204 protein-coding genes, 1 tRNA gene, 3 pseudogenes, 1 riboswitch and 1 other annotated feature are annotated in these 227,450 nt (G+C 35.8%); of the genes and pseudogenes, 162 read left to right on the top strand and 46 right to left on the bottom strand.

Annotated features, from left to right (window positions below):
- The first annotated feature begins 228 nt into the window (after positions 1-228).
- Together tnpA and ACO5V7_RS01310 are read left to right on the top strand one after the other, a co-directional pair.
- Positions 229-654 (top strand): annotated as a pseudogene (tnpA, locus tag ACO5V7_RS01315) (IS200/IS605 family transposase).
- A 171-nt stretch (positions 655-825) separates the two neighbouring features.
- Positions 826-1,758 (top strand): sugar-binding transcriptional regulator, encoded by a 933-nt coding sequence (locus ACO5V7_RS01310; protein WP_485484743.1) that lies wholly within the window; start codon positions 826-828, stop codon positions 1,756-1,758.
- A 41-nt stretch (positions 1,759-1,799) separates the two neighbouring features.
- On the opposite strand, the gene ACO5V7_RS01305 is transcribed toward ACO5V7_RS01310, so the two are convergent.
- Entirely contained in the window at positions 1,800-2,312 is a 513-nt protein-coding gene (locus tag ACO5V7_RS01305) for a YjbQ family protein (RefSeq protein WP_485484742.1), read from the bottom strand.
- A 194-nt stretch (positions 2,313-2,506) separates the two neighbouring features.
- On the opposite strand from ACO5V7_RS01305, the gene ACO5V7_RS01300 reads away from it, so the two are divergent.
- The 33 genes from ACO5V7_RS01300 (at position 2,507) to ACO5V7_RS01140 (ending at position 36,310) form a co-directional block, all read left to right on the top strand.
- Positions 2,507-3,337, top strand: coding sequence for a class II fructose-bisphosphate aldolase (locus tag ACO5V7_RS01300; RefSeq protein ID WP_485484745.1), 831 nt, complete (start codon positions 2,507-2,509; stop codon positions 3,335-3,337).
- Between the two features lie 11 nt (positions 3,338-3,348).
- Positions 3,349-4,038, top strand: a complete 690-nt coding sequence (locus ACO5V7_RS01295) for a triose-phosphate isomerase (protein ID WP_485484741.1) — start codon at positions 3,349-3,351, stop codon at positions 4,036-4,038.
- Positions 4,039-4,047: 9 nt separating this feature from the next.
- A complete protein-coding gene (locus ACO5V7_RS01290) occupies positions 4,048-4,521 on the top strand; it encodes a PTS sugar transporter subunit IIA (protein ID WP_298647905.1) in 474 nt (157 codons plus the stop codon).
- Positions 4,522-4,532: 11 nt separating this feature from the next.
- Positions 4,533-4,817 (top strand): PTS sugar transporter subunit IIB, encoded by a 285-nt coding sequence (locus ACO5V7_RS01285; RefSeq protein ID WP_298647908.1) that lies wholly within the window; start codon positions 4,533-4,535, stop codon positions 4,815-4,817.
- A gap of 15 nt (positions 4,818-4,832) precedes the next feature.
- On the top strand, positions 4,833-6,197 hold the full coding sequence (locus ACO5V7_RS01280; RefSeq protein WP_298647911.1) for a PTS galactitol transporter subunit IIC: 1,365 nt from the start codon (positions 4,833-4,835) through the stop codon (positions 6,195-6,197).
- Positions 6,198-6,215: 18 nt separating this feature from the next.
- Positions 6,216-6,704 carry a hypothetical protein gene (locus tag ACO5V7_RS01275; protein ID WP_298647913.1) on the top strand — a complete coding sequence of 163 codons (489 nt, stop codon included), beginning with the start codon at positions 6,216-6,218 and terminating at the stop codon, positions 6,702-6,704.
- Positions 6,705-6,709: 5 nt separating this feature from the next.
- The gene (locus ACO5V7_RS01270; RefSeq protein WP_298647915.1) at positions 6,710-7,363 is read left to right on the top strand and encodes a class II aldolase/adducin family protein; all 654 of its coding nucleotides are present in this window, start codon (positions 6,710-6,712) and stop codon (positions 7,361-7,363) included.
- 105 nt (positions 7,364-7,468) lie between these two features.
- Entirely contained in the window at positions 7,469-7,825 is a 357-nt protein-coding gene (locus ACO5V7_RS01265) for a cupin domain-containing protein (RefSeq protein ID WP_485484740.1), read from the top strand.
- A gap of 293 nt (positions 7,826-8,118) precedes the next feature.
- Positions 8,119-8,949 carry a 5-dehydro-4-deoxy-D-glucuronate isomerase gene (kduI, locus tag ACO5V7_RS01260; protein WP_485484739.1) on the top strand — a complete coding sequence of 277 codons (831 nt, stop codon included), beginning with the start codon at positions 8,119-8,121 and terminating at the stop codon, positions 8,947-8,949.
- A gap of 15 nt (positions 8,950-8,964) precedes the next feature.
- A complete protein-coding gene (locus ACO5V7_RS01255) occupies positions 8,965-9,762 on the top strand; it encodes a gluconate 5-dehydrogenase (RefSeq protein ID WP_288294562.1) in 798 nt (265 codons plus the stop codon).
- A gap of 101 nt (positions 9,763-9,863) precedes the next feature.
- Entirely contained in the window at positions 9,864-10,553 is a 690-nt protein-coding gene (locus tag ACO5V7_RS01250; RefSeq protein WP_485484738.1) for a GntR family transcriptional regulator, read from the top strand.
- Between the two features lie 137 nt (positions 10,554-10,690).
- Positions 10,691-13,984: a polysaccharide lyase family 8 super-sandwich domain-containing protein gene (locus tag ACO5V7_RS01245; protein ID WP_485484737.1), complete on the top strand. Its 3,294-nt coding sequence runs from the start codon at positions 10,691-10,693 to the stop codon at positions 13,982-13,984.
- A 51-nt stretch (positions 13,985-14,035) separates the two neighbouring features.
- On the top strand, positions 14,036-15,217 hold the full coding sequence (locus ACO5V7_RS01240) for a glycoside hydrolase family 88 protein (RefSeq protein WP_485484736.1): 1,182 nt from the start codon (positions 14,036-14,038) through the stop codon (positions 15,215-15,217).
- Between the two features lie 24 nt (positions 15,218-15,241).
- Positions 15,242-15,742, top strand: a complete 501-nt coding sequence (locus ACO5V7_RS01235) for a PTS sugar transporter subunit IIB (RefSeq protein WP_485484735.1) — start codon at positions 15,242-15,244, stop codon at positions 15,740-15,742.
- 14 nt (positions 15,743-15,756) lie between these two features.
- Positions 15,757-16,557, top strand: coding sequence for a PTS mannose/fructose/sorbose/N-acetylgalactosamine transporter subunit IIC (locus ACO5V7_RS01230; protein WP_298647936.1), 801 nt, complete (start codon positions 15,757-15,759; stop codon positions 16,555-16,557).
- The gene (locus tag ACO5V7_RS01225) at positions 16,547-17,362 is read left to right on the top strand and encodes a PTS system mannose/fructose/sorbose family transporter subunit IID (RefSeq protein ID WP_485484734.1); all 816 of its coding nucleotides are present in this window, start codon (positions 16,547-16,549) and stop codon (positions 17,360-17,362) included. Before ACO5V7_RS01230 ends, ACO5V7_RS01225 begins: the two co-directional genes overlap by 11 nt.
- Positions 17,363-17,371: 9 nt before the next feature.
- Positions 17,372-19,231 carry a heparinase II/III family protein gene (locus tag ACO5V7_RS01220; protein ID WP_485484733.1) on the top strand — a complete coding sequence of 620 codons (1,860 nt, stop codon included), beginning with the start codon at positions 17,372-17,374 and terminating at the stop codon, positions 19,229-19,231.
- A 53-nt stretch (positions 19,232-19,284) separates the two neighbouring features.
- Positions 19,285-19,914 carry a bifunctional 4-hydroxy-2-oxoglutarate aldolase/2-dehydro-3-deoxy-phosphogluconate aldolase gene (locus ACO5V7_RS01215; protein ID WP_485484732.1) on the top strand — a complete coding sequence of 210 codons (630 nt, stop codon included), beginning with the start codon at positions 19,285-19,287 and terminating at the stop codon, positions 19,912-19,914.
- Positions 19,915-19,968: 54 nt separating this feature from the next.
- Positions 19,969-20,973 (top strand): PfkB family carbohydrate kinase, encoded by a 1,005-nt coding sequence (locus ACO5V7_RS01210; RefSeq protein ID WP_485484731.1) that lies wholly within the window; start codon positions 19,969-19,971, stop codon positions 20,971-20,973.
- 302 nt (positions 20,974-21,275) lie between these two features.
- Positions 21,276-21,497, top strand: coding sequence for a hypothetical protein (locus ACO5V7_RS01205; protein ID WP_485484730.1), 222 nt, complete (start codon positions 21,276-21,278; stop codon positions 21,495-21,497).
- Positions 21,498-21,963: 466 nt separating this feature from the next.
- On the top strand, positions 21,964-22,791 hold the full coding sequence (locus ACO5V7_RS01200; protein WP_485484729.1) for an HAD family hydrolase: 828 nt from the start codon (positions 21,964-21,966) through the stop codon (positions 22,789-22,791).
- 19 nt (positions 22,792-22,810) lie between these two features.
- Positions 22,811-24,280, top strand: coding sequence for an MFS transporter (locus ACO5V7_RS01195; protein WP_485484728.1), 1,470 nt, complete (start codon positions 22,811-22,813; stop codon positions 24,278-24,280).
- Positions 24,281-24,338: 58 nt separating this feature from the next.
- Entirely contained in the window at positions 24,339-26,063 is a 1,725-nt protein-coding gene (locus ACO5V7_RS01190; RefSeq protein ID WP_485484727.1) for a glycoside hydrolase family 3 protein, read from the top strand.
- A 15-nt stretch (positions 26,064-26,078) separates the two neighbouring features.
- Complete coding sequence (gene uidA, locus ACO5V7_RS01185; protein ID WP_485484726.1) at positions 26,079-27,881, top strand: beta-glucuronidase; 1,803 nt, start codon at positions 26,079-26,081, stop codon at positions 27,879-27,881.
- A gap of 91 nt (positions 27,882-27,972) precedes the next feature.
- On the top strand, positions 27,973-28,653 hold the full coding sequence (locus ACO5V7_RS01180; RefSeq protein ID WP_005605756.1) for a FadR/GntR family transcriptional regulator: 681 nt from the start codon (positions 27,973-27,975) through the stop codon (positions 28,651-28,653).
- A 117-nt stretch (positions 28,654-28,770) separates the two neighbouring features.
- A complete protein-coding gene (locus tag ACO5V7_RS01175; protein ID WP_485484725.1) occupies positions 28,771-29,400 on the top strand; it encodes a bifunctional 4-hydroxy-2-oxoglutarate aldolase/2-dehydro-3-deoxy-phosphogluconate aldolase in 630 nt (209 codons plus the stop codon).
- Positions 29,401-29,402: 2 nt separating this feature from the next.
- On the top strand, positions 29,403-30,806 hold the full coding sequence (uxaC, locus tag ACO5V7_RS01170; RefSeq protein WP_485484724.1) for a glucuronate isomerase: 1,404 nt from the start codon (positions 29,403-29,405) through the stop codon (positions 30,804-30,806).
- A gap of 15 nt (positions 30,807-30,821) precedes the next feature.
- Positions 30,822-31,874, top strand: coding sequence for a mannonate dehydratase (gene uxuA, locus ACO5V7_RS01165; RefSeq protein ID WP_485484723.1), 1,053 nt, complete (start codon positions 30,822-30,824; stop codon positions 31,872-31,874).
- A gap of 10 nt (positions 31,875-31,884) precedes the next feature.
- Complete coding sequence (locus tag ACO5V7_RS01160; protein WP_485484722.1) at positions 31,885-32,724, top strand: SDR family oxidoreductase; 840 nt, start codon at positions 31,885-31,887, stop codon at positions 32,722-32,724.
- A 76-nt stretch (positions 32,725-32,800) separates the two neighbouring features.
- Positions 32,801-33,805 (top strand): PfkB family carbohydrate kinase, encoded by a 1,005-nt coding sequence (locus ACO5V7_RS01155; protein ID WP_485484721.1) that lies wholly within the window; start codon positions 32,801-32,803, stop codon positions 33,803-33,805.
- Positions 33,806-33,827: 22 nt separating this feature from the next.
- Positions 33,828-34,859, top strand: a complete 1,032-nt coding sequence (locus ACO5V7_RS01150) for an aldose epimerase family protein (RefSeq protein ID WP_485484720.1) — start codon at positions 33,828-33,830, stop codon at positions 34,857-34,859.
- A gap of 266 nt (positions 34,860-35,125) precedes the next feature.
- On the top strand, positions 35,126-35,344 hold the full coding sequence (locus ACO5V7_RS01145) for an alpha-L-rhamnosidase N-terminal domain-containing protein (protein WP_485484719.1): 219 nt from the start codon (positions 35,126-35,128) through the stop codon (positions 35,342-35,344).
- 258 nt (positions 35,345-35,602) lie between these two features.
- Positions 35,603-36,310: an alpha/beta hydrolase gene (locus tag ACO5V7_RS01140; protein WP_485484718.1), complete on the top strand. Its 708-nt coding sequence runs from the start codon at positions 35,603-35,605 to the stop codon at positions 36,308-36,310.
- Positions 36,311-36,353: 43 nt separating this feature from the next.
- On the opposite strand, the gene ACO5V7_RS01135 is transcribed toward ACO5V7_RS01140, so the two are convergent.
- From ACO5V7_RS01135 to ACO5V7_RS01125, 3 genes are all read right to left on the bottom strand, one after another.
- A tRNA-Arg gene (locus ACO5V7_RS01135) sits at positions 36,354-36,427 on the bottom strand.
- A 403-nt stretch (positions 36,428-36,830) separates the two neighbouring features.
- The gene (locus ACO5V7_RS01130; protein ID WP_298647982.1) at positions 36,831-37,274 is read right to left on the bottom strand and encodes a threonine/serine exporter family protein; all 444 of its coding nucleotides are present in this window, start codon (positions 37,272-37,274) and stop codon (positions 36,831-36,833) included.
- A complete protein-coding gene (locus ACO5V7_RS01125) occupies positions 37,271-38,041 on the bottom strand; it encodes a threonine/serine exporter family protein (RefSeq protein WP_485484717.1) in 771 nt (256 codons plus the stop codon). The genes ACO5V7_RS01130 and ACO5V7_RS01125 overlap by 4 nt, the downstream gene beginning before the upstream one ends.
- Positions 38,042-38,249: 208 nt before the next feature.
- Here ACO5V7_RS01125 and pta point away from each other — a divergent pair, with 208 nt between their 5' ends.
- The 5 genes from pta (at position 38,250) to queA (ending at position 43,296) form a co-directional block, all read left to right on the top strand.
- Positions 38,250-39,239, top strand: coding sequence for a phosphate acetyltransferase (gene pta / locus ACO5V7_RS01120; RefSeq protein WP_298647986.1), 990 nt, complete (start codon positions 38,250-38,252; stop codon positions 39,237-39,239).
- Between the two features lie 714 nt (positions 39,240-39,953).
- Positions 39,954-40,493: an NADPH-dependent FMN reductase gene (locus tag ACO5V7_RS01115; protein ID WP_485484716.1), complete on the top strand. Its 540-nt coding sequence runs from the start codon at positions 39,954-39,956 to the stop codon at positions 40,491-40,493.
- A gap of 143 nt (positions 40,494-40,636) precedes the next feature.
- Positions 40,637-41,224, top strand: a complete 588-nt coding sequence (gene ruvA, locus ACO5V7_RS01110; protein ID WP_485484715.1) for a Holliday junction branch migration protein RuvA — start codon at positions 40,637-40,639, stop codon at positions 41,222-41,224.
- 12 nt (positions 41,225-41,236) lie between these two features.
- A complete protein-coding gene (gene ruvB / locus ACO5V7_RS01105; protein ID WP_485484714.1) occupies positions 41,237-42,244 on the top strand; it encodes a Holliday junction branch migration DNA helicase RuvB in 1,008 nt (335 codons plus the stop codon).
- Positions 42,245-42,258: 14 nt separating this feature from the next.
- A complete protein-coding gene (gene queA, locus ACO5V7_RS01100; RefSeq protein WP_455040499.1) occupies positions 42,259-43,296 on the top strand; it encodes a tRNA preQ1(34) S-adenosylmethionine ribosyltransferase-isomerase QueA in 1,038 nt (345 codons plus the stop codon).
- Positions 43,297-44,341: 1,045 nt separating this feature from the next.
- On the opposite strand, the gene ACO5V7_RS01095 is transcribed toward queA, so the two are convergent.
- Complete coding sequence (locus ACO5V7_RS01095; RefSeq protein ID WP_298647998.1) at positions 44,342-44,524, bottom strand: YjzD family protein; 183 nt, start codon at positions 44,522-44,524, stop codon at positions 44,342-44,344.
- Positions 44,525-44,663: 139 nt separating this feature from the next.
- Here ACO5V7_RS01095 and ACO5V7_RS01090 point away from each other — a divergent pair, with 139 nt between their 5' ends.
- From ACO5V7_RS01090 to ACO5V7_RS01035, 12 genes and pseudogenes are all read left to right on the top strand, one after another.
- On the top strand, positions 44,664-48,017 hold the full coding sequence (locus tag ACO5V7_RS01090) for a DNA polymerase III subunit alpha (RefSeq protein ID WP_485484713.1): 3,354 nt from the start codon (positions 44,664-44,666) through the stop codon (positions 48,015-48,017).
- A gap of 99 nt (positions 48,018-48,116) precedes the next feature.
- A complete protein-coding gene (gene pfkA / locus ACO5V7_RS01085) occupies positions 48,117-49,082 on the top strand; it encodes a 6-phosphofructokinase (protein WP_298648004.1) in 966 nt (321 codons plus the stop codon).
- 25 nt (positions 49,083-49,107) lie between these two features.
- A pseudogene (gene pyk / locus ACO5V7_RS01080) lies at positions 49,108-50,514 on the top strand (pyruvate kinase); the annotation flags it as partial.
- 210 nt (positions 50,515-50,724) lie between these two features.
- Entirely contained in the window at positions 50,725-51,588 is an 864-nt protein-coding gene (locus ACO5V7_RS01075) for a CvfB family protein (protein WP_298648006.1), read from the top strand.
- An 18-nt stretch (positions 51,589-51,606) separates the two neighbouring features.
- Complete coding sequence (locus tag ACO5V7_RS01070; RefSeq protein WP_298648009.1) at positions 51,607-52,056, top strand: Fur family transcriptional regulator; 450 nt, start codon at positions 51,607-51,609, stop codon at positions 52,054-52,056.
- Between the two features lie 3 nt (positions 52,057-52,059).
- The gene (gene xerD / locus ACO5V7_RS01065) at positions 52,060-52,944 is read left to right on the top strand and encodes a site-specific tyrosine recombinase XerD (RefSeq protein ID WP_485484712.1); all 885 of its coding nucleotides are present in this window, start codon (positions 52,060-52,062) and stop codon (positions 52,942-52,944) included.
- Between the two features lie 23 nt (positions 52,945-52,967).
- Positions 52,968-54,137: a phosphopentomutase gene (deoB, locus tag ACO5V7_RS01060; RefSeq protein ID WP_485484711.1), complete on the top strand. Its 1,170-nt coding sequence runs from the start codon at positions 52,968-52,970 to the stop codon at positions 54,135-54,137.
- A 19-nt stretch (positions 54,138-54,156) separates the two neighbouring features.
- Entirely contained in the window at positions 54,157-54,972 is an 816-nt protein-coding gene (locus tag ACO5V7_RS01055) for a purine-nucleoside phosphorylase (protein WP_298646282.1), read from the top strand.
- Positions 54,973-54,998: 26 nt separating this feature from the next.
- A complete protein-coding gene (locus ACO5V7_RS01050) occupies positions 54,999-55,376 on the top strand; it encodes a GNAT family N-acetyltransferase (RefSeq protein ID WP_485484710.1) in 378 nt (125 codons plus the stop codon).
- A complete protein-coding gene (locus ACO5V7_RS01045) occupies positions 55,364-56,125 on the top strand; it encodes a segregation and condensation protein A (RefSeq protein ID WP_048710096.1) in 762 nt (253 codons plus the stop codon). Before ACO5V7_RS01050 ends, ACO5V7_RS01045 begins: the two co-directional genes overlap by 13 nt.
- Positions 56,118-56,738: an SMC-Scp complex subunit ScpB gene (gene scpB / locus ACO5V7_RS01040; RefSeq protein WP_298646289.1), complete on the top strand. Its 621-nt coding sequence runs from the start codon at positions 56,118-56,120 to the stop codon at positions 56,736-56,738. The genes ACO5V7_RS01045 and scpB overlap by 8 nt, the downstream gene beginning before the upstream one ends.
- An 8-nt stretch (positions 56,739-56,746) precedes the next feature.
- Positions 56,747-57,472, top strand: coding sequence for a pseudouridine synthase (locus ACO5V7_RS01035; protein WP_485484709.1), 726 nt, complete (start codon positions 56,747-56,749; stop codon positions 57,470-57,472).
- A gap of 59 nt (positions 57,473-57,531) precedes the next feature.
- On the opposite strand, the gene ACO5V7_RS01030 is transcribed toward ACO5V7_RS01035, so the two are convergent.
- The gene (locus ACO5V7_RS01030; RefSeq protein WP_298647059.1) at positions 57,532-57,786 is read right to left on the bottom strand and encodes a ferredoxin; all 255 of its coding nucleotides are present in this window, start codon (positions 57,784-57,786) and stop codon (positions 57,532-57,534) included.
- A 103-nt stretch (positions 57,787-57,889) separates the two neighbouring features.
- Here ACO5V7_RS01030 and ACO5V7_RS01025 point away from each other — a divergent pair, with 103 nt between their 5' ends.
- The 13 genes from ACO5V7_RS01025 to ACO5V7_RS00965 all read left to right on the top strand — a co-directional run bounded on the left by ACO5V7_RS01025 (position 57,890) and on the right by ACO5V7_RS00965 (position 72,511).
- The gene (locus ACO5V7_RS01025) at positions 57,890-58,852 is read left to right on the top strand and encodes a helix-turn-helix domain-containing protein (protein ID WP_485484708.1); all 963 of its coding nucleotides are present in this window, start codon (positions 57,890-57,892) and stop codon (positions 58,850-58,852) included.
- Between the two features lies 1 nt (position 58,853).
- Complete coding sequence (locus ACO5V7_RS01020; protein ID WP_485484707.1) at positions 58,854-60,227, top strand: RecQ family ATP-dependent DNA helicase; 1,374 nt, start codon at positions 58,854-58,856, stop codon at positions 60,225-60,227.
- A gap of 134 nt (positions 60,228-60,361) precedes the next feature.
- A complete protein-coding gene (locus ACO5V7_RS01015; protein WP_298647067.1) occupies positions 60,362-60,913 on the top strand; it encodes an SAG1386/EF1546 family surface-associated protein in 552 nt (183 codons plus the stop codon).
- A 69-nt stretch (positions 60,914-60,982) separates the two neighbouring features.
- A complete protein-coding gene (gene cmk, locus ACO5V7_RS01010) occupies positions 60,983-61,648 on the top strand; it encodes a (d)CMP kinase (RefSeq protein ID WP_298647070.1) in 666 nt (221 codons plus the stop codon).
- Positions 61,649-61,773: 125 nt separating this feature from the next.
- Positions 61,774-62,967: a 30S ribosomal protein S1 gene (gene rpsA / locus ACO5V7_RS01005; RefSeq protein WP_485484706.1), complete on the top strand. Its 1,194-nt coding sequence runs from the start codon at positions 61,774-61,776 to the stop codon at positions 62,965-62,967.
- A gap of 85 nt (positions 62,968-63,052) precedes the next feature.
- Positions 63,053-64,366: a ribosome biogenesis GTPase Der gene (der, locus tag ACO5V7_RS01000; RefSeq protein WP_485484705.1), complete on the top strand. Its 1,314-nt coding sequence runs from the start codon at positions 63,053-63,055 to the stop codon at positions 64,364-64,366.
- 161 nt (positions 64,367-64,527) lie between these two features.
- Positions 64,528-64,806, top strand: coding sequence for an HU family DNA-binding protein (locus ACO5V7_RS00995; RefSeq protein ID WP_005605703.1), 279 nt, complete (start codon positions 64,528-64,530; stop codon positions 64,804-64,806).
- 124 nt (positions 64,807-64,930) lie between these two features.
- Positions 64,931-66,202 (top strand): tetratricopeptide repeat protein, encoded by a 1,272-nt coding sequence (locus ACO5V7_RS00990; RefSeq protein WP_070444960.1) that lies wholly within the window; start codon positions 64,931-64,933, stop codon positions 66,200-66,202.
- A gap of 10 nt (positions 66,203-66,212) precedes the next feature.
- Positions 66,213-66,743, top strand: coding sequence for a YpiB family protein (locus tag ACO5V7_RS00985; protein WP_070437086.1), 531 nt, complete (start codon positions 66,213-66,215; stop codon positions 66,741-66,743).
- Entirely contained in the window at positions 66,736-67,965 is a 1,230-nt protein-coding gene (locus ACO5V7_RS00980) for a CCA tRNA nucleotidyltransferase (RefSeq protein WP_083278702.1), read from the top strand. The genes ACO5V7_RS00985 and ACO5V7_RS00980 overlap by 8 nt, the downstream gene beginning before the upstream one ends.
- Positions 67,966-68,077: 112 nt before the next feature.
- A complete protein-coding gene (locus tag ACO5V7_RS00975; protein ID WP_005605696.1) occupies positions 68,078-68,551 on the top strand; it encodes a hypothetical protein in 474 nt (157 codons plus the stop codon).
- Between the two features lie 126 nt (positions 68,552-68,677).
- Positions 68,678-70,096 carry a glycogen synthase GlgA gene (gene glgA, locus ACO5V7_RS00970; protein ID WP_485484704.1) on the top strand — a complete coding sequence of 473 codons (1,419 nt, stop codon included), beginning with the start codon at positions 68,678-68,680 and terminating at the stop codon, positions 70,094-70,096.
- An 18-nt stretch (positions 70,097-70,114) separates the two neighbouring features.
- Positions 70,115-72,511 (top strand): glycogen/starch/alpha-glucan phosphorylase, encoded by a 2,397-nt coding sequence (locus ACO5V7_RS00965; RefSeq protein ID WP_485484703.1) that lies wholly within the window; start codon positions 70,115-70,117, stop codon positions 72,509-72,511.
- 39 nt (positions 72,512-72,550) lie between these two features.
- Here the strand turns inward: ACO5V7_RS00965 and ACO5V7_RS00960 are convergent, their stop codons facing one another.
- Complete coding sequence (locus ACO5V7_RS00960) at positions 72,551-74,401, bottom strand: glycoside hydrolase family 13 protein (protein ID WP_485484702.1); 1,851 nt, start codon at positions 74,399-74,401, stop codon at positions 72,551-72,553.
- 273 nt (positions 74,402-74,674) lie between these two features.
- Between ACO5V7_RS00960 and glgB the strand changes: the two genes are divergently transcribed.
- The 9 genes from glgB to nth all read left to right on the top strand — a co-directional run bounded on the left by glgB (position 74,675) and on the right by nth (position 86,112).
- Positions 74,675-76,519, top strand: a complete 1,845-nt coding sequence (gene glgB, locus ACO5V7_RS00955) for a 1,4-alpha-glucan branching protein GlgB (RefSeq protein WP_485484744.1) — start codon at positions 74,675-74,677, stop codon at positions 76,517-76,519.
- Between the two features lie 15 nt (positions 76,520-76,534).
- Positions 76,535-77,707: a glucose-1-phosphate adenylyltransferase gene (locus tag ACO5V7_RS00950; RefSeq protein ID WP_070437090.1), complete on the top strand. Its 1,173-nt coding sequence runs from the start codon at positions 76,535-76,537 to the stop codon at positions 77,705-77,707.
- Positions 77,694-78,821, top strand: coding sequence for a glucose-1-phosphate adenylyltransferase subunit GlgD (gene glgD, locus ACO5V7_RS00945; protein WP_485484701.1), 1,128 nt, complete (start codon positions 77,694-77,696; stop codon positions 78,819-78,821). The genes ACO5V7_RS00950 and glgD overlap by 14 nt, the downstream gene beginning before the upstream one ends.
- 155 nt (positions 78,822-78,976) lie before the next feature.
- Positions 78,977-81,604 carry an exonuclease domain-containing protein gene (locus tag ACO5V7_RS00940; protein WP_005605682.1) on the top strand — a complete coding sequence of 876 codons (2,628 nt, stop codon included), beginning with the start codon at positions 78,977-78,979 and terminating at the stop codon, positions 81,602-81,604.
- 99 nt (positions 81,605-81,703) lie between these two features.
- A complete protein-coding gene (locus tag ACO5V7_RS00935) occupies positions 81,704-82,180 on the top strand; it encodes a cell wall elongation regulator TseB-like domain-containing protein (protein WP_005605680.1) in 477 nt (158 codons plus the stop codon).
- A 13-nt stretch (positions 82,181-82,193) separates the two neighbouring features.
- Positions 82,194-83,381, top strand: coding sequence for an aminotransferase class I/II-fold pyridoxal phosphate-dependent enzyme (locus ACO5V7_RS00930; RefSeq protein ID WP_314376077.1), 1,188 nt, complete (start codon positions 82,194-82,196; stop codon positions 83,379-83,381).
- Between the two features lie 30 nt (positions 83,382-83,411).
- Complete coding sequence (asnS, locus tag ACO5V7_RS00925) at positions 83,412-84,713, top strand: asparagine--tRNA ligase (protein WP_399535001.1); 1,302 nt, start codon at positions 83,412-83,414, stop codon at positions 84,711-84,713.
- 67 nt (positions 84,714-84,780) lie between these two features.
- On the top strand, positions 84,781-85,470 hold the full coding sequence (locus ACO5V7_RS00920) for a DnaD domain-containing protein (RefSeq protein WP_485484700.1): 690 nt from the start codon (positions 84,781-84,783) through the stop codon (positions 85,468-85,470).
- A 3-nt stretch (positions 85,471-85,473) separates the two neighbouring features.
- Complete coding sequence (gene nth, locus ACO5V7_RS00915) at positions 85,474-86,112, top strand: endonuclease III (protein WP_485484699.1); 639 nt, start codon at positions 85,474-85,476, stop codon at positions 86,110-86,112.
- Between the two features lie 29 nt (positions 86,113-86,141).
- Here the strand turns inward: nth and ACO5V7_RS00910 are convergent, their stop codons facing one another.
- The gene (locus ACO5V7_RS00910; RefSeq protein ID WP_485484698.1) at positions 86,142-86,963 is read right to left on the bottom strand and encodes a hypothetical protein; all 822 of its coding nucleotides are present in this window, start codon (positions 86,961-86,963) and stop codon (positions 86,142-86,144) included.
- 298 nt (positions 86,964-87,261) lie between these two features.
- Here ACO5V7_RS00910 and ACO5V7_RS00905 point away from each other — a divergent pair.
- Both ACO5V7_RS00905 and metK read left to right on the top strand, forming a co-directional pair.
- A pseudogene (locus tag ACO5V7_RS00905) lies at positions 87,262-87,357 on the top strand (LPXTG cell wall anchor domain-containing protein); the annotation flags it as partial.
- A 146-nt stretch (positions 87,358-87,503) separates the two neighbouring features.
- A riboswitch (SMK box riboswitch) is annotated at positions 87,504-87,585 on the top strand.
- Positions 87,583-88,755: a methionine adenosyltransferase gene (gene metK, locus ACO5V7_RS00900; RefSeq protein WP_485484697.1), complete on the top strand. Its 1,173-nt coding sequence runs from the start codon at positions 87,583-87,585 to the stop codon at positions 88,753-88,755. (Overlaps the previous riboswitch by 3 nt.)
- A 44-nt stretch (positions 88,756-88,799) precedes the next feature.
- On the opposite strand, the gene mnmM is transcribed toward metK, so the two are convergent.
- On the bottom strand, positions 88,800-89,372 hold the full coding sequence (mnmM, locus tag ACO5V7_RS00895; RefSeq protein ID WP_485484696.1) for a tRNA 5-(aminomethyl)-2-thiouridylate-methyltransferase MnmM: 573 nt from the start codon (positions 89,370-89,372) through the stop codon (positions 88,800-88,802).
- A gap of 151 nt (positions 89,373-89,523) precedes the next feature.
- On the opposite strand from mnmM, the gene ACO5V7_RS00890 reads away from it, so the two are divergent.
- The 4 genes from ACO5V7_RS00890 (at position 89,524) to thiI (ending at position 96,448) form a co-directional block, all read left to right on the top strand.
- Positions 89,524-91,395 carry a LysM peptidoglycan-binding domain-containing protein gene (locus ACO5V7_RS00890; RefSeq protein WP_485484695.1) on the top strand — a complete coding sequence of 624 codons (1,872 nt, stop codon included), beginning with the start codon at positions 89,524-89,526 and terminating at the stop codon, positions 91,393-91,395.
- An 18-nt stretch (positions 91,396-91,413) separates the two neighbouring features.
- Positions 91,414-91,609: a binding site (T-box leader), on the top strand.
- A 45-nt stretch (positions 91,610-91,654) separates the two neighbouring features.
- Positions 91,655-94,069, top strand: a complete 2,415-nt coding sequence (gene leuS / locus ACO5V7_RS00885) for a leucine--tRNA ligase (protein WP_485484694.1) — start codon at positions 91,655-91,657, stop codon at positions 94,067-94,069.
- Between the two features lie 22 nt (positions 94,070-94,091).
- Positions 94,092-95,216, top strand: a complete 1,125-nt coding sequence (locus ACO5V7_RS00880; RefSeq protein WP_485484693.1) for a cysteine desulfurase family protein — start codon at positions 94,092-94,094, stop codon at positions 95,214-95,216.
- Between the two features lie 14 nt (positions 95,217-95,230).
- Complete coding sequence (gene thiI, locus ACO5V7_RS00875; RefSeq protein ID WP_485484692.1) at positions 95,231-96,448, top strand: tRNA uracil 4-sulfurtransferase ThiI; 1,218 nt, start codon at positions 95,231-95,233, stop codon at positions 96,446-96,448.
- Between the two features lie 51 nt (positions 96,449-96,499).
- Here the strand turns inward: thiI and ACO5V7_RS00870 are convergent, their stop codons facing one another.
- Entirely contained in the window at positions 96,500-97,918 is a 1,419-nt protein-coding gene (locus tag ACO5V7_RS00870; RefSeq protein ID WP_485484691.1) for an N-acetylmuramoyl-L-alanine amidase, read from the bottom strand.
- A 143-nt stretch (positions 97,919-98,061) separates the two neighbouring features.
- Here ACO5V7_RS00870 and ACO5V7_RS00865 point away from each other — a divergent pair, with 143 nt between their 5' ends.
- From ACO5V7_RS00865 to ACO5V7_RS00775, 19 genes are all read left to right on the top strand, one after another.
- The gene (locus tag ACO5V7_RS00865) at positions 98,062-98,964 is read left to right on the top strand and encodes a deoxyribonuclease IV (protein WP_485484690.1); all 903 of its coding nucleotides are present in this window, start codon (positions 98,062-98,064) and stop codon (positions 98,962-98,964) included.
- Position 98,965: 1 nt separating this feature from the next.
- Positions 98,966-99,448 (top strand): Fur family transcriptional regulator, encoded by a 483-nt coding sequence (locus ACO5V7_RS00860; protein ID WP_485484689.1) that lies wholly within the window; start codon positions 98,966-98,968, stop codon positions 99,446-99,448.
- A 156-nt stretch (positions 99,449-99,604) separates the two neighbouring features.
- Entirely contained in the window at positions 99,605-99,778 is a 174-nt protein-coding gene (rpsU, locus tag ACO5V7_RS00855; protein WP_005605651.1) for a 30S ribosomal protein S21, read from the top strand.
- A gap of 95 nt (positions 99,779-99,873) precedes the next feature.
- Positions 99,874-100,320, top strand: a complete 447-nt coding sequence (locus ACO5V7_RS00850) for a GatB/YqeY domain-containing protein (RefSeq protein ID WP_485484688.1) — start codon at positions 99,874-99,876, stop codon at positions 100,318-100,320.
- 22 nt (positions 100,321-100,342) lie between these two features.
- A complete protein-coding gene (locus ACO5V7_RS00845) occupies positions 100,343-101,350 on the top strand; it encodes a PhoH family protein (protein WP_485484687.1) in 1,008 nt (335 codons plus the stop codon).
- Positions 101,331-103,523: an HD family phosphohydrolase gene (locus tag ACO5V7_RS00840; protein ID WP_485484686.1), complete on the top strand. Its 2,193-nt coding sequence runs from the start codon at positions 101,331-101,333 to the stop codon at positions 103,521-103,523. Before ACO5V7_RS00845 ends, ACO5V7_RS00840 begins: the two co-directional genes overlap by 20 nt.
- A 151-nt stretch (positions 103,524-103,674) precedes the next feature.
- Positions 103,675-104,163 (top strand): rRNA maturation RNase YbeY, encoded by a 489-nt coding sequence (ybeY, locus tag ACO5V7_RS00835; protein WP_278577620.1) that lies wholly within the window; start codon positions 103,675-103,677, stop codon positions 104,161-104,163.
- Positions 104,153-104,533: a diacylglycerol kinase family protein gene (locus ACO5V7_RS00830; protein WP_049555456.1), complete on the top strand. Its 381-nt coding sequence runs from the start codon at positions 104,153-104,155 to the stop codon at positions 104,531-104,533. The genes ybeY and ACO5V7_RS00830 overlap by 11 nt, the downstream gene beginning before the upstream one ends.
- 9 nt (positions 104,534-104,542) lie before the next feature.
- Positions 104,543-105,451: a GTPase Era gene (era, locus tag ACO5V7_RS00825; RefSeq protein WP_005605640.1), complete on the top strand. Its 909-nt coding sequence runs from the start codon at positions 104,543-104,545 to the stop codon at positions 105,449-105,451.
- 11 nt (positions 105,452-105,462) lie between these two features.
- Positions 105,463-106,245 carry a DNA repair protein RecO gene (gene recO / locus ACO5V7_RS00820; protein WP_485484685.1) on the top strand — a complete coding sequence of 261 codons (783 nt, stop codon included), beginning with the start codon at positions 105,463-105,465 and terminating at the stop codon, positions 106,243-106,245.
- A 285-nt stretch (positions 106,246-106,530) separates the two neighbouring features.
- Positions 106,531-106,773: a hypothetical protein gene (locus tag ACO5V7_RS00815; protein ID WP_485484684.1), complete on the top strand. Its 243-nt coding sequence runs from the start codon at positions 106,531-106,533 to the stop codon at positions 106,771-106,773.
- A 14-nt stretch (positions 106,774-106,787) separates the two neighbouring features.
- Positions 106,788-107,672, top strand: a complete 885-nt coding sequence (gene glyQ / locus ACO5V7_RS00810) for a glycine--tRNA ligase subunit alpha (RefSeq protein ID WP_005605637.1) — start codon at positions 106,788-106,790, stop codon at positions 107,670-107,672.
- Positions 107,673-107,692: 20 nt separating this feature from the next.
- The gene (glyS, locus tag ACO5V7_RS00805; RefSeq protein WP_485484683.1) at positions 107,693-109,762 is read left to right on the top strand and encodes a glycine--tRNA ligase subunit beta; all 2,070 of its coding nucleotides are present in this window, start codon (positions 107,693-107,695) and stop codon (positions 109,760-109,762) included.
- 31 nt (positions 109,763-109,793) lie between these two features.
- Entirely contained in the window at positions 109,794-111,101 is a 1,308-nt protein-coding gene (gene obgE, locus ACO5V7_RS00800; RefSeq protein ID WP_485484682.1) for a GTPase ObgE, read from the top strand.
- 12 nt (positions 111,102-111,113) lie between these two features.
- Positions 111,114-112,937, top strand: a complete 1,824-nt coding sequence (locus tag ACO5V7_RS00795; protein ID WP_485484681.1) for an acyltransferase family protein — start codon at positions 111,114-111,116, stop codon at positions 112,935-112,937.
- Between the two features lies 1 nt (position 112,938).
- Positions 112,939-113,883 carry a ribonuclease Z gene (rnz, locus tag ACO5V7_RS00790; protein WP_485484680.1) on the top strand — a complete coding sequence of 315 codons (945 nt, stop codon included), beginning with the start codon at positions 112,939-112,941 and terminating at the stop codon, positions 113,881-113,883.
- On the top strand, positions 113,870-114,667 hold the full coding sequence (locus tag ACO5V7_RS00785) for an SDR family NAD(P)-dependent oxidoreductase (RefSeq protein ID WP_298649275.1): 798 nt from the start codon (positions 113,870-113,872) through the stop codon (positions 114,665-114,667). The genes rnz and ACO5V7_RS00785 overlap by 14 nt, the downstream gene beginning before the upstream one ends.
- 12 nt (positions 114,668-114,679) lie before the next feature.
- A complete protein-coding gene (gene recJ / locus ACO5V7_RS00780; RefSeq protein ID WP_485484679.1) occupies positions 114,680-116,995 on the top strand; it encodes a single-stranded-DNA-specific exonuclease RecJ in 2,316 nt (771 codons plus the stop codon).
- A gap of 24 nt (positions 116,996-117,019) precedes the next feature.
- A complete protein-coding gene (locus ACO5V7_RS00775; protein ID WP_048711246.1) occupies positions 117,020-117,547 on the top strand; it encodes an adenine phosphoribosyltransferase in 528 nt (175 codons plus the stop codon).
- 45 nt (positions 117,548-117,592) lie between these two features.
- On the opposite strand, the gene ACO5V7_RS00770 is transcribed toward ACO5V7_RS00775, so the two are convergent.
- Positions 117,593-118,873 carry a hydroxymethylglutaryl-CoA reductase, degradative gene (locus ACO5V7_RS00770; protein WP_485484678.1) on the bottom strand — a complete coding sequence of 427 codons (1,281 nt, stop codon included), beginning with the start codon at positions 118,871-118,873 and terminating at the stop codon, positions 117,593-117,595.
- Positions 118,874-118,989: 116 nt separating this feature from the next.
- Between ACO5V7_RS00770 and ACO5V7_RS00765 the strand changes: the two genes are divergently transcribed.
- The 14 genes from ACO5V7_RS00765 (at position 118,990) to rny (ending at position 132,595) form a co-directional block, all read left to right on the top strand.
- The gene (locus ACO5V7_RS00765) at positions 118,990-119,580 is read left to right on the top strand and encodes an immunity protein Imm33 domain-containing protein (protein WP_298649266.1); all 591 of its coding nucleotides are present in this window, start codon (positions 118,990-118,992) and stop codon (positions 119,578-119,580) included.
- A 21-nt stretch (positions 119,581-119,601) separates the two neighbouring features.
- Positions 119,602-120,345, top strand: a complete 744-nt coding sequence (locus tag ACO5V7_RS00760; RefSeq protein ID WP_485484677.1) for an acyl-[acyl-carrier-protein] thioesterase — start codon at positions 119,602-119,604, stop codon at positions 120,343-120,345.
- Positions 120,346-120,550: 205 nt separating this feature from the next.
- Complete coding sequence (gene rpsD / locus ACO5V7_RS00755; RefSeq protein WP_485484676.1) at positions 120,551-121,162, top strand: 30S ribosomal protein S4; 612 nt, start codon at positions 120,551-120,553, stop codon at positions 121,160-121,162.
- Between the two features lie 111 nt (positions 121,163-121,273).
- Positions 121,274-121,690 (top strand): GNAT family N-acetyltransferase, encoded by a 417-nt coding sequence (locus tag ACO5V7_RS00750; RefSeq protein ID WP_485484675.1) that lies wholly within the window; start codon positions 121,274-121,276, stop codon positions 121,688-121,690.
- A gap of 70 nt (positions 121,691-121,760) precedes the next feature.
- Positions 121,761-122,060 carry a HesB/YadR/YfhF family protein gene (locus tag ACO5V7_RS00745; protein WP_263089607.1) on the top strand — a complete coding sequence of 100 codons (300 nt, stop codon included), beginning with the start codon at positions 121,761-121,763 and terminating at the stop codon, positions 122,058-122,060.
- 111 nt (positions 122,061-122,171) lie between these two features.
- Positions 122,172-123,317, top strand: a complete 1,146-nt coding sequence (gene tgt, locus ACO5V7_RS00740) for a tRNA guanosine(34) transglycosylase Tgt (RefSeq protein WP_048710024.1) — start codon at positions 122,172-122,174, stop codon at positions 123,315-123,317.
- A gap of 68 nt (positions 123,318-123,385) precedes the next feature.
- On the top strand, positions 123,386-123,703 hold the full coding sequence (gene yajC / locus ACO5V7_RS00735) for a preprotein translocase subunit YajC (protein WP_298649251.1): 318 nt from the start codon (positions 123,386-123,388) through the stop codon (positions 123,701-123,703).
- A gap of 3 nt (positions 123,704-123,706) precedes the next feature.
- The gene (locus tag ACO5V7_RS00730; RefSeq protein ID WP_298649249.1) at positions 123,707-123,982 is read left to right on the top strand and encodes a post-transcriptional regulator; all 276 of its coding nucleotides are present in this window, start codon (positions 123,707-123,709) and stop codon (positions 123,980-123,982) included.
- 263 nt (positions 123,983-124,245) lie between these two features.
- Positions 124,246-126,876: a bifunctional acetaldehyde-CoA/alcohol dehydrogenase gene (adhE, locus tag ACO5V7_RS00725; RefSeq protein ID WP_485484674.1), complete on the top strand. Its 2,631-nt coding sequence runs from the start codon at positions 124,246-124,248 to the stop codon at positions 126,874-126,876.
- Between the two features lie 108 nt (positions 126,877-126,984).
- A complete protein-coding gene (locus ACO5V7_RS00720) occupies positions 126,985-127,389 on the top strand; it encodes a metal-dependent transcriptional regulator (RefSeq protein WP_298649243.1) in 405 nt (134 codons plus the stop codon).
- A 129-nt stretch (positions 127,390-127,518) separates the two neighbouring features.
- Positions 127,519-128,835 carry a DRTGG domain-containing protein gene (locus tag ACO5V7_RS00715; RefSeq protein ID WP_485484673.1) on the top strand — a complete coding sequence of 439 codons (1,317 nt, stop codon included), beginning with the start codon at positions 127,519-127,521 and terminating at the stop codon, positions 128,833-128,835.
- Between the two features lie 2 nt (positions 128,836-128,837).
- Positions 128,838-129,800 (top strand): DHH family phosphoesterase, encoded by a 963-nt coding sequence (locus ACO5V7_RS00710; protein WP_485484672.1) that lies wholly within the window; start codon positions 128,838-128,840, stop codon positions 129,798-129,800.
- Positions 129,801-129,883: 83 nt separating this feature from the next.
- Positions 129,884-130,846, top strand: coding sequence for a DHH family phosphoesterase (locus tag ACO5V7_RS00705; RefSeq protein ID WP_485484671.1), 963 nt, complete (start codon positions 129,884-129,886; stop codon positions 130,844-130,846).
- 186 nt (positions 130,847-131,032) lie between these two features.
- A complete protein-coding gene (gene rny / locus ACO5V7_RS00700; protein ID WP_298649232.1) occupies positions 131,033-132,595 on the top strand; it encodes a ribonuclease Y in 1,563 nt (520 codons plus the stop codon).
- A 120-nt stretch (positions 132,596-132,715) separates the two neighbouring features.
- Here the strand turns inward: rny and ACO5V7_RS00695 are convergent, their stop codons facing one another.
- Entirely contained in the window at positions 132,716-135,196 is a 2,481-nt protein-coding gene (locus tag ACO5V7_RS00695) for a transglycosylase domain-containing protein (protein ID WP_485484670.1), read from the bottom strand.
- 12 nt (positions 135,197-135,208) lie between these two features.
- Positions 135,209-135,793, bottom strand: a complete 585-nt coding sequence (recU, locus tag ACO5V7_RS00690) for a Holliday junction resolvase RecU (RefSeq protein ID WP_485484669.1) — start codon at positions 135,791-135,793, stop codon at positions 135,209-135,211.
- 218 nt (positions 135,794-136,011) lie between these two features.
- Between recU and tig the strand changes: the two genes are divergently transcribed.
- The 10 genes from tig to ACO5V7_RS00640 all read left to right on the top strand — a co-directional run bounded on the left by tig (position 136,012) and on the right by ACO5V7_RS00640 (position 147,597).
- Entirely contained in the window at positions 136,012-137,292 is a 1,281-nt protein-coding gene (tig, locus tag ACO5V7_RS00685) for a trigger factor (RefSeq protein ID WP_485484668.1), read from the top strand.
- 132 nt (positions 137,293-137,424) lie between these two features.
- On the top strand, positions 137,425-138,666 hold the full coding sequence (clpX, locus tag ACO5V7_RS00680; protein ID WP_485484667.1) for an ATP-dependent Clp protease ATP-binding subunit ClpX: 1,242 nt from the start codon (positions 137,425-137,427) through the stop codon (positions 138,664-138,666).
- Between the two features lie 88 nt (positions 138,667-138,754).
- On the top strand, positions 138,755-140,032 hold the full coding sequence (locus tag ACO5V7_RS00675) for an MFS transporter (RefSeq protein WP_485484666.1): 1,278 nt from the start codon (positions 138,755-138,757) through the stop codon (positions 140,030-140,032).
- A complete protein-coding gene (yihA, locus tag ACO5V7_RS00670) occupies positions 140,022-140,621 on the top strand; it encodes a ribosome biogenesis GTP-binding protein YihA/YsxC (protein ID WP_485484665.1) in 600 nt (199 codons plus the stop codon). Before ACO5V7_RS00675 ends, yihA begins: the two co-directional genes overlap by 11 nt.
- 186 nt (positions 140,622-140,807) lie before the next feature.
- Positions 140,808-142,673, top strand: coding sequence for a DNA primase (gene dnaG / locus ACO5V7_RS00665; RefSeq protein ID WP_485484664.1), 1,866 nt, complete (start codon positions 140,808-140,810; stop codon positions 142,671-142,673).
- 31 nt (positions 142,674-142,704) lie between these two features.
- Positions 142,705-143,778 carry an RNA polymerase sigma factor RpoD gene (gene rpoD, locus ACO5V7_RS00660; protein WP_070445415.1) on the top strand — a complete coding sequence of 358 codons (1,074 nt, stop codon included), beginning with the start codon at positions 142,705-142,707 and terminating at the stop codon, positions 143,776-143,778.
- Between the two features lie 163 nt (positions 143,779-143,941).
- Positions 143,942-144,904: an ABC transporter permease gene (locus ACO5V7_RS00655; protein WP_485484663.1), complete on the top strand. Its 963-nt coding sequence runs from the start codon at positions 143,942-143,944 to the stop codon at positions 144,902-144,904.
- Positions 144,901-145,878 carry an iron chelate uptake ABC transporter family permease subunit gene (locus tag ACO5V7_RS00650; protein ID WP_485484662.1) on the top strand — a complete coding sequence of 326 codons (978 nt, stop codon included), beginning with the start codon at positions 144,901-144,903 and terminating at the stop codon, positions 145,876-145,878. Before ACO5V7_RS00655 ends, ACO5V7_RS00650 begins: the two co-directional genes overlap by 4 nt.
- Complete coding sequence (locus ACO5V7_RS00645; RefSeq protein WP_263089585.1) at positions 145,868-146,632, top strand: ATP-binding cassette domain-containing protein; 765 nt, start codon at positions 145,868-145,870, stop codon at positions 146,630-146,632. Before ACO5V7_RS00650 ends, ACO5V7_RS00645 begins: the two co-directional genes overlap by 11 nt.
- Entirely contained in the window at positions 146,629-147,597 is a 969-nt protein-coding gene (locus ACO5V7_RS00640; protein ID WP_485484661.1) for a siderophore ABC transporter substrate-binding protein, read from the top strand. Before ACO5V7_RS00645 ends, ACO5V7_RS00640 begins: the two co-directional genes overlap by 4 nt.
- Before the next feature lie 78 nt (positions 147,598-147,675).
- Here ACO5V7_RS00640 and rnjA read toward each other — a convergent pair whose 3' ends face one another.
- From rnjA to def, 4 genes are all read right to left on the bottom strand, one after another.
- Positions 147,676-149,373, bottom strand: coding sequence for a ribonuclease J1 (rnjA, locus tag ACO5V7_RS00635; protein WP_485484660.1), 1,698 nt, complete (start codon positions 149,371-149,373; stop codon positions 147,676-147,678).
- Between the two features lies 1 nt (position 149,374).
- Positions 149,375-149,590, bottom strand: coding sequence for a DNA-directed RNA polymerase subunit epsilon (locus tag ACO5V7_RS00630; protein ID WP_005605573.1), 216 nt, complete (start codon positions 149,588-149,590; stop codon positions 149,375-149,377).
- Between the two features lie 73 nt (positions 149,591-149,663).
- Positions 149,664-150,371: an HAD family hydrolase gene (locus tag ACO5V7_RS00625; RefSeq protein ID WP_485484659.1), complete on the bottom strand. Its 708-nt coding sequence runs from the start codon at positions 150,369-150,371 to the stop codon at positions 149,664-149,666.
- Entirely contained in the window at positions 150,361-150,921 is a 561-nt protein-coding gene (gene def / locus ACO5V7_RS00620) for a peptide deformylase (protein ID WP_485484658.1), read from the bottom strand. The genes ACO5V7_RS00625 and def overlap by 11 nt, the downstream gene beginning before the upstream one ends.
- 164 nt (positions 150,922-151,085) lie before the next feature.
- Here def and uppS point away from each other — a divergent pair, with 164 nt between their 5' ends.
- The 11 genes from uppS to ACO5V7_RS00565 all read left to right on the top strand — a co-directional run bounded on the left by uppS (position 151,086) and on the right by ACO5V7_RS00565 (position 165,022).
- The gene (uppS, locus tag ACO5V7_RS00615; RefSeq protein WP_070437143.1) at positions 151,086-151,868 is read left to right on the top strand and encodes an undecaprenyl pyrophosphate synthase; all 783 of its coding nucleotides are present in this window, start codon (positions 151,086-151,088) and stop codon (positions 151,866-151,868) included.
- On the top strand, positions 151,869-152,669 hold the full coding sequence (locus tag ACO5V7_RS00610; RefSeq protein ID WP_485484657.1) for a phosphatidate cytidylyltransferase: 801 nt from the start codon (positions 151,869-151,871) through the stop codon (positions 152,667-152,669).
- Between the two features lie 14 nt (positions 152,670-152,683).
- On the top strand, positions 152,684-153,949 hold the full coding sequence (gene rseP, locus ACO5V7_RS00605) for an RIP metalloprotease RseP (protein ID WP_049555490.1): 1,266 nt from the start codon (positions 152,684-152,686) through the stop codon (positions 153,947-153,949).
- Between the two features lie 60 nt (positions 153,950-154,009).
- Positions 154,010-158,344 carry a PolC-type DNA polymerase III gene (locus tag ACO5V7_RS00600; protein WP_485484656.1) on the top strand — a complete coding sequence of 1,445 codons (4,335 nt, stop codon included), beginning with the start codon at positions 154,010-154,012 and terminating at the stop codon, positions 158,342-158,344.
- Positions 158,345-158,475: 131 nt separating this feature from the next.
- Positions 158,476-158,949 carry a ribosome maturation factor RimP gene (gene rimP, locus ACO5V7_RS00595; protein WP_259948521.1) on the top strand — a complete coding sequence of 158 codons (474 nt, stop codon included), beginning with the start codon at positions 158,476-158,478 and terminating at the stop codon, positions 158,947-158,949.
- Positions 158,950-158,968: 19 nt separating this feature from the next.
- Positions 158,969-160,069, top strand: a complete 1,101-nt coding sequence (gene nusA, locus ACO5V7_RS00590) for a transcription termination factor NusA (protein ID WP_485484655.1) — start codon at positions 158,969-158,971, stop codon at positions 160,067-160,069.
- 17 nt (positions 160,070-160,086) lie between these two features.
- Positions 160,087-160,392 carry an RNase P modulator RnpM gene (gene rnpM / locus ACO5V7_RS00585; RefSeq protein WP_048712070.1) on the top strand — a complete coding sequence of 102 codons (306 nt, stop codon included), beginning with the start codon at positions 160,087-160,089 and terminating at the stop codon, positions 160,390-160,392.
- Positions 160,376-160,702 (top strand): L7Ae/L30e/S12e/Gadd45 family ribosomal protein, encoded by a 327-nt coding sequence (locus ACO5V7_RS00580; RefSeq protein WP_005605555.1) that lies wholly within the window; start codon positions 160,376-160,378, stop codon positions 160,700-160,702. Before rnpM ends, ACO5V7_RS00580 begins: the two co-directional genes overlap by 17 nt.
- Before the next feature lie 12 nt (positions 160,703-160,714).
- Complete coding sequence (gene infB, locus ACO5V7_RS00575; RefSeq protein ID WP_485484654.1) at positions 160,715-163,165, top strand: translation initiation factor IF-2; 2,451 nt, start codon at positions 160,715-160,717, stop codon at positions 163,163-163,165.
- A 231-nt stretch (positions 163,166-163,396) separates the two neighbouring features.
- The gene (gene rbfA, locus ACO5V7_RS00570) at positions 163,397-163,756 is read left to right on the top strand and encodes a 30S ribosome-binding factor RbfA (RefSeq protein WP_485484653.1); all 360 of its coding nucleotides are present in this window, start codon (positions 163,397-163,399) and stop codon (positions 163,754-163,756) included.
- 111 nt (positions 163,757-163,867) lie between these two features.
- A complete protein-coding gene (locus ACO5V7_RS00565) occupies positions 163,868-165,022 on the top strand; it encodes a DUF819 family protein (RefSeq protein WP_485484652.1) in 1,155 nt (384 codons plus the stop codon).
- 46 nt (positions 165,023-165,068) lie between these two features.
- Here the strand turns inward: ACO5V7_RS00565 and ACO5V7_RS00560 are convergent, their stop codons facing one another.
- Positions 165,069-165,917: a DegV family protein gene (locus ACO5V7_RS00560; RefSeq protein ID WP_485484651.1), complete on the bottom strand. Its 849-nt coding sequence runs from the start codon at positions 165,915-165,917 to the stop codon at positions 165,069-165,071.
- 138 nt (positions 165,918-166,055) lie between these two features.
- On the opposite strand from ACO5V7_RS00560, the gene truB reads away from it, so the two are divergent.
- The 10 genes from truB (at position 166,056) to dnaJ (ending at position 175,956) form a co-directional block, all read left to right on the top strand.
- On the top strand, positions 166,056-166,958 hold the full coding sequence (truB, locus tag ACO5V7_RS00555) for a tRNA pseudouridine(55) synthase TruB (protein WP_485484650.1): 903 nt from the start codon (positions 166,056-166,058) through the stop codon (positions 166,956-166,958).
- Between the two features lie 13 nt (positions 166,959-166,971).
- A complete protein-coding gene (ribF, locus tag ACO5V7_RS00550; protein ID WP_485484649.1) occupies positions 166,972-167,922 on the top strand; it encodes a riboflavin biosynthesis protein RibF in 951 nt (316 codons plus the stop codon).
- A gap of 6 nt (positions 167,923-167,928) precedes the next feature.
- Positions 167,929-168,360, top strand: coding sequence for a GNAT family N-acetyltransferase (locus tag ACO5V7_RS00545; RefSeq protein ID WP_485484648.1), 432 nt, complete (start codon positions 167,929-167,931; stop codon positions 168,358-168,360).
- Positions 168,361-168,369: 9 nt separating this feature from the next.
- Positions 168,370-169,665, top strand: coding sequence for an adenylosuccinate lyase (purB, locus tag ACO5V7_RS00540; RefSeq protein ID WP_485484647.1), 1,296 nt, complete (start codon positions 168,370-168,372; stop codon positions 169,663-169,665).
- A gap of 84 nt (positions 169,666-169,749) precedes the next feature.
- Positions 169,750-170,313, top strand: a complete 564-nt coding sequence (gene efp / locus ACO5V7_RS00535) for an elongation factor P (RefSeq protein WP_005605540.1) — start codon at positions 169,750-169,752, stop codon at positions 170,311-170,313.
- A 54-nt stretch (positions 170,314-170,367) separates the two neighbouring features.
- Positions 170,368-170,997: a hypothetical protein gene (locus ACO5V7_RS00530; protein ID WP_485484646.1), complete on the top strand. Its 630-nt coding sequence runs from the start codon at positions 170,368-170,370 to the stop codon at positions 170,995-170,997.
- Positions 170,998-171,194: 197 nt separating this feature from the next.
- Complete coding sequence (hrcA, locus tag ACO5V7_RS00525) at positions 171,195-172,238, top strand: heat-inducible transcriptional repressor HrcA (RefSeq protein ID WP_485484645.1); 1,044 nt, start codon at positions 171,195-171,197, stop codon at positions 172,236-172,238.
- 17 nt (positions 172,239-172,255) lie between these two features.
- The gene (grpE, locus tag ACO5V7_RS00520) at positions 172,256-172,810 is read left to right on the top strand and encodes a nucleotide exchange factor GrpE (RefSeq protein ID WP_314046683.1); all 555 of its coding nucleotides are present in this window, start codon (positions 172,256-172,258) and stop codon (positions 172,808-172,810) included.
- A 49-nt stretch (positions 172,811-172,859) separates the two neighbouring features.
- Positions 172,860-174,695, top strand: coding sequence for a molecular chaperone DnaK (gene dnaK / locus ACO5V7_RS00515; RefSeq protein WP_485484644.1), 1,836 nt, complete (start codon positions 172,860-172,862; stop codon positions 174,693-174,695).
- 88 nt (positions 174,696-174,783) lie between these two features.
- On the top strand, positions 174,784-175,956 hold the full coding sequence (gene dnaJ, locus ACO5V7_RS00510; protein WP_455041158.1) for a molecular chaperone DnaJ: 1,173 nt from the start codon (positions 174,784-174,786) through the stop codon (positions 175,954-175,956).
- Between the two features lie 45 nt (positions 175,957-176,001).
- Here the strand turns inward: dnaJ and ACO5V7_RS00505 are convergent, their stop codons facing one another.
- The gene (locus ACO5V7_RS00505; protein WP_485484643.1) at positions 176,002-176,496 is read right to left on the bottom strand and encodes a cupin domain-containing protein; all 495 of its coding nucleotides are present in this window, start codon (positions 176,494-176,496) and stop codon (positions 176,002-176,004) included.
- 116 nt (positions 176,497-176,612) lie between these two features.
- Here ACO5V7_RS00505 and mgtE point away from each other — a divergent pair, with 116 nt between their 5' ends.
- From mgtE to ACO5V7_RS00480, 5 genes are all read left to right on the top strand, one after another.
- Complete coding sequence (gene mgtE / locus ACO5V7_RS00500) at positions 176,613-177,944, top strand: magnesium transporter (RefSeq protein WP_455041156.1); 1,332 nt, start codon at positions 176,613-176,615, stop codon at positions 177,942-177,944.
- 50 nt (positions 177,945-177,994) lie between these two features.
- Positions 177,995-179,824: a translation elongation factor 4 gene (gene lepA, locus ACO5V7_RS00495; RefSeq protein ID WP_485484642.1), complete on the top strand. Its 1,830-nt coding sequence runs from the start codon at positions 177,995-177,997 to the stop codon at positions 179,822-179,824.
- Between the two features lie 59 nt (positions 179,825-179,883).
- Positions 179,884-181,239, top strand: a complete 1,356-nt coding sequence (locus ACO5V7_RS00490; protein WP_485484641.1) for an MATE family efflux transporter — start codon at positions 179,884-179,886, stop codon at positions 181,237-181,239.
- A gap of 107 nt (positions 181,240-181,346) precedes the next feature.
- Positions 181,347-182,234, top strand: coding sequence for a fructokinase ScrK (gene scrK, locus ACO5V7_RS00485; RefSeq protein WP_485484640.1), 888 nt, complete (start codon positions 181,347-181,349; stop codon positions 182,232-182,234).
- A 121-nt stretch (positions 182,235-182,355) separates the two neighbouring features.
- The gene (locus ACO5V7_RS00480; RefSeq protein ID WP_005605509.1) at positions 182,356-182,589 is read left to right on the top strand and encodes a YneF family protein; all 234 of its coding nucleotides are present in this window, start codon (positions 182,356-182,358) and stop codon (positions 182,587-182,589) included.
- A 55-nt stretch (positions 182,590-182,644) separates the two neighbouring features.
- Here ACO5V7_RS00480 and ACO5V7_RS00475 read toward each other — a convergent pair whose 3' ends face one another.
- Complete coding sequence (locus ACO5V7_RS00475; protein ID WP_485484639.1) at positions 182,645-183,274, bottom strand: lysophospholipid acyltransferase family protein; 630 nt, start codon at positions 183,272-183,274, stop codon at positions 182,645-182,647.
- A gap of 137 nt (positions 183,275-183,411) precedes the next feature.
- Here ACO5V7_RS00475 and ACO5V7_RS00470 point away from each other — a divergent pair, with 137 nt between their 5' ends.
- The 10 genes from ACO5V7_RS00470 (at position 183,412) to ACO5V7_RS00425 (ending at position 197,301) form a co-directional block, all read left to right on the top strand.
- Complete coding sequence (locus ACO5V7_RS00470) at positions 183,412-184,704, top strand: hypothetical protein (protein WP_485484638.1); 1,293 nt, start codon at positions 183,412-183,414, stop codon at positions 184,702-184,704.
- A gap of 186 nt (positions 184,705-184,890) precedes the next feature.
- Positions 184,891-185,661, top strand: a complete 771-nt coding sequence (rpsB, locus tag ACO5V7_RS00465) for a 30S ribosomal protein S2 (protein ID WP_039848780.1) — start codon at positions 184,891-184,893, stop codon at positions 185,659-185,661.
- 114 nt (positions 185,662-185,775) lie between these two features.
- Entirely contained in the window at positions 185,776-186,657 is an 882-nt protein-coding gene (gene tsf / locus ACO5V7_RS00460) for a translation elongation factor Ts (protein ID WP_288294656.1), read from the top strand.
- A 77-nt stretch (positions 186,658-186,734) separates the two neighbouring features.
- Complete coding sequence (gene pyrH / locus ACO5V7_RS00455; protein WP_070445197.1) at positions 186,735-187,457, top strand: UMP kinase; 723 nt, start codon at positions 186,735-186,737, stop codon at positions 187,455-187,457.
- Positions 187,458-187,460: 3 nt separating this feature from the next.
- On the top strand, positions 187,461-188,021 hold the full coding sequence (gene frr, locus ACO5V7_RS00450; RefSeq protein ID WP_298646048.1) for a ribosome recycling factor: 561 nt from the start codon (positions 187,461-187,463) through the stop codon (positions 188,019-188,021).
- A gap of 53 nt (positions 188,022-188,074) precedes the next feature.
- Positions 188,075-188,719 carry a thermonuclease family protein gene (locus tag ACO5V7_RS00445; RefSeq protein WP_485484637.1) on the top strand — a complete coding sequence of 215 codons (645 nt, stop codon included), beginning with the start codon at positions 188,075-188,077 and terminating at the stop codon, positions 188,717-188,719.
- A 127-nt stretch (positions 188,720-188,846) separates the two neighbouring features.
- Positions 188,847-189,083: a glutaredoxin-like protein NrdH gene (gene nrdH / locus ACO5V7_RS00440; protein ID WP_485484636.1), complete on the top strand. Its 237-nt coding sequence runs from the start codon at positions 188,847-188,849 to the stop codon at positions 189,081-189,083.
- 124 nt (positions 189,084-189,207) lie between these two features.
- Positions 189,208-192,780 carry a PD-(D/E)XK nuclease family protein gene (locus tag ACO5V7_RS00435; RefSeq protein WP_485484635.1) on the top strand — a complete coding sequence of 1,191 codons (3,573 nt, stop codon included), beginning with the start codon at positions 189,208-189,210 and terminating at the stop codon, positions 192,778-192,780.
- Positions 192,777-196,472 carry a helicase-exonuclease AddAB subunit AddA gene (addA, locus tag ACO5V7_RS00430; RefSeq protein ID WP_485484634.1) on the top strand — a complete coding sequence of 1,232 codons (3,696 nt, stop codon included), beginning with the start codon at positions 192,777-192,779 and terminating at the stop codon, positions 196,470-196,472. Before ACO5V7_RS00435 ends, addA begins: the two co-directional genes overlap by 4 nt.
- 202 nt (positions 196,473-196,674) lie before the next feature.
- On the top strand, positions 196,675-197,301 hold the full coding sequence (locus tag ACO5V7_RS00425) for a DUF624 domain-containing protein (protein WP_485484633.1): 627 nt from the start codon (positions 196,675-196,677) through the stop codon (positions 197,299-197,301).
- Positions 197,302-197,386: 85 nt separating this feature from the next.
- Here ACO5V7_RS00425 and phnE (ACO5V7_RS00420) read toward each other — a convergent pair whose 3' ends face one another.
- The 14 genes from phnE (ACO5V7_RS00420) to lspA all read right to left on the bottom strand — a co-directional run bounded on the left by phnE (ACO5V7_RS00420) (position 197,387) and on the right by lspA (position 209,115).
- Complete coding sequence (gene phnE, locus ACO5V7_RS00420) at positions 197,387-198,196, bottom strand: phosphonate ABC transporter, permease protein PhnE (RefSeq protein ID WP_485484632.1); 810 nt, start codon at positions 198,194-198,196, stop codon at positions 197,387-197,389.
- A 12-nt stretch (positions 198,197-198,208) separates the two neighbouring features.
- Positions 198,209-199,027 carry a phosphonate ABC transporter, permease protein PhnE gene (gene phnE / locus ACO5V7_RS00415; RefSeq protein ID WP_485484631.1) on the bottom strand — a complete coding sequence of 273 codons (819 nt, stop codon included), beginning with the start codon at positions 199,025-199,027 and terminating at the stop codon, positions 198,209-198,211.
- Positions 199,014-199,778: a phosphonate ABC transporter ATP-binding protein gene (gene phnC / locus ACO5V7_RS00410; RefSeq protein ID WP_298649522.1), complete on the bottom strand. Its 765-nt coding sequence runs from the start codon at positions 199,776-199,778 to the stop codon at positions 199,014-199,016. The genes phnE (ACO5V7_RS00415) and phnC overlap by 14 nt, the downstream gene beginning before the upstream one ends.
- Before the next feature lie 72 nt (positions 199,779-199,850).
- Positions 199,851-200,915 (bottom strand): PhnD/SsuA/transferrin family substrate-binding protein, encoded by a 1,065-nt coding sequence (locus ACO5V7_RS00405; RefSeq protein ID WP_485484630.1) that lies wholly within the window; start codon positions 200,913-200,915, stop codon positions 199,851-199,853.
- Positions 200,916-201,165: 250 nt separating this feature from the next.
- Positions 201,166-202,017 carry an L-ribulose-5-phosphate 3-epimerase gene (locus ACO5V7_RS00400; RefSeq protein WP_485484629.1) on the bottom strand — a complete coding sequence of 284 codons (852 nt, stop codon included), beginning with the start codon at positions 202,015-202,017 and terminating at the stop codon, positions 201,166-201,168.
- Positions 202,007-202,696 (bottom strand): L-ribulose-5-phosphate 4-epimerase, encoded by a 690-nt coding sequence (locus tag ACO5V7_RS00395; protein ID WP_298649530.1) that lies wholly within the window; start codon positions 202,694-202,696, stop codon positions 202,007-202,009. The genes ACO5V7_RS00400 and ACO5V7_RS00395 overlap by 11 nt, the downstream gene beginning before the upstream one ends.
- Positions 202,697-202,709: 13 nt before the next feature.
- Positions 202,710-202,997, bottom strand: a complete 288-nt coding sequence (locus tag ACO5V7_RS00390; protein WP_298649580.1) for a PTS sugar transporter subunit IIB — start codon at positions 202,995-202,997, stop codon at positions 202,710-202,712.
- Between the two features lie 84 nt (positions 202,998-203,081).
- A complete protein-coding gene (ulaA, locus tag ACO5V7_RS00385) occupies positions 203,082-204,578 on the bottom strand; it encodes a PTS ascorbate transporter subunit IIC (protein ID WP_366915085.1) in 1,497 nt (498 codons plus the stop codon).
- 2 nt (positions 204,579-204,580) lie between these two features.
- Positions 204,581-205,030, bottom strand: coding sequence for a PTS sugar transporter subunit IIA (locus ACO5V7_RS00380; protein WP_485484628.1), 450 nt, complete (start codon positions 205,028-205,030; stop codon positions 204,581-204,583).
- A 102-nt stretch (positions 205,031-205,132) separates the two neighbouring features.
- Positions 205,133-206,194, bottom strand: a complete 1,062-nt coding sequence (gene ulaG, locus ACO5V7_RS00375) for an L-ascorbate 6-phosphate lactonase (RefSeq protein ID WP_485484627.1) — start codon at positions 206,192-206,194, stop codon at positions 205,133-205,135.
- An 18-nt stretch (positions 206,195-206,212) separates the two neighbouring features.
- A complete protein-coding gene (locus ACO5V7_RS00370; protein ID WP_048711867.1) occupies positions 206,213-206,851 on the bottom strand; it encodes a 3-keto-L-gulonate-6-phosphate decarboxylase UlaD in 639 nt (212 codons plus the stop codon).
- 330 nt (positions 206,852-207,181) lie between these two features.
- Positions 207,182-207,718 carry a bifunctional pyr operon transcriptional regulator/uracil phosphoribosyltransferase PyrR gene (pyrR, locus tag ACO5V7_RS00365; protein ID WP_485484626.1) on the bottom strand — a complete coding sequence of 179 codons (537 nt, stop codon included), beginning with the start codon at positions 207,716-207,718 and terminating at the stop codon, positions 207,182-207,184.
- 11 nt (positions 207,719-207,729) lie between these two features.
- Positions 207,730-208,656 (bottom strand): RluA family pseudouridine synthase, encoded by a 927-nt coding sequence (locus ACO5V7_RS00360; protein WP_485484625.1) that lies wholly within the window; start codon positions 208,654-208,656, stop codon positions 207,730-207,732.
- Between the two features lie 9 nt (positions 208,657-208,665).
- Positions 208,666-209,115 (bottom strand): signal peptidase II, encoded by a 450-nt coding sequence (lspA, locus tag ACO5V7_RS00355; protein WP_485484624.1) that lies wholly within the window; start codon positions 209,113-209,115, stop codon positions 208,666-208,668.
- A 232-nt stretch (positions 209,116-209,347) separates the two neighbouring features.
- On the opposite strand from lspA, the gene ACO5V7_RS00350 reads away from it, so the two are divergent.
- Both ACO5V7_RS00350 and ACO5V7_RS00345 read left to right on the top strand, forming a co-directional pair.
- Complete coding sequence (locus tag ACO5V7_RS00350; protein ID WP_485484623.1) at positions 209,348-209,983, top strand: YkyA family protein; 636 nt, start codon at positions 209,348-209,350, stop codon at positions 209,981-209,983.
- 5 nt (positions 209,984-209,988) lie between these two features.
- A complete protein-coding gene (locus ACO5V7_RS00345; protein ID WP_485484622.1) occupies positions 209,989-211,191 on the top strand; it encodes a putative glycoside hydrolase in 1,203 nt (400 codons plus the stop codon).
- 45 nt (positions 211,192-211,236) lie between these two features.
- Here ACO5V7_RS00345 and parC read toward each other — a convergent pair whose 3' ends face one another.
- Both parC and parE read right to left on the bottom strand, forming a co-directional pair.
- Complete coding sequence (parC, locus tag ACO5V7_RS00340) at positions 211,237-213,705, bottom strand: DNA topoisomerase IV subunit A (protein WP_485484621.1); 2,469 nt, start codon at positions 213,703-213,705, stop codon at positions 211,237-211,239.
- Position 213,706: 1 nt separating this feature from the next.
- On the bottom strand, positions 213,707-215,767 hold the full coding sequence (gene parE / locus ACO5V7_RS00335; protein WP_485484620.1) for a DNA topoisomerase IV subunit B: 2,061 nt from the start codon (positions 215,765-215,767) through the stop codon (positions 213,707-213,709).
- 171 nt (positions 215,768-215,938) lie between these two features.
- Between parE and plsY the strand changes: the two genes are divergently transcribed.
- Positions 215,939-216,559, top strand: coding sequence for a glycerol-3-phosphate 1-O-acyltransferase PlsY (gene plsY, locus ACO5V7_RS00330; RefSeq protein ID WP_485484619.1), 621 nt, complete (start codon positions 215,939-215,941; stop codon positions 216,557-216,559).
- 19 nt (positions 216,560-216,578) lie between these two features.
- On the opposite strand, the gene ACO5V7_RS00325 is transcribed toward plsY, so the two are convergent.
- The 10 genes from ACO5V7_RS00325 to ACO5V7_RS00280 all read right to left on the bottom strand — a co-directional run bounded on the left by ACO5V7_RS00325 (position 216,579) and on the right by ACO5V7_RS00280 (position 227,307).
- The gene (locus ACO5V7_RS00325; RefSeq protein WP_485484618.1) at positions 216,579-217,451 is read right to left on the bottom strand and encodes an aldose 1-epimerase family protein; all 873 of its coding nucleotides are present in this window, start codon (positions 217,449-217,451) and stop codon (positions 216,579-216,581) included.
- Between the two features lie 15 nt (positions 217,452-217,466).
- Positions 217,467-218,270: a GTP-sensing pleiotropic transcriptional regulator CodY gene (gene codY, locus ACO5V7_RS00320; protein WP_485484617.1), complete on the bottom strand. Its 804-nt coding sequence runs from the start codon at positions 218,268-218,270 to the stop codon at positions 217,467-217,469.
- Positions 218,271-218,287: 17 nt separating this feature from the next.
- Positions 218,288-219,694, bottom strand: a complete 1,407-nt coding sequence (hslU, locus tag ACO5V7_RS00315; RefSeq protein ID WP_485484616.1) for an ATP-dependent protease ATPase subunit HslU — start codon at positions 219,692-219,694, stop codon at positions 218,288-218,290.
- 12 nt (positions 219,695-219,706) lie between these two features.
- Complete coding sequence (gene hslV, locus ACO5V7_RS00310; protein WP_070444919.1) at positions 219,707-220,237, bottom strand: HslVU peptidase proteolytic subunit; 531 nt, start codon at positions 220,235-220,237, stop codon at positions 219,707-219,709.
- Complete coding sequence (xerC, locus tag ACO5V7_RS00305) at positions 220,234-221,187, bottom strand: tyrosine recombinase XerC (RefSeq protein WP_485484615.1); 954 nt, start codon at positions 221,185-221,187, stop codon at positions 220,234-220,236. The genes hslV and xerC overlap by 4 nt, the downstream gene beginning before the upstream one ends.
- Before the next feature lie 501 nt (positions 221,188-221,688).
- Positions 221,689-223,761, bottom strand: coding sequence for a type I DNA topoisomerase (topA, locus tag ACO5V7_RS00300; RefSeq protein WP_485484614.1), 2,073 nt, complete (start codon positions 223,759-223,761; stop codon positions 221,689-221,691).
- Positions 223,762-223,908: 147 nt separating this feature from the next.
- Positions 223,909-224,775 carry a DNA-processing protein DprA gene (gene dprA / locus ACO5V7_RS00295; RefSeq protein ID WP_485484613.1) on the bottom strand — a complete coding sequence of 289 codons (867 nt, stop codon included), beginning with the start codon at positions 224,773-224,775 and terminating at the stop codon, positions 223,909-223,911.
- 65 nt (positions 224,776-224,840) lie between these two features.
- Entirely contained in the window at positions 224,841-225,611 is a 771-nt protein-coding gene (locus ACO5V7_RS00290; RefSeq protein WP_485484612.1) for a ribonuclease HII, read from the bottom strand.
- Positions 225,611-226,471 (bottom strand): ribosome biogenesis GTPase YlqF, encoded by an 861-nt coding sequence (ylqF, locus tag ACO5V7_RS00285; RefSeq protein ID WP_485484611.1) that lies wholly within the window; start codon positions 226,469-226,471, stop codon positions 225,611-225,613. The genes ACO5V7_RS00290 and ylqF overlap by 1 nt, the downstream gene beginning before the upstream one ends.
- A 182-nt stretch (positions 226,472-226,653) precedes the next feature.
- A complete protein-coding gene (locus ACO5V7_RS00280; RefSeq protein ID WP_485484610.1) occupies positions 226,654-227,307 on the bottom strand; it encodes an NAD(P)H-dependent oxidoreductase in 654 nt (217 codons plus the stop codon).
- Positions 227,308-227,450: the final 143 nt, after the last annotated feature.

The raw sequence follows: 227,450 nt of genomic DNA, 5'->3' as shown, positions 1-227,450 counted from the left end.
ACAGAACTAAATCCTTTGCTTAAATTAATTGTCTAACTTTTTGGGGTCAGTACAATTGTCCGGGGGTCCAAAAAGCTTTAGCGGAGTGATAATGAAAAAACAAGCCTCCTTAGTTATAATTCGTATGTGGTCTGCAAAATACAACGAAAGAACTAAGGAGGTTTTGTCATGGGATATACCGATGACTTACACAGTTTATCACATACGAAATGGAACTGAAAGTATCATATCGTTTTCGCACCAAAATATAGAAGAAAGGCATTCTATGAATCAAGGAGGCTTGATGTCGGTAGAATGTTACGACAGTTATGTGAATGGAAACATGTGAACATTACTGAAGCAGAGGTCTGCGTGGATCATGTGTACATGTTAGTAGAAATACCACCAAAAATGAGTGTCTCTGGTTTTGTCGGATATTTAAAAAGGAAAAGTAGTCAAATGATATTTGAGAGATGGGCGAATGCAAGATTTAAGTATCGAAATAGATCGTTTTGATGTAGAGGATATTATGTAGATGGAGTCGGTAAGAATTAGAAAGCCATTCGAGAGTATATATGGAATCAACTAAAAGAAGATCATATAGCAGAACAATTGGAATTAGAATTAGAAAATCCATTTACAGGGAGACGAGTTCGGTGCTATATCCGAAGATGAAAACCACCGGGTTAGTCGGAAGATATTTACGTGTAAGATATAATTCATTTTTATGAAATAAAGTTGTCATTAGATAAATAAGAAACAAGATAATTTATCAATTGACAATAAAGTTTACAAATGGTATTAATTAACTATAATAATTCTAATATAAAAAGGAAATTTTAATTGATGTCAAATCGAAAACAAATATTATCAGAAATCGCCTATATGTTTTATGAGGAAGGGTTAACGCAAGTCGAAATATCGAAAAGAATGAATCTCTCTAGACCAACTGTTGCGGCAATGCTAAAAGAAGCTAAAGAAGTAGGAATAGTAAAAATAACGATTCAATCAGATGACTATACATTATTAAGAAAACAAACTTTATTGTGTGAAAAGTATGGATTAAAATCCGTTCAAATCACTCCTTACAAGGGGGAAGAGCTTACTAAACAGAATGTTGGTCTCTTATGCGCAAATTTCATTGAGGAAAGAATTCAAAGTATCCATACGCTGGGGATTGGTTGGGGAACAACCTTATATGAATTTGTAAATAATGCAAAGTATTTAAGCGCACCTCATTTAAAAATAATCCCTCTGGTCGGTGGAGGAGGACATTCAAATGTTAATTTTCACTCGAATGTTTTAGCCTTCTCCTTAGCCAAAAAGTATGATTGCAAAGCAAACTTTTTCTATTCTCCTGCCTTCGCTGAAGATATTGAAATGAAAAATACGTTTGAAAGATCAGGATTAATTAAAGAAGTCATGGAAGAAGGGAAAAAAGTTGATATTGCAGTAGTTGGGGTAGGTAATCCACAAACCTCTAGTACATATAGACTCTTACAATCGTTTAGTGAAGAAGAGTTAGATGAAATCAGAGAAAAGAAAATTATTGGAGATATTCTTACATCCTTTTTTGATAGTGATGGTACTGTTCATCAAACTCATATTACAGATCGGATGCTGGGACAAAGTTTAGAAGATTTGATGTCTATTAAAGAAGTTGTGATTGTAGCTTCAGGAATGGATAAATTTTTAAGTCTAAAAGGACTATTGAATTTAAAATTTGTTACCCATTTGATTATTGATGATTTGAATGCAAACCAATTATTGTTAGATTAGAAAAGACACCCTAAATTACTAGGGTGTCTTATTTTTTTACTTTATGCAATAACGATAACTGAGAGTTTTCTAGTACGTTCTCTAGTTCTATCAAAATCTACAAAATAAACATAACCAGTTTTACCAACCGCAAGTTTATTGTTTTCTACGTCTAAAGTCACGCTGTTTCCTAGAATAGTAGCTTTCAAGTGTGCATCTCCATTCCAAAGAGCACTACGGTCACCGTTTGGTAGATACTCTTCAACATTTGGCCAACTTTCAACATCTTTATAATGTTCTGGCCCTGGATAAGAATAAGTTGTAGCAGAAGTATGATTTGGAATGATTTTTTCCAGTACAGTATTTAAATCGTTTTGAAGAAATTCATTACCTTTTTCGTCAAAATCATGGGTAAATTCTTCATAAAATACGGAACAGGTTGTATGTTTTGTGAGCACTATTACAAGTCCATTGTTGATTTGACTTTCGTTAATAGCTTCATTAACCATACCAGTTATATTGATATAGGTTGGAGTTTTACCATGAGATTTAACTGAGAATTCTTTTTTAAACATAAAGATCTCCCCTAATAAAAAGTAACAAATGATAAATAACTTTACATATATAATATAGCGCGTTAAAGCATAAGTCAATAGGAAAATAACTGCAATTATGAAATTTATAGTATTGACAAAAGCGTTTACAAGAAGTAAAATTGTTTTAGAACAAATGTAAAATAACTTTACAAAAATAAAAAGAAGGTGTGATTATGCTAGTTAACTCGAACGAACTGTTTATGAAAGCACGTAAAGGTAACTATGCTATACCAGCTACTAATTATATTGATTTAGATTCTGCACGATCTTATGTAAAAGTAGCTGAACAAAAAAGATTACCTCTGATTTTAGCTTTTGCTCAATCTCATAAGGATATCATAAGTCTTGAGGAAGCCGCTTTAATAGGTAAATATCTAGGTGAAAATGCTTCAGTTCCAATTGTTCTACATCTTGATCATGGTGAAGATTATGATTTTATTGAGAGAGCAATTCGATTAGGATTTACTTCCGTAATGATTGATGCTTCTCAAAAAAAATTTGATGATAATATTCAAATTTCAAAAGAAGTAGTTGAGTTAGCTCATCAATTCGATATTTCTGTAGAAGCAGAATTGGGACATGTAGGTTCTAACCAGATTTCATTCGAACAAGGGCAACCAGATTCCATTTATACAGAAACAGATTCAGTTATTGAGTTTGTAAATAAAACAAATGTGGATTCATTAGCAATTTCTATAGGTACAGCACATGGTTTGTACAAAGGAACACCCAAAATTAATTTTGAAAGATTACACGAAATCAGACAATTAACAGATGTTCCTCTTGTCTTACATGGTGGTTCTTCTTCAGGCGATTTAAATCTAGAACGGTGTGCAACAGAAGGGATTAGTAAAATCAATATTTATACCGATTTCTTAATGGGTGCACAACATGAGATTGAAAATGGGGGATATAAGAATTATATAGAATTAAAAAATCTTGCAAATATTGGAATGGAAAAAGTATTAGAGCATTATTACAAGGTGTTCCATACTAAACTATAAGGAGTGGGATTATGAAAATTAATAGACCGTTTTTTGTATTTAATCCAAAGTCATATCTATATGGTGAAGAATTAGTACAATTAGCAAAAGTTGCTGATACAGCTGCTCAAAAATATCCTGAAGTATTAGTATTTGTTACTGCACCGTATGCTGATTTACCAAAGGTTAAGGATGCTACAAACCATGTCATTGTTACTGCTCAGCATATTGATGGTATTTATCCAGGAAGAGGGATTGGACATGTGTTACCAGAATCCGTTTATGCTGCGGGGGCAAGAGCAACTTTCTTAAATCATGCAGAAAAGCCACTACTTGTAAATGAGCTTGTGAAATCAATTTCAAGAGCGAAAGAATTGGGGATTTTAACAATTGTTTGTGCAGATTCTCTTCAGGAAGCTAAAGCTATTGCCAAACTTGATCCAGATTGCATCTTATGTGAACCAACAGAGTTAATCGGAACTGGAGAGACAAGTAGTGAAGAGTACATTCATACAACAAACGATGCCATTAAATCGATTAATAGTTCTATTGCTGTAATGCAAGCTGCTGGTATTAGTAATGAAAATGATGTTTTTAGAACGATCTCACTAGGAGCAGATGGGACAGGATGCACAAGTGGCATTGTAAAAGCTGAAAATCCAAGCAAAATGATTGAAAAAATGATTGAAGCTGTTGCTAAAGCATCTGAGAACAAAGGATAAGGTGGTTATATGAGTTCAGTTTTAGAGCGAATGTATTTAGATGATAGTTTAATCAAACTATCTCTTGAAGCGGAAGATAAAAATTCTGTTCTTGAAGAAATAGCATTACTTTTAAAGGATGGAGGTTACGTAAAAGATACTTTTTCTGATGCAATTAAAGAGAGAGAAGTACATTATCCAACAGGGTTACAGCTGGAACATATTGGAGTGGCTATTCCTCATACTGATGCTGAATTCGTAATTGAACAATCAATGGCGATAGCAATATTAAAAAATCCTGTTAACTTTACATTTATGGGAAGTGAAGATGTACAGGTACCTGTAAAAGTAGTTTTTATGCTTGCTATTAAGGAACCGCATGCTCAACTTGAATTCTTACAAGCGTTAATGGAGTTATTTCAAAATGATGAATTGGTTCTTGATATAGTGAATAGTAATAGTGAAAAAGAAGTAGTAGAAAAATTTAAAAAATATATTTCTTAGGAGGAATTAAAATGAAAAATATATTGTTAGCATGTGGTTCAGGGATTGCCACTTCTACAGTTGTGCATAAAAAAATTGCGGATATTCTTGATGAAAATGGATTTCAAGGACAATACAAGATTACGCAATGTAAAGTATCAGAAGCTCCCGCAAAATCTGCTAGTTATGATTTTTTAATTGCGACTACAATGGCACCAAAAAATTTGGAATGTGAATTTGTATCAGGAGTATGCTTTTTAACGGGTGTAAATACTAAACAAGCAGTTGATAGGATTTTAGAATTGATGAAACAATAATAGGAGGAAAAAACCATGGAATTTATACTAAGTGTTTTTCAGTTCATACAAGGTTTAGGTGTAGCTGTTGTTATGCCGATTGTTATTTTTATCTTAGGTCTATGTTTTAAAACAGGTGTCGGTAAAAGTTTACGTGCTGGATTAACTGTTGGTGTGGGATTTATTGGTTTAAATTTGGTGATTAATTCACTTTTAGGGACATCATTATCACCAGCTGTTCAAGAGATGGTAACAAGATTCGGATTGAATCTTTCAACAATTGATGTTGGCTGGCCAGCTTCTGCCGCTATTGCTATGGGGTCTACAGTAGGATTAATTATCATTCCTTTAGGATTGGTAGTAAATATTTTAATGCTAATGACTAATACTACACAAACTGTAGACGTTGATATTTGGGATTACTGGCACTTTGCATTTACAGGTGCGTTAGTTGCTATTGTAACTGATAATATGACACTAGGAATTATTGCAGCAGTGATTAATATGGTTATTGTAATGGTTCTAGGAGATGTTACAGCTCCAGAAGTTGAAAAGTCGCTCGGACTTCCAGGGGTATCATTACCACACGGATTTACAACAGCTTATGCTCCAATTGCCATTGTCATTAATGGATTAATTGATAAAATTCCTGGCATTAATAAAATTGATATCAATATGGATGAAGCTCAGAAACGTTTTGGTGTTTTTGGTGAACCAATTTTAATCGGCTCCGTTTTAGGTATTGTTATTGGGATGCTTGCAGGATATGATGTAACAAAAGTTTTAACATTAGGTGTTTCTTTAGGAGCAGTATTAGTGTTAATTCCTAAAATGGCTGCGTTACTGATGGAAGGTTTGATTCCGATTAGTGATGCTGCTAGTGAATTTATTCAAAAGCATTTCCAAAATCGCGGTAAGATTTATATTGGTTTGGATTCAGCAGTTGGTGTTGGGCACCCTGTTACTATGGCGATTTCATTTATTCTTGTACCATTATTAATTTTCCTTGCAGTTGTATTGCCAGGAAATACAGTATTGCCATTTGCAGACTTAGCCGTTATCCCTTGGATGTTTGTGTTAATAACTCCAATCGTAAAAGAAAATGGATTTAGAGGTTTAATTGTTGGGATTGTTGTTTTAGTTGTTGGGTTATGGATTGCTACAGATTTAGCTCCATTTATTACAATTGCAGCTAAAAATGTTAATTTCCAAATGCCTGAAGGGGCTACGTTAATTTCTTCTATCTGTGATGGAGCTAACCCTCTTACATGGGTGTTAGTAAGATTACACAATTTTGGATATATAGGTACAGGTATTGGTGCAGTTATTGCAGTTGCAATGGCATTGTGGAATCGTACAAGAATCAAAAAAGAAGCTCAATTGTTACATGCAAATGACTAATAAAATGAGGTGCGAGAGATGAATGAATTTAAATATAATAGACTATTGTATATTTTCGATGTGATTATTACAGGAATTGTTGCTATTGGAGCTTTTATAGCTTCATTAGTATATTTTCATTCTAATCTTTCGTTATTACTGTTGGTTGGAATAGTATGTATTTATACAATGTGGAACGCTTTTGTTTCAAAAGTACATCCAGAAAAAATCGTGATTAAAGAGAATGAAATAGTTTTTGAAAGTTTTAATTCTAAAGCCAAATATTATATTGATGGTTCAGATAGATTCCAACTTAGAGAATTTCCAAGTTCTGGTAAATTATATTTAAGAATTGGAAAGGCTCAATTTCAAAAAGGAAGATATTGGATAAATACCAAGAATTATAATAATGGGAAAGAACTGTTTGAAATATTCAGAGACCTAGATTACAAAATCAATCCAGAGTCATTAAAATCAAAAGCGAGAAGAGTAAATACTGAATATTTACAAAAAATTAAAGAGAAGTGATAAAAGTGTATGAATTAGAAAAAAAGAAAATTATTGATGCAGCATTAAAGTTAGATAAGTATCAATTAATCTCTCTATCAGGAGGAAATGTTAGTTTACGAGTGAATAGTGAACATATTCTAGTAACTCCTAGTGGAATGGTTTATGATGAAATGGTTCCAGAAGATGTTCTTGTGGTTGATAACGAGGGTAAAATTGTTGAAGGAGAAAGAAAAGCAAGTGTAGATACTATTGCGTTATGTTATATCTATAAAAATATGCCTAATGTTAATTCAATTATTCATACCCATCAACCGTATGCAACTGGATTAGGGTTAGTATTTGACCGTATTGATTGTGATCTAACAACATTAGCAAACACTACAAAAGGACATGTTCATGTTGCTCCATATAGTTCAGCAGCTAGCCTTGAAATGGGTGTTGCAGTGGTGGACTATATAGGAGACAGCTTAGCGGTTGTTTTGAAAAACCATGGGGTTGTGACTATCGGGAAAAATTTAACTGAAGCATTATATGCAGCTGTTTATTTAGAAGAATCTGCAAAGACTTTGTATGTTGCACATTCTTTAGGTCGTCCTGTGGCAAAATTAACGGAGGATCAAATTCAAGTCGCAGTTGATGTTTTTAAGGCATATGGACAGGTTCCGGGAGAACATTAACAGAAATATTATTTTATAGTAATGCAATACTTCCTTTTCTATTTCATGAGAAGGAAGTATTTATTTATCGTTAAAATTCATTTTTAATCTTACAGGAGTGTTTCTATGTTTGTTTTAAACGAAAATGAAAGAGAATATCGTTTTGGTGATAGTGGTCCTAAATATTTAATGAAGGGACCTAGATCGAATTTTGCAATCGTAAAATTTAATCCTGGTCAAGATTTTCCAGCACATTATCACGAGATTATGGAAGAGAACTTCTATATTCTCGAGGGAAAAATTGATATATATGTGGATGATGAGAAAGTTACTTTATCCAAAGGACAGTTTATTCATATAGAACCAAATGAAGTGCATTATGTAAACAATCCTTATGATGAGGCGATTGTGATGGTATCTACGTTGGCACCTTACCAAGAAATAGATAAAATTGAAGTCCCTGATTATAAACCAAAAGGATAGATTAAAATAATAAAAAAATTTAAATAGAAAAACCTTGTGAAAAGTAGTTTGAAATCAAATCTCTAAACCAGAGTTTTTTATCTATTTAAATGATTTATAAGAACGATTTGTTAAATGTTAATATTGTGAAATGCAACAAAAAATCTTTTGAAAAACAAAAGTTTACGTGTTAACACGTTAACTTTTACTTGAAACTGGTTTCGTTTAGTGTTAGACTGAACGCGAGAGCGCTACCAAAAGAAAAAAAGATTTGGTAGTAAAAAGCTTTTATGAATCAATTAAGGAGGAGAACTATGGAAACGAGATATACACACAGTCCAGAGGATATCAGACATTATTCTACGGAGCAATTAAGAAAGGAGTTCTTAGTTGAGAAAGTATTTGAACCAAATCAAGTGAAGTTGACGTATACTCATAACGACCGCATGATTTTTGGTGGGGTAATGCCAGTTGAAGGGAAATTAACTATTGAATTATCAACAGAGTTAGGAGTGGAATACTTCCTACAAAGACGTGAAATGGGTGTCATTAATATTGGAGGTCCTGGTGTCATTGAAATCGATGGTGTTTCAGAAAATATGGTGAAACAAGATGGATACTACATCGGGAAAGAAACAAAAGAAATTGCCTTTTCAAGTGTTTCTGCTGAAGACCCTGCGAAATTCTACGTTGTGTCCGTTCCAGCCCATCATAAATATCCAAATAAAAAATTAGGTATTGAAAAAATTGTTCCACTTTGCATGGGTGAATCCAATACATTAAACCAAAGAAAGATTTATCAATATGTTCATCCAAATCAATGCGAAAGCTGCCAATTACAATTAGGATACACAGTGCTTGAACCAGGTAGCTCTTGGAATACAATGCCATGTCATACGCATGAACGTCGTATGGAAACATACCTTTACTTTGATATGGAACCTGATACAAGAGTCTTCCACTTCATGGGAACTCCGCAAGAAACAAAACACTTAGTGGTTGGAAACGAAGAAGCATGTATTTCACCAAGTTGGTCTATTCACTCAGGTGTGGGAACCTCAAACTACACATTCATCTGGGGAATGGCTGGAGAAAACATTACCTATACTGATATGGATATGGTTCCAATGCAAGATCTTAAATAGTGAGGAGTGAGTAAAATGACAAATGACATGTTTTCATTAAAAGGAAAAGTTGCACTTGTAACAGGTGCAGTATACGGAATCGGGTTTGCGATTGCAGAAGCATTAGCGAGTGCTGGTGCCACTATCGTATTTAATGACAGAAATGAAAGTGGAGTAGAAAAAGGTCTAGCAAACTATGCGGAAAAAGGCATTAAGGCTTACGGATATGTTTGTGATGTTACGGATGAACCTGGTGTTCAAGAAATGGTGAAAAAAATCGAAGCAGAAGTTGGCGTCATTGATATCTTAGTTAACAATGCTGGAATCATCAAACGAATTCCAATGCATGAAATGGCGGCTGAAGATTTCCGTCAAGTCATCGATGTGGATTTAAATGCGCCATTTATCGTATCAAAAGCGGTTATTCCTTCAATGATTAAAAAAGGTGGCGGTAAAATCATTAACATCTGTTCAATGATGAGTGAATTAGGACGCGAAACTGTTTCTGCCTATGCAGCAGCTAAAGGCGGATTGAAGATGTTAACACGTAATATTGCATCAGAATACGGATGCTACAATATTCAATGTAATGGAATTGGACCTGGTTATATTGCGACACCGCAAACAGCTCCTCTTCGTGAAATTCAACCGGATGGAGAAAGACATCCATTTGATAAATTTATTATCGCAAAAACACCAGCAGAAAGATGGGGAGAAGCAGAAGACTTGAAAGGTCCGGCCATCTTCCTTGCAAGTAGTGCAAGTGACTTTGTAAATGGTCATATCCTCTATGTGGATGGCGGTATTTTAGCGTACATCGGTAAACAACCTTAATCCTAAACGCCCCTTTCCGTAGAAGGGGTGTTTATTCTGTTTACTTGAGGAAATTATTTTGATATGATGGCTTTAAAATATAAGGACGGAAGTGTTTGTGCATGCTACCAAAGTATGAAATTATAAAACAAAACATTTTAAAAGAGATTGACGAAGGCAAATTTAAACCCGGATCTAAAATTTATTCTGAAGGTGATTTAAAAAAAATCTATCAGGTTAGTAATACAACAGTCGTTAAAGCATTAAATGATTTAGTGGCAGAAGGCTACTTGATTCGAAGACAAGGAGAAGGGACCTTCGTTCGTAAAAACATGTTGCATCGAAAAGTTAGTTTCAGTGAAAGACTAACGAAGAAATTCAATCCGCAAAAGAATTCGGAGCGAGTAGAGACTTCGATACAAATCTGTGAAGATAAACGCGTTTTAAGTCAATTTGAAGGGAAAGGTCCTTTATATGAAATCGTTCAAAGAGCGATGATTGATGATACTTTATGGAAAATTCAAAAGCGTTTTGTTCAAACAACCTTATTAAGTGAAGAGGCAGTTCAACATATTTCAGATGGTGGAAGTGTTTCTAAAGAGTTGGGTATTGAAAACAACTTAGTGAATATGCCGATGAGTATGACGATTGAATTTAAGACATTGGATATCCCTGAAACAGACGAGCTCCAAACCAATTCGGTAGTGATTGTAAAGAAAACGATTTTTAACAATACAACCAAAGAAGTGATAGAATACTCGGAAAGCTTTATCCATCCTGATTTTTATGTAGTTAATTTGATTGCTGAATAAAATAAGAATCCTCCTAATGTGGGGGATTCTTATTTTTTTTAATTTTTATTAAATAAACCGTTTACAAATTCTAAAATGAGTGGTAGAATTCATTTATAGGGTTAACACGTTAAGTTAAAAACGGAAGGATGATAAAGATGAAAAAAGTTTGGTCGAGCTGTTTAGTTTTAGCTTTTGCATTGGTTTCTTCACTGGGTGTCTCTCATGGAAATCCAGTACATGCGGATGACAATACGGGAATTCCGGCAGGACAAACAGTCAATCTTGTGAAAAATGGAACGTTTGATGCAACAGTAGATACAGGGGAGAAATGGACTGGAAAATCAGCAGTTGATTGGAATACTCCTTGGATTGCTAAAGGGGAGAAAGGAAAGTATAAAATTCAAATTACAGATGAATCGAACCTTTTAATGGAAGCTGAATCTGAAATGAGAGCGGTAGTAGGACAAGATATTCCAGTTGAACCAAATCAAAAGTATACTTTTTCAGTGAGAATCAAAACGGAAAAACTAGACTCTAAAATTGGGGCTAGAGTTCGCATTATGTCTTATGACAGCAATAACAAACAGCTTTCACCACTTTGGTATAGCAAGAGCTTAGTCGGAGATAATGATTGGACGACGATTACGCAGGAGTTTGTTGCAGGAAGTGAAGCGACAGAAATCAGAGTTGAGTTATTTTTTGAAACAGGAAAAGGGAAAGTTCAATTCGATGATGTGAGCTTAACCAAAAAAGAAGAGGAAAAAGAGACTCAACCTCAAAAGACAAAAGACATTGATTTTGATGAATCTGTAACGCTCACGACTGACAAACGATGGGTGCTCGATTCAAAATACACGTATAAGATTAAGGATACTTCTGTTGCTGCCATCGAAAACGGAGCAATTGTTCCTAAAAAGGCTGGAAGTACTGAATTAGTTGTAAGTGCTCCAGATACCAAAGATAAAGTGGTTCCTTTGAAGGTCCTTGAACCAAACGAAACGTATAGGAACTTGATTAAGAAATGGGATGCCATGATTTCTGGGAATGACTTTTACTCTACAGAGAGTAGTTATATGAAAGAAATCTTTAGTGTTAATGAAAAAGAAGTGGAAGGATATCTATCTAGTTTCCTAGCAAATGATGAAAAGAAAATTTGGGATGCAGTTGGGGATTACTCTAAATCAACAAATTTGACGAAGACGTATAGACGCGTAGAGCAAATTGCAAAAGCAGTTACGAATAAAAACTCAAAATACTATAACGACGACAAAGTTATTCAAGTGGTTAAGCATAGTATGAAATTAATGTATGACCATTACTACAATGAAAATACTGAGTCTAAAGGAAACTGGTGGGATTATGAAATTGGCGTTCCTCGTGCCATCAATAATATCCTAACGATTATGAATCGTTATTTCAGTAAAGAAGAAATTGCGAAATACTTAAAACCAGTGAGCAAGATGGTTCCAGACCCATCTAAAATCATGGTCAGCCAAAACCGTGGTAAAACAGCTGTTGGTGGGAACCTTTCAGATTTAGGGAAAGTTAAAATCATTGAAGCGCTCCTTCTTGAAGATGACGCGAAATTAGAACGCTCAATTCAAGCCGTAAGTAATGTATTAGCATTAGTTTCTGAAGGCGAAGGTTTCTACTACGATGGTTCTTATGTAGATCATACAAATATTGCTTATACAGGGGCATACGGAAATGTATTAATTGATGGATTTTCTCAATTACTCCCTGTTATTCAAGCAAGTCCTTATAAGATCAGTAATGACAAATTAAACGTTCTTTATCACTGGATTCATCAAGGATTCTTACCTTTAATTTATAAGGGAGGATTGATGGATATGACAAGAGGTCGCTCACTCAGCAGAAAAGTACAAAATGATCACTATGCAGCCGTGGAAGTTCTAAGAGGTATTTTAAGAATTGCAGAAGCAAGTAATCAGCAAGAAAAAGCGAAACTTCAAGGGTTAGTAAAAGACATCGTTTCTTCCGATAATTTCTACGATACCTTTAAATCGTTGAAGTCTTTCTACGATGTTCATCTCTTTGAAAGTTTAATGTACAACCCAATGGTAGAAGCGACTCCAAGAGACACTTATCTCAAACTCTATCAAGCAATGGACAAAGTGGCTTATTACAATAAAGAACGTGAATTTGCTTTCGGAATTAGCATGTACTCGAACAAGATTCAAAACTACGAATTCATGAATAATGAAAATGCCAAAGGTTGGTATACAAGTGATGGTGTCTCTTATCTCTACAATGATGATTTAAGTCATTATAGTGACGATTATTGGGCAACAGTCGATCCATACAAACTAGCTGGGATTACTGAAACGAATGAAGCAAGGAAAAAAGGATCAGGGATGACCACAATGGATCATTCATTTGTTGGAAGTACAGCGCTAGGAAATAAATACGGAACGGTTGCGATGGATTTCCAAAACTGGAATAAGACCCTGACCGCTAAAAAATCTTGGTTTATTTTAGGGGATCGAATCGTATTCCTTGGTTCGGATATTAAGAACAGTACGGATAATGAAGCTTATACAGTTGTCGATAATCGTAAAGTTCAAAGAGAGTCAAGAAATCGTAGTGCTTCGAAGAATGATTATAGTGTAGTTGCAGACGGAAAGGAAGTTCCTGTTTCAGACGCCGATAACAAAATGCAAGTGAAAGATTTACTCTTAAAATCTCAAAATACGCAAATGAATATTGGATATAAATTCTTAGAACCAACAACTGTTAATGTCAAAAAAGAAAACCGTAAAGGAACTTGGAAGGATATAAACGCAGGACAAAGTGATGAAGAAGTAGAAAACAGCTTTATTTCAATTGTCCAACCACATGACGCTACGAATAATAAATATACGTATGTCCTCTATCCAAATCGTTCAGATAAAGAGTTTGAAGAGGAAAAGAACAAAGACGACATCCAAGTTGTAGAAAATTCTGAAAAAACGCAAGCAGTCTTTGATAAGACGAATCAAATTTACGGAGTCGTTAAATATGATGACACTGAGTTGACATTAGAAGATGGTCTCGTATTAAAAGAAAAAGGGATTTATACCATTAAGAAAGAGGGCAATAAACTAGACATTGCATTCTTAAATCCAGAAGATCCTTCAGCAGGCCTTCCTGCACTAAATACAGACCAATACGAATTACAAAATTCAACGGAACCTACTGTTGAAAACAAAATTAGATATTACACGTATTTAGTGAAAAAACAAACAGAAGAAACTACTCAGGAACAAACACAACAGAACTCAAGTGAAATAACCACGGAAAATACAAACTCAGAACCTTCAAAAGAAGAGGCTTTACCAGCTACAGGTGTTCAAAATCTTGAAGTGTATTCTTTATTGGGAATTTTATTATTAACAATTTCAATGATTTTTTTACAAAAAAACGTTTACAAAAATAAAAAAATAGGATAAAATAAACTTAACGAGTTAACGTGTTAAGTTGCCTTATAGAGAGGTGCAAAAATGATTGATAAAAATATCGAACCTTTGAAAGCGTATAAATCGAATGAGTCGGAGGTCTTAACTCCAGCTTTAGTAGATGAAGCCATCAAAGCTTGTTTAGAAAAAATTGATAGTAACTTAGAGCAGTTGGGGGAACAATTCCCGACGCCAGCGACCTTCGATAATGACTATAAAGCGATGGAAAATATCGAATGGACCAACGGATTTTGGACAGGAATGTTGTGGCTCGCTTATGAATTTACTGGGGAGGAGAAATATAAAGTAGCAGCCGAAAAGAATGTGGCTTCCTTCATTGATCGAATTGAACGGTTAATCGAAGTAAACCACCACGACTTAGGCTTCCTATATACGCCTTCTTGTGTTAGTGCTTATAAGGTAACAGGAAATGAGAAAGCAAAAGAAGCGGCCATTAAAGCTGCTGAACAGCTCGCCTCAAGATATCAAGAAAAAGGAAACTTTATTCAAGCTTGGGGAGAATTAGGAGCACGTGATAACTACCGCTTAATTGTGGATTGTTTATTAAATATTCCTCTTCTATTCTGGGCAAGTAATGAAACTGGAGATGGTAAATATCAAGAAATGGCTAAAGCTCACTTCCAGACAACTTTGAAAAACGCTATTCGTCAAGATGCTTCAGCTTTCCATACTTTCTACTTTGATCCAGAAACAGGAGAGCCTGCATATGGAAAAACAAGACAAGGGTATTCAGATGACTCTGCATGGGCAAGAGGGCAAGCATGGTTAATTTATGGAATTGCTCTTTGCAATGCGTATGCTCCATCCGAAACAAATGTTGAATATTTCCAAGCGGTAACAAACTACTTCTTAAATCGTGTTCCAGAAGACTTTGTATGTTATTGGGACTTAATCTTTGATGATACTTCAGGTCAACCAAGAGATACTTCTGCAGCTGCCATTGCAGTTTGCGGTATCCAGCAAATGGCTAAAGAGCTTCCAAATAATGAAACGGTTAAAGAGTATGAAAAATGGGCAGATAGAATTCTATATAACTTAATCACAAAATATACTGATAAAAAAGGATCTACTATCGTTGCCTTGTTAAATGAAGGAGTATATTCATGGCATTCAGGGAAGGGGGTTAACGAGGGAAATATTTGGGGTGATTACTTCTATCTAGAAGCGCTTATGCGTAAAAAGAAAGACTGGGAAATGTACTGGTAAAAAAGAAAAGAAAGGAATGAAAACATGGAAAATAAACCAAACATTAAAATGGTCAGAATTGACGAACGACTTATCCATGGTCAAGGACAATTATGGATTAAGAGTTTAGGAGTCAACTTAGCCATTTGTGCGAATGATGCAGTGTCAACGGATGAATTACAACAAACATTAATGACAACTGTATTGCCAAAAGAAGTGAATGTACGTTTTTGGACAATCCAAAGAACTGCTGAAATTATTTGGAAAGCTGCCCCACACCAAACAATTTTTGTAGTGGTATCCAGTCCTGCGGATGCACTTCGCTTATGTGAACTAGGATTTCCTATGGAAAATGTGAATGTAGGTAACATTCATGCAGCTCCTGGAAAGGATAAAGTATCACAATTCATTTATCTAGGAGAAGAAGATAAACAAGCACTTCGAACAATGAAAGAAAAATACAATGTTCAATTCAATACAAAAACTTCTCCGGTTACAAATGACGGAGCACAAACTTTAGAAAAATTATTAGAAATGATTAGCTGAAAAGAGGGAGAACAATGGAAATTTCATTAATGCAAGGTATTTTGATCGGTCTAGTAACAGCATTCTGTTATTCAGGGATGTTACTAGGAATTTATACAAACAGAGCAATTGTTATGGCGTTTTTTGTAGGGTTAATTTTAGGAGACATTCCTACAGCATTAACATTCGGAGCTTTAGCTGAATTAGCTTATATGGGATTCGGGGTAGGTGCTGGTGGGACAGTTCCACCTAACCCAGTTGGACCTGGTATCGTAGGTACAATCATGGTAATTACATTAAAAGATCAAGGGATTACACCTGAAAATGCATTAGCACTTTCATTCCCATTTGCGGTATTATTCCAATTCGTAACAACATTCTTATACACATTCTTCGCTGGTAATCCAAAAATGGCTGAAAAAGCGATTGAAAATGGTCACTTTGGTAAATTTAAACTAATCGCACACTCAACTTATATCGGTTTAGCGGTTGCTGGTTTCATTATTGGTATCTTATCTGCACTAAGCCGTCCAGCATTAGAAGCATTTGTTAATGCTTTACCAAAATGGTTGATTAGTGGTTTCGGTGTAGCTGGGGGATTAATTCCTGCAATCGGGTTTGCAATGATTTTATCTGTAATGTTGAAGAAAGAACTAACTCCATACGTAATCCTAGGTTATATCTGCGTGGCTTACTTACAATTACCAACAATGGCTGTAGCATTAGTTGGTTCAGTATTTGCATTAATTACTTACTACCAAAATTCTAATAAACAAGAAGTAGTTGTGGAAACAGTTCAAACTAGCGAAGTGGAGGATTTTAGCAATGGAATCTAAACAAAATAAATTAACGAAACGTGATTATTTTAGAACATCATTAAGATCATACATCTTACAAAATGGATTCAACTATAATACTTATCAAGGGGTCAGCTACTTAAACGTTATCTTACCTGGCTTAAAGAAGATTTATAAGGATGATCCAGAAAAATTAAAAGAAACTGCTAAAGCAAACTTGGAGTTCTATAACACAAGTCCACATTTAGTTCCGTTTATTTCTAACTTGCAATTAGCGATGTACGAAGATGGTCAAAGTATTGATTCTGTACGTAGTATTAAAATGGCTCTTATGGGTCCTTTAGCAGGGATTGGAGATTCTATCGCACAATTCGGTTTAGCGCCATTGTTCTCTACAATCTTTGCAGGTTTAGCTCTTGATGGTTTAGGATTTGCTCCAATGGGGTATTGGTTGGCAATGTTATTAAGTATGTTTGCAATCAAAGTATTCATGGGCTACCTTGGATACCGTTTAGGAACAAACGCTATTAAAACTTTAAGCAGCCAAATTAGCAAAATTTCTGAAGCAGCCAATATTGTGGGGGTAACAGTTATCTCTGCATTAGCAGCCTCATTTGTAAAAGCTAAAATTGCCATTCAATATGCCACAACTGTAAGTTCTGGTGAAGAGCAAATTGTTTCTATTCAAAAAATCTTAGATAAAATGATGCCAAGATTATTACCAGTATTAATTACAGTGTTGGTATTCTATCTATTGAAGAAGAAAAAATGGAACACTTATCAATTATTAATCCTATTATTCGCAATTGGTATCTTAGCTTCTGTTCTAGGAATTTTAGCATAAGGTGATGGGATGTTTACGAATCTAGAAACATATCAATCTAGATTCTGGTTAAAAGAAGAAAGTCTAAAAAAGATAGGGAAAAGTTCAAGTGGGTTTCTGCTTGAACTTTTTTCTAGAGTAGATGCTTTAGTTGACCGGGATTTAGTCTACTATGATCATCAAATGGATATGGAAACGTGTTTTGAGAAATATTCATTTCATGAGTTTAAATGGCACCAAACGCCAAACGGAGATATGGAATGGGTGTTCATGTTAAATCGACAGGGATATCTGGTTGATTTAGCTATGGCATTTTATTTGACAAAAGAAGAAAAGTACTTGAAAAAGTGGAAGGAAATCGTTTTTGATTTTATTTTGGAAAATGAAGAAGAGATTTCTCACCCAGAAGCTTCATGGAGAGTTTTGGATGCTGGCATTCGATTGATGAATTGGGTGAAAAGTTTAACCTATCTTCCTCTATCAGAGTTTAGCAAGGTAGAAAGAAAGCAAATTCAGGAATCGATGCTCTTGCATGCCGATTATATTCGTACTCATTTACAAGAAAAGCATCTTCTAAGTAATTGGGGAGTGCTTGCAGTCAGTGGTGTTCTTTCTTTCGTATATTACTCTAATGAACAACCTGAGCTGTATTTGTGGGCAAAAGAAACGCTTCTAAAGCAAGCATCTCTTCAGTTTACAAAGAAGGGACTTCATTGGGAACAAAGTCCACTTTATCATCATCAAGTCGTCATGTGTTTCGCCTATTTATATCAGATTGCTTGTTATATGGGATACGAGGACCAATACCTTTGGAAGGAAGTTCTTTTAGAACCCATTCGTGCGAGTTATTATTTATCGAATTCTAATCATATGCTTTTAGCGTTAAATGACAGTGATACGGTTGATTTTTCTTGGGTCTATTCCTACTATCATTTGCTAGGGTTTAAGAGTGAATGTCCAGAGTATACAATGGGAGTTTTATATTCGGGGAGAGTGTTTGATAAAAAGCATAAAGTGAATTTCGACGACTGTTTTTTTGATGAAGTAGCCGGATTAGCGGTTGTAAAAAGTTCAGATATTTACTTTAGTCTGTTTTGTGGTCTTCATGGAAGTTCTCATGCTCATGCTTCCCTTGGAGCAATCAGTCTAGAAATGGATGGAGTCCGTTTTATGACGCATCCAGGACGATATACTTATACAGAATGTGAAAAACGAGTTCACTTTAAATCAGAAAGAATGCAAAATACAGTCCTAGTAGAAGGCGGTCATTATCCTTCTATTGAAAGTTCATGGGGATATCATTGGGTAGCCAAACCTTTATCAATGCAGATGAAAAAGGAGGATGCTCTCTATTATTTCGAAACACAATGGAGTATTCCGATGAAAGATAATGAAACTTCCAGTAGAGCTTATATTAGTCGAAAAATGATTTTGGATACGCAATCAAAACTTCTCTTGGTGATTGATGAAGAAGAATGTGGAAATGCATTGACCCAAAATTTCATCATCCCAAAGCAACGTTCGAATAAAGTATATTCCAGATTCTGGACGAATGGAGAAATGGTTACAGAGGCTATGCAATATTCTAAACGATACAATTCGTTGGATGAAGGTATTCAATTGAAAATTAGAAATAAAAAAGGGTCTCTTTTTACATGTATTGCATTGGAACCGTACTCAGTTGAAAAAGAGAGCATACCTCGCCCAGATTGTCCAGGAGAAGAAAGAGGAACAAAAATAAAATGTAAAACCAAGAGTGGGGAATTATTGGTATATTATTCTCCAGAAGATATTCATAATGGTTTGAAATATTTAAAAGATTCAAATGGAAATATCGTTTACGGGAGAATGGTTGTTGAGAAAAATAATCAGAAAATAAGATTCAGATAAAAAACTAGCCTTTGTTTCATAGCAAAGACGCATTTATAAAGGAGAGAAAGGACATGTCAAGTGTATTACAACAATTAAAAGACAACTATATTTTTGCAGTTATTCGCGGTAAATCATCAGATGATGCGATTGAAATTTCAAAACATTCTGTATTAGGTGGAATTAAAAATATTGAAGTAACTTATACAACACCTGAGGCTTCTAAAGCAATTACTGAATTGAAAGCTCTTTATGCAAAAAATTCAGAAGTGGTCATTGGTGCTGGAACCATTATGACAGTAGAGTTGGCTAAAGAAGCAATTGCTGCTGGTGCGGAATTTTTAGTAAGTCCTCACTATGATGCACATATTCAAAAGGTTGCTCATGAAGCTCATATCGATTATTTCCCAGGATGCGCGACAACAACAGAAATCGTTCAAGCGATGAATGGTGGAGCAAAAATCATTAAATTATTCCCGGGTGGAGTTTTAGGGCCTTCATTTATTAAAGATATTCACGGCCCAATTCCAAGTGTGAACTTAATGCCTTCAGGTGGCGTTTCTCTTGCAAATATTAAAGAATGGCAAGAAAAAGGTGCTGTAGCAGTCGGTGTCGGTAGTGCTCTTGGTGCAAAAGTTGCAACAGAAGGGTATGAAAGTGTAATACGAATTGCTAAAGAATTTGTGAATGCTTTGGCAGATTAATTGGAGGTAATTCATCCTTCTTAAAAAATTCTATTTAAGAAAAGAGGAGTCAAGATGAGAATCATCACTTTAGGTGAAATTTTGTTAAGATTATCGACCTCAGATGATGTACGTTTAAAAAGTACAAAAGAGTTCAGAGTCTGCTATGGTGGAGCTGAAGCAAATGTAGGGATTTCCTTAGCGCACTTTGGCCATGACGTTTCTGTGGCAACGGTCCTACCGCAAGATAATCCTTTAAACGATGCTGTAAGTTCAAGATTGCGAATGAATGGAATCAATACGAATCTAGTAGCGACAGAATATGGAAGATTAGGAACCTACTTTTTAGAACAAGGAAATGCAGGACGTGCTTCTCGTGTTACATACGATCGCTTATATTCTAGTATTTCAGTGTTAGACAACCTCTGCTGGGATTTAGACGAAATATTTATAGAGGCTGACTTGCTTCATATTTCAGGAATTCTACCAGCTCTTTCTAAGAAGTGGCAGTCGTGGACAGTAGAAATCGTCCGTAAAGCGAAGGAATATGGATGCTATGTGAGCTTTGATATGAACTATCGTAGTAAGTTGTGGAGTTATGAGGAAGCCTATCCTTGTTTCAAACAAATCTTGCCTTATGTAGATATCCTTTCTGCGGGTAGACTAGATGCGATTCACTTCTTGAAAGTAGCATCAGAAGATGAAGTTGTTTCGCAGGAAGAAATTTACAAGCGAGTTCAAGCAAAATATCCAAATATTAAAGTGTTGTATTCAACAAAGCGCAATGTCATTTCGACGAATCATAACGAATTACAAGGATTCTTTGTAGGTGAAGATGGAGTATTTGTAGAATCTGAACTCTATGATATCAATCCGATCATCGACCGAGTTGGTGGAGGAGATGCCTTTGCTGCAGGAATTCTAAACGGCGTTCTAAAAGGTTGGGATAGCCAACAAATTGTCGATTTTGGGACAGCAAGTTCGGTATTAAAACATACGGTTTTTGGCGACTGGAATCCGTTTGAAGAAAATGAAGTCTTTGAATTTATGAACCAAAAATCAGGACAGATTGTTCGTTAATTTAACAAAAGGTAAAAACGCCAATGCAATTGCATTGGCGTTTGTTCGCATGATGCCAAAGGTATTCGGACCATCCTACTTCATTAATCACTGCTGTTAATTTAATTATATGCTTTAGAGCCTCGAAAATAATACAGCTGAAATGGTACGAACGGTACCAGTGTTGTAGTCACCATGTAAGATGTCACGAATCGCATTGGTAATCGTAGTCGATTAACTAATTAAAAGACGACGAGGAGATGACAAAAAAATTATCACGAGAATGATTGGAATTTTTAATCTATTTAAGACAATAACAGGAGATGCAGAAAAAGTGTCTATCAAAAATCATCAAGTTAGCATTGCCAGATAACTTAAAAAATCAACGGTTTGAGAAGGCGATTTGTCACTGGGAGAATATTGGGATTAAGAGTACGTATGCATTCATTGCCTTGCCTGACACGAATCTTAAAAGACGCGTCCACCTCCAAACTTGTCATGAGGACATTCAACAAACCTATTTATTAGGGTCAGAATATCTTTAAAGTTGTAATGCTTATCGCCATTTCGGAAACAGAGTTAGAAATTAACAAGTATGTCTTGAAAGTTTTCTACTCGAAAATAGATAGTTCTTCTTACAGTCAACATTTGTGGGAATCAGAAAAACAAGATTGTTTTTTATCTTAACAATATATATTCATCATTCAACAGATGACTTTTAAAAGTCGTCTGTTGATTTTTTGTTGCCTATTATAATAGATGAAAGCTTTATTTAAATGCGAAAATAGCAACTTTAAAAAAGTCTGAAAAATTTTTAATTTAGGTATTTATTTTTTGTTTTACTTCTGATACAATGAATACATCAGATGAATTCACTGCAAAACGTCACATCATTTCTAAAATTAGAGATGATTTTATATTTACGCACTAATGTAAGCGAGTGCATAAAAGTCATCTAACAAAAATCATCTGCAGACTTTAGAACTGATTTATTTTATGAAAGGAGATCATATGGCTTTAACAAATGAAAGTCCATTCGTAGTATGTATCGATTCAGATGGCTGTGCGATGGACACAATGGATATTAAACACATTCGATTCTTCGGCCCGCTAGCAGCGAAGTATTTCGAGATTCAAAATCAAGAAGTCTATTTAGAAGAATGGAATCGTGTCAACTTATTCTCTGAAACGAGAGGGATTAATCGTTTTAAAGGGTTACTACTTAGTCTCGAGTTTGCTAAAGAACACGGTGAAGCAATTGAAGACTTCTCAGTGTTTGCTAACTGGTGCAATCATACAACATCTCTTTCGAATCAATCATTAGAAGAGGAGATTGCTAAGCATAACGATGCTGTACTAGTAAAAGCACTCGATTGGAGTAAGGCTGTGAATCACGGCATTGAAACAGAACTTGTTGGCGAAGATAAACCTTTTGAAGGCGTGAAAAGTGCTTTAGAAGAAATTAGTAAAGTAGCGCAAATTGCGATTGTTTCTTCTGCGAATAGCGAAGCAGTTAATAGTGAATGGAAGCGTCATGGGTTAATGCCATTTGTTTCGGAATTCTTCGGACAGGAACGAGGAAGTAAAGCAGCAGCAATTAAAGAGATCAAGTCTCTCGGATTTGAAAAAGAAAAAATCTTAATGGTCGGAGATGCTCCTGGTGATCTAGACGCTGCAAAAGTTAATGAAGTACATTTCTATCCAATTTTATTTGGAAAAGAAAAAGAGTCGTGGGAAACGTTAGTTACAAAAATTCTTCCAGAATTTATTGACGGACATTACAACGATGAAGAGTATCAAGCAATTTATCATCAGCATTTATCACAATTTAAAAATTAAAAAATAAGGAGTTTATATCATGGAAAATACAGGGATTCATAGAGCGAAAACGTGGCAAATGGCGTTGTTTGCTTTGAATAATACATCAACAAACTTATGGCTAGTTCTTTTGAACTTCGTTGCCTACTATTTAACAGGTTACGTTGGGGTAGCGGTAGTAATGGCTACTTCTATTATGACATTTATGCGTATTTGGGATGCGATTACTGACCCAATCGTTGGTTATATCGTAGATAAAACTGATGGAAAATTTGGTAAAAACCGTCCGTTTATGGCAGCTGGTAATATCGTGTTACTAATTACTACTTTCTTAATGTTCTTTACAACTCACCATTTACCAGAACAATTTAGATTCGTTTATTTCTTAGTTGTTTACTTAATTTACATTATTGGTTATACATTACAAACAGTAGTAACTAAGTCAGCTCAAAGCTGTTTAACAAATGACCCTAAACAACGTCCAACATTTGGTATTTATGACGGTATCTATAACGCTATATTATTCGCGTTAGTACCAGGTTTTGTGGCTCAACACTTAGTTCCGAAATATGGTGGTTTTACTGCTGAATTATTCCAAGAATTATGGATTTATATCGCTCCAGTTACTTTCATCTTCACTTGGTTAGCAATCTTTGCCCTTAAAGATAAAGACCGCACAGAATTCTTTGGTACAGGTGAACCAGTTAAAGTTACTTTCAAAGATTACTGGGATGTATTAAAAAATAACCGCGCTATTCAGATGTTAGTAGTATCAGCATCAACAGATAAATTAGCAGCTATAGTTACTTCTAATGCTACAGTATCAGTAATTATCTTTGGTATTATTTGTGGAAACTATAAATTACTTAATACATTTAACCAATACACATTGATTCCTAAGATTTTAATTATGATTCTTGGGGTTAAATTTATCGCTCAAAAACTAGGTCAAAGAAAAGCATTGCTATTAGGTTCATGGGCAGGTATTATCCTTTACGGATTATTATTCGGTCTATTCTATGTAGCAGATCCTTCAACATTCTCACTACCTGGAGCTGAAGGATTTACCGGATTATCGTTCTTTACAATTGCATTCTTAATATTATTTATCTTAGCTCAAGGTGCAAATGGTTTAGCAGGTACAATGGTTATTCCTATGACTGCTGACTGTGCGGACTACGAAGTATATCGTTCAGGACGTTATGTACCTGGATTAATGGGAACATTATTCAGTGCTGTTGATAAAATCGTTTCTTCATTCGGTTCTGCATTTGTAGGTATTCTATGTGCATCTATCGGATTTACTGAAAAATTACCTCAAGTAGATACACCATTAACACCAGAATTGAAATTCATTGGTTTAGTAATGTTCTGTGGATTCATTATGTTTGGATACTTCTGTAACATTATCGCGATGAAATTCTATCCATTAAACAAAGAGAAAATGGAAGAAATTCAAACGGAAATTGCTCGTATCAAAGCTGAAACATTAGCAAAACAAAAAGCATAATTCATTAACGCTCCGTAAACTAAATAGTTTACGGAGCGTCATTATAGGAGGAAGTAAAATGGCAAGATTAGTAGATTTATCAAAAAAACCTTATAACTTGAATCCAAGTCAAATTGAATGGGTGGAGTCAACAATTAAAGGCATGACAGACGAAGAGAAAGTAGGACAATTATTTACAAACTTGTTCTTCTTTGGGGGAGATGCTTTTAGTGGAAACAACTTAAGCAACAAAGAAATTCTTGAAAAATACCATATTGGTGGTGTCCGTTATATGAACGGTAGCCCAGAAGATGTTCAAGGATTGATTAATGATCTTCAATCTCAAACAAAAATTCCATTATTAGTGGCTGCAAACTGCGATTCAGGTGGTGATGGTGCCGTTAAAGGTGGTACTTATATTTCTTCTGGTGCGCAATCCGAAGCAAGCCGTGATCCATGGGTTCCTTATCACGCAGGACTTGTATCTGCTCGTGAAGAAACGGCTCTTGGGGTAAACGTAAACTTTGACCCATGTGTGGATATTTTACAAAACTGGAGAAATACAATCGTTAATACTCGTGCGTACGGTACAACTGCTGAAGATGTCATTAAATATACAAACGCATATGTAGAAGGATTAAAAGCTGAACGCGAAGTCGTTTGCTGTGTGAAACACTTCCCTGGAGATGGAACTGAAGAACGTGACCAGCACTTAATTTTAGGTGTGAATGAACTTTCAGTAGAAGAGTGGGAAAATTCTTTTGGTAATGTATATCGCAACCATATCGAAAATGGTGTGGAAATGATTATGGCTGGACATATTGCATTGCCGGAATATCAAAAAGCACTTCGTCCAGGACTTGAAGATAAAGATGTAATGCCAGCAACACTTGCCGAAGAATTAATTCAAGATTTACTAAAAGAAAAATTAGACTTTAACGGAATGGTGATTACAGATGCAAGTCACATGCTAGGAATGACAAGTGCGATGCGTCGAGAGGACTATGTTCCAGGAGCCATTGCTGCAGGTTGTGACATGTTCTTATTCTTCAATAATATGGAAGAAGACTTTAACTTCATGTTAAAAGGATATCACAATGGAGTCATTACTGAAGAACGTATGACGGATGCTCTTCGTCGTATTTTAGGATTGAAAGCAAAATTAAACCTTCCTGAAAAACAAGCGAATGGTACATTGTTAAAAGATAAGAAAGAATTAGAAGTCATTGGTTGCCAAGAACACCTTGATTGGCAAAAAGAAGCGGCTGAACGTGGAATTACGCTTGTTAAAGATACTCAGCAAAACTTACCAATTAATCCGACAGACCATAAACGTGTACGCTTGTATTACTTAGATGGAGAAAAAGGCGGAATCATGGCTAATGATGATTCAGTATTAAACCGTTTCGTAGATGAATTGACAAGTCGTGGATATGAAGTAACCGTTAATGATGGAAATAGTCGTATCAAAGGGCGTACACTAGAGTATAGAGATACTGTTGACTTAGCGTTAGTGGTTGCAAACGTGATTGGATATGGTGCACAAAATAACTATCGTATTCAATGGAAGACAGCAATGTCGAATGAAGTTCCTTGGTATGTGCATGAAGCACCAACTGTATTTGTGTCTACGAACTTTACAACCCATTTACATGATGCAACAATGGTTAAAACATTTATCAATGCTTATCATGGTAATGAGAATACAGTCAAATCTGTAATTGATAAACTTGAAGGAAAATCTGAATTCAAGGGAATTCCTAATGAGTTAGTGTGGACAGAAAAATGGCAAGCTAAATTATAGAAAGAGGGATGATTCATGTTATATCCAGTTTTAAATGCAAAGAGGAAACGTTATTCGTTAGATGGGATTTGGAATTTTAAGCAAGGAGAATACGCTCCTGGATTGGACAAACAACTTTCATCTGAAGAATTAATGGTAGTTCCAAGTTCGTTCAATGATGTAGCAGTGGAGTCAGAAAAAAGATATTTTATTGGAGATAACTGGTATGAGCGAACTTTTGCAGTACCTTCTTTCGAATCAAACGAAGAATTAGTGCTTCGTTTTGGATCTGTAACTCATCAAGCAAAAGTATATGTGAACGGTCAATTACTAGGAGAACATATCGGCGGATTTACTCCGTTTGAAGTTCGTATTCCTGAAGAATTGACAACTGGAAAAGAATTATTGATTAGTGTTTGCGCCAATAATATTTTAGATCATACTACTTTGCCAGTCGGGAACTATTCAGAAGAAGTATTGCCAGATGGTTCTGTGAGGAAGAAAGTTTCAGAGAACTTCGACTTCTTTAACTATGCTGGGATTCAACGTCCGGTTCAATTATTAGTCCTTCCTAAAGCGCGTATCGAAGATATTGTAGTGACTTACGATGTTCATGAAAATGATGCGACTGTGAAAGTAGCGGTAGAACATACTGCTAAAGGTGGTACCGCAAAAGTAACACTTTTAGACGAAAATGGTGAAGTTGTGGCAAAAGGTGAAGCGGAATCAGAACTTGAAATTGTCAATGTTCGTCGTTGGGAAGTATTAGATGCTTACCTTTATACAGCAAAAGTTGAATTGTTTGTTGGGAAAGAGTTAGTGGATGAATATGAAGAACTATTTGGAGTTCGTACTGTCCGTGTTGAAAAAGGTCAATTCCTAGTAAATGACAAACCTGTATACTTCAAAGGTTTTGGGAAACATGAAGATAGTTTTGTAAATGGCCGTGGTTTTAACGAAGCTGTAAACTTAATGGACTTGAACTTAATGAAGAATATGGGAGCTAACTCCTACCGAACAGCTCACTATCCCTATTCTGAAGAGATGATGCGTTTATCAGACCGTATGGGATTCTTAGTGATTGATGAAGTTCCTGCTGTTGGTTTATTTGCTAATTTTACGGCGGCATTAAATATGATTGGTAGAGATGCGAAACCAATTAAGACGTGGGAATTCTATCAAACGATGGAAAACCACAAACTTGCTCTTAAAGAATTAGTGGCTCGCGATAAAAACCATGCATGCGTTGTATTATGGAGTGTGGCGAATGAGCCGGATGGTGCTGGGGAAGGTGCTGATCAATACTTCGAGCCTTTAGTCAAATACGTGAAAGAATTGGATCCGCAAAATCGTCCAACAACAGTAGTCAATATTATGATGGCAACTCCAGAACGTGATTTAATTTCGCCGTTAATTGATGTACTGTGCTTAAACCGTTATTACGGATGGTATGTCAACCACGGAGATATTGAAGGAGCACGAAAGGGTCTTCGTACAGAACTATTAGCATGGCAAGAAAAATATCCAGATAAACCAATTATCATGACAGAATACGGTGCGGATACATTACCTGGATATCATTCGAATTGGGATGTTCCGTATACTGAAGAGTATCAGGAACGATTCCATCAAATGAGTCATGAAGTGTTTGATGAACTAAAAAACTTTGTGGGTGAACATGTTTGGAACTTTGCAGATTTTGAAACAAATAGTTACACATTAATTCGTATCCAAGGAAACCACAAAGGATTATTCACAAGGGATAGAAATCCAAAATCAATCGTTAAAATGTTTAGAAACCGTTGGAATGCTATTCCAAACTATAACTACAAAAAATAGTGAGTACTTTTCGAAGGCTATTCTAATGGTTTGAGCTATAGAGTGAGAACTGTTAGAATAGGTTCGAAAAAGTGTCGAATGGGGAATAGAGATGAAAGAGAAAACAGTTTCTTTAGTGGAACAAACCGCAAATAGAATTGTCGAATATTTTGAAAAAAATGATTTAAAAGTCGGAGACAAGTTGCCGAATGAATATACATTGGCACAAGATTTAGAAGTGGGTCGTAGTACGTTACGTGAAGCGGTGAAAATGTTAGTTTCAAAGAATATCTTGGAAGTACGTCAAGGTTCTGGAACTTATATTACGAGTTTAACGGAGACTGTAATAGATCCATTAGGTTTTGGTGAAATCGATAATCATATGAAGTTGACACAAGACTTATTTGAAGTACGCTTCTTGATTGAGCCTCAGATGGCGAGTCTTGCCGCGCAGCATATTACGGATGAAGAAGTGGCTGTTCTAGAAAGGCTTGAAAAGGCCTTGGAAAAAGAAATCCATTCGGATGGAGATATTCACTTTAAACTGGATATTCAATTTCATAGTGCGATTGCTGAGGCTAGTCGTAATGTAGCGATGCAGCAACTGATTCCAATTATTATTCAATCGATTAAGTTGTATAATGATTTCTTTACAAGTGAGCAAAGCAAAGCAAATACGATTCGTGCTCATAGAGAAATTGTAAGAGCAATTAAAAATCGAGATGCTGTCGCTGCCAGAGACGCGATGTTACTGCATTTAGCAGATAATAGACGCACATTATCGTATAATTAAATCGTCTGATGAAATAGACGATATCAACCGAATATTGTCATTGACACCAAAAGTCATCTGATGTATCATAGAGATAACAGATGACTTTTGTTTTTTTACTAGAAGGAGAAAAAGCTTATGACAAGTGTATTAGAACAATTAAAACAGAACTATATTTTTGCAGTTATTCGGGGGAAATCATCAGATGACGCAATTGAAATTTCAAAACACTCAGTATTGGGTGGCATTAAAAATATTGAAGTAACTTATACAACACCTGAGGCTTCTAAAGCAATTACTGAATTGAAAGCTCTTTATGCAAAAAATTCAGAAGTGGTCATTGGTGCTGGAACCATTATGACAGTAGAGTTGGCTAAAGAAGCAATTGCTGCTGGTGCGGAATTTTTAGTAAGTCCTCACTATGATGCACATATTCAAAAAGTGGCTCATGAAGCTCATATCGATTACTTCCCAGGTTGCGCAACAACAACAGAGATTGTTCAAGCGATGAATGGTGGAGCGAAAATCATTAAACTATTCCCTGGTGGAGTTTTAGGACCTTCGTTTATTAAAGATATTCACGGTCCAATTCCAAGTGTAAACTTAATGCCTTCAGGTGGCGTTTCTCTTGCGAATATTAAAGAGTGGAAAGAAAAAGGCGCTGTAGCAGTCGGTGTAGGAAGTGCTCTTGGCGCGAAAGTTGCAACTGAAGGTTATGGAAGTGTCACACGCATTGCTAAAGAATTCGTCACAGCGTTGGAGGATTAATCATGACTTTTAATCGTAAAAATTTTTTACTACAAAGTAAGGTTACGGAAGACTTATATCGAGTAGTGGAACATCTTCCAATTGAAGATTTCCACTGTCACTTATCTCCTCAAGAAATTTTTGAGGATAAACCATTTGAAAATGCTGTACAAGTATGGCTTGGCGGAGATCACTATAAATGGCGCCTAATGCGAGCAAATGGTGTGAGTGAACGTTTGATTACGGGGGATGCAACTCCTGAAGAAAAATTCGAAGCATGGGCTAAAACGTTGGCTAAGGCATTTGGAAATCCTTTATATCACTGGAGTCATTTAGAATTGAAACAAGTTTTTGGTATTGATGACTATGTAACGCCTGATAATTGGGAAGAGATTTATGACCGTATGAATCAAATCATTGCAGAGGAACAACTGAGTCCAAGAAAATTGATTAAACGTGCTAAAGTGGAATTCATTGGTACAACTGACCATCCGCTTGATTCTCTCGAATGGCATCAAAAGATTGCAGAAGATGTCTCTTTTGATACAGTTGTTGCACCAACATTCCGTCCGGATGAAGCTTTTGTGTCACATCCAAAATTCGCTAACTTTGTGACTAGATTACAAGAAGTAACTGGCGTAGAAGTTGGTTCGTTTGATAGCTTTGTGGAAGCTTTAGAACAACGTATCGAATTCTTTGTGGCAAACGGATGTAAAGCAAGTGATATTAGCTTTGGAGAAATCTTGTATAAGAGAGCTTCAAAAGAAGAACTAGATGTAATTTTTGCAAAAGTGATTCGTGGAGAAGTACCTACTCTTGCAGAAATCCAACAATGGCAAACAGAAGTGTTTATTGCCTTATGTGGGTTGTACAAGAAACACCATCTAGTGACACAAGTTCACTTTGGTGCAGTCCGAGATACAAACCGTAAGTACTTTGAGAAAATTGGTGTAGATGCAGGATTTGACTCAACAGGAGATCAAACGCATCTAGCACTGGCTTTAAACCAATTATTAAATACATTAGAAGAATCGAATCGTCTTCCAAAATGTATTTTCTATAACTTAAATCCATCGTACAACGACATTTTGGCAAATACGCTTGCTAACTTCCAAGCAAACGAAGAAGGAATTAAAGGGCGTTTACAATTTGGTGCAGCTTGGTGGTTCTCGGATACTGAAAAAGGAATGAGAGAACAAATGCTAGTACTAGCAAATCAAAGCTTATTATGGAATTTTGTAGGAATGTTAACTGACTCAAGAAGCTTCCTATCGTATCAAAGACATGATTACTTCCGTCGAATTCTTGTTTCACTTGTAACGGAATGGATTGAAAGTGGTCGAATCCCTTATGATGAAAAATTAATTACAGAGTTCTTAGAAGCCATTTGCTATAAAAATGCTAAAGAATTTTTTGAGATGAACTAAAGGAGGAATAGAAAAATGGAAATGACATTCCGTTGGTATGGACACGATGATCAGGTAACTCTAGAGAATATTAGACAAATCCCTGGTATGAAAGGGATTGTAACAGCGATTTATGATGTTCCAGTTGGAGAAGTGTGGAGTCGTGAACGTATTCGTCAATTAAAACAAGATGTTGAAGCTTCAGGATTAAAATTGTCTGTTATTGAAAGTGTTCCAGTTCATGAAGATATTAAACTTGGAAAACCGACAAGAGATCAATTGATTGATAACTATATTCAAACAATTAAAAACTTAGGAGAAGAGGGAGTAAACATTGTATGTTATAACTTCATGCCGGTATTTGACTGGACACGAACTGACTTAGCGTATGATCTTCCAGATGGTTCTAATGCATTAATCTTCGATGAAGAAGTGGCTAAGAAAATGGACCCAGTAAAAGGGGAATTATCACTGCCAGGTTGGGATTCAAGTTATACAAAAGATGAAATGAAAGCTATCATGGATGAGTATTCTAAAGTAGACGAAGAAAAACTTTGGGAACATTTAGAGTACTTCATTAAACGTGTCATTCCAGCAGCAGAAGAAGCTGGTGTGAAAATGGCAATCCATCCTGATGATCCACCTTATAGCATCTTTGGATTACCTCGCATTATTACTTGCAAAGAAAATCTTGTAAGATTTGTAGAATTATACGATAGCCCAAATAATGGGGTAACTGTTTGTGTAGGTTCATATGCTTCTGATCCAAACAACGATGCTGTTGAAATGTTAAAAGAAATGTTGAAACGTAATCGTGTCAACTTTATGCATGCACGTAACATTCGTTTAACAGGAAAAGGTAAATCATTCGAAGAATCAGCACACCCAACAGAATACGGTTCAATTGATATGTATGAAGTGGTGAAAGCTCTTCAAGACGCAAACTGGGAAGGACCAATCCGTCCGGACCATGGTCGTATGATTTGGGGAGAAACAGGTCGTCCAGGATATGGATTATTTGACCGAGCTTTAGGTGCTACTTACCTTCATGGATTAGCTGAAGCAGTAGCAAAAAATGCAAAACAATAGGAGAAAAAACATGACACAATTTTTTGATTTTACAAATAAAGTCGTAGTAATTACAGGTGCCGGCGGAGTGATTTGCGGTGAACTCGCAAAGAGCTTTGGTAAACAGGGCGCAAAGGTAGCTTTACTAGACTTAAACCAAGAAGCTGCACAAAAATTTGCAGATGAAATTATTGCTGAAGGCGGTATCGCAAAAGCTTATAAAACGAACGTGCTTGAAAAAGAATCATTAGAAGCGGTTCGCGAAGCCGTGAATAATGATTTAGGTACTGTAGATGTTTTAGTAAACGGTGCCGGAGGAAATAATCCTCGTGCGACAACAGATAATGAATTTCATGAAGTAGGATTAAGTCCTGAAACAAAAACATTCTTTGACTTAGATAAAGCAGGAATTGAATTTGTATTCAACTTAAACTATTTAGGTACATTATTACCAACACAAGTCTTTGCACAAGATATGGTTGGAAAAGAAGGAGCAAACATCATCAATATTTCTAGTATGAATGCATTCACTCCTTTAACAAAAATTCCAGCATACTCAGGAGCAAAAGCAGCGATTAGTAACTTCACTCAATGGTTAGCGGTTCACTTCTCTAAAGTGGGAATTCGTTGCAATGCGATTGCACCAGGATTCTTAGTGACAGCCCAAAATGAGCGATTACTATTTGATGAACAGGGAAATCCAACTCCACGTGCGGATAAAATTTTACGTAATACGCCAATGGGACGTTTTGGTGAATCAGATGAATTAGTAGGAGGAGTATTCTTCCTTGCAGATTCAACTCTTTCAAGCTTTGTAAATGGGGTAGTTTTACCAATTGATGGTGGTTTCGCAGCTTATTCTGGAGTATAATTAAAAAACATAAAAGGAATCGAAGTGAGAGCTTCGATTCTTTATCTATCATCGAGAATGGAAAAGTGATGAAACAATGAAAGTAATAACTCTAGGTGAAATTTTATTAAGATTATCGACTGCAGAAGATGTGCGGTTAAAGAGTACAAAAGAGTTCAGAGTCTGCTATGGTGGAGCCGAAGCGAATGTGGGAATTTCTTTAGCTCATTTTGGGCATGATGTTTCAGTGGCAACTGTTCTTCCTCAAGATAATCCTTTAAATGAGGCAGTTAGTTCAAGATTACAAATGAATGGTGTAAAAACTAATCTAGTTGCAACTGAATTCGGAAGATTAGGAACCTACTTTTTAGAACAAGGAAATGCAGGACGTGCTTCTCGTGTCACATATGATCGTTTGTACTCTAGTATTTCTGTTTTAGAAGAACTCTGCTGGGATTTAGATGAAATCTTTAAAGGAGTAGACTTATTGCATATTTCAGGGATTGTTCCAGCATTATCTAAAAAATGGCAATCTTGGACGGTTGAAATTGTTAAAAAGGCAAAAGAATATGGATGTTTAGTAAGTTTTGATATGAATTATCGCAGTAAGCTTTGGGGATATGAAGAAGCGTATCCTTGTTTCAAACAAATCTTCCCATATGTGGATATTCTTTCTGCGGGAAAATTAGATGCGATTCATTTCTTGAAAGTAGCATCAGAAGACGAAGATGTTTCATTGGAAGAAATTTACAAGCGAGTTCAAGAAAAATATCCCAATATTAAAGTGTTGTATTCAACAAAGCGCAATGTCATTTCAACGAATCATAACGAATTACAAGGATTCTTTGTAGCTGAAGATGGAGTATTTGTAGAATCGAAACTCTATGATATCAATCCAATCATCGACCGAGTAGGTGGAGGAGATGCTTTCGCTGCCGGGATTCTTAACGGCGTTCTAAAAGGCTGGGACAGCCAACAAATAGTCGACTTTGGGACAGCAAGTTCGGTTTTAAAACATACTGTTTTTGGAGACTGGAATCCATTTAATGAAGATGAAGTCTTTGAATTTATGAACCAAAAATCGGGACAGATTGTTCGTTAAGTAGTTAAAGGAGTTGGAGAAGATGAAAGTTACAGTCAAATCTTTTGGAAGTTATGAGAATGTTCAGTTTTCCGAAATTTTTGTTTCGAATGATTGTGGAAGTACAATTTCTTTTAGTGACCTTGGAGCAAGGATAAATTCATGGTCGGTTCCAACAAAGAGTGGAAAGAAACAGATGATTTTAGGGCATGCGGAAGCCAGTGAAGTTTTTCAGTCATCCTATTGCTACGGTGCAACTATTGGTCCTGTTGCGGGTCGTATCGATGGTGGTCGATTCACTTTGGAAGGAAAAAACTTCCAGCTCTCTCAAAACGAAGGGAATAATCATTTACACGGAGGAGAAAGCCGTTATGATTTACAGAAGTTTGAATTTTCTATTGAAGAGAAAAATGATTGTATAACGGTTGTTTTTACCCTTGATGATATAAAAAATACGGAATATCCAGCCGGTATTTTTCTTGAGATCCGACATACTTTTGATAATGAGAATCGGTGGACGGTGGAATATAAAGCGAAAAGTAGTGGGACTACAATCTTTAATCCTACAAACCATGTGTATTTTAATCTTAATGGTAATAATGAGTTTCCGATAACAAATCATATGTTACGAGTAGAGGCAGATTCATATTTTCCAGTCCGTGATGATGGGGTTCCAACTGGAGAAATAGTATCTGTCGATGGAACAGTATTCGACCTTCGAAAAAATAGTTCTTTAGAAGTTTTACCATCATCAAAATTGTCACAAAAGAAGGGGTATGATCATCCGTTTTTATTAGGAGACGGTGGGAAGTTTAAAGAGAATTGCATAACACTATTGAATGAACTGGCAATATTGAATGTATCGACTACGAGCAGTACGGTTGTTCTATATACACATAACTTTGTAACTGAGCAATTTCAAACATGGAGACATCCAAATGTACCATATAGTGGAATTGCAATTGAGACTCAAGAAGCACCAGATTGCATTCATCATCCGGAGTGGGGAAATATCATACTTCATCCAGATGACACTTTTCATGCAAAAACTGAATATCGATTAGAACTGAAATAGGAAATAAGAAGTAGCTTAGAGCTGCTTCTTTTTTATGAGCGAAAAAGTCAACAGGAATATCCAAAATATTTCTAATTGGTGGGTGAGGTTGCATAGAATAGTGTAGTTAGAAAATAAGATGTTCGGAGGTATAAATATGAACATTAAGCATTTGAAAGTAAATCAATTAATAAATCCAATTGCTATTGATAAGCAGCCAGTACGATTAACGTGGGAATTAGAATGTTGCCTATTACAAACTGCAGTAGAAATTCGAACTCGTCAAAATGAAGGAGAGTGGGCAACCAGTGGAAGGGTTTGTGTTAGCGCCAGGAACTTTTACATATGAAAAACGTGTTCATTTTCAAACATATGATATTTCCATGCTTCTAATTAAGGGAGAGAACACACTTGAAGTCACAATGGGAGATGGTTGGTTCCGTAGTGTCTCAGGAGTTGATGGAATCCGCAATTTATTTGGAGAAAAGATTTCATTAATTGCTTAAATAGAAATTGGTTGTTAACCTATTTGCGTGACTGATGATTCTTGGATAGCGGTTCAGTCTGGCCCAATTCGTTATAATGAAATGTAATAAGGGGAAGTCGTAGATTTACAAGAGGAAATTTCACCAATGAAAATTTTCAAGATTATTCTCGTCATAAAGAAGGTGGAACGCATCAACGTCCCATGATTCATTTGGGCTTATCAAGTGCCCGGAAAACTGTTAAAATAGTGGAGAGTAAGCAGTAGAAAGGAAATCGTTATGACTAGAAGTTCTGTATGGATCCAACAAGAAATTGAGGGAGTGAAGCTATATGTTTATCTTTCCAATGTCAAAGATGCCACGACCATTTATTTTTTAGATGGGGAGAAATTTGAAGAACCCTTCAATCAATGGATTACCGAGCATCGACCAGCTCTCAATTTTGTACTCATAGCTTCTAATAATAGAACAGACGATTATACGCCGTGGCCACTCTTGGCATCTGAAACCTTGCTGATGGATTTCGGTGGAAAATCGGAAGAACATCTTTCTTTTATCAAGACTTGTGTGGTTCCATTTTGTGAGAGTGAATATGGTTTTGCTTCAAGCGCAGAAAAGAGAGTTATCGGTGGTTATTCGCTAGGTGGATTATTCAGCCTGTACGCAGCGGTGAACACTGATTTATTCGGAACCGTCCTCAGCTGTTCTTCGTCGCTGTGGTATTCGGATTTTCTGGACTATTTAAAAGAACATCCCTTTAAAGCACCGCATCCCAAATTGTATATGAGTGTGGGAGACGAAGAAGGAGTCACAGCGACGAATTTAACTAATCACCAAATTCAAAATACGATGACGTTAAAAGATTGGCTGGAGCCGAAATTCCAACCAAATGATTTCAAGTTTATGCTTGAAGAGGGAAATCATGGAAATAATATCCCAAGACGTGTTGAACGTGCGATTCGGTGGGTAGAAGAGAATAGTAAATAATCAACAAAAAAACCACTGGGGAAACCAGTGGTTTTTTTACTAGCGGTGCCAAAGGGTCTCGAACCCCCGACCTAGCGTTTAGGAAACGCTTGCTCTATCCAACTGAGCTATGACACCCTAATATATTTATTGAACCACAGAAGATGCTATCTGTCCATACACAGTTTTCGAATTTTAATAATTATGAGAATTGGGAAGCTTCATAATCAAATCAGTTATATATAATAACACAATATTTTTTCACTATTTAGAAGGTTTAGAGTATATCAATTTTATGAACGAAGATGGAGTCCCATGGGATTCTATGGTAGGAATAAGAGCGATTAGTAACTAATGTAAATATGAGACTCTAGGAATTTATTCCGTAGAGGCTCATTGAGGCTCAGTAGGTGAGTAACCAGGGCTTGAACGGGTTCCCTAATATAGCAACTATAACGAAATGCACCATTTCCAAATACAAACCAACAGTAAGCATAAAAAAACCACCAAAGAAAATCTTTGGTAGTTTTGGTTCATTTATTTAGTTTGCTGATTGACGGCGTGAAGATTGCCAATGAGAGTAAAGGCGGAAAATCGAATCAACTGTAAAAATCGCTAATGCAATCATTCCAGCAGTCGTCATCGTTTGACCAAAATAAAATTGTCCTTTTTCCACATCTCCAATAAAGAATGAATATACGGTTCGATACATCCCAGCTCCAGGAACAAGTGGAAAGAATCCTGGAATAAAGAAGACTGTTACGGGGGCTTTAAAGTAACGAGCAGCTAAATGAGAACAAATTGCAACTGTAAGACCACTAAAGTAGGTAGCAATTTGCAAACCTTGAGTCTCTAAAAAGAGAAGATAAACAAACCAACCCAAACCACCGATAGCGGAAATAAATTTAATCAGACGTTTAGGTGCTTCAAAAACGATACAACTAAAATAAACTGCAATTATAGAACTAATAACTTGAAAAATCATAACGGATTTGCACCTCCTCCAATAGCCAAGCCAATAGCTACGGCAATTGCGATTGAAAGTGCAGTAACAAATGCCTCTACAGCACGGGCCATCCCAGAGTTATAGTCTCCTCGTAAAGTGTCACGAATTGCATTTGTAATGGCCGTTCCTGGTACTGCAGGCATGATAAGTCCTACGATTGAAATTCCAATTCTGGCATCTGTGAAGAAGTACTGTTGAAAAAGAATAATAAGAACTGTACAAGGAATAATAGATACGATGTTTAGAATAAATGTTCCAAGTTTTAACTTTGGATCGAGTCTATAAATAAGGGGTAACAAAAGACCCGCAACTGCAGCAATTAACATCTCAATGATGGTTGCTCCATATAAAGCTGTATAAAAACCACACATAAGAACGAATCCCAAATCTTTTAACCATTGAGGGTATTCAGATGTTTTTAAGTCTTGCAGTTGTTGATAAGCAGTATCTAAGTCGATTTCTTTAGTCACTAATCTGCGAGAAATTGTATTTACCTTATAGATTCGGTTTAAATTGGTATCGCGGTTTGGAACACGTCTGATTTCTGTAATAGAATCAATGCAATTATCATCTAGTGTGGCAAAGATTCCTGTAGCCATGGCAAACGCTTCACAGGTTTCAAAATTGGAAGTGGAGAGGATGTAGTTCATGGTTTCTTCCACTCGATAGGATTCTGCATTACATTCTAGCATGATTTGGCCTGCAAGAATGGCGGTATCCACTAGTTTTTTTGCATAAGTACGCAAGTGCCTTCCTCCTTCGTTAAATTCTCTCTAAGTATAGCATAATAGAGCCGTTTTGCTAAGTGTAAATTTCGTAAGCCTCTAACTGTATTAGTCATGTGTTTTAGAATTAGTAATACAGTTGTTCTTTTTATGATTATGTAAACATTGTACTGTTTTTTTAGATATATTTAGTGTATTATTAAATTAACAAAAATTTGGAGGGATATCCGTGGAATTATTTGAAGAATTATCACTAAAAGTGAAAGGGAAAGCCGTTAAAATTGTCTTCCCAGAAGGAAATGAACCAAGAATTATTGGTGCAGCAGTTCGTTTATTAGCAGATGGACTTTGCCACCCAATCTTACTAGGTAACCTTGACGAAATTAACGAAGTAGCAGATGCTCGTGGATTTAACATTTCTCATTTAGAAATTATCGATCCTGAAACTTATGCGGATGATCAATATGCAGAAATGGTCGCAAGCTTTGTAGCTCGTCGTAACGGTAAAGTATCAGAGGAAGATGCGCAAAAATTATTACGTGACGTAACATACTTCGGAACAATGATGGTATACATGGGATTAGCAGATGGATTAGTATCTGGTGCAGTTCACTCAACAGGGGATACTGTACGTCCAGCACTACAAATCATCAAAACAAAACCAGGTGTCTCTCGTACAAGCGGTGCGTTTATCATGATTAACAGCGACAAATCTAAGAAATACTTATTCTCAGACTGCGCAATCAACATCAACCCTAACGCACAAGAATTAGCTGAAATCGCAGTAGAATCTGCTAAAACAGCTGAATTGTTTGGAATTCAACCAAATGTAGCAATGTTAAGTTTCTCAACTAAAGGTTCTGCAAAATCAGAAGAAGCTTTAAAAGTAGCCGAAGCAACAAAAATTGCGCAAGAATTAGCTCCAAATTACAATATCGATGGAGAATTACAATTCGATGCTGCATTCGTACCAAGCGTTGGTAAACAAAAAGCGCCAGACTCGCCAGTAGCAGGCCAAGCAACAGTATTCGTATTCCCAGAAATCCAATCAGGTAACATCGGATACAAAATTGCACAACGTTTCGGTAACTTTGAAGCAATTGGACCAATCTTACAAGGATTAAACAAACCAATTTCCGACTTATCACGTGGATGTAACGAAGAAGACGTCTACAAATTAGCGATCATTACAGCTAACCAAGCATTGATGGAAAATTAAGGTGCGACAAAGTGCGCTCAAAAGCGATGACGGTTCGAACTTTGCCGTAAGCGACTAGTATAGTCGTGCGGACAAAGTGAGAAGGGCTTGAGCTTTTGCACTTTGGAGCCCGATTTCAAGAGAAAGACAGAAGACAAAAAATGACTCGCAGTGCGAGTCATTTTTGCTTCGTCGTCTTTCCCCCTCAAGGCTTATTAAATGTTCTCGAATCACAAATGATGAAGAGAACATAAATAAGCTACTGAGCGGTGTGAGAGTATAGTCGTGCCAAATCCTTCACAGTGTGAAGGATTTGGGTGTGGGCATTGCAAATGATGTTTAAAAATAGATTTATAAGACAATACAAATTAAATTATTTGCAGTACTAACCTAAATTAGAAAGGCTTGAGCTTTTGCACTTTGGAGCCCGATTTCAAGAGAAAGACAGAAGATAAAAAATGACTCGCAGTGCGAGTCGTTTTTGTATATAAAACAATAATTTTTTCATTAAAATTTTTTATCAATATAACGTATACATTATATTGATGTTTTTGTTTTTACTTTTAGAATGTTGTAATACCAACGATTGTAGGACCTATTTTAATGAGAAATTTTAAAATATTTTTGTGAGCAAATAAATTGCTTTAATGTTTAAGTGATGATAATCTTATTTCAATCTTAAGAGAGAAGACGTCACTTTCTTTCTCAAATCATTTACGAAAAGAGGAAAAGAACATGAAAAACATTTTATTTGTAGTAGGTAGCTTACGTAAAGGAAGTTTTAACCACCAAATGGCTGAAAAAGCAGAACAACTTTTAGAAGGAAAAGCAACAGTATCATACTTAGACTACTCAAACCTTCCATTAATGAATCAAGATTTGGAAACTCCAGTGTTACCTGAAGTACAAGTAGCACGCGACGCTATCGGTAAAGCAGATGCTATTTGGATTTTCTCACCAGCTTATAACTTTGCCATTCCAGGAACAGTGAAAAATTTGATTGACTGGATGAGCCGTTCTCTAGATTTATCAAACCCAAGTGGACCTTCTATTCTACAAGATAAAGTAGTAACAGTATCTGCGTTGGCAGCAGCTGGTCATGATCAATTATTCGCTTCATACCAATCATTATTACCATTTGTACGCATGCAAGTAGTAGGTGAATTCACGGCTGCAACAATTAACCCTGAAGCTTGGGGAACAGGCGTTGTGACTTTAGATGAAGAAGTAGTAGCAGGACTTGAAAAACAATCTGAAGCATTATTAAATGCATAATTAAATTTCAAACTTAACTTAAAGAAGCAGTCTCTTTTCGAAGGAGGCTGCTTTTTTTGAACAGTATACGAACAGACATTTGCCCTAGAGCTTCCTGTTATGCTAAAATTGTTCTGATATAGGCATAAAAAGGAGCATTATTCATGTATGAATATTTAAATGGAGAGTTAGCGCATATTTTACCAACAGCGATTGTTATCGATGTGCAAGGCGTAGGGTATCAAGTGGTCTTTGCAAACCCCTACCGATTGCAAGATTCTATGAAGAAACAAATTAAAGTTTTAGTACAACAAGTTGTTCGTGAGGATTCTATTACCTTATACGGATTTATTTCAAGCGAAGAACGCGAATTATTCCAACGTTTAATTAGCGTTTCTGGTATCGGTCCAAAGAGTGCGATGAGTATTTTGGCAAATGATGATACAGAAGGTTTCGTGAATGCTGTAGAAAGTGGGAACGTCACTTATTTAACAAAATTCCCTGGTGTGGGAAAGAAAACAGCACAACAAATTATTTTAGACTTAAAAGGGAAGTTTGAAGCGCTGCCTGAAGAGGCAACGAAAGCAGTTGTTTCAACAAACCAAGCAACTCTTGAAGAAGCGAAAGAAGCCTTACTTGGTCTTGGGTATTCTGCAAAAGAAATTACAATGATTTGGAAGTCGCTGGAAGCTGCTGCTCCAAGTACGACGCAAGAGGCATTAAAAGTGGCCTTTAAACTATTGATGAAATAATGGAGGATTATCGTGGAGGAAGAACGTTTTATTGACCAAAATCTGCTTGACGAAGGGGAAGTACAAACGGAACTATCATTACGTCCACAGACGTTACAACAGTATATCGGTCAACAAAAAGTAAAAGAAGAACTTGCTATCTATATTCAAGCGGCGCGTAGTCGTTCAGAAGCCTTGGATCACGTATTACTATACGGACCTCCAGGACTTGGAAAGACGACCTTAGCGATGGTGATTGCTAATGAATTAGAAGTCGGCATTAAGACGACGAGTGGCCCTGCGATTGAACGCCCAGGGGACTTAGTGGCTCTCTTAAATGACTTGGAAGCCGGAGATGTTTTATTTATTGATGAGATTCACCGCTTGCCACGTGTCGTCGAAGAAATGTTGTATTCTGCGATGGAAGATTTCTTCGTGGATATCGTGGTTGGTCAAGGGCCAACTGCGCATCCGGTACATTTTCCATTGCCACCGTTTACGTTAATTGGAGCAACGACTCGTGCGGGGGCACTTTCTGCACCGCTTCGTGACCGTTTCGGGATCGTAGAACACATGGAATATTATGATGAAGCTTCTCTGTCTGAGATTGTTAAACGTAGTGCGAATGTCTTTGATAGTGAAATTAAAGATGAAGCTGCTCTTGAGATTGCGCTTCGTTCGCGCGGGACACCACGTATTGCCAATCGCCTTTTGAAACGTGTACGAGATTTTTCTCAAGTGTACGAAGAAGGCATGATTTCAAAAGAGATTACGCAGCAAGCATTGAAGGTCTTACGTGTAGATGCAAAAGGATTAGACCATATTGACCGTAAATTGTTGACGGCGATGATTGATTTATATGATGGTGGCCCAGTTGGATTAGGTGCCATTGCGGCGAATATTTCAGAAGATGCGGAAACCATTGAAGATATGTATGAACCTTATTTATTACAAATTGGATTTTTAAAACGGACATCACGCGGTCGTGTGGTGACACCGGAAGGATATGCTCACTTAGGGCGCTTGTATCCCATGTCGTAAGGAAGGAAATAGAAATGAACTATACAACTAAAGATTTTGACTTCGATTTACCCGAAGAATTAATCGCGCAAACGCCATTAAAAGACCGTACGTCTTCACGTCTATTGGTGGTGGATAAAACTAAGCACACGATTGAAGATAGACATTTTTCTGATTTACTAGAAGAATTAGAAGCAGGGGATACACTTGTTGTGAATAACACACGTGTACTTCCAGCACGTCTTTATGGTACGAAAGAGGAAACGGGCGCTCATATTGAAGTGTTACTATTAACGAATACAGAGGGTGACAAGTGGGAAACTCTTGTGAAACCTGCTAAACGTATGAAAGTAGGTAGTGTCGTTTCTTTTGGTGACGGTCGACTTAAAGCAACAGTTATTGAAGAATTAGAACAAGGTGGACGTATCATTGAGTTTTCATACGAAGGAGTATTCCTTGAAGTATTGGAATCTCTTGGGGAAATGCCTTTACCACCTTATATTAAAGAGCGTTTAGAAGATAAAGAACGTTATCAAACGGTTTATGCTAAAGAAAATGGATCTGCAGCAGCACCGACTGCCGGATTGCATTTTACAGAAGAATTAATGCAACAAATCCGTGGCAAGGGCGTGAATATTGTTCCAGTAACGCTGCATGTTGGTCTAGGAACGTTTAGACCTGTTTCTGTGGATTCTCTTGAAGACCACAAGATGCATTCAGAGTATTATAATGTGTCAAAAGAAACTGCGGATATGATTGAAGCGACTAAAAAAGCTGGCAAACGCGTCATTGCTGTTGGGACGACTTCGATTCGTACACTAGAAACAGTTGCTAGAGACAACGATGGGCATGTGGTGCCTGCGAGTGGTTGGACAGATATTTTCATCTCGCCAGGGTATGAGTTTGGTGTAGTTGATGCATTTGTGACGAATTTCCACTTGCCAAAATCAACGCTTGTGATGCTTGTTAGCGCGTATCTTGGACGTGAATTCACACTAGAAGCCTATCAGCACGCTATCGAAGAACGTTATCGCTTCTTTAGTTTTGGCGATGCAATGTTTGTGCATAAATAAAGGGAAAAGACCTTCGGTCTAACTACGAACCATAGGGAATTCTTCATTGTAGAGATAATAGCTGTATCGGATTAAGCCTTTTGTCTCAATCCTACCGAGCTTCAAACTGACTCTAGGAAATGAATTTCCAGAGTCAGTAATTCACATCGGTTACTAATCGCTATCACTTCTACCATAGAATCCCTATGGTTCTTCGTTTGCCCACGGTCTTTTTGTGCGATTTATACAGTAACCTTTCTAAATAAGTAATAACTGAAAATAATCGAAGCTAATTGAAAGAAAATTAGCTTCGATTAATTTTTTATAAAATATAAACCGAGAGAGAAAATTAGAGTTTGCCAAGCTGGGATTAATAGATATTCTAAGAATATACTATATGATTCAAAAGAACCAAAGTAATGTTGCTGAAAGTATAGCATCATAAATGTGATTGTAGAAATAAACATGAACGAGAGTAAAATTTTTACGGTGGAAATTTGTTTATTAATGGAAATTAGTGGGAATAGTGGTAGTAAGTATATTCCACTGAAAATGAAAAAAAGAATTATGAAGTTCGATTCTGAAGTCATAATATTATAATTATCAGGTTTAGGGGGATCCACCACTAAAGCTATAAACGATAATATTATCCAAAAAAAATGATATGCAACACAATAACTAACAAATTCTTTTATAGAGTGTATTTTTTTCATAGATATTATTCTCCTATCGAATTTTCAAAGTAACTATACCGCTATCATCACTGATTATACACTATATTTAAAAAAATTTAATGGATCTCTTGACTATACAGTTGTTGTACGAGAATATGTGCTCACTAAAGAAAAAAGGATTATCTGCAGTATGTTCCGTAAAGGGATTCCCACACATAATGCACCTTTCGAAAGCTTCCAGTCTTTTCTAAAGTGCGAAGCTTTCTACATAAAAGATGAAGTAATAACTTCTTTTAGTGTGATTTTACGAGAGATAGAATTGCAACGTACGAAAATCGGTCAAACTTCGAAGTGTTAAAACAAATAAAAAAACAGAAGTTAAGTTTCAAAGCTTAACTTCTGTTTTCTTTTGATTTCATAAATACGTGTTGGATGATAAAGATAGCTGTAGTTACGAGCACTCCTACAATTATGGCGCTTTGTACGTTGTAAGGTGTTTGAGAGAGCGCACTTCCTAAATAATAAGTAACTTGGCTAAGTATCAATCCCCATACGATGGTAACAATATATTTCACGGACAACCCTTCTTTCATTTCTCATTATAGTACAGAAGACTTTCTTTTGACAATAGATGGGTGGAAAAACTTTCCAAAAGAGAGCGCTAATAGGGAAGATATGCTATAATAAGACGAAAAATATGAGAGGAGGATCCTTATGCCATTTACAACTTTACAAGTGTTCAGTAGCTATTCATTACTTAAGAGCACGATTCGATTAAATGAGTATGTAGAAATCGGAAAATTATTAGGATATAAGCAACTTGCTCTAACAGATGATGGAGTGTTGCATGGCGCAGTTGAATTTTATGAGCGCTGTATTCAAAAAGGCATTCAACCAATTCTAGGTTGTACATTCGAGACTGCATGGAAGAGTGATGCTTCTAAAAAAGAAATGCTTGTCGTCTATGCAAAAGGTTCTAAGGGGTATGAATCCCTCCTGAAACTCTCAACTCTATATCAACAAGGGCTTACTTGGACAAAAGAAATGACGGAGTGGATTGCAACTCATAGTGAAGATGTAAAAATCGTGCTTCCACCAATGGATAGTGAATGGGTGGCTGCCTATTCTAAAGGTAGACTTGAATCGGTTCTTGAATCTGTGAAGCGCGAGTATCCTGGCGTAGAAATAGCTGTAGGAATTACTCGCGAAATGGTCGAACGAGGTGAGTTCGACAAGATGCGGGAAGGAATTGAAGCAGCTGGAGTTCTTCCTATTGCCTTTAGTGTCTCACGTTATTTAAATACAACCGATTATTTTCCTTGGAAGGTTTTACAAGCGATTCGACTAGGAAAAACACTTTCGTTTACACAAGAGGACGCAACAGGGAGTGAGTCCTTACCGGAAGCGACTTCGATGATGAAGATGTTCCAGGCAGTTCAAGGAGGAGTACTTCTTTCTAACTTAGAGCAGTTTACAAAAGATTTAGTGGTAGAGATTCCTCTAAGAGACACCATGCTTCCTAAATTCCCAGTACCAGGTGGGAAGACAAGTGCACAGTTCCTTTATGAATTATGTGAAGCTGCGATGCTAGAGATGGGAGTAACGACGCCTATCTATGTGAGCCGTCTCAAGGAAGAATTAGCAGTGATTCATGAAATGGGATTTGATGATTACTTCCTTATCGTTTGGGATATTATGCGTCATGCGCGTGAACAAGGCATCCAAACTGGAGCTGGTCGAGGGTCTGCTGCAGGCTCGTTGGTTTCATATCTCTTGCATATTACAGAAGTTGATCCGATTCGCTACAACTTGCTTTTTGAGCGTTTCTTAAATCGTGAGCGTTATACAATGCCCGATATCGACTTGGATTTTCCAGATGATAAACGGGAAGATATTCTATCCTATATCGTTTCAAAATATGGAAATCAAAATGTAGCTCAGATTGTGACTTTTGGTACGCTTGGGGCAAAACAAGTCATTCGTGATGTATGTAAAGTATTTGGCGAAAATATTATCACAGTTCAGAAATTTTCGAACAATATCGCTCAAGGAAAAGTGACTCTGGATCAAACGTATAAAGAAAATAAGGCTTTTAGAGAACATGTAGAAAGTAGTGAACGCAATCGAAAACTATACCAAGTAGCCAGAGCTCTTGAAGGTCTTCCTCGTCATTCATCAGTCCATGCTGCCGGTGTTGTATTATCGCAAGAAGATTTGACAAAGACAGTTCCTTTAATGAAACGAGATAAGGGATACTCAACACCGTTACATGAAGAGGATTGGATGCTCACACAATATGCAATGCAGGCTGTTGAAAAAGTAGGGCTTCTCAAGATGGACTTGCTTGGGTTAAGTAACCTTACATTGCTTCATAGAGCGATTCAACAAACACAAAAAATCACGAAAAAAGCATTGGATATTATAAAAATTCCTCTAGACGATGAGCGGACGTTTGAACTTTTTCAAAAAGCTCAAACAAATGGAATTTTCCAATTTGAGTCAGACGGTATTCGCCGCGTCTTGAAGGAAATGAAACCAACAGAATTCGAAGATTTAGTTGCAGTACTCTCGTTGTACCGTCCAGGACCAATGGAGCAAATTCCTCATTTTATTAATCGTAAAAAAGGGACAGAAATCGTGCAGTATCCTCATGCATCTCTTCAAAAAATTCTTGAACCGACTTATGGTATTTTAGTCTACCAAGAACAAGTTATGCAGGCGGCAAGTGAAATGGCTGGCTTTTCTTTAGGAGAAGCGGATATTTTACGTCGAGCTATCGGCAAAAAGAATGCTGAATCTATCGCTGCACAAAAAGAAAAATTTGTGCAAGGTGCCATTTCAAAAGGATACGAGCAAGAAGATGCCGAAACGGTCTACGACTATATTGAAAAGTTTGCGAATTATGGATTTAATAAATCACATGCGGTAGCTTATGCGATGCTGTCTTATCAATTGGCATATTTAAAAGCGAACTATCCTACAGCGTTCTTTACAGCTTTGTTCCAAAACGCAAGTGCTAAATCATCGAAGTTGCAAGACTATCTCGTAGAAGCACGTCAATTAGGGATTAAGATATTGCCACCAAGTATCAATAACAGTTTTGCTGATTTCGTAGCGGATGATAGAGGTGTTATTGTTGGTCTCAACAGTATTAAGGGAATTAGACGAGACTTTGTTGAAAGTATTGTGAAGAATCGTTACGAATATGGACGATTCAAAGGGTTTCAAGACTTCGCTTACCGAATGGGTGCTCAATATACAAAAGAACCGCTTTTAATGGCGTTAATTAATGCGGGGGCATTTGATGAGTTTGGAGAAACAAGGGCGACGCTGAAGGCAAATGTGGATGCCGTTGCTAAAAGTGTGAAATTTCATGGATTGAATTTATCACTTGAGGATGACTTAGAAGTAGCCTTTACTCATGTAGAAGAAGAGCCATTACTTCAAAGGATTGGAGAAGAAATTGAAGTGCTTGGCTTTTCAATTTCGCCACATCCTTCCTCGAAATACGATCCTCTTTTGAAGAGTGGATGGATTCAAGCAATTCAATCTGTTTTTGAAGAAGGATATATGCGTTTTGTTGGTTTGATTGTGGATATTCGTAAAATCTCCACTCGTAAAGGAGAGCAAATGGCATATGTTACACTTCAAGATGCGTCTGGCATGATTGATGTAGTTGTCTTTCCATCAACACTTGCTGAAATTTATCAGCATCTTCAACAAAATACGATGGTTCTTATGGAAGGTCGTGTGAAGAGAGGACAGAAAGGTCAATGGCAATTACAATTAAATCGTATGTATCCGATGAGTTTTGCTGATAAGTTGCTAGATGATTCTTCTAAAAAGTTACAAATTGCAATTCGCCCAGAAAAACATACTGCAGAAGTATATGCGGAAATTAAACAACTCATAAACAAATATAAAGGGGTCACACCTGTTGAATTATTCCTAGTGAATAGTAAGACGCTCGTCAAAAATTCTTTTGCAAACGGTGTAAATCTTGAAACAAAAATAATCCCTAGTCTTATCGATATTTTAGATAAAGAATGTATAAAAATTGTAAGATGAAAAAGTTTTTGAAAATGAAAGACATTTGCTGTTAAAAGTGATAAAATAAGTTCGAATGGGCTTGTTCCAGTTAAAAATAAATCTAAGAGGTGAATCTTTTTGAAACGCATTGCTGTTTTAACAAGTGGAGGAGACGCTCCAGGAATGAATGCCGCTGTACGTGCGATTGTACGTAAGGGTATTTATGAAGGCTTTGAGGTATACGGGATTAACTATGGATATGCTGGTTTAGTTGCTGGTGATATTCGTAAATTAAATCCTGCAGACGTGAGTGACATGATTGGTCGCGGAGGTACATTCTTGTATTCTGCTCGATATCCTGAATTTGCAAACCGTGAAGGACAAGAAAAAGGAATTGAACAATTAAAGAAATTCGGTATTGAAGGTCTTGTTGTTATCGGTGGTGACGGAAGTTATCAAGGTGCCGTTGCTTTAACCAAACTTGGGTTTCCAACTGTTGGGGTTCCAGGAACGATTGACAATGATATTCCAGGTACGGAGTATACAATCGGATTTGATACTGCCATCAATACTGTATTAGAAGCGCTAGACCGTCTTCGCGATACTGCAACATCACACGTTCGTACGTTTATCGTTGAGGTTATGGGGCGTCGTGCTGGAGATATTGCACTTTGGACAGGTGTTGCTAGTGGTGCAGAACAAATTTTGATTCCTGAACAAGATTTTGATTTAGAAGCAGTTGCAAAAGAAATCAAACAAGGACGCTTAAACGGTAAGAAACACACATTGATTCTTCTAGCAGAAGGCGTGATGTCAGGGGACGAACTTGCTAAGAAATTACGTGAATATGATAGTGACTTCCATACTCGTGTAACAGTTCTTGGACACGTTCAACGTGGTGGTTCTCCAAGTGCTCGTGACCGTGTACTTGCTAGCCGTATGGGTGCAAAGGCTATCGATTTATTAAAAGAAGACATCGGTGGCGTGTGTGTCGGCGTTAAAGCTGAAGAAATTATCTATAGTGATATCGTTGAAACATTAGCAAACGGCAAACATTTACCTAACTTAGAGTTGTATCAACTAAATAAAGAAATTTCTTTCTAAAAACATTAAAGGAGTCAAGGAAAAAATGAAAAGAACTAAAATCGTATGTACTATTGGACCAGCTAGTGAAGCTCCAGAAAAATTAGCTGCTTTATCAGAAGCAGGAATGAACGTTGCACGTCTAAACTTCTCACATGGTGACCATGAAGAGCATTTAGCACGTATTAACACAATCAAAAAAATCCGTAAAGAAACGGGACGCGTTATCGCAATTCTTTTAGATACAAAAGGACCAGAAATTCGTACACATAATATGGAAAATGGTGCGATTGAATTCCATACTGGTGATGTAGTTCGTATTTCAATGACTGAAGTGTTAGGAACAAAAGAAAAATTTTCTATCACTTATCCAGAATTAATCAACGATGTAAAACCAGGATCTATTATCCTTGTTGATGATGGTTTGGTAGGTTTAGCCGTTACTGAAGTAGACCACGCAAATGGCGAAATCGTATGCGTAGTCAATAACAGTGGAGTTGTTAAAAACAAAAAAGGAATCAACGTTCCAGGTGTTAAAACAAAATTACCTGGTATTACTGAAAAAGACCGTGCGGATATTATCTTCGGTATCGAAAACGACATCGACTATATTGCAGCAAGTTTCGTTCGTCGCGCTTCAGATGTTCAAGAAATTCGTGAATTATTAGAAGAACATAACGCAACTCATATCCAAATCATTCCAAAAATCGAAAACCAAGAAGGTATCGACAACATTGACGAAATCTTAGCTTTATCTGACGGTTTAATGGTTGCTCGTGGAGACATGGGTGTTGAAATCCCTGCGGAAGAAGTTCCAATTGTTCAAAAAATGTTAATCAAGAAATGTAACACATTAGGTAAACCAGTTATTACTGCTACTCAAATGTTAGATTCAATGCAACGTAATCCACGCCCAACACGTGCGGAAGTTGGTGACGTAGCGAACGCTATCTTCGACGGAACAGATGCAGTGATGTTATCTGGTGAATCTGCAGCAGGGGATTACCCAGTAGAAGCCGTTCGTACAATGGCAAATATCTGTGTTCGTACAGAACAAGAAATCCGTGTACGCGATAAATTCAAATTAAAAGCATTCAACGAAAACGATGTAGCTGAAGCGATTGGTCGTTCAGTAGCGCATACAGCTAAAAACTTAAAAGTTAAAACTATCGTTGCTGCAACAGAATCAGGACATACTGCGAAAATGATTTCTAAATTCCGTCCTGACGCAACAATCTTAGGTGTAACTTCAACAGAACGTCAACAACGTGCGTTAGCATTAATCTGGGGTGTTAAACCAGTAATCGTTGATCGCGCTAAATCAACTGACGAAATGTTTGAATTATGTCTTCAAGCAGTACGTGACCACCACACTGCTAAAGAAAACGACTTAGTAATCATCACTGCTGGTGTTCCTTTAGGAATTAAAGGTACAACAAACATGATGAAAGTAGCTCGCTTATAATTCATCAATAAAAGGTTTGAACGAATCTAAAAGGTTTGTTCAAGCCTTTTTTCTATGAATTTGAGAGTGCAAGTGTAAGTAGTTCAAAGATTCATTCATAATCTATAAGAAATAGAACTAAAATACAGGATAAAAATGACTGTAAGCTCTATTTTGTGGTAAAATAAAATGACAAATGTAAAGAGAAGGAGGTTTGTTATGACAAGTGAATTATCGACTGTTGTTCAAGCCATTATCACGGATGAAAATGAAAAGTACTTTTTCGTTCAAAAGAGTGGAGAAACATTCCGTTTAAAAAAAGACGACACTACAGAATCCCTCAAAATTGGAGATGTAGTAACGGGTTTTTTATATGAAAATTCTTCCCGTAAAAAAGTCTTCACCTTAAAGGTTCCCGAAGTAACAAATGAAAGTTATGGATGGGCGAACGTTACTCAAGTCAGAAAAGATTTGGGGGTCTTCGTTGATATTGGTTTAGAAGATAAAGATATGGTAGTTTCGTTGGATGAACTTCCAAGCATGAAAGAGTTGTGGCCAAAGAAAAATAACCGTTTATATGTGACTTTAATTAAAGATAAAAAAGACCGTACATGGGCAACGATGGGAGACGGGCAAGATTTAAACGAAAAAGTCATTCGTGGTCATAAAGGGCAGTTGAATAAAGACTTAACAGGAACTGTGACACAAGTGCGTCTTGTGGGGACTACGATTATTACACCAGAAGGATATAAGTTGTTCTTGCATCCTTCAGAACGAATGTATGAACCAACGCTTGGAGAAGAAATCACAGTACGTGTGATTGGGCTTCGTCCTGATGGTGTACTCAATGTTTCGATGAGACCAAGAGCACATGAAGCCATTGGGGATGATGCGGAAATGATTATCGCAATGTTGAAGAATCGTCCAACGCATACACTTCCATATTGGGATAAGAGTGATCCCAAAGTCATTAAGGAAATTTTTGGAATTAGTAAAGGGCAATTTAAACGTGCCATTGGTAATTTATTAAAAGCAAAACGAATTACACAAGAAGAAGGATTTATCCATCTGATTGAAGAATAATGAGTGGAGGCGAGTCACTTGTCATCTATTTCTATTGAAGGGATTCAAAAGAAATTACAAGAAGAAGGGTTCAAACTGACACTGCAGAGGCAGGCAACAGTGGAGATTCTTCTAGAGCATCTAAATGAATTGCTGACAGCTGAAGAAATCTATATGTTTGTGAAGCAAAAATATCCAGATATTGGATTGGCTACCGTATATCGAACGCTAGAGATTTTAACGGATTTATCGATTATTACTCGGAATTTATTTGATGATGGGATTGGAAGATATCATATTAAGCAGACTTTGAATCGTCATTTTGCACATCATTTACTTTGCGTCAAATGTGGACAAATTCAAGAAGTCGAAGAAGACTTACTTGTAGATGTTGAGCAGAAAGTATTAGAGCAATTCCAGTTTCAAGTGCTTGACCATCGTCTGACTTTCCATGGAATTTGTAAAAATTGCCAACAAAAGGAAGATTAGTAGATGAAAGAAATAGACTACTTTCTAGATAGTATTGCCGTTCAAGGGTTATCCGATAATACGGTTGCAAGTTATAAAAGGGACTTAGAAAAGTTCTCTCAATTTTTAGAAAAACAAAAATTGACACGTCTGCAAGATGTGGATCATGCGACGATGATACTTTTTTTACAGAAACTAAAAAAAGACGAATACGCTGTCAGTTCAACAAGTCGAATGATTAGTTGCTTGAAAAAATTCTTTCAGTTTCTTGTTCAAGAGCAGATGATAGAACGAGATCCTACACAACAGATTCATCCACCGAAACCGAAGAAACAGTTACCAAAAGCCCTTAGTCTAGATGAAGTGAATCGATTACTTGAGGTGCCAGACACATCAACGGTTTTAGGACTAAGAGATAAGGCGATGCTGGAACTGTTATATGCAACCGGGATGCGGGTGAGCGAACTGATTAGTATTGAACTCAGTGATTTGCATTTGGAATTAGGATTCTTACAAACGATTGGGAAAGGAAATAAACAACGCATCATTCCAATCGGTCAAGAAGCAACCAACTGGATTCAAAACTATTTAGAGTATGCACGGCCAGCCCTAGAAGACGAAAAGAAGTTTTCGAATGTCTTATTTTTAAATCATCGTGGTGGACCATTTACGCGACAAGGTTTCTGGAAAAATTTAAAGAAAATCGTTCAGACGGCCATGATTACAAAGGAAGTGAGCCCGCATACATTGCGCCATTCCTTTGCAACGCATATCTTAGAAGCGGGTGCCGACCTTCGAATCGTACAAGAATTATTAGGGCATTCAGATATTAGTACGACACAAATTTATACACATATTACAAACGAACGAATGAAGGAAATCTACAAACAAGCACATCCTCGTTCGTAAATAAGAAAATGGAGATGGAATCTATGAAATTTAAAAGAATACACGTTATTGTAATGGACTCTGTGGGGATTGGAGAAGCCCCAGATGCTGCAAAATTTGATGATGCAGGTTCACATACTCTAGGTCATATTTCAGAAGCTGTGGGCTTAAATGTGCCAAATATGCAACGTTATGGTTTAGGAAATATCGCTCCTTTAAAAACAGTTCCACCAGTAGAACATCCCGAAGGAAGCTATACTAAACTTGAAGAAGTTTCTGTGGGTAAAGATACAATGACGGGTCACTGGGAATTAATGGGATTGAATATTAAAACTCCTTTCCGTGTATTCCCTGATGGGTTCCCACAAGAATTATTAGACCGTATTTCTGAATTCTCAGGAAGAGGAATCGTATGTAACTTACCATATAGTGGTACGGCTGTTATTGATGATTACGGTAAACACCAAATGGAAACAGGTGATTTAATCGTTTATACTTCTGCAGACCCTGTAATGCAAATTGCAGCGCATGAAGAGATTATTCCACTTGAAGAATTATACCGTATTTGCGAATACGCTCGTGAAATTACAAAAGACGATCCATATATGATTGGTCGTATTATTGCACGTCCATATGTAGGTGAACCTGGCAATTTCCAAAGAACTTCAAACCGTCATGACTATGCGTTAAGTCCATTTGGCGAAACAACATTAGACTTCTTGAAGAAAGATGGATTTGATGTGATTGCGATTGGTAAGATTAACGACATCTTCAACGGACAAGGGATTACTGAATTCGTTCGTACAAAAGACAACATGGATGGCGTAGATAAACTAGTTGAAGTATTGAAGAAAGACTTCACTGGTATGAGTTTCTTAAACTTAGTTGACTTCGACGCGGTTTATGGACACCGTCGTAATACAAAAGGATACGGAGAAGCGCTCGAAGCGTTTGATGCTCGTATTCCAGAAATCGTAGAAAATATGCAAGAAGATGATTTACTCATTATCACTGCTGACCACGGAAACGACCCAACATTCAAGGGAACTGACCACACTCGTGAGTACATTCCAGTGTTAGCCATAAGCAAATCATTGAAACACCCAACACACTTACCACAAGGACACTTCAGCGATATCTCAGAAACAATCAGCGAAAACTTTGGAGTTGCCTCAACTGGTAACGGTACAAGCTTCTTAAAAGAATTAAACTAATGCAGAAAGAGGGAACGACATGAGCAAATACGAACAATTAGTTGAAACAAAAATGTTTTTACAAGGAAAAGGCATTGGTCACATTGATTTCGGAATGATTTTAGGATCAGGGCTTGGTGAACTTGCTGGAGAAGTAAAGAACCCATTAATCTTTGACTATAAAGATATTCCAAACTTCCCAGTGTCTACAGTAGTCGGTCATGCTGGGCGTCTTGTATATGGTGAATTAGAAGGAAAACAAGTTCTAATCATGGACGGACGTTTTCACTACTATGAAGGTTACGATATGGAAACAGTAACGTTCCCAATTCGTTTAATGAAATTATTAGACGTTGAAACGATTATCGTTACAAACTCTGCAGGTGGAGCAAACCCAACATTTGAACCAGGGGACTTAATGATTATTACAGATCAAATTAACTACACTGGTACAAACCCATTAATCGGGCCAAACGATGATCGCTTTGGACCTCGTTTCCCTGATATGAGCCATGCATACCATGAATATGGCCAAGAAGTGGTTCGTAAAGCTGCTAAAGAATTAAACATCAATATTAAAGAAGGAGTATACATGGGATACTCTGGGCCAACTTATGAAACACCGGCAGAAATCCGCTTCACGCAAGCTGTAGGCGGGGATGCTGTGGGAATGTCAACTGTTCCTGAAGTCATCGTGGCAAACCATGCTGGCATCAAAGTGATTGGAATTTCATGTATCACAAACTTAGCTGCAGGAATGCAAGCAAACTTAAACCACGAAGAAGTGGTAGAAACAACACAACGCGTTAAAGAAGTGTTCAAATCATTGGTTCGTAAAGTTTTAGTTTTATATTAAGCATCGAACCTCGAGGAGGAATGAATTTGTTAGTACCTTATTCAGCAACGAACAAAAAAATTGTGATGGGATTACTTTCTTATATGCCAGAATTCAAGGACTTTAAACGATTGCAAGAGGAAATTGAAGAAATCTCGACAAATCCATCGATTAAATGCTGGCTCTGGAAAGAGTCCGAAAGTGATAATTTTATTGGATTGATTGGTGGAGAAAGCACAACAGACACGATTATCATTAAATACTTATCAGTGTCTCCTTCGTTTCGTGGGGAAAATATTACATTCCAAATGTTAGAAGATTTAGCAAAGATGGAAGATAAGGTATTGAGTGGAACAATTGAAACGAGTGTGATTCTCGCAAAATGGAATAAATATCGTGTAAGTGAGGAACCATGGAAGATTTAACAATTAAAGTAGCTGAATACGAAGGACCGATGGATGTCCTCTTGCATCTTATTCGTGAGATGAAAATTGATATTTATGATATTCCGATGAATGAATTAACCAAGCAGTATTTGAACTTCATTCATTCCATGAAAACATTGGAGTTGGAAGTGGCAGCTGAATATTTAGTAATGGCATCAACATTATTAGAAATTAAAGCAAGAATGCTTCTTCCAAAACCAAAGTTAGAAGAATTGGATGAAGACGGAGAGCCAATCGTGGAGGATCCTCGTGATCAGCTGGTACAACAACTATTGGAATATCAACAAATTAAAGAAAATGCCAAAAAACTTGAGGAACTCTCTTTCCAACGAGGATTACACTTCGGGAAAGAGGCGAGTGACTTATCTTCAATGCAGGAGATTATTCCTCTGAAAGAAGGAGAAGTGACGACTCAAGATTTATGGAATGCGTTAAAGAAATTAGCGCGTAAAAATATTGCAAAGATGCCACTGAAGGCCAATATTCAACATGAAACGCATACGGTTGAAGAATTGATGGATTCGATTATTTCAAAGATTGAGCATACAGATAAGAAACAAGTTCCGTTCGAGGAATGTTTCCCAGCATTTAATCGACATGCGATTACAACAACGTTTTTAGCGATGTTACAGCTCGTTCGTGAACATCGTGTACGTTTTATTCAAAGTTCTCCATATGAGGATATATTGATTGAGAAAAGACAAGAAAAGGAGAAAGAGAGTGACTAATTACATTTCAGTATTAGAAGGCTTACTATTTGTGGCTGGAGATGATGGGATTACATTAGAAGAAGCAAGCTATATTTTGGAACTTGAAAGAAGTGCAGTTCGTCAGTTACTAGATGAACTTCAGAAACGTTTAGAGGACGAAAATAGTGGATTAGAGCTACTTCTCACAGCTTCGCATTATAAACTCGTGACAAAAGCAAGTTTAAAATCATATATCGAAAAATATGCAGTTTCTCCATATTCTTCTCAGTTGTCTCAAGCGTCCCTAGAAACGTTAGCGATTATCGCGTACAAGCAACCTGTCACACGTGTGGATATTGAATCGATTCGTGGGGTACAAAGTAGTGGTTCGATTCAAAAACTATTACTAAGAGATTTAATCGAAGAGGCTGGAAGATTAGAGACGCCTGGCCGTCCAAAATTGTATAAAACAACTGCCTACTTCATGGATTACTTTGGATTAGAATCTCTTGATGCATTGCCAGATGCTTCAGATTTATTCGATTTAAACTCTGAAGAAGCAAACCAATTATTTAGAGATAATCATGATTTATTTGAAGAACTGGAAATGCGCTCTAAAGAACATCATGAAGTAGAAGAAGAGAAAGAGTAGGTTTTTTTGTGGAAAGATTACAAAAAGTAATGGCACATGCTGGTGTGGCATCCCGCAGAAAATGTGAGGTATTTATTCAAGAAGGCCGTGTTAAAGTCAACGGTGAAGTAGTTAGAGAACTTGGATATAAAGTAGGTGCCAATGATAAAATTGAGGTAGACGGTATTCCAATTTATAAAGAAGAACCTGTGTACTTCATGTTTTATAAACCAAAAGGCGTGCTTTCAAGTGCCAGTGATGATAAAGGAAGAACCGTTGTAACGGATTATTTTAAAGAGGTAGAGCAACGCGTCTATCCAGTAGGTCGTTTGGACTACGATACAACAGGGCTTCTTTTATTAACGAATGACGGAGAGTTTTCAAACTTAATGACGCATCCAAAGCATCACATAGAGAAGAAATACATTGCAAAAGTGAAAGGAATTCCAACTCCTCGGCAAATGCGTCAATTGGAACGTGGAATCGTCTTAGATGGGAAGAAAACTTCAAACGCAATAGCTCAAATTTTATCAGTTGATACAGATAAAGGAACAGGGATTGTCGCTTTAACGATTCACGAAGGATGGAACCATCAAGTAAAGCGTATGTTTGAGGCTGTAGAGTTACCTGTTATGAAATTAAAACGGGAAGAGTTTGGATTTTTAACATTAGAAAACTTACGCCCTGGAGACTACCGTGAATTACGCTCATTTGAAGTACAAAAATTGAGAAAACTTGCTTTAGACGAAAAATAGATTTCTATTAGGGAGTCATACAAAGAAAGAAACGGACTCACAGGTTGAGTCCGTTTTGTTTATTTCTCAGTAAATGGAGTATTTTTCCTTTTTATAGCACCAGTTGGGCAGGCTGTGTAAGCATCTTTGAACTTTTCCAGCGTATCTTCTTGTAGTGGAACTGTACCAGTATTATTGTCTTGTTTTACATATGCTATGCCTTCTGCATCGTACTCGAAAATTTCAGGAGCACGCAGTTGACAAATACCACAGGCGATACAAGACTCGCAATCAACTTTTGTATAAATTTTTGAAAGAGAGGATTTTTTATCCATGAGGCAGTACTCCTTTTATCAATTTTGGATATTACATGCAATTAAGTCATATGGTGTAGTTCCGATAAATCGATTATATCGTATTTTAACTGGAAATCGTACCATGTCGACTTTGATTGGCGTAACAGAAGATAAAGCCGAAGTATTTTTTGCTAGCTTACCTCATTTAAAAGAAGAGTACTTTCATCAATTAGTAGATGGATTCTTCCGTGAAGGAATTGTGGAGGAAAATGAATCAGGATTAGTGTTACTGAAAGAGATTCCTGATTTTTCTCTTGTGACAAACGGAAGCCATCCTGTCAATTACTTGATGCACCCATACTCATTTGTGCAATTACGGGATGTGACAAGACTTTGGGTCGAATGGATTAGTTATCATTGCTATGAAGAAAAAAGCTATCGTCCTCTTGTTCAAAATGTATGGTTACAGCAATTATTCAAACGATGGTATAACGAAGAAAAAGCGACGATTACACCCGAATGGGTTAGTAGCGTTGTGGATGAATTCAAGACTTGGGCGGATAAGCAAGAAGCACCTGTGAAAGAGCAATGGGTTGGGCTTTTTAATGGAGCAAAGTCGACAGCGGCTCTAGAAGACGAGCTCGTGTCATTGTGGGAATTTACCAGTGTTGAAGACTGTAATCCACTCTCAAGATTAGTCTTGATGAAATGGGTGAGCGATGTCTTTGAGGATTCTGAAAAATTTCCAATCACTTATAGATGGTTTTCTAAAATGTTTGAATGGATTTCTCATGAAACGAGTTCTGTTCAAGAAACAGTTCGTCTGTTTGAAAAAGGAATGAAACGCATAGAAATTGCTCACTATCGTAAGCTTAAAGAAAGCACGATTAACGACCATCTCTTAAAGTATGTGTTACTTACTAAAGAGGCGTTGTATAAACGTGTAGAAGAAACGAAGGCTGCCATGGCTTATAAATCCCTCTTTGAAAATGGACAATATCCTAGGTATAAAGAGGCTAAAGACCAATTTGAAGCAGAAGGGAAGAAAATGGATTTCTTCTTATTCAAATACTATCAAATTAAAGCCTTAAAGGAGCGTGAATGACATGGATCCAATATTGAAGCGATTTGGATATGACGAGTTTAGAGAAGGACAGAGAGAAGTCATTACGGCTCTTGAAGAAGGTCATGATGCGATTGCTATTTTACCAACAGGGAATGGGAAATCATTCATCTATCAATATATTGGAATAAAGGATAAATGCAGAGTGGTCATTGTTTCGCCACTGATTGCCTTAATGGTTGATCAAGTAGCTAGTTTAAAACAGATGGGGATCTATAAAGCTGTGGCCATTACTTCCCTTATGACAGAAGCTGAAAAAAATTATATTTTAAGTACTTTAAATGAGTATCAATTTATTTTTGTTTCTCCAGAGATGTTACAAGCACCGATGTTCTTTAAGAGAATATCAAAAATAGAAATAGGATTACTTGTTGTCGATGAGGCGCATTGTATATCGCAGTGGGGGTATGACTTTAGAAGTGATTATTTATTTATCGGAAAAATGAGAAAAAGCTTAGGAAATCCAAGAACATTGGCATTAACAGCAACTGCGACCTCTCAAGTCATTCATGATATTTATGCATTTTTAGGATTAAATAAGGAAGGAACGACTTATTTTCAAGGACATACGTTTTTAAAGAATCGTGAAATTGATGTGATACCAGTTGAAGGTCTGCGCAGTAAGATGCTAAATGAATTGCTTAAGAGAGTCGATTTTCCTTGTATTGTGTATGCATCAACAATCAAAGAAATTGAAGGGTTAAAGGAATCACTTTTGGAGGAAGGATTCACAAAAATCGATACTTTCCACTCCAAGAGACATAGTGGAGATCGCCAAACGATTCAGCAGAAGTTTTTTAGAGGAGAACTCCATATTCTATTAGCAACGAGTGCATTTGGTATGGGAATTAATCAGTCAAATATTCGTACGATTATTCACTACTATCTTCCTCAAACACTCGAAGATTATGTGCAACAGATTGGTCGAGCGGGTAGAGACCTGCAATTTAGTCGTTGTATCGCCTTTGTGCATCCAGACGATTTTTCCCAAATGAGGCGTAAAATTGAACGCTCCTATGAAGTAGATGATGAGGAAGAGACGGAACTTCATCAAAATATCAAAGAGATTGCGAACGCGTTTCGTTGGAATAATGATCAAACGAGTGCATTTATAAAGAAACAGCGAACGCGTAAATTAAAGCAAGCAGAGCGGATTGAAGAATTTGCGACAACGAGCTTGTGTAAAGAAGATTATCTAGCTCAGTTTTTCGGAGAAAAACGGAAAGATTCGTGTGGAAAGTGTAGTAGTTGTAGACATCTTGATTTGTTTTTAATGGATATTACTTCTAAATGGAATGAAGTAGAAAATTCAAAAAAATCCTTTGAAAAAAGCTTTAAGAAATTATTTAATCTCTGAATAAATAGAGTGATTTTTAATTATTTTATGCTACAATAGAGCTAAGGTAAAAGTTTGCACCTAAGCACATAAATATGCTATATTGTTTAGTGAATTGACTGAGGATTGTATTGGTCAAATTAGGAGGATTTTTGATGAGTGATAACTTTAATAATGATGACTTAAATAAAACTGAAGAACAACCATGGGAAAGAAAATTTGGTGAGGATGAGAATTTAAAAAATCGTCAATTTTCTCGTAGTGCAAGAAATTCTAGTGGAAAAGCAGTAGCACCTTTATCAAATGTACTATTATTTGTATTCCTAATTGTTCTTGTTGCGCCGCTATTATTCATGATGTGGTTCTCGATTAGCAATAACAGTAATCAAGTAAAACCTAGAACTGCTGATGATGTAATGCTTACTAAAACGGTCGAAACAACAACAGTAGCAGCAGAAACTACGGTTACTCAGACTACAAAACAAGAAGCTACCACAACGGCTCCTAGACAGGCAGAAACAACACAACAAACACCTACAACAACAGCTCAACAAAACGGGAATTACGGAACCTATGTAGTTAAACAAGGAGATACTTTATATCGTATTGCCGTAAATCATGGAATGGATGTTGCTACATTAAAACAAATTAATGGATTAACAGGAGATAATATTGCTCCTGGAACTACTTTAAAAGTTAAACAATAATGACTAGTGAATTTTCAGAAGTCTGAGACGCAAGACGTTTCAGACTTTCTTTTTGAGAGGAAGAATAGAATGCAAGTTGCAATTGATGGACCAGCTTCGTCTGGGAAAAGTACAATTTCAAAATTGATTGCTCAAGAAACGAATTTTCTATATTTAGATACGGGTGCGATGTATCGTGCAACAACATTGGCTTTTTTAAGAAATAATATTGCAGTTGTTGATAATGAAGCAATCAAAGATTTATTAGAGAATTTAGTGATTAGTTTTAAAAATTCGGATGATGGACAACTCGTTTTCTTAAACGGCGATGATGTCACACGTGAGATTCGTAATCTTGAAGTTACAAGAAATGTTTCTGCAGTGTCAGCTATTAAAGCAGTTCGGAAAAAACTAGTGGAAATGCAAAGAAAAATCGCCAATAATCATTCTATTATTATGGATGGAAGAGATATAGGAACAGTTGTACTTCCAAATGCCGAGTTAAAAATTTATTTAGTTGCTTCTGTTCAAGCGAGAGCACTTCGTCGATTTAAAGAAAATCAAGAAAAGGGCATTGATCTTTCACTTGAAAAATTAGAAGAAGAAATTGCGCATCGTGATTTTTTAGATAGCACCAGAAAAGAGTCTCCACTTAAAAAAGCGGATGATGCAATTGAAATCGACACAACAAGCCTATCAATTCAAGAAGTTGTTTCTGAAATTACGAATCTTATCCAAGAAAAGATGCTGAATTAACCAGATTTTACAAATAAAGACTAGTAATCACTTTTAGTTAGTGGTATTATGTAAGAGGATGAAAGGTTTTTTGTAAAACAATGAACTTTCCGTTCGCATGAATTGTCGCGCTAGGAGGAAGTCACATGTCAGAATTACAAACAATGCAAGATGCGCTAGATATCGTTAAAGATATTCAAATCGGAGACTTAGTACAAGGTGAAGTATTAACTCTACAAGATAAACAAGCCATCGTAGGAATTATCGGTGGAGGAGTTGAAGGGGTTATTCCTTTCAATGAATTATCAACATCGCCCGTAGAACGTGTAGAAGACGTTTTATCTGTAGGGGATGTCGTTGATTTAGTAGTCATCAAACAAATCAAAGATAAAGAAAATGGAAGTTTCTTACTTTCTAAAAAACGTGTAGATGCACGTAAAGTTTGGGAAGAAATTCAAGCTAAATTTGATAACAAAGAAATCATCGAAGCTCCAGTTGTGGATGCTGTGAAGGGTGGTTTAGTGGTGGATGCAGGAGTTCGTGCTTTCGTACCAGCTTCTATGGTATCAGACCATTATGTTGATAACTTAACTCAATTCAAAGGTCAAACATTAGCTTTTGAAATCGTTGAAATCGAACCAAGCGAAAATCGTTTAATCTTATCACGTAAAAACTTAGTTGCGGCTGAAAAAGCAGCTAAGCGTGCAGCTGTATTTGAATCCATTCAAGAAGGTTCTGTAGTGACTGGTAAAGTTGCTCGATTAACAAACTTCGGTGCGTTTATCGACTTAGGTGGTGTGGATGGGCTAGTTCACATCTCACAAATCTCTCATGAGCATGTTGCAAAAGCAAGCGATAAATTAAAAGTTGGCGAAGAAGTTCATGCTAAAGTCATCTCTGTAGATTCAGAAAGTGGACGTGTATCATTATCGATCAAAGATACATTAGCAGGACCATGGGATAACATTGAAGAACGCGCAGCAGTTGGTTCTGTATTAGATGGTTTAGTAAAACGTCTAACTACTTTCGGAGCATTTGTTGAATTATTCCCTGGTGTAGAAGGATTAGTTCATATCTCACAAATTGCTCACCAACATATTGCAACTCCACACGAAGTTCTTAAAGAAGGTCAAGAAGTTCAAGTGAAAGTTCTTGAAGTTCATCCAGAACAACAACGTATTTCTTTAAGTATTAAAGCTTTACAAGAAGCTCCAAAACCTGAAAAAGAAGAAGTTGTGGAAGTAGTTGAAGAAACATACGAATTACCTGAAGAAGATGTTTCATTCTCTTTAGCTGATCGTTTAGGAGATCAACTTTCAGAACTTAAAGTTGAAGAATAACATTACTATTAAAAGTTAAGTGGAAATAGTCTGGACTGGTTCCAGACTATTTTTATGACGCAATAAGAGATAAAGGAGGAATAGTATGTCAACACCAGTTATTGCCGTTGTAGGAAGACCAAATGTCGGAAAGTCTACAATTTTTAACCGAATTGTCGGAGAGCGTATCTCAATCGTAGAAGATATCGCTGGAGTTACTCGTGACCGTATCTATTCTGAAGGTGAGTGGCTAGGGCACTCATTTAATATTATTGATACAGGTGGAATTGATATTACGGATGAGCCGTTTATGTCAAACATCCGTATGCAAGCAGAAATCGCGATGGAAGAAGCGGATGTCATTATCTTTTTAACAAGTGTGAAAGAGGGCGTGACAACGACTGACGAACACATTGCAAAATTACTCTACCGCACAAACAAACCAGTTTTACTTGCTGTTAATAAAGTCGATAATCCTGAATTACGTTCAGAAATTTTTGATTTCTATTCATTAGGATTCGGTGAACCATTCCCAATTTCAGGAAGCCATGGCTTAGGTTTAGGGGACTTACTAGATGCAGCAGTCAAAGCATTCCCTAAAGATAAAGAAGACGAAGATGAAAAAGATGTCATTAAGTTCAGCTTTATTGGCCGTCCAAATGTGGGAAAATCAAGTTTAGTGAATGCGATGCTTGGCGAAGAACGTGTGATTGTCTCTAATGTTGCAGGTACTACCCGTGATGCGATTGATACAACATTTGAAGATGAGAATGGAACTGTTTTTAAAATGATTGACACTGCTGGTATTCGAAAAAAAGGACGTGTCTTTGAATCGACCGAAAAGTACAGTGTACTTCGTGCGCTTAGAGCGATTGAACGAAGCGATATTGTTTGTGTGGTCTTGAATGCCGAAGAAGGAATTCAAGAACAAGATAAGAAGATTGCTGGATACGCTCATGAAGCCGGTAAAGGTGTCGTTATTTTAGTGAATAAATGGGATACTCTTGAAAAAGATAATTCAACGTATAAAGAGTTTGAGGACAAGATTCGTCAAGAATTCCTATATTTATCATACGCTCCGATTATCTTTGTATCTGCAAAAACGAAACAACGTCTCTCAAAAATCCCACCAATTCTAAAAGAGATTCATGAAGTTCGTTCACGTCGAATTTCATCTTCAGTGCTGAACGATGTATTGATGGATGCTATTGCCATGAACCCAACTCCAACGGATAAAGGAAACAGATTGAAAATTTACTATATGACACAAGTAGCGATTCAACCACCTACGTTTGTTACTTTTGTTAACGATGTAGAATTGATGCATTTTTCATACGAGCGGTTCTTAGAAAATAGAATTCGTTCTGCTTTCGGTTTTGAAGGGACTCCAATACATATGATTACCCGTCAAAGAAAGTAAAAAAAATCATATCTATCTTATAAAAGACGATATAAACCATTGAAACTATTCTCTTAGAATGTTATACTTTAGAAGAAATCAAAACTATTTAGATTTCCAGATTAGTTGGACCACTCAACAAAATCTGATAGAAATTCTTATTTGATGGAGGTGAAACTAAAATGGCTAACAAAGCAGAATTAGTAGATCGCGTTGCTAAAAAAACGCAATTAACAAAGAAAGATGTTTCAGCAACAGTTGAAGCTTTATTCGAAACAATTCAAGAGGCTTTAAAAGCAGGTGAAAAAGTTCAAGTTATCGGATTTGGTAACTTTGAAGTTCGCGAACGCGCTGCTCGTAAAGGACGTAACCCTCAAACAGGTAAAGAAATTAAAATCAAAGCTTCTAAAGTTCCAGCATTCAAAGCTGGTAAAGCTCTTAAAGATGCAGTTAAAAAATAATTCAATTGAACTATTTTCTTAGCAAGAAGTTTTAAATGGTGTTATATTAGAGATATCTCTATATAATGCCATTTTTTATTATATACATATTTATTAATAGTTTTTATTATATCAAGGAGAATTTATGACTACAGTAATTAAAGACATACAACAAGCTTTAGAAGAACAAGATATTGAAAAAGTATATGAATCTTATCATCGATTTTTTGATCATTTTGACCCAGAAAATGACCTTCAAGAGATGGCGGACTTGGCAACATATTCTGTATCCATCGGGTTCTATGAAGAAGCAAAAAGGGCTTTGTTACGACTTACAGAAGTTGAACCAGATGAAGCGATTTGGACGATTTTACTAGCTGAAATTTTAGTTGCTGAAGGTGAAACAGACCAAGCGTTATCGATTCTGTATGATATTCCAGAAACAGATCCAGACTATCCAAGTGTATTGGTGGTACAATCAGAAGCATATCGTGAAGAAGGGGACTTTGATTTAGCAGAGAAAAAACTCTTAAAAGCAAAAGATTTGGAACCGGATGAAGCTATCATTGATTTCTACTTAGGAACATTATTATTTGAAGCGGGTAGTTTCGAACGTAGCGCCTTTTTCTTAGAGCGTTTCTTAAAGCAAAATCCAGAGGAAACTGGGGAAGAGGAACGTGCACAAGAATTGTACGTTGAAGCAACTTTGAGAATGGGAAATAAAGAGCCCTTAGAGCAATTTATTGGGGAAGAGAGTATTGACGGGCTATCAAGTGATTTACTCACTCAAATGGCTTCGTATGAGTCTATTGAGGGCAACTACGAAAAATCTCTCGAGTACTATATGGAACTTCTAGAACGTGAACCTGAAAATAGTGAAGTGACACTAAACGTAATTCAATGTCTCTTAATCTTAAAACGTGATGAGGAAGCAAAATCCTATGCTAAGAAATGGATTGCTTTTGATGAATTGAACGATGAAGCACATCGTATTCTTGGACAAATTGAAATTGCAACAGGAAATCAACAGGAAGGATTACTTGAATTAAAAGAAGCCGTAAACTTAAATAATGATTCAATTCTCAATGTGACAAGCTATGTTGAAGCTTTGAATGAGGAAGAAGAATATGAGGAAAGTATTGCATTTCTAGAGAGCCTAGAAACAAAAGAAGATGCTGTTATTCTTTACTTGTTTGCGAAAACTTATGAAGCAATGGAAGAGTACAGTGAAGCATTTACGAACTATCAAAAAGCTTATGAAGCAGGTGAAAGTTCCTTAGAATTCTATGAAGATTACATTCGATTTATGATTGAAGAAGGAAGAAAGGAACAAGCAAAAGTAGCTTTACAAGAAGCTTTGAAATTAGATCCGTTTAATCCAGAGTTTATTCGTTATTCATTTATTTTTGAAGAATAGGAGTAGTATAATGTTTAACCCAAGTTTAGAAACCAAGAAAAAGTTTATTTCGTGGTTTATTTCGAACCATTCTTTAAAAAGAAGAGAATCCCTTTGGATTTTGAATTATCTTTTAAACCATGAATTATTATTGAAACAAATTCATTTTGTTGAACATGTAGAATCAACTCCAAAAGGAATGTTGTTTTCAACGATTAAACCTGCTCAAGAATCCTTCTTATTTTTTAAAGAAGGGACCTCTTTTGATAATCCAGAAGTTGCTTTTCATGATATGCGTCTTCATTGGAAAGAAGATTGTTTCGTTGAACTTGATTTTCCAAATGCATACAAAAGTATGGTAAGTTTTGGTGTGTTAGAAAAGAATCCGTATTTCATTTCAGAACTTGATGAAATAGATTCTGTAACAGAAGAACTACAAACCATTCAAAAGGAAGTTCAAATCTCGCAGTTAAAACTAGAAATCAATGAAGCACTTGAAAAAATGGACTCAGAACTCTTTATGCAATTAACAAATCGATTAAAGGAGTTAGAAAATGAATAAATTTAATCGAAAAATTGACATTCTATCGGTTCCACTTTTTGTTGCAGCTTTACCTGTTTTACAAACCTTAAAGAAGGCTGGACATGAAGCAGTATTTGTTGGAGGGTCCGTTCGAGATTTAGTATTGGGTAAAGAGATTTCTGATGTAGATATAGCAACAAGTGCCACACCTGAAGAAGTGAAATCTTTATTTTCCCATACGGTAGATGTAGGTATTGAACATGGTACAGTACTAGTCATTTATCATCAAGATAGTTATGAGGTTACCACCTTTAGAACGGAAGGGACTTATCAAGATTTTAGACATCCGGATTCTGTTACCTTTGTTAGAAGTCTTGAAGAAGATTTAATGAGACGGGACTTTACCATTAATGCATTAGCTATTAATGATCAAGAAGAAATTGTCGATTACTTTGATGGGCTTAAAGACTTGGAAAACTCTATCATTCGATGTGTTGGAAATCCTATGGAGCGTTTTAATGAGGATGCGCTTCGAATGATGAGAGCTATACGATTTGCAGGTCAATTAGGTTTTACAATAGAATCGAAGACGTTTAATGCCATTCGTGTTCTGAAAAGTAATTTAGAACGTGTTGCGGTGGAGCGAATGAAGGTAGAATTTGAGAAAATGATTGTTAGTTTGCATCGTAACAATGCGTTTCTTGCATTTATCGAATCAGATTTGTATCAATCATGTCCGGATTTTGCAAATTCTAGAGAAACATTGAAAAAAATTGGAGAGTTTCCAGTGAATTCTATGTCGATTCTTCAAGCGTGGGTTTTATTTGCGTATTATAATCAATTAAGTGCTTCCGAGCTAAAAAAAGTATTAAAAAATTGGAAATCTTCAAATGAGCAAATTTCTGAGACGTTGATAGGATATCAAACGTTTCTTAAGCGTTTAGATAAAGAGTGGGATTCATTCATGGCATACGAATGTTCAGAAAGGATTGCTATTGAAATTGAAGGATTACTCCCTGGACTTGGTAGAACTGAAAATCATAATATCTTAACTCAAGTGTATATAACTTTACCTATTCATTCTATGCAAGATATTCAGATAGATGGATTTGGTGTAAAAGAAGCATTAAAGCTTGAAAAAATGGGGCCAAAGATAGGGAAAGTTCTTCAAGCAGTTGAGAAGGCCATATTATCTGATGAATTAAAAAATGAAAACCATGAAATTGTTGATTGGATAAGGAACCATTTTCTCGAAAATTAATGCTATGAAATCAATTTCATTTTTTCATTTATTAGTATTAAGTCTTGAATGAAAGGCGTTTCAATGGTAAAATTAATCTTGTAAGCAATAATATTTTAAGGAGTGACCCTATATGAAAAAGGTTATGTCAGGTTTACGATTTGTATTTAGAAATGGAGAAACATGGACGATTAATCGCCGTTTGATTGGTGACTTATGGATTAAAAAAGTTACAACTTCATTTGGACGTATTAACGGTGGAGAATTCCAAGAAATTCACCCATGTGAATCATTACGTATTGAAATCTTACCAGAAGCTGACCACGTAATGTCTGAAGACATTAACTTAGGTGGATTAGAATTAGGTATGTTCGAACGTGTTAAAAAATATAGCGATATTGAATTAATGGATATTTTATATTTAGATGGAAATCATCCAAAATCAGACGTAGTTGTTGAAACTGACCGCGTTTATTTCCCATACAGCCCTGTAGATGAAGATGGAAATGACAACAAATTCCAAAGTTCAGCTATTGGATCTCACGGAAACTTATTTATTGTAATTGATCCTGAAAAATCTGTAGAAGATATCTATCCTGAAATTTAATGAATTTAGAAAGTCTAAGACTATTTTGTCTTAGACTTTTTTATATTAAAATTTTTATATAAGAGGCTAGTTCTTTTCAGATTTTAAAGGTATAATGAAGCCAGAATAATTTAAAGGAGAGAGAGTATGAAAGTATGTTTTATTGCAGCTGAGGCAGCTCCTTTCGTGAAAGTTGGAGGTTTAGGAGATGTTATTGGCTCTCTACCGAAGGCGCTTCGTGAACTGGGAATAGATGCTCGAGTAGTATTGCCCCTATATTCTAGCATTGATCGTGAACGATTTGGATTAAAATATAGTGGATATCAGTTTGTTGATTTAGGTTGGAGACACTTATATTGTGGAATATTTGAAACTGTAGTTGACGGCGTTCCGTTTTATTTTATTGATAATGAACAGTACTTTAAGAGAGAGAGTATTTATGGACAAGCCGATGACGGTGAGAGATTTGCTTTCTTTTCCAAAGCTGCTCTTGAGATTTTACCTGGTGTTGACTTTAAACCAGACATTGTTAACGTAAACGATTGGCATACAGCTCTTTCTGTCATTTATTTAGATGTGTTGAAGAGTAGAGAAGCAGATTTCTACAAAAATATGAAAAGCGTTCTTTCGATTCATAATATTGAGTTTCAAGGACGATTTAACCCGTATGAAATGGGAAATCTATTTGGTTTAGATAATAAATATTTCGATGCGTTAATTTATAATGGTGATTTAAATTTATTAAAAGGTGCTATTCAACTCGCAGATCGTATCAATACTGTTAGCGAAACCTATGCTCGTGAGATTTTAGACCCTTATTTTTCATACGGATTAGATAAAATTTTGATTGTTGAACAAGGAAAATTAAAAGGGATTTTAAATGGAATTGACATTGAAAAATTTAATCCTAAAACAGATCCGATTATTCCTATTAACTATGATATCCATACTTTTGAAGATAAAGTAAAGAATAAATTAGAACTTCAAAAGGAGTTAGGATTAGAAGTAAGCGAGGATATTCCATTAATTGGTATGGTTACAAGATTAACTCATCAAAAAGGAATTGATTTGCTATTACAGGCTAGCGAAGATATTTTGAGAACAGGGGCACAGTTGGTTGTGTTAGGAACCGGTGACGCTCATTATGAGAGTGCATTACGTTCTCTCCAAAATTATCGCCATGATCGAGTTCGCAGCATCCTTCTATTTTCCAATGAAATGTCCGCAAAAATATATGCTTCCAGTGATATTTTCCTAATGCCTTCTAAAACCGAGCCATGTGGGTTATCACAATTAATTTCGATGAGATACGGTACAGTTCCAGTTGTTCATCGTGTAGGGGGCTTGCGAGATACTGTGATTCCTTTTACTGGGGTAGAAGGAAATGGATTCACGTTTGAAAGTTTCCAATCAGGAGATATGATGGATGCAATTTATCGTGCAGTAACTTGTTTCTACCAATCACCTGATGAATGGAATCAAATTATCAAAAATAATCTCAATAAAGATGTTAGTTGGGAAAAATCTGCTAAACAATATTTGTCGTTGTATCATGAAGTGCTGTAAGAAGAAAGAGGAAAATAAATGGTTGATAAGAGCTTAGTAAGTCGTGTTGATAATTCGTTGAAAAATCAATTTGGGGTCACTATTTCGAACGCAAGCAAGCGTCAAGTCTATGAAGCATTAATGAGATCTGTTCGTGATATTTTAATGGAAAAGAAATTTAGTTATGAACAAACTTTAAAACAAACTCGTCAAAAACGTGCTTATTATATGTCAATGGAATTTTTAGTTGGCCGTACTTTGCGAAATAATTTGTTTAATTTAGGACTTGAAACAGAAGCAAAATATTATTTGAAAGAAAATAACTTTTCATTAAATGAAATCTATAATATGGAACCGGACCCAGGACTTGGAAATGGTGGATTAGGGAGACTTGCTGCTTGTTATTTAGATGCATTAACAAGTAATGAGTATCCAGTAACAGGATTTTCTATTCTCTATGAATATGGTATCTTTAAGCAAGTTATTACTAATGGTTGGCAACAAGAGTTTCCTGATCAATGGTTGGATTTGGGGAAATATGGTTTAGTATATCGTAACGATGAAGAAGTCGAAGTAAGGTTCTATGGTGAGTTAGAACAAGTGATAACAGATACGGGTTTAAAAGTAATCCATAAAAATTACACCTCTATCCAAGCAGAACCTTATGATTTATTGATTTCAGGATATGACGCTTCTGCAGTAAATACACTACGTCTATGGGAAGCAAAAGCAAAAACAGGCTTCAATATGAAACTATTTGAACGTGGGGAATATACTAAATCATCAGAGGCTGAAGCGATTGCGTCTTCTATTTCTAAATTATTATATCCAGCCGACGTTACTAACGAGGGTAAAGAGTTACGAATTAAACAACAATACTTCTTTATTAGTGCTTCATTACAACAATTAGTGAAGAACCATTACCATGAATTTGGTACATTAGAAAACTTTTCTGAACACGTTGCGCTTCATATTAATGATACCCATCCTGCTATGGGTGTTGCTGAATTAATGCGCTTATTAGTGGATGAATATGGCTATGATTGGGACAAAGCATGGAAAATTACGACAAAAACATTTGCTTATACAAACCACACGATTATGGCAGAAGCTTTGGAAAAATGGGCAGTTTCATTATTCCAACCAATTCTTCCTCGTATTTATTCTATTATTGAAGAAATTAATAGACGATTCTGTTTATGGGTAATGGAACAAGGAAAAGAATATACCTTAAGGGATACAGCGATTATTTATGACGAAATGATTAAGATGGCAAATCTTTCAATTGTGGGCAGTCATTATGTGAATGGGGTATCAAAACTGCATAGTGATATTCTTGTTCGTGATACTTTTAAAGCATTCAACGAATTATATCCAGGAAAATTTGGAAATGTGACGAATGGTATAGCTCATCGACGTTGGTTGGGACAAGCCAATCCGGAGCTGGCCTCTTATTTAGAACAATTAATTGGAAATGATTTTATTAAAGATCTTTCTGGCATTTCTAAATTGAATGCCTATAAGGATGACGAAAATGTTTTAGAGGCACTTAGAGAAATTAAACTGAAGAAAAAAGAGCAGTTAGCAGACTATATTCGTGAAACTCTTGCGATTTCAGTAAATCCTCATTCAATCTTTGACGTACAGGTGAAGAGATTACATGAATACAAACGTCAATTATTAAATGCTTTGCACATTGTGTATCTTTACCATGAGATTAAATACAGCGGATTACGTCCGACACCACGCACATTTATCTTTGCTGCGAAAGCTTCTTCAGGATATCAAATGGCGAAAAACATTATTAAATTCATTCACTCGATTTCTCAAATGATTGAAAGTGACGAATTAGTGCGTGAATATATTAAGGTAGTATTTATTCCAGACTACAAAGTAACGTTAGCAGAAATCATTTTGCCAGCTGCGGATGTGAGTGAACAAATCTCTCAAGCGGGTAAAGAGGCCAGTGGTACTGGTAACATGAAATTGATGTTAAATGGTGCAGTGACTCTTGGTACAATGGACGGAGCAAACGTGGAAATTTACGAAGCTGTAGGAGAAGACAATATCGTGATTTTCGGGCTAGAAACAGAAGAAGTAGAAGCGTTATATGCAAAAGGCTACAAGTCTTGGGAATACTACAATAATTCACCTAAGATTAAGACAGTTCTTGATTTCATCCGTACAATGACGGTTGGTGGAATGAATTTCAACTTCATCGTGGATTATTTATTAACTCAAGATCATTATATGTGTCTTGCAGATTTTGATAGCTATGTTGAAGCACAAGAACGTATTGAAAAAGCCTATAATGATTCCAATAAATGGATGAAGATGAGTCTAGCAAACATTGCAAACGCCGGAATATTTTCAGCAGATCGTTCTGTGGAAGAGTATGCGAAAGAGATATGGCATATAAAAAAGGTAGAAGGTTAAAATAAAAAGAAGATTATCACAACCGTGATAATCTTCTTTTTATTTTTTGATTTTATAAACTGCAAACCCAACAGATGGAATGATTAATCCTTTAGGATGGTTACGTGTAGGAGTGCTAGAAAATAATTGTTTACCATGTAATCCTTCTACGAAGTGAGAATGGTTGTTGATATTTACGGCACAAATAAGAGATTCTCTTTGGTAAATTAAACAACCATCTTGACAGTAAATAACTTTAAAATCTCCTTTGAACTCTTCTTTATAATCATTTCTAAATTTTGTTAGAGACAAATAATGTTCAAAAATCTCTTGATTCATTTTTGCTTTATTAAAAGTTTTACGATTGTATGGGTCTCTAAATCCTTGCATTCCAATCTCGTCTCCATAATAAATAGATGGAACACCAGGAATCGTGAATTGGATAAAACTTGCCACTTTTAGTTTCCTAATAGCATCTTCTAGCATATCTCCAGATAACTCTAAAGTAGGTCGTTCGTGGAGAGGGACATCCTCAGTATTATTAAAACCAAGAGATGTTAAGATGCGTTCAGTATCATGGCTATCTAATAAGTTCATTAATACTTCTAAAGCAGGTTTTGGATAATGGTCAATGATTTCTTCAAGAGCATATTTTAATGCTGAAGCATCTTTTGTTTTAATAAACTCTATAATTGCATTTTTCCAAGGATAATTCATTACACTATCCAATTGTTCTCCAAGGAAATACTTTCTACGACGATCATAAGCTACTTTAGTTGTCGCATCTTCCCATACTTCTCCAATAATAAGTGCTTCAGAATCGGTTTTCTTTACTGTTGTCCGAAGTTCATCTAAAAACTCGTCAGGAAATTCATCTGCCACGTCTAATCGCCAACCAGAAATTCCTAAATGTTGCCAAAATGGGAGAACCCCATCGCTTGGATTGTTTATAAAATCCATATAAGATTTGTTTAACTTATTAACGGTAGGAAGGTTGGAAAATCCCCACCATGAATGATAGGTATCAGGGTAGTGCATGAAATTAAACCATGAATAATATGGAGAATTGATTGAATTAAAGGCACCATTACTTTCATAGTGACCTTGTTTATTAAAGTAAATACTATCATCACCAGTATGGCTGAATACACCATCTAGAATAATATGGATACCATGCTTTTTGAAAAGCTCACATAACTCCTTAAAGTCATCATTTGTACCTAAATACGGATCGACATTAAAATAGTCAGCAGTTGAATACCGATGGTTATCCGGACTTTCCATAATTGGATTCAAATAAATACAATTAACATTTAGTTTTTTAAAGTGTTCTAGTTCCTCTTCAATTCCCTTTAGATTTCCTAAGAAGAAATCTTGAGCTTTATAATTTTCATGAGTGATTCCTGAATCGGGGTTTTCATTCCAATTAAAGTGTTTAATTCGGACCTCTTCATTACGCGCAATTTGGGCTTTATAATTGTTACTCTTTTTAAAACGATCAGGGAAAATTTGATACATAATTCCACCTTTGAACCAATCTGGAGTGTGGAATTCTTTATCATATACAGTCAATTGCCAGCAATTCACTTCATTAAAGTAGAGTGTAGGAACCGCCTGAAATTTGTTATTGCTTAAAAAATACATCCCGATTTCTGATCGAACTTCAAAGTAGTAGAAGTAAAGACCGGTATCTAATTTAGAAATTTCAAAAGTATATAATGTCCCATCTGCTTCAATCTTAGATAGACTTGGATGTAACACATGTATTTTTTGAGTAAAATCTTCTTTTAGAATTAATTGTAACGATGAAAGAGGAGTGTCTTTAGTCACTTTTACTTGTATAAAGACAGATTGTTCATTGGTCACTGCACCAGCAGGATACTTATTCATAAGTGAGTGATATTGAATCATTAGTAACCTCCTTTTTATTTATAAATCTAGTTTCATTGTAATACAAACTTCTTAAAAGTGATAACAAAACGAAGAATTGAAAAATATTATAGATACAACAATAAATAACATGAAAATTCACACAATAGTATAGGAAAATTAAAAAAATATGATATAATTTATAAAAGAGAAATTGTTCAACTAGTAACATTTTCTAATTTTTTGTCCAGAACTTGAAAACGCTTATCTGTATAGTAAAGCGATTTGAAAAGGAGTGATTGTCAAGTGCAACAAATGGCAGAATATTTATTTCATGAAGGTAGAAACTTTCATAGTTATGATTATTTGGGTAACTTTTTAACTGAAGAAGGTTGTACGTTTCGAGTATGGGCTCCTAATGCCAAAGAGGTCTATGTGACTGGTGATTTTTGTAATTGGGAACCTACTAAATTTGCTATGAAACGAATAAATGATAACGGAATATATGAAATAACAATTCCTGGAATTAAGCAATTTGATGCTTATAAATATGTCATCATTCCTTATAACGGAAATTTTCATTGGAAAGCTGATCCTTATGCAAGACATGCGGAAACAAGACCTAATACGGCATCCAAAGTATATGAATTTCCGGAATTCACATGGTCCGATTCAAAGTGGATAGAACAAAGAAATATTCCTTATCAAAATGCTTTAAATATATATGAGGTAGAATTAGGATCTTTTAAGAGAAAAGAGAATGGAGAATCATACTCTTACCGGGAATTAGTGGATGAATTGATCCCCTATGTAAAAGAGATGAACTATACTCATATCGAATTGCTTCCAATTACGGAATATCCTTATGACAAATCATGGGGATATCAAGTGACAGGTTTTTTTGCCGCAACATCTAGATTTGGGACTCCTGAAGATTTTATGTATTTTGTGGATGAATGCCACAAAGCCAATCTAGGAGTTATTTTAGATTGGGTTCCTGGTCATTTTACGAAAGACGCTTTCGGATTATATGAATTTGATGGAACACCTTGCTACGAGTATGGAGATCTCCGGAAACAAGAACATAAAGGCTGGGGGACAAGGGTTTTTGATTATGGAAGGTCAGAAGTACAATCTTTTCTATTCTCTAGTGCTGTTTTTTGGATTGAAAAGTTTCATATTGATGGCTTAAGAGTCGATGCAGTCAGTTCGATGTTATTTTATAACTACTGTAGAAATGAGGAAGAGTCGGCAAGGAATATATACGGTGGCTTTGAAAATCTTGAGGCTATTCATTTTATTAAAGAACTGAATCAATTTGTGAGAAATCATTATCCAGGGGTGATGATGATAGCTGAGGAGTCGACTTCTTATGAAGGGGTAACAAAACCAATCGAAGAAGGAGGCTTAGGATTCCACTTTAAATGGAATATGGGATGGATGAATGATTCCCTTGATTACTTAGAAACAGACCCTTTGTTTAGAGGGGGAATTCATCATCAATTTACTTTTTCTATGATGTACGCATTCACTGAGAATTATATTTTACCTATTTCACATGATGAAGTCGTTCATGGAAAGAAATCTCTAGTAGATAAAGCGCCGGTTTCTTACGAAGATAAGTTTGCAAATTACCGTGCTTTTATGGGATATATGATGGCACATCCAGGGAAAAAACTAAACTTTATGGGAAATGAAATTCCGCAAATTATTGAATGGAATGAAGAAAGAGAATTAGACTGGTTTCTACTAAATTATCCGATTCATGATGCTACTCATCGTTATGTGAAAGATTTGAATGCTTTTTATAAAAAACATTCAGAATTGTGGCAGTTAGATGGTGGATGGTCAGGATTCAGGTGGCACGAGGTTCAAGATATTTGGAATAATGTTTTCGCGTTTTCTAGAATAAATGAATCTGGGGATGAAATTTTAGTTATTTCTAATTTTTCAGGAAACTTAATCAGAAATTATAAATTAGGTGTTTCTAAATGGGGTAGTTATAAGGTAGTTTTAAATTCTGATGCAAGAAAGTATAACGGAAGTGGGCTTATCAATAGAGCTCTTCACACAAAAACTCAACCACATAAAGAGTTTGATTATACTTTAGAGGTAAATGTACCACCGTTTTCAACTTTGTATATTATTAATAATAATTAATCGGAGGATAAACATATGGCAAGAAAAAAAGAAATTGTTGCAATGCTACTAGCTGGTGGACAAGGAACACGTCTCCAAGTTCTTACAAAAGATATGGCCAAACCAGCTGTCCCATTTGGTGGAAAATATCGAATTATTGACTTTCCACTTTCTAACTGTTCTAATTCAGGAATTTCCACTGTTGGTGTTCTTACACAGTTTATGCCTCTAGAACTTAATTCCTATATGGGGAATGGTAACCCATGGGATTTAGACAGAGTTGATGGAGGTTTAACGATTCTTCCTCCGTATACTGCTGGAAAAACGGGTGAATGGTATAAAGGAACAGCAAATGCCATTTATCAGAATATTAAATATATTGAACAATATGATCCAGAGTATGTTTTAATTTTATCAGGGGATCATATTTACAAAATGAATTACAATAAGATGCTTGATTTCCATAAGGAAAAAGAAGCTGACTTAACGGTAGCTCATATTAATGTGCCATTAGAAGAAGCAAGCCGTTTTGGGATTTTGAATACGAATGATGACTTACAAATCATTGAGTTTCTTGAAAAACCAGAAAATCCAATTTCGACTAAAGCCTCAATGGGAATTTATATTTTTAACTGGAAAGTTCTTAAAGAGTATTTAATTCGAGATGAGGAAAATCCTGAGAGTGAAAAAGATTTTGGGAAGAATATTATCCCAATGCTCTTAGAAGAAAATCGTCGAATTTTTGCATTTCCTTTTGCTGGTTATTGGAAGGACGTTGGTACGATTGAAAGTCTTTGGGAAGCCAATATGGACTTAATTAAACGTAGAGATGAATTTAATATCTCTGATAAAACATGGAAAGTTTACTATCGACATGAAGGAAAACTACCTCAATTTATTGGAGATAGTGCTCAAGTAACAGATTCAATGATTTCAGATGGGACGATTGTGTTAGGAACCGTTCATGAATCTATTGTTTCTTCTGGAGTATCCATTGGAAAGAATGCCAAGGTTCAAGGAAGTATTATTATGCAAAATGCTGTAATAGAAGAAGGAGCAACAGTTACCAATTCAATTATTGCCGAAGGAACTGTTGTAAAATCTGGAGTAACAGTAGGGCATTCTGAAGTGGAACTTGGTCAAGATATGATTACCGTAATTGGTAAAGATGAGATTGTTACAGAAGATACAAAAGTTGGAGGTAACTAATATGATTAAAGCGTTTTGTGTACTATTTGCAGATAATTATAGAAATGATGATTTACAAGGATTAGTTCGAAATCGTACAGCGGCTGCATTGCCAGTAATCTCTCGCTATCGTATGGTTGACTTTATGATTTCATCTCTTGTGCATGCCAACATTGATAATATTGCAGTCCTTACCAACCATAACTATAAATCTTTATTAGATCATATGTCTCATGGTAAGGATTGGGATTTGAACCGAAAAAATCGTGGGCTTAAATTTATTACTCCTATGTCTAATTACTTATCGACGCGAATTCCTCAGAATAAAATTGAGGCTTTAGCTAACACGATGGTTTATACACAAAGTTTAGATGAAGAATTTGTTATTTTAGCGGATACCAATATTATTGGAAATATTGATTTTAAAGAAATGTTCCAATACCACTTAGATACTGGTTCGGATATTACTGTAGCTTATACTTACAGAAAGCCTAATGTTGGTGAATCACAAATCATTTTTGATGAAAATCATAAAGTATATGAATCTCTTTATCATTTTGATGGGTCAGAAAATATTTGTGCAACTCAAGTAAAAATTTACATTTTGACCAAGGAACTTTTCAATGGCATTGTTAAGAAGGGATTAACTCTAGGATGGGAAGATATTCTTAGAGATTATATTGCCAAAAATTTAGAAACTTTACGAGTGTTTGCTTATCAAATTAAAGGTTATTTGAAGGTTGTTAATAATATCAAAGATTATTATGATTTAAATATGGATATGTTAGATTTTAATAATCTTAAAGATGTATTCCTCTCAGGTACAGATATTATTACTCGTGTACAAGATACGGTACCTACTATTTATGGAAAAAACGCTGCTGTAAAAGAATCTATACTTGGTGATGGATCGAAAATTAACGGAACTGTTGAAAATAGTATAATCTTCCGTGATGTCGTCGTAGAAGAAGGAGCGGTTGTACGAAATAGTATTATTTTATCGGATGCAATTATTAAGACAGGTGCTCACCTAGATTATGTGATTGCAGATAAAGGTGTAGTTGTCAAACAGCATACTGTTCTTACAGGAACTGAAGAAGTACAAGTAGTGGTAGATAAAGGTAAAACTGTTTAAAATAAATAATTGAAAAGAAGCTAGAGGTGCTTTCTAGCTTCTTTTTTTGATAAAAAATAAACGATAGTCGGCGAATGTGTATTTTGTTGGTTGCAACCCTTTAAAGAAGTTAGTACACTAATATAGATGAGAATACGAAGAAAGGGGGATTGCGAATGCATAGGAAATATGCCGTCATCGATTTAGAAACAACGGGACCTAAGTACGAACAAGGGGACCGTATTTTCCAATTTGGGTGTACCTTGATCACTGATCATAAAATCGTTGAACATATTACTTTAAACATAAATCCGGAGCAGAGTATTCCCTTTGAAATACAGTTATTAACGGGTGTAACAAATGCTGATGTTGAAAAAGCACCTTATTTTGATGAAGTGGCAATGAATATTTACAATCTGTTAGAAGGTCGAACTCTTGTAGCTCATAATGTTGGATTTGACGGGCCTTTTATCATCACTGCTTTAAAAGAGGCTCTAGGGATTGAACTAGAAGTTCCTTTTATAGATACTGTTCAATTGGCTCAAATTTGTTATCCTTCAGCTATCAGTTATCGTTTAAGTGATTTAACAAATATGTTAAAAATTCCTCATACTCAAGTTCATACAGCTGGAAGTGACGCTCGGGCAACTGCCCAATTATTTTTAATACTTCAAGAGAAAATTCGTAGTTTTTCTAAGGTAACGCTTGAACAATTAGTTGAATTTTCGAATGAACTTATTGGGGATACGGGAGCTATTTTTAAGGATGCCTTCAGTATTGCTAAAGGGAAAGATAGTAATAATTATTTAATTGAAAATGGTTTTGTAGTGTCGAAAAAGGTTTTTGAAGAAAAAAGTTTTCCAACAACTAGTAAAGTTTCTGCGTTGAATGCCTATAGTAAATTAGTTGAAAATCAATTTTTAAAAGATAATGATTCTCAAAGAAAAATTATTAAAAAAATTCTTGAAACATTAGAAGAAGAGGAGCCCATTCATTTTATAGAAGCACCGCCAGGCTCTGGAAAAACATATGCTTATCTTCTTGCAGCTCTTGAAAAGGCCACAAATCAAAATCCTATTTGGATTGTTACGTCAAATTTATTACTCCAGCAACAATTGTATGAAGATAGTGTACTTCCAATAGTAAGTGCCTTAAAGATAAAAAATCCTATTGTTTCAATAAAGGGACAAAGAAATTATATTGATTTAGAAGCTTTCTCTTACAAAATTAGTCAGTTAAAAAATGACAAGAGTCCAAGAGTCAGTTTGTCAGTTATGGGCTTAGTTGTTTGGATCACTGAAACAGAAACAGGAGATTTATCAGAATGTAATCAAGTGCTATACCAATCATCTCTTTGGAAAGATATTTGTGTGAAAGAGAATTCCAAAAAGGAAAGTTTATATTGGACTAAAGCTGTTCAATCTGTTCAAAAAAGTAATATTGTCGTAACAAATCATGCGTTTTTAATTCATTATGCGTCTACAATGTCATATCAGACGAAACCAATTGTTCTTTTAGACGAAGTGCAACAGTTTGAACATTCACTGGAACAATACGGAACCGTATCGATTAAATTCTCGAATTTGTTCTTATTACAACAATTATGGAGTGATTACTATCTAAATTCGATGACAAATTTTTCGAAAGATGAGGAGCATTTGTCCAGAACAATAAACCGCAAACTTTTAGAAATTTGTGACTTATACGAAACTTGGTTTGAAGAATTGAATAGAGGAAATTATTTGAAGGAATCTATTGTTTTTACAAATGAAGAATGGATTGAAACGATTCATCATGAAATGATTCGAGCGTTCACAAAGTCCATTATTCAGTTAATGAATTATCTTCAAGAAAATTCAGAAAAGACAAGTTTATTTGAGAATAGCATTCAATTATTACAAGAAATGAAGGATTCCTTGCTCAAATTCCAAGAGTCCAATCATTCGTATTTTGTCATTGAAAGAAAAGACCAATATGGGCAGGAAATGATAGAAGTACTGAGAGTTGACTCAGTTACTCATGTTTTTAATCATTTTAAGAAAACAATTAAAAAGTTAATAGGGATTTCTGCAACAATTCCAACTTTTACTCCTTTATTTTACGATTTAAAGGCACAAGAGAACCTTACAATTATGGACTCCAAAGTGAATTCGCACGCCCACCATATTTTTATTCCAAATGACTTAGTTTCTGTTACTGCAGCTTCAAGTAACCAATATCATGAACAAATCGCATATTGTATTCAACAAATTTACGAACGTAATGGGGGAAGAATGTTAGTTTTAATGCATTCTATAGAGGCATTGATGGCAGTAGAAGAATTGATGGTTAATTATTGTAAAAGGAATCATATTGAATTACTAGCACAAAAAGGATCTCAATTAGGACGGAAAATTCAAAGAAGATTCCAAGAAAAGAGTGATTCCATTTTATTAGGAGTATACAGTTTCTGGGAAGGCTTTGATAGTGGTGGAGTTTCCATAAACTCTTTAGTAATTACTAAATTACCATTTCCAAATCCAGTAACAACCCATCAGCAAATTGTTCAATTGGAGATGAAAGAACAGAATCGTTCCTATTTTGCTCAATATTCGATTAAAATGATGCTTCTTCAACTTTATCAAGGATTGGGTCGATTTAGTCGTCCAACACAAAAGAATGCAGAAATATGGATTTTAGATGTACGAGCCTCTATTAGCAAGTATTCGGATAAAGTAAAAAATATATTTCCAGAGAGTGCAGTGGTTATCGAAAAGACTTTCAAAAAATGTTTGAATAGTGCGCGTATAAAAAATAAAGATTAACTAAGTTTGGGATTTTTTTATAAGGGGATGTTGGTATTTTTGCTTAGAATAGCGTATAATACCTTTATCTATGAAAGTTTGAGTTGAGGAGAGAAATTGATGAAAAGAAAATCAATGTTTATTCTATTACTCACTTTATTTCTATTATTTTTAGCCGGCGCACAAATCTTTTTAACGAGTGTGGATCCAAAAATAAAAAAACGTAATGAAGCATTAACCTTGATGGCTCCAAAAGTAGAGTTTTCTAAGGTAACTAAGTTTTACTGGTTTAATAATGACAAATCTTACTACACGATTATGGGTGAAGACACTGAAGGAAAAGCAATTTATGCGATTATTCCTGAAGAAGGTGGAGAAGTGACTATTCTTCAGCAATCTGCAGTAGTGAACGAAGAAGAGGCACGTTCCATTACAGCTCAAGCAAAACCAGATGTAGAGGTTTTAGAAGCGAGAATGGGTATTTTGAACGGAGAGCCAGTATGGGAAGTGAATTATAGAATGAATAATCAAAGAATTGGTTATTACTATATTTCGGCTCAGAATGGACAATGGATTAAAGATATTGAGAATATATAGAAATTGGTGATTTATGGTTAAAATTTCAAAGAGAGTATCAAGAATCTTACCGTCGGGGACTTTAGCAATGACTCAAAAGGCTAGAGAATTAAAGGAGAAAGGTCGTAAGGTTATTAGTCTTTCGATTGGAGAACCAGATTTCAATACTCCAGAACAAATCACAGATGCAGCCATTACTGCTTTAAAAAGCCATGAAACGGATCACTATACTCCTGCGTTAGGAATAGATTCTTTACGCCAAGCGATTTGTGATTATCATTATCGAAGAGATGGAATACGTTTAGAAAAGAATCAAGTAGCTACTTTTTCAGGAGCGAAATTTGCTTTGTATTCAGTTTTCATGACTTTAGTTGACGCTGGAGATGAGGTATTAATTCCAATTCCTTATTGGGTTAGTTACGCTGAGCAAGTTCAATTGGCAGAAGGTGTCCCAGTATATGTTGAAACTAAAGAAAAAAATTCATTTAAAGTAACGATTGATTTACTAAATGAATATGTGACTGAAAAGACAAAACTCTTATTATTAAATGCACCATCGAATCCATCCGGGCTCCTTTATACAAAAGACGAGCTACTTGCAATTGGAAATTGGGCCTTAGAACACAACATTTTTGTAATAGCAGATGAAATTTATTATGAATTAGTGTATGGGGAAGATTCAATTAGTATGGCCAGCTTATCGAAGGAGATTTTTGATAACACACTTGTTGTAAATGGTTTGTCGAAATCGGTAGCAATGACAGGTTGGCGTTTGGGATATGTTTTTGGTCCTCAAAAAGTTATAAGAGCTTTAAATGACCTTACAAGCCATACGACTAGCAATCCTGCTGCGGTTACTCAATATGCGGCTATTCGTGCTTTTGATAAAGATATGGAAGTCGTTAAGTCGCAGATGCGTGAAAAATTTCAATTAAGGATTGACTTGTTTCATCAACTTCTGAACGAAATTCAAGGAATCAAGTGTGAAAAGCCTAAAGGAGCTTTCTATTTGTTTGCAAATATAAAAACGGCCATGCATATTGTTGGTGTGGCTTCGTCAGAAGAATTTGCCTTAAAACTTTTGGAAGAAGCTGGAGTGGCTACTGTATCTGGAGAAAATTTTGGATGTAATGGTTTCCTTAGATTAAGTTGTGCAAATGGCGAAGAAGAGTTAAGAGAAGCAGCAAAACGTATTAAAGAATTTATTGAATCATATTTGTAAAGGAAGAGGGATATTTTGAAAACTATAACAATGAATCAAGCAAAAGATTACGTTGGACAAACCGTTAAGATTGGTGCCTGGGTTACCAATAAACGTTCTAGCGGAAAAATCGCATTCTTACAATTACGTGATGGAAAAGCTTATTTCCAAGGAATTGTAGTGAAAGCGGACGTAAGTGAAGAAACTTTTGAATTAGCAAAAGGATTAACTCAAGAAAGTTCTGTATTCGTAACAGGTGTTGTACAAGAAGATACTCGTTCTAAATTAGGATATGAGTTATTAGTAAAAGACATCGAATTAATCGGTGAGAGTCATGAATACCCAATTACTCCAAAAGAGCATGGTACTGACTTCTTAATGGACCACCGTCATTTATGGTTACGTTCAACAAAACAACATGCCATTATGGAAATTCGTAACGCGATTATTTACGCATCATACGAGTTCTTTGATAAAAATGGATTCATTAAATTCGATAGTCCAATTCTTTCAGGGAATGCGGCAGAAGATTCTACAGAATTATTCGAAACGGATTACTTTGGTGAACCAGCATTCTTAACACAATCTGGTCAATTATATTTAGAAGCTGGAGCAATGGCATTTGGTCGTGTATTCGACTTCGGACCTGTATTCCGTGCAGAAAAATCTAAAACTCGTCGTCATTTAACTGAGTTCTGGATGATGGATGCGGAGTATTTATACTTAACACATGACGAGTCATTAGACTTACAAGAAGCGTACGTTAAAGCGTTAATTCAAGGAGTACTAGACCGTGCACCTCATGCGTTAGAAACTCTTGAACGTGATACTGAATTATTGAAGAAATATATTAGCGAACCGTTCAAACGTATCACATACGATGAAGCGATTGATTTGTTACAAGCGCACGAAAATGATGAAGATACGGATTACGAACATCTAGAACATGGGGATGACTTCGGTTCACCACATGAAACTTGGATTTCAAACCACTTTGGTGTTCCAACATTCGTAATCAACTATCCAACTGAAATTAAAGCTTTCTATATGAAACCAGTTCCTGGAAATGAAAGTCGTGTATTATGTGCGGATTTACTTGCTCCGGAAGGATATGGGGAAGTTATCGGAGGAAGTGAACGTGAAACGGACTATGATAAATTATTAGACAGAATTAAATCAAATGGATTAAATCCAGATGACTACGCATTCTACTTAGATTTACGTAAATTCGGATCAGTGCCTCATTCAGGATTTGGACTTGGTCTAGAACGTATGGTAACTTTTGTAGCTGGTACGAAACATATTCGTGAAGCGATCCCATTCCCACGTTTACTAAACCGTATTTACCCATAATAAAATGAAAATAAAGGAGCCGCTGACAAGAGTCGTTGGCTCTTTTTTAGAAGAGGGAGGAAATCGAATGGCATTAACATTCCAAGAGCACTGGATGTTTAGTGGTTCCACAACCGTACCTAATGTTTTGATTCAGTACTATCGGCATTTACAATTAAATGCGGATGAATGTTTGTTAATTTCTTGGCTACTACAAAGGCATACAGAAGAATACTTCGTTTTAAATGTAGAAGAAACTTGTAAAACATTTGAACTGGATGAAAAGCAATTATTTGGAATTATTCAACATTTAATGGATAGACAAGTACTAGTCATTCAACAAAGAGAAACTCAAACTGAAAAAAAGGTAGATTATTACAGTTTTAAGCCTTTAATGCAACAATTAGAGATAGCATATAAGCAACATTCCATTAAAAATAAAGAGCAAAAACAGTCTGACATTAACCTGTTAGCTTTAATTGAACAGGAATTTGGTAGACCACTTAGTTCTTTTGAAATTCAGAATGTATCTAGTTGGATTCACCAGGATCATTATCCACAAGAAATTATTATTGCAGCATTAAAGGAATGTGTATTAAATCAGGTCTTTACGATTAAATATATGGATAAGATTCTTTTGAGTTGGCATCGAAAAGGAATTAAAACTTTACAACAGCTTGCTACTGAAAAGAGTCGAATCAAAAATAATCAAGTTGAACTACAAGCTAGTCCACTAGATAAAACTAAAGTACCGATGATTCATTGGACGAAAAGGTGATTTATGTTATCGAAAGCAAAAACTATTGAAGCACTAGAGAGAATGGAAAGACTATTTCCTAATGCGCACTGTGAATTGAATCATGAAACACCTTTTCAACTTTTAATTGCAACGATCTTAAGTGCACAGGCTACAGATAAAGGCGTGAATAAAGTGACACCGAAACTTTTTGCAATTTATCCCAATGCTCATGCTCTAGCAAATAGTGAAGAAGAGGTTGTAATTGAGTGTATTCAATCATTAGGATTATACCGAAATAAAGCCAAAAATATTAGACTTTGTGCCCAGCAACTTGTTGAAAAATATAATGGTGAAGTTCCAAGAACCAGAGAAGAATTGATTTCGCTAGCAGGTGTAGGGCGAAAAACAGCAAATGTTGTACTAAGTGTTGCTTTTGGCTTGCCAGCTTTTGCTGTAGATACTCATGTGGAAAGAGTAAGCAAAAGATTACAGATTTGTAAACAGTCAGCATCTGTTCTTGAGGTTGAAGAAACCTTATGTAAAAAGTTACCTAAGACTAAATGGGGAAAGGCTCATCATTGGATGATTTTCTTTGGAAGATATCATTGTACGGCTAGGAGTCCGAAGTGTGAGGGATGTCCATTGTTAGATCTTTGTGCATATGGTCAAAAAGAAGTTTAAAAAAACTGTTGGATTGTCCAACAGTTTTTTTAAATGATAAAGAAAAATCCATATAAAAATGACATTACAATTAAATACCAATGTAAGTATGAAAATTGTCGATTAACAGAAAATTCTTTTCGATAGTATATTTGATATAAAATTGGAATCAATAAGGATAATGAGAATAAAATGGTTCCCAAAATACTAAAGGAGCCTAGGTACCAGACAAAGTAGATTATTGTTCCAATTAGCCAAGAAAGACTAAATAAAACAGTACAAATTGCTACTACTGGACCATAGTGTCTTTTTCCTTCTCTAATTTCGACCAAACGTGATTTAACATGAGAAACATATAATCCAAATAAAATAAATTGGAATAATTGAATGCTAATTTCTTTAGAAACCGCTCCACTTAAAATAAACAAAGTGATGAAATTCCCCAAATAATATTTTGAAATACTATTTAAAAATGAATGATAAATATAAAACATATCATTTGTCTTCAGTTCAAACAAGTGGCCATGATTCAGAATCACCATTAAAAGCAAAAGAAGAACGATTCTTAAAACTACATTTTGATAAAAATAGACAAGAAGTGAAAGTAGCACTATATCCGTAATGGCAATAAAAATCCATCTTTTCATTTCAGGATGGTTAGCAAATTTTCTAAATGAATTTTCTTGCAAATAAATAATGACAAAGAACAAAAACAATACTGAAAAATGAGTAAAGTGAAATTGTTGTTGCCTTATAGCAAGAAGAAGTCCGATTAAACAATATCCTAAAGGAGCTAAAATAAAATTCAGCCAAGGAGAGGTTAGTTGATGTAAGATGTTCGAAACGGACATTGACTGTGGTTCGTTATTCATAAAAATACCTCATTCTTAATTATAGTTTAATGATATGGAATAATACTGTTCTTGTCAAGATGAGGGAGGCAGAGTTACTATTGATTTACTGCAAAGGGAATTTTAATTACGTTAATTGTGAATGGTAATTTACCGATAGAACTGATGTAACAAGTCAACATAGAATCACTTGATGAAAACAAACCATTATCTAGAGTTACATTTTAATTGACCAGATTAAGCAATAATCAGGTAATAGGAGAATATCTAAGTTGAAACAACAGAGAACACTATAACCTTAGAATAAAAAGCAGAATTACCAAATACTGGTATTTCGAATTATAATATTCTAGTTTTATTTACTGGTTTATTCTTAGTATCTTCATTTGTATTTATTCGTAAAAAACAAAAATAACTTTTGTTTAATATGTAAAGCCTAGGTTTATACTTAGGCTTTTTATTAAATTTAAAATTTGTTTTTTGAGACGATTATAAATTTTCATTGAGGACTCAATTATAATTGATTTTACTATCATTTTTTTATAAAAGTGCTATAATAGGAAAAGTTAAAAATGATATTCCCGAAAGGATGCACCATGTGTAGATGCCTTGTAACCGGAATTGAATGGGGGAAAAAGAAATGGAAAAAATTTTATTTACATCGGAATCCGTAACAGAAGGACATCCCGATAAAGTTGCAGACCAAATTAGTGATGGTATTTTAGATGCCATTCTTACTCAAGATCCAACTGCTCGTGTAGCCTGTGAGACAGTAGTAAACACTGGTTTAGTCGTTTTAGTAGGAGAAATCACAACAAGTGCGGTTGTTGATTACCAACAAGTTGCTCGTGATACGATTCGTAAAATAGGATACACTGACCGCAAGTATGGATATGATGCGGATGCAGTTGCGGTGATGGTTTCTTTAGACAAGCAATCACAAGATATTGCAATGGGAGTTGATGATGCATTAGAAACTCGTGGGCAGTCTGAAGAGTTTGGAGCAGGAGACCAAGGATTAATGTTTGGTTATGCTACCAATGAAACGGATTCTTATATGCCTTTACCGATTGATTTAAGTCATAAATTGGCTTTTCAATTAGCAAAAGTTCGTAAAGAAAAACAATTAGATTACTTAGGTCCGGATGGAAAAGTTCAAGTAACAATTGAATATACTCCGGAACATAAAGTAAAACGTATTGATACAATTGTTGTAAGTACACAACATGATGAAGAGATTTCTCAAGAGCAAATCAGAAAAGACGTACTTGAGTATGTTGTAAAACCAGTCGTACCTTCTGAATTACTTGACGATGAAACACGTTACTTCATTAATCCAACTGGTAAATTCGTTATCGGTGGACCTGTTGGGGACTCTGGATTAACAGGCCGTAAAATTATCGTAGATACTTACGGTGGATATGCACGTCATGGTGGTGGAGCTTTCTCTGGTAAAGATTCTACAAAGGTGGACCGTTCTGCAAGCTATGCAGCACGTTATATCGCAAAGAATGTTGTCGCTGCTGGTCTTGCTGATAAATGTGAAATCCAATTAGCATATGCGATTGGGGTAGCACAACCAGTTTCTATCGCTGTAGATACATTTGGAACAAACCACGTACCAGAAGATAAAATCATTGAAGTCATTCGTAAAGAGTTCCGCTTAACTCCAAAAGGAATTATCGAAACATTAAATTTACGTAGACCAATCTACCAACAAACAGCCGCTTATGGACATTTTGGTAGAACAGATATAGAACTTCCATGGGAAAAACTAGATAAAGTTGCAGAATTAAAAGCTAGTTTTGCATAATGAATAAACGAAAAGCCAACCACTATTGTAGTGGTTGGCTTTTTTTACTTTTTCTTTTCGAGGACATAACAAATTGGTGGACAGTTGATTTGATTGATAAATTGATATTTTAAGACACTCCATTCTTTTTGAGAAAGATTGGATAGTAGGGACTCTACCGAATTCTTTTCTTCTAAGCCACCATTATGACCATAATAGGATACAATAATTATCTTTCCATTATTCTCCAATCGTTCTAGTAAAATCTTGATAGCTTTTATTGTAGAAGAAGGAGTCGTGATGATCTTTTTATCACTTCCAGGTAAATAGCCCAGATTAAAAATAGCTAGTCTAACAAGCTCGTCTTGTTCTAAATAGTTTGAAATATTCGCGTGGGAGTCTAGAATACAAGTCACTTTTGGGGCTAAGTCATATTTTTGTAATAATTGTCTTGTTTGTAAAATAGCTATTTCTTGAATATCAAAAGATAAAATTTTTGAAGTCGAATCTATATGTTGTGCCAAAAAAAGTGTGTCATGTCCATTTCCTGCGGTTGCGTCGATAAATAGTCCATTTTCTAAATTTTCTGAAAGTATCATTTCGTGGCTAAATTGTTGAGCGTTCTTCAAAATAAACACCTCTTAAGTAAAATTTTACAATTTGTTACATATTTTTTACGGATATTAAGAGTATACGACGTTTTACGTGTTCGCGCAACGTTCCCCTACACATTCATTTTTATCCTACTATAATGGATTACGAATTAGTTTTTATATGGAGGATAAAAGGATGACAGAAACAAAACACGAAAGATACTTACGTTTAAAAAAAGAAAAACAAATGAAGGCTTTCAAAGCTGCAAATAAAAATTTACAAAAGACAGTTGCTGTCGTTGGAGCAACTACAGTAGCCGGATTAGCGATAGCACCAAAAACTCATGCATATACTGTACCTACCAATCAAGTACAAACTCCAGCGCAACGTTTTTTAAATAAGATTATTCCTGCAGCTCAACAAGCTACTGAAGGTAAAGATGTCTATACTTCAGTAATGATCGCACAGGCGGCGTTAGAATCTGCCTGGGGTACAAGTGTGCTAGCTTCTGAACCAAACCATAATCTATTTGGTGTAAAAGGGAACTACAATGGTCAATCTGTAAATATGTATACATTAGAAGATGCCGGAGCGCAAAACTACTACGGTATTTATGATAACTTCAGAAAATATCCTTCTTATAAAGAATCAATGGATGATTATGTAGATAAAATCGTCAATGGTATTAAAGGAGCACCAATGTTCTATTCAGGTGCATGGAAGAGCCGTACAAACAGCTATCAAGATGCCACACGGTATTTAACTGGACGTTATGCAACGGACACTGCGTATTACGCTAAATTAAATCGTATTATTGAACAATTTGGATTGACAAAATATGATAATGGAAATGCAACTGCTATCGCAGCCTCAACTGAAGAAAAATCTTCAATTGGAGGACAATATACGGTTCAAGCAGGGGATACTTTATATGCTATCAGTCGTAAATTGGGTGTTAGTGTAAATCAATTATTGTCTTTAAATGGATTATCATTAAATTCAGTGATTCATCCAGGTCAATCTTTATCATTAGGGAATTCTACAAATAAAATTACTACTACAGTAGTATCAACCCCTGTAAACACTTCATCTGTTGCAAAAGTAAATGGCACTTATACAGTAAAAGTGGGAGATACACTTTACGGAATTAGTCGTAAAGTGGGCATGAGCTTAAGCGAATTAATTTCATCAAATGGAATTTCTGCATCAAGTATCATTCATCCAGGACAAACTTTACATGTAGTTGGTGGTGAAGCTTCTGCTACAGTAGTTAGAACATCTGCTTCAACAGCTCGTACAAGCGGTGGAAATTATGTTGTCCAAGCGGGAGACACTTTATACAGTATCGCTCGTCGTTCAGGAATGAGTATAAATTCATTATTAACGTTAAATGGTTTATCTCAATCATCTGTTATTTATCCTGGTCAAAGTTTAACAGTGAGTCAATCAGAAGGAAACTTCTCAACTCCAGTAAGTACTAAAACAAATAGAAATTCTTCAGTCGAATCAACTTCTGGGACTTATACTGTAAAAGCAGGTGATACCTTATACGGTATCGCTCGCCGTTCAGGCATGAGCTTAAACACATTATTAAGCTTAAATGGATTGTCACAATCATCAGTGATTCGTCCTGGACAAACGTTAAAACTATCTGGAGCTTCAAACGCAACAGTTGCTTCTCAAGTAAGTTATAAATCTACAGCATCAAGTGCATCAACTTCAGGAACATACACTGTTAAAGCAGGAGATACTTTATACCGTATTGCTTATAACCACGGTATTTCATTAACTACATTGTTATCAATCAATGGTTTGTCAGAAACTAGCACAATCATTCCTGGTCAACAATTAGTGATGTCTAGATCAGCAAAAACAACAACGGCAACTGCAACTTCAGCTAAAACAGTAAGCTATTCAACAGGTACATCAACTCACACTGTAAAAGCAGGAGATACTTTATTCCGTATCGCTAAGAATAATGGATTAACATTATCTGAATTAAAAGCTTTAAATGGCTTAACTTCAAATGTTATCCAAGTTGGTCAAGTGTTGAAAGTTTCAAAATAATCTGCTAAAATAATACTCACAAAAGCAGATAGAGGAATAGTAAGTTTTTCTGATAGTTGTAGAGAGTGCATGGTTGGTGAAAATGCATCAATTCGATAAACTGAACTCGCCTCTTTAGCCGAACTCTGAAGGATTAGTAAGAGTTTCCGCTTCGCCAGCGTTACAGGTAAGAAGAGTAAAATTTTTAGGTGGTAACACGTATTGCGTCCTATCTGTCAATGACAGGTGGGACGTTTTTATTTTGAAAGGAGTGAATCAGATGACATTTAATCATCTAGAAATCGAGCCAAAATGGCAAAAATATTGGAAAGAACATCATACATTCAAAACAACAGAAGATTCTTCTAAGAAAAACTTTTACGCATTAGATATGTTCCCGTATCCATCAGGACAAGGACTTCATGTAGGTCACCCAGAAGGTTATACAGCAACTGATGCTGTTTCTCGTATGAAACGTGCACAAGGATATAATGTACTACATCCAATGGGATGGGATGCGTTTGGACTTCCTGCAGAGCAATATGCTCTAGATACAGGAAATGATCCGGCAGAATTCACGAAAGTAAACGTAGCAAACTTCAAACGTCAAATTAATGAATTAGGATTTAGTTATGATTGGGACCGTGAAATTAACACAACGGATCCAGAGTACTATAAATGGACACAATGGATTTTCACTAAATTAGTGGAAATGGGACTTGCATATGAAGCTGAAATTCCAGTGAACTGGTGCCCAGCTCTTGGAACAGTACTAGCTAACGAAGAAGTTATCGATGGTAAGAGTGAACGTGGAGGACATCCAGTTTACCGTAAACCAATGAAACAATGGATGTTGAAAATTACAGCATATGCTGATCGTCTATTAGAAGATTTGGATGATCTAGATTGGCCAGAAAGCATCAAAGATATGCAACGTAACTGGATTGGTCGTTCAGAAGGAGCTCAAGTTCGTTTCAATGTAAAAGCAATAGATGAGAGTTTTGAAGTCTTCACAACACGTCCGGATACATTATTTGGAGCGACTTACAATGTATTAGCTCCAGAACATGAATTAGTTCAAAAAATTGTGACTCCTGAACAAAAAGAAGCAGTAGATGCTTATATTGCAGCCGTTTCTACAAAATCTGACTTAGAACGTACGGAACTTTCTAAAGAAAAAACAGGGGTATTTACTGGAGCGTACGCGATTAACCCAGTGAACGGAAAAGAAATCCCAATCTGGATTGCAGACTATGTATTAAGTACTTATGGTACAGGTGCCATTATGGCCGTTCCAGCACATGATGAACGTGACTACGAATTTGCCAAAGTATTTGGATTAGACATTATTCCAGTGATTGAAGGCGGAAACGTTGAAGAAGAAGCGTACACTGGTGATGGTGTACATATTCATTCAGAATTCTTAGATGGATTAAACAAAACTGATGCAATTGCTAAAATGAATGCATGGCTTGAAGAACATGGCGTAGGGGCTGCAAAAGTAAGCTATCGTCTACGTGACTGGTTGTTCTCTCGTCAACGTTACTGGGGTGAACCAATTCCAGTCATCCATTGGGAAGATGGTACTATGACAACTGTTCCAGAATCAGAACTGCCATTAGTGTTACCAAAAACAGATAAAATTCGTCCTAGTGGTACAGGTGAATCACCACTTGCAGCGATTGAAGACTGGCTCTATGTAACGGACCCTGCAACAGGTAAGAAAGGTCGTCGTGAAACAAATACAATGCCACAATGGGCAGGAAGCTCATGGTACTTTGTACGTTACATTGATCCACATAACAAAGAAAAAATTGTTGATCCTGAGAAAGTAAAACAATGGTTACCAGTTGATTTATATATTGGTGGTGCAGAACATGCGGTTCTTCACTTACTATATGCTCGTTTCTGGTATAAAGTGTTATACGATTTAGGCGTTGTTCCAAACAAAGAACCATTCCAAAAATTATTTAACCAAGGGATGATTCTTGGAGAAGGTAACGAGAAAATGTCTAAATCTAAAGGGAACGTTGTAAATCCTGATGATGTTGTTCGTGAATATGGTGCTGATACATTACGTGTTTATGAAATGTTTATGGGACCACTTGATGCATCGATTGCTTGGAGTGAAAAAGGACTTGAAGGTAGCCGTAAGTTCCTAGACCGCTTCTGGAGATTGATGATTGATGATAATGGCAAGATGCGTGACCGTATCACAAAACTTAATGATGGCAAATTAGATAAAGTGTACCATCAAACGGTGAAAAAAGTGACAGAAGACTTCGAAGAATTGCATTTTAATACTGCAATCTCTCAAATGATGATTTTCGTAAACGAAGCGTATAAAGCAGATGCATTACCATTCGACTACATGAAAGGTCTTGTACAATTGATTGCGCCATTAGCACCACATATGGCTGAAGAAATCTGGAGTAAATTCGGATTCACAGAATCAATTAGCTACGAACCATGGCCAACTTACGATGAATCTAAATTAGTAGAAGACGAAGTTGAAGTGATTTTCCAAGTAAATGGAAAAATTAAAGCACGCGTAATGGTTCCAACGAACGCAGATGCTGCTGCTCTTGAAGCACTTGCTAAAGAACATGATTCAGTAAAATCTGCAATTGAAGGAAAAACAATCCGTAAAGTAATTGCCGTTCCAGGACGTTTAGTAAACATCGTTGCGAACTAATGGAATTTGAAAGGATAGTAGAATGATTTATTTTGATAATGCAGCAACAACGAAAATTTATGATGATGCATTAACGAGCTATGTTCAAGTTAGCCAAAAGTTCTTCGGAAATCCATCGAGCTTACACCAATTAGGAGTCGATGCCCATCAAGTGTTGACAAAAGCTAGAGCACAAGTGGCTAGTTTATTATCAGTTCAACCTGAGGAGATTTTCTTCACCTCAGGCGGAACTGAATCAAATAACTGGGCGATTAAAGGAACAGCTTTAGAAAAATCTGTATTTGGGAAGCATATCATCACGACAAAGATTGAACATCCTTCAGTCATTCAAACCTGTAAGCAATTAGAACGCTTCGGGTTTGAAGTGACGTACTTAGATGTCGATTCAAAAGGAATTGTAAATGTAGAGCAATTAAAAGAGAGTCTTCGCAAAGATACGATTCTAGTGAGTGTAATGGCTGTCAATAATGAAGTTGGTGCAATTCAGCCAATTGCGGGAATTGCACAAGTGTTAGAAGCATATCCATCGATTCATTTTCATGTGGATGCTGTTCAAGCGCTTGAGAGCGCAAGCCAGCTGCTAGCCCTTGGACGCATAGATTTATTAAGTCTATCTGCGCATAAATTCCATGGACCAAGAGGCGTTGGGATTATGTATAAGAAATTTGGACGTAAGATTCAAGCGCTCTTAACAGGTGGCGGACAAGAAAAAGGAGAACGTAGTACAACGGAAAACCTTCCAGGGATTGTGGCCACAACAAAAGCTCTGCGAATGGCTATAGAAGAAAAGTCTGTTACGGGGGAACTTCGTAGCCAACTATGGAAAGAGTTAGCAACAAAAACTGAGATTCGCATCTTCTCGCCTGAAGATGGAGCGTCTCATGTATTATGCTTTGCTATTAAAGGTGTTCGTGGAGAGGTCGTTGTTCATGCTTTTGAAACTCATGGCATTTATATTTCTACGACTTCTGCTTGTTCAAGTAAAAAAGTAGATTCGTCTAGTACGCTTTATGCGATGGATGTGCCAACTGAATGGGCAACAGGAGCCGTTCGTGTAAGCTTCTCAAACGACAACACGAAAGAAGAAGTCGAACAGTTTATCAATGTATTGCATCAGTTAATGAAACAATTTTCGTTTTTAAAATAAAAAGGAGGAAACCTTTGAAAACTAGAATTTTGATTCGCTATGGTGAACTTTCTACAAAGGGTAGAAACAAGAAGATGTTCACACAAAAATTAGCGTCAAATATAAAAAAAGTCTTAGTAGATTTTCCTCAGGTAAAGGTGATTCCTGATTATGACTTTATGTATTTAGATTTACATGAAGCGCCTGAAGAAGCTGTTATCGAAAAGGTAAAACCAATTTTTGGGATTCAATCAATTTCGCCAGTCTATATTATCGAAAAAGATATGGAAGTAGCCAAAAAAGTGGTTCTTGACTTATTGAGTCAAGAAGATCTTGAAGGTAAGACGTTTAAAATTATGACAAAACGCTCGGATCACACATTCGAGATGGATACAAACCAAATCAATCTGTTCTTAGGAGATGCTGTTCTTGAAGCATTTCCAGATATCAAAGTTCAATTAAAACAACCAGATATTACAGTTCGTATCGATGTGCGCCGTGAACACTTAATGGTGAGTCTTAAGACCATCCCAGGAGCAGGCGGACTTCCTGTTGGAACAAGTGGTCGAGTGATGCTCATGTTATCTGGCGGGATTGATTCTCCAGTAGCAGGGTATCTTGCGATGAAACGTGGGATGGAGATTCAATGCGTTCACTTTGCAAGCCCACCATATACGAGTCCTCAAGCGCTTGAAAAAACAAAACTTTTAGCTGCAAAAATTGCTCGTTTTGGAGGAAGTATTCAATTCCTTACGGTACCATTTTCTAGAATTCAAGAGGAAATTAAGAAGAGTGTACCAGAAGCTTATTTAATGACGATTATGCGTCGCTTCATGCTTCGTATTACGGATCAACTTAGAGAAAACGTACGTGCACTTGCAATTGCTAATGGGGAATCAGTAGGGCAAGTAGCTTCTCAAACTTTAGATAGCATGCTGGCGATTAATGACGTGACTAACACACCAATAATTCGTCCGGTGGCTACAATGGACAAACTCGATATTATCAAAGTTGCTGAAGAAATTAATACTTTCGAATTATCGATTCAACCATTTGAAGATTGCTGTACGGTATTTGCTCCACCAAGTCCAAAGACAAAACCAAAACTCGAAAAGGCACGTCAATATGAAGCGCGTCTTGATGTTGAAGGGTTGATTAAAGAAGCTGTTGATGGGACAGTGATTGAAGAAATTACTGCAAACTATACAACTCCAGTAGAAACTACAAGTCAAGAAATTGATGAATTATTTTAGAATAAAAAGAAGCGACGCTATTCCACAGGGAGTAGCATCGCTTCTTTTGGTTTATTGGAAGTATTCTTTTAAGGCGTTTGCAATACTTTTTGCGATATTTTCTTGATATTCTTGAGATGAAATTACTTTATTATCGCTTTGGTTGTTTAAGTATCCAAGTTCTAAAAGAATCGATGGGCGAGCATTGTCTCTTAATACCATAAAGTTTTGGAACCTGCTGCCTTGATTTTTTAGAGGTAAGTTACGTGATAAATACTTATTAATGGTTTGACTAAGATTTTCACTTTTATCACTATAATAGTAGGTTGTAGTTCCACTAGCACTATCAACTTCCGCAGAATCAAAGTGAATACTGATAAATGCGTTGGCTTTATTTTTATTACTAATTTCGGCACGCTCTGCTAATGAAACAGAACTATTGTCAGTTCTTGTTAAAATAACTTTTGCGCCTAACGCTTCTAATTCTTTCTTAACCAAGAAGGCAGTTGAAAGTGTGTGGTCAGCTTCATGTTTTTCACTAAAGTTTACAACAGCACCAGGATCATCTCCACCGTGACCAGGGTCAATGACAATTGTTGCGTTTTTAATTCCTTGTGGGAGGGTATCATCTGACTCTATCCCTGCGAAATTTGTAGTGACTAACCAGTATGGAATATATCCATATTTTCCATTACCAACTGAAACTTTGTAGAAATCTCCTTCTCTATCTTCATATACAAATTGAGTTCCTTTATCTACTGTTCCAATTAATTCTGAAGTGATAGATGCTTTAGAATTAATTGGAGTTTCTTTTAGTTTAGTTACAAACATTTTATTGGAATCAATAGTGGTTGGGAGTCCAGCTTGTTTGTTCAATATTTCTTGGATTAAATCAATAGTATAGTTCGAAGAATCGCTATCCACGTATCCTTCAGTTTCTTTATAACGGATTTTTAAAGTTTTATCGGAAACATCTTCAAGAAGATAGAAAATTTCACCATAAGGAATTGTCCCAATTTCTTTAGTGTTTTTTTCAGCAGTTTGATAAATCTTCAACCCACCGTTTGCATAACCTTTCATTAGAGTTGTTAGTAAGATATTATCTTTTTCTTCCACATATCCAACTTGTTCATTATACTGAACTTGAATCCATCCGTTGTTTACTTTATGTAAAGATAATAAATACTGTCCTTGAGAGATTTTACCTATTGGAATGGACTTTGAATCCATCTTTTGATAAACCTGCACGTTTGAAGAACCAGTATTTACAGCAAATTGAACAACTTTATTTTTAACCCTTGAAGATGTCTGTGTAGCAGAGTTTGAGTTTGAATTGTCAACAACCGTTTGATGGATAGTGTTCTCATTAGTTGAAGCAGATTTCTCAGTGACCAAAGGATGTGCAATTATCCAAAACGTTAATAATATAAAAATGAAAGCTATGAATTGTTGTGTATTTTTCTTTTTTAATAGATGCAATATTGAATCCATAGAGACTCCTTTAAAATTAAGTATTCCTAATTCATTATAACAATAAAACCCTTATTTGTGTATAAAAAGTTGCTTTGAACTTGATTGTAGTAGAATTTATTAGGTACAATAAAATAGAATAAGAGCAAAATTGGAGGTTTGACATGTTAATTGGATCTCATGTTTCAATGAGTGGTAAAGAAATGCTATTAGGGTCAGCTAAAGAAGCCTATAGTTACGGGGCAAATGTTATGATGGTGTATACGGGAGCTCCTCAAAATACCAGAAGAAAACCGATAGAAGAATTAAACGCTGAAATAGGCAAGAAATTTATGGCTGAAAATGGAATCAAGGAAGTGGTCGTTCACGCTCCCTATATTATTAACTTAGCCAATACTACAAAAGAAGGATATATTGATTTTGCAATTGATTTTTTAAAAGAAGAATTGAGACGTGCTGAAGCAGTCGGTGCTACACAAGTTGTTTTACATCCAGGTTCTCATGTAGGAGCGGGTGTTGATGTTGGATTGAATCAAATCATCTATGGACTAAACCAAGTAATTACAAAAGATCAAACAGTTCAAATCGCCTTAGAAACAATGGCTGGAAAAGGAACGGAGTTAGCTCGTACGTTTGAAGAACTAGCTCGTATTATTGATGGCGTGGCGTACAATGAACACTTATCGGTTACATTTGATACTTGCCATGTTCATGATGCTGGATACGATATTAAAAACGATTTATCGGGAGTATTGACACAGTTCGATAAAACGGTAGGACTTGATCGCATTAAAGTTCTTCATATCAACGATTCTAAAAATCCTGTGGGTGCTCATAAAGATAGGCATGAAAATTTTGGATTTGGAGAAATTGGGTTTGATGCGTTAATGAATGTTATTCAAGTCCCAGAATTTAAAAATCTCCCTAAAATTCTTGAAACTCCATGGATTAAAGTGGCAAATAAAGTTCAGATTGCGCCTTACAAGAAAGAGATTGAAATGATTCGTTCTGGAAAATTCGATTCACATTGGATTGAAGAGTTATTAAATCAAGAAAGAAGGAAGTAATATGCATTCACACGATCATTGCTGTGGACACGACCACTGTAAGCATCATCATAACCACTCACATAATCATGTTGAAGAAGCATTAGAGATTCTAAAAGAAGCGGGCTACAAGCACACGAATAAACGCCAACGATTGGTTGAAATTTTAAATGATGCGAATCGCTACTTGTCAGCAAAGCAAGTACAAAAGTTAGTTGCACCTGAATTCCCGCAATTAAGTTATGATACAATTTATCGTAATTTATATACCTTTGTGCAATTAAATATTTTAGAAGAAACAGAACTAAATGGTGAGAAATTATTTAGATTCCGTTGCCAAACACATGGGCATCATCATCATTTCATTTGTGAAAAGTGTGGTAGTACAAAAGAAATAGATATGTGTCCAATGGACTTCTTCCAAGATCAATTAGAAGGTTGTGAAATTCATTCTCATCGATTCGAGATTTTTGGACTTTGCGAAAAATGCGCAACTAAAGCATGAATTAAGGTTTTCCTAAAAAAGTTCATAGGCAGTATAGAAGTTGATTGACATTTTAGTAAACCTTTCCTATAATAAAAAAAGGACATTTCGTTTGTTTGGTTATTCTATTCAAAAGAAAACAGTTACTTTTAAATGCTCGGAGGGAGGGAATAGGATATGTCAAAAACAGTTGTTCGTAAAAACGAATCACTTGATGATGCTCTTCGTCGCTTCAAACGTACTGTTTCTAAAACCGGAACTTTACAAGAGGCTCGCAAACGTGAGTTTTATGAAAAACCAAGTGTAAGACGTAAGAAAAAATCAGAGGCAGCTCGTAAACGCAAGTTCTAGTCAACTCTGTGTATCATATGACTATGTCAGGCTGGGGCTATAGGTCCCAGTCTTTTTTTATCAATCAAACGAAATACAAGAATGGAGAGAGAATAATGTCATTAAAAGAAACGATTAACAACGATATTAAAACAGCGATGAAAGCAAAAGATAAAGAAACTTTAGCCGTTTTGCGTATGATTAAAACAGCAATTCAAGCGGCTGAAATTGATAAAAAATCTGAGCTAACACCTGAAGAAGAATTAACGATTCTGTCTCGTGAAGCCAAACAACGCCGTGATTCAATTGTTGAATTTGAAAAAGCAAATCGACCAGAACTAGTTGAAAAAACACAAGGTGAATTAGTAATTGTTGAAAAGTATTTACCAGCACAACTTTCTTTAGAAGAAGTACAAGCAAAAATTGCTGAAATTGCTGAGCAAGTAGGAGCTACTAGTCAAAAAGAATTTGGTAAATTAATGGGAGCAGTGATGCAAGCTCTTAAAGGGCAAGCAGACGGTAATGTCATTAAAGAACAAGTAAAAGCACACTTAAATAAATAAGTGTGGATTGGAGGATAACTGATTGGAAAATGAAACCGTAAAAGCAAGTGTTGAATTAAGCGATAATCCTCAATTAATTCAATTATTTGGTTCTCAAGATCAGAATATTCGTTTTATTGAAGAGTCATTCCAAGTACAAATTACCCATCGTGGGGAGCAACTCTTTATCACTGGTGAAGAAGAGGTTACTACTCAAGTTAAAGAACTACTAAACCAACTTCAAGACTTGATCGCACGAGGGATTAGTATTTCTAAAACTGACATCATTACCGCGGTGAAGATGGCAAAACGCGGTACTTTGGATTACTTTGTTAATTTATATAACGAAGAAATTGGCCGTACATTTGCAGGAAAAGCGATTCGTGCTAAAACGTATGGTCAACAGCAATATATTCATGCCATAAAGAAGACTGATGTAGTCTTTGGCATTGGACCTGCCGGAACGGGTAAAACGTTTGTAGCTGTTGTTATGGCTGTACAAGCATTGAAGAAAGGCGAAGTGAAGAAAATTATCTTGACTCGTCCAGCTGTTGAAGCCGGTGAAAATTTAGGGTTCTTACCAGGAGACTTAAAAGAAAAAGTAGATCCATATTTACGTCCGTTATATGATGCTCTTTATACCGTATACGGTATGGAACATACGAATCGACTCTTAGAACGAGGAGTCATTGAAGTGGCGCCGTTAGCGTATATGCGTGGGCGTACTTTAGAAGATTCGTTTATCATTTTAGATGAAGCTCAAAATACAACTAGAGCGCAAATGAAAATGTTCTTAACTCGTTTAGGTTTTGGTTCAAAAATGATTGTCAATGGAGATAAGTCTCAAATTGACTTGCCAAAAGGACATCAAGCCAGTGGTCTTTTAGATGCTGAACGCAAGCTAAAAGGAATTAATGGAATTGCGTTTGTGGAATTTGATGCAGGAGACGTTGTACGTCATCCAATCGTATCGGAAATTATTAATGCATATTCAGCACCAACGGAAACTGAAAGGGAACGAGGTGAAGAAAGTGAGACAAAAGCTCCGTAAGTTTCAAGAAATTTTAGGAATGCTCTATCTTCCTGCTTTATTAGGATTAACATTTTTAGTGTTACTCATTTTAGGGTGGAGTAATGTACAACCAACTTCTTATTCTTTAGAGTTAAATCAAGTTGCTAAAGAAACAATTCGTTCTCCAAGAACAATTGAGGATAAAGAGCAAACCGCAAAAAATCAACAAATGGCGATGGATGGTATTGGAGATATTTATGTTTTTGACCAAACCAAACAACAACAACAAATTGATAAAGTAAAGCAGTTTTTCCAAGCGATTAAAACTGTTGCTGCCAAATCTTCAAGAGAAATATTTGGTGTAGATTCAACTACTACAACTACTGGAGAAACCTCTACAAAAGTAGCTACAATTCAAGATCGCCTAAGTTATTTTAAGAAAAGTTTAGATGGAGAAAATAAAGCCATTCGAGATTTTGCTTTATATATTAAAGACAGTGTTATCGTTCAACTTCTATCCGCTGGTTCTGAAAAATTAAATAGCTATGAGAAGGCTGTAGAAGATGCAACGAAGGAACAAATGGCTTCTTCTATTACAGATTCTAATCTGTTGCAAGCGCAAGAAGCTGCAAAGAAATCTTTGTTTAATGGTGGATTCTCTGATTCAGAACGTGAATTATTAGGACAGTTGTTAACCAATAGTATTGTTGCTAATAATGTAGTGGATAAAGATGCAACCAACAGTGCAAAAGAGAATGCGAAGCAAAGCGTGTCAACCGTTAGAATTCTTCAAGGTCAAGTGCTTATCCAAGAAGGGCATATTATTACTCAAGAAGATTTACGTATTCTTGAATTACTTGGTATTAATGGAACAACAAACAATTATCATCAGCTCTATAGTTACTTGATTTTTCTTGGAATCTTCATCGTTAGTCTTCTAGTATTCTCGCTTCGATATAAAGTGGGAGTTTCAAGTAAAGATTGGGACACCAGGTTAAATGAATTAACAGTATTTACTTTTGTTTTTTCGATGGGAGCTGTACTGTTAAAAATTTTATCGTTCTTACAAAATAGAGGGATTGATTACATTGGTGTTGCTTTTCCAATTGCTGGATTAATCTATCTTATTTATAAATTAACCTCAAAATTTTTCTTTACAATTATTGCGATGTTGGTTTATCCGATTTTAGTCTGGTTTATGTTTGGTAGTGACAATATCAATACTGAAATAGCATTAACCACTGTTTATTTTTCTCTTGCGGCTTGGTTAGGAGTTGTTCAAGAAGTTTATTGGAAAAACTTATCTTGGTTTAAACAATTACTTCTACAAATTGTAATTCCTGTTTCGTTAATGATTCCGTTTGTATTTTTTAGTAATTATGAACTAGTTTCTACTCAATCTGGTTGGTTATTTGCATTTGCAGCGATTAGTGGATTTTTATCATATGTAATTCCAGTCATTTTAATGCCATATCTAACTTATCTTTTTGAGGATAGTTCAGTTCTTTTATGGGCAGAGTTATCTAATCCAAATCAACCTCTGTTAAAAGATTTAATTACAAAAGCACCAGGGACTTATCACCACAGTCTAATGGTGGCTAATATTTCAGCAAACTGTGTTGAGGCAATTGGGGGAGATTCTCAATTAGCACGAGTAGCAAGCTATTATCATGATATTGGAAAAACTGAGCACCCGTTCTTCTTTATTGAAAACTTGCCTGCTCATATGGAAAGTCCGCATAAAATGATTGGGCCTTATGAATCAAAAGAAATCATTTTTGATCATGTTCGTAAAGGAGTAGAAATCTTAAAAGAACATCAATTACCAAAATCAGTAATTGATATTTGTGCAGAACATCATGGAACTACTTTGATGAAATACTTTTATGCAGAAGCCCTAAAAGCAAATCCGGATGCAATCGAAGAGGATTTCAGATATCCTGGTCCAAAACCTCAGACCAAAGAGTCGGCGGTCATTAATATTGTAGATAGTGCAGAAGCTGCAACTCGAGCGATGAAAGAGCCTACTTTAGAAAAAGTTCAGAATTTGGTTCATTCTATCATTATGAATCGCTTGGAAGATGGTCAGTTTGTAGAATGTGATATTACGATGAAAGAGTTGTCCATTATAGAAAAAAATATTGTGGCTTCTCTTAACGGAACATTCCATTCGCGAATAGAGTACCCAAAAATTGTAAAAAAACCTAGTTAAGAGTTAGTATCCTTTCCTTTAAGATTGTTTAATGAACAATTTTGGGGGAAAGGATCATTTTTATTTAATGTTTAGTTCAACATTCGTCAAAGTTCCAATAATGTAGGGAGTTTGTTAAAATAATAGTGACATGAATAAAGGAGATTTTAAAATGATTATTGAAATTATTGATGAAACAGAAGTAGTTCCAGAAAGTCATCAAGAACTGGTTCATAAGGTGGTATCTTTTGCAGCAGATTTTCTAAAAATACCTCAAACAAAAGAATGTAGTATTTCTTTCGTATCTAGTGAACGGATTCGAGAAATCAATCGTGATTTTAGAAATATCGATAAAGTAACGGATGTTATCAGTTTTGCATTGGATGATGACGATGATGATTTTGCAAGCATGCAGTCAATTATGGAGGAAGATGATAGTTTCGTGACTTCAATTGGAGATATTGTCATCTCTTTAGACCGTGCAAAAGAACAAGCAGAAGATTATGGTCATTCGCTTGAAAGAGAACTTGGATTTTTAGCACTTCACGGATTTTTACATTTAAATGGCTATGACCATCAGACTGAAGAAGAGGAAGCTGAAATGACAGGATTGCAACAAGAAATCTTAGAAGCTTATGGGTTAACTAGAAATGACGGATAGACAAACGGGAAAAAATTCAACCTTTTTGACTTCAATGAAACATGCACTACACGGAATCAAAACAGTTATTCATGAAGAAAGGAATATGAAAGCTCATTTGTCCATGGCAGCGTTGGCCATATTGATAAGTTTCATTTCTGGACTAACTGCACTCGAATGGTGTTTTATATTACTTTGTATATTTTTAGTATTAGTCATGGAGATATTAAACACAGTTGTTGAAAATTTGGTAGATTTATTAGTGAAAAAGGAATATCATATTGAAGCTAAAAAGGCAAAAGATATTGCAGCGGGTGGAGTATTGTTAAGCGCAGGTTTTACAGTCGTTATTGCGATGATTATAATTTTGCCAAAATGGATTCATTTTTAAGGAGAGAGTATGACAAAATCATTTAAGTCAGGATTTGTAGCGATTGTGGGGCGACCTAACGTCGGCAAATCAACATTTATGAATTATGTGCTAGGTCAAAAGATTGCCATTATGTCTGATAAAGCACAAACCACAAGAAATAAAATTCAAGGAGTCTATACAAAAGATAACGCTCAGATTGTCTTTTTAGATACGCCAGGGATTCATAAGCCAAAACATGAGCTCGGTGAATTCATGGTGAAGAGTGCCTATTCTGCTTTAAAAGAAGTGGATGCAGTCCTATTTATGGTCAATGTCAGTGAAAAACGTGGCCCTGGTGACGACTTCATTATTGAAAAGCTAAAAGGGATTAAGACACCTATTTTCTTAGTGTTAAATAAGATTGACCTTGTTACACCAGAAGTGTTATTAGAGCGTGTTGAAAGTTATAAAGATGCCCTTGATTTTGCGGGAGTATTCCCAATTTCAGTATTACAAGGAAATAATGTGAACGAATTAATGGAAGCACTTATAGAAGCTCTTCCTGAAGGTCCACAATATTATCCAGCAGACCAAATAACCGATCATCCTGAATACTTTGTGGTTTCAGAATTAATTCGTGAGAAGATTTTACAGTTAACGCAGGAAGAAATTCCTCACTCGGTGGCTGTAACAGTGGATAAGATGCAAAAAGATGAATTCGATAAGGTTCATGTCTATGCAAATATTATCGTTGAGCGAAAATCACAAAAAGGTATTATTATCGGTAAAGGTGGACGTCTCTTGAAAGAAATAGGGACGAGAGCTAGACGCGATATTCAACAATTACTCGGAAATAAGGTTTATCTTGAATTGTGGGTAAAAGTTGAAAAAGACTGGCGTAAACGTAAAAGTAATCTACAAGAATATGGATATAAAGAGACAGACTATAGAGATTAGGATGAAATCAAATGGATTATTACCACTATTTTGATGGGATTGTCATAATGAGACAGACGTACCGAGAAAAAGATATGCTCGTAAAAATTTTGACGAGAGATCACGGAAAGTTGATGTTCTTTTTACGAAATGCACAGCAAAGCAATCATCCATTAACGGCTGCAACACAGGTGTTTACAAGAGCGACTTTCCTGGGGCATATTCATCAAAATGGGTTTAGTTTCCTAAAGGATAGTCACGATATTAAGCCTGCAACGATTGTATTAAATGATGTCAAAGCTCAAGCTGTTTTAGCTTATTTAACACAGTTAACAGATGCCGTAATGGATGACCATATAGTGAATAAGACGGTATTCCAACTGCTTTGGGACTCGATTGATTCCATTAATAATGGAATCGATGCAGAAATAATTTTGAGATTCTTTGAAATCAAGATTCTTCGTTATTACGGGATAGATGTGGAGTGGCAACATTGTGTTATTTGTAATAGGGATACGGACTTAGTTGACTTTTCGATTCAAAAGCACGGATGTCTGTGCCAGAATCACTTAGAGGAAGATGAGTACCGCATGCAATTGTCTAGAAAAGCATTGTATGTAGCAAGGCAATTAGCTCTTGTTTCTTCTCCAAAACAAATTGGTTCTATTCAGTTATCGAGTGAAACTACAAGTGAATTAAGACGCCTGTTTGACACTATTATGGAAGAGTATGTCGGCATTCGTTTGAAGAGCAAAAAATTCTTAGATCAGATGGTCGAATGGGAAACGTTAATTCAGAAAAGAGGACAAGATTAAGAGTAGCGAAAAACGCTGTCTTTACTTGACTTTTTAAGCAATTATCGGTACGATAGTGAAAGATTAATAGGACGTTGACAGTGAGATTTTTAATGATGAAATGTCATAGAGAGTATGGGCTGGTGGAATCCATATCATGGTTCATTAAAAGTGGCGCACTTGAGTCTATCAACAATGAAGCTTGGTTTTAAACCAAGAAATTAGGGTGGAACCGCGATTAGTCGTCCCTATGTATGCTTTTTGTGTACATAGGGATTTTTTTATTTAGTCAAAGGAGGAGATAGTATGGATTTTACAATGGTCATCCCAGCTTCAGAATTCAAAGATTTTCAATTGAAGGTGGTTTCTTTAGCACCGATTAAAGTGAGTGTCATCGGTCATGATGATGAGTTGTTGGAGGAATTCCAAACAAGTGCAAACCATTCAATGTACGGTTTTAAAACAAAAAATGAAGCGATTAAAGAAGTGAAATGTGAAGTGATTCCTGGTGTGATTTATGAATTCTATCCAGTTGTGAATGCACAATAGAAAGGGGAACAATTATGGCAAAAAAATTAAGTGTTCAAGAAATTATTTTAACATTACAAAATTATTGGTCTAATCAAGGGTGCTTGCTTCTTCAAGCATATGATACTGAAAAAGGGGCAGGGACAATGAGTCCTTATACATTCCTTCGTGCAATTGGTCCAGAACCTTGGAATGCAGCATACGTGGAACCTTCACGTCGTCCAGCAGATGGTCGTTACGGGGAAAACCCAAACCGTTTATTCCAACACCACCAATTTCAAGTGGTGATGAAACCATCTCCTGAAAATATTCAAGAATTATATTTAGGAAGTCTAGAAGCTCTTGGAATCAACCCATTAGAACACGATATTCGTTTCGTAGAAGATAACTGGGAAAATCCATCTCTAGGCTGTGCTGGGTTAGGATGGGAAGTATGGCTTGATGGGATGGAAGTGACTCAATTTACATACTTCCAACAAGTAGGTGGATTAGAATGCCACCCTGTAACAAGTGAAATTACTTATGGTTTAGAACGTCTTGCTTCATACATTCAAGAAGTAGAGAGTGTATATGATTTAGTATGGACTGGCGATGTAAAATACGGTGATATTTTCACTCAACCTGAATATGAACATTCTAAATACGCATTTGAAGAAAGCAATGCAGAATTATTAATGCAATTATTTACAGACTTTGAAAAAGAAGCCACTGTATTAATGGAAAAAGGTCTAGTGCACCCAGCTTATGACTATGTACTGAAATGTTCTCATGCATTTAACTTAATGGATGCTCGCGGCATTATTTCTGCAACGGACCGTGCTGGATTTCTTGGCCGTATTCGTAAGATGGCTCGTACAATCGCGAAAACTTTCGTGGCTGAACGTGAAGCATTAGGATTCCCATTATTGAAAGAGAAATAAGAGAGTTTGGAGGAGAAAGAATGACACAATCACTATTATTAGAAATCGGTTTAGAAGAATTACCTGCTCAATATGTTCGATCAAGCTCTGAACAATTAGCAAAACGTGTGGAAGACTTCTTCAAAGATGAAAATTTAACATTTGAATCCGTAGAAGCATTTGCGACTCCAAGAAGATTGGCAGTTCGTGTCAATGGATTAGTAGAAGAACAAGCAGACCGCGAAGAAATCTTTAAAGGACCATCTTTAGCAATTGCTCAAAAAGACGGTGCTTGGACAAAAGCAGCTGAAGGTTTTGTTCGAGGAAAAGGATTAACAACAGATGACATTTATGTTGAAGAAGTGAATGGAGTTGAATACATTCATGTAAAACAACATATTGCTGGTAAATCAACAAAAGAAGTGGTTAAAAACTTATCTTCTGTGATTACAGATATGAAATTCCCAGTAACAATGCGCTGGGCAGCCCATACATTTGAATATTTACGTCCAATTCACTGGATTGTGGCTTTATATGGAAATGAAGTGATTGAAGAAATCGGCGTATTAGATGTAAAAGCTGGACGCGTTTCAAGAGGACATCGATTCCTTGGAAAAGATGCAACGATTGAAAGCCCAGAAAGTTATGAGAAAGCATTGGCTGAACAATTTGTCATCGTAAACCAAGATGAACGTAAAGCTCTAGTACGTAAGCAAATTGAAGAATTAGCTGCAAAAAATAACTGGATTATTCCAATCGATGAAGACTTATTAGAAGAAGTAAGCTCAATTTTAGAATACCCAACAGCATTTGCGGGTACTTTTGATGAAAAATACTTAGTCGTTCCTGAACCAGTATTAGTCACATCAATGAAAGAACACCAACGTTATTTCGTTGTGTATAACCAAGAAAAACAATTATTACCATTCTTTGTTTCAGTTCGTAATGGTAATGACTACATGATTGAAAATGTCGCAAAAGGAAATCAAAAAGTATTAACAGCTCGTCTAGAAGATGCATTATTCTTCTACGAAGAAGACTTAAAGATTCCAATGACAACATTCTTGAAGAAATTAGAAACATTAAACTTCCATGCCAAGATTGGTTCTATGACAGAGAAAATGGATCGTGTTCAATTACTTGTTGGACGTATAGCTAAAGAATTGAACTTAGCAAGTGATGTCGTTGTCACAGCGCAACGTGCCGCTTCAATCTACAAATTTGACTTAGTAACAAACATGGTTGGTGAATTCCCTGAATTACAAGGAATCATGGGTGAAATTTATGCACTGAAACAAGGTGAAACTCCTGAAGTTGCAAAAGCAATCCGTGAACACTATATGCCAACAAGTGCAGATGGTGATCTTCCAACTTCTGTACCTGGCGCTTTACTTGCGGTTGCCGATAAATTAGATACTTTCTTAAGCTTTACAGCTGCTGGAATGCTTCCAACAGGATCAAATGACCCATATGCACTTCGTCGTCAAGTTATGGGGCTAGTACAAATTCTTGCAGCCTTTGATTGGAATATCGAAATTGAAGACTTTACAAAATTATTGTTAGGTTTAGATTATGCTGAATTTTTAGATGAAAAAGAAAATGAAGTTGAAGAGTTCATCTTAAGTTTTATTCGTGAACGTGTAGCACAACGGATTGCTACGATTACAAAACGTCATGACATTATCGATGCGGTTGTAAATAGTAATACTTCATCAGTTCCTGAACAATTAAAAGCTGCAAGAGTTCTTTCAGCTGTTTCTGAATCTGAAGAATTTAAAGGAATTACAGAGGCTTTAAATCGTGTTATCAATATTAGTGCAAAAGCTCAAGAGGATGCGAGTGGCGAAATTTTAGAAGATCGTCTTGAAACAGAAAGTGAACGTAACTTAGTGAAAGCTATTCAAGAATTGAATGCAAAAGTAGGTTCATTAACGCCTGAAGGATTGTATAGTCATTTAGAAGCAATGGCACCAAAAATCAATGATTTCTTCAATGAAAATATGGTCATGGTGGACGATGAAGCAACACGTCGTAATCGTCTAAGATTCTTAGGATTACTATCTGAAATCATCTTAGATTTAGCAGATTTCACATCATTAATCGTTAAATAAGACCCCTCACACAGAAAGGAGAGTGAATAAAATGGCAGTATTTTATGATCGTGCCACGATTCAAGTCAAAGCCGGAAAAGGTGGAGACGGAATGGTTGCGTTTCGTCGTGAAAAATACGTACCAGACGGAGGTCCGGCTGGTGGAGACGGCGGTAAAGGCGGAAGTGTTATTTTTAAAGTCGATTCAGGACTCAGAACCTTACTAGATTTCCGTCATAAACGTCATTTCAAAGCAAAACCTGGTGAAAACGGCATGAGTAAGAGTATGTATGGCCGTGGAGCAGAAGACTTAATCGTTAAAGTTCCACCAGGAACAATCGTTAGAAATGCAGAAACGAAAGCACTGATTGCTGACTTAGTAGAAGATGGGCAAGAAGTAGTGGTTGCTAAAGGAGGCCGTGGTGGTCGAGGCAATATTCGTTTTGCAACTCATAAAAACCCAGCTCCAGACATCGCAGAAAACGGTGAACCAGGGGAAGAGTTTGAACTGGATTTGGAATTAAAAGTACTTGCTGATGTTGGATTAGTTGGTTTCCCATCTGTTGGTAAATCGACTTTACTTTCAGTAATTTCTAGTGCAAAACCAAAAATCGCGGACTATCACTTTACAACATTGAATCCTCAATTAGGAATGGCGCAGTCTCCAAATGGCGAGCAATTCGTCGTGGCAGACTTACCAGGATTAATTGAAGGAGCGCACACAGGGGTGGGGCTTGGAATCCATTTCTTAAAACATATCGAACGTACAAAAGTATTACTTCATGTGATTGATATGGCCGCAATGGAAGGCCGTGATCCTTTCGAAGATTACAAGATTATTCAAGAAGAACTTGGAAGTTATCACCTACGCTTATTGGAACGTCCAATGCTGATTGTGGCCAACAAGATGGATCAACCTCAAGCGGAAGAAAACTTAGAGAAGTTCAAGACAGACTTAGCAGATAGCTTAGATGAAGGCGAAGAAATGCCAGAGATTTTTCCGATTTCTGCCTATCGTCGCGAAGGACTTCAAGCATTACTGGCTAGAACGGCTGAAGTGTTAGAAGAAACAGAATTCTTCCCATTAAACGAAGAAGTAGTAGAAACACATATCGTTTATGGATTAGAAGAAGAGGATGCACCGTTTAAAGTAACTAGAGATCCTGATGGAACTTGGGTATTGTATGGTGACAAGATTGAAAAACAATTCAAAATGACAAATATGGAACACGATGAGTCTGTAATAAGATTCTCACGTCAATTACGTGGAATGGGTGTAGATAGCACTTTACGTGAAAAAGGCGCTGAAAATGGCGATTTAGTACGTATTCTAAACTTCTCATTCGAGTTCGTAGATTAAGGAGTTTTGAATATGATTGATAGAGGCGAAATGGATAAACGATTTTACGTTTCATCCTTTGATGGACTTAGAGCGATTGGGATTCTAAGTATTATTATTTATAGTTTGTATTCGTATCGTTTGCCTGGTGGTTTTTTAGGATTAGATATTTTCCTGATTTTAGCTGGATATTTTATGACAAACCGTTTAATGATGAGTTTAATGGCAGAGGGGAAAATTCCTTTAAAACAAATTCTTCTAAAAAGACTTGCTCGTATTGCGTTGCCATTAATTGCAATGCTTATATTAGTTTTTATCTATATAACACTTTTTCAAAACGAAATGCTGGTGAATCTAAGAGGTTCATTTACATCGAGTTTAGTATTTTTAAATAACTGGTGGCAAATTTTTAGAGCTCAAATGTTTATTCCAAATTTACTAACAGAAAATCCTTTTGAACATTTATGGTATGTTTCACTGGCCTTTCAATTTTACCTATTGTGGCCAATTGTGTTCGCCTTTTTAAGCCTCTTTCTTAAAAAGTATAACTCACTATTCATAGCGATTATGTTATTTGTAATGGGATCATTCGCACTGATGGTTTTTAGTTATAAAGGTGAAGATTCATTAACTTATGTCACAATGAGTACAAGCACTCGACTTTTCTCCATGCTAATTGGATCGAGTACGGCTTTGTTATATCCTTTAGATTGTTTCCAAAGAGAGTATAAATCTAAATTACCATATGAACAATATTTAAGATGGATTCCAATTATTTTAATGTTCGTTTTAATGTTTACTTTAACACAGCACGATTCAATGACTTATCGTGGAGGAATGTTAATATTTGACTTAACAGTAGCTTGTGTCATTTTAGTAAGTATTCATCCAAAGGTTTCTACAGGAATCTTATTTAGACTTAAACCATTAACTATTATTGGTAGAAGAAGCTTATCTTATTACTTATGGTTTTTACCTATTGTTGTTTTATATCAAGCAAAAATGGGAATTACAGGAAATAGTAATTTTATTCAAGGTGTGATTCAATTTGTTCTAATTGTATTCTTTGGTGAATTATGGTATCAAATTTTTGAGAAAAAAAGATATCTTTGCTTTATTCAAAAAAATATTAGAATTTTAAAGAATAAAACTCCTTATTCAAAGCAAATATTATTTGTTTTTTGTGCGATGCCTATAGTTATTCTTGCGATAGGATTAGTTCAATCAACTAGTAAGTTATCTGAACAAGAAAGTAAACTAACAGAGTTGATTCAAACAAATCAACAAATTGTTCAAAATACACAAGTGGTGGATAAGAAAGTTTTAAAAACTATTAATAATGTTCAAGGTTTAACCAGAGAAGAAACAGTTTATAGCAGTAATAGTTCCATTACTTTTATTGGAGATCAGTCTTTACTAGCAATTGCTGATAAATTGACAACAATCTATCCTAATGCGATTATGCATGCAACAACAACCGCTCAACTTTACGAGATTTCTTCAACGATTAATGAATTAAAATCTAAACATCAGTTGAATGATATTGTGGTGTTAATGTTTGGTTTTAATGGAGCTTTTACAAATGGACAACTCGAGAGTGAACTGAAAAGAATGGGAATGGAAAAACAAATTTTCTTAGTCACGACAACAACTTATAAAACTTGGCGAGACGAAGTGAATGAAGTTGATAAGTCAATCAGTGATAAATATTCGAATGTTTATCTTCTTGATTGGAATGAGTATTCAAAAAATCAAGATTGGTTTTATTCTAGAAAAGCCTACGTTACTGATGTTGGAGCCCAAGAAGAAACTCTGTTCTTCGCGAAGAAAATTTACGAAACATTGAGAGGAAATTAAAATGGAATTGCAATTTTTAGGAACAGGTGCAGGAGTGCCTTCGAAAATGAGAAATGTTACCTCAATTGCGTTAAAACTTCTTGATGAAATTAATGAAGTATGGTTGTTCGATTGTGGTGAAGCAACGCAACAACAAATATTGAATACCAATTTACGTCCTGGGAAAATAAAAAAAATTTTTATTACACATATGCATGGAGATCATATTTTTGGTCTTCCAGGCTTACTAACTAGTCGTTCTTTCCAAGGCGGAGAAGATGATTTAACTCTCTATGGTCCTAAAGGGATTAAAAACTTTATCGATACGACGATTCAAGCTTCTTGTTCAAAATTGGGGTATCCTTTAAGAGTTGTTGAATTTGAAAAAGAAGGTCTTCTTTTCGAGGATAAACATTTTAAAGTGGAAATGAAGCGACTCGAACATGGGATTCCATCTTATGGATTTCGTGTTACTGAAAAAGATCAACCAGGCGAACTGCAAGCAGACCGTTTAAAAGAGTTAGGAATTCCTTTTGGTCCGCTTTACGGTAAGTTGAAAAAAGGCGAAACCATTACTCTAGAAGATGGAACAATCGTGAATGGACAAGATTATATTTCTCCAGATATTAAAGGTCGTGTGGTAACTATTTGCGGGGATACTCGTAAATGTGAAGCTAGTGAAATCTTAGCTTATTGTTCCGATGTACTGGTCCATGAGGCAACGTATGAAGGAGGTAAAGGCCAACAAGCCTATCGTCATTTCCATTCAACAAGTCTTCAAGCAGCCGAAGTGGCTAAAAACGCTGAAGTAAAACAACTCTTGTTAACACATATTAGTGCTCGCTATCTTGGAAAACAATCACAAGAGTTAGAAGACGAAGCAAAAACAATTTTTGAAAATGTACATGTTGTAAAAGACTTCGACATTGTGACCGTTGAAAGGATTAAACCTCATGAAGGATGCTAAATGGTTTACGAATCAAGTGGCTCTTGTCACTGGAGCAAGTGGTGGGTTAGGTGCACAAATCGCAATTGAATTAGCTAAAAGAGATGTGCAACTCATCCTTGTAGCTCGTAATATGACTAAACTAGAGCAAGTAGCTGCTGAGTGCCAATCGTTCACTACAAAACCTGTCGATATTTATTCGTGTGATTTAACCGATGATGCGTCCATTGATCAATTACTAGGAAATCTGGATGCATCATACAAAATTACGATGGTCATCAACAATGCTGGCCTTGGCTATCTTAAATTAGCTAAAGACTTAAGTGAATCCGAGATTAATCAAATGCTTCAGTTAAACTTGAATACATTAATTAAAATCACTCAGCATTTTGTACCTAGGTTTATTGAAGCTAAGAGCGGAATATTTGTGAATATTGCTTCTCAAGCTGGAAAATCAGCGACGGCTAAATCATCCGTGTATTCAGCAACGAAATTTGGAGTGTTAGGGTATTCGAATGCACTACGTTTAGAATTAAACCCTTATGGTATCCATGTAATGACTGTAAATCCAGGTCCGATTGCGACAGACTTCTTTGATAAAGCCGAGCCAACTGGAAAATACTTAGAGCAATTAGGCGCTGTAGTACTAGATCCAGTGAAGGTTGCAGGAGAAGTTGTTAAAGGAATTGAAAAAGAAAAACGTGAAGTAAATTTGCCAAAAACAATGAACTTTGCGAGTAAATTAAATGTGTTATTCCCAAAAATAGGAGACAAACTATTAGGGAGTATTTTCAATAAAAAGTAGAGGAGGTGTACGATGAGTTTTGCAAATTATGCATGGAAGTTAAAAGAGAATGTGGATGAAGAACTCGTAACATCTCTTGCAAGTGAAAGTGGCATGTCTGAGAATCTCGTTCGCTTATGCGTGGAACGTGGGATTCAAACAGCTGAAGACCTGCAAGAGTTTCTTTCGCCAACACCACATCTAATTCACGACCCATTCCTTTTACACGATATGGATAAAGCGGTAGGGCGTATTCAAGAAGCCATCGAAAATGGAGAATTGATTCATATTTATGGCGACTATGATGCAGACGGGATTACGAGTACAACGATTCTCTACGAAACGCTCGAAATGCTAGGAGCTCAAGTATCGTATTATTTACCAAATCGCTTTACAGATGGCTATGGCCCAAATATTCCAGCGTTCGAGCGCGCAATCAAAGAGGGTCATACGCTCATTATTACGGTAGACTGTGGAATTGCAGCGCATGAACCAATTCGTTATGCGATGGAAAATGGTTGTGATGTAATTCTTACAGACCACCATGAGATTCCAAGTGATATTCCGGAAGCTTTTGCGGTTGTTCATCCTCGTCATCCAGAGGCTAACTATCCATGCAAAGATTTATCAGGAGCTGGAGTAGCATTTAAGCTTGCTCACGCGCTTCTAGGAGAGTTTCCAGAAGAAATGGTAGAATTAGCAGCGATTGGAACAATTGCGGACTTAGTCAGTCTTACAGACGAAAATAGAACGATTGCTAAATTAGGAATCTCTCAAATGAAACAAACACAACGAATTGGCCTTGTTTCATTATTAGAAAAACTATCAGTTAAAATGGATAAATTAGATGAAAAGACGATTGGTTTCCAAATTGGGCCACGCTTAAATGCGCTAGGTCGCCTTGGAGATGCCACTCCTGGTGTTCAGTTGTTGACAACGTTTGATGATGAAGAAGCACAGAGTATTGTTGATTTCATGCAATCGGAAAACGAAAGACGTCAGTCATTCGTCAATCAAATTGTCGAAGAGGCCTATCCACTTATTCAAGAACAAATGAATCAACCTATACTTGTGTTAGCTCAACAAGATTGGCACGAAGGCGTTCTTGGGATTGTAGCAAGTCGAATCGTTGAACAGACTGGTAAACCTACCATCGTATTAGGGATTAGTGAAGACGGACTAACTGCAAAAGGGAGTGGTCGTTCATTTGGTGATTTTAATCTTTATGATGCGTTAACCAGTGTGAAAGATCATCTTTTAAAATTCGGTGGACATCATATGGCGGCTGGATTGACAGTTGAAACGATTATGCTTCCAACGATTATTGATGGGCTAGAACAATATGCTAAAGACTATCAAGACTTATTAGATGCGAAGGCTACGTTAACGATTGATGAAGTTCTTCCACTAAAAGATATTACGGTTGATTGGATTGAATCAGTAGCCAGCTTAAAACCATTTGGAACGGATAATCCAGAGCCTATTGTTTCATTAGAAGGAATCCAAGTGGCGTCTACTCAATTGCTAGGAGCGGATAAAAAACATTTGAAGCTTCATTTGAAAGAAGATAATTCTACAAACACGCTACAAGCAATGGCCTTTAGTAAAGGGGAATGGGCATCTTCACTTCAACCAGATACCAAGATTAGCATTGCTGGTACTTTAGAGATTAATGAATGGCAAAATAATCGTCTTCCTCAATTAATGGTGAAAGATATCGCTGTGAAAGGTAGAATCGTTATTGACTGGCGGACTTCGAAGATTACTAAAGATCATCTTGATGTTGAAAATGCCCTTTATTTAGCTTCAAACGAAGTGTATTTAAAAGAACTACAAACAAGAATTCCAAGTAATTCAAGCGTGCTGGATTTTTCATATTTTGTTTCCGCAAATGAGATTCCAACCGCAAATGCAATCGTGTTATTTGATTTACCTGAAAAAGTAGAGGAAGTGGAAACTTTCTTTAAAATGGAATTTCCTCAAAAGCTTTATATCATCGCGTATACGAAGAACTCAGTTGTGACAACAGGAATTCCAGACAAGTCTAAGTTTGGTAGTGTTTATAAATATATTCAATCTCATGGACAACTTCCTTACAATGAAAAATTAGTTTCAGTCGCTAATTTCTTAAAAATTCCGGTTGAACAATTTCGAGTTATATTAAAAGTGTTTTTTGAGTTAGAATTTGTTAAAATAGAAAACGGACATTTGTTTATTCATACAAGTCCTAAAACGAATGACTTGGAAGAGTCAGTTTTATTAAAGAAGTTAAAAGAACAATTATTGCTTGAAAAAAAATTCAATTATAGTCAGTTTCAAGAATTGAAAAATTGGATTGAATCGCAATAGGATAAATAAAAGGAGGAGTTCTTGATGAACTTGAAAGAATATATTGCTAGCGTTCCGAATTATCCTAAAGAGGGTATTATTTTTCGTGATATTTCTCCATTAATGGCAAACGGAAAAGCTTATCAATACGCAACCCAACAAATTGTTGACTATGCACGTAAAATTGGTGCTGAAATGATTGTTGGACCAGAAGCACGTGGATTCATCGTTGGATGTCCTGTAGCGTATGAATTAGGAATCGGATTTGCTCCAGCGCGTAAAAAAGGGAAATTACCTCGAGAAACAGTAGCTGTTGAATATGATTTAGAATACGGATCAGCAGAATTACATTTACACAAAGATGCTGTAAAACCTGGTCAAAAAGTTCTTATCTGTGACGACTTATTAGCAACAGGTGGAACAATGGCTGCCGCTGCAAAATTAGTTGAAAAACTTGGCGGTGAAGTAGTTGGTTTAGCGTTCTTAGTAGAGTTAACAGACTTAAAAGGTCGCGAAAAAATTAGTGAATACGACATCTTCACATTAATGGAATACACTGAAGACGAAAGATAATAAAAAAGAAGACTTCCTTAGCATTAGGCTAGGGAAGTCTATTTTTTATTTTCTCAATTCTTCTAATAGAGCTTTAGCTGTTTCTTGATTTAAGTGAGATGCTTTACTGAGTAAGTTCATAAGATGTGGCAGTTCTTCTTCGGTTGCTCCAACTGTTAGCCCTAAGGATTTCGCTTGAAGTCTCATATGGCCTTTTTGAATACCATCTGTTACAAGAGCTCTTACAGCAGCAAGGTTTTGAGTTAAACCAATCGAGGCGATAATTCCCGCTAGTTCAACAGCACTTGGATGACCGAGTAACTCGTGTGCAAATTGTGCACCTGGATGAATGGCAATTGAACCTCCAACCGTTCCAACAGGAAGTGGAAGAGTAATAGTTCCCACTAAGTTCCCTGCCTCATCTTTTGTCCAGTTTGTCAGTGGTTGATATTGGCCGCTTAAACTTGCATAAGCGTGAGCACCAGCTTCGATTGCTCGCCAGTCATTTCCTGTAGCGATGACAACAGAATCAATACCGTTCATTATCCCTTTGTTATGTGTAGTTGCACGGTAAGGGTCCGCTTTTGAAAATTCACTTGCTAAAACGATACGATCTATCACATCTTCACCTTTAGTAGTTCTCTTATCCAAGATTCTTGGAGAGAGCACGCATTCAGCAGTGACAACGGAGTTTGTTGCTAGATTCGAGAGAATAGCCATAATGCTTTCACCCTCAGTCAGTGTTTCGATTGGTGATACAAGTGCTTCTAGAATGGTATTTAGCATATTCGCTCCCATTGCTTCCTTTGTATCAACTGATACATAGAAAATGTAGAATCGTTCTTTGTCAGTAAACTTTTCTTCTACCCAGATATCTCGTATACCACCACCGCGTTTGACGATGGAAGGGTGAGCGTTATTAGAAATCGAAAATAATGATTCTTTCTGTTCCTCAAGTTTGGCTTTTACTTCTTCTAGTGTTAGAGGAGATTTTACAATTGCAATTTCTCCAATCATTTCGCGCTTTTCTTGAATCGTTGTGGTTCCGCCAGCTAAGTTGATTAATTTTGAAGCGTAACTCGCTGCAGCAATAACAGAAGGTTCTTCCGTTACCATTGGAACGATATAGTTTTTTTCATTCACTATTAATTCTGGAATGATTCCATATGGAAGGCCGTAGATTTCAATTTGATTTTCTACCATTTGGTTTGCAATGGACTCTGGTAGTACAAGACCTTTTTCGAGTAGTGATTTGGTTTCGTTAGATAAGTTTGGATGATTTAATAAAGTTTCTTTTCTTTCTTCAAGAGATTTTTGATAAAACTTGTAAAAAGGGTTATTTTGCATCGATGTGCTCCTTTCATGCTTTCATTCAGTATAACAAATTTTCAGTGTTTGCGGGTATGATACAGGTAAAATTTTTTAAAATGAGGTACACTAGTAAACGTGGAAGGAGAGATTTTATGGAATTTATTCGTGAAGTGAATGGTCGACGTCTGACTTTAGTGGCGGATGAAGACTATCAAAAGGAAGCAGAAGAGTTGCTTACTTTCGTAGGAGAATATTTTGAGGAGAATTGGGACGAGGTCGATACTTTAATTCCAATTCATTATGGACAAGTGAAAGTAATTCCTAATGGGGAAGATTTTCAAGTAGTGGTTCAAAATTACGAGCATAAACTATTAGATGAATGGGTAGAAGATTTCTCTTATTTCTTAGATATTATTCGTAAAACGATTCAAACAGGAAAACGTACGAAAACATTAGGCCGTCTGATTCCATTTCGTTTCGATGGACCATTAGTGATTGCAAACCATACGTTTGAAGTGGATGAGTGGTATGCGCACCGTTTTGATGATGAAACTTGGTATATTGCTCCAATCGATCAAACGATTGATCCTCAACCACTAGAAGGAAATCAAGCGTATGAAATCTTTCCAGATTATCCAGAATTATATGAAGTAATGCATTTACCAACCGACTATATTATCTTATTCAAGGGGCATGACATTGTTTCAGTATTGAATACAGAAAGCGAAGATGTATGGAACTAGGCAATAACGAAAGGATGTACTATGGTAGAATCAATTTGTCGTATGAATCATGTTGTGAAGGCGTATGAGTGTAATTGGAAAGGAGAGTTATCTCTAAGTCATGTTGTTGGGATTATGATGTTAGCGTCTCGTAAACAAGAGCGTTCTTTAGCACACCCTGATTTAATTTATCAAAAAGGCTTATCTTGGATTGTGATTCAAAACCAATTAACTGTTAATCGTCTTCCTAAATTAGAAGAAGAAATTATTGTAGAAACTGAACCAGTTGGATATAACAAGTTCTTTACGTTCCGTCGTTATACAATTTTGTCTCTAGATGAAGAAGTACTAGTAGACGCATTAACGACTTTCTCAATGATTAATATTGAAGAGCGAAAACTCATCTCACTCGATGAAGAAGTGCTTAACGAATACCCAATTGAGAATAAAAAGGATAATCGTCGAAATCCAAGAGTTCCAAAAATCGACTTGGAGAAAGCAAGTGTTCAAACGTACCGCGTTCGCTTGAATGATATCGATTATAATCACCATGTGAATAATGCGAAGTATTTCGATTGGGTGATGGATAGCCTTGGGATGGAATATATTAAGACTCATCGATTAAAATCAGTTCTTGTAAAATATGATAAGGAAATCTTACCAGAGGCTATAGTTAAAAGTTTTTATGAAATTCGCGAAAGTGAAAATGGAGTTCAAACTTTCCATCAATTGGAATCCGATGATCAAAAATGTTGCCACTTATCTCTTGAGTGGGAAGTGAAGTAAAATCCTTGTATTTTCATAAGAAATAGGGTACAATATTTTTTGTGTAAAATATGCAGCAGAAATATAGAAGCTCGTCAACAGTCCTAGCCTTTAGGGTAAGGTAGTAACCACGGCTGCAAAGGTGAACCCTTGTAGTGACTGCACGAATCGAAGATTTCGCGATTATTTTACTCCAAAAAATAAACAATTATTGGAGGAATGTTCAATGTCACGTTACACTGGACCAAGCTGGAAGTTATCTCGTCGTTTAGGCATTTCACTTTCAGGAACAGGAAAAGAAATCGCTCGTCGTCCATACGCACCAGGTCAACACGGACCAAACAGCCGTAAAAAATTATCTGAGTATGGTCAACAATTACAAGAAAAACAAAAATTACGTCATATGTATGGTATGAACGAACGTCAATTTGCTACTTTATTCAAAAAAGCTGGAAAAATTAAAGAAGGTAAACATGGTGAAAACTTCATGGTTCTTCTTGAACAACGTTTAGATAACGTAGTATACCGTTTAGGTTTAGCAGCTACTCGTCGTCAAGCACGTCAATTAGTGAACCACGGTCACATCACTGTGAACGGTAAACGCGTAGATATCCCTTCATTCCAAGTACAAGTTGGCGATGTTGTGGGTGTTCGTGAAAAATCACGTAACTTAACAATCATTAAAGAAGCTTTAGAAGCTTTATATGGTCGTCCAGAGTTCGTTACTTTCGACGAAGATAAATTAGAAGGTTCATTAAACCGTCTACCATTACGTGACGAGTTAACTTCTGAAGTTGACGAATCACTAGTCGTTGAGTACTATAACAAACTTGGCTAATCTTATTAGACAATTTCAGAACTGGAATTCACTATTGTGGATTCCAGTTTTTTTATTTATAATTTTTATGAAAGCACTGTAAATGATTACGATATAAGGAGGTTGAATCAAATGATCCGTTATGTTGAAAATGCAGCTTTAACTTTAGAAGATGTTTTGCCTTTATATGAAGCGGTAGAATGGACAAATTATACACAAAATCCATCAATGCTGAAAGAAGCTTACGGAAATTCTCTTCATATATTAGCAGCGTTTAATGAGGAAGGAATACTCGTTGGTGTATTGCGAGCCGTTGGAGATGGAGCGTCTATTCTCTTTATTCAAGACATTCTGGTAACTCCTGAGTATCAACACCAGGGAATTGGAACAAAATTGTTACAACAGACTCTAGAAAAATTCAAGAATGTGTATCAAATTCAACTATCAACGGATAATTCGATGAAGACAATCTCTTTTTATGAATCTAATGGGTTCACAAGTTTAACATCACTAAACTGTGTTTCTTTCATGTATACAGGTAATCAGTGAGCAAACTTTGCTAACTTTTTATAGTTTTATGTTAGAATGAGAGTGTAAATTAAAGGAAAGAGTGGATACAATGCAACTAACAATTGATAAAAAAGCACAAGCATGGTTTGAAGAAGAAATGGGTGTATCTAAAGAACGTGGTGTTCGTTTCCTGGGTAAAGTATATGGTTGCAGTCCGATTCATGAAGGCTTCTCTTTAGCTGTTGAAGTGGATGCTCCAAGTAATCCTTATGTGAGCGTTGAAGAAAATGGTATTACTTACTTTGTTGAAACTGGAGATGAATGGTTTTTCCAAGGACATAATTTAGAAGTAAGCTTTGATGAGAAATTGAAAGAGCCAAGCTACAATTATACAAAAATTGCCGATTAAGGTTGGTAGTAGAAAGGGAGTCATTAAGCACGTGACTCCCGTTTTTATTGGACATTTTTGCCTATGTAGAGTACAGTTAGATAGTTATGAAATGAAGAAAGGATTTATGTAATGACAGAACCTGCAGTAAAATATAGATTGATTAAAACAGAAAAACATACAGGCGCTCGTCTTGGAGAAATCATTACACCTCACGGTACTTTCCCAACACCGATGTTTATGCCGGTCGGAACACTAGCCACCGTGAAATCAATGTCTCCAGAAGAATTAGATGAAATGGGCGCTAATATCATTTTGAGTAACACCTATCATTTATGGTTACGTCCTGGTGCGGATATTGTAGATGAGGCTGGTAAACTCCATAACTTCATGAATTGGAAGAAAGGAATTCTAACTGATTCAGGTGGTTTCCAAGTATTTTCGTTAAGTGATATGCGTCGTATTGAAGAAGAAGGGGTTCATTTTAGAAATCATTTAAATGGATCTAAATTGTTCTTATCGCCTGAAATTTCAATTGATGTTCAAAATAAATTAGGTGCGGACATTATTATGAGTTTCGACGAATGTCCTGATTTTCATCATACACATGATTATGTGAAAGATTCGATTGCTCGTACCACTCGTTGGGCAGAGCGTGGATTAAAGGCGCATAAGTCACCAGACACGCAAGCATTATTTGGTATCTTACAAGGTGCAGGCTATAAAGATTTACGTATTGCTCATGCTAAAGACATGATTTCTCTTGATTTCCCAGGATATTCTATTGGAGGATTATCTGTTGGTGAAACAAAGCAAGAGATGAATGAAGTGTTGGATTACTTAACCCCACTGATTCCTTCTAATAAACCTCGCTATTTAATGGGAGTAGGTTCACCCGACTCATTAATCGATGGTGTAATTCGTGGAGTAGATATGTTTGACTGCGTATTACCAACACGTATTGCGCGTAACGGTACATGTATGACTAGTAGCGGACGTCTTGTAGTCAAAAATGCGAAATATGAACGTGATTTCCGTCCTTTAGATGAGAAATGTAATTGTTACACATGCCGTAACTATACACGTGCTTATATTCGTCATTTATTTAAAACAGATGAAACATTCGGATTACGCTTAACCAGTTATCATAACTTGTACTTCTTATTAAACTTAATGAAACAAGTTCGACAAGCGATTATGGATGATAACTTATTAGAGTTTAGAGAAGCGTTCTTTGAAGAGTATGGATTTAATAAAGAAAATGCTAGAAATTTCTAATGCTTATAGAAAAATCCGGTCATTTTTGTTAAAGTAAGACTATATATTTTAAGAAATGAGGAAAGATTATGGATCAAACAACATTATTAATTTTATACGTAGTAGTAGCGGGTGGAGCGTTCTGGTTCTTTGGACGTAAACAACGTCAAAGAGTTAAAGAGATGCAGAAAAGAATGGATGCCATTAAACCAGGTGATAGCGTTGTTACCATCGGAGGTTTACATGGTGTCATTGAAAATGTGAATAGTGAAAATCAAACGGTTGAATTAAACTGTGAAGGTGTTATTTTAGTATTCGAAAAACGCGCTATTCATCATGTCATCCCTACTGCAGCTCCAACAAATCTTGAAGTTCGTACGGAAGAAGTAGCAACTGAAGAAGAGTAGTCTATGAACAAGGAAAGTTTAAAAGATAGACATAAAACATGGTTCCATTATAAGGTAATGGAATTTAATGAACTTGGATATAAGACCATTTCAAAGGAAGATCTTTCCCATTATTTTGTGGACTATAAATGGAAGAAAAAAATTCCTGAAAATCTTTTTGAACAAATTTTTCAAATCAATCAGCTAAGTATTAATGAGTATTTTGATTTTGAGTCACTAGAGGCGCAAACAAATAAAGAAATAACATTAGAAGATATCAATCTTAGTGAATTGTTTTAAAGAAAGAAGCTGGCAAAAATGTCGGCTTCTTTCTTTTATAATTAAATGTAATGGTTTGCAAAATATTTTAGAGATAGTATTGATATTTTCGGAATTATAGATAGAATAAAAGTATAAGTTAGGACATTAAATTGAAAGGGAGATGAAAACAAATGAATATGTTTTCAAAAGAAAAATTTTTCTATGAAAACTATTTACAAACAATGTGAAATAGTGTACGATATAAATGTGATAAAATTAACAAGCACTGGGGGAAATCACAAGTGAGTGAAGAAAAAAACAACCAAGTACAACAAGAAATCGACTTATTAGTTGAGAAAGGATTAAAAGCTTTAGATGAATTTCGCTTGTTAAATCAAGAACAAGTGGACTACATTGTAGCCAAAGCATCAGTAGCTGCGTTAGACCAACACGGTGTATTAGCACAACATGCAATCGAAGAAACAGGGCGTGGAGTTTTCGAAGATAAAGCTACGAAAAACTTATTTGCCTGTGAACACGTGGTGCACAACATGCGCCACACTAAAACAGTTGGCGTTATTTCAGATGATGACGTAACTGGATTGACTTTAATTGCTGAACCTGTAGGGGTTATTTGTGGGATTACACCTACAACAAACCCAACTTCAACTGCAATTTTCAAAGCGTTAATCGCATTAAAAACACGGAACCCAATCGTGTTTGCATTCCATCCATCAGCTCAACAAAGTTCAGCACATGCAGCTCAAATCGTTCGCGATGCAGCAGTTGCAGCAGGAGCTCCTGAAAACTGTGTTCAATGGATCGAACATCCATCAATTGAAGCAACAAACGCTTTAATGAACCACGATGGTATTGCTACAATCTTAGCAACAGGTGGTAATGCAATGGTTAAAGCTGCGTACTCTTGCGGAAAACCAGCTCTTGGGGTTGGTGCAGGGAACGTTCCAGCTTATGTTGAAAAATCTGCTAACATTCGTCAAGCAGCTCACGATATCGTAATGAGTAAATCATTCGATAATGGTATGGTGTGTGCTTCTGAACAAGCAGCAATCATTGATAAAGAAATTTACGATGACTTTGTTGAAGAATTAAAGAGCTACCATACTTACTTCGTAAATAAAAAAGAAAAAGCATTATTAGAAGAATTCTGCTTCGGCGTGAAAGCAAACAGCAAAAACTGTGCTGGTGCTAAACTAAATGCGAACATCGTTGGTAAACCAGCTGCATGGATTGCTGAACAAGCAGGTTTCTCAGTTCCAGAAGGAACAAACATTCTTGCTGCAGAATGTAAAGAAGTTGGCGAAAAAGAGCCTTTAACTCGCGAAAAACTTTCTCCCGTCATTGCAGTACTTAAATCAGAATCACGTGAAGACGGTGTTGAAAAAGCACGTCAAATGGTTGAATTCCATGGTTTAGGACACTCAGCAGCAATTCATACTGAAGATGCTGAATTAGCTAAAGAATTTGGTCGCGTTGTTCGTGCAATTCGTGTCATTTGGAATGCTCCTTCTACTTTTGGTGGTATCGGGGATGTTTATAATGCATTTATCCCATCATTAACACTTGGTTGCGGTTCTTATGGACGTAATTCAGTTGGGGATAACGTAAGTGTTGTAAATCTATTAAATATCAAAAAAGTAGGGAGACGTAGAAATAACATGCAATGGTTTAAAGTTCCATCAAAAATCTATTTCGAACGCGATTCAATTCAATACTTACAAAAAATGAAAAATGTAAGCCGTGTAATGATTGTTACTGACCAAGCAATGGTTAAATTAGGATTCTTACAACGTGTTATTGAACAATTAGAATTACGTCCAAACAAAGTAATTTATGAAGTATTCTCAGATGTAGAACCAGATCCAGACATCACAACAGTAAACCGTGGTGCAGAAATCATGAAGAGCTTCGAGCCAGATACAATCGTCGCTCTTGGTGGTGGTTCTGTAATGGATGCTGCGAAAGTAATGTGGATGTTCTATGAACAACCACAAGTGGACTTCCGTGACTTAGTACAAAAATTCATGGATATCCGTAAACGTGCATTTAAATTCCCAGAATTAGGGGAACGTGCTAAATACGTTGGTATCCCAACTACATCTGGTACAGGTTCTGAAGTTACACCATTCGCGGTAATTTCAGATAAAGCAAACAACCGTAAATATCCATTAGCTGACTACTCACTAACACCAACAATTGCGATTGTTGACCCTGCATTAGTGATGACAGTTCCAGACTTTGTAACAGCTGATACTGGTATGGACGTATTAACTCACGCAATTGAAGCGTACACTTCAACACTTGCAAATGACTATACAGATGGTTTAGCGTTGCAAGCAATCAAATTAGTATTTGAAAATTTAGTAAGTAGTGTGAAAAATGCCGATTTCGTATCACGCGAAAAAATGCATAACGCTTCTACAATGGCTGGTATGGCATTTGCCAATGCGTTCTTAGGTATGAGCCACTCAATGGCGCATAAGATTGGTGGATTCTTCCACACAGTTCACGGACGTACAAATGCGATTTTATTACCATACGTAATTCGTTACAATGGTACTCGTCCTGCTAAAGCAGCTACATGGCCAAAATACAACTACTACCGTGCAGATGAAAAATTCCAAGACATCGCTCGTATGTTAGGATTACCATCTTCAACACCTGAAGAAGCTGTAAGTGCTCTTGCAAAAGCAGTATACGAACTAGGGGAAGCTGTAGGAATCGAAATGAACTTCAAAGCACAAGGGGTTAACCATAAAGAATGGTTAGCTACAATCCATGAGATTGCAATGCTTGCTTATGAAGATCAATGTTCACCTGCTAACCCTCGTTTACCAATGGTAGCTGATATGGAAGAAATCCTTGCAGATGCATACTTTGGATACAAAGAACGTCCAGGTCGTATCAAATAATTGATTTTAAATCTAAAGAGTCTTAGGAGTTTCCTAAGGCTCTTTCTTTGCTCTGTTTTTCAGTCTCGAATTATGCTATAATGAAAGGGAAATGAAAGGAGATGGCTTATGACACCAAATAAGGAAGATTACATTAAAACAATCTATAAATTAGGTGGTAAAGATGAATTTGTAACTAATAAAGCCATCAATCAAATGCTGGACCTTTCAGCAGCTTCCACAACAGAAATGTTAAACAAGCTGGTGAATGATGGTACGGTCGAATACATTCGTTATAAAGGTGCGAAATTAACACAAAAAGGGATTAAAGTTGCAGAACGCTTGATTCGTTCACATAAAATCTGGGAAGTCTTTCTTGTTAATTCTCTTGGATTTAGTGGAGAGTCTGTTCATGATCAAGCAGAAATTCTCGAACATGCTTCAAGTGTTGAAATGACAGAGCGATTAGCGGAGTTCTTAGGGAATCCAACGCATTGTCCTCATGGAGAAGAAATACCTCCATATTTTGAATAAAATAGTTATAAAACTGGTCTGTTTTGACCAGTTTTTTTGTTTGGGCTCTAGTATTAAAGAAAAAAATTTAGTACAATAATAGTACAGTTTAAGTTAGGTGTTTCATTTTTTTAATACAGAGGGGATATTATGACATCAAAGCATCAACAAATCATTCGTTATATTGAATCGCTGCCAGTTGGAGAAAAAATCTCAGTACGTTCGATTGCAAAAAATATGGAAATGAGCGAAGGTACTGCTTATCGTGCCATTAAGGAAGCTGAAAATGTCGGGATTGTTTCGACCATTGAACGAGTTGGAACGATTCGTATTGAACGTAAAACAAAGGATAATCTAGAAAAACTTTCTTTTGGAGAAATTATTAAGATTATTGAAGGGGAAGTATTCGGTGGGCGTGAAGGATTAGATAAAATCTTAAACCGCTTCGTTATAGGTGCGATGACACTAGATGCTATGACACGTTATATTCAACCAGAATCACTTGTGATTATCGGGAACCGTGAAGATGCGCAATTACTCGCTTTGAATCAAGGAGCCGCTGTTTTAATCACTGGGGGATTCCAAGCAACGCCTCAATTAATTCAAAAAGCGGATGAACTTAAAATTCCATTGATGGGAACAACATACGATACATTTACGGTTGCCAGTCTCATCAACAGAGCAATGACCGATCAACTGATTAAGAAAAAAATTATGATTGTTGCTGATATTTATAATGACTTTGATAATACAAATTATTTAAAAATGGATCAAACCGTTAAGGATTATCGATTATTAAGTGAGACAACAGGGAATTCTCGTTTTCCGGTTGTGAACCATTCTAATCGTTTAATAGGGGTAGTTTCTGCTAAAGATATACTAGGAAAATCTGATAATTTAATTATTGAAAGAATCATGACAAAAAATCCTTCTGTATCTAAGTTACATGCTAGTGTAGCAAGTGTTGCTCATTCAATGATATGGAATGGTTTAGAAATGCTACCTGTTGTTCAAGATAATATGGAACTTCTTGGGATTATTTCAAGACGAGATGTTATGAAAGCTATGCAGTTAGCACAAAGACAACCTCAAGTAGGAAATACTTTCGAAGATGATGTGAGTGAAAACTTAGAGGTCATAGAAGTTACCCCAACAAATGCGAGATTTAGTTTCACTGTCACTCCTCAGATGACAAATAATTTAGGGATGCTGTCTTTTGGAGTTCTTTGTGAAGTAGTTTCAGTTGCTTCGAAAGAATTCATTCATCGTAGTCAACGACGTAATACGGTTATTGAACAATTAGAAATGCATTATTTAAAGATGATTCCAATTGAAAGTAAAATTGCTATTCAAATTCAAACTTTAGATAATGGCCGAAAAGTATCTAAAATTGATATTTCTGTGCTACTTGAAAACTCAGTTGTTGCGAAAGCGATTATGTCAAATCAATTAATGGAAAGAAACTAGGAATGAATTACAAAGAATTATTCAAAAAAATCATCAAGGAGATTGAAAAAGCCAATTCAATCGTAATCTTAAGGCATAGAAAACCAGACCCAGATGCATTGGGTTCACAAATAGGACTTAGTAAGCTGATAAAAGGAGCTTATCCAGAAAAGTCTGTTTATGTTATTGGAGATATACCCGAAAACTTTAAATATATCGGTGACATGGATGAAATCACTCAAGAGGTATTCGACAATTCGCTCATTATCGTTGTGGACTGTTCCACATCTCGACTTATTAATTGTCCGTTTGAAGTAAATATAGATGATGTGATTAAGATTGATCACCATCCAAACGTGACTTCTTACGGAAAAATCTGCTATGTGGATACAACAGCCGCAAGTGCTAGTGAAATTATTGCAGAGTTTGCCTTCGATGAAACGACTCCATTTCAAATGGATAGAAAGGCTGCCAATGTTATCTATGCCGGGATTATCGGAGACACGGGAAGGTTCTTATATTCGTCAACTACTTCGAAAACTTTTGCGCTTGTATCAAAATTGATACAATACGAAGTAGATTTGGCTGGAATTGCCGATAAGATGATTACGAAACCGCTGAACGTGAGTCGAATGACAGGATATATTTATGAGCATTTAGAAGTATCTCCTGAAGGGATGGCGAGTGTTGTTTTAACTAAAGAAGTACTTCGTCGTTTCAAAGCTAGTGACCAGTTGGCCTCTCTTGTAGTTTCAGTTCCTGGAACGGTTGAAGGGATTTTGGCTTGGAGTATGTATGTGGAACAAGAAGATGGTACCTTTAGAGTTCATTTACGTTCAAAAGGCCCAACAGTTAATCACATTGCGCAAGCTTTCGGAGGTGGAGGACACACGCTTGCATGCGGTATTCCTTCTGTCACAAATACCCAAATTTCCGAAGTGGATACTAAGTTAAAAGCGACAGTAAGAAACTTTAAGAAAAATTGAAATAACACTCAAATAAGAGTATTATAAAGTATTGTGTTTACAATAGAATTAGTCAATGATCGGATGAAAGGAATTATAAAATAATGAATTATACTGAGTATTTTAAAAAGATTGATGCAGAAATTAAAAAAGCAGATTCGATTGTAATCTTACGCCATGAATCACCAGACCCAGACGCAATTGGGTCCCAAGTAGGATTAAGAGAAATTATTCGCGCTACTTATCCAGAGAAAACAGTTTATTTACTTGGTGAAATGCCTAGCTCATTAAATTATATTGGAGAAATGGACGAGATTACACAAGAGCAATTTGACGCTTCACTCGTTATTGTATTGGACTGTGCGAATACACCACGTATTGACTGCCCATTTGAAGTAGATCCATCGAAAGTGATTAAAATTGACCACCATCCAGATAGAGATGTGTATGGTGCTATTTCATTTGTTGATACTAATTCAAGCAGTACAAGTGAGATGTTGTGCCGTTTTACTTTTGATGCTGAAAGTAATTGGGTAATGTCAAAAGAAGCAGCTAATGCTCTTTATGCTGGTATTGTTGGAGATACAGGACGTTTCTTATATCCTTCGACGACAACCATTACATTTTCAATGGTTTCTAAATTATTAGAGTTCGATGTTGATATTTCAGGTATTGCGTACCAAATGATTACAAATCCTGTTTCAGTTAGTCGTTTAGCAGGATATATTTATCAAAATATGGAAATTTCTGACAATGGAGTTGCTGCAACTGTATTGACTCAGGAACATTTAAAAACTTATGGTATTCAAGAAGACCAAACACATGGAGTAATTTCATTACCAAGTACAGTAGAAGGCATTCATTGTTGGGGGCTTTTTGTGGAACAACCAGATGGAACGTATAGAGTAAATCTTCGTTCTAAAGGTCCGATTGTGAATACAATTGCTCAAAATCACGGAGGCGGTGGGCACCCGCTAGCTTCTGGAGCTGTAGTGACTACATTAGATGAAGTGCAACAAATTGTCTCTGAATTGAATGATTCAGCAAAACAATTTTTGAATAAATAACAATTATTTTAGTCTTTTAGTATTTTAATTACTAAAAGACTTTTTTGTTTTAAAATTCTTCTTAAATGAATTGACTTATAACGATTTCAAGAATACAATAATATTATGTGTTAAATCACATTTAACCATAAATTATATCAATGCAATTTATTTTGAATAAAATTAAATAGAGACGGAGGTGACTCAATGGACTCAGTAGTAATAGGTGGCCTCGCGATCTTAGCTTTAATAATTGGAATTGTTGCTGGATATGTTGGTTTCAAATCAAATTATGAGAAAAAGTTAATAGCAGCTCGCGAATCGGCTGATATGATTATCAAAGATGCTGAAAAAGATGCAGATCGATTAAAGAAGGAAGTTCTTTTAGAAGCAAAAGAGGAAAATCATAAGTATCGTGCTGAAGTTGAAAATGAGTTAAAAGAAAGACGAAATGAAGTACTTCTTCAAGAAAAGAGAATGATTCAACGTGAAAAGAATTTGGATCGTAAGGATGAAATTTTAGAAAAACGTGAACAATCCATTGAATCGAAGGAAACAAAAATCCAAGAGAAACTTGAAAGAGTGACAGAAAAAGAGCAAGAAGCAGAAGCTCTAGTTGTTAAACAACAAGAAGAATTGGAACGTATTTCTACGATTAGTAAAGAAGAAGCACAAGAAATAATTATGAAGGACATGACCGAACAGTTAAGTAAGGAACGTGCCATCATGATTAAAGAGTCTGAGCAACTTGCAAAAGATGAAGCTGATAAAAATGCCAAAAATATCATTCTTCAAGCGATTCAAAGATCTGCAGCAGATTTAGTTTCTGAAAATACAGTAACAGTTATGACTTTACCAAGTGATGAAATGAAAGGACGAATTATCGGACGAGAAGGTCGAAATATTCGTACACTTGAATCATTAACAGGGATTGATGTTATTATTGATGAAACTCCAGAAGCGGTAGTTTTAAGTGGTTTCGACCCAATTCGTCGAGAAATCGCTAAGATGACCTTAGAGAAATTAATTTCTGATGGTCGAATTCATCCCGCTCGTATTGAAGAAATGGTAGAAAAATCTCGTAAAGAGATGGATGAGCGTATTCGTTCGATTGGTGAACAAGCGACATTTGAAGTCGGAATTCACTCATTACATCCAGATTTGATTAAGATTTTAGGTCGTTTATACTTTAGAGCTAGTTACGGTCAAAACGTATTGAACCATAGTATTGAAGTTGCTAAGTTAGCTGGTGTGATGGCCGGTGAACTAGGGGAAGATGTAAATCTTGCTAAACGAGCAGGTTTACTTCATGACTTAGGAAAAGCACTGGACCATGAAATTGAAGGTTCGCACGTTGAGATTGGTGCTGAAATCGCTCAAAAATATAATGAAAACAAAGTAGTTGTAAATGCCATTGCTTCACACCATGGAGATGTTGAAGCGACTTCAACGATTGCCGTTCTTGTGGCAGCAGCCGATGCTTTATCAGCAGCTCGCCCAGGAGCAAGACGTGAATCAGTTGAGAATTATATTCGTCGTCTAGAAAGACTTGAGGCGATTGCGACAGAACATGAAGGTGTAGAAAGAAGTTTTGCAATTCAAGCGGGGCGTGAAGTACGTGTAATGGTACAACCAGACAAAATTAGCGATGAAAAGGCAATAATTTTAGCTCATGACATCAAAAATCAAATTGAAGAAGAACTCCAATATCCAGGACATATTAAAGTTACTGTTATTCGCGAGACAAGAGCAGTTGAGTTTGCTAAATAATTGGTGTACTTTAATTTTAAAAGGACATAAAAAAGCTCCCTATGATTATTCATAGGGAGCTTTTTGTAGGTAAGACTATATCTATAAAATTGATATAGTCTTTATTTTTAGGTCATTTTACTAACGGGTTCGTCGTTTTTGAGATGTTTGTTCATTATTAGTTTGACGACGATTATTATCAGTAGTGGTTTCTAATTGACGAGTTGTTTGTTCTTGAGTCGTTGTAGGTTGTTCGATTTGGAACTCATTTGTAATAGGGTCAGAACTATTACGTCCAACAGTTACGACAATGGATACAGAAACACTTGGTCCAGTAATATTTTGGAATTTAACGGAATTTCCAGTTACAGTCTGTGATTGGCCATTTGCAGTCACTTTGAATTGTGGAGTTTCTTGTCCCGTATTATTATAACGATCCCATGTCACCGTTAACTCTTTCTTTTCCTTATTGTATGTCGCTTTTAGACCGGTTGGACCTTCGATAGTAACACCGTAATTTGAAGATTGTTGAGTTGGAGTACTTCCTTTTACAAATAGCTCCTTAGCAATCATGTTTGCAGGTGTTCTAGGCCCAGGAAGACTTAGTGGGATTGAACCTACTTCAATCTGTTGTTGAACAACACTTTCTGGTTGAACCCAATCTTCTCCACTAGAGTATTGAGCCATATATTTCATTAAGTGATAATAAATTAGCTTAGCATATCCTTGTTCAGTGGTATCTACGCCACCACCTTTTTCGTATGGATTATCATAACCAGTCCATACTGAGATTGTATAATCAGGTGAATATCCGATAAACCATGAATCTGGGATAATGTCTTCATAATCAGAAGCGCCCATTGCACGTTTTTGTTCAATAGTGTAGTTTGATGACCCAGTTTTAGCTGCTGTTGAAAGTCCAGGAATTGCTACTTCAGTGGCAAAACCATATGTGAATGAATCTTTTAAGACATTCGTAATCATGTATGCTGTAGAATCTTTCATTGCTTGTTTTTGTTCTGGTTTAAATTCATAAACTTGACCATCACGAGTAGTGATTTTAGTCACAGTATATGGTTTTGAGTAAGTTCCGGCGTTAGAGAAAGTTGCGTAAGCAGCAGCCATTTTAATTGGAGAAATTTCTGCACCAATAGCGTTACTTTCTACTAAATAATCTTGTCCATCATTTTTAATTTGAATATCTAAATTATTCAGGAATGATTTAATATTGGTTTCACCAACAGCCTTGAACGCTGCTAATGCTGTTGTATTTCTTGAATACACAAGAGCTCTACGTAATGTCATTGGGCCATTGTGTCTAAAGTCCCAGTTATTTAGTTCAACACCATTTGAATAAGTTGTCTTTTGATCTAATAGCGTTTGACCAGTCGAATAGTTTAAATATTCAATAGCAGGGCCGTAGTCGATAATTGGTTTGATAGTAGAACCTGTACTTCTTTGATTATCAGTTGCTCGGTTGTAAGCGAATAGAGTTGTTTGTTTGCGACCACCGCTGACAGCTCGAACGGCACCTGTTTTAGAATCTAACATTACAGAAGCACTTTGAATTTTATCGTTAACATAATTGATATAGTCATTTGTGTTAACAATATCATTCAATTTTTGTTGTGCTTTAGAATCAATGGTGGTTTCGATTACTAGACCGTCATTATAGGGATCAAGACCTGTTTTATCTTGAACTTCTTTTAAGACCATCGTTACGAAAGAATCGTAGACTAAAGCTTTATCTGAACTATCAACATTATTGTTATGAGCAATTAGTCCATCATTAATTGGAGTCGCTAAAGCTTGCTCGTATTGCTCATTAGTAATTTTTCCATTTGTTTTCATTGTATATAAAACTGTATCTCGGCGTTCTTTTGCCTCTTCAGGATGAGCATAAGGATCATAGGAGTTAGGTGCTTGAGGCATTCCGGCAAGTAAAGCTACTTGGGGAAGCGTTAACTCCGATAATTCTTTGTTAAAATAATAGTGTGAAGCTGTACCAAATCCGTAGACACTATTAGCCATATATACTTTATTTAAATAAAAAGTAAGGATTTGCTCTTTAGAAAACTCACGTTCGAGTTTAAGAGCTAGAATCGCTTCTTGAATTTTACGTTGATATGTTTGATCTTCTTTCTTTGTAGAAAAGACAGAAAGCTTAATCAATTGTTGTGTAATCGTACTACCACCTTGAGTTATTTGACCAGCTTTAGCATTTCTAAAGAAGGAACCTAGAATACGAATTGGGTCAATTCCTATATGAGAGTAGAATCGTTTATCTTCAATTGAAGTTACAGCATCTTTAAGTAATTGAGGAACTTGATCACTAGTAATGACATCTCGTTTTTCTCCTCCAAGAGAAGAGATTAATTTGCCATCTTTATCATATATTTTTGTTTCAGTCGCTCCTTGAAGGTCACTTGCTTTAATTTCAGGAGCAGTGGAACCATAATATGCAAAAATTGCAATGATTGCTATCAGTGCAACTCCTATAAATGCTCCTAAACCAATAAGAACTTTTTTTAATATTTTTTTCTTATTTGAAGGAGATGAGGCTTTCTTTTTTGTATGGCGGTGTTTCGATGAACGCGACTGGCCAGTATTGTTTTCAGTCATTTATTGACCTCCTTATAATAAATCATCCACTACATCCAAATAATTTAGAGTCATTTGTAGTGAAAGTTGAATTTGATATCCATTTTCTTGAATGTAAGATAAAGGGATTGATTGTCTTTTAGAACGAACATCCTTTATATATTCATCAATTTTTGGGTATTCGAGCAAATAGTATTTTTTTAAAGTTGAAAAGTAAAAAATTACAAAGGAAATTCCACCTTGATCGGTGCATTCTTTCATATGTGTTAACTGATGCTCATGGATATTTTTTAAAGGAAATGAAGTTTTATTTTTAGTTTCTTTCGCTTCAAAATCGATATATCTCCCTTTATAAACTCCGTTGTAGTCAGTAGTAGAAGCATGACGGTAATATGCTTCAGTTATTTTAGTAGCACTTCTGACAGGATAGTCTACTTTAACGACTTGAATTGGAGTAGGCTTCTTATGAATGACTGCTCTTTTTTGAATACGATAGAGTTCATTGGTTTGATTCAATATATTTTCTAAACCCATTCCACGACTACTATAGCTAGTTTGATTTTCAGCTTTATTAGCAGTTCGTATTAAGTTATTTTGCCCTTTTGGATATTGAATCATTTTATCCCTCCTTTGGCGACTATTATAACATTTTAATTGTAAAATGAAAAAAACAATTACTTTTGTTACCTTTTTTTAACATTGTAGAAAAGTACCTATAAAATAAACATTCTACTCAGGTCAATTATGTTTTACAAAAGATGAAGAGTATTGTAAAATGAATGAGTATGTAAATCCATTCGTCTTTAAGATGAATAATGAATTTATGGAGGAATATTATGACAGCAAAATTTGAAAAAGTTGAAACTAATAAAGTTGTTTTAACATTTGAAATCTCTCAAGAAGATATTAAAAAAGGGCTAGACCAAGCGTTTAACCGCGTTAAAAAGAACGTGAACGTACCTGGTTTCCGTAAAGGTAAAGTAAGTCGCCAAGTATTTGAAAAAATGTACGGTGAAGAAGCTTTATACCAAGATGCTTTAAACATTCTTTTACCAGATGCATATGATAACGCAGTTGAAGAAACTGGAATCTTCCCAGTAACTCAACCAAAAATCGATATCGAATCTATCGAAAAAGGCAAACCATGGGTTATCAAAGCAGAAGTAATTGTTAAACCTGAAGTTAAATTAGGTGAATACAAAGGATTAACTGTTGAAAAACAAGATCGTACAGTATCTGAGCAAGATGTTGAAGATCGCCTATTACAAGAACAAGCTCGTGCAGCTGAATTAGTTGTAAAAGAAGATGCAGCTGAATTAGGCGATACTGTTGTAATTGACTTCGAAGGTTTCTTAGGTGACGAAGCTTTTGAAGGCGGAAAAGGTGAAAACCACTCATTAGAATTAGGTTCAGGTTCATTCATCCCTGGCTTTGAGGACCAATTAGTTGGCACAAAAGAAGGCGATGAAGTAGAAGTGAAAGTGACTTTCCCAGAAGAATACCATGCTGAAAACTTAAAAGGTCAAGAAGCAGTATTCAAAGTGAAAGTTCACGAAGTAAAAACTAAAGAATTACCTGAATTAACAGATGAATTCGCTAAAGATGTTGATGATTCAGTTGAAACATTAGCAGAATTAAAAGAAAAATTCCGTAAAGAATTAGAAGAAGCTAAAGCAGAAGCTGCTGATGAAGCAGTAGCAGATGAAGCTTTACGTAAAGCAGTAGAAAACGCTGAAATCGTTGAATTACCACACGAAATGGTTCACGACGAAGTTCACCGTCAAATGGAACACTACTTAAACGATATGCGTCGTAACGGAATCTCTCCTGAAATGTACTACCAAATTACTGGTACAACAGAAGCAGATTTACACAAAATGATGGAAAAAGACGCTGATGTTCGTACAAAGACTAACTTAGTTTTAGAACAAATTGTTAAAGAAGAAGGCATCGAAGCAACTGATGAAGATGTAGCTAACGAAGTGAAAGAATTAGCTGCTCAATACGGTATGGAAGAAGATGCAGTTCGTGCTGCTGTTTCAGTAGATATGTTGAAAAACGATATCTCAATGAAGAAAGCATTAGCAGTGATTACAGAGTCTGCAAAAGAAGCTTAATATATGAAAGTTTATCGCGCTGGTTTCAATATGAAATCAGCGCTTTTTTATTGAAACAACTTTTCTTGTTGAAAATTAAGACTTATGGTACTCTTAATAGAAGAAATCAGGAAATAGAATGGGGGTTTCAGATTGTATAAAGATGAAACAAAACAAGTAAGATGTTCTTTTTGTGGAAAATCGCAAGAACAAGTAAAAAAAATTATCGCTGGTCCTGATGTGTTTATTTGTAATGAATGTGTTGATTTATGTAAAGAAATCATTGATGAAGAATTTTCATCTATAAGTATGGATGAAATGATTGATGTTTTAAAACCGCAAGAAATTCGTAAAGTGTTAGATGAATATGTTGTTGGTCAAGAACATGCAAAGAAATCATTAGCGGTAGCAGTGTATAATCACTATAAACGGATTAATCATTTATTAAATGAAGACGAGGACGAAGTAGAATTACAAAAAAGTAATATTTGTCTAATTGGACCAACTGGTTCTGGGAAAACTTACTTAGCTCAGTCCCTTGCTCGAATTCTAAATGTACCATTTGCCATTGCGGATGCAACTACGTTAACAGAAGCTGGTTATGTTGGAGAAGATGTGGAGAACATTCTTCTTAAATTATTGCAAGCGACTGATTATGATATCGATCGTGCTGAAAAAGGAATCATTTATATTGATGAGATTGATAAAATCGCTAAAAAAAGTGAGAATGTTTCTATTACGCGAGATGTCAGCGGTGAAGGGGTTCAACAAGCCTTATTAAAAATTCTTGAAGGAACTATTGCTTCAGTTCCACCTCAAGGAGGACGAAAACATCCTCATCAAGAGTTGATACAAATTGATACCTCTAACATTTTATTCATTGTGGGTGGAGCTTTTGATGGTATAGAAACCATCGTAAAAGAACGATTAGGTGCTAAAGTCATTGGATTTGGTTCTTCTAATAAAAATTTATCAAGCCATGAAAGCCTAATGCAACTTATTATTCCAGAAGATTTGCAGAAATTTGGGTTGATTCCTGAATTTATCGGGCGTCTTCCGATTACTGCTGCATTAGAACCTTTATCTAAAGAAGATTTGGTTAATATTTTAACGAAACCAAGAAATGCTTTGGTGAAACAGTATCAAAAGCTCTTTGCAATGGATGATGTTGAGTTGGAATTTGAACCTAAAGCACTTGATGTTATTGCATCAAAAGCAATTGAAAGAAGAACCGGAGCTCGTGGATTAAGAAGTATTATCGAATCTGTTATGATGGATTTAATGTTCGATATTCCAAGTCGAAATGATATTACTAAAGTTGTAGTAACTGAATCAATAGTTACAGGAACAGGACAACCTGATTTGTACGATGAAGATAATCGCCTGATATCCTAGGGAATTTCACAAATATATGGTAGGATAGAATGAGATGCGGTATTTCATTCTATTTTATTATTGACTATATGAATTGAGGGAGAGATATATGAGAGGGTTAAAATCCTTTATTAAAAAAAGATATTCAAAAGAAGAGTTTGCTTGGATTATGCAGGACTGGGCAAATTCTGTTTATTCATTAATGATTACAACTGCAATATTTCCTTTATTTTTCAAAACGGTAACTTCTAACGCCGGTATTTCGGCAGCGGATTCTACTGCTTATTTGGGATATGCAAACTCGATTGCAACTTTCATTGTTTCTATTATGGCACCTGTATTAGGTGCATTGGCTGATTATAAGGGATATAGAAACCCAATGTTTACGTGGAGTACGTTGATAGGAGTATTTTCGGTAGTCGGTATGATGTTTGTAGAAAGTGATCAATGGATGATTTTACTTCTTCTATATACATTTTCTGCAATCGGATATTCTGCTTCAAATATTTTCTATGATAGTTCCATTATGGACGTAACTTCCTATGATAGAATGGACAGTATTTCTGCTGCAGGTTATGGCTATGGATATATAGGTAGTGTTTTTCCGTTTATCTTATTTATGATGGTCATGCAGTTTAGTGGATTAAATTCCACTGCTGTCGTAATCGTAGGATTCTTTATTACTGCTGCTTGGTGGTTTGTGTTTACAATCCCTTATTGGAGATATGTAAAACAAAAATCATTTATTGAAAAACCAAAAAATCCTGTAAAAGATAGTTTTATCCGCTTGTGGAAGACCATTAAACATATTGGAGAGCACAAACAAGTATTTCTTTTCTTATTAGCTTATTTCTTCTATATCGATGGGGTAGGAACCATTATAAAAATGGCTACTGCAATTGGAGCAGATATGGGACTTGATGGGAATAGTTTAATTGTAATTTTGTTAATCGTTCAAATTGTGGCCTTTCCGTTTAGTCTGTTCTATGGTTTTTTATCCAAAAAAATTGGCAATAAAATGACTTTATTCATTGGGATTGGTACTTATATAGCTATCTGTATTTTAGCTTTAGGTCTTAAAACGTACAATGATTTCTTATTTCTTGCTATCTTAATTGGTACTGCTCAAGGTGGGGTACAGTCTTTAAGTCGATCATTATTTGGTCAACTTATTCCAGCGAATCAGTCAAATGAATTTTTCGGATTTTATAACATTTTTGGGAAATTCTCGTCTATTCTTGGGACTACATTGTTAGGGATTACTGCTCAATTGACAGGAAAATCATTAGATGGCGTATTCTCATTAGTTATTTTATTCCTAATCGGTTCAATATTATTATTCTTTGTTAAAATACCAGAAAAGAAAGGGTTAGAAAATGAAGGTTAATAAAGCGGAATTTACAATTAGCGCAGTTTCTCCAGCACAATATCCTGCTGGAGACCTTCCTGAAATTGCTTTGTCTGGTCGTTCGAATGTTGGGAAATCTTCCTTTATCAATAAGTTGATTCAAAGAAAGAGTCTTGCTAGAACTTCTAGTAAACCTGGTAAAACACAAACGTTAAATTTTTATCATATCAATGAGCTGTTTTACTTTGTGGATGTACCAGGATACGGTTATGCAAAGGTTTCAAAGAAAGAACGTGAAAAGTGGGGAAAAATGATTGAGGAATATATTACTACTCGTCAATCATTAAGATTAGTTCTAATTTTGGTAGACTTTAGACATGAGCCGAGCCAAGAAGATGTTCAAATGAGAGAGTTCCTTGAATACTACAATATTCCTTATCGTATTGTGATGACAAAATGTGATAAGATTCCTAGAGGGAAATGGAATAAACATGTAAGTGTAATTCGTAAAGCGTTTGGAAAACCTCCAGAAGACTTGTTCCTAACTTTTTCTTCAGAAACTGGAGAAGGAGTAGAAAAAGCTTGGGATTTCATTGAACAATTTATTACAAAAGAGAGCATTGCTTAGTAGCTTTGCTCTTTTCTTTTTATTAATATCCTTATAAGTTATATTGAAAGTTAAACGTATATACTATAAAGATGATAATAACAATGTTTTCAGTGAATAATAAAATTGATTACATTGCATTCAATTTAGAATTATGTTATATTATATGCTGTATCATTAGACGTATTGTATGGAGGGTGTTTTTTTATGAGTCAAAGAATTTCAAAAGAAACGGTTCAAAGCATACAATCGCAAGTGAATATTCTTGACATTGTCGGGCAGTTCGTTCAATTACGTAAACAAGGAAAAAGTCTATTTGGTCGTTGTCCATTTCATGACGAAAGAACACCATCTTTCACTGTGACAGAAGAAAAACAATTATTCCATTGTTTTAGCTGCGGGAGAGGTGGTAATGTTTTTAATTTCATGCAAGAGCTTGAAAACTTGTCTTTTCCGGAATCTGTGGTTCGAGTTGCTGAACTCTCTAACATTGATATCGATGTAGAGTTACCGACAACGCAAACGATTATTCCTAAAAAAGAGAAAAAATTATATGAGGCTCATGAAAAAGCGGCGGAGTTTTATTCTCACGTTCTTTTAAATACTAAAGGTGGACATGAAGCTTTAGATTATTTAAAAAATCGTGGCTATACAGTTGAAACCTTAAAAGAATTTGGATTTGGTTTTTCTTTAAAAGACAGAACACAATTAGAACAAGTCCTTCAAGAATTACAATTAACGGATGAGGAAAAGGAAGCTTCAGGTCTATTTTCTGAAAATCAAAACGGTTTTTTTGATCGTTTTAATCAACGAATTATGATTCCGCTTAGAAATGAACATGGCCAAATTATTGCTTTTTCCGGAAGAGTCCTACCAGGTTATTCTGATCATTTCGCTTCTCAAGCAAAATATTTAAATAGTCCAGAGACAATCCTTTTTTCAAAAAGAAATTTTCTTTTCAACTTCGACTTAGCAAAGAAAAATATTCGAAAACAGAATAAAGTGATTTTATTTGAAGGGTATATGGATGTTATTTCTGCTTGGCAAGCAGGTGTTTCAATTGGGGTAGCTTCAATGGGGACCTCATTAACTCCTGATCAAATACAAACTTTACAGAAAGTTACAGATACCATTCTGATTGCTTATGATGGGGATAAAGCAGGGTTAGAAGCTACGAATCGTGCAATAGAATTGATTCAAGACACTAATGCTTTCAAAATAGGAATTATTCCTTTTGATAATGGCTTAGATCCTGATGAATTCATAAAAGAACGGGGAACTCAAGCGTTTAAAGAATTAGTAGAGTATTCTCAAGAAACGGTATATCAATTTAAGAAACGGTTTCTTTCTAAAAAGTATTCATTGCAAATAGAAAGCCAAAAAATTCAGTATATCGAAGAAATGATTGTAGAACTTTCTAAAATTAATAATGAAGTTGAGCTAAACTTGGCGATGAAATCTCTCGCTGATGAATTTGATTTAGATTTCTCAACCATTTTAAATCAGGTAAAACAATTACGGTTACGCTTAGGAAACCAAAAAAGGCAGTCAAACGCTGAGTCGGTTCCTCATTATCGTCAAGTTGAGATTAAACCTACTACGAAGAATGAGCATATTCAAAGACAATTGATGTATCGATTGCTTCATAATGAACAGGCATGGACTTATCTAAATAGAATTGATTCTGAATTCGTATTTCCTGATTCGCATTATGAACAGTTATTTTTATTGTTACAATCTTTTAAAAATGAAGATAATGAAGTTGATGTCCAACATTTTTTCCTCTTTTTAGATGATAAAGATGTTTTGAACCGAAATCTTGTTTCAGAAATTGAGCTGTCTAACTTTCCACCGGATTGTACAGAACAGGAAATTCAAGATTTAGTTTATATTTTATCGAAAAAAAATTCACTAAAAGAGCAGCTTGCTAGTAAAAAAGAAGAGTTGAATCGTGCTGCTCTTATGAAAGATGATATTTTACGCCAGCAATTGATGCGTGAAATAATGGAGATTCAACGACAATTAAGAAATAAAATGAATGGAGGAATGGTGAATGACAGTTCAAAAAAATGAAAAAGGTCAAACACTGAATGAAGCAACTTCAATGCTTCTTGCAGAACGAAAATTATTCGGTCAAATTTTATACGATGATTTATCTGCACAAATCGCAATCCCATTTGAATTGGATGCGGAAGGAATGGATAAGTTAATTCAAAAATTTGAGGATGCAGGGGTTAGTGTTGTTGATGCAAATGGTGAACCAACAAGTCATCAGTTATCCGTTGAAAGTCAACGACAAGCTGAAGTTGGAACTGTTGAAGATGATACTGCCTTATCATCTAATACAAAAATTAATGACTCCGTTCGTATGTATTTGAAAGAAATCGGACGAGTTCCACTTCTTAGTGCGGATGAAGAGGTTGCTTTAGCTCTTCGAATTCAAGAAGGGGATACAGAAGCTAAACAAGAATTAGCTGAAGCCAACCTTCGTTTAGTAGTATCCATTGCAAAACGTTATGTAGGTCGTGGAATGCAATTCTTAGATTTAATCCAAGAAGGAAATATGGGATTAATGAAAGCCGTTGAGAAATTCGACCACACGAAAGGATTCAAATTCTCGACTTATGCGACATGGTGGATTCGTCAAGCGATTACACGTGCTATTGCAGACCAAGCACGTACAATTCGTATTCCAGTACATATGGTTGAAACAATCAACAAATTAGTACGTGTTCAAAGACAACTATTACAAGATTTAGGACGCGAACCTACACCGGAAGAAATTGGAGCAGAAATGGATTTACCAACTGAAAAAGTTCGTGAAATTTTAAAAATCGCTCAAGAACCAGTCTCTCTTGAAACTCCAATTGGGGAAGAAGACGATTCACATTTAGGTGATTTCATCGAAGACGACAATGCAACAAGCCCAGCTGATCATACAGCATACGCATTGTTGAAAGAGCAACTTGATGAAGTTCTTGAACAATTAACAGACCGTGAAGAAAACGTACTTCGCTTACGTTTTGGTCTTGATAAAAACGGTGAAATCCGTACATTAGAACAAGTAGGGCAAGTATTCGGAGTTACTCGTGAACGTATTCGTCAAATTGAAGCGAAAGCATTACGTAAATTACGCCACCCAAGTCGTTCTAAACAATTAAAAGATTTCTTAGATTAAGAATTGAGTATGAGAAGCAGTCTTTAAGGATTGCTTCTTTTTTGTTTGCAATTTTTATTAAATCTCTATTATTTTCATGAAAAAAGGTTTAAATCTAGTGAATAATTTGGTAAACTAACAAATGTGGTAATTGAGAATGGTTATCAATTAGAAAAGAGAGAACATGAAAAGAGTTAGTTATTTATTTATATTATTACTTATATTAAGCATTATCTCACTCTCTGTTGGAGCTTCCAGCTTCTCTTGGATGGAATTTTTTAATGGAGGAGAGAGCGCAACACAACTGTTTTGGCAATCAAGATTTCCTAGATTGTTGAGTATTTTATTGTCAGCTTCTGCAATGAGTGTATCGGGTTTATTGATGCAGACGATCACTCAAAATGAGTTTGCTTCGCCAAGTACGATTGGTACAGTTGACGCCGCAAAACTGGGATTGATGATGAGTTTATTATTATTCCCATCTCCTGGACTGTTAGAAAAGATGGCGACATCGTTTGTGTTTGCAATTGCCTTCTCGGCCCTTTTTATCACATTACAGCACCATTTATCATTGAAACAAAAATGGATGATTCCTTTAATTGGGTTGATTTTTGGTGGTGTGATTGGAGCCTGCACTCAATTTATTGCGTATCAATTTCAGCTTGTACAGAGTTTATCGTCATGGATGCAAGGTTCATTTTCAATGATTCAAACCAATCAGTATGAATGGCTGTATTTATGCTTATTTGTTTTAGTACTTAGTATTATTTTTGCCCAATACTATACGGTAGTCAGCATGGGGGAAGATATTAGTCGAAATCTTGGCGTTCCAGTCAAGCGAATGGAGTCATTAACATTAGTGCTTATTGCGCTAACGACGAGTGTAACGATGATTACAGTGGGAAGCTTACCGTTTATTGGGGTGATTGTTCCAAATATCGTCCGTATGCGATTTGGGCCTCAAATGAAAGTATTAGTGCCACTGACAATGCTAGTTGGTGCCTGTCTTGTTTTAACTTGTGACATTATCGCACGAATGGTCATTGCTCCTTATGAGATTTCCGTAAGTATCATCTTAAGTATTCTTGGGGCCGCACTCTTTATTTTCCAAGTGATTCGCCTGGAAAAGAAAGGAGGAGACCTATGAAAAAGAAAACAAGAATCTTTTTAGGCATCCTTTCTATTATTGTTGTGTTACTAGTAGTAGCGTATCTACTGATACCATCGAAAAATAGTACAACTGTTTCAAATTTTATTTTACAACGACGATTATTAAAATTACTGGTTATGGTGATTGTATCTTGTGCAATCCCAATCTCGACGATTAGCTTTCAAACCGTTGTGCAAAATCGATTTTTAACGCCGGGTGTGTTAGGAATTGAGAGCCTATTTGTCTTTATTCAAAGTGGACTATATTACTTTGAAAGTTTAGTAGGGCTAAAAGTAGAACAGTCAGCCCTTATTTATGCTGTTACAATTACTATTCAGATAATGCTGTTACTGTTATTAATGAACGTCTCTAAAGGAATGCTTCTTTCTAATTTTAAAGTGTTATTGTTACTGACAATGGCATTTTCGATACTTCTTAGAAATGCAAGTACATTCTTACAAGTATTAATGGATCCAAATGAATTTGATAAACTCCAAAGCTCTCTTTATCCTTCATTCCAAAAGATGAATGCACAACCAATATTGATATTCGGAGCTCTAGTATTATTTGGCTTGTTAATGATAGTGTTCTTTAAATTAAGGCATAAGCTCGATGCTCTTCATTTAGGAGTAGATGGGGCTAAAATGTTAGGGATCAATACAAAACGTCTTAGTAATGTAGTGATTGTTATTGTGATTATTATGACGAGTCTGTCTACGATTCTAGTAGGGCCACTTCAATTTTTAGGTTTTATGATTGCGAATTTAACCTATCAACTGACAAAAGAATACAAACACGGCGTATTATGGCTATTTTCGACTATTTTAGGGCTTGTAATTGTACTTTCGGCTCAATTGATTGTTGAGAGAGTATTTCTTCTTACAATTCCTATAAGCGTATTTATTGAGGGAATTGGTGGAGTATTGTATTTAATCTTATTAGTGAAAGGAGAGAAGCCTGGTGCAACTTAAAGGTGTTACTAAAAAATATCGACATCCAGTTGTTGATTATGTGGATTTAGAAGTGTCAAAACAGCGACTGACTGCCTTTATAGGACCAAATGGTGCTGGAAAATCAACGCTTTTAGGGATGATGAGTCGGCTTCTTCCTAAAGACGAAGGATTTATATTTATCAACGGTCAAGAAGTTGAAGCATGGAACTCAACAGAATTAGCAAAAGAACTCGCTGTTTTAAAACAAAATCAGCAGGTACATGTCAGTATGACGGTAGAAGAATTTGTTCGCTTTGGTCGTTTCCCTTACACAAAAGGAAAAATAACCAAAGAGGACGAGCGTATCGTAGAAGAGGCGCTCGTGAATACAAATCTTACCTCTTTTAGAACGCAGGACATTGGAACTTTATCTGGAGGTCAGTATCAACGAGCGCTCATTGCGATGGTTTTGGCTCAGGATACAGAATGGATTTTACTGGATGAACCATTAAATCATCTCGATTTAAAACAAGCATATGAAGTAATGAATTTACTGCGATTCTTAGTCGATGAAAAAGAAAAATCGATCGTGATTGTGATGCATGATTTAAATATGGCAAGTAATTTTTCAGATGAAATTGCTTGTTTTAAAGATGGAAAATGTATTATCCATGATACAGTCGATAAAGTGATGAAGGATGATGTGTTATCAGCATTATATGAAATTCCACTTGAAGTCGTTGAATTGAATGATAAAAAAATATGTATTATTAAGAACGGAGAATTAAAATGAAAAAAATTTTAGCTTTAATTAGTTTAGTAGCTGTATTTATCCTTGCAGCTTGCGGACAAACAACAAAAACAGATGGAGCTACGACTCAAACTCAAGCTGCTACTGTAGAAGAAAAGAGTGAAGTGACTCTTACTAACGGGAAAGAAGACGTAACGGTTAAAACAAAACCAAAGAAAATTGTTGTATTTGATTTAGGGGTTGCCGATACAATTCGCGAACTTGGTTTTGTCGATAATATTGTAGGGATGCCTTTAAAAACTTTGCCTGCATACTTAAAAGATTTACCATCAAGTATTCAACCAACAGGATCAATGGTGGAACCAGATATTGAGGCCATTGCTGCATTAGAACCCGATTTAATCATCGCTTCAGGTCGTACGATTAAATATTTAGACCAATTAAAAGAAATCGCACCAACCGTTATTTTCTCAGTGGACCAAAAGGACTACTGGAATTCAGTGTCTAAAAACATCCGCTTGGTAGCATCACTATTTGGTAAAGAGGCAGAGACGAAAGCAGAGGAAGAAATTAAATCACTAGAAGCTTCGATTAAGAAAGTGGCTGATGTGAATGAAAAATCAACTAATAAAACATTAACTTTAATGCTTAATGAGGGAAAAATGTCCGCATTTGGCGCAGATTCACGTTTTGCATTTCTTTATCAATCACTCAAATTCAAAGCGACTGATGCAAAAATTGAAGATAGCAGACATGGCCAAGAAATGAGCTTTGAAGGAGTTAAAGAAATTAATCCTGATACTATTATTTTATTAAATAGAACTCTAGCAATTGGTGGAGATAATTCAAATGCTGATACAATTTTAAACAATGCATTATTCAAAGAAACAAACGCTGTGAAGAATAACCGTGTCATCCAATTAACTTCTGACTTATGGTATCTCAGCGGTGGTGGATTACAATCTACTAAATTAATGATTGAAGATGTTAAAAAAGTACTCCAATAATGAAAGTAAACTATAACAGCTAGTTTAAGTTCAATAGAAAAGAGGTGTACCGCAACTGCGTTACACCTCTTAATTTATTTATTCTAAAGTATCTGCCTCAGTAACTCCTAGAATTACTGGAAGAATCATTGGATGACGTTCCGTTTTCTTAAATAAGAAAGGACCTAAAACGTCTGTGATTTTATTTCTGAGAGATCGTTCATTTAGTACTTCTTCGGTGTCAGAAAGCAATTCTTCAATTTCATCACGAAGGATAGCTTGTGCTTCATTTAGAAGTTGTCCAGACTCTTTCATGTAGATAAACCCACGAGAGAGCATATCTGGACCAGCCACTAGTTCACGGTTTTCGTAGTCAACAGTAGCTACGCAGATAACTAAACCATCTTGAGAGAGAGTCTTACGATCTCGAAGAACAATGTTTCCGATATCACCAATTCCGTTACCATCAACATAGACATCTCCGGCAAAGAAGTGGCCAGCTCTACGTGCTGAGTCTGCTGTGACTGCAAGAACATCACCATTGCTTAAGATAAATGAGTTTTCTTTTGGAATTCCCACTTGAGTTGCAAGGTTCGCTTGAATCTTCTGCATACGATATTCACCATGAACTGGAACGAAGTATTTAGGATTCATTAAGCGAAGCATTAACTTTTGTTCTTCTTGAGAACCATGTCCAGAAGTGTGAATATTGTTTACTTTACCATGAATGACTTCAGCACCAGCTTCAGATAGAAGGTTGATAACTCGGTTAACGCTAGAAGTGTTTCCAGGGATTGGTGAACTAGAGAAGATGACTGTATCTCCAGGTTGAATAGAGATTTGACGGTGAGTCCCGTTAGCAATACGGCTAAGAGCCGCCATTGGTTCCCCTTGAGAACCTGTACATAAAATAATGACTTTCTCAGAAGGGTATTGATTGATTTCTCGTCCATCAATAAAAGTATCATCTGGCGCTTGAATATAGCCTAATTCTCTAGCTGTTCGGAAACTAGCTTCCATACTACGTCCGAATACAGCTAATTTACGTCCAGTTGCTACAGCCACATCCGTTACTTGTTTTAGACGAGAAACGTTTGACGCGAATGTCGCAAAAATAATTCGTCCATCCACACGTTGGATAATTTCTTTAATTGATTTTCCAACAACTTGTTCAGATTGAGTAAATCCAGGAACTTCAGAGTTTGTACTGTCTCCTAAGAGAACAAGGACACCTTCTGAACCGATTTGTGCCATACGGTGAAGATTCGCTGGTTCTCCAACTGGAGTGAAGTCAAACTTATAGTCACCTGTAAACACGATATTTCCTGGAGGAGTCTTAATCACAATCCCAAATGCATCTGGAATGGAGTGGGTCGTGCGATAGAAACTCACTTGTGTTTTACGGAATTTAATCACGCTGTCTTCATCAATTTCGTGAAGAATCGCATCTCTTAAAAGACCGTGTTCTTCTAATTTATTTCGAATAAGGGACATCGCAAGTTTTGTTGCATAAATAGGGATGTTCGCTTGCTTAATTAAGAAAGGAATCCCACCAATATGGTCTTCGTGTCCATGTGAAATAAATAGCCCTTTTACTTTATTAATATTTTGAACGATATAACTATAATCGGGTATCACGTAGTCGATTCCGAGTAAATCATCTTCAGGGAATTTAATACCGGCATCCAAAATGATAAGTTCATCTTGGAATTGAACACCATAAGTGTTTTTACCGATTTCGCCTAAACCGCCAAAAGCAAATACGCCCGTTTCGTTGTTTTTAATATTTGGTTTCATTTTATTTGAACACCGTTAATTTAAATTCTGGGTTTTGTTTTTCGTAAGCTAGGTGTTTCTCATCTAGCTCTTGGATGAACTCTACGTTGTATTCAGTATTTTCATCAACAAGGCGGCGGGCTTCTACCTTGTCACTTGCTTCGATATACAAAGCTTCTGTGTTCTCACGACGTGGAGCCTCTGTTTTTGTTGGTTGGTAAGTAATTTTAAAAATCATGTATGTACTCCTTTAATTTTTTTCATAATGTTTCTATCATATTTTAGCATAGAACGCTTCTATTTTCATAGTTTTATAAGTCGAAAGAACATTCGTCTAGCAATTTTTCTAATAATTGATTGGGAGTTGAAAGAGGAGAGCTCATTAGAGACTGTATGGTTTCTTCATACTTGAAATAAACTGTATTCCAATTTCTTTGTTTAGCACCAAAAATATCGTTTTTCAAATCATCGCCAATCATCCAAAATTTTGATGGAGAATTATTAGGAAATAATCTTTCAACATTTATAAAAGCTTCAGGTTCCGGTTTTTTAACCCCTGTATCTTCAGAAATGAAAATATTTTTTGAGGTAAACCATTTATATAGGTTTAGTGAATGAATTTTCTTTAATTGATGGTCTGTTGGTCCGTTGGTTAGAAGTACTAAACTGGCTCTTGGTGACAGGTAATCGAAAAATGAGAACCAATCTTTATCTAATTGGATATGATCCATCATAAACTGGTATTGTTTTTTAAAAGTCATCGTTTCTTGTGATGAAGAGGGCAACTCTAAAGCTGTTAACGTATTTTGAATACGTGAGAAATGGTTCTCTTCTAACGAAATTTTTCCCTTTGAGAATAATTCAAAAGCTTCATCACTTTTCTCTTGATAAATTTTATACGAACTCTCGTCAAATGAAGTATTTGGATAGATTTCTTCTAAAGTATCCAAAAATACTTTCTTTTTAGAATATAAAGTATCGTCTAAATCAAACACCAGAATGGGTTTCTTATTCTCCAATGACAACGGCTCCTTTAGGAATATACATTGGTTGTGATTGATTAATATGGTCGTAGAACATAACGCCATTTAAGTGATCAATTTCATGTTGAACTACGATAGCTTCATAATCAGTTAAAGTACGAACAAATTCATCACCGTTGACATCCTGATACTTAACTGTAATCCGTTCTGGACGAAGTACAATACCTGGAACTTCACGATTAACAGATAAGCATCCTTCTCCGTCTTTCAAACAAGCTTTTTTAACGGATTCTCTCATGATACGAGGATTAATCCAGACTTCATCTAAAATCGCTTCTTCTTCCTCAAAACCTGGAACGAGTAGAGCAATCATTTGAATGCTTTTTCCAAGTTGAGGTGCTGCTAAGCCGACACCTGCGCGTAATCCGTATTTTTCTGCAATTTCAGGATTTTGGCTGTTATGTAAAAATTCAAGCATCTCTTTAGCTAATTCTTGATGCTCAGGTGAAAGAGGAAAGGTAAGTTTTTCTGCACGTTTTCTTAGAGCAGGATGTCCCTCTAGCACGATATCCTTCATAGTAATCATGGCATGACTCCTTTATTTGTTTCATAAATCTGTCTATAAGTATAACATTTTTCCCTTTATAAACCAATGTATTCAGTAGGTTATATTTTTTTTAATCTTGAAAATAGAATACTATAAAAGAACTGCAACATCTGTTACAATAGAAAGGAAATACATGAAAAGGAATGGATGCCATGGTTTTTTGGAAGAAACAATCAAAGAAAGAAGATGCAACGGAAATAATTTCTTTAGATTCTAATAATATCCCAAAACACATTGCCGTTATTATGGATGGAAATGGGCGTTGGGCGAAAAAACGTAATCTTCCTAGAATAGCAGGACATAAAGAGGGAATGAGCACTGTTAAAAGAATTGCTATTGCTGCTGATGAATTGGGCGTGAAAGCAATGACTTTATATGCTTTTAGTACTGAAAATTGGAAAAGACCAACTGAAGAAGTCAGTTTTTTAATGAAATTACCGGGTGATTTTTTTGGAACATTCATGCCGGAGCTCCAAGAGAGAAATATGAAGATTCAATTAATTGGGTTTATTGATGAATTACCTGAAGCAACAAAAAGCATTGTTTTAAAAGCAGTAGAAGACACCAAAAATAATACTGGAATGGTTTTAACATTTGCTTTGAATTATGGTTCGCGTGCTGAAATTATTGAGGCAACGAAGGCAATATCTACGCTTGTAAAACAAGGCGAATTGGAAATCGAAAATATTGATGAGGCTATTTTTGAATCACATTTACAAACTCAATTTTTAGGAGAATTACAAAATCCTGACTTAATGATACGTACGAGCGGAGAAGTTAGATTGAGTAATTTTTTACTATGGCAATTAGCTTATAGTGAATACTATTTTACGGATATCTTTTGGCCTGATTTCTCTGAAGAAGATTTGCATAAAGCTATTCAAACATATCAGAGTAGACATCGACGTTATGGAGGACTTGCTTAGATGGGGAAAAGAGTTATTACTGCTTTAATCGCTTTGGGAATCTTCCTTCCTTTATTATATGAAGGTGGAATAGGCCTTCGAACACTATTTCTTTTATTATCTACCGTTGGGATTTATGAATTTTTCCAAATGAAAAAAATGAACATATTTTCTATTGAAGGTGTATTAACATTATTAGCAACATTGTCGTTTTTATTTTCACAAAGACCATTGGTAGCTTTACCTAGAGGAATAGATTATTTCTTCATTTATTTCCTTATAGTCATGCTATTAATGACATTAACAGTATATAAAAGTGATCGATTCTCATTTGAAGATGCTGCTTTTTGCTCCCTCATTTCTCTATACGTTGGTGGAGGTTTTTCAGGGATTTTATTTGTCAGAAGTATTAGTTTTGGGATGGCAATTTTTGTGTTCTTAATTATTTGGGGGACAGACTCCTTTGCTTATATTTTTGGACGAAAATTTGGAAAACACAAATTAGCACCTGAGATTAGTCCGAATAAAACAATTGAAGGTTCTATTGGAGGGGTGATTGGTTCTTTAGCATTAGGATTACTAGTTGTACCATTCTATAATCCAGTTAATTTCTCCGTTTTAGAGTTTGTTTTATTAATGGTTAGCTTATCAGTTTTTGGACAGTTGGGAGATTTAGTAGAGTCTGCATATAAGAGACAGTTTAATGTCAAGGATTCAGGAAAACTATTTCCTGGACATGGTGGAGTCTTAGATCGATTTGATTCTACATTTTTTGCAATGTTTATGTTCCAAATTATTTATAAATTCTTTGGAAATAATTAAGAGAGGTGAAAGAGTTGCAAGCAATTATTGCATTCTTGTTTGTTTTTAGTGTTATTGTTATAATTCACGAATTTGGTCACTATTATTTTGCTAAGAAAGCTGGAATTTTAGTTAGAGAATTTGCAATCGGAATGGGGCCAAAAATTTTTCAGGTTCGTAAAGGTGAAACGGTTTATACATTAAGATTATTGCCAATTGGTGGTTATGTTAGAATGGCAGGTCATGATGAGGATGAACAAGAAATTAAACCTGGAATGATGATTACTATTGAATTGGATAAAGAAAATATTGTTCAAAAACTAAACTTTGATGAACATTTAATCATTGAAAATTCAGTCCCTTTCCAAATAGAAGAAGCTGATTTGCATCGTTCAATGACTTTAAGTGGCTACTTTGTCAATTCAGAAGAAAAAGTAAATTTAACGGTTTCTAAACAAGCAACAATCATTGAGAGTGATGGTACGGAGGTTGTTGTCGCACCGATTGAACGTCAATTTAACTCTGCCAGTTTATGGAATCGAATTAAAACGAATGCTGCAGGGCCAATGAATAATTTTATTTTATCCATCATCATTTTTATTATCGTAGGTTTTATGCAAGGTGGAGTACCTTCTAATGATCCTGTAATTGGCCAAGTTAGTGATCAATCAGCTGCTCATGAAGCGGGACTTCAAACATCGGATAAAATCATTTCGATTGACGGAGTAGATATTCACTCATGGGATGAAATGACTTCAATTGTTCGTTCAAGCGCGGATAAGACTCTTTCGATGACAATTCAAAGGAATGGTGATACAAAAAATGTCAGTATCACTCCAAAATCAGTTGAAGGTCAGAACGGAAGTAAAATAGGCCAACTAGGTGTAACTAGAACTTTAGATAATAGTATTTTATCGATTCTTGGATATGGATTTACGCAAACAATCAGTGTAATTGTGTTGGTATTGTCTGCATTAGGATCAATTTTTACTAAAGGTTTTAATTTAAATCAACTTGGTGGACCAGTGGCTATTTACAGTTTGACCTCACAGGTTGCTAAGAATGGTTTAATAGATTTACTTTCATTTATGGGAATGATTAGTGCTAATCTTGGAGTAATGAATCTTTTACCAATTCCTGCTTTAGATGGAGGAAAACTTGTTTTAAACTTTATCGAAGGAATAAGAAAGAAACCATTAGATCCTGAAAAAGAGGGCTATTTAACGATTGCAGGAGCTATCTTCCTTTTTGCATTAATGCTTCTTGTTACTTGGAATGATATTATGAAATTATTTAATTAACCTAAGAGTGTTTCTACATCCGTAGAACACTCTTCTTATGTAATAAAAGAGGAGGAAACAATGAGTCAATCACATAAAGATTTAATGAAAAAAGTAATTGAACAATTTGATATTGCTGATGTTAATGTTTTCTCACCGGATTTTGATGACGCTAAGTTATTACGAATTGACATTTCAAAATCAAATCAAAACTGGATTTTCCATATTCATAATCCAAATATTTTTCTCTTTGAAAAATTTCAATTGTTTACTGAATTATTGAGTAAAAATTACGAGCGTTTTGGTGGAGCAAAAGCAATCATAACAACTGAAGAAAACGTGATTGTCAATGAAACTTTAATTCAGGATTATTGGGCTTATATACTTGATGCTATAAAGGATGAATCATCCGTTTCTCATCAAATATTGTTAGGACAAACACCAAAGTTCGTAAATAATCAAATTCAAATTCATTGTCCGAATGAATTAACGAAAACTCACTTAGTCAAAAACTGTATTCCAAAGATTCAGCAAGCATATATGGAAGTTGGGTTTCCAAAAGTAGGAATTCACATCCAACTAGATGATGAAATGCATGAAAAGATGACGGAGCTTTTTGAGCAAAAGGAACAGCAAATTCAGGATGATTTTAATGAAGCTCAAAAGAACGCACAAATGATGGCGACTTCTTCCTCAAAGAATAAGTCTATGCCAACTTCATCCAAGCAGGACGGCGTCATTTATGGGAAGCTCATCAAATCTAATTCTGAAACGAGAGCCATTGCCGATATTTTTGAAGAAGAACGAAATGTTGTTATTGAAGGTAAAATTTTTGATATTGAACTTCGAAGAGGAAAAGCAAAAGGAAAGCTTTTCGGGAATATTAAACTAACAGATTACACTTCATCAATCAGCGCTACTTTATTTCCTTCAACTCCTGAAGATGAAGCCGCGTTAGAAGGATTAAAAAAAGGAACCTGGGTGAAGGCGTTTGGTAGTATTGAGGTTAATAAATATTCTCAAGAACTGGGAATGATCATTCGTGATATGAATGTAGTTAAACACGAAGGAAGAAAGGATACATTTGAAGGAGAAAAACGTGTTGAATTACATATGCATACGAATATGTCTGTAATGGATGCAACGAATTCTCCAAGTGATTTAATAAGTCAAGCTGCTAAATGGGGACATAAGGCGATTGCGATTACAGATCATGCGAATTTACAAGCTTATCCTGAAGCTCATGGTGCTGGAAAGAAAAACGGAATTAAGATTCTTTATGGTTTAGAAGGAAACATTGTTGATGACCATGTGAATGTAGCATACAATCCTCAACATATCTTACTAGAAGATGCGACTTATGTAGTTTTTGACGTGGAAACCACTGGGCTTTCTGCAATTTATGATAGCATTATCGAATTAGCAGCTGTCAAAATGAAGAATGGTGTTGTAATTGACAAGTTCGAAGAATTTATTGATCCTGGTCATCCATTATCTGCAACGACAATTCAACTTACGGGGATTACTGACGATATGGTCAGAGGTTCTAAATCTGTTGAACAAGTGTTAAAAGAATTCCATGAATTTTCTAAAGATTGTATCTTAGTTGCACATAACGCTAGCTTTGATATGGGGTTCTTAAATACAGGGTATGAGAATGTTGGACTTGATCGAACTGAACAACCAGTTATCGATACTTTAGAATTATCTCGTATGCTTCATCCACAATTGAAATCACACCGTTTAAATACACTTGCAAAACGTTATAATGTTGCTTTAGAACAACACCACCGTGCCGTATATGATTCTGAAACAACAGGCTATTTATGTCACATTTTCTTGAAAGAAGCAGCAAACGACCATCAACTTTTATATCACGATGAATTAAATACAAATATTCATCCTGAAGAAGTATTTAAGAATGGCCGTCCTTTCCATGCGACGATTTTTGCAAAAGATCAAGCTGGATTAAAAGAGTTATTCAAGGTGGTTTCTCAATCGAACATTCAGTACTATTACCGAGTTCCTCGTATTTTAAGGAGCATGCTCTCTAGTCGAAGAGATTCATTCTTGCTAGGTTCGGGATGTGCTGAAGGTGAAGTTTTTGAAGCGATGATGCAAAAAGGGTATAACGAAGCGAAAGAAAAAGCGAAGTTTTATGATTACATCGAGATTATGCCAAAAGCTATATATCGTCCTCTTATAAAAAAAGAATTAATTCGAAATGAACACCACTTAGAAGAAATTATTCAAAATTTAGTGAGATTAGGGGATGAACTTGGAAAACCAGTTGTGGCAACTGGGAATGTTCATTATTTAAATCCTGAAGATAAGATTTATAGAGAAATATTGTTAACTTCAGTTAATAATGGAGTTCCGCAAGAGTATCCTGATGCTCATTTAAGAACTACAGATGAAATGTTGAAAGAGTTCGCATTTCTTGGAGAAGATAAAGCTTATGAGGTGGTCGTTACAAATTCTAATTGGGTTAGCGAACAATTAGAGGAAATTACACCTGTAAAGGATGATTTATATACTCCAAAAATTGAAGGAGCAGAGGATGAGATAACTAAACTAAGTTATGATAAAGCCCATGAATGGTATGGAAACCCTCTTCCTAAAATTGTGGATGATCGTATTAAAAAAGAGCTAAAGAGTATTATTGGAAATGGTTTTTCGGTAATTTATTTAATTGCTCAAAAACTTGTATTAAAGAGTAATCAAGACGGTTATTTAGTCGGTTCACGTGGATCGGTAGGTTCATCCTTAGTAGCTACTTTAACTGGAATTACCGAAGTGAATCCGTTAGCACCCCACTATAGATGTCCACAGTGCCAATTATCAGAATTCTTTGATGATGGATCAGTTGGGTCAGGTTTTGACTTACCTGAAAAAAACTGTCCAAGATGTAATACGAGGATGGTGAAAGATGGACACGACATTCCGTTTGAAACCTTCCTAGGATTCTACGGAGATAAAGTTCCCGATATTGATTTAAACTTTAGTGGGGAATATCAGCCACAAGCCCATAACTATACAAAAGTATTATTCGGGGAAGATTACGTATATCGTGCAGGAACTATTAGTACGGTTGCTGATAAGACCGCATTTGGGTATGTAAAAGGATACGAAAGAGATTTAGGATTAGAATTCAGACAAGCTGAAGTTGAAAGACTTGCTAATGGTTGTACTGGCGTAAAAAGAAGTACAGGCCAACATCCTGGAGGGATTATTGTTATTCCGGATTACATGGATGTTTACGACTTTACACCAATTCAATATCCAGCTGATGATTTAAGTGCTGAATGGAGAACAACACACTTTGACTTCCACTCGATTCACGATAATGTATTAAAACTAGATATTCTTGGACACGATGATCCAACCGTGATTCGTATGTTGCAGGACTTATCAGGAATGGATCCAAAATCAATTCCACCAGATGATCCAGAAGTAATGAAAATTTTCGGTGGTACTGAAGTTTTAGGTGTTACACCCGAACAAATTGACTCGAATACAGGAACTCTTGGGATTCCAGAATTTGGTACAAAATTCGTTCGAGGGATGCTTGAACAGACAAAACCAAACACATTTACGGAGCTCCTTCAAATCTCTGGTCTATCCCATGGTACGGACGTGTATCTTGGAAATGCCGAAGAATTAATTCGACTTCATAATATTCCACTTTCTGAAGTTATTGGATGTCGTGACGATATTATGGTGTACTTAATCCATAAAGGCGTTGAAGAAGGTGTAGCTTTCAAAATTATGGAAGGTGTTCGTAAAGGAAAAGGGATTCCTGATGACTTCCAGGCTATTATGAGAGAAAATAATGTACCTGAATGGTATATTCAGTCTTGTTTAAAAATTAAGTATATGTTCCCGAAAGCCCATGCCGCGGCCTACGTTTTAATGGCATTACGTGTAGCTTGGTTTAAGGTTCATAAACCATTGTTATACTATTGCGCTTATTTCTCAGTGCGTGCACAAGATTTTGATATCGTTGCAATGTCTCAAGGAAAAGAGATGATTAAGAAACGAATTAAAGAAATTAGGGAAAAAGGAATGGAAGCTAGTGCGAAGGAACAAAACTTGCTAACTGTTCTTGAACTTGCTAACGAGATGGTAGAACGTGGATTCCACTTTAAGATGGTGGATGTTGATAAGTCTGAGGCAAGTAATTTTGTGATAGAAGGCGACTCTTTGATTGCTCCATTTAGAGCAATTCAAGGATTAGGACTGAACGTTGCGAATAAAATCGTTGAGGCTAGACAAGAACAACCTTTCTTATCTAAGAAAGATTTAGCTACTCGAGGTAAAGTTTCTAAGACTTTAATTGATTATATGACAGAAAATAAAGTCTTAGACCATCTGCCGGATGAAAACCAATTATCTTTATTTGATGATTTGTTCTAATATCAGAATAGTTGCGAAATTCGCAAATAATATGATATACTGAAACAGTAGAATAGTAGTTGAGAGGAGAGTGAGCGGAAACGCTCACTCTTTTTATCGACATGGACTCGATTAATAAGGAGGTTGAGGCTATGAGTAAAGTAACTGAGACGGTAACAGAGCTTACTAGAGATGTGATCCAAAAAGAAGGCTTTGAGTTATTCGAATTAGAATTTGTTAAAGAAGGAAAAAATTGGTTTCTACGTTTTTACTTGGATAAACCAGGTGGAATCGATTTAGACGATTGTGCATTTATGAGTGAAAAATTTAGTGAGATTCTTGACGCTCAAAATCCAGATCCAATTCCACAAGCATACTTCCTAGAAGTTTCTTCACCTGGTGCAGAACGCCCATTAAGAAACGAGGAAGAATTAAAAGCAGCCATTGGTTCATACGTTCATTTATCGTTTTATCAAAATATTGAAGGTGAGAAATTCCTTGAAGGAACACTTCTTTCCGTCGACGAAGAAACCGTTACATTGAACGTACAAATCAAAACTAGAACAAAAGAATTTACCATTGAACGAAAAAACATTGCGAAAGCTCGTCTTGCAATCAAATTCTAAGAAGTAAAGGAGTAAACAAATGAGTAAAGAAATGCTTAGAGCATTAACAGTTCTCGAAGAAGAAAAAGGAATCTCTAAAGATGTTGTGATTACAGCTTTAGAAGCAGCATTAGTATCTGCATACAAGAAAAACTATGGACAAGCACAAAATGTAGAAGTAGAGTTTGACCAAAAGAAAGGAAATATGCACGTTTATGCTGTAAAAGAAGTAGTTGAATATGTATTCGATTCAACACTAGAAGTTAGTCTTGAAGAGGCGCACGAAAAGCATAAAGCCTATGAAGTTGGAGATAAAATTCGTTTTGAAGTAACTCCAAAAGACTTCGGACGTATTGCTGCTCAAACAGCGAAACAGGTCATTATGCAACGTCTTCGTGATGCTGAACGAACAAATATCTATAATGAATTCATTCAATACGAAAATGAAATCATGACAGGTGTTGTAGATCGTCAAGATTTCCGTTATGTCTATGTAAACCTTGGTCGTATCGTTGCCGGAATGGCCAAACAAGACCAAATCCCAACAGAAGAGTACTTACCAGATCAACGAATCAAAGTTTTAGTTTCTAAAGTAGATAACACTACAAAAGGGCCACAAATTTTTGTAAGTCGTACGCACGCAGATTTATTAAAACGTCTATTTGAACAAGAAGTTCCTGAAATTTATGATGGTGTAGTAGAAATTGTATCTATTGCACGTGAAGCAGGAGATCGTGCTAAAGTTGCAGTTCGTACTAACGATGCTAACTTAGATCCTGTCGGCACATGTGTAGGGCCACGTGGGCAACGTGTTCATAACATTGTTGAAGAATTAAATGGTGAAAATATGGATATTGTTGAATGGAATGAAGATCCAGCAATCTATATTAAAAATGCTTTAAATCCAGCTCAAGTGTTGAAAGTTGAATTTAATTCGGATAATAACGGTTGTATCGTCGTTGTTCCTGACCACCAGCTTTCTTTAGCAATCGGAAAACGTGGTCAAAATGCACGCTTAGCAGCAAAATTAACAGGATACCGTATTGATATTAAATCTGAAACTGCTTATGAAGAGTATTTAGAAAACTTAGCAAATCCAGTCGTTGAAGAAACAGAAGAATATTCTTCTGAAGAAGAATAAAATACAGGAGGTGCACGATGAAAAAGAAAAAGATTCCGATGCGCCGTTGTATCGCTTCTGGTGAAATGATGCCGAAGAAAGAGTTGGTTCGTATTGTTCGTAATGCTGAAGGTGTTGCGCAAATCGATCCAACTGGTAAAGTAAACGGCCGTGGCGCTTATATTACTCTTGAACCTACTTTAGTTGAGAAAGCTTGGAAAAATCGTCTGTTTGAAAAACAATTAGAAATTGAAATTCCAGATGCATTTTACGAAGAACTTCTCGCTTATGTAGAACATCAAAAAGCAAGAAAAGAGTTATTTAGTGATGGAAGAGCTCGTTAAACAAAGAGCTTTGAATCTACTTGGAATGGCAACAGCTGCTCGTAAACTGATTAGTGGTGAGGAGCAAGTTATCCAAAGTATTCAAAGACAAAAAGGAAATTTAGTGATTTGTACCAAAGATTGTAGTGCAAACACGGTTAAAAAAATCAAAAACAAATGTGAATATTATGAAATTCCTTTTGTTCAGCAATTTGAAACGGATGAATTGTCTCTAGCGATTGGCAAAAGACGTTCCATCGTTTTAATTGATGATCGAGGGTTTACAAAGAGTCTACTGAAGATGAAGGGATTTAACGATATGAACGAATAGGAAGGTGAGACTATGTCGAAAACTCGCGTATACGAATTAGCGAAAGAATTGAATGTGGCTAGTAAAGAAATTATTGAAAAAGCAAAAGAAGTAGGTATTTCATATAATAGTCATATGTCTACAATGGAAGAATCTGAAATCTCAAAAATTAAAGGAGCTTGGAATTCTAAGTCTGCTACTAAACCTGCAAAGGTTCCAAAGCAAGAAGTAAAATCTGCTCCAAAACAAGAAGCGAAAAAAGCTGAAACTAAAAAAGTAGTTCCTAAGCAAGAATTGACGAAGAGAGAAGATCGCGCTCCAAAACAAGGACATCAAAAACAAAATCAAGAACGAAACCATTCTCACAACCAAAGACGTCATGACCAAAATGATAAGAGAAATCAAGAACGTCCAAATCAAAAACAACAAAATGCGAATGGAAACCGTCCTTCATTTAAGAAAGAACCAGCACGTACTGAAGCTCATTCAAACCAACAAGGACAAGCAGAACGTCCTCGTAATAACCAAAAACAAAACAATAACAACGATCGTTTCGAATCACCAAGAAACAATCGTAATAACGAAAGAAGAAACCAACAACGTTATAGCGATTCTAACAATGATGGTTTCAGCAAGAAAAACCGCAACCAAAAAGGTAAAAAAGGTAACCGTCGTGATGAACAAAAAACTAAACCAGCTGTTCCTGCACGTAAATTCCATGAATTACCAGATGTATTAGTATACACAGATGGTATGACTGTTGCTGAATTAGCGAAGAAAATCAAACGTGAACCAGCAGAAATCATCAAAAAATTATTTTTACTAGGCGTAATGGCAACATTAAACCAAGGTCTATCAAAGGACGCTATTGAATTATTGGCGGCTGACTACGGTATGGATGCTGAAGAAAAAATCGAAAAAGATATTTCTGATTTAGATGTGTATTTTGAAGAAGCAGCTTCTGAAAACGTTGAAAGTACTGTACGTCCTCCAGTTGTAACTATCATGGGACACGTTGACCACGGTAAAACAACATTGCTTGACCAATTACGTAACTCTTCAGTTGTAGCGGGAGAAGCAGGGGGAATTACTCAACATATTGGTGCGTACCAAATCAAAATTGATGGAAAACCAATTACATTCTTAGATACTCCAGGTCACGCGGCATTTACAACAATGCGTGCGCGTGGTGCAGATATCACTGATATTACTGTTATCGTAGTAGCAGCTGATGACGGTGTAATGCCACAAACAATCGAAGCGATTAACCATGCTAAAGCGGCAGATGTTCCAATTATTGTTGCTGTGAACAAAATCGATAAACCGGCAGCAAACCCTGGACGTGTGATGCAAGAACTTTCTGATTTAGGACTTGTGCCTGAAGCATGGGGTGGAGACACAATTTTCGTTGAGATTTCAGCGAAATTCAACCAAAACATCGAAGAATTACTAGAAATGATTCTATTAGTGGCTGAAGTTCAAGAATTGAAAGCAAACCCTAACCGATTAGCTTTAGGTACTGTAATTGAAGCACGTTTAGACAAATCAAAAGGGCCTATCGCAACATTATTGGTTCAAGAAGGAACTCTTAAAGTTGGGGATCCAATCGTTGTTGGTAATACATTTGGACGTGTCCGTGTAATGGTGAATGACCAAGGACGCCGTGTGAAAACTGCTTTACCTGCGACTCCAGTTGAAATTACAGGTCTTAATGCTTCACCTCAAGCTGGGGACCGCTTCGTAGTATTCGAAGACGAAAAAACTGCTCGTGCTGCTGGTGAAGAACGTGCAAAACGAGCGTTAATCGAACAACGTAATGCTTCAAGCCGTATTACATTAGACAACTTATTCTCTACATTGAAAGAAGGAGAATTGAAAGAAGTTAATGTGATTATCAAGGCAGACGTACAAGGTTCTGTTGAAGCGTTAGCATCAAGCTTACAAAAGATTGAAGTTGAAGGTGTTCGTGTGAAGATTATCCATACAGCTGTAGGGGCAATCAACGAGAGTGATATTACTCTTGCAACAGCAAGTAACGCAATTATCATCGGATTTAACGTGAGACCTACGCCACAAGCGAAAATTCAAGCGGAATCTGATCAAGTAGATATTCGCTTACACCGTATCATTTATAATGTAATTGATGAAATCGAAACAGCGATGAAAGGTATGTTAGATCCAGAATTTGAAGAAAAAATTACTGGTCAAGCAATCGTTCGTGAAACATACACTGTATCTAAACTTGGAACAATTGCTGGTTCATACGTATTAGAAGGTGTTGTTAAACGCTCAAGCTCAGTTCGTTTAATCCGTGATAACATTGTTATTTACGAAGGAGAATTAGCAAGCTTGAAACGCTTCAAAGACGATGCTAAAGAAGTTAAACTTGGATTCGAGTGCGGTATCATGATTGAAGGCTACAACGACATTAAGGTAGACGATATCATCGAAGCATACGAAATGGTCGAGATTAAAAGAAAATAGTGCGAGAAAATTCGTTATGAATCGAACCGTTGGACCGGAACACCGTAATCGACTAGGATAGTTGAGCGGATGTTTCGGGAAACGCACGTCGATTCAGAATTTTCAAGCCGTTATACAAATAGTGCGAGAAAATTCGATATGAATCGACTGCAAATACTAAATTAATATTATGATTTAAGTAGAACGAAGAGGGACTGATTGCAGTGCCTCTTTCGTTGGAAAGGAGACAAAATGGCAAACTTTAGAGTTGGACGTGTGTCACAAGAAATTTTACGTGAAGTAAATGATATCTTATCTAAAAAGGTGCGTGACCCACGTGTACAAGAAATTACAATTACTGAAGTTGAAGTAACTGGTGATCTGCAAATTGCTACCATTTACTACACAACACTTCATAAATTAGCAAGTGAGCGTCAAGCGACAGAACGTGGCTTAGAAAAGTCTAAAGGATTAATCCGTCGAGAATTAGGCAAACGTCTATCATTGTATAAAACACCTGAATTACTCTTTAAACGCGATGAATCGGTAGATTACGGAAATCATATTGATGAACTTCTAAAATCAATTCATGAAGAAGATGAACAACGATAAAATTTTAAAGGGCAAAAGGACTTCAAGCATAAAGATTCTTTTGCTCTTTTGATAAAAAAATACCATATATGGTATTTTTCAATTATATGAAAAAGTTAGACGAGGTGTTTTATGATTGATGCAAATAATACATGGGTATTGTGGTCTATTATTGTTGGAATTGCGACCATCAGTATCTTTTTAGAAAATCGATATAAATGGGCGGCTAAGATTAGTGGAGCCATTATAGGACTTTTATTAGCTGCAACTTTAAGCAATTTGGGGATTATTCCTGTAGATTCACCTGTTTACGATCAAGTTTGGGGTGTTGTAGTACCTCTAGCTATTCCGATGCTATTATTTCAATGTGATTTAAAGCAAATTTGGAAGGAAAGTGGACGGTTAGTGGTTATTTTCCTGATTAGTTCACTAGGAACAGTTTTAGGTGCATTTTTAGGGTATCTATTGTTATCAAAATCGATTCCAGTATTAAACCATATAGCAGGGATGATGGTCGGAAGTTATATTGGTGGAGGTGTAAACTTTGTTGCTGTTTCATCAGCTTTCGATATTCCAAAAGAACTCATTTCTGCAGCTACAGTAGCTGATAACTTGTTAATGGTATTCTATTTCTTAATTTTATTGATGATTCCTTCAATTGGATTCTTTAAAAAGCATTTTAAATTTACGTATAAAGAAGACGTTAAAGAGGAAGAAGAAAAAGCTTATGGGAAAGACACTGTGATTACTGTTCAAGATGTTGCATTTGTTTACGCAATCTCTGTGATTATCGTAACCATTAGCTTTACGTTATCAGAAATGATTTCGCGCTTAGGAGATAACAGCCTTATTCAACTTCTTTCGAATAAATATTTAATCCTAACGACTTTAACGGTTGCGTGTTCAACATTTTTTGCAAAACACTTCAAAAAGATTAGTGGTGCTAATGAAATTGGAACTTTCTTAATTTATTTATTCTTTGTGGTAATTGGAATTCCAGCTTCAATCGGAGCAATCATTGAAAAATCTCCATTATTACTTGTGTTCTGTGCAATTATGGTTTTCGTGAATATGGCAGTGACATTTGCTGGAGCAAAAATATTTGGCTTTACAGTAGAAGAAGCCATTCTCGCTTCAAATGCGAATATTGGTGGACCAACAACTGCTGCAGCGATGGCTATTTCTAAAGGATGGCATCGATTCGTAGCACCTACAATGCTTGTAGGGACTCTAGGATACATTATTGGTACTTATGTGGGTATCTTTATTGGACAACTATTAAACTAACAAAAAAAGCAACTAATTCTGAAAGCCAGAGTTAGTTGCTTTATTTTTATTTATTTTCTAAGTAAGTAATCGCCATAGCATCAACGCCTGTGTGGCTCATGATAATTGGTGAAGTTGTTACAATTGTGAGAGGAACATTAGGGAAGAGTTCACGTACACGAGCGATATTTCCTTCGTTAAATTCACTTAAACCAGCATGCATAATACCAATTTCTTGAATACCATTAGGAACAGCTTTCATTTCTTTAAAAATTTCATCGTATTTTTTTTGAAGAGATTTTAAACCACGGCCTTTTTGAATAATTTCAATTTTTCCGTGGATAACTTGAAGGAATAATTTAATATTAAGTAAATTTGAAAACATCCCCATTAATTGACTAATTCGTCCACCTTTAATTAAGTTATCTAAGTTAACGACTGTTAAGTAAAGGGTAGTGCGTTTCTTGGCATCTTCAACAATTTCTAGAATTTCTTCTACTGTTTTTCCTTCTTGAGCGGCTTTGGCGGCCTCTTTAACAATCATACCCATAGATCTGGAAGTGAAGGCTGAATCCACTACTGTGACATTTGTCTCAGTAATATCAGCTGCTTGGCGAGCGGCATCAACGGTACCACTAATCGAACGCATCATCTGAATCGAGATAATAGAGTCACCGTTTTTTCCAAGCTCATCGTATACTTCTACGAAACGACCAATAGATGGTTGAGCTGTTTTTGGAAGCTCGCTACTTGCAATCATTTTTTCTTTAAATTCATCTTTTGTAATCGTTACACCATCGATATAGTTTTCATCATCGATTGAAATATTCATTGGTACGATAGAGATTTCAAATTGTTTTACTTCCTCTTCAGTTAAATCTGCTGTCGAGTCCGTTACAATATATACTCTAGACATAAAGTCACTCCTATCAAATTAGTTTACATCTTATAATAGCATATTTTTCAAATAAAACCTATATTCAATATCAATGAGGAAAAGGATGAATTATGTTACAATAAGTTAGCAAATGTAAACCTTGAAAGGATGAAACGAATGGATGGAATCCTTCCATTATGGAAAGAAAGAGGCATGACGTCGTTCGACTGTGTCTATAAAGTTAGAAAATTATTAAGAACAAAAAAAGTCGGACATTCAGGAACGCTGGATCCTGAAGTAGATGGAGTGTTACCAATCTGTATTGGTAAGGCGACCAAGGTTGTTGAGAATCTTCACGAATCCAATAAAGTTTACCAAGGAGAAATCACATTAGGATTTTCAACTGAGACGGAAGATGCACATGGAAATGTTGTATCTACAACGCCTATTGAAACACCTTTTTTAAATCAAGAAATTGACGAAAGAATGCAGGAGTTTATTGGAGAAATTACTCAAATTCCACCAATGTATTCTGCAGTTAAAGTAAATGGGAAACGTCTGTATGAATACGCAAGAGCCGGAGAAGAAGTGGAACGACCTTCTCGTAAAGCAACAATTTTCGACTTCAAACGGATTTCAGAGCCAGTGTATAATGTAGATAGGAAGACACAATCATGGAAGTTTGAAGTGAGCTGTAGTAAAGGGACTTACGTTCGAACACTTTCTGTTGATCTAGGAAAATCATTGGGTGTTGAGGCGCATATGTCGCAATTAACCCGTGTAAAAAGCGGACCTTTCCATGCAGATGATTGCATTACATTAGAGCAGCTAAATGAACTTGTTGTAAACGATAAAGTTCAAGAAGCACTAAAACCAGTAGATATTGTATTCGATGAATATCCTCGAATGATTTTAACAAAGGATGAATTCGTTCGTTTTAAAAATGGTGCCCTTTTAACTCAAGATGAGTTTCCACAAATTGTTTCACCGACTGCTTGTTATTATGGAAACCAACTCATAGCAATTTATGGTCCTCATCCAGTCAAAAAAGGCTTATTAAAACCAATAAAAATGTTTTAGAAAGGAGAGAAGAATGCAAACAATTGAGTTATCACACCCTTATGCTAAAGAGTGTATTATTCAGGAACCAATTGTCCTCGCTTTAGGATTTTTTGATGGAATTCATCTAGGACATAAAGAAGTGATTACAACAGCAAAAAAAATCGCAGAGGAACGCGGTTATAAAGTAGCAGTGATGTCTTTTAACCAGCATCCATCTGTTATTTTCCAAAATGTAGATCCTGATAGCATTCAATATGTATCTCCTCTAGAACGCAAGAAAGAACTATTAAAAGAACTTGGTGTCGATATTTTCTATTTGGTTGATTTCACAAAAGAATTTGGAGCTCTTTCACCACAAGAGTTTGTAGATCAATACATTGTCGATTTAAACGCAAAGGTTGTCGTAGCAGGATTTGACTATACTTACGGGAAACGAGATATTGCGAATATGGAATTGTTACCAAATTACGCTTCTAATCGTTTTGAGATTATTTCGATTGCTGAACAAAAGAGTGAAAATGGAAAGATTAGTTCTACCGCTGTTCGTGATTTACTGCTCCAAGGTGAGATTGAAAAAGCTAACGAGTTGTTAGGTTACGACTACATTATGAATGGAGTTGTTGTTCACGGTTTTGGACGTGGTAGTAAAATGTTAGGATTCCCAACTGCAAATATTGAAGTTTCCAATGATACATTCCTTTTAAAAAATGGAGTGTATATTGTTGAGATGCTTGTGGAAGGGAAATGGATTCCTGGTATGGCTTCTATTGGAATCAATCCTACATTTGATGATGTTCATAAGGTAACGATTGAAGTGAATTTACTCGATTTTGATAAAGATATTTACCACCTTCCAGTTCGGGTGAAATGGTTAAAATATTTAAGACCAGAATTGAAATTTGACGGAATAGATGCGTTAATCGCTCAATTAAAGAAAGATGAACAAGATACAAGAAATTATTTCAAGACAAAGAGAGGTTGATTCTCGATGTGGTATTTAAAAAACTATGATGAACTAACGAAGGAAGAGATTGTTGCGATTTACAAAGCCAGAATCGAAATCTTTATTGTCGGACAAGATTTGAATTATCAAGAAATTAACGATACGGATAAAAAATCATGGCATTTATTTGAAATGAATGATGTTCATGAAGTAATTTCTTATTTACGCATTATCCCTGAAAAGGATAAAGTTCGTCTTGGTAGAGTGTTAATAGACAAGCGATACCAAGGGCAAGGAAAAGGTCGTGCGTTGTTAGAGCGCGCAAAAGAAGTTTGTAAAGAGTGGTTTATGGATACTATAATTGAGGTTCATGCACAAGCACACTTAGTAAAATTATATGAATCACTCGGGTTTGAAGTTATTTCAGAACCATACGATATTGTTGGTATTTCACACGTTACAATGGAGTTGTATTAGGAGGAAATCATGATTACACGTTATACACGTCCAGAAATGGCAAAAATTTGGTCTGATGAAAATCGTTATAATTGTTGGCTAGAAGTTGAAATCTTAGCAGATGAAGCTTGGGCGGAATTAGGAGAAATCCCTAAAGAAGACGTAGAAAAGATTCGAAAAAATGCGAAATTCACAGTTGAACGTATTTTAGAAATCGAAGAAGAGACAAGACATGATGTCGTTGCTTTTACAAGATGTGTCTCTGAAAGTCTTGGAGAAGAAAAGAAATGGGTTCACTATGGCCTAACAAGTACCGACGTAGTGGATACAGCTTACGGGTATCAATTAAAACAAGGCAACGACATTTTACGAAAGGACTTAGCGGACTTCTTAGAAATCATTAAAGAAAAAGCACTAGCGTATAAAGATACAGTTTGCATGGGAAGAACGCATGGAGTTCACGCTGAACCAACAACTTTCGGCTTGAAATTAGCCTTATGGTATTCAGAAATGAAACGCAATATCGAACGTTTCGAACGTGCTGCAAAAGGGGTTGAAGCGGGTAAAATTAGTGGGGCGGTTGGTACTTTTGCCAATATTTCTCCAGAAGTAGAAGCCTATGTGTGTGGAAAGCTAGGAATTCGTCCTCAAGAAATCTCGACACAGGTCTTGCCTCGTGACTTGCATGCGGATTACATTTCTACTATTGCATTAATTGCTACAAGTATTGAAAAATTCGCGACAGAAATCCGTGGACTACAAAAATCTGAAACACGTGAAGTAGAAGAGTTCTTTGCAAAAGGGCAAAAAGGATCTTCAGCAATGCCACATAAACGTAATCCAATCGGATCTGAAAATATGGCGGGACTTGCTCGTGTCATTAGAGGACATATTGTTACAGCGTATGAGAACGTGAACTTATGGCACGAACGTGATATCTCACATTCTTCAGCTGAACGTATTATTATTCCAGATAGCACAATTCTACTCAACTATATGCTTCGTCGTTTCGGTAATATTATTAAAAACTTGACGGTGTTCCCAGAAAACATGTTACGCAATATGGATGCGACTTTCGGACTTATTTACAGTCAACGTGTGTTATTGAAACTTATCGACAAAGGAATGAGCCGCGAAAAAGCGTATGATTTAGTGCAGCCATGCACTGCTAAAGCATGGGATGAAAAGTTAGCTTTCCGTTCTGTTTTAGAAAACCAACCAGAAATTATGTCGACACTTTCAAAAGAAGAGATAGATGATGCATTCGATTATCATTACCATATTAAAAATGTAGATTTAATCTTTAAACGAGTTGGTATTTTATAAAATTCAAATTTTACTGAATATAGTGCATTTTCAACGAAAATGTGGTATAAATAGAAAGTAAAATTTAACAAAAGGAGTCAGAAAATGATTAACGTAAGTGATTTAAAAGCTGGAATGACATTCATTCTTGATGGAAAATTAATTAAAGTGTTGGAAATCAGCCACCACAAACCAGGTAAAGGGAACACAGTAATGCGTATGAAAATCCGTGACGTTCGTAACGGTTCAACAGTTGATACAACAATGCGTCCTGATGAAAAAGTTGAACGTGCACACATCGATACAAAAGATGTTCAATACTTATACAGCCAAGATGGCGTTGGAGTATTCATGGACTTAGAAACATACGAACAATACGAAATTCCTGAAGAAACAATCGAACAAGAATTGAAATACATTCTTGAAAACATGGAAGTAAAAATCCAATTCTACGGTTCAGAAGTAATCGGGGTTTCATTACCATCAACAGTTGTATTGCAAGTTACTGAAACTCAACCATCAATTAAAGGCGCTACAGTTACAGGTTCTGGTAAACCAGCTACAATGGAAACAGGTTTAGTAGTTAACGTTCCAGACTTCATTGAAGCAGGAGAGTATTTAGAAGTTAACACTGCAGAAGGTACATACGTACGTCGTGCTACAAAATAATAAGACTAAACAGGTGAGTTCTTCACCTGTTTTTTGTTTAAAAGGAAAATGATGATGATTAACATTAAAAAAATAAAGTTATTCTATAACTATAATAGTTTAAAATACAAAAATCCTAATCGATTTCCTGATTCCAAAAAGGAAATGGAACAGATAAAATCGTGTGGACAAGAAGCCCGTAAAGAGTTTGAGAAATTAACAGAATTATTTTCTAACCTTCTTCAAAATTTTAAACCAGAACCGATTAGCCAATGGATGAATCAGGCTCAAATCATTAGACCTTCTTTTTGGAGATATTTTATCGAAGAAGGGCATGAAAAAGGAGATCCAACGTTTGCAATACGCCTATACGAAGAGAATAAAGAAATTGGCGTATATGTTGAACTGAGTATTATTGAGAGAAAGTTGAATGAAGATTCGCTTACAAAACAAAATAAAGTTCTAAGAGAAGCTTTGGATTTTCGTTGTGTCTATGTTGCTTCTGATTCTAAAAAGAATATATTCGAATATCCTTACAATGAAGAAAATAGAAAGTTTTTACTAAATGAAGTGGAATGCGGAAATCTTCGTAAAGTTATTATTAGAGTTCCTATTAAGGTTACCAATGATGAAATTAAAATAAGAAAAGATTTGGAAACAGCCTTGAATGAATTAATACCTATTTATCAATCGATTTATAAATAATAGTGTTTTCTAATAATGTTACATTCAAAGTAAAAAGGTTAAAGTTGTCATCTTTTAAACAACTTTGACCTTTTTATTTTATTTCATTAAAATCGGTCTAAAGTCCTAGTATTTTCATGTTGACTTAATTTGACCAATGTGTTAAATTATAAATGTGGTTAGCACTCGTCTTAGTCAAGTGCTAAAGAGAGGTGACTATGATGTTAACCAATAGACAATTGCTAATCTTACAATTAATCATACAATTATATACGGAAACGTTGGAACCAGTCGGGTCTAAAAAGTTGATGGAAGTTGCAGAATTACCTTTTAGTTCAGCAACAATTCGCAATGAAATGATGAAGTTAGAAGAGATGGGGTACCTAGAAAAGAACCATACCTCTTCAGGACGAGTACCTTCTAATAAAGGTTACCGTTACTATATTGACAATATCTTGCCAGGACAAAAGCAACCAGTTCCTTTAAGCATTCGAAATCAAATTCGAGAGGTTTTCCAACAGTCCACATTAGAGATTCAAGATGTATTTCGTTTATCGGCAGATATATTATCAACGTTAACAAATTACACCGCAATTTCTTTTGGACCTGAAGTGAAAACTGCAACATTATCTGGTTTTAGACTTGTTCGATTAAACCCAAATCAAGTGATGGCAATCGTTGTTATCAGCAATGGTTTAGTTGAAAACAAAGTCTATACAATTCCAGGGACGATTGATGATAGTGATTTAGATAAAGTAGTTCGTATCATCAATGATGAGTTAATCGGAGTTCCGTTAGATATCGTTGCTAAACGATTAAAAACGGATTTACCAATTCTAATGAATCGTTATATGAATTCTCAAATTCAGATTGTCAAAGTGATTCAAGAGATGATGAATCGATTTGAAAACGATCGAATGCATGTTGCTGGTAGAAGGTATTTGCTCAATTATTTTGATCATCATGCTAACGTTGATCATCTTAAAGGAATCTATCAATTGATGGATGATCAAACGAAATTACATCGACTTGTTATAAATGAGAATCAAGATATTCAAATAAGGTTAGGCTCGGAAATGGATCATCCGTTACTTGGGGATTTTAGTTTAGTAACAGCAAGTTACAAGACACCAAACCAAGATACAGGATTGATTGCATTACTTGGACCCAAGAATATGCCGTATTCGAATGTGTTATCAATTGTAAAAGGACTCAGGGAAGAGTTAGCAACCACGATAGAAGATTATTATCGTAACTTATAAAGTAAGGAGATGAAATCTTGGAAACAAACGAACAAAATATTAAAGAAGAATTAAATGAAGAAAATGTAGTGACAGATGAAACTCCTCAAGAAGAAGTTACTGAAGAAACCACAACAGAACTTTCGAATGAAGAGAAATTACAACAAGAAGTAGAAAGGTTAAACGATCAAGTGTATCGACTTTCTGCTGAAATCTCAAACATTCAAAAAAGAAACGCTAAAGAAAGACAAGATGCTGCAAAATATCGCAGCCAAAGTCTTGCACAAAACTTATTAAACGTGATTGATAACCTTGAGAGAGCGATTGCTTCTCCAAGTGAATCAGAAGAAGCTCAAAACCTTAAAAAAGGTGTTGAGATGGTGTATGAAGGTTTCCTTTATGCACTAAAAGAAGAAGGAATCGAAGAAATCGACGCTTTAAACCAACCGTTTGATCCAACCTTACATCATGCTGTTCAGACTGTTCCTGTTGAAGAAGGTCAAGAAGCAGACCGCGTGGTGCAAGTGTATCAAAAAGGTTATAAATTAAAAGATCGAGTATTACGACCAGCGATGGTCATCGTTTCACAATAAGAAGTCGATTCTTAGAATAATAAATTTAATTAATAGGAGTGAATTAAATATGAGTAAAATTATTGGTATTGACTTAGGAACAACAAACTCAGCAGTAGCTGTTTTAGAAGGTAACGAAGCAAAAATTATTGCAAACCCAGAAGGAAATCGTACAACACCATCTGTTGTAGCGTTCAAAAATGGAGAAATTCAAGTAGGTGAAGTTGCAAAACGTCAAGCTGTAACTAACCCAAATACTATTGCTTCAATCAAACGTCACATGGGTGAAACTGGATATAAAGTAGAAATCGAAGGTAAATCATATACACCACAAGAAATTTCAGCAATGATTCTACAATACTTAAAAGGGTATGCTGAAGAATATCTTGGAGAAAAAGTTGAAAAAGCAGTTATTACTGTACCTGCATACTTCAACGACGCACAACGTCAAGCAACAAAAGATGCTGGCCGTATCGCTGGTTTAGAAGTTGAACGTATCGTTAACGAACCAACTGCAGCGGCTCTTGCATATGGTTTAGATAAAGTAGACCACGAAGAAAAAATCTTAGTATTCGACCTTGGTGGTGGTACATTCGACGTATCTATCCTTGAATTAGGAGATGGCGTATTCGACGTATTATCTACAGCTGGTGACAACCATCTTGGTGGGGATGACTTCGACCAAAAAATTATTGATTTCTTAGTAGAAGAATTCCAACGTGATAATGGTATTGATTTATCAAGTGATAAAATGGCTATGCAACGTTTGAAAGATGCTGCTGAAAAAGCTAAGAAAGACTTATCAGGTGTATCTCAAACTCAAATCAGCTTACCATTCATTTCTGCTGGTGCAGCTGGACCATTACACTTAGAAGTGACATTAACTCGTGCCAAATTTGATCAATTAACTCAAGATTTAGTAGAACGTACAAAAGAACCAGTTCGTCGTGCTTTATCTGACGCAGGTTTATCAGCTTCTGATATCGACCAAGTGTTATTAGTTGGTGGATCAACTCGTATTCCAGCAGTTGTAGAAGCTGTACGTAAAGAAACTGGTAAAGAACCTAACAAATCAGTAAACCCAGACGAAGTAGTAGCGATGGGTGCTGCAATTCAGGGTGGAGTTATCTCTGGCGATGTGAAAGACATCGTATTATTAGACGTAACACCTTTATCACTTGGTATTGAAACAATGGGTGGCGTGTTCACTAAATTAATCGATCGTAACACTACAATCCCAACAAGTAAATCACAAGTATTCTCAACAGCTGCGGATAACCAACCAGCAGTAGACGTACACGTATTACAAGGTGAACGTCCAATGGCTGCGGACAACAAGACTTTAGGCCGCTTCCAATTAACAGATATTCCTGCTGCACCTCGTGGTGTGCCACAAATCGAGGTAACATTCGATATCGATAAAAACGGTATTGTAAATGTCCGTGCTAAAGATTTAGGAACTGGTAAAGAACAAGCAATTACAATCAAATCTTCTTCAGGTTTATCAGATGAAGAAATTGAACGTATGGTAAAAGATGCAGAAGCAAATGCTGAAGCAGATAAAAAACGTAAAGAAGAAGTAGATTTACGTAACGAAGTTGATCAATTAATCTTCACTGTTGATAAAACATTGAAAGAATTAGATGGTAAAGTAGATGCTAGCGACGTTCAAAAAGCTGAAGCAGCTCGTGATGAATTAAAAGCAGCTGTTGAAGCAAATGACTTAGACGCTATGAAAGTGAAACGTGATGCTTTAAATGAAGTGGTACAAAACTTAACTGTTAAACTTTATGAACAAGCAGCCGCAGCTCAACAAGCAGCAGGTGCTTCTCAAGAAGGACCAACAGAACAAGCATCTTCAAATAATGATGGCGTTGTTGACGCTGACTTCGAAGAAGTAGATTAATATTTGCTAAGAAGATAGGGTGTAAGACTACTTTGTAGCCTTACGCCCATATCCTTTGTAAACTAAGAAAGAAAAGGAGGGGCAATTAGTGGCCAAAAGAGATTTATATGAAATTTTAGGCGTATCAAAAGATGCCTCTGAAGCAGATATTAAGAAAGCTTATCGTAAACTATCTAAAAAATACCATCCAGATATTAATAAAGAAGCTGGAGCAGATGAAAAGTTCAAAGAAATTGCTGAAGCTTATGAAATATTAGGTGACGCTCAAAAACGTGCAGCCTATGACCAATACGGACATGCTTCTTACGATCCGAATTCTGGGTTTAGCGGCGGAGGATTCGGTGGTGGATTTGATGGTTTTGGAGGATTTGGCGGTAATGGAAACTTTACTGGCGGATTCGAAGATATCTTTAGTAGTTTCTTCGGCGGTGGAGGTAGTCGTGCTGATCGAGCGAATATGCCACGTCAAGGGGCTGACCTTCAGTATGTCATGGATTTAACATTTGAAGAAGCTATCTTTGGTAAAGAAGAAACGATTCATTACCATCGTAGTGACGAATGTCAAACGTGTCATGGTAGTGGAGCAAAACCTGGAACAAGTCCAACAACATGTTCTAAATGTCATGGTTCAGGTGTAATCAACGTTGAAAGAAATACACCATTTGGTCGTATGATGAGTCAAACAACTTGTGATGTGTGTCATGGTACAGGACAAGAAATTAAAGAAAAATGTCCAACCTGTCACGGTCATGGTCAAGTAGATGAAACACATAAAGTCAAAGTGAAAGTCCCTGCTGGGGTTGAAGATGGAAACCAAATGCGCCTTCAAGGACAAGGGGAAGTTGGTTTCAATGGTGGGCCATATGGTGACCTTTATGTCATCTTTAGAGTCGCACAAAGCAAGACATTCAAACGTCAAGGAGCAGATATTTACTATCAACTTCATGTGAACTTTGCCCAAGCTGCTCTTGGAGATGAGGTCGATGTACCAACTGTTCACGGTAAAGTAAAATTAAAAGTTCCTGCCGGAACGCAATCAGGAACCATTTTACGTTTACGTGGTAAGGGAGCTCCAAAACTTCGTGGTACAGGAAATGGTGACCAACATGTTGAAGTCATCGTAGACACTCCTAAGAAGCTTACAGATAAGCAAAGACAAGCTTTACAAGTATTTGCTAATGAGGAAGGAACAGAACTTCATAATGGCGAAGAAAACTTCTTCGACAAAATGAAGAACGCATTTAAAGATACATTTGAATAAATGGAAAAAGAACTTAGCATATTCGTTGCTAAGTTCTTTTTTTGCTTATTTTGTAATGACAGCAAGACGACGAATGATTTCTTCGTGTTCCGCATACTTTTCTAATAATTCATCTTGAGTATAGAGTATAAAATCTTCGTATTCAAAACCTGGTGTAACGCTACAACTCACAATCGCAAAGTTTTCTTCGTTGTCCGATTCAATGGTAGATCCAAAGACGACTCCTGCAGGAACGATGAATTGAAGTTTTTGACCTTCTCCTGGCCCAATTTCGACTGCTTCGTAAGAACCATCAGGGTGAATCATATGCACGGTTAACGCATGTCCGTAGTGATAGTACCAGATTTCATCGGACGAAAGTAAGTGGAAGTGGGATGGGTTTTGATTCGTTAATAAAAACAGAATAGAGGTAGAAAGTGAACGAATGCGTCCATCAGGTAGTTTTACTGTTTCAACAGCTTTATACGTTTGTCTGAAATAACCACCTTCTACATGTGGTTCTAAGGCTAATTCTTCAATCCATTCTTCTTTCGTTTTCATAAGAGACCTCCTAAGTTATTTTCTTATATTATAGCGTAACTTTTTCTGCTTGTGAATTGTTGATAGAATGGTAATTATGCTATACTGGTACTATTGGAAAAGAAAGGAGAAGAGTCATGAAAGATAATATTGCACTTATTGTTTCGAATAAAGATGTTAAGAAAATAAGAGAGCTTTTTAATGAGAATTATCCGATTGATATTGCTTTGGCGTTAGAAGAAGTGGATGATGACGTTCTAAAGAATTTCATGTTCTCTATCTCAAATACTAGATTAGCTTCAATTTTAGAAGTTGCTGAACCTGATTTCCAATTACGAATGCTTGAGAAATTACCATTTAGACGTGTAATTTTACTTTTCCAGCAAATGTCAAACGATGATGTCGTGGATATTTTAGGAAATTTGCCAGTGGGAATTCGTAAACGTTATATCAAAATGATGAAGCAAAGTTCTCAAGATGATATTCAAACGATGTTAAATTACGCTCCGGATACAGCCGGGGGGATTATGACAACGGAGTACATTACGGTAAAAGAACACTTAACCGTAGAAGAAACTCTTTCTAAACTAAGAGAGATTTCTCCAAACTCAGAAATTATTAACATTATTTTCGTAACGAGTTTACAACGGAAACTAATTGGATGGATTGATATTCGTGATTTATTTACGCATGATTTAGATGAGAGTTTACACGATGTGATGCATACGAATATTATTTCCGTTTTACCAGAAGAAGACCAAGAAGAAGTTGCTCGTATTTCTACTAAGTATGACTTATCTGTCGTGCCAGTAGTCAATAAGCAAAATGTGTTGCTTGGGATTATCACAATCGATGATATCGTTCATGTCTTGCAAGAAGAACACCACGAGGATATGTTATTAATCAGCGGGGTTGAAGGAACTGAACGAATTGGTGGTCCTTTTAAAGAATCGATTCAAAAACGGACCCCTTGGCTATTAATTAACTTAATTACAGCCTTTATGGCGAGTGCGGTTGTCGGATTATTCCAGGATACGATTGAACAAGTCGTTGTTCTTGCAGTTGCGATGCCAATTATTACTGGGATGGGTGGAAACTCAGCTTCTCAAACATTAGCACTGGTTATTCAAGAGGTTGCAATTGGTCAACTAACATGGGAAAAAGACAAAAGGTATGTATTAAATGAAATCTGGCTTGGATTAGTCAATGGGATTATTACAGGGATTTTTGCAGCGATTGCACTCTACATCCCATATCAAAACTTTTTCTTATCGATTATCGTCATTTTAGCAATGGCGATGAACTTAATGGTAGGGGCGTTCTTTGGTTTCTTCGTACCTTTATTCTTAAAGAAACTGAATTTAGACCCGGCCATTTCATCGACGATTTTTGTAACAACAGCTACGGACGTATTAGGATTCTTTATCTTCTTATACTTAGCTGAATTGTTCTTGCCATTATTAATGTAGTTTGATAGAATAATTTGAATTTTATTGTAGTAGTGATTAAGGAGTTATTCATGAATTTAGAACAAATGAAAGAAAGACAAAAGCGTATTCGAAATTTTTCGATTATCGCGCATATTGACCATGGAAAATCTACTTTGGCCGACCGTATCTTACAAGCGACCGATACCGTTGCTGACCGTGAGATGCAAGATCAGTTATTAGACTCGATGGATCTTGAAAGAGAACGTGGCATTACCATTAAATTAAACGCTGTGGAATTAACTTATGATGCTAAAGATGGCACAGAGTATATCTTCCATTTAATTGACACGCCAGGGCATGTGGACTTCACTTACGAAGTTTCACGTAGTTTAGCAGCTTGTGAAGGTGCCATTCTTGTAGTAGATGCTGCTCAAGGAATTGAAGCACAGACTTTGGCAAATGTATATTTAGCAATTGATAATGATTTAGAAATCATTCCTGTTATTAATAAAATCGATCTTCCTGCGGCAGATCCTGAACGCGTACGAACAGAAATTGAAGATGTTATTGGTATTGATGCTAGTGACGCGGTTTTAGCGAGTGCTAAAGTGGGGATTGGTATTCCAGAAATTTTGGAACAGATTGTAGAAAAAGTACCTGCGCCTACTGGTGATATTGAAGCACCCCTACAAGCGTTGATTTTCGACTCTGTCTATGATGCGTATCGCGGGGTTGTACTAAATGTCCGTATTCAAAACGGGATTGTAAAACCTGGCGATAAAATTCAATTGATGAGTAATGGAAAGACTTTTGATGTAGTTGATGTTGGAATCTTCTCACCAAAACCAATCAGCCGTGATTACCTAATGGTTGGAGATGTGGGTTACATCACTGCTTCTATTAAAACAATTCAAGATACTCGTGTAGGGGATACGGTTACTTTAGCGAATAATCCTGCTAGTGAACCTTTAGATGGATATCGTAAAATGAATCCAATGGTATACTGTGGTTTATATCCAATCGATTCATCGAAATATAATGACTTACGTGATGCTTTAGAAAAATTACAATTAAATGATGCTGCGCTTCAGTTTGAGGCAGAAACTTCTCAAGCGCTTGGATTTGGGTTCCGTTGTGGATTCTTAGGATTACTCCATATGGACGTTATTCAAGAACGTCTAGAGCGTGAATTTGACTTAGACTTAATTACAACAGCGCCGTCTGTTATTTATCATGTACAAAAAACAGATGGTACAGAGGTGGTTGTATCAAACCCAGCTGAGATGCCAGATCAATCCAGTGTTCAATCGATTGAAGAGCCATACGTAAAAGCATCTATTATGGTGCCAAACGAATATGTAGGAAGCGTAATGGATATTTGTCAACGTAAGCGTGGTGTTTTTGTAACGATGGATTACTTAGATGAATACCGTGTGAATGTGATATACGAAATACCACTTTCTGAAATTATCTTTGATTTCTTTGATTCGTTGAAATCAAGTACTAAAGGATATGCATCATTGGATTATGATTTAATCGGTTATAGACCAAGTAAGTTAGTGAAAATGGATATCATGTTAAATGGTGAAGTTGTCGATGCTTTAAGTATTATTGTTCATAAAGACTTTGCTTATGGACGTGGTAAAGCCATCACAGAAAAATTAAGAACTTTAATTCCACGTCAGCAATTTGAAGTTCCTATTCAAGCGGCTATTGGAAATAAGATTCTCTCACGTACAAATATTAAAGCTCTCCGCAAAAACGTGCTTGCAAAATGTTATGGAGGAGACGTTTCTCGTAAACGTAAATTATTAGAGAAACAAAAAGAAGGGAAGAAACGTATGAAGCAAGTGGGGTCTGTTGAAGTTCCACAAGAAGCTTTCATGTCGGTTCTAAACTTAAACGAAGAAGAAAAATAATGAGTTGTAAAAAGGCGTCAGGTGCGCCTTTTTACTTTGAATTTGAAAGGAGATTATGAATGGATAAAGAACGTCAACATTTCTATCGGCAAATGCTTGCTATTGCAATCCCTGTATCTCTTCAAAACTTATTAACGTCTTTCTTAAATACATTAGATACAATAATGATTTCATCTCTAGGTGATGCGAGTATTGCAGGTGTTGGGCTTGCAAATCAAGTGTTTTTTCTATTCACGTTAATTTGCTTTGGGATTCATACAGGATCTGCAGTACTATTTTCGCAATATTGGGGAGTACGAGATACAAAGAAAGTTCAAGCAGTTAATCAAATGAGTTTACTGCTATCTACTGCAGTCAGTGTTGTATTTATGCTTCTCGGTATACTATTTCCTCAAGAAATCTTACGTTTATTTACTCAGGATCCGCTTGTTGTTCAAGCTGGAGGAGATTACTTACGAGTAGCGGCTTTAAGTTATGTATTTACAGCTTGGAGCTTTGCGATGACAAATGCACTTCGTACGACAGGAAATCCTAAAGTTCCTCTAGTTGCCACCATTTGTAGTTTTATCACAAATGCTTTCTTTAACTATGTTTTTATCTTTGGTAAGTTTGGGGCACCTGCACTTGGAGTCGTTGGAGCTGCAGTTGCGACTTTAATTGCTCGTATGGTTGAAGTGGGTGTTCTCTTTGCAGTTGTGAGTTTTTATAGCGGACCAATTCATTTACCAATTGGACGTTATTGGTCTAAAATTTCAAAAGGTTTTTGGATGAGTTTTTGGGTAACAACATTCCCAGTCATTGTCAATGAAACTTTTTGGGCATTAGGACAAGTCTTTTATAGTGCGGCTTACGCAATGGTAGGAACTCAAGCAACCGCTGCTGTTCAAGTTGCCGTTGCTGTACAAAATCTATCGTTTATTTTAGTACGGGGTGTGGGTAGTAGCTGTAGCATTATGTTAGGAAACCGAGTGGGACGAAATGAACTGGAACAAGCTCAACAGGAAGCGAAACGCTTTTTAATTATTTCTCTTGTTATTGGAGTAATCATTGGAGCTATTCAAAGTTTAACACCTCAATGGACTTTATTAATGTTTGCTGATTTAAGCCCAGAAGTATTTGAACTTGGGAAGCAATTACTTCAAATTATGGGGATTATATTTGTATTTAAAACCTTAAATTCTATTATTTTTGTCGGTATTTTACGTGGTGGAGGCGATACTCAATACGGTATGAAACTTGAAATGGCTTGTGTGTGGTTAGTTGGCGTTCCGTTAGCATTACTTGCAGCGGCAATTTGGCATTTTCCAATACAACTGGTCGTTATCTGTGCCGGAGCCGAAGGACTATGTAAAGCCGTAATTGGATTAAAACGTGTCTTCTCTGGAAAATGGATTCATCGTTTAGTTGAAGAATAGTTTTATGATTAAAAAAGAAGGCGAACCTTTTTATTTTTAGGCTCGTCTTCTTTTTTTAGAGTGAAATATGATACAATAATAAAAAATAACTGAGGAGCTAAAGGCTTATGACAAATTTATATGGAAGCTTAGAAGCTGGGGGTACAAAGTTTATTTGTGCAGTAGCTGATGAAGAATTTAAAACAGTTGAGGAACTTCAATTTCCAACGACAACTCCGCAAGAAACATTAAAGAAAACGGCAGATTTTTTTGCTAAGTTCAAAAATCTAGCAGCGATTGGAATCGGATCATTTGGACCAATTGATGTAGATCCAAAATCGAAAACATATGGCTATATCACAACAACCCCAAAACCAAATTGGGCAAACGTGGATGTGGTCGGAACATTAAAGAAAAGAGTTGATATGCCTATCTATTTTACAACTGATGTAAACAGTTCTGCGTATGGAGAAGTCTATGCTCGTAACAATCGTGGGGAAAATATTGAAACGCTTGTCTATTACACAATCGGTACTGGAATCGGTGCGGGTGTAATTCAACGAGGAGAATTTATTGGAGGCACCAGTCATCCTGAGATGGGACATGTTTATGTTTGTAAGCATCCAATCGATGTTGCTAATAACTTCGATGGTGTTTGTCCTTTCCATAAAGGTTGTCTTGAAGGTCTTGCTGCTGGTCCAAGTTTAGAAGCACGTACTGGAGTTCGTGGAGAACATATTGATATTGCTAGTTATGTTTGGGATATTCAAGCGAGTTATATAGCTCAAGCAGCCATTCAAGCAACACTAACTTTCCGTCCTGAAAAAATCGTATTTGGTGGTGGAGTAATGGCTCAAAATCATATGGTGGAACGCGTTCATCGCATTTTTGAGGAATTACTAAACGGATATGTACCAACACCACCAGTGAAGGATTTTATAGTAACGCCTGCCGTTGAAAATAATGGATCAGCTACATTAGGAAACTATGTGTTAGCGAAAAGTTTAGTTCAATAATTTTCCAAGAATCTTTAATTTATGAAATTAACTAATGGAAACTTTACCGCGAGGCTTTTCATTTTCTTCATAATTTAGTACAATAGTTAAGGATACACATATTGAAGGGAGAGAAAGCCAAATGTCAACAGGAGCATGGATTTTAATCGTGATTCTTGCTGCAATCGCAGGTGCGATCGGTGGTTTCTTTATCGCACGTCGTACAATGATGAATTACTTCGCAGAAAACCCACCATTTGATGAAGATATGATTCGTAGCATGATGACTCAAATGGGTCAAAAACCATCAGAACAAAAAGTTCGTCAAATTGCTGCTTCAATGAAAGCACAAGCTAAAAAAAGAGCTAAAAAATAAAGATAAAAACCATCGGAGTATTCCGATGGTTTTTATCGTGATACCGTATACGGTATCACGTTATTTTTTTTACTGGTAATTCATATACATAATTTGGATCAATTTCTTTATCAAGTTCGTCAAATTTTTGGATAAGCACTTGATCGTAATTAGCGATTTCTTCTTTTGTTAGTTTTTGATCTGCGATATAAATTGGTTCACCAATTCTCACATGCATTTTTTTACGTTTGAGAATGTCTTTTAAACTAAGTGGACCTTGATAGACCATAGGTACAATCGGTGCTTTAGCAAGACGCGCAATGGTTACTGCGCCGCCTTTCATTTCATTTGAGTACCGTGTTCCAGTTGGAAAGATAACAAGGGCTTTTTGATTCTCTTTAATTTGCTGCACAGGATACTTAATCGCGCTTGGTCCTGGCTTATCTCGGTTTACAGGGAATGCTCCAAGTTTTTTTATAAACCAAGCGAATGGTTTGGGCTTAAATAACTCCTGTTTTGCCATTAAAACAAGTGGTTGAGGATATACTGCAATGGCCATCATAACGGGATCTAACCAAGATCGATGGGGTGCTACCAGTACGTAACCCGTATTTTTTGGTAATTTTTCTCTACCTTTGTAGTCAGCAAAACCGTTTAATAGAACTAACAGTCCACGAACAATCCAAATCGTGATTTTATAAATCATAGTTTTCTCCTTTTAAATTTCTGTAAGATTAGTATGAAATAATTCACGTGTTTTTGCAAGTTGAATCTATTAATGATTTTGTAAGGTTTTCTTTACGGTATGATATAATCCTTATAGGAAGTTATGGAGGTCTGCGTATGAAAGAGGAAAAGATTAGTTTTATCAAACTTTCTTTAGTACTGTTAGGGTACTTTATTTATAATATTTTGTATCATATGGTTTACTATTCGTCTGGTCTCGCACTATTTGTGTTGTTACCTTTCTTTCTTATAGATTTTCTTATTATCTTTTTCGGTAATTACTTTTTACTACGTGACCAAATGAAGATTCATTCTGATTTTAACGAGAGTAGGGAAATGCGATTTCTTAGTTCGATTCAACTAGGGTTGGCGTTGATTGGTTTATTATTACAGATATCGGGTATTTTTACCGGCGAGTTATTTCTAGTCAACTATATTTCTCATTTTGAGATTACGGCTGGTATCTGTCTTATTTATTCGGTCATGTTCATCATTGGTCTAGTACAAAAAATAAAAATAAGTAGAGATTATGAGTCTATTGCAAAACTAAGTGTATTTTTTGGGATTCTTTTAATTCTTTTCTCTAATGTCACTCTTCTTCAAAATAGATTTGCCTCGATATCTTATGCACGGGGAAGTCTACAACAATCATTTAAAGAGATTGGACTAAAAGGATCAGTTACTATTGAAGAGAAAAAGCATGTTATTGAGCCAAATGGAGAAACTTTGACAAAACTCACATATGAGGAAAAATTATCAGATGGGACTAACTTAACAAAGAACCTTACAGCTGTTGAAAAAGATTTAAACCGTTATGAAAATGAATACAAAGAGGATAAGCTAGATTTCCTTCAAAATGACCTTTCCGAAGAGGAGAAGACTCTCTTCAATCAAATAAATTACAGACATTTTCATTTTTTATTAAATTTGTATCGCGAGAATGGAAAAATAAAAAACTTAGTAATGAAATTTAAGGAAACCGTTCATGAAGCTTTAGGAGTTAACCTTTTTGAGAAAAAATTATCAGAGTTAGTGCCTACTAATAAGGGGAAATTAAATAGTGCTCTTTTATCTAAGGCGATTTTAAATCGTGAGAATGGAGATACGGATGCTGCAGGGTTCTATAATATAGACCCAGTAGAATTAATGAACTCTAAACTTGTTTATATGGTTACAGAGTTAATTTTTTATTCAGACTTAAATTCAAAATTAGATGATCGTCAGAGTAGTCCATTAGATTATTTTAAAGAAAAACTAACCTCTATGACTAAAGGAAGCTTTGTAGACGGGATTTATAAATTCAGTGGAAGTGTATTGGTAAACGGAAAGACACAGGATATTATTAGTACTTTCGTGGTAGAAGATGGGATTGGACATTTTGAAAAAGATACTATTAAAGGAAAAGAGTGATGTTATATGTACAAAAACAATAGAATTTTCTTGCATTCAAACGGTTTATCATGTACAATCATTGATGGTGTAAAAACCAAATGAATTCACACCTAATTGGATGTTAAGATTGGTGCTTCTTTTAGAAGAGGTCTTATCGCTGAAAATTGGGGAGGAAAATAAAAACCAAATTGGAGGAAAACAAAAATGGCAGTTATTTCAATGAAACAATTGTTAGAAGCTGGTGTACATTTCGGTCACCAAACACGTCGCTGGAACCCTAAGATGAAGAGATACATCTTCACAGAAAGAAATGGTATCTATATCATCGACCTACAAAAAACTGTTAAATTAGTGGACGATGCATACAACTATATGCATGAAGTTGCTGAAAACGGTGGTATTGCATTATTCGTTGGTACTAAAAAACAAGCACAAGATGCTGTTAAAGACGAAGCAATCCGTTCAGGTCAATACTACGTTAACCATCGTTGGTTAGGTGGTACTTTAACGAACTGGGATACAATCCAAACACGTATCAAACGTTTGAAAAAAATCAAAGAAATGCAAGAAGACGGCACTTTCGAAGTATTACCTAAAAAAGAAGTTGGTATTCTACTAAAAGAATTAGACAAACTTGAAAAATACTTAGGTGGTATTAAAGATATGCCACGCATTCCTGATGTAATGTTTATCGTTGACCCTCGTAAAGAACGCATTGCTGTTCAAGAAGCTCACAAATTAAACATTCCAATCGTTGCTATGGTTGACACAAACTGTGATCCAGATGAAATTGATGTTGTTATTCCATCAAATGATGATGCTATCCGCGCGGTTAAATTAATCGTTGCTAAAATGGCTGATGCATTCATCGAAGGTAACCAAGGTGAAGACGTAGCAGTAGACGTTGAAGACTTAGATAAAGATACTTCATTAGAAGATATCGAAAAATTAGTTGAAGGCGACAACGCTGAATAATCACTAACTGTTAAGCTGTTTGAATCAGAAAGAGGCGAAATAGACTTTTCAATTCAAACAGCTTTTTTAAAAAGTTCATAAAAATTTTAAAGCAATTTATAGGAGGAATTGAGAATGGCTCAAGTTACAGCTCAATTAGTAAAACAATTACGCGATATGACTGGCGTAGGTATGATGGATGCTAAAAAAGCATTAGTTCAAGTTGAAGGAGATATCGACAAAGCAGTTGATTTCTTACGTGAAGCAGGATTGGCAAAAGCTGCTAAAAAAGCAGACCGTATCGCTGCTGAAGGGATTACTAATGTATTAGTAGAAGGAAACCGCGCAGTTATCTTGGAAGTAAATGCTGAAACTGACTTCGTTGCTAAAAACGACAAATTCCAAGCATTAGTTAAAGAAGTTTCTGAAGCAATCTTAAAAGCAAACCCTGCTACATTAGAAGAAGCATTAGAAATCGAAACGGCTAACGGAAAAATTTCTGATGTTATTGCTGAAGCTACTACAGTTATCGGTGAAAAAATTACGTTACGTCGTTTTGAAATCGTTGAAAAATCTGATGCAGATGCTTTCGGTGCTTACTTACACATGGGCGGACGTATTGGTGTGTTAACAGTTGTTGAAGGTTCTACAGATGAATCAGCAGCTAAAGATGTTTCAATGCACATCGCTGCAATCAACCCTAAATATATTGACCGTTCACAAGTTTCAGAAGAAGAATTAGAACATGAAAAGAAAGTTCTTACTGAACAAGCATTAAACGAAGGTAAACCAGCTAACATCGTAGAAAAAATGATCGCTGGACGTTTAAACAAATTCTTAGCTGAAATCAGCTTAAACGATCAACCATTCGTTAAAGATCCTGATCAAACAGTTTCTAAATTCGTTGCTTCTAAAGGCGGAAAAGTTAAATTATTCCACCGTTATGAAGTTGGTGAAGGTTTAGAAAAACGTGTTGATAACTTCGCTGAAGAAGTAATGGGACAAGTTAGAAAATAATTATTGTTAATGTTAGGGAATATGGTAGACCACTACCCGATATTCCCTTTTTTTATAAAGATTAAGGAGACAAAGCAATGGTTGAACCAAAATATAAACGTGTTGTTTTAAAATTAAGTGGTGAGGCATTAGCAGGCCAAGCGGGCTTCGGAATTAACCCACCAACAATTAAAGAGGTTGTTAAAGAGTTAAAAGAAGTTCATGATCTTGGTGTTGAAATTGCAATTGTTGTCGGTGGTGGTAACATCTGGCGCGGAATTACTGGTGAAGAAGTTGGTATGGAACGTGCTCAAGCAGACTATATGGGAATGTTAGCTACTGTAATGAACGCTCTTGCACTTCAAGATGCTTTAGAAAACGTAGGAGTTCCAACACGTGTTCAAACTTCTATCGATATGCGCCAAATTGCTGAACCTTATATCCGTCGTAGAGCTGTTCGTCACCTTGAAAAAGAACGTGTAGTTATTTTTGCTGGTGGTACAGGGAATCCGTACTTCTCAACAGATACAGCCGCTGCTTTACGTGCTGCTGAAATTGAAGCAGATGCAATCTTAATGGCGAAAAACAATGTAGATGGTGTTTATAGTGCTGATCCACGTGTAGACGTTAATGCGAAGAAATACAATGAATTAACACACTTAGATGTTATTCAAAAAGGCTTAAAAGTAATGGATACGACTGCAAGCTCACTTTCTATGGATAACAATATTCCATTAGTGGTGTTTAATTTAAATGAACCAGGAAATATTAGACGCGTTGTATTAGGGGAGAACATTGGTACAACAGTTAGGGGGAAATAGGATATGTCAACTAGTGAAATTTTAGCTCATACAAAAGAGCGTATGAAAAAATCTGAAGATGCGCTTCAACGTGAATTAGGCTCAATCCGTGCTGGACGTGCGAACGCAAGTCTTTTAGACCGCTTAGAAGTGGAATACTATGGAGCGTTAACTCCAGTAAACCAATTAGCTTCGATCACAGTTCCAGAAGCTCGTATGCTTTTAATTACACCTTATGATAAATCTTCATTAAACGATATTGAACGTGCAATTTTAATGAGCGATATCGGAATCACTCCAACAAGTGATGGTTCTGTTATTCGTTTAATTATTCCGCAATTAACTGAAGAACGTCGTAAAGAGCTTGCTAAACAAGTAGGTAAAGAAGCTGAGAATGCAAAAGTAAGCGTACGTAATATTCGTCGTGATGCAATTGATCAAGCGAAAAAAGCTGAAAAAGCAAAGGAAATTACAGAAGATGAATTACATACCTTAGAAAAGGACATCCAAAAAGTAACGGATGATAGTGTTAAAAACATCGACAAATTAGCAGCAAACAAAGAAAAAGAACTTTTAGAAGTTTAATTTGAATAGAAAAGGGGCTTTTGCCTCTTTTTTATTTATTAGGGAGGAACAAAATGACCCAAAAACAATGGAAAATGATTAGTACAATTATTTCAATTATTATTGTGGTTGTATTTGCTCTTTACAAGGCTTTTGGAGAGCAAAAGGCAACGAATAAATCAAATACTCATTCTTCTTCCAAAACCTCTCAGAATACGTCTAGTTCTTCTTTTATGGGAAAGAACTTTGATTATTTTGAAAGTATGAAAAAGTATCCTTTTAAATATGTGTACGGAGCTGACGGAGATACGTTTCATCTGAGTTATGAAGGAAAAGAGTTTAAAGTTCGTTTACTCATTGTGGATGCACCTGAAACTGCTAAGGAAGGAAAAGAGGCTCAACCCTTTGCTGATAAAGCTAAAGAAAGAACAGAAGAACTATTAAAGAAGGCTAAAAAAATTGAAGGAAGTTTTGACGTTGGGGATCATGCAGATAAGTACGATCGAGCGTTAATGTATGTTTATGTGGATGGTAAGTTACTTCAAGATATTCTAATTGAAGAAGGTCTTGCTAGAGTCGGTTATGCCTACGAACCCAATACAAGTTTATTAAAGCAATTCCAAGAAATTGAAAAGAAAGCAAAAAAACAAAAGAAAAATATATGGGAAAAAGAGGGGTTTGTAACGAATAAAGGTTATGATACCAGTGTTTATAAGTAATTTATGAAAAACTATATATTGTGTTGAAAACGGATATTGTATTTTCATAAGGACTATATATTGTATTTTGAATCAAAATGATGTATGATAACTTCTGTCAGAAAAAATAAAAAGGGGGAGAAGTAATATGTCAACTCGCAATATTATTCTTTATTCTAAACCAAATTGTATGCAATGTAATTTTACAAAACAATTTTTTGAAAATAACAATGTAGCATTCATTGTAAAAGATGTTTTCGAGTCAGAAGAAGCTTTAGCAGAAGTCAAGGAATTAGGGTTCCAATCTTTACCTGTGATTGTTGCTGATGGCGTTGAACCATTCTTTGGATTCCGTCCTGATCTCTTAGAAAAATTAGTGGGATAATTTTATCTTTATAAGGAAAAACACTTTTAGTAGAAAAACTACTAAAGGTGTTTTTTTATTGCAATAATTAGCCGTATTTGTTCGATTTCATGATATACTAAAGAAGACTTTAAGTGGAGGGAAAATGATGGGATTTAAAGCTGTAATTTCAAAAAAATCAATCAATAAATCAAAGATGATTGCTGAACGTTTTTCAAAATGGTTTAAAGAAAAAGAAACACACCAAGTGTTCTATATCGTTCCAGATCATATTAAATTTACTGCTGAAATGGAAATGATTCGAAATGTCGGGGAGTTGTTAACGAATTCAAGTAATCGAAGTTACGCTTCTACGAGACTACAAGTTTATAGTTTTAAACGTTTATTATGGTACCTCCTTCGTAATGAAGCTATTACAGAAAAGCTCTCCCTTTCAAAGGTAGGAATTACAATGCTTTTGAAATCCATTTTGGAGGAGCATTCTGACGAACTACTACTCTTTAAAAACGAAGCTCGTCATAAAGGGTTTCTTGAACAATTAAGCACTGTCATGCATGAACTCCAATCTGGAGGTATTGAAGTAGAGGATTTTTCAAGCTTTTTTGAAGCAAGCAATCCAACCGAGAACGAGCAACGATTAAAAGAATTTGGAATTATTTATCATTACTATACGAACGCATTAAAACAAGATTTTATTCACCAAGAAGAAAGTTATGCCCAGTTATGTAGTGTCATTGCTTCTAAACATTTATCCAATACCTTTATTGTGATTGATGAAATGGTGACGTTAACGAAGGCTGAAATGGAAGTAATTGAAGCCTTAGTAGGAAGTGGGGCAACCGTTGAATTTCATGCAACGTTAACGACATATGGGGTCCATACCGCTAAAAATGAGGCAGGGGATTCATTATTTACTTCAAACAGAATTCTTTTAGAAAGACTCTCAAGATGGGTGAATAGAGGAGAGGACTTAGCACGCATCATCGAATGGGAAAATACAGAATCTCTCTTTGATGAAGAATTTAAAGAGGTGGAACACTTCTGGCTGGAAACAAATGGTGGACTTCCAAAGGTGAAAAGAACACCAGAACAAAAAATTCCATTACAAAAGATTACTTTTACTAAATATACGGACGAAAGAGAAGAGTACCAAGAAACTTTTGCCCAAATTAAAAGAATGGTGCAAACTGGAAAAGTTCGTTACAAAGATATCCAAATTTTAGGACGTAATTTAGAAGAAAATCATCTATTCTTAAAATCACTTTTAAAACAATATGATATTCCTGGATTTATCGATTTGTCAGATTCTATGGAGCATCATCCAATCATTCAAGTACTAGATGCGCTTTTTGCTATTCGGCAATATGATTGGCGTTATGCCGATATTATGAGTCTTCTTCGCAGTGAATATGTCTTATGGAATAAAGACGAGGAAACACCACTTAGGGAGCAATTACAAATCTTTAGACAACAATTAGACGAAACAGAAACGGTTATTCTTGCCAATGGTTATGAAGGTTATAAATGGACGAACGGAAAACCATGGGCGTATGTGGAAGAATCAATTGATGAAGATTCTAAAATGGAATTATCAGATAAAAATACTCAAGTTTTACTAAAAGCGGAGCAACTTCGGGATGAATTAACAGGTGTATTACTACCTGCATTCAAGAAACTAGAAAAAGCAGCTACAACGAAAGAAGCTCTTACTGTTCTGTATCAATTACTATCGACTTTAGGCGTAGATAAATCCGTTATTTATTGGAGAGATATTGCTGCTGAAGATGGCGACGTCGAAACAGCTAGACGTCAAGAACAAGTGTGGTCTGAATTCATCCGTTTATTAGATGAATATATCTATATTTTCGGTGATAAAAGCTTTGATTGGGAAACCTTTATGATGTTACTTCATACTGGTTTTGAACAAACACACTATAATTTAGTACCTTCAACATTAGACGAATTGACGATTACAGGAATGGATTCTGTTCGTTATACACCAAAGAAAATCACTTTTGCAGTGGGACTAACGCAAGGTGTAATGCCACGTAATATTGATGAAACGGGACTACTAACGGACGATGAACGTGAATTATTCTCAAATCATTTAGATAGTGGACGTTTCCTAGCTCCTACAACAGGACAATTACAATCTGTTGAACCATTCGTGTTCTATCAGTTACTCATGAGTACAACAGAGCATCTTTATTTATCTTGTGCCATTTCTAAAGATGGTAAGGAGCAACTCGTTTCAAATTTTGTTCAACGATTGCAAAAACAGTTTGAAATTGAAGAAATCGATGGGTCGTTGAACCGACAAAACCGCTTAGAACAAGGTGATTTTGTTGTTCCATTTGAACTCTTTACAACCCTTCTATTGAAGATGAGAGAAAACAAATTTAAAGAAAAAGAAGAGATTGATTTCTTGTGGAAATTAATTCCGAATTTATTAAAGAATGATGTAGAGTTTAGCGCAAACTATTACGCGTTACTTGCATCTATCTTTAGATTGAACGTAGCAAGTAAATTGCCACTTTCTCTTGCGCAAGAGCTTTATGGAAATCAATTAAATTTATCAACGTCTCAAATTGAAACGTACTATAAAGATCCTTTTAGTCATTTCTTACAGTACGGATTAAGATTGAAAGAACGCCAAGAATTTGAGCTTTCTCCAGCTAATACTGGGGAATACTTCCATGAATTCTTCGATCAGTTTATTAAAGAGTTAAATGCTCTCGGATTATCTTTAAGAGACTTAACGACAGAGCAGAAGATAATCATTGAGAAAGAAATCTTCAACCGAATGAAAGACAATCCAAAATTTGCGATTTTAGCCTCTTCTAGACGTTTAAACTTCATCCAAGGATTGTTACACCAAACCTTAACACAAACAACCAACGCGCTTCAAAAACAAGCTTTAGCGTTAGAGACAAAACCATGGATGACAGAAGTAGTATTTGGAACTTCAGGAAACTATCCTATTCATATTCCAATTGGCAAGAATCAGTCAATTCATTTACGTGGGAAGATTGACCGTATCGACTTATTGCAGTCAGATAATAGAATCTATAACGGAATTATTGACTATAAATCTTCTGAACAAAAATTCGAAATCGCTAAACTCATTGCAGGGGTTCAAATTCAACTGTTAACGTATTTGAAAGTATCAGAAGAAATCATTCGAGGAGAAAAAGGCGTAATTCCAACACCACTAGAGGCAAGCTATATTCACGTTCATAATCCAAAATTCAGTGTTAAAGAAGTTCTAACAGAGGAGAAATTTAACCAAGAATGGATTAAAGCGTTTAAACACCGTGGAGTAATCAATTCTGATGAGATTGCTAGACTTAATCCGGAATTAGTTGAAACAAGTAAATCAAATGTATTAAATGTCGCTTTGAAAAAAGACGGAGGCATTAGTGCAACTTATAAAAATGGCGTTTATACGACAGAAGAATTGAAGTTATTCAAAGATTTCGTATGGGAAAAGATTCAAGAAGCAGGTAAAGGAATCCTATCTGGAGATATTACACTAGCTCCTTACGAGGACTTTAAACAATATGCAGATTCTGTATCTGGTAAATTTAGTAGTATTGCACAGTTCGATGCTACAAACCCAGAAAACAGATATCGAACTCTTCCTAAATTTGATAAAGAAGAGGGGATTACATTTATTCAATATGAATTACAAGAGAAGAAAGGAGAGACAGAAGAATGATTCCAGAGAAACCAAAAGGATTACAAGCAACACCTGATCAATGGAAAGCGATAGCTACTCGTGGGAACAATCTTCTTGTTTCTGCCTCAGCTGGTTCAGGGAAAACAAAAGTTCTTGTAGAACGGATTCTCATGCATATTCAAGAGGGGATTGACATTAATGAATTGCTAGTAGTGACGTTTACAGAACTTGCAGCAAAGGAAATGAAGGAGCGTCTTCGTTCTAAATTAGAAGAAGCGATTGAGAAATCAACGGATGAAGTTCTTCAGCAACGTTTCGCTAAACAATTACAACTGATTCCGTCTGCTATGATTTCAACGATTCATAGTTTCTGTATGAAAGTGATTCGTCGTTATTTCTATTTAGCAGGGATTGACCCCGTATTTACGATGATGGATGAAATTGAAGGGCAACTTCTGCAAGAAAAGGTATGGAGAACGTTGGAAGAAGAACTTCTTGAACAACCAGAATATGAAGAAGTATTTGCAACGTTCTCAAGCGACCGTTCAGACGACGGTATCACCAATACTGTTTACCGTCTATACCAATATTCTCGTTCTAAAAGAGAACCTAAAACATGGTTATCTCATTTAACGCAGAACTATGCTGTAGGAACTGATTATGCTTCAACACCTTTCGTAAAAACGTATGTGAAACCAGCATTAATCGAAGAGTTAATATACCTTGTTACTCAATATGATCAACTTCTTAAAGAAATTGAACTGCTTGGAGCACCGAAGCATCAAGCTGTTCTAGAAGATGATTTAGATTTTGTTAAAGCTGTTCTGGTGCATATCCAAGAAGAATCCTATGTTTTTACATATCAGACATTTGCAGACAGAAAATTCAAAAATTGGTCCACAGCTAAAGTGGATGAATCGGTTAAAGATAACCTTGACGATATTAAAGCAATCCGTGAAGGGCTAAAAAAAGACTTCCAAAAAATCAAAGAAGATTACTTTGCGATTTCGCCAGAAGTTCAGCTTCTACAAATGACGAAAGTGAATCGAATTCTATCGAAGCTATCAGATATTGCAGTGATGTTCTATGACCGTTTCCAGGATGAAAAGCATCAGTTAAATAAGCTCGATTTCTCAGATTTAGAGCATGATACTTTGAGAATTTTGACGAAATTGGATCAAAATGGGTTAAAGATTGCCTCAGAATACTATCAAAATCACTTTAAAGAAGTCATGCTGGATGAGTATCAAGACGTTAACCGCGTTCAAGAAGCTATTTTAGAGCTCGTAAGTAAGCCCGATAACCGTTTTATGGTAGGTGACGTAAAACAATCTATCTACGGCTTCCGACTAGCAGACCCGTCTCTTTTCCGCGAAAAATACGAAGCATATGCAGAAGGAAAGAGTGGAGAGCGAATCGTCCTAGCGGAAAATTTTCGTTCTAGAGATGAAGTTCTTTCCTTTACGAATAAGGTATTCCAACAAATTATGAATAAAGAGTTGGGAGAAGTAGAATATGACAATGTCGCTGCACTTAAAACTGGAAATCTCTCTTATTCTCACGATGACGACAAAACAAGTGAAATCATCCTTATTGAAGATGTTGATTTGAAAGAAAACTCTGAAGACATCGAAGAAGCTGAAGGGTTCGAAAAGGTAGAAAATGAGATTCATTATGTTGCACAACGCATTCAAGAGATGATAAAGACTCCTTTTGAAGTGATGAATGATAAGGCAGACGCAAAACGTCCCGTAAATTATGGAGACTTTGCTATTCTTTCATCTACAAAGAGTAACAATGATAAGATTGAATCGATTTTTACAGCATATGGGATTCCAGTGAACATTCAAAAGGCGCAATCGTACTTTAAACGTACTGAAATTACGACAATGGTTTCTTTACTAAAAGTGATTGATAATCCATTACAAGATATTCCATTAGTTGCTGTATTACGTTCTGGACTGGTTGGATTAGACGAAATCGCTTTGGCTCACATTCGTATAGTATCTAAAAATACAAGTTACTATGAAACGCTTTGCCAGTTTGTTTCTAAATTTGAACTTCAAGAAGTCGATTATTATGATTCTAAGCAACAATTAGAGCTTAAAGAACATCTAGAAAGCTTTTTAACCTTATTAAATAAATGGAGAGACAGCGCTAATAACGAATCCATCGCTCAGTTAATCTGGGAAATTTATATGGATACGCATTACTTGGAATATGTTCATGGACAATCAAACGGTGTGCAAAGAACTGTAAACTTGCATGCGTTATACGAGCACGCTCATCAGTATGAATCAAGTAGTTTTAAGGGCGTTCGTAACTTTATTCGTTTCATTGAAGCTCTTCAAAAGAAAGAAAAAGATTTAGATGAAGCGCCAATAGCAACGGATTCAAACGTTGTACAAGTGATGACAATTCACGCAAGTAAAGGGTTGGAATTCCCAGTTGTATTCTTAATCGATACCAATCGCAAATTTAATATGCAAGACTTAAAAGCATCTATCATGTGCTCAGATGAGATTGGTGTAGGTACGAATTACTTTGATTTAAGCACACGCATTACGTATCCAACCGTTCAAGCGGTAGCCACACGAAACTTCGAGAAGAAAAAATTACTATCTGAAGAGATGCGTAAATTATATGTAGCCATGACTCGTGCACGTGAAAAGCTAATTATTGTAGGTACTATTAAAAACTACGAGTCATTTAAGAAGAAGTATGCTTTTTTAACGAATGAATCTAGTGAAATCTTACCGTATCAAGCACGATTCAAAAGCAGTACATTTCTTAACTGGATGCTACTGAGTGCTATTCGTGAACAATACAAGATTACTCCTGAAATTATTGCGAAAACTGATATTGTATCGAACAGCAAACAATATATCCATGAAATCAGTGGTAAGGTAGTTTTCCAAGAAGATTGGCATGAATATTACAGTGAGGCCGAATCTCCACGTGAATTGAAGAATCGAGTACAAAAAATGCTACAAACCATTCAACAAGATTACCAGTTTGACGTTGAAAGCAAGACAACAAGCTATCAAAGTGTGTCTGAATTAAAACGTGTACTTGAAGATCCAATCATCGAAGAATTATCACAAAATAGCTTGATAGAAGAGGGGAGAAGAGCAATATACCTCTCTCCTACATTGAAACAACCACGCTTTATGGAAACTACTTCAACAACTGTTACTGGAGCCCAAAGAGGTAGTGCTCTCCATTTATTAATGCAGAAATTAGACTTTAGAAGTGAAATCACACTAAATTCATTAGAACAATTACTCAGAAGTTTGGTTGAATCTAATGAAATTACACCAGAAGTTGCTGCGAAAGTTCCATTGACGCAAGCGTACGAATTCTTCCAATCAGCATTCGGTCAATGGATTGTGCAAAATTCACATGCTTTAGTACGTGAGCAAGCATTTTCTTATGTATTAGAAGCAAACAATTTCTTTAGATCGATTCAGACAGATGATTTGATGATGATTCACGGGATAATTGATGGTTATATCGAATTAGACGATGAGATTATTGTATTTGATTATAAGACAGATTATGTCGTAGATTCTACAGAAGGAATTCAAAGCATTGTCCGTAAATATAAAGACCAATTGAATATATACGCCGATGCATTAAGCATTAGTTGTAACAAAAAAGTTACAAGAAAAGTTCTATGTTTATTATCAATTAACAAGAATATAGATATCGATACAATAAAAGCTATATAAATGATTATGCGCTCAGTGTTACTAATAAACGCTGGGCGTATTTTGTTGATGATGGAGGATACATTAATTTTTGATACATAACTTAGTATAATATATATTATGTAAACCTATATGAATCTAAAATAGAATAAGAAACATCATTGCATTTTAAAGCACCTCAAAGTATACTATTAAAGTAATTAATTATTAAGGATGGTCTCTCATGCAATATAATCAAGACAGCAAGTTTTGGCATTTCGCTACATTAGTTGCTGATTTTATTTTATTAAATCTATTATTTATCGTTCTATGTATACCTGTTGTTACGATTGGTCCAGCAGTTTCTGCCTTAATTCATACAACGCTTAAACTTTCTGAGGATGAAAATCGAACTATTATCAAACCTTTCTGGAATGAATTTAAACGTGATATCACTAAAAAGATGGTCCTATGGATTGTGTATTTAGTTTTAATCGCTGCTATGATATATATGGCTCAATTCTACTGGAATTTTGCGAATAACAACGTTGATTTATTTAGAACATTTGGTTTTATGTTATTTGTTTTATCAGTGTTGATTTTAGTAACAACTATTGTAGCTTCAATTATTGGTCTTGCAATGACGACTAAATATTTCAGTCCAATTAAACGTCTTATCAAGAACAGTTACTTACTCATTATTGTAATGCCATTTCAATCGCTTATAATGGCTTCGGCATTCGTCATTACAACTATTTTCTTTATTTATCAAACAGTTCCTGTTTTTTTATTCTTTTTAGTAATCGGATTTGCTGGTTTAGCTTATACTTTTGCATCATTAATTCGTGAATTTTTCACAAAAGTAAAATGATATGATTTAATATATATAAATATATGCAAAAACGACTTACAGAAATGCTCTGTAAGTCGTTTTTTTGTTATTTAATAGATAATCATTAACCACGTGCTAAACGTGTACGAATCTTAGTAGATACAAATTCAATGAATAATACTAAAATGATTAATCCGCAAAGAATGGCCCCTACTTCATTCCATTTATAAGCACTCATTGCAAACATTAAAGGAGAACCGATACCACCGGCACCAACCATCCCTAAGACAGTCGCATCTCTTAAATTCATATCAAAACGATAAATAACCGTTGAAATGAAAGATGGAATTAATTGAGGAAGGATTCCAAATCGTATCTTTTGATAAAAGTTACAACCACTAGCATCTAAAGATTCTAAAATCTTGTAATCTAAGTCTTCGATTGCTTCGATATATAATTTAGAAATCATTCCAATTGATGCTACAGACATTGTTAAAAGACCTGTAAATGCTCCTGGACCAGTCACACGAATAAACATTAATCCATAAATTAATGTTGGAACTGTCCGGATTGCCATAATTAATGTACGAAAAACTAATGCTACCGGCTTTGGAAAGATATTTGTTGAAGATAAGAATGCAAATGGGATTGCTAAAATTGATCCTACTAAAGTTCCTAAAAACGCAATACAGATTGTTTCTAACAATAAGTAAGCTACACCTTTATTTGTTTTATCGAATAAAAGTGTTGTATCAGGAGAGAAAATACCTTTAATAATATTTTTAGAAATTTCTGCACCATTTTCAGGTACTTTACTTAATTCAATGGTCGTACCAGACCAAGTAACAAGTGTTACAAGGATTAAAACAACCATTAATTTTACAATCCAAGTACGAGGAGATTTTTGATATTGATTTAAAACAGCTTCATTCATTTAAGTCCCCTCCTACGCTAATTTAGTACGTAAATAATAACTAATACTTTCGATCATGACTACAGTAAAGAAAAGAATCACTAGAATCATTCCGACGTTGCTATATTCACGCCAACCTAAGTTTTCGTTTAAAATAATTCCTATACCACCAGCACCTACATAACCAAGAATAGAAGCGTATCTCACATTCCCTTCAAAGCAATATAAAGAGGAAGCTATATAACCTGGTAAGATTTGCGGAATAATAGCACTTGAAAAAGCTTTTCCTTTTGTCGCTCCCAAGGCTTCGGCAGCTTCGAAAGCCCCCATATCAACCGTTTCGATTTGCTCGTATAGTTGTTTACCACAATAAGCAAATGTATATGTTGCAATTGCAAACGTACCTGCAAGTGTTCCTAATCCGAAGATATATGTGGCAATTAATGCAGTCACTAGTGTCGGTAATGTACGTACAACACTTAAAAATAAACGACTTAAGCTAATTATAAATTTATTTTTTACAATGTTACTAGAAGCAATAATGGCAAAAGGAATCACTAAAATCGATCCTAGTAATGATCCTAATAATGACATTTTAATCGTATCAATTAATGGCGACCAAATAGAACTAGAATATTCCCAATTTGGTGGAAACATTCTACCAATCATTACAAAGAATTGTCCACCACGTTGCATAAGCGTTTTTAAGTTAAATCCCGTTACTTTAGCAGCGTAATACATTGCCACAAGAAGCAAAATCGTAATAATAATTGCTTTCGAACGTGGTTCTTTTACCGTAGTCCCGTTCTCTAGTGTATATTCCTTTGGTGCAAAGAGTTTACTTAGTTTCATTCAACCCCTCCACCTTTCCTTTGTAGATTAAATCTAAGACTTCAGGTGTTACTTCGGAACTAGGACCATCATACACGATTTCACCATCTCTAATCCCTAAAATACGATCTGCGTATTCTAAAGCTAATTCAACGTGGTGAATATTTAAAAGGATTGAAATATTCATCTCTTTATTAATTCGTTTAAAGTCTTCCATAACGCGTTTAGCTGTTACAGGATCTAGTGCTGCTACTGGTTCATCGGCAAGAATAATTTCTGGATTTTGCGCTAATGTACGAGCCAAGGCAACACGTTGTTGTTGACCACCTGATAACTGATCCGCCCGAATAAATGCTTTATCAACAATTCCGACTTTATCCAATGCTTCTAAAGCATGTAATTTTTCTTTTTTTGTATAAATTCCAAATAATGAACGGAAGAATGGAATGTCTGGTACTATGGACGTCAATACGTTCTTAATAACAGTTGTTCTAGTTACTAAATTAAAAGATTGGAAAATCATACCTACTTTATTTCTACGAAATTTACGTAAAGATTTTCCTTTTAACTTACTTACATCAGTACCATCAACCGTTAACTTTCCTTCGCTGATATCAAGCATTCTGTTAATCGTACGAATAAGAGTAGACTTACCAGCTCCTGAAAGTCCAATAATGGAAACAAACTCTCCTTGTTCAATTTCTAAGTTAATATTTTTAAGCCCCTTAACCCCATTAGGATAAGTCTTTGATACGTTTTCGAATTTAATCATGTCATTGCCTCTCTCTCAAAAAAGGGTCAGGAGAAATATCCTAACCCTCATTTGATCTTCAACTCAAATTTATTAGTTACCTGATTTTAATTTTTTAAGTAATTTTTGTGCTTCACGTTCTTTATCGTAGTCACTTGAATTAGCTTTCTTATAACCTTTATGAGAGTAAATTTTGATAATTTCTTTACCTTCATTTGTTTTAGCGATATTGATCATCGCGTTAGCGAAAGCTTCTTTAAATGCCTCGTCAACGATTTGAGAAGATTTACTTACTGAAATTGTGTCATTGTAAATATCTGGTGTTACACCGATAACATTGGTTTCTTTGAAGATATCTTCTGAACGGCCATAATCACTTGTCCATTTTTTAGCATAATCATTACGAACGTCAGCATATCCAACCATGATATCAATTTGACCAGAAGCTAAACGCGCTGCAGAGCTTGCATAAGAGTCTGATTGAACAACGTTTTGAAAATCAGAAATACCTTTACCATATTTTTCTTGTAACCATAACGTTGGGTAAATATAACCTGATGATGATGAAGTTCCTAAAACTCCCCATTTAGCAGAATTTAACTCTTCCCAAGTTAATTCCTGACCACTATTGATTTTTGCAGCCAATTCTTTCCCTTTTTCAGTTGGACCTGCAATAATTAACCCTTTATAGGATGTAGCTTGTTCAGTACCACGACCTGTTTCTTTTCCATCATTCCACTCTTTTGGATTAGTAGAATCTTTTAATAAATTATCACGAGTAGCCGTTAATAATACATCTACTTCTTTGTCGTACAAAACATAAGTCCCACCAGGTAAGAATCCAATATCTGCACTACCTGATGCTAATGCTTCACCTACAGCGTCAAAACTTGTACCTACAGAGATATCTACATTTTTAACATCGTAGCCTTCTTTCGCTAATTCTTTCTTTAATAGTTCTTTTAATGGTTCTGTTGTTGTCACAATTGTTTCAGGATCACGAGATGGTACAAATGCTATTTTTAAACTTTCGATTGTTTTCGAAGCGTTTTGACTTTGACTTTGATTTGTGTCAGAACCTGAATTACTAGAACATCCTGCTAATAAAGCTAATGATGATAACCCAATTGCTAATTTAGACCAAAAAGACTTTTTCATAAAAATATATCCTCCTAAGATACGTTTTGTTATTAGAAATTAAGATTTTCTTAACCCTCTTACTATCATACAAGACACATACGTAAATTGCAACAAAAAAACGATTAAAAATAAAGTTTTTTCTTACTATTTTCGAATTATTTTTAAATATCATTCTATGAAAACGCGTAATTTACGAACTATAAAAAACGAACGTTCGTTAATTAAGGTAAAAAAGAAACCTTCCTAGCAAAGGAAGGTTTCTTTTTAACTATTTATTTGGAAAATAAGATCTCAAAAACTTATTTGCGAATTTAATATCCTCTAACCAATTTTCTTGACCTACATACCAGAATTCACCAGTGAATCGATTTACTCCGATTGACAAGAAAGTATCAACCATACGTTTGAAATCGATTTGGCCAGTACCAAAAGGAATTTCACGGTAATGTCCAGGGATTGTTTCTTTTAAGTGAGCTGCAACAATATGCCCTCTTCCTAATTCGATATCTTCATAGACATTTTTCGCACCAGGTTCTAATGATGCGTTCATTAAGTTACCTGAGTCTGGATATACTTGTAAGTATGGAGAGTTCACTAATTCAACAAAACGCATTGACTTTTCTACAGTGTTCATAAACGACGTTTCCATTGTTTCAAACCCTAGAAGAATTCCCTTTTGAGAAGCCATTTCAGTAGCTTTCTTAAGGTTTTGAATGAAGTAATCAAGTGTTACCGCATCTCCTTCTTCATAGTAAACATCGTATCCAGCTAATTGAATCACACGAACACCTAAATCGTCTGCTAGTTGAATCGCTTTTTCCATGATTTCCAAGCTACGTGTGCGAGTAGCTTCGTCGTGGGAACCAAATGGATATTTACGGTGGCCACTTAAGCACATTGAACGAATTGGAACACCAGTTTCAATCATATCATTTACTAATTGTTGGCGTTCTTCTTTTTTCCATTCTAAACGACTTAATTTTTCATCAGTTTCATCGATACTGATTTCTAAAAAATCAAATCCAGTTGCTTTAACTGTTTCTAACTTTTCTCTAAAACTAAGTGTGTTTGGCATTGATTTTTCATACAAACCAAGTTCATAAAACTTTTTATTGTCCATAGTAAGCATTCGCTCCATGTTTTCTTAAATAGTGTTTATCTAAAATTGTTTGTGACATTGGCTTCATACCAGGATTTAAAGCAAGGTTATGCCAAGCCATGTTTGCAACGTATTCTAATACAGTGATATTGTGTACTGCATCCATTGCGTCTTTACCCCATGCAAATGGTCCATGGTTAAATACTAAAACAGCTGGAATCGCATTTGGATCTTTATCTTGGAAAGTCTCAACGATCACTTTACCTGTTTCTAACTCATAAGCACCTTTAATTTCGGCTTCTGTCATTTCACGAGTGCATGGAATAGTTCCGTAGAAGTAGTCCCCTTGTGTTGTACCAAATGCAGGAATTTCTTGTCCTTGTTGAGCCATTGTAGTTGCCCATAGAGAGTGAGTATGCACTACCCCATTTACATCTTTAAAATTACGATAAATTTCTAAGTGAGTATCTAAGTCAGAAGAAGGTTTTAGAGCTCCTTCTACTTTATTTCCGTCAATATCCACAATAACGATATCGTCAGCAGTTAGTTTGTCATAGTCTACACCAGAAGGTTTGATTGCAATAACTCCTGCTTCGCGGTCGTATTCTGACACGTTCCCCCATGTAAAAATCACTAATCCATGTTTAGGTAATTCTAAGTTTGCTTCAAATACACGTTGTTTTAATTGTTCGTATGCCATTATAGAACCTCTCTTATAGTCCTAAAGCTTCTGAAATTTTTTCAGTCATTTCTTTTTCAGATAATAAGTTTTGTAAACCTACAATTTTAGTGTTTGGTAAATCTAAACCATCAAATACTTCTAATAAAGCTGATGAGATAACAACCATATCATAGCCTTTAGCTGAAGATTTTGCTTCAGAAACGGCACAGTGATGAATTTCCAATGGAATATCTAATTTTCTGAATACGTTTGTTAATTTCATTTTGATGATTTGGCTTGAGCCCATTCCGCTTCCACATGCTGCTAATACTTTCATAATTTACATCTCCTTATATTGTTAGAGTATCGGATAGAAAACACTACCCGATACCCTAATTTTACTATATTCTTTTACTTAATTAAATTAGTTTTGCTTAGACTCTAAGTATGTTTCATAGTCTTCAGCAATAGTGAAGTAATGTTCTTTGTTTTTGCTGTATTGTAATTGAGGGATTACTAATAATATTAATAATACGATACCTAAACCAATGTATTGGAAGTTTTGCATTAAGAATCCGAATCCAACCCAAACTGTATCCCAGTCAAAGTTACCATGCCATCCACCGTATGCAGCTAAACCAAATGCACCTGCGGCAATTGCTCCACCTAATACTTGGATCACACCTGATAAGAATGTCAAGATTGAAGCAGCACGTAAACCACCTTTATGGTTAGCGTATACTGCGAATGTAGCGTTGTCGAAGAATACTGGTACGAATCCAGTGATGATTAATACTGGAGATTTGAATACGATTAATCCTAAGATTGCTACGATTTGTCCTAATACCCCGAATAAGAAACCAACTGTTACAGCGTTTGGAGAACCAAATCCGTAAACTGCGGCACAGTCAACCGCTGGCATAGAACCTGGTAATAATTTGTTAGAGATACCTTGGAACGCTTCTGATAACTCAGCAACGAATAAACGAACCCCTAATTGTAAGATTTGAACATAAACAGTGAATGTTAATGCTGTTTGTAAAATGTAGAAGAAGAAGTTGTCTGTTTCTTTTAATGAAGTCATTTTGAATTTAGAAGCAGCTACTACTAATTCTTTACCGTTAACACTTACTAAGTAATCTTTACCTAATACTAATAAGATTGCACCAAAGAACACGATCATTAAGATTGATGTTGCAACGATTGATTCTTTGAAGATTGATAAGAAACCTGGTAATTCTAAGTCTTCAATCTTCTTGTCGTTTTTACCTGAGAATTTAGGAGCTAATTTGTCAACTAGCCAAACCCCAAACATTTGTTGGTGACCAATTGCAAATCCGCCGCCTTCTGTTAATTCTTGAGTAGCTTCTACTGTTAAATTTGCAGCTACTGCCCAATATACACCTAATACAATACCTAATAATACTACAAATTGTAATTGGTTTACGTTATCTCCTAAAGCTAAAGCCATTAACCAAGTTGCTGTAGCAGATTGTTGAACCATGATGTGACCAGTGATGAATACTGTACGAACTTTAGTTAATTTACGGAAGATAACTAAAACTAAGTTCGTTAAGAACGCAACTAATAATACCTGTACTGTTAAACCTGTTGCATGACCAGCTGTTTTTAATGCAGCTTCTGCAGCAGCTTGACCAAAGTATGGGTCAATTACGGCAGCTTGTAATCCAAAACGGTCTCCTAATGCTGCTAATACTGGACGGAAGTTTGAAACTAATCCACCAGCGGCTACGTTTAAGATCATGTAACCAACTACTGCTTTAATAAAACCTGCTAATGCGTCATACCATTTACGACCTAATAGTAAGTAACCAACTAATACGATTAAACCAACGAAGTATTGTGGTTTAGTGAAAATGTTAGTGTAGAAGAATTGCCAAAAACTGAATAAAAATTCCATTATTATTCACCTATTCCTTTTAAAATTTTTTCTAAATCCTCTTTTGAGCGCGCTTCAACAAACGCTTTGATAACAGATTCATCATCTAATAATGTAACTAACTCAGATAAGTTATTTAAGTGTTTTTCATTATTAGTTGATGCTAATACGAAGAATAAACGTGGTTTGTAGTCAGCACCTGGTCCAAAGTCCACAGCTTCTTCAACGTTCATAAATGCTACGGCGGTATCATTTACCCCTTTACCTTCTTGAGCATGAGGGATACAGATTTCTGGAGCAATTACAATGTAAGGTCCAAATTCATGAACATTACTAATAATATAACCCGGGTATTCAGGGTCAATAATCTTTTGCTCTAATAAAGGTTGACATGCAGCTTTAATTGCTTCTTCCCATGATAAAGTACCTTTTTGGAACGAAAAGCGTTCGTTTTCAATAATTTCTTTTAACATATGTTCCTCCTTTTGTTATTAAGAAATCGTATTCATTATTTCACTTTGATAAAGCCTAGAGTGGGTTAAGCTCTAGGCTCTCCAAATTTGTTAATGACAATATTATAAGAATGATGGGAATGGTACGTCATTCTCAACTGAGAATACATCGTCAAATCCACGGTAGAAGTTAAATTCTAATTTATCTTTGTCTGTTGGGTAAGTATATTTACCACCTACTTGCCAGATGAATGGTTTAAATTTGTATTCTAGGCGATCTTTCTTGAATTTCCAAATTTCTGTAATTTCTTTTGGATCTGCTTGGAAGTTCGCCCAAATGTCATAGTGAACTGGGATAACAACTTTCGCATTTAATGATTCAGCCATACGTAACATATCAACTGAAGTCACTTTATCAGTGATACCACGAGGGTTTTCACCGTAAGCACCTAAGCACACATCAATTTCATGTTCGTTCCCATGTTTTGCAAACATGTTTGAGTAGTGAGAATCTCCTGCGTGATACAAGTTACCACCACTTGTTTTGAATAAGTAGTTAACAGCGATTTCGTCCATGTCTTGAGGCATTTTACCTTTAAGAACTTCCCCCTCTTTAGCAGTTACTAAAGCTGTACGGTCAAATGCTTCTAAAGCAACGATTTCGATATCTTTGATTTTAACAGAGTCTCCTGGGTGTACAACGATTGTACGTTCAGCTGGAACTCCCCAACCTAACCAAGTGTTTACTACTTCTTGTGGCCCTACGAATTTAGCTTCTGGACAGTTATTAGCAACTGCTGCAGCTGTATTAATGTCTAAGTGATCTGAGTGAATATGAGTTACTACCAAAGCATCAACATTTTTCACTTCGAATGGATCGATTACGAATGGTTGTGTACGTAAGTTTGGTTGTAAGTTTTGGCAACCACTCATACGTTGCATTTGGTGACCAGTTTTCATTTTTCCGTTGCCGTGGCTACGTTTACCAGTTCCACACCATAAGTCGCATAAGATGTTAGTATTTTTTTCTGATTTTAACCAGATACCAGTACATCCTAACCACCACATAGCGAATGTTCCAGGTTTCACTTCTTCGCGTTCGATTTCTTCGTTTAACCAAGTTCCCCATTCTGGGAAAGTTGATAAAATCCAAGATTCTTTTGTTACATCTTTGATATTTGCCATTATTATTCCTCCTTGGGATTATCCCCAAATACGTTTGATTTCTTCTTTAAATTCACGAGCAGATTGCGCTGGATTTTCAGTAGCGTAGATTCCACGTCCTGCGATGAATGTGTAAATTGGAATTCCTTCAAACACTTTTAATGTGTCTTTTGTTAATCCACCTGTTGCTGAAACTTTGAATCCCATGTCGATTAAACGACGGATTTTGTTTAAATCAGATTCAGTCCAAGTAGCTCCTGCAAATAGAGCGTCGCGGCTTTGGTGGAAGATTGCTTGATCGATACCAGCGTCTCTCCATTGTTGTGCTTGTTCGAATGTCCAATCTCCATATAACTCAACTTGAAGAGATTTCACTTCTTTGTTAGCTGCTTCCATTGTTGGGATAGTTGCACAGCAAATAACTGTCATCCAGTCTGCTCCAGCAAGGGCAACATTTTTAGCAACAGTTGTACCAGCATCAGCACATTTTGTATCAGCAATGATTACTTTATCAGGAAAAGCACTACGTAAGCATTTAATCGCTTTATCTCCTTCATTTAAAAGTAAAATCGTTCCTGCTTCAATAATGTCTACTTCGTTTCCAACCGCAAGAGCATCTTTTAATGCATCTTCAATACGATTGTGGTCTAAAGCAACTTGTAAATTAGGAATTGCCATATTGTCATTCTCCTTTTCTGTCTTGCTTTAAACAATCATAAAATCATAACGTCTTACGAAAATGATCATTTAAAAAGTTACGGTACCATTTTATGGTATTAGTATAGTATAAAGATTTTTTGGTTACAACCGTTTACAAACAAGTAATCGAATAATCAGTTTTATGATTGTTTGCGTTTACTTTACGAACGTTTGGAAATAAGCAATATGGTTATGTATATAGGAAGAATTCATGAAATTATATTATGAATACTGCGAAAATATCTGTTTTGATTGTTTAAGATTATAAAATAAAAATACCTTCTCAATAATGAGAAGGTAATAATAATACTAATTTTCAATAATGACCTCTTCCGAAGCGTCATCCTCCAGTAAACGAACATGGATAACTTCCTCTAAAGAAGTGGGTACATTTTTCCCGATGAAATCTGGACGAATTGGAAGTTCTCTATGACCTCGATCGATAAGAATTGCTAAACTGATTCGCTTAGGTCTGTCGATATCCATAATTGCATCTAAGGCAGCTCTTACGGTTCTTCCTGTAAACAAAACATCATCCACTAAGACCACTTGTTTTCCTTTGATATTAAAAGGTATAGAAGTTCCATTTAATACAGGTGACTCTTCATTCTCGATATCATGACGATCATCTCGGTATAATGTGATATCTATTTCGCCAACAGGTACTTTAATCTTTTCTAAAGTAGAGATTTTCTCAGCGATGCGTTTTGCTAAAGTGATTCCTCTTGTTTTAATACCAATCATCACTAAATTGGAAACGTCTTTTTGTTGCTCTATAATTTCATATGAAATTCTGGTTAATGCTCTACTAATAGCACCTTCATCCATAATTCTGACTTGTTTCATTACTTTCACCTCTATTCTTCAAAGTGGCCTTTATTCAATTGAATAAACTCCGCGAACTCTTTTGGTGGTTCCACTTCGAAGTTTAGCGTTTCTCCAGTTACTGGATGAGTGAAGCTAAGTGTTCTTGCGTGCAGAAATTGACCAAATTCTGTTGCGTTTTTTCCTTTTGGATGATACAAAGGATCATTTATAATCGGATGTTTAATAAATTCCATATGGGCTCTAATTTGATGTGTTCGTCCTGTTTCCAGGCGACAAGAAACGAGTGAATAGTCTGAAAAAGAATCTAAAACTTCGAAATGCGTAATCGCATTCTTTCCCCCTTTTTCCACGACTCTTTTTAAACGGTTCGTTTGATGACGAGATAAAGGTGCATCAACAACACCCGTTTCGTGTGCAAAGTGCCCATCTACAATCGCAATATACTCACGATTCATCTTATTTTCAGCAATCTGCTCAGCCAATCTTTTGTGTACATCATTATTTTTAGCAATGACTAATAAACCACTTGTATCTTTATCAATGCGATGGACTAATCCTGGACGATAGATTTCTTCGCTCGTGCTATCTGATAAGCTATTTGAATGATATAACAATGCGTTTACTAGCGTTCCACTATAATGTCCTTTAGACGGATGAACAACCATACCACTTGGTTTATTAACTACAATTATTGAATCATCTTCAAAAACGATATCTAGTGGAATATTTTCTGGTTGAATCGTAATAGCTTCTTCCTCTTTTTGAAGAATTGTAACTTCATCCCCAGATTGTGCTTTATAATTTGATTTCACGACTTCGCCGTTAACTGAAATAAGCCCTGATTTTAGCCAGCTTTGAATGGTGCTTCTACTTAGACCAAGCTCGACAGTTAACACTTTGTCTAATCGTTCAGTCTTTTCTAACTCAAGTTTTAATTTTTTAAATACTGATGTCATAGTGCTCTCCTATTTTGATTGTTCTTTAAAAATAACATAATAGAACAAGAAAATTACTCCGAAGGTTAAACAAATGTCTGCAACATTAAAGATTGGAAAATCAATAAATTCGAACTTAAACATATCGACAACATATCCTAATCGAATACGATCGATAAAGTTTCCTACAGCTCCAGCCAAAATTAAAGAGTATGCTATTAATAAAAATTTTGATTTTCTTTTTTCTTTAAACATTAAATATAAAAGTGTTACAACTGCTACTGCAGTGATTACATAAAAGAAAAACATCTTACCTTCGAACATCCCCCAAGCTGCTCCTGTATTTCGAACGTATAATAAGCTCACAATTCCATTAATAAACTGCATTCCATCATGCAAGTTAAAGTTGTTTACAATCCATAATTTTACTAGTTGATCTGCAATAATTAGTACCGCGCTTAACATTAAATATAAAAACATATTGATTCTCCATTTCTTTTCAATAATAGTATTGTACAAAGAAGTCAAGTTTTAGTCAACGAACTGAAAATGATGTTAAATCGAAATACTTTTTCCACTCAAGGGGTAAAAACGGTTAAAATTTAACTAAAAATGGTGATAAAGTCCTAAAAATCAGTCAAAAGATTGAAAAAACAACAAAATACACGTATAATATCAACAAGAAAACGCATTACTGTTAAAGGAGTGTAATATGAATAAAATCGCAGCCAAGGTATTCTTGATTAGCGCTGGGTTCTTATTTTTAGGAGCTTGCGGTAATACAAAGAAAAGTGCCGAATCTACTGTTCAAGAAGTACAAGATACCTTACCTGTTGTCGTCCAACAATTAAATGACATTCAATCTTTAGAAATTTCTCTTCAATCAGATTGGGAAGCTGATATCCAAGAAGATTACATGATGAAGAATTATTCCAAGAAAACGGGTAAAGTATTCACCAACATAAAAGAACGTCAACAATTGTTGAAGTCTATGCAAAAATCACTAAAAGTATTATCCGATGATGTGGCCAAACTAAGTAATTTAAAGGATAAAAATTTACCATCTGCTGAAACTCAAATAGTTGTTTCTAATCTTCAATCGATAGTTTCTCAACTTAAAAACTATTATGAACTTTCTCAAAAACAACTTGAAAAAGAAGCTGAATTCTTTGTTAGTATAGCTGGTTTAAAACAAACGAATGATGAATTGAAATCAATGATTATTACAGTTAATAATTCTGCCAATCAGCGTCAACAAATCATTGAATCTATCAATTCACCAATTAGTGAACTAGATAGACCAATTCGAATTTTGAAAGCTCGTCTATCAAATGGAAAGGGTGAATAATCCTTATGAAAAAAAGATTTTTAATTTCAGGTTTTGCTTGTGCGATGTCTCTTAGTACTTTATTTGTTTCTAATAACAATGCAAGTGCCCAGGAAGCTGCAGAAAGTAAGTTGAATCTTAGAAGTAATAGTTTACTTCGTGTTCCTGTTAATATTCCCCAAGAAAGAATTTATGACTCAGGGATATCCATCCCATATCCTGCTGATGGCGTTAAAGGAGTTTATTTACAGGCCTTTAGAGCTAAAGGTAAAGAGTTAGAAAATATGATTCAGTTCGTAAAATCAACTCCGATTAACTCTCTTGTAATAGATGTTAGAGATGGATACGGGAAAATTACAATGCCTCTTGAAACTACAAATGAGACTATTAAGAATCATACTGTAAATGAAGTTCCAGATACTACTGCTCTTCTAAAGCGCTTAGAAAAAGAACAAATTTATCCGATTGCAAGAATTGTGTGTTTCGGTGATCGTTTCATCCCTAAAGAAAATCCTAATTTATCATTTAAGAATGCATTGGGACAACTTTGGTATACGGACGAAGGAGAAACTTTTCTAAATCCATTTATAAAATCAAATTGGGAATATATCGCAGAGATAGCTATTGGAGCTGCTAAAGCTGGATTTAAAGATATCCAACTTGATTATGTTCGTTTTCCTCTTGGATTTGAGACTGTTTCAGATGATTTAGTCTTTGACAAAGGTGATTATGCACATATCAAAAATGATGATGAAGCACGTATTGCTGCTATCACAGACTTTGTAACTTATATTCGTGAGAAACTTCAACCATATGGTGTTCATTTATCAGCTGATATTTTAGCGCATGCTATTACTGAATCTAAAATCGGTGGTATTGGACAAAAATTTGTCAATATTGCCGATAAAGTGGATGTTGTTTCTCCAATGATTTTTCCAAGCCACTGGGTCAATTATGCTTTAGGAGTAAAAGATCCTGATAAAGACCCTTATGAAATCGTTAAAAGATATATGGTAATTGAAAAAGGTTATATTAAGACATTAAACCCTTCCCCAATCTCAAGGCCATGGATTCAAGCTTTCACAGCAGATTTTCTTGGTAAAGGAAATTATCAACTCTACACGGCAGATGTTATCAGTAAAGAAATTCAAGCACTAAATGAAGCTGGAGTAACAGAATACCTGCTTTGGAATGCTGTTTCTCAATATTCAACTGAAATAAATTTCTAAACTAAAAGGACTTGCCAATTAATTGGCAAGTCCTTTTTATAATGTTTATTGTTCTTTCAATGAACTGTAATCAAAGTTTGCTAAAACAGCCTTTACTTCTTGATCGTTATCCCCTAGAAGCGCAGATCCATTACTTGTACGATCTACAAGTGTTAAATCCATTGGTCTGACGACTTTTGTTTCGCCATTTCCGGCAACGATTGTGTATTCATTGTTTGAAGTGATTTCTCCATCCATGAATACGACACGATGAGGTTTTGTCTTCAATTCACGTAAAACCATCAATCCACGTTTTGCACGTGTGAGCATTGAAATTTCTAATACATTAAATCGTTTAACTGCCCCACGTTGTGTTGTAAGGAAAGAAGAAACAACTTTATGTTCTAACGAGTAAACCATCGCTCCAGCAACAAAGTCTTCTTTACGAAGGTTAATTGCTTTCACACCGCTGGCAACAGTACCAACGACTGGAATTTCGCTTAATTCATAACGTAAGCCAAATCCGCAGTGCGTTACGATAAATACTTCTAAGCCTTCTGGATTTGTAACAACTACTTTAACTACTTCATCCGTTGTAGTCTTTAGTTTCATTGCATTACTTGTACGAGTTTTATATCCACGGTAAGTATTAAACTCATTAAATAAGGTTTGTTTTACTAAACCATCTTTTGTAAAGAAGACAGCCGTCCAATCTTTATAAGACTCATCACTATCTTTAGCTTTGACGAATCCAGTTAGAATGACTTCGTTGCTACCTAAAGAAATGGATTGACTTAAATGGTTCCCCACATCTTTCCATTTCGCTTCCGGAATTTCATGCACTGGTAAGTGTAAGTAATTTCCTTTTGAAGTAAATAGAATTAAGTTGTCTAACGTTGAAGCTTTTTGACAAAGAATGACTTCGTCTCCTTCACGCATCCCGTTTTCTTCTGGAGCGCTTGAAGCAAATGAACGTGGGCTAACACGTTTATAGTACCCTTGTTTTGTAGCGACAACATAGACTTCTTCTTCAGCGACTAACACTTCAGTTTCAATCTTAATCTCTTCAATTTCAGCTTGAATTTGCGTTAAACGAGGAGTTGCGTACTTCTTCTTTAAATCACGAAGTTCACTCTTCATTACTTGAAGAAGAGTTTTTTCAGATTTTAAGATACTTAAGAACGTTGCGATTTGCTCATTTAAATCGAGTTTTTCATTTTGAAGAATTGTAATATCCGTATTCGTTAAACGATACAATTGTAAGCTTACAATCGCTTCTGCTTGGATCATTGTGAAGTCATACGTCTCCACCAAACGTTCTTTTGCATGTTTCTTGTCTTTACTGTTACGGATTAATGCGATGACTTCATCTAAAATCGATAAAGCCTTCATCAAACCATCAACGATATGAAGACGATCTTGAGCCTTCTTCAAATCATATTGCGTACGTCTCGTAATCACTTCTTTTTGGAAGTTGATATACGAAGTTAGAATTGTTTTTAATCCTACTTGTACTGGACGACGCTCATCGATAGCGACCATATTGAAGTTATAGTTCACTTGTAAATCTGTATTCTTCAATAAGTAGTTTAGAATCCCTTCTGCATTGGCTTCCTTCTTCAATTCAACAACGATTTGAAGCCCTGTACGGTCAGATTCATCCCTTACTTCAGCAATCCCGTCAATCTTCTTATTCAAGCGAATTTCATCAATTTTCTTTACTAGTAAAGCTTTGTTTACTTCATAAGGAATCTCTGAAATAATGATTTGCGATTTTCCACCTTTAATCGGTTCGATTTTCGTTTTCGAACGAATCACTACTTTACCGCGTCCAGTTTCATACGCTTGTTCCAACTCTTCAAGTCCTTGAATAATTCCTCCTGTAGGAAAATCCGGACCTTTCACAAACTGCATGAGTTCTTTTACTGTTGCCTTAGGATGGTCGATCGCATGAATGGTAGCATCAATGACCTCACCTAAGTTATGAGTAGGAATTTCTGTGGCATAACCTGCTGATATCCCTGTTGCTCCGTTTACAAGAAGATTTGGATAACGCGCAGGAAGTACAGTTGGTTCTTCTTCTGTATCATCAAAGTTTAAAACAAATTCTACTGTTTCTTTATCTAAATCACGTAACAATTCTTCTGAAATTTTAGAAAGACGAGCTTCCGTGTAACGCATCGCAGCAGCAGGGTCTCCGTCCATACTACCGTTATTCCCGTGCATTTCAATTAGTACATCGCGGAGTTTCCAGTCCTGACTCATACGAACCATCGCTTCATATACTGATGAGTCGCCGTGTGGGTGGAAATTACCAATTACGTTCCCGACTGTTTTGGCTGATTTACGGAATTGTTTATCACTTGTATTTCCATCGATCGACATCGCATATAAAATACGACGTTGTACTGGTTTTAAACCATCACGAATATCAGGAAGAGCACGGTCTTGGATAATGTATTTTGAATAACGTCCAAATCGGTCACCCATTACATCTTCAAGATTCAATTCTTGAATGTCTTGAATTTGACTCATACTATTCCTCCTCTCCTAATAACGACAATTGTTCTACATGATCGATCGTTGTTTCATTTTTCTTAACTGATGGTTTCTTTTCCTCTTTTTTCGCGCTAGCGGTTGTGCTAATCGCGTTTACGTCCGATTCTAGAATACTTTTATCTTCTTCTAACCCAAACTCAACATGACGTTCAATCCATTTACGACGAGGTTCAACTTTATTCCCCATCAATGTGCTGACACGACGTTCTGCTTGTGCTTTATCATCGATTACAACTCGAATTAAGGTTCTTGTATCTGGGTTCATTGTAGTATCCCATAATTGGTCTGCATTCATTTCCCCAAGACCTTTATAACGTTGTAATAAGTAGCCTTTTCCGACTAGTTTAGTTTTTTCTTCAAGTTCTTTTTCTGTCCACGCATACTCAACGACTTGTTTTTTACCAGTTCCTTTAGAAATCTTATATAAAGGTGGTAATGCAAGATAAACTTTTCCTGCTTCAATCAATGGTTTCATATAACGATAGAAAAATGTTAACAGCAAGACTTGAATATGTGCCCCATCAGTATCCGCATCGGTCATAATGACAATCTTGTCATAGTTACAATCTTCAATCTTGAAGTCACTACCAACACCAGCACCAATTGTATAAATAATCGTATTGATTTCTTCGTTCTTAAGAATGTCTGAAATCGATGCTTTTTCTGTATTGATTACTTTACCACGTAATGGAAGAATCGCTTGGAACTTACGATCACGACCTTGTTTAGCAGAACCACCGGCAGAGTCCCCCTCTACTAAGTAGAGTTCGTTCTTCTTAGGGTTCTTGCTTTGCGCAGGCGTTAATTTACCAGAAAGAAGCGTTTCTTTCTTCTTGCCCTTCTTACCATTACGGCTCTCTTCACGAGCTTTACGACTCGCTTCACGAGCTTCACGAGCTTTAATCGCTTTACGGATTAATTCTTGCGCAATTTCCCCATTCTCCGTTAAGAAGAAACCTAATTGTTCAGAAATTGTATTATCCACAATCCCACGTGCAACAGGTGTACCTAATTTATCTTTCGTTTGTCCTTCAAATTGAAGAATCTCTTCAGGAATACGGAGCGAAATGATAGCAGTTAATCCTTCACGGACGTCGCTACCCTCAAGGTTTTTATCTTTCTCTTTTAAAAGACCAATTTTTCTTGCATATTCGTTGAACGCTTTTGTTAAGGCACTCTTCATTCCCACTTCATGAGTTCCACCGTCTTTTGTACGAACGTTATTTACAAAAGATAAAATCGTTTCTGAATAGCCATCGTTATATTGGAATGCAAATTCGGTTTCAACACCATCCACTGTGCTGTCAAAATCAACTACTGGAGATAATGTATCTTTTTCTTCATTTAAATATTGAATGAAATCTCGAATTCCTTCTTCATAATGAAACGTTTCTGATTCCCCAGTACGTTCATCTGTAAGAACGATTGTAAGTCCTTTTAATAAGAACGCGGATTCTCTTAAACGTTCTGCCAAAGTCTCATAAGACCAATTCGTTGTTGAAAAAGTCTTATCACTTGGTGAAAATGTTACTGTTGTCCCTGATCCACGACGACTCGTTTTTTCTTTTTTAACGGTCCCGACTGGTTCACCACCATTTTTAAACGATTGTTTGTATAATGTTCCATCTCGTAAAACTTCTACGGCTAACCAATCTGATAATGCATTAACAACAGATGCCCCAACACCGTGAAGACCACCTGATGTCTTATATCCACCTTGACCGAATTTACCACCAGCATGTAATACAGTAAAGATAACTTGAATTGTGGGAATTCCAGAGGCATGTTTCCCAGTGGGCATTCCACGACCATTATCTTTTACTGAAAGTGATTGATCTTTATGAATTGTTACTTCAATTTTTGTAGCGTAACCTGATAATGCCTCATCAACTGCATTATCAACAATTTCATACGCTAAGTGATGAAGTCCACGATGATCAGTTGATCCAATATACATCCCAGGACGTTTACGAACAGCTTCAAGACCTTCTAAAACTTGAATCGCATCATCATTATACTGATTCGTCACTTTGCTCATTTAATACTCTCCTTTTTTCATCATCCCATCTATAATACTTGTTTTTAAATATTTTCGCAAGAATACCCTCCATAAATAGCGTTATAATAACATTTCTTATTAGAATTGTAAGTTAAAATGTTTTTGTGTTAAACTGTTTCTAGACTGTTTTTAAAAGGAGAAGTCAAACAAATGTCATTTACATTTATAATTGGTGCCATGGTGGCATACTTACTTGGTTCGATTCCATCTGGATTATGGGTTGGGCAGTATTTCTTTAAAAAAGATATTCGCCAATTTGGAAGTGGAAATTTAGGGTCAACAAATGCATTTCGTGTTTTAGGGAAAAAAGCGGGTTCTTTAGTATTATTCTGTGATATCTTTAAAGGATTCTTAGCAATGATTCTTGCTTTAACTATATTTAAGCAACCTGATATTTCTCCATTATGGATTGCCTCATTTGCAGTTATTGGTCACACTTTCCCCATTTTTGCTTCATTCAAAGGAGGAAAAGCGGTTGCTACTTTTGCTGGAATGATTTTGGCTTACCAACCATTGTTACTTTTATATGGACTTATCATTTTCTTAGTATTACTTGCAATTACACGAATGGTTAGCCTTACTGCTATGGTTACTATCACTTTGGGAGTATTCCTTTCGTTACTATTCAATGATTGGACACTAACACTTTTTGCACTTGCAATTAATATTTTTATCATTTATCGACACCGTTCTAATATCCAAAGAATTTTAAATGGAACGGAAAATAAAGTTCCAATGCCTTGGGAACAAAAAAATAAAGACACTAAGTAATCACTTAGTGTCTTTTCGTTTACTCGAAAATAAAGCTTGCTGTAGATTGATAAGGTGTCTTGTTTGTGATTCGCAAGACATTCTTTTTTTCTTCTAAATTCTGCGTAAAATTATTCGCCAAGTCTGGATACCCATCCCAAGGTTCAAAGCAAATAAAAGGAGAATCATCAGGCATAGTCCATACTCCTAACGCCCCAATCCCGTTTAAGAGTACGGTAACGCTTCTATTCCCTTTTGGAGAATACAATTTACCTTTAAAATGCGAGGAATTTGATTTAAATAATAATACATCATTCGTAAATAAATCATGGTGTAATTGAAATTCGCTTTCAGGATACGAAATTCCTTCTAGCGAAGCAAGATATGGAATCTCTAATTCTAGTTTATGAATCGAACTTTCCGAATCTAATTGGATTCGATAATCTTCAAACGACAAACCCTCTTCAATTGGTACACGGAATGCTGGATGGCCACCAATTGCAAAATACATTTCAGAATTTTCGGTAGTAACGAAATAACTCATATCTAATTGACGACCATTTAAAGTATATTTTAGACGCAATTGAAAATCGAAAGGATAGTTTTCCTCGATCATCTCATTCGTGAGTAAGAAAGTGGCAAAATCACTTCCATTATCCTCTAACTTAAACGCATAGTCACGAGCAAAACCATGTTTCCTAGCTTCGTAATCATTTCCTTTGTAGGAAAAAGAATTATTTCGAATAGCACCAATATTTGGAAACAAAATTGGAGATTGTTTATTCCAATGAATTCCATCTGGTTGATACATATATTCCGTATGGGTCTCTTTATCAAATACAGAAGTTAGTTCTGCCCCAAAAAGTTTTACTCTGACCTTTAAAAATTTATTTTCTAAAGAAATGTTATTCATGTAATCGCCTCTAATTTATGAATGTTTTAATTCAGCTAATAAGGAATTTTTGATATTTTGATTTTTTATTTTTATATAGGTTCCTTTAGTTCCAAGGCTGCGACTTTCAATAATCCCCGCCGATTCAAGTTTACGAATAGCATTTACAATTACTGTACGAGTAATATTATACTCTTTCGCGATTTTTAAAGCAGTGAATCTTAAATCCATGCCATCAAACAATTGAACAATCACCTTAATGGCTTCTAATTCACTATAAGATAACGAACTAAGAGCTAAATGAACATTTTGTTGTTCCCTCTTCTCTTGTTCAATTTTTCTTGTATACCAATGTAACATTTCTGTTCCAATTACTGTTCCTGCATGTTCAGCCAAAATAAGATCGTCGGTTGAAAAAGGTTCTTCATCCTTCCCCATCACTACAAATCCTAATTGAATCCCTGAAGCAAAAATTGGAATGATTGTGGTCATTGCATTCTTGAAATTATCATGTAATTCAACTGGGAAAATCGTTAGTTCATCTGTTACTGGTATATTTTCCTTCGTGAATTTTAAAGCTGTTAATCCTTCCATATAGAAATCTGGAAATTGTCTACTATTTTTATACTCCTTCATACGATCGTTATTTACCTGAAATTCATCATGAATACCTAACAATCTTCCATCGCTTGATGCGATATATAAATCAACTTTCAAAAGAGTTCCCAAAATTTTTGTTAGTTTATTAAATGGTAAATCTGCTGTTTCAGAATCTCTCCAAATATTATCATACTGGACAATTTCATTAATCTTCCTTAAATCAGCTAAAACTTTACGCATGAGTATATTCTCCTTTTTTATAAAATGTATTTAGTTAAATCCTGATCCTCTCGAATCGCATTTAATTTACTTTCTACATATTGTCCGGTTATTTGAATGCTTCCCATTTGCATCGTTGGTGCTTCGAACAATAATTCTTCTAATACAGTTTCTAAAATAGTGTGAAGACGACGTGCACCAATATTTTCCATTGTACTGTTCACTTCGAAAGCAATCTCAGCCAATTTTGAAACAGCTTCTTTTGTGAAAATGACTTCCACATTTTCTGTAGCAAGTAATGCCTTATACTGTTTTAATAATGCGTTTTTAGGTTCCATTAAAATGCGTTCAAAATCTTCTTTTGATAAATCTTGTAATTCAACACGAATTGGGAATCGCCCTTGTAGCTCGGGCATTAAATCACTTGGTTTAGCCACATGGAATGCCCCAGAAGCAATAAACAAAATATGGTCTGTATTAATCACGCCGTATTTCGTATTCACTTGGCTCCCCTCAACGATTGGTAAAATATCTCTTTGTACTCCTTCCCTTGAGACTTCCCCTCCGTTTTGACCTTTGGCAGCAATCTTATCAATTTCATCGATAAAGATAATTCCTGAAGTTTCAGCCAGTTTTAAAGCTTCTGCATGCATATCTTCTTGATTGATTAAATGATTGGCTTCTTCTTCTGTTAATAGTTCTAAAGCCTCTTTTACTGTCACAGTTCGGCTAATTTTCTTCTTAGGAGTCATCTGATCAAGAACGGATTGAATTTGCATCATTTGCTCCATTTGGTTACCAGCCCCTGCCATCCGCATTGGTTTCTCTGTTAATTCAATCGTTACTTCTTTTGAATCAAGTACTCCATTTCTTAATTGTTGCTCAATATCACGACGACTTTGAGCAATTTCTTCTGTGACTTCTTCCTTCATTTCAGGTTCTAATCCAGGATTTTGAATGCCCATTTGTTGGAACATATTGAAGAGTGAATCTTGTTGTGGGTTCGATACTTTCTTCATGATTCCAGGTTTTAAAATCTTCGCAAGCTTTTTAACAGCCTTATCAAAAGCTTGTGGTTTTACTTCTTCTTGTTTTAGTTTAGTTACAATTTGAATCGCATTTTCAACTAAATCACGAACCATCGATTCTACATCACGCCCGACGTAACCCACTTCGGTAAATTTAGTTGCTTCGACTTTTGCAAATGGTGCATCAACTAATTTAGCAAGACGACGAGCCAATTCGGTTTTACCAACCCCAGTAGGACCAATCATCAATAAATTTTTAGGAGTGACTTCCTTTTTCATTTCTTCATCTAATAATAGACGACGGTAACGATTTCGAAGAGCCACCGCTAACGCTCGTTTTGCATCCTGTTGCCCAACGATGAATTGATCTAATTCAGATACAACTTCTCTAGGTGTTTTACTAATATTTGCTTGCATACTTCCACTTCCTTACGCCAACGTTTCAGTAATGATATTATCATTTGTAAAAATATCAATCTCTGAAGCGATTTTTAAACTTTCACGAGCAATATCTTCTGCTGTTAAATTCGAATCCCCAAATCTTAGGAGACCTCTAGCAGCTGATAAAGCGAAGTTACCACCAGAACCGATTGTTAGAATACCATCATCTGGTTCAATGACTTCTCCTGTTCCTGAAACGAGTAACACTTGTTCTTTATTCATTACGATTAACATCGCTTCTAATTTTTGTAAACCGCGGTCACTTCTCCATTGTTTCGCCATTTCAATAGCTGCACGTTGTAAGTTCCCTTTGAATTGTTTAAGTTTATCTTCAAACATTTCTTCTAAAGTGATTGCATCTGCTACACCACCTGCAAATCCCACCAGTACTTGATTGTCAAAAATACGACGGATTTTACGAGCGGTCCCCTTCATTATCACTTTTTCACCCATTGTCACTTGACCGTCACCAGCCATAGCAACTTGGTTATCTTTTTTTACTGCACAAATTGTAGTCATGATTTTCCTCCGTTATTCTTATTAAAGGCACTAGCGTCAAATTCGTTCTTCCCAGCTTTAGACCTTGGAAAATATAATTGGTAATTTTGTTGAAGAGCTTCTTTTGTCACATGTGTATAAATCTGAGTTGAACTAAGACTTACATGCCCTAAAAGTTCCTGAACTGTTCTCATATCCGCACCATTATTCAACAAATGCGTTGCAAACGTATGTCTTAGCATATGTGGATGAATCTTTAAAGTTAGTCCACTTTCTTGAATTATTTTTTCTAAAATATAACGAACTCCATTAGTTGTAAGTGGATCCCCTAAATGATTCACAAACACGAAAAGATGCTCCTTCCTTTCTTTAGCCATAAGATCCCTTCGTCCTTCTTCAAGATAAGTTTCTAAAGCTGTCCGAGCAAAATCTCCAATTGGTACATATCTTTCTTTTGATCCCTTACCAATAACTAAAATGATGCTATTTTCAAGGTCTAATTGCTCAAGAGTTAAATTCGTTAACTCACTGACACGCATACCTGTAGCATATAGTACTTCGACTAGAGCTTTATTACGTTGGTCTAAAGACTGATTTCCATCAATAGAATTGATAAACTTTTCAATTTCATCTTCATAGAAAAACTCTGGAAGACGCATTTTTCCTTTTTTATAACTGACTGACGCAAAAGGATTTGATTCTACTCCTTTTCGTTCTACCAAGAAATGATAAAAAGAACGTAAACTTGAAAGAAAGCGGGAAATGCTTGAACGATTATAGTTTTCACGATGTAAAACTCCTAAATAGATTCGAACATCAACAACAGATACATCGTTCCATGACGTAATTGGAACTTCTGTTAAGTAATCGCAGAAATGTCGAATATCACGCTCATACGCATGAATCGTCTCAGGTGAATAGCGTCGTTCAACTTTTAAATACGCTAAAAAATCTTGCACTTCATTCTTCATTATCTTCCTCCTAATATAAACTTTAGCATAGAAAGCACTTTCTTTCAACCGAATTGTCAAAATTTTTCCGACAATTAAACCAAATTTAATAAACAGGATATGAGGAAAAGCGTTCAGAAACGGAGCACTGGACCTAACCAACGCAAACATCGTTAAAAACGATGTGCGTATGGTTTGGGAAGTGGACGCCGTTTCTGCTTTTCCGAGTTCAACTAAACAGGATGCGAGACATCGCGCCAAGAAATGGAACGTTGGACCGGAATACCGTAACGGACTATGAGACCGTGAGGATATTTCGGGAAACGCACGCCATTTCTGCGATGGCGAGCTCAACTACAACAGGATACGAAGGCGAACGCTCAGGTCTGAGTTCATCTATTCAGGATAAAAGACATCGCCCTCTGAAAAGAACGTCAATAAACCACTGTCCTTAAATTAAAGCACAGTTATTGTAGAGAGCAAAATTAAAGAGCACCTAGATTCTTCTAAGTGCTCATTCCTTTATTTTTGAACATCCTCTTTATAATCGCAATTACTGCATGCAATTTGTTTTCCACCGCGACCTGTTTTCTCTACTAAGTAGTGGTCGCATTTTGGACAATTACGTCCCACTGGTTTATCCCATGATACAAATTCACATTCAGGATAACGATCACAACCATAGAAGATACGATTTTTCTTTGATTTACGTTCAATCACTTTGCCTTTACCACAAGTTGGACATGTAATCCCAATATCTTTAACGATGGCTTGTGTATGATGGCATTCTGGGAAATTACTACATGCGTAGAATTTACCAAAGCGACCTAATTTAATCACCATCGGATGGCCACATTTTTCACAGTTAAATCCAGCTGGTTCGTCTTTAATTTGAACTTTCTCGATTTCAACTTCCGCTTTATCTACTTCCACTTTAAAAGGTTGATAGAACTTATCGATAACTTGTACCCACTCTTCTTCCCCTTCTTCTACAAGGTCAAGATTATCTTCCATAGAAGCCGTAAAATGAGTATCGACAATATTTGGGAAGTATTGTTCGATGATTTGATGAACAACATATCCAAGTTCCGTTGGTTCAAAACGTTTAGAAACTAATTTAACGTAGTATCGTTTTTGGATTGTTTCAATTGTTGGTGCATATGTTGATGGACGGCCAACGCCGATTTCTTCTAATGTTTTAATTAAAGTAGCTTCAGAATAACGTGCAGGTGGTTGCGTGAAATGTTGTTCAGGGTTTAGTTTTGCTAATTGAACTTCATCCCCAACCTTCATCTCAGGGAGGACATTTCCTTTTTTCGCTTCTGCATTATCTTGATATACCTTTTGATAACCTGCAAACTTAATTGTAGAACCATTTGCCTTAAACACATGATTGTTTTGTTCTAAGTCTACTTGTACAGTGTCATAGATAGCTGCAGACATTTGACTAGCAACAAATCGAGACCAAATTAAGGTGTACAATTTTAATTGATCTTTCGTTAAATAACTTGCGATTGAATCCGGTGTACGAAGAACAGATGAAGGACGAATCGCTTCGTGAGCATCTTGAGCGCCTTCAGCATTCTTTACAGTGCGTTTAGTTGCAAGACAGTAATCTTTACCAAACTCTTTCTCAATGAACTCAGAAGCCTCATTTTGGGCAGATGCTGAAATTCGAGTTGAGTCTGTACGCATATACGTAATCAAACCAACTGAACCACTACGACCAAGAGATACCCCTTCATAAAGTTGTTGAGCTACCATCATTGTTTTTCGCGTTCTGAAGTTTAAGCGGTTTGACGCATCTTGTTGCAAGCTACTTGTTGTAAATGGAGCTGCAGGATTGCGTCTACGTTCTTTCTTCGTTACTTTAGTAACTTTGAATGGTTTCTTCTCAGAAAGTTCGTTCATAACTGATTTAACAGTCGCTTCTTTATCTAAAGACGCTTTCTCAGCAGTTGTACCATAATAATTTGCTACAAAAGCTTTCTTTTCTTTTTTGAATTGTCCTTCAAGAGTCCAGTATTCTTCTGGAACGAATGCTTTAATTTCGTTTTCGCGATCAATAATTAATTTTACCGCGATACTTTGAACACGACCAGCACTCAATCCTTTTTTCACTTTCTTCCATAAAATAGGAGATAAAGTGTAACCCACAAGGCGGTCTAAAATACGACGTGCTTGTTGCGCATCAACTAAATCCATGTCAATCATTCTAGGATTCTTAAATGCTTCTTTAATTGCATCTTTTGTAATCTCATTAAACTCCACTCGAATAGGTTTGTTTAAATCAAGTCCTAATAAATGCGCTAAATGCCAAGAAATAGCTTCTCCTTCTCTATCCGGGTCACTTGCAAGATAAACTGCATCTGCTTTGGCTGCTTCCTTTTTAAGAGACTTAATTAAATCGCCCTTCCCTCGAATCGAAATATAATGAGGTTCATAATTATTTTCAATATCTACACCCATTTTGCTCTTAGGTAAATCTCTTAAGTGACCTTTACTTGCGACCACTTTAAAATTTTTCCCCAAATAGCGTTCAATGGTTTTAGCTTTTGTAGGAGACTCTACAATCACTAAGTTTTGCTTCACCATTAAATGGCTCCTTCCATCATTACTCTGTCTAATATTAAAATATCAGGCAAAAAGCCTGTATTTAGCGAGATTGTTTAAATTGTCTTTTGTCATCATATCTAAACACATTCTTTTTGTCAAGGCAACAAATTATCTCTTATAGTTTTTTTATGGAAAGTAATGTAGATTTTTATCAATAGTTTCAGCGCTAGAAACTAAACAAGCTCCAGCTTCAATTAGTTGATTAGTTCCTTTTGAATGTGATGAAAAAATACTTCCAGGAATAGCAAATACTTCTCTATTTTCACTCAAGGCAATATTAGCAGTAATTAGACTTCCACTTCTCTCTTTAGCTTCTACTACACAAACACCATGGCTTAACCCTGCTATGATGCGATTTCGGTAAGGAAAATGAAACTTCAAAGGTCGACTTCCTAAAGGATATTCAGAAATAATAAGACCTTTTTCCCCTATTACTTTATAGAGATTAGCATTTTCAGGTGGATATACAACATCTAATCCACTTCCTATAATCGCTATCGTTTTCCCATCATCCTTCAAACATTCAAGGTGTGCTAAAGAATCCACTCCTTTAGCTAGACCGCTAATAATTCCGATTTTCTTCTGTACTAAATCCTGTACAATGATTTTCGTACATTGTTTTGCATAGTTTGAATGTTCTCTAGAACCTACTAAAGCGACTAATCGTTCATTTAACAAAGACAATTCTCCTTTATAGAAAAGAACAATTGGAGGTAAATAAATTTCTTTTAACCTTCTTGGATAAACAGCATCCAAAATGGTCAATACTTTTACTTTTTCAACTTTCATCTTTTCAAAAGAAGCTAACCAATCAAATGTCTCTAACCATTTAGAAGTTTCTTCGGGCAAGCTGAATTTTACATCCCCTAAAACAAATGGATGATCTAAAGAAACATCATCATTCATTTTTTTAAATAACTCATAAAACTGTTTACTATTCAATGTTTCACTAATCGCTATTCCAATTAATAGTTTTCTTTTTGTTAATAACATAAATAAACTCCTTCCGGTAAATAGTTTTCAAAACTATTTACGAGAAAGAGTTTATTTTTGGAACTTTATTGTTGATATTCTTTTACAGGTGCAAATGTCATACGATGTATTGGCGTCGGACCTAATTTCTCAAGACCTTCTATGTGTGCTTTCGTACCATATCCTGCATTTTGTGCAAATCCATAACCTGGATACAGTTGTTCGTAATCCTTCATCATTTGGTCCCTTACCTCTTTAGCAACAATACTTGCCGCAGCTATCGAGATGCTCTTCGCGTCCCCTTTAATAATGCCTTCTTCTGGAATACCTGTATCCAATCTCATCGCATCAATTAATAAATAATCTGGCTGTTCAGGCAATAATTCAATCGCTCGCTTCATCGCCACTTTACTAGCTTCATAAATATTAATTTTATCAATCGTGAATGCATCGACAATACCGATACCAATGGCAACAGCTTGCTCTTTAATCATTTCAAAGATTTCTTCGCGTTTTTTCGCGCTCAACTTCTTAGAATCATCGAGACCAATATCTTCCATACCTTCAGGAAGAATGACAGCAGCTGCTACCACTGGACCAGCAAGTGGGCCGCGACCCACTTCATCAATTCCTGCAATCATTCGATAGCCTTTTTGTTTGGCTGCACGTTCAAAGCTTTGCATTTCCTCAAAGTGTGCAGCACGTTCTGCTTTTTTGGCGAATTGACGTTCAAACTTTGCGATTAAATCTTGAACTCCTTTACGATCGTCGACTCGAAGTTCTGTTAAACGCTCATCCGACAACGTTTGAATTTCTTCAAGAATCAATTTAATTTCTTTGATGGAACGTTTTTCCATTATGCTTCCTCCGTTAACGACATAGGCGCTTGGTCTAATGTATATCGACCAAGTTTTCCTGAACGAATATCAAACACAATTCGTTCACTTGCCTTCTCATAGTCTTCTTTATATCCTAAGTTCTTTGTAATTAACATTAATAAATCAACATTTGAAAGTTCTAAATCGCTATCTATTAGACGATAAGCTTTCTTCAAATACTCTGGATAATCTAATTTAAACTGACTTAGAGCAAAAAGTGCAATATCATCCATGTGAAGGAGCGCATCTTTAATCGCACCCGTAAGAGCTAATTTATTCCCAACTTCTTCACTTTCAAACTTTGGCCATAGAATTCCAGGAGTATCCAGCAACTCAAAATCATTTCCGATTTTTAACCAGCGTTGTCCCTTTGTAACACCGGGACGGTTTGCTGTTTCAGCTTGATTTTTATTAATCATTCGGTTGATAAAGGTTGATTTTCCTACATTTGGAATTCCTAGAACCATTAAACGAATCGGTCTAGGACGAATTCCTTTTTCCAGATTCTTTTCAAAGACAGGAGCCATTAATTCCTTAATGGCAGCTTTAACTTGTTTTATGCCTTTTCCATCTTTAGCTTCTGTTGTAAGAACTTTAATTCCTTGACTTGTAAAATAATCATTCCAACGCTTTGTTTGAGATGGATCTGCCAAATCAACTTTATTTAATAAGATTAACTGTTTCTTTTGCCCTTTAATTTCTTCGATAATAGGATTGCGACTCGATTCTGGAATACGAGCATCTACCATTTCAATCACAACATCGACTAGTTTTAATTTTTCAGTTGCTTCCCTGCGCGCTTTGGCCATATGCCCTGGGAACCATTGGATTGTTGCCATACGTTTCGAATCCTTTCTATTTACATTCAAAAAATCATTCATATAGAATCAACGAATATTATACCACGTTTTAATCCTTTTTTCCGTTCTCTTCCATATTCATATAACAAAAACTCAGTACAGTAGCAATTATTCATTACTGATGTACTGAGATAGTAGTCGTTTGCTAAGAAATATCTTTTCTAATCAATTACTTCATAAATACTTTCTGTATTCCAACGAACTTTTGGTTTAATGTCTTCATCTCTATAACCAAACGCACACATGACGGATACTCCAAATTCTGATGTATCTAGAACGCCTTTTTCTTCTAAATAAGCTTCAACTTTAGCTTTATCATATCCTTCAATCGGACAAGAATCTATCCCCATCAAAACCGCTGCATTCATCATATTTGCCATTTGGATATATGTTTGTTTACTTGCCCAGTCAAAAAGTGAACGTTCATCATTTAAATGTGCATCACTTTCCTGGAAACTCTTAATACGATGCGCATATGCAGAATTTGGATCATAACTTCTATGCCTTACTTCTTGCATTAATTTTTCTATATAAGCTGTTTCATAGTTTACACCTTTACGAGCCAAATAAACCACAAAATGACTTGCTCCATCGAGCATTGAAACGGCGCCCCATGCCATTGATTTTAAATCTTGTTTCATCCCCTCATTATTGAGTAAAAGCATCTTCCAAGGTTCAAACCCTAATGAGGAAGGAGCTAATCGTCCTACTTCGACAAGGGTTGCCCAATCTTCATCAGAAATACAACGTGTTGGATCAAACTTTTTAGTAGCATAACGTTGATGTTGCAACGCAATAATTTCTTCTCTATTCATAATAGTTAACTCCTTTATCTTGATTATTACGAAAGCTTCAACTAACAAATGATTAACTCATATAAATTAAGTTTATCAGCCAAAAAACAAAATAGCAATTCCCTCACAAATAACTCTTTTCTAATCAATAATAAATATAAAAA

It is taken from the genome of Granulicatella sp. (assembly GCF_057274575.1).
Note: the sequence above shows the minus strand (reverse complement) of the source record. Positions and strands in the feature narration are given on the sequence as shown.

Excerpts from the sequence above, each read along its gene's own strand:
- ACO5V7_RS00610 (WP_485484657.1), top strand. The coding sequence starts at position 151,869 with ATGGGGAAAAGAGTTATTACTGCTTTAATCGCTTTGGGAATCTTCCTT.
- rpsB (WP_039848780.1), top strand. The coding sequence starts at position 184,891 with ATGGCAGTTATTTCAATGAAACAATTGTTAGAAGCTGGTGTACATTTC.
- ulaA (WP_366915085.1), bottom strand. The coding sequence starts at position 204,578 with ATGGAATTTTTATTCAGTTTTTGGCAATTCTTCTACACTAACATTTTC.
- ACO5V7_RS01045 (WP_048710096.1), top strand. The coding sequence starts at position 55,364 with ATGGAAGATTTAACAATTAAAGTAGCTGAATACGAAGGACCGATGGAT.
- ACO5V7_RS00640 (WP_485484661.1), top strand. The coding sequence starts at position 146,629 with ATGAAAAAAATTTTAGCTTTAATTAGTTTAGTAGCTGTATTTATCCTT.
- ylqF (WP_485484611.1), bottom strand. The coding sequence starts at position 226,471 with ATGGCAACAATCCAATGGTTCCCAGGGCATATGGCCAAAGCGCGCAGG.
- yihA (WP_485484665.1), top strand. The coding sequence starts at position 140,022 with ATGAAGGTTAATAAAGCGGAATTTACAATTAGCGCAGTTTCTCCAGCA.
- ACO5V7_RS01225 (WP_485484734.1), top strand. The coding sequence starts at position 16,547 with ATGGAATCTAAACAAAATAAATTAACGAAACGTGATTATTTTAGAACA.
- parE (WP_485484620.1), bottom strand. The coding sequence starts at position 215,767 with ATGAGCAAAGTGACGAATCAGTATAATGATGATGCGATTCAAGTTTTA.
- ACO5V7_RS01190 (WP_485484727.1), top strand. The coding sequence starts at position 24,339 with ATGGCAAGATTAGTAGATTTATCAAAAAAACCTTATAACTTGAATCCA.
- ACO5V7_RS00345 (WP_485484622.1), top strand. The coding sequence starts at position 209,989 with ATGAAAAAAAGATTTTTAATTTCAGGTTTTGCTTGTGCGATGTCTCTT.
- ACO5V7_RS01245 (WP_485484737.1), top strand. The coding sequence starts at position 10,691 with ATGAAAAAAGTTTGGTCGAGCTGTTTAGTTTTAGCTTTTGCATTGGTT.
- ACO5V7_RS00760 (WP_485484677.1), top strand. The coding sequence starts at position 119,602 with ATGGTAGAATCAATTTGTCGTATGAATCATGTTGTGAAGGCGTATGAG.
- hslV (WP_070444919.1), bottom strand. The coding sequence starts at position 220,237 with ATGACTACAATTTGTGCAGTAAAAAAAGATAACCAAGTTGCTATGGCT.
- glgB (WP_485484744.1), top strand. The coding sequence starts at position 74,675 with ATGGCAGAATATTTATTTCATGAAGGTAGAAACTTTCATAGTTATGAT.
- pyrR (WP_485484626.1), bottom strand. The coding sequence starts at position 207,718 with ATGAAACAAGTCAGAATTATGGATGAAGGTGCTATTAGTAGAGCATTA.
- ACO5V7_RS00975 (WP_005605696.1), top strand. The coding sequence starts at position 68,078 with ATGAAAAAGGTTATGTCAGGTTTACGATTTGTATTTAGAAATGGAGAA.
- nusA (WP_485484655.1), top strand. The coding sequence starts at position 158,969 with ATGAGTAAAGAAATGCTTAGAGCATTAACAGTTCTCGAAGAAGAAAAA.
- ACO5V7_RS00720 (WP_298649243.1), top strand. The coding sequence starts at position 126,985 with ATGACACCAAATAAGGAAGATTACATTAAAACAATCTATAAATTAGGT.
- ACO5V7_RS00600 (WP_485484656.1), top strand. The coding sequence starts at position 154,010 with ATGAGTCAATCACATAAAGATTTAATGAAAAAAGTAATTGAACAATTT.
- ACO5V7_RS01090 (WP_485484713.1), top strand. The coding sequence starts at position 44,664 with ATGCCATTTACAACTTTACAAGTGTTCAGTAGCTATTCATTACTTAAG.
- rpsD (WP_485484676.1), top strand. The coding sequence starts at position 120,551 with ATGTCACGTTACACTGGACCAAGCTGGAAGTTATCTCGTCGTTTAGGC.
- codY (WP_485484617.1), bottom strand. The coding sequence starts at position 218,270 with ATGCGTAAAGTTTTAGCTGATTTAAGGAAGATTAATGAAATTGTCCAG.
- tig (WP_485484668.1), top strand. The coding sequence starts at position 136,012 with ATGACAGCAAAATTTGAAAAAGTTGAAACTAATAAAGTTGTTTTAACA.
- ACO5V7_RS00920 (WP_485484700.1), top strand. The coding sequence starts at position 84,781 with ATGGCATTAACATTCCAAGAGCACTGGATGTTTAGTGGTTCCACAACC.
- glyS (WP_485484683.1), top strand. The coding sequence starts at position 107,693 with ATGACACAATCACTATTATTAGAAATCGGTTTAGAAGAATTACCTGCT.
- hrcA (WP_485484645.1), top strand. The coding sequence starts at position 171,195 with ATGATGTTAACCAATAGACAATTGCTAATCTTACAATTAATCATACAA.
- ACO5V7_RS00630 (WP_005605573.1), bottom strand. The coding sequence starts at position 149,590 with ATGATTTTTAAAATTACTTACCAACCAACAAAAACAGAGGCTCCACGT.
- ACO5V7_RS01285 (WP_298647908.1), top strand. The coding sequence starts at position 4,533 with ATGAAAAATATATTGTTAGCATGTGGTTCAGGGATTGCCACTTCTACA.
- ACO5V7_RS00290 (WP_485484612.1), bottom strand. The coding sequence starts at position 225,611 with ATGGAAAAACGTTCCATCAAAGAAATTAAATTGATTCTTGAAGAAATT.
- nth (WP_485484699.1), top strand. The coding sequence starts at position 85,474 with ATGTTATCGAAAGCAAAAACTATTGAAGCACTAGAGAGAATGGAAAGA.
- ACO5V7_RS00985 (WP_070437086.1), top strand. The coding sequence starts at position 66,213 with ATGTTTAACCCAAGTTTAGAAACCAAGAAAAAGTTTATTTCGTGGTTT.
- queA (WP_455040499.1), top strand. The coding sequence starts at position 42,259 with ATGAACTATACAACTAAAGATTTTGACTTCGATTTACCCGAAGAATTA.
- ACO5V7_RS01145 (WP_485484719.1), top strand. The coding sequence starts at position 35,126 with ATGAAGGAGAGTGGGCAACCAGTGGAAGGGTTTGTGTTAGCGCCAGGA.
- ruvA (WP_485484715.1), top strand. The coding sequence starts at position 40,637 with ATGTATGAATATTTAAATGGAGAGTTAGCGCATATTTTACCAACAGCG.
- ACO5V7_RS00280 (WP_485484610.1), bottom strand. The coding sequence starts at position 227,307 with ATGAATAGAGAAGAAATTATTGCGTTGCAACATCAACGTTATGCTACT.
- ACO5V7_RS00940 (WP_005605682.1), top strand. The coding sequence starts at position 78,977 with ATGCATAGGAAATATGCCGTCATCGATTTAGAAACAACGGGACCTAAG.
- rny (WP_298649232.1), top strand. The coding sequence starts at position 131,033 with ATGGACTCAGTAGTAATAGGTGGCCTCGCGATCTTAGCTTTAATAATT.
- ACO5V7_RS00705 (WP_485484671.1), top strand. The coding sequence starts at position 129,884 with ATGAATTATACTGAGTATTTTAAAAAGATTGATGCAGAAATTAAAAAA.
- ACO5V7_RS00435 (WP_485484635.1), top strand. The coding sequence starts at position 189,208 with ATGATGGGATTTAAAGCTGTAATTTCAAAAAAATCAATCAATAAATCA.
- xerC (WP_485484615.1), bottom strand. The coding sequence starts at position 221,187 with ATGAAGAATGAAGTGCAAGATTTTTTAGCGTATTTAAAAGTTGAACGA.
- hslU (WP_485484616.1), bottom strand. The coding sequence starts at position 219,694 with ATGCAAGCAAATATTAGTAAAACACCTAGAGAAGTTGTATCTGAATTA.
- ybeY (WP_278577620.1), top strand. The coding sequence starts at position 103,675 with ATGATTATTGAAATTATTGATGAAACAGAAGTAGTTCCAGAAAGTCAT.
- nrdH (WP_485484636.1), top strand. The coding sequence starts at position 188,847 with ATGTCAACTCGCAATATTATTCTTTATTCTAAACCAAATTGTATGCAA.
- recJ (WP_485484679.1), top strand. The coding sequence starts at position 114,680 with ATGAGTTTTGCAAATTATGCATGGAAGTTAAAAGAGAATGTGGATGAA.
- rpsU (WP_005605651.1), top strand. The coding sequence starts at position 99,605 with ATGTCAAAAACAGTTGTTCGTAAAAACGAATCACTTGATGATGCTCTT.
- ACO5V7_RS00425 (WP_485484633.1), top strand. The coding sequence starts at position 196,675 with ATGCAATATAATCAAGACAGCAAGTTTTGGCATTTCGCTACATTAGTT.
- phnC (WP_298649522.1), bottom strand. The coding sequence starts at position 199,778 with ATGATTAAATTCGAAAACGTATCAAAGACTTATCCTAATGGGGTTAAG.
- rnjA (WP_485484660.1), bottom strand. The coding sequence starts at position 149,373 with ATGAAACCAAATATTAAAAACAACGAAACGGGCGTATTTGCTTTTGGC.
- rnz (WP_485484680.1), top strand. The coding sequence starts at position 112,939 with ATGGAATTGCAATTTTTAGGAACAGGTGCAGGAGTGCCTTCGAAAATG.
- truB (WP_485484650.1), top strand. The coding sequence starts at position 166,056 with ATGGATGGAATCCTTCCATTATGGAAAGAAAGAGGCATGACGTCGTTC.
- ACO5V7_RS01020 (WP_485484707.1), top strand. The coding sequence starts at position 58,854 with ATGGATCCAATATTGAAGCGATTTGGATATGACGAGTTTAGAGAAGGA.
- ulaG (WP_485484627.1), bottom strand. The coding sequence starts at position 206,194 with ATGGCAAATATCAAAGATGTAACAAAAGAATCTTGGATTTTATCAACT.
- rpsA (WP_485484706.1), top strand. The coding sequence starts at position 61,774 with ATGTCAGAATTACAAACAATGCAAGATGCGCTAGATATCGTTAAAGAT.
- ACO5V7_RS01205 (WP_485484730.1), top strand. The coding sequence starts at position 21,276 with ATGCAGAAAAAGTGTCTATCAAAAATCATCAAGTTAGCATTGCCAGAT.
- ACO5V7_RS01230 (WP_298647936.1), top strand. The coding sequence starts at position 15,757 with ATGGAAATTTCATTAATGCAAGGTATTTTGATCGGTCTAGTAACAGCA.
- ACO5V7_RS00565 (WP_485484652.1), top strand. The coding sequence starts at position 163,868 with ATGATTGATGCAAATAATACATGGGTATTGTGGTCTATTATTGTTGGA.
- ACO5V7_RS00730 (WP_298649249.1), top strand. The coding sequence starts at position 123,707 with ATGAACAAGGAAAGTTTAAAAGATAGACATAAAACATGGTTCCATTAT.
- ACO5V7_RS01160 (WP_485484722.1), top strand. The coding sequence starts at position 31,885 with ATGACACAATTTTTTGATTTTACAAATAAAGTCGTAGTAATTACAGGT.
- ACO5V7_RS00880 (WP_485484693.1), top strand. The coding sequence starts at position 94,092 with ATGATTTATTTTGATAATGCAGCAACAACGAAAATTTATGATGATGCA.
- ACO5V7_RS00795 (WP_485484681.1), top strand. The coding sequence starts at position 111,114 with ATGATTGATAGAGGCGAAATGGATAAACGATTTTACGTTTCATCCTTT.
- ACO5V7_RS01025 (WP_485484708.1), top strand. The coding sequence starts at position 57,890 with ATGTCGACTTTGATTGGCGTAACAGAAGATAAAGCCGAAGTATTTTTT.
- ACO5V7_RS01015 (WP_298647067.1), top strand. The coding sequence starts at position 60,362 with ATGAGTGATAACTTTAATAATGATGACTTAAATAAAACTGAAGAACAA.
- ACO5V7_RS00870 (WP_485484691.1), bottom strand. The coding sequence starts at position 97,918 with ATGGATTCAATATTGCATCTATTAAAAAAGAAAAATACACAACAATTC.
- ACO5V7_RS01305 (WP_485484742.1), bottom strand. The coding sequence starts at position 2,312 with ATGTTTAAAAAAGAATTCTCAGTTAAATCTCATGGTAAAACTCCAACC.
- ACO5V7_RS00470 (WP_485484638.1), top strand. The coding sequence starts at position 183,412 with ATGAAAGAGGAAAAGATTAGTTTTATCAAACTTTCTTTAGTACTGTTA.
- ACO5V7_RS00560 (WP_485484651.1), bottom strand. The coding sequence starts at position 165,917 with ATGTCTAGAGTATATATTGTAACGGACTCGACAGCAGATTTAACTGAA.
- ACO5V7_RS01055 (WP_298646282.1), top strand. The coding sequence starts at position 54,157 with ATGAGCAAATACGAACAATTAGTTGAAACAAAAATGTTTTTACAAGGA.
- kduI (WP_485484739.1), top strand. The coding sequence starts at position 8,119 with ATGGAAACGAGATATACACACAGTCCAGAGGATATCAGACATTATTCT.
- frr (WP_298646048.1), top strand. The coding sequence starts at position 187,461 with ATGTCAACTAGTGAAATTTTAGCTCATACAAAAGAGCGTATGAAAAAA.
- era (WP_005605640.1), top strand. The coding sequence starts at position 104,543 with ATGACAAAATCATTTAAGTCAGGATTTGTAGCGATTGTGGGGCGACCT.
- ACO5V7_RS00490 (WP_485484641.1), top strand. The coding sequence starts at position 179,884 with ATGGATAAAGAACGTCAACATTTCTATCGGCAAATGCTTGCTATTGCA.
- ACO5V7_RS00785 (WP_298649275.1), top strand. The coding sequence starts at position 113,870 with ATGAAGGATGCTAAATGGTTTACGAATCAAGTGGCTCTTGTCACTGGA.
- ACO5V7_RS00965 (WP_485484703.1), top strand. The coding sequence starts at position 70,115 with ATGGTTGATAAGAGCTTAGTAAGTCGTGTTGATAATTCGTTGAAAAAT.
- dprA (WP_485484613.1), bottom strand. The coding sequence starts at position 224,775 with ATGTTATTAACAAAAAGAAAACTATTAATTGGAATAGCGATTAGTGAA.
- ACO5V7_RS01265 (WP_485484740.1), top strand. The coding sequence starts at position 7,469 with ATGTTTGTTTTAAACGAAAATGAAAGAGAATATCGTTTTGGTGATAGT.
- lspA (WP_485484624.1), bottom strand. The coding sequence starts at position 209,115 with ATGTTTTTATATTTAATGTTAAGCGCGGTACTAATTATTGCAGATCAA.
- scrK (WP_485484640.1), top strand. The coding sequence starts at position 181,347 with ATGACAAATTTATATGGAAGCTTAGAAGCTGGGGGTACAAAGTTTATT.
- lepA (WP_485484642.1), top strand. The coding sequence starts at position 177,995 with ATGAATTTAGAACAAATGAAAGAAAGACAAAAGCGTATTCGAAATTTT.
- parC (WP_485484621.1), bottom strand. The coding sequence starts at position 213,705 with ATGAGTCAAATTCAAGACATTCAAGAATTGAATCTTGAAGATGTAATG.
- obgE (WP_485484682.1), top strand. The coding sequence starts at position 109,794 with ATGGCAGTATTTTATGATCGTGCCACGATTCAAGTCAAAGCCGGAAAA.
- ACO5V7_RS00865 (WP_485484690.1), top strand. The coding sequence starts at position 98,062 with ATGTTAATTGGATCTCATGTTTCAATGAGTGGTAAAGAAATGCTATTA.
- ACO5V7_RS01255 (WP_288294562.1), top strand. The coding sequence starts at position 8,965 with ATGACAAATGACATGTTTTCATTAAAAGGAAAAGTTGCACTTGTAACA.
- ACO5V7_RS01195 (WP_485484728.1), top strand. The coding sequence starts at position 22,811 with ATGGAAAATACAGGGATTCATAGAGCGAAAACGTGGCAAATGGCGTTG.
- uppS (WP_070437143.1), top strand. The coding sequence starts at position 151,086 with ATGGATGCCATGGTTTTTTGGAAGAAACAATCAAAGAAAGAAGATGCA.
- ACO5V7_RS00480 (WP_005605509.1), top strand. The coding sequence starts at position 182,356 with ATGTCAACAGGAGCATGGATTTTAATCGTGATTCTTGCTGCAATCGCA.
- cmk (WP_298647070.1), top strand. The coding sequence starts at position 60,983 with ATGCAAGTTGCAATTGATGGACCAGCTTCGTCTGGGAAAAGTACAATT.
- ACO5V7_RS00360 (WP_485484625.1), bottom strand. The coding sequence starts at position 208,656 with ATGACATCAGTATTTAAAAAATTAAAACTTGAGTTAGAAAAGACTGAA.
- rpoD (WP_070445415.1), top strand. The coding sequence starts at position 142,705 with ATGCTTCTTGCAGAACGAAAATTATTCGGTCAAATTTTATACGATGAT.
- dnaG (WP_485484664.1), top strand. The coding sequence starts at position 140,808 with ATGAGTCAAAGAATTTCAAAAGAAACGGTTCAAAGCATACAATCGCAA.
- infB (WP_485484654.1), top strand. The coding sequence starts at position 160,715 with ATGTCGAAAACTCGCGTATACGAATTAGCGAAAGAATTGAATGTGGCT.
- pyrH (WP_070445197.1), top strand. The coding sequence starts at position 186,735 with ATGGTTGAACCAAAATATAAACGTGTTGTTTTAAAATTAAGTGGTGAG.
- ACO5V7_RS00400 (WP_485484629.1), bottom strand. The coding sequence starts at position 202,017 with ATGGACAATAAAAAGTTTTATGAACTTGGTTTGTATGAAAAATCAATG.
- phnE (WP_485484631.1), bottom strand. The coding sequence starts at position 199,027 with ATGAAACTAAGTAAACTCTTTGCACCAAAGGAATATACACTAGAGAAC.
- asnS (WP_399535001.1), top strand. The coding sequence starts at position 83,412 with ATGAATCAAGCAAAAGATTACGTTGGACAAACCGTTAAGATTGGTGCC.
- ribF (WP_485484649.1), top strand. The coding sequence starts at position 166,972 with ATGCAAACAATTGAGTTATCACACCCTTATGCTAAAGAGTGTATTATT.
- uxuA (WP_485484723.1), top strand. The coding sequence starts at position 30,822 with ATGGAAATGACATTCCGTTGGTATGGACACGATGATCAGGTAACTCTA.
- ACO5V7_RS00770 (WP_485484678.1), bottom strand. The coding sequence starts at position 118,873 with ATGCAAAATAACCCTTTTTACAAGTTTTATCAAAAATCTCTTGAAGAA.
- ACO5V7_RS01295 (WP_485484741.1), top strand. The coding sequence starts at position 3,349 with ATGAAAATTAATAGACCGTTTTTTGTATTTAATCCAAAGTCATATCTA.
- tsf (WP_288294656.1), top strand. The coding sequence starts at position 185,776 with ATGGCTCAAGTTACAGCTCAATTAGTAAAACAATTACGCGATATGACT.
- ACO5V7_RS01130 (WP_298647982.1), bottom strand. The coding sequence starts at position 37,274 with ATGATTTTTCAAGTTATTAGTTCTATAATTGCAGTTTATTTTAGTTGT.
- efp (WP_005605540.1), top strand. The coding sequence starts at position 169,750 with ATGATTAACGTAAGTGATTTAAAAGCTGGAATGACATTCATTCTTGAT.
- purB (WP_485484647.1), top strand. The coding sequence starts at position 168,370 with ATGATTACACGTTATACACGTCCAGAAATGGCAAAAATTTGGTCTGAT.
- ACO5V7_RS00935 (WP_005605680.1), top strand. The coding sequence starts at position 81,704 with ATGAAAAGAAAATCAATGTTTATTCTATTACTCACTTTATTTCTATTA.
- ACO5V7_RS00695 (WP_485484670.1), bottom strand. The coding sequence starts at position 135,196 with ATGACTGAAAACAATACTGGCCAGTCGCGTTCATCGAAACACCGCCAT.
- ACO5V7_RS01180 (WP_005605756.1), top strand. The coding sequence starts at position 27,973 with ATGAAAGAGAAAACAGTTTCTTTAGTGGAACAAACCGCAAATAGAATT.
- rimP (WP_259948521.1), top strand. The coding sequence starts at position 158,476 with ATGAGTAAAGTAACTGAGACGGTAACAGAGCTTACTAGAGATGTGATC.
- ACO5V7_RS01220 (WP_485484733.1), top strand. The coding sequence starts at position 17,372 with ATGTTTACGAATCTAGAAACATATCAATCTAGATTCTGGTTAAAAGAA.
- ACO5V7_RS00995 (WP_005605703.1), top strand. The coding sequence starts at position 64,528 with ATGGCTAACAAAGCAGAATTAGTAGATCGCGTTGCTAAAAAAACGCAA.
- der (WP_485484705.1), top strand. The coding sequence starts at position 63,053 with ATGTCAACACCAGTTATTGCCGTTGTAGGAAGACCAAATGTCGGAAAG.
- glyQ (WP_005605637.1), top strand. The coding sequence starts at position 106,788 with ATGGCAAAAAAATTAAGTGTTCAAGAAATTATTTTAACATTACAAAAT.
- recO (WP_485484685.1), top strand. The coding sequence starts at position 105,463 with ATGGATTATTACCACTATTTTGATGGGATTGTCATAATGAGACAGACG.
- ACO5V7_RS00475 (WP_485484639.1), bottom strand. The coding sequence starts at position 183,274 with ATGATTTATAAAATCACGATTTGGATTGTTCGTGGACTGTTAGTTCTA.
- ACO5V7_RS01250 (WP_485484738.1), top strand. The coding sequence starts at position 9,864 with ATGCTACCAAAGTATGAAATTATAAAACAAAACATTTTAAAAGAGATT.
- ACO5V7_RS00960 (WP_485484702.1), bottom strand. The coding sequence starts at position 74,401 with ATGATTCAATATCACTCACTTATGAATAAGTATCCTGCTGGTGCAGTG.
- ACO5V7_RS00405 (WP_485484630.1), bottom strand. The coding sequence starts at position 200,915 with ATGAAAAAGTCTTTTTGGTCTAAATTAGCAATTGGGTTATCATCATTA.
- ACO5V7_RS01215 (WP_485484732.1), top strand. The coding sequence starts at position 19,285 with ATGTCAAGTGTATTACAACAATTAAAAGACAACTATATTTTTGCAGTT.
- ACO5V7_RS00775 (WP_048711246.1), top strand. The coding sequence starts at position 117,020 with ATGAACTTGAAAGAATATATTGCTAGCGTTCCGAATTATCCTAAAGAG.
- ACO5V7_RS00545 (WP_485484648.1), top strand. The coding sequence starts at position 167,929 with ATGTGGTATTTAAAAAACTATGATGAACTAACGAAGGAAGAGATTGTT.
- ACO5V7_RS00650 (WP_485484662.1), top strand. The coding sequence starts at position 144,901 with ATGAAAAAGAAAACAAGAATCTTTTTAGGCATCCTTTCTATTATTGTT.
- ACO5V7_RS00910 (WP_485484698.1), bottom strand. The coding sequence starts at position 86,963 with ATGAATAACGAACCACAGTCAATGTCCGTTTCGAACATCTTACATCAA.
- ACO5V7_RS00505 (WP_485484643.1), bottom strand. The coding sequence starts at position 176,496 with ATGAAAACGAAAGAAGAATGGATTGAAGAATTAGCCTTAGAACCACAT.
- ACO5V7_RS01235 (WP_485484735.1), top strand. The coding sequence starts at position 15,242 with ATGGAAAATAAACCAAACATTAAAATGGTCAGAATTGACGAACGACTT.
- ACO5V7_RS01290 (WP_298647905.1), top strand. The coding sequence starts at position 4,048 with ATGAGTTCAGTTTTAGAGCGAATGTATTTAGATGATAGTTTAATCAAA.
- ACO5V7_RS00765 (WP_298649266.1), top strand. The coding sequence starts at position 118,990 with ATGGAATTTATTCGTGAAGTGAATGGTCGACGTCTGACTTTAGTGGCG.
- ACO5V7_RS00950 (WP_070437090.1), top strand. The coding sequence starts at position 76,535 with ATGGCAAGAAAAAAAGAAATTGTTGCAATGCTACTAGCTGGTGGACAA.
- ACO5V7_RS00710 (WP_485484672.1), top strand. The coding sequence starts at position 128,838 with ATGAATTACAAAGAATTATTCAAAAAAATCATCAAGGAGATTGAAAAA.
- ACO5V7_RS00325 (WP_485484618.1), bottom strand. The coding sequence starts at position 217,451 with ATGAATAACATTTCTTTAGAAAATAAATTTTTAAAGGTCAGAGTAAAA.
- rbfA (WP_485484653.1), top strand. The coding sequence starts at position 163,397 with ATGGCAAACTTTAGAGTTGGACGTGTGTCACAAGAAATTTTACGTGAA.
- ACO5V7_RS00860 (WP_485484689.1), top strand. The coding sequence starts at position 98,966 with ATGCATTCACACGATCATTGCTGTGGACACGACCACTGTAAGCATCAT.
- ACO5V7_RS00815 (WP_485484684.1), top strand. The coding sequence starts at position 106,531 with ATGGATTTTACAATGGTCATCCCAGCTTCAGAATTCAAAGATTTTCAA.
- xerD (WP_485484712.1), top strand. The coding sequence starts at position 52,060 with ATGAAAGAAATAGACTACTTTCTAGATAGTATTGCCGTTCAAGGGTTA.
- ACO5V7_RS00655 (WP_485484663.1), top strand. The coding sequence starts at position 143,942 with ATGAAAAGAGTTAGTTATTTATTTATATTATTACTTATATTAAGCATT.
- deoB (WP_485484711.1), top strand. The coding sequence starts at position 52,968 with ATGAAATTTAAAAGAATACACGTTATTGTAATGGACTCTGTGGGGATT.
- ACO5V7_RS00715 (WP_485484673.1), top strand. The coding sequence starts at position 127,519 with ATGACATCAAAGCATCAACAAATCATTCGTTATATTGAATCGCTGCCA.
- uidA (WP_485484726.1), top strand. The coding sequence starts at position 26,079 with ATGTTATATCCAGTTTTAAATGCAAAGAGGAAACGTTATTCGTTAGAT.
- ACO5V7_RS00350 (WP_485484623.1), top strand. The coding sequence starts at position 209,348 with ATGAATAAAATCGCAGCCAAGGTATTCTTGATTAGCGCTGGGTTCTTA.
- ACO5V7_RS00990 (WP_070444960.1), top strand. The coding sequence starts at position 64,931 with ATGACTACAGTAATTAAAGACATACAACAAGCTTTAGAAGAACAAGAT.
- uxaC (WP_485484724.1), top strand. The coding sequence starts at position 29,403 with ATGACTTTTAATCGTAAAAATTTTTTACTACAAAGTAAGGTTACGGAA.
- rnpM (WP_048712070.1), top strand. The coding sequence starts at position 160,087 with ATGAAAAAGAAAAAGATTCCGATGCGCCGTTGTATCGCTTCTGGTGAA.
- ACO5V7_RS00745 (WP_263089607.1), top strand. The coding sequence starts at position 121,761 with ATGCAACTAACAATTGATAAAAAAGCACAAGCATGGTTTGAAGAAGAA.
- ACO5V7_RS01200 (WP_485484729.1), top strand. The coding sequence starts at position 21,964 with ATGGCTTTAACAAATGAAAGTCCATTCGTAGTATGTATCGATTCAGAT.
- addA (WP_485484634.1), top strand. The coding sequence starts at position 192,777 with ATGATTCCAGAGAAACCAAAAGGATTACAAGCAACACCTGATCAATGG.
- yajC (WP_298649251.1), top strand. The coding sequence starts at position 123,386 with ATGGATCAAACAACATTATTAATTTTATACGTAGTAGTAGCGGGTGGA.
- ACO5V7_RS00930 (WP_314376077.1), top strand. The coding sequence starts at position 82,194 with ATGGTTAAAATTTCAAAGAGAGTATCAAGAATCTTACCGTCGGGGACT.
- ACO5V7_RS00395 (WP_298649530.1), bottom strand. The coding sequence starts at position 202,696 with ATGGCATACGAACAATTAAAACAACGTGTATTTGAAGCAAACTTAGAA.
- ACO5V7_RS01210 (WP_485484731.1), top strand. The coding sequence starts at position 19,969 with ATGAGAATCATCACTTTAGGTGAAATTTTGTTAAGATTATCGACCTCA.
- topA (WP_485484614.1), bottom strand. The coding sequence starts at position 223,761 with ATGGTGAAGCAAAACTTAGTGATTGTAGAGTCTCCTACAAAAGCTAAA.
- ACO5V7_RS01140 (WP_485484718.1), top strand. The coding sequence starts at position 35,603 with ATGACTAGAAGTTCTGTATGGATCCAACAAGAAATTGAGGGAGTGAAG.
- ACO5V7_RS01240 (WP_485484736.1), top strand. The coding sequence starts at position 14,036 with ATGATTGATAAAAATATCGAACCTTTGAAAGCGTATAAATCGAATGAG.
- ACO5V7_RS01275 (WP_298647913.1), top strand. The coding sequence starts at position 6,216 with ATGAATGAATTTAAATATAATAGACTATTGTATATTTTCGATGTGATT.
- mgtE (WP_455041156.1), top strand. The coding sequence starts at position 176,613 with ATGAAAGATAATATTGCACTTATTGTTTCGAATAAAGATGTTAAGAAA.
- ACO5V7_RS01300 (WP_485484745.1), top strand. The coding sequence starts at position 2,507 with ATGCTAGTTAACTCGAACGAACTGTTTATGAAAGCACGTAAAGGTAAC.
- dnaK (WP_485484644.1), top strand. The coding sequence starts at position 172,860 with ATGAGTAAAATTATTGGTATTGACTTAGGAACAACAAACTCAGCAGTA.
- ACO5V7_RS01150 (WP_485484720.1), top strand. The coding sequence starts at position 33,828 with ATGAAAGTTACAGTCAAATCTTTTGGAAGTTATGAGAATGTTCAGTTT.
- ACO5V7_RS01030 (WP_298647059.1), bottom strand. The coding sequence starts at position 57,786 with ATGGATAAAAAATCCTCTCTTTCAAAAATTTATACAAAAGTTGATTGC.
- ACO5V7_RS00980 (WP_083278702.1), top strand. The coding sequence starts at position 66,736 with ATGAATAAATTTAATCGAAAAATTGACATTCTATCGGTTCCACTTTTT.
- ACO5V7_RS00850 (WP_485484688.1), top strand. The coding sequence starts at position 99,874 with ATGTCATTAAAAGAAACGATTAACAACGATATTAAAACAGCGATGAAA.
- ACO5V7_RS01115 (WP_485484716.1), top strand. The coding sequence starts at position 39,954 with ATGAAAAACATTTTATTTGTAGTAGGTAGCTTACGTAAAGGAAGTTTT.
- ACO5V7_RS01280 (WP_298647911.1), top strand. The coding sequence starts at position 4,833 with ATGGAATTTATACTAAGTGTTTTTCAGTTCATACAAGGTTTAGGTGTA.
- ACO5V7_RS00380 (WP_485484628.1), bottom strand. The coding sequence starts at position 205,030 with ATGTTAAAAGAAATTATTGAAAACGAACGCTTTTCGTTCCAAAAAGGT.
- metK (WP_485484697.1), top strand. The coding sequence starts at position 87,583 with ATGGAAAAAATTTTATTTACATCGGAATCCGTAACAGAAGGACATCCC.
- tgt (WP_048710024.1), top strand. The coding sequence starts at position 122,172 with ATGACAGAACCTGCAGTAAAATATAGATTGATTAAAACAGAAAAACAT.
- plsY (WP_485484619.1), top strand. The coding sequence starts at position 215,939 with ATGTCATTTACATTTATAATTGGTGCCATGGTGGCATACTTACTTGGT.
- recU (WP_485484669.1), bottom strand. The coding sequence starts at position 135,793 with ATGATTCAATATCCAAAAGGGCAAAATAACTTAATACGAACTGCTAAT.
- ACO5V7_RS01075 (WP_298648006.1), top strand. The coding sequence starts at position 50,725 with ATGACAAGTGAATTATCGACTGTTGTTCAAGCCATTATCACGGATGAA.
- glgA (WP_485484704.1), top strand. The coding sequence starts at position 68,678 with ATGAAAGTATGTTTTATTGCAGCTGAGGCAGCTCCTTTCGTGAAAGTT.
- ACO5V7_RS01175 (WP_485484725.1), top strand. The coding sequence starts at position 28,771 with ATGACAAGTGTATTAGAACAATTAAAACAGAACTATATTTTTGCAGTT.
- ACO5V7_RS00830 (WP_049555456.1), top strand. The coding sequence starts at position 104,153 with ATGACGGATAGACAAACGGGAAAAAATTCAACCTTTTTGACTTCAATG.
- ACO5V7_RS00445 (WP_485484637.1), top strand. The coding sequence starts at position 188,075 with ATGACCCAAAAACAATGGAAAATGATTAGTACAATTATTTCAATTATT.
- ACO5V7_RS00370 (WP_048711867.1), bottom strand. The coding sequence starts at position 206,851 with ATGGCAATTCCTAATTTACAAGTTGCTTTAGACCACAATCGTATTGAA.
- leuS (WP_485484694.1), top strand. The coding sequence starts at position 91,655 with ATGACATTTAATCATCTAGAAATCGAGCCAAAATGGCAAAAATATTGG.
- ACO5V7_RS00750 (WP_485484675.1), top strand. The coding sequence starts at position 121,274 with ATGATCCGTTATGTTGAAAATGCAGCTTTAACTTTAGAAGATGTTTTG.
- ACO5V7_RS00675 (WP_485484666.1), top strand. The coding sequence starts at position 138,755 with ATGAGAGGGTTAAAATCCTTTATTAAAAAAAGATATTCAAAAGAAGAG.
- phnE (WP_485484632.1), bottom strand. The coding sequence starts at position 198,196 with ATGAATGAAGCTGTTTTAAATCAATATCAAAAATCTCCTCGTACTTGG.
- ACO5V7_RS00580 (WP_005605555.1), top strand. The coding sequence starts at position 160,376 with ATGGAAGAGCTCGTTAAACAAAGAGCTTTGAATCTACTTGGAATGGCA.
- ACO5V7_RS00530 (WP_485484646.1), top strand. The coding sequence starts at position 170,368 with ATGATTAACATTAAAAAAATAAAGTTATTCTATAACTATAATAGTTTA.
- def (WP_485484658.1), bottom strand. The coding sequence starts at position 150,921 with ATGATTACTATGAAGGATATCGTGCTAGAGGGACATCCTGCTCTAAGA.
- ACO5V7_RS01155 (WP_485484721.1), top strand. The coding sequence starts at position 32,801 with ATGAAAGTAATAACTCTAGGTGAAATTTTATTAAGATTATCGACTGCA.
- ACO5V7_RS00890 (WP_485484695.1), top strand. The coding sequence starts at position 89,524 with ATGACAGAAACAAAACACGAAAGATACTTACGTTTAAAAAAAGAAAAA.
- ACO5V7_RS01310 (WP_485484743.1), top strand. The coding sequence starts at position 826 with ATGTCAAATCGAAAACAAATATTATCAGAAATCGCCTATATGTTTTAT.